Below are 230,686 nucleotides of genomic sequence, written 5' to 3'. Positions count from 1 at the left end.
GAAACCAGCCGAGACTGATTGCCAAACCAACACCAAAGAGCAGATAAGCTCCCATCACAATATCACCGGTAGGCAAAACTGTATCAAAAACGGAGCGCACGAAAAGAGAAGGCGCAATCGCCAAGCCTGTGCTGAGAAGCGTAATCAGAAAGACCAGACTCAAATGCTTGCGAAATTTCCAGAAAAGCTCCCGAACCCAAGGGCGCTTACTTTGCTCTTCATCCGGTGGCAACGGCTGAAAAATATAGATTTCACCTTTACCCTCTGGCAATGATTTATGGATCTCTTCTTCATTTGTCTGACTGTTAAATACCCGGAAATCACCGTCTGAAAGCACTTCAAGGACTACAAGCGCAGGCTTCTGGTCAGGAACAAAAATGCAGGGAAGCAGGCGATTATCAAACTGTTTGAAATTATTGCCGTAAAAACGGGCTTTGAAGCCCATATTAACCATAGCGCCAAAGAAATATGATAAATCGATATGATCAGCCAGATGAGGAAGCGATTGAGCAAACTCACGCACACTGCCGCCCCATCCCAGATATCTTGCCAGAGGCAGAAGACAGCGCGACAAATCAGACTCATTAAAGACACGGGTTCCGATCACAGATTCCATTGCGTTGTCGGCAGCAGGGCGACTTGCCCCTGTATCCTCATGCGCATGACGGGCAAACGTAAACTCACCATCATCTGAAACCAGCTTGCCCCCCTGAATACGATAGATCGTATCAGCCAACTTCACCATAGATGGTCGGTTAGCCACCATAATGATGGTCAGATCACCTTTGCGGGACTCCAGATAGTGACGCAGCTTTTTATCACCCTCAAAATCCAGGGCACTGTTAGCTTCATCAAAAAGCACAACATCAGGGTCGTAAGCCAAAGCCCGTACAATAGCGATCAGCTGGCGAACCCCCATGGGTAAAATCTCACTGGCATTTTCACCAAGAGGAGTCTGATACCCCTGCTTCATACCAGCAACAACCATATCCAGGCCGATCTGTTCAGAGATCTCCAATGCCCGTGCTTCCCGGCTGGGCTCGAACATTGTCAGGTTTTCCAGGATAGAGCCAACAAAGACCGTACCCTGCTGTGGCAGCATGGCAATCTTCTGACGAACCGTCTCAGACTGGTATGCAGTAATCTTCTCACCATCAACCAGAACCTGACCAGAATCCGGCTTCTCAATACCATTAATCAGAGACAGAAGCGTTGTCTTACCACTACCACTGTCGCCACGGATCGCGATGCACTGGCCTTTAGTAACCCTCAGATTAAGGTTTTTGAAAAGGTATGTTGTCCCATCGTCAGTCTCACTACCCAGGGAAATATTATCAAGGGTCAGCTCATTATAAACACCAGACAGAGGTGCCAGCCCAACCTCATGATCACCAGGCATCGATAATACAGCGCTAAGCCGTTTATCCCCGGCTATAAAGGCCTGATAGCGAAGCCAGGTACTCAGCGCTTTTTGCAGCGGCTGTAATGCCCTTACCGATAACATCATGCATGCAGCAAGCGCCCCGAAGCTCATATCACCATCAAGAACAAGCACGGCTCCGAAAAAAATCACAAGAACAATCATAACCTGAGACATAACGCTGCCCAGATTATTTGCAAAGTTGTTACCAAAGAATAACCGCTCTCCCTGGGAAGCACTATTCTCCTTCAGGCGCTCGTACCTGCGCTGCATAATACTTTCAAGCGACATCGTTTTAACTGAGAGCAAACCCGCTAAAACTTCCGTTAAAAAGCTTATCCGGCGCTCGTCGTTGGTATCCCGCATGATAATTTGCTTATACATCCAACGACCGAAAAAGATAACTGCAACCAGAAAAACCAACATCAGCAAAAGAGGAACAATGACGAGCTCTCCGGCAATAAGCCAGATAGCCCCTAAAAAGATAAAGACAAAGGGAAGATCTAACAGAACCAAAAGGGCGCTGCCGGAATAAACATCAGCAACCTTTGATACCGTCTGCATTTTTTCAGCATATGCACCAGGCTCTTCTTTGCTGAACAGGCGCATAGGAATCTGAAACAGCTTGTTTAATACCTGCATACTGGCTCTGTGCTTAAAGCGGGCACCAAGCCAGTTTGTAACCGTCGTGTTAATACCTTTGAGCAACTCCTCAAGCAACATCATCATCACAATACCTATGGTCAGAACAACCAAGGTATCTATCGACTGGTTTTTTAACACCCGATCAAAAATCTGTAACATGCCTAACGGCAAAGCCAAAGCAAGCACATTGGTCATCAAAGAGGTAAGAACGATCACGGGAATAAGGCGCCGTACATCACTTGACGCCAATATTTTGCGCAATGACCGTATACCTTTTATCTCAGTTTTCGGGGTATATCCGGTACCTGAGTTTTGCTGCCTGGAAAATAATTTATTTTGATTCTGACTCATGAAGCTCTACTTACTACGTCGGAATGTTGATTTGGCTTAAACAGGTAGTGGACAACATCTTTAACCAAAGGATGTCTAAAGCTGGTCCGCGTTCCATCGAGAGACAGAACCCCCAATGCAACAGCCCGGTTGACTGCTGCTTTGATATAAGCAAAGTCATCGCACATCAATTCTGACAGGCGAATCAGAGAAACACTTTCTTTATGGGAAGCCACACAGTACAGGAGCTTCCAGTCAACACGGAATTTATCAATACGGGAGGCTACAGTAACCAAAAGAGCAAAGGAGATTGTGCCTGGCTCATTCAGAGCCAACTCCCTGGCAAACAGAGGAATACCGCGACAACGTTCAGCAAGCTCAGGGCTGACATCAGCACTACTGAAAAAAGTATCCAGATCAGACTGAGAAAGACGTTGAAGGTGCACCTTGCGGACGAGCAGTTCAATAGATGGGTCAAAGGCATAGACCTGGGACTGACGCCCACTGACAATAACTTTATGATGCTTAGGCAAATGATTCATATAAGCAGTCAGATCTGCACAACCTTCATCAGCAAGATGATGTGCTTCATCAATAACAACCAAAACAGGGGTATTGTCCGGCAATGCCTGCACAACATCCTGCCACTGGTCATAGTAACCATTGTTTGCACTATCAAGATATCCCGTAGGCAAAACCCGAACATAGGACAGAAAGTACTTTTGACTGATCGCCTTCCTTGCTGCCTCACGACACAACCGGGACTTACCTATACCATTCTCGCCCTCAACAATAAGAATATTGAAGTCGCCGGCAAGAAGCTTCTCAACCTCAGAAAACTCGCTTTCTCTGCCTACCAAAGGTTTATCTGTCCGAACATCCCAGTCATTAAGCGTAGAAATATCCGAGAACGCTAACTGGTCAGGTACACCATTCGGCATTGTCAGGTCAAACGCCTTCATAACATCCTGAACTGGCTGGTCTATAACCAGATATCCATTGGGTGCACTATCCCGTAAGCGATGCCCCCAGGTCAGAACATGACTGCCGACTGTATCACCGGACCAGCCGCCAAAGCGGTTTTGGCTGATATTAATAAGGCCAGCGACAATGGCCCCACTAAGCACCGGTTCACCAGGCAACAAAGACGGGGCCTGGCCAACATAACTATTCATAACCCGGCTGACATAGTCAGCGACAAGCGTTGCCAGTCTCATATCTTGGGCTGAGGATCTTTTCAGGCCAAAAATAAGATCCCCTTCACCCTCTTCACGACTTATAAAGAAAGCATTACAGTCAAAAGCCATTTCTGACAAGCAGGTATGGAATCGTTTACGCGCAGCTCTTGACTGTCCATTATCTATTTTCAGGCTTAAAACAATACAGGGGCGCATCGCCATCAAGGTCTCACCAGAAAATACCTGATCAAAACCCGATTGGTCTTTAAACTCCGCCAGACGAGCTACAGCCATTGTCCGGTTCTGAACATTAAGCTTTCTGAATATAGCTACCAGGTGCTGCTTCACTGTGCCAAGGCTAATATCCAGCTCACGGGCAATCTCTTTATTAACCTTACCCTGCTGCATCAGTTTCAGAATCTGATGCTGCCTCGGTGTTAACTCATCCATTGCAGATAGCTCTGCAGAAGCTCTATTCGTCATATCCGGTCACTCCATGACGGGCAAGGAAATCAACTTGCCACCCCAACGAACATCTACACGATTTTCAGTTATAGACTCAATACGGCCTTTTCCGTATAGACGGTCACCTTCCCGATGATAATAAATCTCTCCACTTGGACCACCCCAGCGAAGGCGTGCAAAAAGATTACCCTCTGCACCAGATTCAACGCTCTCGACTTTATAAAGAGGGCGAAGCAAGTAATCCCTATTATCAAAGCTAACAACAGCCCGGTTCGGATTAACGCTTTTCAGCTTACCATCATAGGCAAGCCGCGCACCCACAGGAAAACGCCAGACACGGTATGAGCGATTACCAATTAACCAAGCATGCCCTTGCTCAATTTTAAGCAAGGAGTACATCTGGCCCAGAGGTATCCCTCCTGAAGAAGTCCTTAAAGGAGTGTTCTCAGCCACATGCTCTGCTTTGTGCCGTTTTGCCAGTATCGACTCCCCGGCCTGATAGGAGCGCTTTTCAGTTTCTTCAACATCAAATAATGCTGCATACCGGAAGTTTTCTTCGGGCTGATAAACAACGCATCGCTGCTGGTTCCGGCGAAGCATCTGACACCACTGCTGAGCTTCTTCTTCTGAAGAAAAGCCTGAAAAATTGACCGCGTACCAAACAGCATCAGACACCGATGCCGACGTATCTTCAGCCGGCAAGCCAACATCAATGACTTCAATCAAAACAGACTCTGCCGGAGCGAGCGTTTCATAGCGCCGAGGAAGATCCCTCATCAGGGCTTCCACTGCAAAATAATCATAAACGCCAGTCAGCTTAACCAACCAAGGGCTTTGCTTCATCAACCCAGGTTCTTTAAGCCACCCCGTTTGCTTGTACTTAGTTTTACTCACAGTAGCCGGTGAGAGCATAGCAATATCTGACACTTGCTGACCTGCGTATACCTCACTGTCTCCGGAGATATCCCGATAAGGAATTCCGCCACCCAGAGCAGAGTAAAAATCAACAAAGGCCTGATAATATTCAAGCTCTAATTGATGCAGATTGTCCTGGCGATCCTGATAAGATTGCATCGAATCCAAATACGTCAGAAAGTCGATACCACCCACAGAGTAGGATTCAAAACCATAGTTCTGGGCAACTTTTGCTGCCTTGGCAGACTCACGCTGCATCGCCAGACGCTCACCGCTAAATTCAAGCTCGGTTACCGCCGTTCGGGCAGCAAGCAGGCCATCAAAAACGGTGTCCACATAGGACTCAACCAGCTCATTACGCACAGACTGGGCATACTTAACCTCCTGTTCCTTAGCGCCGCCGTCAAAAACAGTAGCGCTCAGCGTCGCTAATGTGCTCCAAATCAAAGTGTTCGGCTGAAAAAGATCGGCTGGATTCAAAGATCCGGAACTCAGATCCGCCGTCAGCGTTAACCCCGGCAAGAGTGCTTTACGGGCAACATCAAGGTCGGCATCTGCCGCTAACATCCCAGACTCAATCGCTCGGATATCGGGACGGCGCAATATATATTCCGTTGAGATACCAGACACACCTGATGGCAATGCAACGCTTTCCAGTCCCTCATTTGTAAGCTGTAAATAGCCTGGGGCAACCCCCACCAAACGAGCTATCTGATAGCTAAGTTGATCGCGTTCTTTAAGCAGTGTCGGAAGACGAACTTTGGAGTTAAAAACAGCGGATCTCTGAATCTGCATTTCAACAACGGTAGCATCCCCTTGCTCATACCTGTCCTCCATAGCCAGCAGCATCGAAGTCAGAACTTTTTCTGTTTCACGGGTATTCAGAATGCGGTCGTTTAAAGACAAATATTGAAAGTAGCTTTTGGACAGCTGAGAAATAAGCTCAAGCAGCTGAGCATCATACTGAAAAACGGCCTGTTTTAACTTTAGCTCAGCGGAAGAACGCAAGGCACTTCTTTGCCCCCACAGGTCAGGGCTGTAGCTACCACTGAGCCCAACCTCAAATTCTTCTGAGGTATTGATATCACCACCAACAGGAACCGTCCCCAAACCATCTTCAGGGGCTTCTGCCTGGTAGCTGGCCTGAGCCGTAACTGAAGGCATACTACCGGCCCCAGCCTGTACCGCCCTGGCTTTAGCCTGCACAACACGCTGCGCTGATATCTGCAGGGCCTGACTGTTCGTAATCGCCCGGTCGATCAGCCACTCCAGCTCTTTATTGCCGGTGTAGCGCCACCAAAGGTTAAAAGCCTCACCATTTGGGACATGGATAGAAGGTGCTTTTCGCTCAAACGGAGCATCATTGCTCACCGATGAAACATCGTCGGCCAGCTCTGGAACAGCAACAATATCATCACTCAAATCGCCTGGCACAGAGGAACAGCCAGCAATAAATAGAAAGAGAATGAGCAAATAGTTACGCACTAGCACAAACGAACCCCAAAACGTTTAAAAACGTAGTTCACATACCTGTGTATCTGAGACCTAATCTTAACTCAGCCAATTGAGCGCCATGATTCAGGAGCCTGTCAGCGCTAAGTTAAAAGCAATTAACAAGCCATCAGAGACGTTTAAATAAATTAAACTCAAAAATACAGATCACTGCCATTCTTGAATGAACTTGAGTATATACAGTGCCAAGGCATTTGTTAATAAATGTAACAAAAGAAAAACTCTGCAGATACATATGCATTCTGACCAAAGGTGACATTCTTAGCCTCTACATCAACCGCCGGCATGCAGCTAGCTGATTATAAAGGAAAAAAACACCCTCACCAGAGTGAACATCTGATCTATCCGCCCCCGGAAAAGCACTGATACAAATTTAAAAACCATCAGACACTGAGCTGCTGCGTACCGAAGTTTAAGCCTTATTGTCCCGGCAGTAGGTTATCAGATGGTCAAATGTAACGGGCATGGAAAAGTAGAACCCCTGAACTTCATCGCACTTCTCTGCCGACAGAAAATCCAGTTGCGCAGCTGTCTCAACCCCTTCCGCAGTCAGAGCCAGTTTAAAGTTCTTTGCAAGACTGACAACAGCGCGGGTTAAAGCAACGCTATTACTATCACAGGGTAGTCCATCCACAAAAGATTTATCGATCTTAATTCGTGTTACCGGCATGCTCTGCAATGTATTCATTGCGGAATAACCCGTACCAAAATCATCTACCGCAAGACGAACACCTCTATCACGAAAATACTGCAGTCGCTCCCGTGCCTGCCCTGGCTGTCGGGCGATATAACTCTCTGTAATTTCCAGCTCCAACGCATCCGGGATAATTCCGCTCTCCCGCAGAACCCGGTCAAGAGTGGAAGGGAATGCATCATCATCAAGCTGAACATTAGATACGTTAATACTAATATGATCCAATCTGATTCCTAATTCGCACAGCCTCATATAATCCTGACACCCTTGCTCCAGCACCCACTCGCCTAACGGGACAATAAGGCCAAGCTCTTCCGCAAGAGGGATAAACCGGGCCGGGGAAACCAGACCCAGACATGGGTGATGCCAGCGAATCAAAGCCTCAACAGCGACCACTTTACCGGTATCAGCAGAAACCTTAGGCTGGTAATACAGCTCAAACTCAGAAAAATCTTTCAGCGCGTGCCGCAGTGCACTGGCCAACTCAGCTTTTGCATTAACCTGTGCGGACAACTCTTTCGAGAAAAAGCAGAAGCTGTTCCGGCCGTTTTCCTTAGCTTTATACATTGCAAGGTCAGCATACTTCGTCAGAGTAATACTATCCTGCCCATCTTCAGGGAAGAGCGTTATACCAATGCTTGCAGAGATATTAATCTGCTGTTCACCGACAATGAAAGGGTGACTGAATAACCTTATAATTCTGCATGCGACTGTTCTGGCATCTTCTGCTGAGCGAAGATTCTCAATCAACAGATTAAACTCATCGCCACCGATACGGGCCAGGGTTTCATTTACCGAAAGGCTACACTCCAACCGCGAGGCAACCGCCTGTAGTAATTTATCGCCGACATCATGCCCCTGAATATCGTTCACCTCTTTGAACTGGTCCAGATCAATAAAGAGTACTGCTGCAGAGCTGTGTAATTGGCCTGCTTTTTTAAGGGACTCATCCAGAAAGCGCGACCAGAAACGGCGGTTAAACAGGCCGGTCAGCACATCATGATCCGACAGATACTTCAGCTCCTTCTGGGATTTCGTCAGAGAGCACTCCCGATCCCGAACAGTACTGGCCAGTACGTTAATACTCTCAGACACCTGCTGTAACTCGTCACGGCTCTCAAGCACCTGAGTTGGTGAGTAATCACACTGCTGAATTTTGAGAATCTGAGCCACCAAAGCATCCAGAGGACGCCGCAGGCTACGCACTGTAATAAAGCGAATCCAGAAAAGAGCAAAAAGGACAGCAACCAGTAAAAGTACAAACAGATGAATTCGATTCTGGCTCAAAACCTTGGTCAGCTGATGACGCTGCATACTAACGTTAAAAAAAACTCGTCCGTTAAGGGTATCCAGATACATGCTGCTATAGTAGCGCTCAGGTCCTTCGAAAACACTGAATGCCTGTGAGTCACCACGCAGGGGCCCTATATTTTCGACGCCTTCAGCGGGATGATCTGAAAGGATAAAATCAAGATTCATATTGCCGGAAAGGGCAGTAAAGTACTCGCCATCTAATACCCGGGACATCTCAATATGGGCAATAGGGCTGTTAGGCTTTTCGTCTGACAGTCTCAGGTGTGAAGTAATTGTCAATCCCTCCCCCGAGCGATGTAATGTCAGGTGAGTATTATTCTCTACGGCCTCATCCGGATAAAAGTTCACATGCTGGTAATTAATCCCGTCGACATCCATAAGGGATAAGGGTGCCTCTGAGTAATGCAGATCAGACTCATAGCGCCTGAAAAGCGTAGGCTCACCCTTTCTGTAAGAAATAACATTCAGATGGAAGCCTTTGGTGTCATCACGGGCAACATAAGCGATGACTTCCATCTTGCGCCCATAAAGCACGATGGAATCGTTAAAGGAAAGCTTAACCTTATTAAGCAACTCCTGGGCTAAGGCTTTCTTCTCCTGATCCGGCAGAAAGCTTGTATAGTGCTTTTTATCATCATAAAGGTTGATCAACTTCAAAGAAGCCAAAGCCGACTCATCAACCTTAAGAAAAGCAACACCATCACTCAGACTTGATTCGATCTGAGAAAGATTAAAGTTTAAACGCTCAAAGCTGTAAGCCATCCGGGTTCGGGTAGCATCCAGAAAACTGGTACGTAAAAAGTAATCGAAATAGATGCCTAAGCCCGTGATAACGATAACAGTCAGTATCGCCACCCAAAATGCTAAACGGTTAGCCAGTCCATTCTTGCGGACAACAGAATCTTCATCAAAGATCATCAGTCAGCATATTCTCCATGTTCAGCCATAGATACAGGCCATGATTTGTCAGATTTAAGTGCAAGGCCCGTTTTTCTCTGCAGATGAAAGCACCTGATCGTACCATACCCATCTGCCCCCATATAAATAACCTTTCAGGCAATTACTTTATACACCGCAGCGGTTATCACCAGGAAATTCTGTGGCAGTCTGCCAGAAAAATAATGCCCGGGCTTTAGCCATGACAAAACCTCAACATATTCACCACCTGCTGCAACATTAAGAAATAAACACCATCAGGAAAAAAAGCGATTCAGCACAAGCATTAACCCGGACTTACAGCGCTCCGCTCAGCCGTTTGCTAAAGATTTGGATTAAAGCTGGTAAAGCACTGCATGTACTATTTAGAATCGGCGCAAACCTCCCCCTGAGCAGTTGAGTGAATAACGGCGTGCTAAAAGACCTGAACCTGAAGCATCTCTATTATTTCTGGGTTATTGCAGAAACCGGTTCTATCGCCAGAGCCAGTGACCAGCTGGACCTGGCACCACAAACCCTGAGCGGCCAACTCTCCGCCTTTGAAGCTAAAACCGGTGCCCTTTTCAGCCGTAAAGGCCGTGGTCTGAAGCTAACAGCCCTGGGAGAAAAAGTCAGAGACTACGCAAATAAAATTTTCGCACTGGCCGGAGAGCTGGATCAGGTACTGCGTAACCCGGATGATAACCAGCCAATCAGGTTTTCTGTGGGCTTTTCCGCTTCCGTTCACAAAATGATCGCTTACCGTCTTATTCAGCCTGCGCTTGAGTGCGGGCAGCGGCTGCAATTAAAGATTGTCAGTGGGGATCTGCCCGACCTGCTACGCAGCCTGAAGCGACAGACCCTCGACCTGGTCATTAGCGACCAACCCATTACACCGGAGATCGCTACAGGTATTGGCGACCTGCACCCGAAGCACCTGCTCAGTTCTCCCCTTTCCATGTTTGCAGCCCCAAGACTGGCCTGGAGTCTGCGCCGTGGCTTTCCTTACTCACTGGACGGGCACCCCCTGTTAACCAACGATACGGATACCCAGTGGTTTTCAGAACTTTCCTTCTGGTTGAAACAGCAGAAGATTGATATGAAGGTTCAGGCAGAAATTAATGACAGTGCTCTGATCAAAATTTTTGCCCGGGAAGGCATGGGGATATTTACCGCTCCTTCCGTTATTGCCGACGAGGTATGCCGACAATATTTGGTGGAAGAAGCCGGTGAAATTCAGTCGGTTTCGGTTAGCCATTATGCAGTAACCCGAACACCAGACCCAATTCATCCTGGTATAAAAGCAGTTTTGGCCGCATCCGAGCCTGGTACTACCGATAAAAAGAGATGATTTTATTTATCTTCCTGGTGATTATTCATCAATATAGGGATAGAAGATCCACAAAAATCACAAGGTTTTATGATGGGAGGCAGGTAAACGGGTAAAACCGACCAATCATCGAAAAAAACAGACAATTGAAACGAAAAAACCTGTTTTTCCTGATCATTTAATCCGTCATTCTTACACACGTTGCTGATGCGGAAAACGCTTTTGCTTTATACAAGCAACGGTACTGATTCGTAATCTGAGGTAACACAGCAAGGCACAGATCCTTCTCGCCCGCCCGCGTTACAGCTTATCTAAGCTGATTATATGGGGGTTTGTGCCTTGCTTTACCTCAGAAGTATCACAACCACATCTTCTACAAGACGACGGCCTCCCTATTACGTACAGGCAATCGCTACTCCTCACTAAACCCAAAGTATAAATACTCACAAGTCCTGACCTGATCAAGAATGTCGGTTGCAGACTCTGAGTGCAACACGCTATTGCACTGATGTGGTGTCATTATATCCCTGAGCCATCACATCACTTATCACTGCAATTGGGCAGCGGTATTTAAAACGCTGCCGAGGCCTAATATTCAGCTCATAAGCAATCGCATCCAACTGCTCCTGGCTACGCACTGACAGATCTGTTCCTTTCGGTAAATATTGGCTGAATAGTGGCGAGCTCCTCTATGTTGAGTTCTTTGTAAGTCATAACAACACCTTATCCGATATTGGATTAGGTGTTGCACTCAGAATTGGCTGCTAGCCAGCCTAATAACTATTAGGCTGCAGTTTCATGGCTAAATAAAATCCTCAGCACTGTGCCGCTCCCGCAATTGCTCAAAGGTTTCACCCCAGGTGCGGTTAACAATACGGCCACGCTGAACCGCCGGACGCAGATCGATCGCTTTCGCCCAGCGCATCACGTTTTTATAGCTGTCCACGTCAAGGAACTCTGCGGCATCATACAAGCGGCCCAGTACCAGCGCGCCATACCAGGACCAAACCAGGATATCGGCGATACTGTATTCCTCACCGGCCAGATACGGGTTATCCGCCAGGCGCTTATCCAGTACATCCAGCTGGCGTTTCACTTCCATGGTGAAGCGATTGATCGGATATTCAAATTTCTCCGGTGCATAAGCATAAAAATGCCCAAAACCGCCGCCCAGAAAAGGAGCAGAACCCATCTGCCAGAACACCCAGTTCATACACTCCGTTTTCGCAACCGGATCTTTCGGGATAAAAGCGCCGAACTTTTCCGCCAGATACAATAAGATAGCACCGGATTCAAACACCCGTTGCGGCGGGCTAACACTATGATCCATCATCGCCGGAATCTTAGAGTTCGGATTGATCTCAACAAAACCGCTACTGAACTGATCCCCCTCTGTAATATCGATCAGCCAGGCATCATACTCCGCCTCTTTAAAGCCCAGTGCCAGCAACTCTTCCAGCATAACCGTTACTTTAACGCCGTTTGGTGTTGCCAGGGAGTAAACCTGTAGAGGATGCTCTCCCACGGGCAGTGCTTTTTCATGGGTCGCGCCGGAAACCGGGCGGTTAATATTGGCAAACTTACCGCCATTGCCCGCTTCCCACTTCCAGACTTTAGGTGGTGTGTAAATGTTAGTAGGCTCTGTATTTGTGCTGTCGCTCATCATGTTCTCCAGTTCGTTTCTGCTTGACCGCTTACACCAGTATGACACCTATACAGGAGCCAGTTCCTCAAGAAACGGATAGTCGTTATAACCTTCACGTGCCTGAGTATAGAAGGTTTTTGGGTCAGCCTGATTCAGCTCAGCCCCTTCTTTTATACGGCGAGGCAGATCCGGGTTGGCAATAAAAGGCACGCCAAAAGCCACCGCATCAGCGATCCCTTCAGCCACAACATGCTGTGCTTCCTGGGGGCTATAACCCATATTCACAATCAGATGACCTTTATAATGCTCACGGGCAGGTGTCACCACATCCAGTGGCTGCTCCCCCATAAAATCAGCACGCATCAGGTGCAGATAAGCCAGATCATAGTCACTCAGCTTCTTCGATAACCAGGTAACCAGCCCCACCGGATCACTGTCACTCATACTGTTAAAGCTATTAAGGGGGGGACAAACGCACACCTACACGGTTCTCACCCCAGACCTTGCTGACCGCCTCGATCACTTCCAGCAACAAACGGGCGCGGTTTTCAACCGAACCACCATAGGGGCCTTCACGATGATTTGCACCATCCCGCAAAAAGCCATCCAGTAAATAACCATTGGCACCATGTACTTCGACACCATCAAAGCCGGCCCGTTTAGCATTCTCTGCAGCTTGAGCAAAGCCTTCAATAATCGCTGGAATCTCATCATCTTCAAGGACTCGGGGTTCGGTGTACGCTTTTTTACCTTCAGGCGTATGTACATCTACGTTAGTAATCGCAATGGCAGATGCAGCCACCGGCTGTTTGCCGTCATTCAGTACCGGATGACAAGCACGACCACCGTGCCAGATCTGCAGAAAGATTTTGCCACCCTTTTCATGTACGGCATCGGTGACCTTTTTCCAGCCTGCAACCTGGGCCTCAGAATAGATACCCGGCTCACGCCAGAAGGCAGAGTTACCCTCCATCGCCATCGTGGCTTCGGCAATCAGTAGGCCACCAGTAGCACGCTGGGCGTAATGTTCAGCAATCAGATCCGTCGGCACATGGTTTTCATCAGCACGGCAGCGGGTAAGTGGAGCCATCAGTACACGGTTTTTTATTTCAACCGCGCCCAGTTTCAGCGGTGTAAAAAGATCAGTCATAGCAGCTCCGAAAATCTCTAATAGTTGATTTGTTTACTCAGATATCTTTCAGATGGATACGAATATTGAGATTTAAAGATCTGGCCATATAAAGCTTGCACAGCAAAATTAATCATGGACAGACTATAGCCTCAGAAATAATCCAGCAGGTCTAATGCCTGCACCGCTCAGGGTATTTAAACAGCTGTGCATGGCCAGTCAGTGATTTACCCATGAAATACCTCCATATGTTTCTGATCTATGCCTGCCTATGACTTTCGCACTGACAAAGAACCGGATCGGACAGCGATGGTATATCCTTCGGTGTTGGGTTTTACTATATCTGATTCTGCCTGAGAAAAACTAAGCTTAGAGGGTAACGGGCCCGTGTATCAAACAGATAAGAACACTGCCATATCTGAAATATGGTTACAGTATGAGGCTGAGCTTCTGGCTTTTTTACAGAGTAAATTGAACAACTATGATGAAGCTGAAGATCTGCTCCAGGAGCTTTTTTTTCGCCTGATGGATCAGAAAAAAGACCTTTGGGAGATTAAAAATACCCGAGCCTGGCTGTTCCGGGTCGCCAGAAATAAAGTCATTGATGCTTATCGCTCCAGAAGCAAGATTAACGGCCTTCAGAAAATAACGACTACTGAAGATATAGACGCGTTACCAGAAAAAAAGCAACAACCGGAAGAACCCGTTGCTCAGCTGGATCGTTGCCTGCTGAGAAACCTGGAGGAGCTCCCCCCTGCTGATGCTCAGATTATTGAGCAATGCGATCTCAACGGCATGAAACAGGCAGAATTTGCCCGCCAAAACAACCTGACACTCCCTGCGGCCAAAGCACGCTTACTTCGGGCGCGAAAAAAGCTCAGGGCAGCTATCATCAAAAATTGTCAGGTGCAGTTTGATACATCGGGAAAAGTCTGCGGGCATATTCCCCGATAAAAAAACGTGCATCCTGATAAAAAGTGCATCCTTTTTGTGGCAGCTTCGTCTCCTAGGGTAGGAAGAACACTGTTGACGTTAGTTATAAGAGGTAGGATGTCTTGTATAAACAATTGATTGAAAGCTACCGGGCCAATCCACGGGAAGGAAATCTGCTCTTTATCATACTGGCGGGCTTCCTTGCTATCTACTTTATGCCCGCGGGGACGGAGCGTTTTGATAACGCTGTGCTTGAAGCGGTCAGGCTGACAAACTGGTATGCCAAAGAGCATGTCATTCTTTGCCTGCTGCCTGCCTTTCTGATCGCCGGTGCGCTATCGGCTTATATCAGTCAGGGTGGCGTTATGCGCTATTTAGGCCCCAGTGCGCCTAAACCCCTTGCCTTTAGTGTGGCCTCGGTATCAGGCGTTTTGTTGGCGGTCTGCTCCTGTACCGTACTTCCTTTGTTTGGCGGTATCTACAAAAGAGGAGCCGGGCTTGGGGCTGCCATCGCATTTCTCTATTCAGGCCCGGCTATTAATATTATGGCGGTGGTGGTAACCGCTAAAGTACTGGGCCCTGAAATCGGGATTGCCCGTGCGATTGGTGCCATCCTCTTTGCCCTGGTGATAGGGACCATCATGCACCTGATCTACCGCAAAGAGGAGTCCGAGCGCTCACAAAAAAATATCCGGGGTTTTGAAGCGGCAGAAGGTGATAAGTCTATCGGCGTTATTGCTGTTTTCTTTGCCCTGATGGTCGGCATTCTTGTCTTTGCCAATTGGGCTCAGGCAGATAGCTCCGCCTGGATGACCATCTATGAATGGAAATGGCAGATTACGGCGCTTCTGTCGGTGGCGTTAGTGGTCGTACTGATTCTTTTCTGGCGCTGGCCCCTGCTGCCTCTTCTGGTGTTGACTGGTGTTATCACACTGTCTGCTGTCCTGATCCCCGGAGTACCTGAACTTCCCTTCGCACTGGGGATTGCCGGCCTGATGATGATTGCCAGCTCACGGGAGCAGGACAAGGACTGGGCGGATCAGAGCTGGGATTTTGCCAAACAGATTATTCCGCTGCTGCTGGCCGGGGTATTTGTGGCGGGATTTGCCCTGGGTCGCCCGGGCCATGAGGGGATGATTCCATCCGCCTGGGTTGCCGCCTCTGTCGGCGATAACAGCCTGTTATCAACGGTTATCGCCTCCGTACTGGGCGCCCTTATGTACTTCTCAACCTTAACGGAAGTTCCCATTGTCGATGCACTGATGGGTGCCGGAATGGGCAAAGGGCCTGCCCTGGCATTACTACTGGCCGGGCCTGCCTTGTCACTGCCGAATATGCTGGTGATCAGAACTATTCTGGGTACGGAGAAAACCCTGGTTTACTGCCTGCTCGTCGTTGTTATGGCAACCATCAGTGGCTTTATCTATGGCAACGTCTGGTAAGTCATCCACATCGGCCTTACGCCATTCTGTTTTCACAGGCGAAACCCCGGCCCCATAAGCAACAAACAATGGAACAACTTTCACTTAATAAGAGGAACAACCCATGAAATTCACGATTTACGGTAGCGGATGCGCAAAATGTAAGCAGCTGACAGCCCATGCGGAGCAGGTTGCCACATCGGAAGGCATTGAATATGAGATCGAAAAGGTGACCGACATGGCGGAGATTATTGATGCGGGTATTATGCGTACACCTGCGCTGGCCATCGATGGCAATCTGGTCATCGAGGGTAAAGTGGCCAGTAGCGATGAGATCAGAAAACTATTGCCATAACCCGCCATGCATAGTGAGGGTAACGGGAGCCTAACGCCGTTAGGCTCTCTACTGCTTTAAAGCCAATGTAATCTGATGGCATTTCTGTCGTATATGATCCCGCAACACCCTCATTACGGGCGTTATGGCGTTTCTGCTGGGACAGACCAACCACAGCTCTGACCGCCTTGGCTGATAATCCGGTAACAGGGCTTTAAGCCTCCCCGTCAGCAGATCGTCAGACACATCAAGACAGGATTTAACAGCAACCCCCTTGCCATTTACGCACCAGCGTCTGACGAGATCTCCGTCGTTTGAAGCGCGATTCCCCGTCAGCCTGACCCTTTGGGTATGACCTGTGTTATCCGTAAAAGACCAGACATCATGCAGCACATCACCCAGCTGATAGAACAAACCGTTGTGACCGGTAAGGTCTTCAGGGCACTGGGGTTCACCAAACTGTTGCAGATAGCTCTCTGCCGCACAAAGGACGCCGGGAACATCACAGATTTTAAACCCGGACATACCCGAGTCTTTTGGTGCCCCGTAACGCAGCGCCATATCCACTTCATCCCGGTAAAAATCAATATTGCTATCACCGATATGAATTCTGAGCTTTACCTCAGGGTGCTGCCCGATAAACTCATCCAGCCAGGGCAGGAGCTTATTTCGGCCCAGATCTGAAGAGACCGCTAAACGCACCTCACCGGTTATCGTTTCATTATCCCGGACAATATTGGAGCGAGCCTGCTCCAACAGCTGTAAGGCCTGTTCGCACTGGGGCAGGAAACGCTCACCAGCAGCTGATACCCGTAGCTGGCGAGTAGAGCGGATAAACAACTCTGCGCCTAAGATTTTTTCCACCCGCTTAACCGCGGCACTGGCCGTTGCAATATGCATATCCAGGCTTGCCGCCGCTGCGGTAATACTGCCAAATCGGGCCACTTTTAAAATGACCTGTAGATCTTCTGTTTGCATATTATCAATATTTTTTTGAATGTCTTTCTTTGATTCTATGGTTTTTCATTAACTAATAAAAACCCAAAATAGCGCCATACCGAAAACAAAGTCTCACCACTGGAGCCTTTCATGTCCGAGCAGACACCTATTCAGCAGCAAATTATCGACGCCTTTAATTTTCGCCATGCCTGTAAAGTCTTTGATCCCGAGCGGAAAATTCCCGGGGATCAGTTTGAAACGATTCTGGAGGCTGGCCGCCTCTCCCCCAGCTCCTTTGGTTTTGAACCCTGGCAGATTCTTGTTATTCAGTCTCCGGAAAAACGGGAGCTGCTGCGGGAGTTCTCCTGGGGTGCCAATGGTGCTTTTAACGGCAGCGCGGGCCAGCTTGGCACCGCCAGCCACTTTATGATTATGCTGGCGCACACCGACAGCACCATGAACCACAACTCTGAATACCTGCAACAGCATCTGCGGGAGGTTAAGCAGCTGCCGGAAGAGATTATTGCCTTTATCAATCAAGCCTATAAGAAGTTCCAGACCCATGACTTTGGAATCAAAGGCAAGCGTCAGATCACCGACTGGGCCGCCCGTCAGGCCTATATCGCGCTGGGTAATATGATGACTGCAGCGGCGCTGCTTGAGATCGACTCCTGCCCCATCGAAGGTTTTGAAATGGCTAAAATGACTGACGTCTTGCAGCAACATTTTGACATTGACCCGGAGCGCTACCAACCTGCTGTGATGGCAGCCTTTGGATACCGTGCCGGAGAACCCGGCTTTGATAAAACCCGACGCCGCGCCGACCAGGTGGTACAGTGGTTCTGATCAGCAACGCCCGAGGGGAATAGACCCTGAAAACAGGCAGATTAGCAGAGCAGTCAATGCTATGCCGCTCTGCGTCTGATCCAGAAGCCATCAGACTGACGGGCTAACCGTCGACATCGGTTTAAGACAGAGGAACATGACCATGACAAAGTGCATTCTTATTACCGGTGCCACCGATGGCATCGGACTGGAAACGGCAAAGGCATTGGCCCTGCAAGGGCACACCCTGCTGTTACATGGGCGCAGCACTGACAAACTCAAATCGGTACAGCAGCAATTGATGATGCTGTCTGAGGATCTGAAAATCGAAACCTATCGGGCCGATCTCTCGGAACTGAACCAGGTGAAAATACTGGCAGACGCGATTACCCGCAACCACGGAACGCTGGATGTATTGATCAATAATGCCGGTGTACTGAAAACCAGCCAGCCCAGAACCGTCGATGGACTCGATCTCCGTTTTGCCGTCAATACCTTAGCCCCCTATTACCTGACCCAACGATTACGGCCCCTGTTTCCACCATCGGGCCGGGTTATCAACCTCTCCTCCGCCGCCCAGGCTCCGGTCAGCATTCCAGCCCTTGAAGGCCGGGAAGTGCTGACCGACGATATGAGTGCCTACGCTCAAAGCAAACTGGCGCTGACCATGTGGAGTCGTGTGCTGGCCCAAGGATCTCCCCGTGGCCAGCCACTATTTGTTGCCGTTAACCCTGGCTCGTTACTGGCCTCAAAAATGGTCAAGGAGGGGTTTGGTATTGAAGGAAAAAGCCTCTCGGTGGGCGCTGACATTCTGGTTGAAGCGGCCCTGTCGGAGCGCTTCAGCCAGGCGTCAGGACTCTACTTTGATAACGACGCTGGTGACTTTAATCACCCCCATGCCGACGCCCTGAACGATAGCCGATGTCAGGCTGTGGTACGGGCTATCGAATCCGTTCTTGAACGCCACACCGGATCTGCGCTGTTATAGCAGCGCCGCACCGGATTAAAGAGCTGCTTATCCTATACGGATCACCCGCTTTCCGGCCTTTTCTTTACGGATAAAATCTCTCTGGGCCTGCTGCAGTTCATGAAGGGGGTAAACCTGAGCAACCTGGGGGCTTATCTCCCCCTGTTCGATATAGCGAATCAGGTTGTCAAAAACCTGACGCGGCTGCCAGGTTGAACCCAGCAGTGACAGATCTTTCAGATAGAGGGTACGCAGATCAAGCTCAACCAGAGGCCCGGCAATGGCCCCGGAGACCACATAGCGCCCCCCCCGAACCAGCACCTCTAAAAGCTCTGACCAGCTGTCACCCCCAACCAGGTCCACAACCACCTGCACACTTTCGGTCGGCAGATGCTCCAGAAGAGGGGCATCACGACCGATCACCTGGTCAGCCCCCAGCTCTTTTACCACCTGTGATTTATGCTCAGAACAAATGGCGACCACCTCCGCCCCTCGCCGCTTAGCTAACTGGATCGCAGCAGATCCAACACCCCCCGAAGCCCCAGTGATCAGAACCCGTTCACCGGCTTTAAGACCGGCCCGTTCCAGCATCCCCTCTGCCGTGGAGTAAGCGCAGGGAAAGGATGCCAGCTCCTCATCCGTCAGTGTACTTTTAACCGGAAAGACCTCATGCACAGGAGCTACGGTATATTCCGCAAAACCACCATCACACTCCGAACCGAAGGTCTCCAGTTCATAGGGTAATGCATCAACGGTGGGAGAATACATTGGGCGGACCAAAACACGCTGATCGATAAGCTGGTGATCAACACCGTCTCCTGTGGCAATAACGGTTCCGCAACAATCAGCCCCCTGAATACGGGGAAAGCTCAGAGGGCTACCCGACCAGGAGGCATCACCATGGTTCAATGACTCAAAACCGATCTCTGAACCCCGGTTCGTAGCGTCACGGATACTCTTGGAGTACCAGCCAATTCGCGTGTTGATATCGGTATTATTGACGGCACTGGCCCCGACCCGGATCAGAACCTCCCCGGCAGCAGGAAGAGGAACCGGTAGATCCTGCCTGTACTCCAGCATCTCTGGGCCACCGTGACCGACTAACACAACACCAGACATTAGGTCTGGAATAGAATAGCTTTTCATAGGCGTTCGCTCGTTTCTGTTGATTGATTATCTGCATCAGCGTTCATGTCAGAATAAAAAGACACTGTCATTCAATCAAACGAATATATTTAACCTGGTTATTCAGATAAAATGAACTACCCTATAACGCCAGAAGCACCCAAGCCATGAAATCGATACTAAACCTCGAACTACTCAATACTTTTTCCATCGTTGTCCAGGAAGGTGGGTTCAAAGGTGCTGCTGAAAAGCTTTTCCTTTCTCAGGGGGCTGTTAGCATGCAAGTAAAGCGGCTCGAAGAGCAGCTTGGGGTATGCCTGATGCAGCGAAACAATCAGGGGATTAAGCTCACCTCCCACGGTAGTGCCCTACTGAAATATGCAGAGCAGTTTCTTCAACTCAACAACGAAGCCCTTAATGCTCTTAGCGAAGCTCCACTGTATGGAGAGTTGCATTTTGGCGTGCCTACGGACTACGCCCAGGAGCTGGTCAAATATTTTATACCTCAAATCAAGCGCTCCTTTCCCGAGCTGAATATCAGGGTCACCTGTGCCCGTAGCCGACACCTCAGGGATAAAATCAGACTGGGTGATCTGGACATGGCCATTGTGACAGCCGAAGCGGAGTTTGACGAAGAAACACTCTGGACGGAAAGGCTTCTTTGGGCTGCGCCCACAGATCTGATTCAAAAAGAACAAAAACCACTGCCGATCGCTTTTTTTGAAGGAGACTGCCTTTTGAACGAGCTTTTTCTGGCTGATTTAAACGCACTAGACAGGGAATACACCACCGTGATGACCAGCCCGGAGCTGGCAAACCTGGTTGCTGCAGTCACCAGTGGTTTCGCCGCCGCCCTACTGCCCGAGTCCAGTCTTTCCGGTCATGATCTGCAGAATATTCAGCCCGTGGCAGGGCTACCTCAAAACCGTGTATTAAGCATGAACCTGATACATGCACCTCAGCTTAATCATCAGTTCCTTGAGCCATTACGCCAGTGCATTCGCAGTGCGGTGAAATTAATGCTCTCCCGGACATAATGTTCTATATGAAATATCGTCATATGCCCCCCGTTTGAGTCTTCCCCTTTCTGAGCGCCTATACTTTCTGAGCGCCTATTATAGTAGACACGCAGCTTCCGGTGCGCAGGAAGCACATCACACAATAGTATATGTCACCAGAATATTACTTTACTTATCTGCCAGCCGGGCCCAATAATAGTTTTATGATTACATCAGGCTTTATCCACCATAAACACTCCACTCTGTTGGCCTCATTACTCTACTGGGCCTGTGCCGTTTTTTTATTGCTAAGCTTTGCCGATAACCGCAGCGAATACCTGAAGTCTGAACAGGAAGAGGGGATTCGCCGGGAAGTTGCCCTGGTGCGTGCCAAGCTGGAAGCGAAAATTTTTGAGCACATTTATAAAGCAGAGAGTCTGGCCACAGTCATCACAATCGACCCGGATTTTGCACTCAAACGTTGGGACCAGATCGCCAAAAAACTGCTGCAACAAACGCCTTATGTACGCAACATAGGTGCAGCCCCAGATAACATCATGCGCTATGTATATCCTCTCGAAGGAAATGAAAAGGCCCTCGGTTTTGATTTTAGGACTAACCCCAGACAATATGCATCTGTTCTGAAGGCTAAATCATTAGGTAGTGTTTATCTGGATGGCCCCCTGGAGCTGGTTCAGGGTGGGCAGGCAGTAATCGCCCGCTTTCCCATTTTTCGGGATTATCCGCTAAATACTGACTACTGGGGAAGTGTCAGTGTCGTTTTGGACTATGGAAAACTCCTGGCAGATACAGGCATTTATACTTTGAATAACGCCAGTGTCGCCATACAAAGACCTTATCCGAAAAGCCCGGAGCCTGTTACCTTCTTCGGTGAGGCTGAGGTTTTCAACCAGGCTGATCTGATGTTACCAATTCATCTGCCTAACACAGAATGGGTATTAGCAGCCCGGTTTACGCATTTATCACCGGATCTGAGCCTGGTGTACCTCTTAGGTTTAGGAGGCTTTTCACTGCTTTATACCTCCCTGCTGGCACTGGTCAGGGCTTACCGTATTTCCCATAATGCTTCGCTACAGGATGAACTGACCCACCTGCCGAACAGGCGCTTTGTCATCTCATACCTTGAAAAGCATACCTCAGAAAAGGCGTCCACAGATTTCACCCTGCTTAATATCGACCTGAATAACTTTAAAGTCATTAACGATAGCCTGGGCCACCACACCGGTGATCTCCTGTTGCAGCATATCGCCCGGCACCTGCGGGGTGCCGTTCGCAAACAGGATGTGGTTTCACGCATCGGGGGTGATGAGTTTCTGATTATTCTGGCATCAGTCCGCCATGAGTCAGAGGTTACCCAACATATTGAACGCATCAGAGCACACCTGGCCAGGCATCCCCTTGAATTGGGCGACCGTGTTCTAGAACCTTCATTAAGCATTGGTTACGCCATCTTCCGAAGGAAGAAACCCCGCACGATCGAAGAGCTGCTGAATATTGCCGATCGCCATATGTACGAAAATAAAAAGGCGGCCAAGGCCGGTCACCCTCTAAGCACCTGAGTGATCCGTTTCCCTCACCCAGCCGTGACCGACAGGTCTATCCCAACAGACACACAGGCGCAGCAATCCGGTTGATTTATTGGCATGATACATGGATGTATCATGACCATAAAAAACAAGAACAACAGGATGCCGGATATGACCTCAGCGACACAGAACACACCACAGCCTTCCCTGCCCGATCAAACAACACACAGTGAAAGCTTTTACCTTGCCACACCTTTCGGGCAACTGTTTGCCAAACGCTGGACATCCGCCGGATCTCAGCAAACATCCGCCCTGTCGCCACCTCAGGCCGCCCCATTTCTGCTGTTCCACGATTCACTGGGTTCCGTGGAACTCTGGCGGGATTTTCCACAACGCCTGGCGGAAGCAAGCGGCCGTGACGTTATCACCTATGATCGACTTGGCTTCGGTCTGTCAGACCCGGTAACAGAACCTATTGATATCAACTTTATCGCTCTGGAAGCGGAGCGCTTTATTCCACTGATTTGTGATTACTTCCAGCTAGAGCGCTTTATCGCTTTCGGTCATAGTGTGGGTGGCTGTATGGCAGTCTACACCGCCGCACAACACCCCCACCGCTGTGAGGCGCTGATTACCGAATCAGCCCAGGCTTTTGTCGAAGAGCTGACCCGTGATGGCATTCGTGATGCGGAGGCGTTGTTCCAGGATCAGAAGCAGCTGGATCGGTTGGCCCGTTACCATGGCGAACGTACCCGTTGGGTACTGGACTCCTGGATCAACAGCTGGCTTTCACCCACCTTTGATCACTGGGCTCTCGATAGCGCTCTGGCAAATGTTACCTGCCCCACCTTGGTGCTGCATGGGGAGCTGGACGAATATGGCTCTGCGGCTCAGCCTGCACATATCGCAAACGGCGTTCAGGCAGAGGTTCAGCTGGAGCTACTGCCGGGAATACACCATGTTCCCCACAGAGAAAACCCGGACCTTATTCTGGATAAGGTGGTATCTTTTCTTAAGCAGTCACTGAACTAAAATTGCCAGAGGAGTTTTCCATGCTGACCGATCAGAATCTGATTCAATTTCGCCACACACTGCACCAGCACCCGGAACTCTCCGATCAGGAAACAGCCACCGCGCAACGTATCAAAACCATCTTTCTCAGTTTTAAACCCGATGATGTGCTGGAGAGTATCGGTGGTCACGGGCTGGCCTTCTGTTTCAATGGCCAGGCATCCGGCCCCACAACCCTGATTCGCTGCGAGCTGGATGCCCTGCCCATTCAGGAGATTAACGACCTGCCCTACCGTTCGGTATGTGATGGTGTTTCCCATAAATGTGGGCATGATGGCCATATGGCGATTGTCACTGCGTTAGGTAGCCATCTGGCAGAAAACCGCCCTCAACGGGGTCGGGTCATCTGCCTGTTCCAACCGGCGGAGGAAACCGGTGCTGGGGCGGTCAATGTCGTTCGCGACCACCAGTTCGACCGGCTGAAACCGGATTACTGTTTTGCCCTGCACAACCTGCCCGGTAAACCCCTGGGCACGGTTTACTGCAAACCCGGTGCGTTTAATTGCGCATCCAGGGGGATGATTATTCGTCTGAAGGGCAAAACATCCCACGCCGCCCATCCGGAAGATGGCATCAGCCCCGCACTGGCCATGAGCAATATCATTCAGCAACTGAATCAGCTGCCCCAACAGCAAGAAAAAGGACAGATGACGGGCTTTAATCTGGTCACCGTGGTTTACGCCCATCTCGGGGAGATCGCCTTCGGCACAGCCCCTGGCGAAGCCACCGTGATGGCAACACTACGCACCTCCACCAACGAAGCGATGAATCACCTGATCGAACAGGCCACCACTCTGGTTCAGCATCAGGCGGAACAACATAAACTCAGCTTTACTCTGGAGTGGGATGATGTCTTCCGCGCCAGCGTCAACAGTGAACGCGGTTATCAGATCGTCAAAAACGCCTGCGACATTACAAACACACCACTGGTAACACCGGATGAAGGTTTCAGATGGTCAGAGGATTTTGGCATCTTCACCGACGTTGCCGAAGGCGCCATGTTCGCCCTCGGCGCAGGTGACACCAGCCCGCAGCTGCACAACCCGGACTATGACTTTCCCGATGAACTGATACCGGTGGGGTTCAAGCTGTTCAGGGCGATTGTTGAAGGGCTTAATGGATGAAGAAATCCCACCTAAAAGAGATCGGCCAACACTCCAGTTAGCCGATAAAAAAGAAAGTTAAGAAGCACTCATTCAAACCGTTGTTCGCGCTCCTCATTTCTTAGCTGTTCTCGCTCTTTTTCTTCTTCAATATTCTTTAATACTAGCTTGGCAGAGTTCGCAATTCCTGTACAAGAGTGCAATGTTAAAGCACTAATCGCATCAGCTCTATCTTGCATTATGCTCGCTCTGCTACCAGACCAAGAACTAGGGCTAACACGGTTAGAAAATACATTCAAAATATCAGCTGGCTCTGGAGCCGCCTCTAAAAACTGGATTGCAGATTTTGTGAGAGAAGTTTCATTTCCTTCTTGTGACCAAAGCTCGATGCCTAAAGCAATGGTTCTCCAGATGCTAGTATCGCTCTTTTCACGGCACCACGAGATCAAAACATCAATATTGATTTTAGAAAGGAGTGATTGCTCATCATAGTCTGTACTGATAAAGAACCGGCGATTTTCAGTGCCATCAAAGAGATAGTCGAGGAATTTTTCTGGCAACATGGATGCTGTTGTTACTATCGCATCCCTAAACTCATGTATGTGACCATAGTTTCTGTCGATAAACATAAAGATAGCGTCAAGCCATTCACATTTTTCTGCATCATTTTCTTCGAAGCATAGTGCAGATTTTACGACGCTTTCTAAGTAATGCTTAGTCATCTGACCAATATTATCATGACCTCTGGAAAGCCTCTGTATCGCTGCTTGAAGTCCTATCTTTCGCCAGTCAGCCCCAAGTACATCCTGAGCTTCATCCTTGCCGCTCAACTTCATGCACAGTGCATGCAAAATTACGTCATCTCCACTCGGTTTGCTAAGTAGCTTTTGAGCTAGATTAAGCACACGATATGTAGGCAAGCTGGCATATGTATCTCTACATAAAATGGGATCATATATACAGGGAGATATCTCTGGATCATCCAATAGAGCCATACAGCGATTTAAATCAGCCTCAGTAAATTTTGACCAAGGATGCAAGCCAACCAATACACGTTTTAGCTTGGTATGATGGCAGCACTGGTCAAGTAACTCCTGCGCTAGCGCTGGATCAATTACATCCACCTCTTCGATGAATCCTGCAAAGATGTCATAGTTCATTTGGGCTTCAGGCTGCAGATTCAGGTAGTCTACGAGCTGCCGCCATGTTAATTTCAGGTCATGACTTCCTTTAGCAAGCCCTCTCCCGAAGTCAGTTCGATGAGGTATATAGCCAGTGCTGAATATGTTGAAGCCCAATTCATCAAGATGAATGCCTGACGTAGCAAAATCATTACCTAACTGAAGTGCTTTGTCTTGAAGGTATTCCTGAGGTTTATCCCAAGAGTCAGGGTTTCCGGTTTCTGTACCTAGTGAAAAAACATTACGATCCTGAGTCAGGACATAAGTCATTATGTTTGGAATCAAACCCTGCGGTTCTAAGTCTTTATCCAATGCAGCAAGGTTGGCTGGTAATAATTCAAAGTCATCCTTGCCTTTTCGCCTTGTATGATTGAAATAAATCGTTGAACGAATGGCTTTCCAGCCTTCAATCCAAGGGGCGTGAGTATGTAGTTTACGGGCGGCCTCAACGAGCGTTTCTCTTATTACGGCTTGCTTCCAAAGAATGCCAAATCTTGTGGCTAGCGTTTGTCGTGCGGCATTCTCAAGATCAGGATCACCGGAAACACCGATTTCCACTGCAAGCTCTATAAATGCACGTCGCCACTTAGCAAGCTCCTCGTAATTGGGATGAAAACCAAAATCTCTGGGACGGGCACCAAACTCGCTAAGACCAGATCCAGACCAGCTTGGCCCGCCTAAGGCTGTTGAAAGCATATCGAAACCCAAAGCCCGTCGCTCTGCCATATCGGAGTCAAAGCATTCCTTCATAATTGCTATGCGTTGCTCTAGGGAAGCGTGAGTGCCTGATAGATATGGCTGAAAAAACCTCTGAATTTTTGCACGAACAGGGTCGTAATTGTTATCTGGGGCCTCATGATCCGCTACGCAGATCATGAGGTTAATGCATCTGTCAAAAGTATTGGATTCGTAAGCCAGAGATTGCAACAGATTGAGAATAGTTGTGCGTAGTTTATTGTGAGGAGTGTCCATACCCGCAAAATTATTTAAGGTAAGTTCCGCTTCGATCCTATCTAGTAATATTTCAGGGGCGACTGGTGCCACATATTGTAAAATTCTTGACTGCAGGTTATCCAATGTTAATAACTGACTAAACAGCCCATCAGGCTGTAGCCAAGCCTCGACAATCTCTATTGCAACAGGATGATCATGTAAAAGCCCTAACCTATGTGCAAATGACATCAGCAAGCGCTCACGTCCAGGCGCTTCAAAAGTAGCTCTTATTTGATCTGCAGGGATAGCATCCAGAGCAGATTTAGCCAGCCGATTGGCAATAGCATGGGGTAAAATAGCCCGCCAATGCGCTCTTTTCTGCACCACATGCCGATCCATCAATTTAGAAACAGATCTATAAAGCTGCCTTGGCGAGCAATCTGAAAGCGAAGCCAAAATGTCTAGTTCTGAATCACCGTTTTCAGGCGTAGAAAGCGAAAACGAATAGACCAGAGCTAAGACTTCAGCTTGCTCTATAAGACTCTCATCAGTGCCCTTAGCTTGTTGAAATAAGCGTTTGAATAGCTGAGAGTCAGAAAGTGAAGCAAGACTTTCTCCCTCACCAACCCTTTCAGCAATTGCCAACGAAACTCGCGCATTACCATCTGAAAACTCTGCAATTCGCCGAGCATTTATCTGACCGATATGAGGAAACCGGCGCATCAAAAGCTTTTCAGATACTTCAGGGCCGTCAGCTTCAATATGAATAACTTCGGTTGTCTGCGGTTTATCATCCTGAATATCGTACTCAACTGTAATCAATTTGACTTCAGAGTCTAAAGAAGCAACTTTGCCAGCCAATCTCGAATGAAGTTCAGAAGGACAATTGTCCAGAACCATGACAGCCCTTCGATTCTCATCGATCAGGCTATCCAGCATTGCTGTTGCAGAAGGGTTTGGCTCTTCACCTGTATCGACGTAAACCGCAATAGTGCGATCCAGTGCATTGGTTCCGACATCTTCATCGAATAAAGCCTGAACGATTCTGGTTTTACCAACACCGGATAATCCCGTAATGCGGACTGCTTTATTAGTCGACCGAATGAGATCTCGCATGGGATCTATTGCATCTTTGATGATAAATTTTTGACCACTCTTTGACGGTAATAAGATTGATACTCCGGGTAAGATAATCAGCTTATCAATATCATCTTGTGGAGGACGGCTCCAAGCACCATATGCTTGCCAGCCTGAATATCCTTGGCCTAGCTTATCTTTCACCCATAGCAGAATAGAAGGATGCTGCCGCACCCATTGAGCTAGTTTGGATCGATCATAAAAATCAAGATGTAGGTCGTTACTATTAGGATCATTGTTCACCGCCTCATGCATTGCTTCTAGCCGTACTTTCTTCATAGGAGGCGAGCAGTCATCATCTAAGCTGACGATAATGTAGCTTCCTTTTTTAGAAGCCTGATCTGAGATCGTTGGATGCAGTTTATTCTTTGCACGCATCTCATCTTTTATCTTTCCGGCCGTCATCGAGTGTTTTTTGGCCTGAAAGATAGTATCCGCTCTTTCAATAAAGCCTGAGCTTAGATGATCAGTAGGAACCTGTACTCGGATATCCACTCCACCGTCTGGGGCGTTGATTGAGCCAGACCAGCTTACGTATGCAGGGCTATGCCCCTGAGCAGCGATTTCGGCTTCAGCTAAACGCGCTATTAATTCTTCCAGCTGTACATCTGACAACCGAAGTAATTCATCCTTAGAAATATCAAAAATTGCCACAGCGCCCTGCTCTCCATTCCACCTGAATCAGCAGTGAGCATACATGAAGCCAGCCTCTAGACAAGGCTAGGAAAAAAATAGGATGTTCGTATAAATCCATGACTAGATTGTTGAAGAGCTTAATGGTTTTGCGGATGCGACCAGATAAGACGATCTATGGGATTGGCACACAGATATCCACAACCCCTCTCAGAAAAAGAGTCTGTGTATAAATAGGCAAAAGAGGAGAAGCACTGACATTTCAGGGGGCTGAAATGGAGATGGCCCCGCCAGCCACACCCCGGCACACGAGTCGCTCGCTGTGGCTGCTTCCTTCCGGACCTGACCAGGTTCACGAGGTATCGTTGCGGGGGACCGACAGGGCCACCACGATTTTTGTCTGGCAAGCATCAGATCAGATGCCTGAGCTGTGCCGAACAACGGGCGTAATTCTAGCACTATCAATTAGTTAGACACAACCTTAGATTTGCCCTTTTCCCTGAAGGATATTGAACGGAGAGGGCGTTATCCATTCATGGCCGGATAACGCTCTTTATGGTGCTAAAGATCAGGGTTGTAATCGATTTCGTAAAACCCATGAAGATATCAGCAAATAGCAGTCTTTTCCCCTTATTTAGCCGCATAAAAAGCGATTTTATCTTTTTTAAGCTTTTGGTAATTTTTTTGTTGACGCCGAATTCTACAGACATAGAATGCCGCATCTTTTTTGAGCCAGCCCTTTGTTATTAATCCTTTGTACACATGATCAAAACCGGCTTATCAATAATGGCAAAGCGCATAAGCGTTAAAGGCCGGTCGTTCGGAAAACCACCTACCCTTATACACAAGAGCAATATCCGGCTTTAAGGAAAAACCATGACTGAAAACCCAATACACAAACGCACACTTGGTTGGCGTGAAGCCCTATCCATCCCCTCTCTGGGTGTAGAGGAGATTATTGCCAAAGTGGACACCGGTGCCCGCACATCCGCTATTCATGCTTTTTTTGTTGAGCCTTTCAAAGCGGCAGACGGTCGTGACTGGGTTCGCTTTGGTTTACACCCGTTACGTCAAGAGCAGCAACCCGAACTCGTTGTGGAAGCACCGGTAAAAGATCGTCGCCAGGTCAGCGATTCGGGCGGACACAGCGAAGAACGTTATGTGATTGAAACTGTATTGAAAATTGGCGATGAAACCCTGGTTGCAGAAGTAACCTTAACCGACCGAGAAACCATGGCCTATCGCATGCTCCTCGGGCGTACCGCCTTACGGGGACGCTTTATTGTGGACCCCGATCTCTCCTACGCCTGTTCCGCACCACAACGGCACCCTAACGCTTAAAAGCTGCAACCGCTGTTGTCTGAAAACCAGACCAGCGGCACTCATTTTATAAGGAAGCCCTATGAAAATCGGCATTCTATCCCGTAATGGAAAACTCTACTCGACCCGCCGTCTGGTGGAAGCCTGTGTCAATCGCGGTCACGAAGTTAAGGTCATCGATACCCTGAAGTGCTATATGGACATTACCTCATCGTCCCCGGCAATCTGGTATCAGGGAGAAAAACTGGAAGGCTTTGACGCCATTATTCCGCGCATCGGCGCATCGGTGACCCAGTACGGCTTATCGGTAATCCGGCAGTTTGAGATGATGGGCGCTTACACCCTGACAGAATCGATCGCCCTGGGGCGCTCCCGGGATAAACTACGCTCTTTGCAGCTGCTCTCCCGCAAAGGGGTTGGTATGCCAAAAACCGGCTTCGCCCACAGTGTTGATAACACCAAGGCGCTGATCGATCTTGTGGGAGGCGCACCTTTAGTGATCAAGCTGACAGAAGGAACTCAGGGTAAAGGGGTTGTTCTGGCGGAGACCCGCAAAGCGGCGGAAAGTGTGATCGATGCCTTCCGGGAGCTGGAGGCGGATATCCTGGTTCAGGAGTTTATCAAGGAGGCGGGAGGTTCCGATGTACGCTGTCTTGTCATCGGTAAGAAGGTTGTCGCCGCCATGGAGCGTACCGCCGCTGAAGGCGAATTTCGCTCCAATCTGCACCGTGGTGGCACCGCCCAGCTCACCAAGCTATCACCGGATGAACGGGCTACCGCCATCAAAGCGGCCCAGTGCATGGGACTAAATGTGGCCGGTGTCGATCTCTTGCGTTCCAACCGGGGGCCTTTGGTCATGGAAGTTAACTCATCACCGGGCCTGGAAGGAATCGAAACCTCAACACAAAAAGATGTCGCCAGCCTGATTATTGAGTTTATAGAGCTCAATGCCAAACCCAATAACACCAAAACCCGCGGTAAAGGTTAAGATCCGTTTCAGTAGGTGGCTCACACTGCACCTGCTGATATAGGTAAAAAAGTTTGCTTATTTGAGACTCAAAGTAGCCAACGCTGAACCGGCAAATAGCCGATCAAATACCGCTCAAAGGAAGACGGCAGACATGAAAGCGAGCCCTTTTGAAATCAATGGCCATACCCTGAACCCGGGTCAACGCCGCACCCTCAAAATTCCGGTGGCCGGTATGGTCACCAATACGGATGTTAATCTGACGATACAGATTATCCATGGTAAAAAACCAGGACCGGTACTTCTGATCTCAGCGGCAATCCATGGCGATGAGATCAATGGTGTCGAAATCATTCGCCGACTACTGAAACAGCGCTCACTGGCGAACCTCTCCGGCACTCTGATTGTTGTGCCCATCGTCAATGTCCACGGATTTATCGCCCATAGCCGCTACCTACCCGATGGCAGAGACCTGAACCGCAGCTTTCCCGGCTCCCAGAAGGGGTCTCTGGCGGGCCGTTTGGCACACACCTTTCTGACCAAAGTGGTCTCCCATGCCACCCATGGTATCGACCTGCATACAGGGGCACGGCACAGAGCCAATCTGCCTCAGATACGGTTTGATCCGGAAAATAAAACCGGCACAGAGATGGCACACGCATTTGGCCTGCCGGTGGTACTGCACTCTGAAAGCAAAGAAGGCACGTTCCGCAAAGCGGCAGCCGATAGTGGCATTCCGGTTATTCTCTATGAAGCGGGAGAGGCTTTGCGCTTTGACGAGGTCTGTATCCGTGCAGGGGTCAATGGCATTATCAACGTGATGCGCCTGCTGGGCATGATACGTAAAGTGAGGCGAAAAAAAGAGACGCAGGAGGCCACCGTTGCCCTCAACTCTGTCTGGGTTCGTTCACCCACCAGTGGCATTTTGCGGACACTGCTCCCGTTAGGCGCTCGGACAACCCGGGGCAGTGTTATCGCTCTGGTGGCCGATCCTATGGGTGAGTTCGAGGTTGAGGTAACAGCCCCCTGCGAAGGGATTGTGATCGGCCGGGTCAACCTGCCACTGGTACACGAAGGCGAAGCCCTGTTCCATATCGCCCGTTTTAAAGAGGACGCCAGTGATATTCTCGACCAGGTGGAGGCCTGGAATGAGGAGCTGGAACCGGATACGCCTATGGAGCCACCTTCCCAGCCGGATATTGCACCGATTATTACCTGATATGTCTCCGGACTTCTCCGGACAAAATAAACCCCTCGCCTGTTCGTGCTACTCAGAGCTGAGAACAGGCCATCTCTTTTCAGGCAAGCCGACCTCTTTTCAGATGGAAAAGTCCTTTCTCTCCAGGCCGTGTTTTTTCATCAACTCGTTAAAGGTACGTCGGGGCAGATCAAGCTCCTCCAGCAGAGGTTGCACCTGTCCCTTATGGCGTCGAAGCGCATTTTCTAACAGGGTTCGCTCAAAACTTCTCATCTGGCACTGCAGGCTGACACCGCTTTTCGCTGCAGGCGTTTTCATCAGCTCAGAGACTGCCAGCTTCTGCCCCTGACGACCGAAGACAAAGCGCTGGGCGATATTTTTGAGCTCCCGCACGTTACCGGGCCAACGGTGCTGCATCAGTTCCTGAAGATCCTGAAGATTCGGCTCGAAGGGCTCTCGGTCATAATCCTGGGCCAACTGATAGATGAAGTGTGTGAATAACAGCGGAATATCCTCTCGCCGCGCCCTCAAAGGGGGAATATGAATCTCAGCCACATTAAGACGAAAATAAAGATCTTCCCGAAACTCACCTTGTTCACTGGCCGCCTGCAGGTCAGTTTTAGTGGCGGCGATTAAGCGAAAATCCAGATCCACCAGCTGATTAGAACCGAGACGCTCAACTTTCATCTCCTGCAAAACCCGCAGCAGCTTTACCTGCAGATTAAGGGGCATGGTTTCAATCTCGTCGAGAAAAACCGTTCCGCCCTTGGCGTATTCCAGTTTACCAATGCGCTGACGATCAGCACCGGTAAATGCTCCTTTTTCAAAACCGAACACTTCACTTTCAAACAGGTGCTCAGGCATGGCAGCGCAGTTCAGAGCAACATAGGGTGCGGCTTTGCGATGGCTGAGCTGATGCAGGCAGGTCGCCACCTGCTCTTTGCCACTCCCGGTTTCACCATGAATCAGTACATTGACCGGCAGGTCTGCCAGATCCAGAACTGTATCTCTTAGGGCCTGCATCTGAGGATTTTTTCCCACCAGCAGAGAATCAAGGAGATCCGGTGATTCAATGCTGCGCCTCAAACGACGATTGTCCAGCACCAGGGCCCGTTGTCGCAGGGCATGACTGACAATGCGGATAAAGTGATCCGGGTCAAACGGCTTCTGCTGAAAGTCATAGGCCCCTTTGTGCATGGCGCTAACCGCCATATCGATATCACCATGACCGGTAAGCAGAATCACCGGCATTTCAGGATCTAAAGCCAGGGCCTGCTCCATTAGATCGATGCCCGTCATACCCGGCATACGGATATCCGTCACCAGAATCCCCGGATAACCCGGTTCCAAATGAGCCAGAGCCTGCTTAGCATCGGAGCAGGTAACGACCTGAAACTCTTCCAACTGGAGGCATTGCTCCGCGGACAGACGCATATTCTCTTCATCATCAACAAAGAGTACCGTCAGTTCCGACTTAAAGTTGTTTGGTTGAGATCTGGTATCAAACATCACAGGTCATTCCCTTCTGTGGCCGGATGGACTTTCTGGTTCCGGGGTTGAAAAAGAGGCAGGCAGACACGTATCTCGGCGCCCTGATTATTACGGGCATCAATCTCGCCGTTATGCTCCATCAGAATGCCATAGACAATAGAGAGTCCCAGCCCCATCCCTTCACCGACCTCTTTGGTGGTAAAGAAAGGGTCGAAAATCGACTCCAGTACCTGATCATCAAAACCAGGCCCATTATCATGAATAATAACCTCCGCATGACCTTGCACCGCTCTCAGGCGGATCACGATGCGTTTGTCAGGATTATCAGAGCTGTGCAGAGCTTGAATACCATTACTGAGCAGGTTAACGAATACCTGCTCCAGTCGCACCGGATCGCCGGCTACAATAAGCTGCGGATCACCCTCAATCACAAGGCCGATCTCTACCTGATCCCGCTGACTCATATGATCGACCAGTAGCAGGGCGTTCTCAACACTCAATCGGAGGTCCACCGCCTCTCGGCGCTTCTGGCTCTTGCGGGCAAAGGTTTTAAGGTGGTTGATGATCTCCCCCATTCGACTGGTGAGGGCAAAAATACGGCTGAAGTTTTCTCCAGCAGCATAGCGCTCCCGTGCCACCAGTTTTTCACCATTTCGGGCAAAAGTCTGAATTGCCGACAGGGGCTGATTAAGCTCATGGGTGATACCCGCTGACATCTGCCCCAGTGCCGCCAGCTTACTGCTTTGAATCAGATCGTCCTGAGCACGACGCAAGGCCTCATGGGCCTTCTGCCGCTGTTCAATCTCATGGGTTAATTGCAGATTGCTTTCGGAAAGCTCCTTTGTGCATGCCTCAACCCGTTGCTCCAGTAAATCATGGGCCTCTCTCAGTCGGTCAGCCACACGCTTGCGCTTCATCAGCATATAGGCCAGTAGCCCCACCAGACTGGAGAGCAGCAGTCCCAGAAAAAAGGCGTTAATAGCCGCTTCCCTGGCCCCTAAAGCACTGGCCATGATATGCAACTTCCAGGGACTGTTGGGCAGCGCCTGCGTCAGCCAAAGATAATGTTTACCCAGTCGGGGACGCTCAACAATCCGAATCAGGCGATAATCCTGAACCTCAGGATCCCGCAGGATCGGTAACGACTTTATGGGATAATCCAGATATTTTCGATCAGCCCTCAGGCTTTCTCTTTGCTCGGATGTCAGTTTAAAGAGCGCATTAAAACGCCAGCTCGCCTCGGTACTGCTGAAAATAATATCATTGGCATCGGTAAGAAATACTTTCTCTGCCCCCTGCTCTGCCCAGAGCTTTTCCAGAGGGCGCATGCTGACCTTTAGCACAACCACCCCGGCAACTTCATCATTCAGATACACCGGGTGTGACAGAAACAAGCCGGGAATTTTAGTGGTCACACCGATAGCAAAAAAGATACTTGGCTGGCCCGCCAGTGCATTAAGAAAATAGGGACGATAACGATAATTCACCCCCAGGTAACTGGTTTTCTCTTTCCAGTTACTGGTAGCGATCGTGGTACCCTCTGTGTTCATCAGGTAGATGTTGAGGGCATCAGTTCCTTCACTGAGAGATTCCAGATGAGCGTTCAGCGCCTGGCCTTCCATCTTCAGCTCTGAGTCATACAGGAACTCCAGCACCTGATCATCCTTCGATAACATCAGTGGCAGATAGGCATGGCGTTTTAACTCACTCAGAACCACTTTTTTATATAGATTAAGCTTAAAGTGGCTTTCCTGCTCCAATTGAGCCAGGGTGCTGTAGTAGGAGTAATGGCTTACCCCTGCGGTTAGCAGCAAACAACAGACCACCAAAAACGTAATCGCAACAGGATAGGATATAAGACGAGCCCGGCCAGCGGACACAACCGGATCATTCAAAGTCAGCCCCGAATCAATCACAGATAAAACATCAAAAAGGCTGTTCAGAAAGAACAGCAATAAAGGCCGAGCATATCAAAATATTCGGCCCCTCAGAAAAAAGAAAAGCGGCCAATTTTTCAATTGACCGCTTCTTGGATTTAAGCAGCTTCCGCACTGACAACCCGATGAGGGTTTACCGGTTCTGCCCGGCGACTCAACACAAAGAGCACCAACAAAATGGCAAAGCCTGCCAGCTGAGCTACCAGCCCCAGATCCGGCCACAGCATAAGACCTGCAGCAGGCACCAGTAAGATACGCTGCCAAAGCTGAAGCGGCCCTTCAAGATGATTTTCAAAGAAGCCCGCTAATGCGTACATCCCCAGACAAGCAAAGATAAAGATCTGCAACACTTCCGCCAGGGTTCCCCCTATTAAAGGTGTATAGACGAACAGCAGCGGTACCACATACAGAGCCTTAGCAAAACGCCAGGCCATAAAACCTGTGCGCATCGGATTTGCCCGGGCAACAGCTGCTGCCGCAAAGGCTGCCAGACAAACCGGTGGTGTGACGTTACTGTCCTGAGACAACCAGAAAATAATCATATGAGCCGAAATCAGGCTAATCGTCAGCGTTTCTGCGGACAACCCCTGCTCAATCACCATATCCAGGGAGTCGGATGGTAACGTTGCGATCACCTGTTGCGCCTGCGCCAGGGTTAACCCCTGTGGTAATGCCTCGGCAAGACTCGGCAGGCTCAGAGTAATCATAGCGCTTGCCATACCTTCAACCTGACCACTCATCAGATAATCGATCAGATGGGATTCATTCATCAGGCTGTAAAGCGCTGGAGCAGAGAGCGTACCCAGTACAATATAAGACGCCGTCACCGGAAGCCCCATGCCCACAATCAGTGAGGCCAGAGCAACCAGTACCAGGCTGATCAGCAGACTACCGCCACTCCACTGACTGATCATCAGTGAGAAAGTATTACCAACACCGGTTGTGGTAACCACATTGATCACCAGGCCCACCGCAATCAGAAGAACAGCCGTCGGGATCATATTGTATGTACCCTGCACCATGGACCCGGCGATATCACGCAGCCCCATAGGGTTCGGCGACAACCAGGAGGCGATCACCACACTCAGAATACTGAAGCCTGCCGCATAGGTTGGTGTAAAGCCATAAATCAGTAGTACCACCAACACAACGATAGGTACCAGAGAGTGCCAGCCACGCTTCAGAATATCTATGGCCCGGGGCGTTTCCTCTTCCACAACCTGAATATTCAGGCGCTTGGCCTCGATACGCACAAAGAAAGCCACCGACAGGAAATAGATCATCGCGGGCAAGAAGGCCAGTGTAATAATTTCCAGATACGGCACCTGTGTATAAGACGCCATAATAAAGGCACCCGCCCCCATCACCGGCGGCATCAACTGACCACCGGTTGAAGCCGCTGCCTCAATACCACCTGCATAGACCGGACGAAAACCAGCTCGCTTCATCATTGGGATTGTGATCACACCGGTCGATACCGTGTTAGCTACGGCAGAACCTGAGATTGACCCCATCAGCGATGAACCCACAACAGCAACAAGACCAGGCCCACCAATCATACGTCCGGCAACGCAACGGGCCAGCTCAATAATAAATTCTCCGGCACCGGAACGTACAAGAAAGGCACCAAACAGAATAAACATATAAACATAGGTTGAGCTGATCCGGGCAATGGAACCGAACATACCTTCATTAGAAAAATAGCTGCGAAACAGCAGAGTTTCAGCTGTCAATCCCGGGAAATGAAAAACCCCGGTCAGGTACTTTCCCCACCATGCCACATAGGAAAGTGCGATCAGAATCATGACCGGAATAACCCAGCCACTGGTACGGCGGGCAAACTCAACCACAAGGATCACCGCTACAATGGCAGCCAGCCAATCCGTACTAATAAAGGTAACGCCTCGGGCATAAAGTGCAGATTCTCCCAGCATCAGGTAAGCCACAACAACAAGGCTTAACCCCCCCAGCAGAATATTGATGCCCCAATGGAAAGTTTTGGTTACACCGGTTTTATCCTTACCTGTCCGGTAAAGCAGCGCACAGAGGAAACCAAACATGCCAAAATGCATGGCCGATAACCACAGTTCAGACATATTACCCAAGGTGTTGAAGTAGATATGGCTTAACGCGACAAAAATACAGAAAGCAAACGTGAACTTGCCAAACCAACCCTGGGTTTCCGGCTCAGGAACCGCTGATTCCGGGTCGGAGGATAAGTGAGCATCCAACTCTTCAGGTGTAGGCGTATCCTGAGGCTCCCGGTCAGCCCTATGACTTAATGACTGTTGATTCATAAGAGGGTCCTTTTAAAACGCAGATTTGCGCAAAAGCAGCTGGTGGCCTGAAAAAACAACAGGCAACCAGCAAGACTTAAAGAAAAACAAAAAAGGGCAAGACCATAATAAGCAAGACTGCCCGTACCCGAGTGATGCCATGCCGGCAACCGTGTGAGCTACGGGAGCCGGCGTTGCTCAGGCAACGATGCAGTGACACCCTGCTAAGGATTCAGATAGGCCCTGCCCTGAAAAGGTTAAAGCAAGGCGTCCGGGATCTTTACGCCCTGTTCACGGTAGTAACGCAGAGCACCGGGATGCAGCGGAACCGGAAGGCCATTGATCGACGTTTGCAGTGACATTTCGGATGTGGCTTTATGGATATTCTTCAGGAAACCTAAGTTTTCATAGATCGCCTTTGTCAGCTGATAAACATCCTCTTCACTCACGTCATCACGCACCGCCAGGAAGTTAGACTGAGCCATAGACTGAACAGGCTGAGACTGATTCGGATAGGTATTTGCCGGAATGGTGTACGGCACCCAAAGCGGGAATTTCGCATTCACTTTGGCTAACTGATCCTCCGTCACACCCAGCAGAGAAACCTCTGTATTGGTATCCGCCATCGCACGGGTCACGGCTGAAACCGGCATGCCACCCGAGGTGTTCATACCCTCAATTTTACGGTTGCTGAACGCATCCGCAGAGGCGCCATACCCCAAGAACGCCAGATCAAACATCTCGTCCGGGTTGATACCCAGCTGACCGAAGATATATCGGTTGGCACCTTCTGTGCCTGAGTTACGCTTGCCGATAGAAAAGCTAGCACCCTGCAAATTCTGCAGATCATCCAAAGTGCCGGTTTTTACTTTATCTTTTGTAACCAGAAAATGTTCAACCTGAGGCCACAACATGGTTACTGAGCGCAGATATTCCTGAGGCCCCGCATTCGTCAGAGGGCCTTCACCATTTTTTGCCCAACTGCCATACAACCCCATCAGAATCGCAAACTGCGCCTGATTTTCACGCAATAACTTAACATTTTCGCCAGAACCGGCAGAGCTGATAGCCGACAGGGAGATCTTATGTGTAGGTTCCAGCTTCACCTTAGTCAGTGTGCTGACAGCCACACCCACAGGATAATAGGTGCCGCCGGTCGTTGCTGTCGCAAAGATATACGACTTACTGTCCTGCGCCTGAACGCCTGACGTAAAAGCAGAAGCGGTCAGTGCCGCAGCCATCGCAGTGGTTTTAACAAACGTGCTTTTAAAAATAGAACTTTTCAAAACAGTACCTTGCATCAAATGTTTCATTGTTATGTATTCCTTATCTTTTTTATTTTTGTCTTGCCTGATTCCAATAGGAGAGGAATCTGTACAGAGATAAAGATTGCAAGGCGTGGGCCAAAAGCAAAACCCTATAACACATTGATTTTAAAGAGATAAAAAAGATAAAAAAATACCCGATCAGCAAGATCCTGCTGATCGGGTATTTTAAATCGGCGAAATTTCGCTCATCGGTCTGTGGCAGATCACTCAGTGAAGATACTCACCTTCATTTTCACCCTCGTCCCCTTCGGGACCTTCAGGATAAGTGATGACCCCCATATTCTGGCAGTCACTCACTAACTGCCGGGTATACTCCATCACATTAAGCAGAAAGTGGCGGAACTGGCTGAAAGAAACACCAGCCCGGGTATGTAAGGTATCCATCATAATCAACTTGGGTAGGGCGTCGTCCGAGACTTCCACAAAGACTTTCAGGTGCGGAAAAGCGATGTTGATCCGCCCCATCTCAATGGTCAGCGGCAGAAGCGCTGTGGGGCGAAGCTCCACTTCCGTGGTCAGCACCAGATGATCCGACTCGACAAAAATCCGGCTATCAAGAACACCATCCAGCTGCTGCAGATCGGTCAGGTGCAAGCCTTCGCAGTGCTCACAGATGTAGTTCGTGGTTGAGCCTTCATTTAGCCAGCGCTGGACCTGATCACTGTCAGGTACAAATAGGGGTTCCATAGTCGCCTCAATTAAGTGGGAAAAACCGGTTCAGTCATCGGTGTTATTATTCCGGCTATTATAACGGGCTGCATCAGTGCCGACTAGGAAACTCGCCCTCTAAGTCATGACCATCGCAGCATTTTTCTGCTTTTCCCCCGACAGATCCCGCCTATGGTTTTTATGAACAAAATAGCCTTTAAGAAATAAAAAGCCTTTAAGTTCATAAACTTCTGCTTCCTCTCTGCCTTAACTATGGTTGACCTGATGTTCAACTTGCCATGAACAAGCCTGAAAGGCTCCTGCTGCCATTCTCAGGAGCCTTAACCGGGCATGATGTTAAACGAAATGAAAAGAACCCGATAAAAATAATCAACGAGGTCCCCATCATGAAGACACCATCTACCTTCGCTCGCCGCACGCTACTGAAAATGGCCGCGGCTATCGCGTTTACCGGTGCACTCTCCGTTCCTCTGTCTGCCAATGCGGCTCAGGCACAGGTCGACAGTATTCATTTTCTGGTGCCTGGTGGTGCTGGCGGCGGCTGGGACGGTACCGCCCGTGGCACCGGTGAAGCGCTGAAAAAATCCGGTCTGGTCAAAAAGGTCTCCTTCCAGAACCTATCCGGAGGAGGTGGCGGTAAAGCCATTGCTTATCTGATTGAAACCGCTGAACAGCAGAAAAATACCCTGATGGTGAACTCCACACCTATTGTCATTCGCTCTTTAACCGGTGTATTTCCTCAATCCTTCCGTGACCTGACACCCGTCGCCGGTACGATCGCGGATTATGGTGCCCTGGTGGTTCGCAACAATAGTCCCTACAAGCACTGGAATGATGTGGTCGCCGATTTCAGGGAAAGCCCCCGTAATGTGAAATTTGCCGGTGGTTCTACCCGAGGCAGCATGGATCACCTGGTTCCAGCTGCAGCGATTAAAGAGGAGGGTTTTGATCCTCGTTCCCTGCGTTATATTGCCTATGATGCCGGAGGTAAAGCGATGGCAGGGCTACTTTCCGGTGAAGCAGATCTTCTGTCCACCGGGCTGGGTGAAGCACTGGAAATGGCAAAAGCCGGCCAGGTTCGTATTCTGGCCACAACAGCACCAAAACGCACCCCGGATGCTCCCAATGTTCCAACTCTGAAAGAGATGGGGAATAACACCGTATTCGCTAACTGGCGGGGATTCTTTGGTGCCCCCGGTATGAGTGATAGCAAACGTGATGAGTTGGCTAAAGTACTGGGTGATATGTACGACACTGAAGCCTGGGAAACTGTACGCTCCCGTAACGGCTGGGTTAACGACTACAAACCTGCTTCGGAATTCGTCAGCTTTCTTGAGTCCCAGGAAGAACAGGTTGGCAGCCTGATGCGTGAGCTGGGCTTTCTGAAGTAAACACCGTGTTGCTCTGAGTGAACAACAGCGGCTACCTATGCCTGAAAGCTCTGTTAGCCGCTGACCTCTCCATCATTCTGCTTACTATTTAATATAGCCCTCCGGCTACATTGCAGAGGCGGGCAGATAAACATTTTCTGAACTGTATTCAATACCTTTTCCGGGGACTTTTGTCTTCGGCTGGAGTTTGTCATGTCTAACCATCAGACACCTGCACAACCTGCTTCAGGTGCAAACAAACCACCCTTAAGCCTGAATAAAGATCTGATCGGCGGTCTGATTTTTCTGGCACTGTCGATCGGATACGGGTTATCAGCGCAACTGATCCCTTATTTCCCCGGCGATGAGTACGAACCCTTTACCGCCAGCACGCTACCTTATGTTCTGGCGGTATTAGGAACCGTACTGTCGGCTACCCTGGTCATTAATGCCTGGCGGGAACAGCAAAAAAACTCTCAGGAACAGGCTGCTCCCAAACTGAAACCGATCCAGGGTTATGACTGGTCCACAGTAGCAAAACTACTGGCAATCATGGTGATCTACGCCATGGGCCTTAAGTGGATGGGTTTTGTTATCGCCACCACCTTCTTCCTGTTTGCCGGTTTCTGGGTACTGGGTGAGCGACGCAAGAAGATCCTGTTTGGTGCATCGCTACCTTTTGTTCTGGTTTTCTGGTTTGCACTGACACAACTGCTGGATATCTATCTGGCACCTGGGCAACTGTTTGCCCTGATCGGTTTCGGAGGATAAGCCCATGTTAGACGGTATTTTGACAGGCCTGGGCACTGCCGTAATGCCTATGAATCTGCTGATGGTTTTCGTCGGCTGTTTTGTCGGTACGTTTATCGGCATGTTACCGGGGCTCGGGCCTATTTCGGCCATCGCCCTGATGATTCCTATTACTTATGGTCTGGAGCCTTCATCGGGCATTATTCTAATGGCGGGTGTTTACTACGGTGCTATCTTTGGGGGATCAACCTCTTCCATTCTGATCAATGCGCCGGGCTGCTCCAGTACGGTCGTGACCGCCTTTGATGGTTATCCGATGGCCCAGAAAGGTCAGGCGGGTAAAGCTTTGGCTCTGGCAGCCTATGCCTCTTTTACCGGTGGCACGATTTCAGCTATTTTCCTTTTAGTGGCAGCACCGGCGCTGGCCAGTGTGTCTCTGAGCTTTCAATCAGCGGATTATTTCGCCCTGATGGTTCTTGGCCTGACCGCTGTTGCGGCTTTCTCAGGCAAAGGGCAAGTACTTAAAGCTCTGCTGATGACCGTGTTGGGCCTGATGATCTCAACCGTGGGTACCGACCGTTCAACCGGTGTTGAGCGTTTCACCTTTGGCTATATTGATCTGATGGATGGCATCAGTTTTCTGCTGTTGGCGATGGCGACCTTTGCACTGGCAGAAGTTGTAATGGCGGTTCTGAAACGCGACCATTTAAAAGAGGAAGAGAACCAAACAGACTCCAGCCAGATCGGCAGTATGGCCGTTACTAAAGAAGAAGTGAAAGAGGTGGCCCCTACGGCACTGCGCTCTTCCGTGCTGGGCTTTATTGTCGGTGTTCTGCCGGGTGCCGGTGCGACGATTGCTGCCTTTTTGGCCTACGGCATGGAGCGTAATCTGGCGAAAGCGAAAGAGAAGCTGAAGTTCGGCTCCGGCTCCCTACGTGGCCTGGTTGCACCGGAAGCAGCAAATAACGCATCCTCATCCGGCTCTTTTGTACCCCTGCTAACACTGGGTATTCCCGGATCAGGCACCACAGCTATCATGCTGGGCGCACTGATCGCCTACGGTATTCAGCCGGGTCCGCGCATGATGATCGACAACCCGGATGTGTTCTGGTCGGTGATTGTGTCTATGTATATCGGCAATATCGTCCTGCTGATTCTGAACCTGCCGCTGATCCCTTATATCTCCAAGCTGTTGATGATTCCCCGTACTGTCCTGGTGCCGATGATTCTGTTCTTTGCCATCACGGGTGTTTACCTGGTGTCATTCAATACCTTTGATATCTATATGATGGTGGTGTTCTGTGCTGCCGCCATTGGTCTGAGAATGCTGAACTTCCCGATGGCACCGCTTCTGCTGGGTTTTGTACTGGGGGGACTGATGGAGAACAACCTTCGTCGTGCACTGATGATCTCTGATGGCAGCCTTTCTTTTCTTTGGGAGCGCCCGATTACACTGGTCATTGTTTGTATCACGGTACTGGTTCTTGCCGCTCCGGTTATTCAGCGACTACTGCAAAAAAAGCGTAATCAGTCAGCCCCTGATACAGAGTTCAGTGCCGTGAATAATGAAAAAAAAGCATGAGCTGAACAAACTTAGTACCGGGAGAAAAACGTGAATGATCCAATTAAGAAACCGTCATTCTTTGATGAGTAAGAATAATTCAGGAACTTTTACCTCCCTAAGAATCTAAACCACCGTTGCTCACCTGAGCGTTATCTCTCATCAGGTGTGTATACATTCGGAATGGGTCGAGCATTCGTGCTCACTTTTAGCCGGTTTCCTACAGAGGAATGCCGGCTTTTTTTCTTCGTTATTTAGTGGCCAATACGCCGATATCGCCGCTCAGGACGCCCCACACTTCCATAGCTGATATCCGCTTCCAACTGTTGATTACTGACCAGATACTCCAGATAGCGGCGGGCGGTGGTGCGACTAACCCCAACCATCCGGCCAAGAGTCTCTGCGTTAACCAGGTCAGCCACATCTGAATCAAAAGCAGCTCTGACCTTATCCAGCGTTAATGCATCGATGCCTTTAGGCAAACTCTTTTGACTAAAACCTGATGTCGGAGAAGCTACAGCATCTGAGGTAGTAGCCTTCAGCACAGGTGCTACATCGCTGCGGGGCATCAACTGATCTACATCCTGCTGTGCAAGGCTGCAGTCAGACTGCACCAGAGTTTCCAATTTCTGACGGTGGTGACTGTAATTCTGCAAAGCGGCCTGCAGGCGATCAAAAACCAATGGCTTGAGAATATAGTCAAACACACCGCCGCGCAGAGCAGCCTGAAGTATTGCAGCTTCTTTGGCAGCCGTTACTAAAATAACATCCGTTGCCTGGTTCCGGCCTCTTAACTCCTGCAGCAGCTCAAGACCAGTGCCTTCAGGAAAATGAATATCCAACAAAATCAGATCCGGCTGCAGGATCTCTGTCAGATCCCGGGCCTCGCCCAGTGTCAAAGCGATCCCTTCCACCTGAAAACCCGGTATTTTCTCAATAAAGCGCTGCTGAATTTCAGCGATACGCCGGTCATCCTCGGCGATCACAATGCGATAGGGAGCGCGATCAGATGATCCGTCCGGTGTCGGCAAAACCTGTGTCATACGTGTCAGTTACCTTTCTCGTAGGGGCGTCTTATCAGGTTATTCTCTGGCTTTTATGGCACGCGTCTATTGGCGGTCTGTTAATTATAAAGAGAAAAAAATTATACACCTTACCATCCTAAGCTTCCGCCTTAATGACCTGCTTCGGAATATAAACCACCGCACGGGTACCTTTTGGTTCCAGCGGCTCCAGAGCTATATCACCCTGTAAGCGATTTAGCGCCTGAGCCACCAGGTACAGTCCGTAGCCATGATTCTGTCCCGGTTTACTGCTGACACCTTTTGCGAACAACGCTTCGACCAGCTCAGGATCAACTCCCGGGCCTTCATCTTCCACTTCAAAGATCAGATCATGACCCAAATCGGTCATCGACAGTCGAATCTGTTTGGCATTTCCCACGGCCAGAGAAGCATCCATCGCGTTATCCAGAAGATTGGCCAGAATAGTCACCAGAAGCTCCCTCGGCAGGTCATCCGACAGATCCTGCATCTGGCTTTCCGGGTCAATCTCAAGGTTCAGTCCCAGTTCACGGGCTCGATTGTATTTCCCAAGAATACAACCAGAAAGCAGAGGATCAGGTACAGCGCTAAGCAGAAAGTGCAGTAACGTCTGATGATCACGGGTTTCCTGGCCAATTAAGTCAATTGCCTGATCAGTCGCTCCGATCTGAATTAAACCTGAAATGGTATGCAGCTTGTTGGAGTACTCATGGGCCTGACTGCGTAACGTATCCGCATAAATTTGCATTCGGTTTAATTGGTCCGTCATCCTGTCCAGTTCATCTTTCAATCTGAAACTGGAAACAGCCCCGATAACTTTTTCCGGCCCATGGCCACTGGCGTTCTGAAATAAAGGAATCCGGTTAACCAATACGCGCTGCCCACCAACGATATCTTCTTTATCCAGAATAGGTTTTCCGGTCTGTATCACCTACAAGAGATCACTGTTGGCCTGAAAGTCACGAATATTCCGTCCTAACATACTCTCTCTGGGATCAAGGCCAAAAATATTAAGCGCCGCCTCGTTGAAGGTTGTAATATCGCCCTGTGGATTAATAGCGATAATTCCCTCTCTTACAGACTGCAATATTGCATTTCGCTCCTGAAAAAGGCGGGCAATTTCTTCGGGTTCAAAGCCAAAAATAGCTCGCTTAAAATAATCACTGATTAATTTGGCCAGTATAAGACTGACCAACACCGTAGCCGCCGAGAACCACCAGATCCCCGTCTGGTAATGCCCAACAACCTGGTCCACCTGATTCAGCATGTATCCGACGGAGATAATACCTATCACCTTCCGGGGACCCTCTTGCCCAGTGGAGAAAACCGGCACTTTGCCTCGCACCGAGGGCCCAAGACTGCCGATGGCCGTTGAGACATACTCCTCACCTGACTCCAGTGCACGGGCATTATCTCCACCTACCATTTTTTTTCCGATTCTGTCCGGTAAAGGATGCGCGAAACGAACACCATTTTCATCGCCAACCACGATAAATCGGGCACCAATGGCCGAACGCACCTCCTCCACCAAAGGCTGAATTTTACGGCTATCATTCTCTTCCAGACCTTCCTGAATCTGTGGCAGGCGGGCGACGGCGCGGGCCACATCCAGCGCCTGCTGCCCCATCTGAGTTTCCAATGTTTGTGCGATAAAGTTCAGAGAGATCGTTCCCATGGTCAAGGTCAGCAAGAGAGCAAACCCGCCCAGCAGGATCAGCATACGGGCCTGCAAATTAAGACGAAAGGAGAAGCTAAGAGACCGGGAAAGAGAAAGACGGGCGATAGAAGACACAGATAGCTCCTGCCATTCAGCTGTCGGAGTAAAAAGGGTGTTTCAGTTAGTATGACAGAAAGCAGACAAGCCAGCATAGCCAGCCTGTCTTATGGTATTTGGGTATAAGCTATCAACGGCTGTTCAGGATCAGAACATCCAGTGACCCAGCACCCAGGCTCCGGCATAACCGATGGTATAAGCGACCAGCAGAGGCAAAATAAAGCGTACATAACGACCAAAGGTCAGCGCGCCAATTTTGCTCATCATGACGATACCAGCAGCAGAACCAATGACCAGCAAAGAGCCACCGACACCAACAGCGTAAGTCAGCCCCATCCATTCCTGGGTGGTCATATCGATACCGGACTTCAGCACAGCCGCCGTTAACGGTACGTTATCAATACCTGCCGATAAGACGCCCATCATATAGTTCGCCAACACCGGAGGCATCAGTTCGTAGAGACTCACTAAGGATTCCAGGACACCGATCTCTTTCAGCATTCCCACCAGTAGCAAAATCCCTAAGAAGAAAAGCAGCGTTTCAAACTCAATCACCCGAATGTAATCCATAATCGGGTCTTCATCGTCATCTTCAAAAAAGCGCGCCACCAGAAACATCAGTGACATGCCTGCCAGGAAGGTCAGCATTGGCGGAATATGAAACAAGGCATTGAAGGCGATCGTCAGCAAAATGGTGCTTAGGAACACGACGGCAATAATCAGATCGACTTTACGGATTGGCGTCATCCGCTTCTCAATGACAACATTCCCTTTAAGACCGAAAGAGAGCATCAGGGTCAGTGCGACCACCCCCAGCAGTGCAGGCAGTGACAGGTAAAGTAGCTGCAACACACCGACATGGCCGGAGAGGAAAATCATCAGAGTGGTTACGTCACCGGTAATCAGTGCCACACCACCGGAGTTCACCGCAAAGACCACCAGTGCCGCAAAACGCAGGGTCTTTTTCGCCTCAAGATTAAGGGAGAGTATCAACGCAGCAGATACCAGGGTAGCCGTGATGTTATCGGCAATGGAGGAGAAGATAAAACAGAACAGGCCAGTGAGTACCAGCAGCATCTTTTCCGAGATACGCGAGGGTAAAAACAGATAGATCAGGTTTTGAATCAGCCCTTTTTTGTTTAGGTAGGCAACAAAGGTCATCGCAGCAACCAGAAACAGCCAGAGCTCGGCAATCTCAGATATGCTCTCAGATAACCCTTCTTCAATGCGGGCAAGCCCCGCATCACTCTCGGGGAAGATAAACATCAATAACCAGGAAACGGTGCCCAGAAACAGCGTTACCTTAGCTTTATTGATATGAATTACTTCTTCAAAAACAACACCTAGTAGCGCCAGAAAAGCCAGCGCCAGCAGGATCGTATGCAGCAGTTCGGTCATTGGGGGCCTTCTTGATTGTTATCTTTTTATTAGCTGCAGTCATGACCGCTGATTGCACGCACTCTGAATAAAGTGTCTGAAAGACAGGCTCATCAGCGGTCTATGATGCAGTGCGGCAAATTTTAGGACATCGATTATAGGCCTAAAAACCAGGCAACGGGTATAGGCTTTAAGAGGTATTTTTTAACTGAGGCGACCTGTAAGTCCTTTGGATAGACAATTCCGACTAAAAAACTATGATATAGACTCAGCCCATTCAGAGAGAGCAGCATTTTGAGTACTCCCGCAAACTCTCAGCCGGTCACCCTCACCCCTCTGAATCAGCTGCAGCTGACCAGCCATTACCGGCAATTGCCAGCACATCACTATCAGTCCCTGACACCATCGCCACTCAATAATCCCTGGGTCGCCAGCGTCAACCACGATGTGGCACAAAAACTGGGACTGGATCTGAACTCTCTTAATCTTCAGGAACTGGCAGAGTTTGCCAGTGGTCAGAGACTGTTCAACGGCAGCGAGCCTTTGGCAATGAAATACGCAGGGCACCAGTTTGGGGTTTACAATCCACAACTGGGGGATGGCCGAGGTCTGCTGCTCGGTGAGCATCTCGGGCCCGATGGTATACTGAGGGATATTCATCTGAAAGGCGCAGGTAAAACGGCTTACTCCCGGTTTGGGGATGGTCGAGCTGTTTTACGATCCAGTATTCGGGAGTATCTGGCCAGTGCGGCCATGGCAGGTTTGGGTATTCCAACCACTGAAGCACTCTGTATTGCGGGTTCAACGGATACCATATTACGGGAAGGCTTTCCGGAGCCCTGCGCAACACTACTGCGGGTGACACCCTGCCATATCCGATTCGGTCACTTTGAACACCTTTACCACAACCGTAGATTCGACGAACTCACTCAGCTGACCAACTACGTGATCCATCGTTATTTTCCCAAGTCAGCCGAAGCCGATAACCCACCGCTTACTCTGATTCGGGAGGTGATTCTCCGTAACGCTACCCTGGTCGCCCACTGGCAGGCCTATGGCTTTGTACATGGCGTCATGAACACCGACAACATGTCAATTATCGGTGAAACATTCGACTACGGCCCCTTTCAGTTTATGGATACTTATAAAGCTGGTCTGGTAAGCAATCACTCTGACCATCAGGGACGCTTTGCTTTTAAGCGCCAGCCGGATGCCATGCAGTGGAACCTGCTCTGTTTAGCCCAGTGTTTTATGCCCATGGTATCCGATGATAAAAAAACGGCTCAATCATTACTGGAAAATGAATTGCGGCGCTTCTCAAAACTCTATCAGCAGGAATACCTGATGCTGATGCGCAAGCGTTTAGGCCTGCAGGCGTATGAGCAACCGTCGGTCGATCAGCAAGCCTCTGCACAGCAACTAAAGGATACCAGGGACAGCCAGTTGATCGAGGATCTCTGGCGTCTGCTGGAAGCTCAGAAAACCGATATAACCCTGTTTTTTCGCTTGCTTAGTGAGACACCGGTTAGCGAGCAACAGGATAAGCTGGCTACGACCTGTACCTATCCATCAGCTTTTGAGCTTTGGCTGAGGCAATACCATCAGAGAGTCACAGAAGACCATCAACCAGAAACAGAGCGCCTGGCTAAAATGCAAACGGCAAACCCGGTTTACCTGCTCAGAAATCATATGGCTCAGGCAGCGATTGAGCAGGCTGAGAAGGGCGATATGACACGTATCAATGAGCTGCTGACTGTGCTGCAGAGCCCCTTTAGCTACCGGTAACAGCAATCTCAGTATGCAAGAGCAGCCACAAAAAACCCCCAAAGCTGATTAGTCAGCTATTGAGGGCCCTTTTAAACACAGATTACCAAACAGCGCTATTTCAGGGCGCATGTCCCGGCAGGGAAGTACTACACTTTAAGGCGACTCAGCTGCTCATCCAGCAACCCAACAACCTGTGTCAGTTCCTGACGGACACCATCAATCGTATGGGCCTGATCGTTCAGCTCCTTCGCAGTGTCACCTATGCCGACAACACTCCGGCTGATTTCATGATTCACCTGGCTTTGCTCTTCAGCTGCCGACGCCACCTGTACCGTATTATCAGCAATGAGATTAACCTGAGTAGCCAGCTCTTTCAGGCTATCAACACTATCTGCAATACTTTGGGTCGTCTCTTCTGAGCGGCTCTTATTTGCTTCAATCTGCTCTACCGCTTCACCAACGTTGCTTTGTAAGCGTTTCACCAGCTCATTAATCTCTTCTGTAGACTTCTGGGTATTAGCAGCAAGCGTACGTACCTCATCAGCTACAACAGCAAAGCCACGTCCCTGGTCTCCGGCACGGGCAGCTTCGATCGCCGCATTCAGGGCCAATAAATTTGTCTGCTCAGCAATATCCGAGATCGTCTTCACAATCTGGTTAATATCATCACTACGGGCTGATACTTTAGCGATACGCTTACTGTTCTCTGCCATAGCCTGAGCAATAGTCTGCACCTGCTCCACACTGTGATCAAAGCTTGCCTGAGTATTTTGCAGAATTTTCTCTGAAACCTGAGTTCCTTCCGCACTGGTGGAAGCAAGGCGCGCAACTTCAGCACTGGTTGAAGCCATCTCTCCCATTGCAGTGGCCACACTATCCGTTTCAGCGGTTTGCCGGGCGATGGTCTCTGAGGTAATGGTCGTTGCTTCGCTCAGCAGGTTTGTTTGTTTCTGCACCTGTAAGCTTTGCTCCTGTAGCGCAAGAATCATATCCCGCAGCTTAGCAATAAACTGGTTAATTCCCTGACCTATTTCAATCAATTCCCGATGATTTTCAACCTTAAGCGTCTGCGTCAGATCACCATCAGCACTACTGAGGTTAAAAACACGCTCACGCATCTGATTTAAAGGGCGCGTAATCGTACCAACAAAAATAATAATGGCTGCTACGGCTAAGCCAATAATAACCAATGAGAACACCAGCAGGGTTCCCTGGGTATTACGTACATCTTCCTGCAGATCTGCTTTAAGCTGGTTAACGCCAGCAAAAGCCACTGACTCAGGCACAGTCAGTATCAGGCGCCACCGAGTGTTCGGGGCTTCAATCTGCACAGGCTGATCTGCAATTAACAGCTCATTATGTTTGAAAATTTCACCATTTTTGCCCTGAATCGCATCAGAAAACACCTGACTGGCTTCCGTAAGCGGACGGGATAGTTTGTCCGTATACTGGCTACTGGCTACAATGCGGCCTTTAGATGTAATCAGATGCAGCTGAGCCTGCCCGCCAAACAGTTTTGAAGACATCTCTTTCATCAGTTTTTGCAGCACGGGCAAGTTGATGTCTGAACCGGCAACCCCGACAAACTGCCCTTTACGTACCAGAGGTGTTACCAAACTTGTCATCAGAACTTCATTGCCGGGCTCTATTTCATAAAGATAAGGCTCTACAATGCAGGGTTTACTGGTTTCGTAACTGCACAAATACCATTCAGACTCCCGGTCGCCCAGATCGTTAGGTGTCTCCGAATACTTGGATTGAGGATCATCCGTTACGTAGTGCGTCAACGAACCGGCTTCACGTACCCAATAGGTCTCCAGTGTTCCAATCACGGTTGTATGATCGCCCGTTCCAACCATTAGCGCATCTTCATCGCCATAACCATTTTTCTCAAACTGAATATAGGCAGAACTGACCAGAGGATTCGCCTCGAGAGCCTGACGCACCATGACCTTAACCTCATCACGGCTCATCCGCTTGTCGGGATCATCCAGACCCGCGCTAATAATTCGATTCATTGTAACCGGCGTATCAAAAGCCCGATTCATATAGCTGCTGACCTCAGTACTGACACGGTATGAAGCCTGCCTGAGAATGCTGAAAACCCGATCCCGGCTGGATACTGAAATCTGGCTGATAACTTCATCAGATGTATGCTTCATAGCATTACTGGCAACCCATGACAGCCCACCTAAAGCCAGTGCAAGCAGTAGTAAAGAGAACAAAAGTAGTTTATTTCGTAACGACCATGTTTTCATAGATAGGCATCTCATTAACGATCAGGGTTATTTACTACGCAGAGTCAGAATCACATTTAGCGCAGTCAGGTTTGTAGTCCATACCACCAAGATACTTAACGTTACATGATGGAGGCAAGATATATTAACTATATCTAAAAGAAGACGTCACAAACCAAAGCTCTTATAAAGCTTAGCAGCTGATTATGACTTTGCCGTTAACTAAGCATATAAGCCATGGTAGTTCGCTTGAGGGGATCTGCTAAGAAAGCATGAGTCAGCAACAGGATGAATGAGAGTAAGGTAACTAGAGAGGGTAAGCCGCCTGTTTCTTTTGAGAGCTGTTAAGACGGGGTAACGGGGGAATCAGCTGGCGAATATGCGTTATACAGGGTTTCGAAAATTTGTGGTGAAAATTTGAGCTGATAATTATGACAGATGGCTCCAAACGCTTTAGAATTCCAATCCTTTTGAAAGCAGCCTCCTCTCCAGCGTAAGCTGACTTAACACTTGAAGTTAGAAGTCTAAACCAATGCAAAATGTAAGGTCTCTATCGAACACACCAGCATATCCTGTAATTTCTCTGTTCTCAGGAGGAATGGGACTTGATATTGGCATGGAGCAAGCTGGCCTACATGTTGCCGTTTCTCAGGATTTCGATAAGTGGTGCATCGAAACTATTCGGGCTAACAATCACAAAGCAATCGAAGGCGACATTCGGGAACTCATTGAACAAGACCCATCGTGCAACTTCCTTCTAGAAGAGGCCAAAGTTCGACAAGAAGATGTCTTTGCCGTTGTTGGTGGCCCTCCTTGTCAAGCATACTCTACGGCAGGCAGACGCAGGGGAGAGCAGGATGAAAGAGGACAGCTATATCAGCAATTTGTACATGTAGTGAACTCTGTTCGACCTCGCTTTTTCGTCATGGAAAATGTAAAAGGCTTGGCTTCAATGATGGTGGATAATGGAACTGTGTTTGAACGCCCCCTTCTAGAAGTCATTCTAGATGAATTCAGACGTATTGGTTATCACACTGTCCATGACGTTGTAGATGCAGTGCATTATGGAACCCCTCAATTTCGAGAAAGACTTATTATTATCGGCAGCAGAGACAACGAACCAGTTTATCTTCCAATGCCTACCCACTTTCACTTCCACCAAAATCCGGCAATGCGTTGGAAAACATTAGGTGATGCACTGGCAGGCCTTAAAGATCCTGGCCCAAGTGGGAAGTTATCCGAAAAAATTCTCAAGTACCTCAAATTAGTTCCTGAAGGCGGGAACTGGAAATCTCTCCCTCAGAATTTAGTTGAAGAAGCTATGGGAGGTGCATACAAATCAGGGGGCGGCAAGGTAGGCTTTTTTAGACGGCTCAGCTTCAATGAGCCATCACCAACACTTGTCACCAGTCCATCTCAAAAAGCAACATTGCTAGGACATCCTCGTGAGTTACGACCTTTATCAGTCAGAGAATATGCGCGCATCCAAGGGTTTCCTGACCACTGGATTTTCAAAGGATCTCTAGCCAACTGTTACAAACAAATTGGTAATGCAGTTCCAATTCCATTAGGGAAAGCTATTGGCGAAATGCTAAGAGCGGTTGCTCTGGGGAACTCAAAAGTCAATTCAAAAAGAATGCGAGGGACATCAGTCCACAACAAACTTAAGCAATACCAAACAGGGAGCAGACATGATTAAACAGGATGCACTGGATCGAGAAATTAGTCGATTACTTAACATTCTTTACGAGAAACGCTTTGCCAAACTTGATGAGATCGACCTAAAGAGACTACTGAAGAAAAACCCATATCTATTTCGTTCTATAGGGCTAAATGATTCATCTGAGCTAATCGAGGCCATGCTCGATGCCTTCCTATCTAGTTCAGACGAAACTCTTTTTGGAAACGATTTCTTTGAGCCGCTAGCCTTTTGGACAGCTAAGAATGCTGTTTTGGTTGATCACGAAAAAAGGGAATCTGTAACTGTCGGTAGCGCATCTGGAACAGACCTTGCCATCGAAACTGCAAACTCATATCTAGCTATTGCAGTTAAGTCTGGAACCAACATCTTTAACTCGCAAAGCACGAAGGGGCAATCAACTGAATTTCTTGAGTTAAAGTCTCGCCTAAGAAAGCTAGGAAAAGAGATCCGCCCTATTATTGGCTATGGCTATGGCAGAAACAAAGCCGCCAAAGCGTCAAAAACGGAGAAACATGCAGGACAGGCCTTCTGGTACTTACTGTCAGGTGAGAAGGATTTCTATCTGAGAATTTCAGACTCGATTGGTAAATTTGCTCTAGAACATCGTCAGCAATATATGGAGTCTTATAAAAGAACGAAAAACCGCCTTCTCAAACAACTAGCGATTAACTTTGTTGACGATAGCGGTGAACTCAACTGGCATAAGATTGTTGAGTACAACAGCAGCATCGACAAACCCTGTAAATTGCTAGAGCCAACAAGCAACTAGCCTCAGATATACCGAATATAGGCCTACCACCGAAACTCCTTTCTGACACATAGTAGGTCTTATTATTTCTCACCCCAAGTATTCAAAACTTAAAACTCAACCCTGTACTCAATCCTATCAATAGCCTCTTTCAGCTCACCGATAAACATCTCAAAGTGCAGTCCATAGGAATCAGCAGAGGTTCTACCCTCCTGATCGCGCCAGCCGCCAATCAAATCAGCTGTTTCCTTAGCGATGTCAAAGCCACGGGCATTCGCTCTGAACGCATGTCTCAATGAGTGGAAGTTTCTTAACAGTTTCTCCCCCTGTATCCGGCTTCAATCCCAGTTTATCCGGCATCCTGTTAAAGCGCCGATTGAAGGTACGGGAGTTTGCACAGATGGAATGTCCCCATCATTCTCAATTTCAGATAAACAGGCATCAAACCAACGATCTCAGTATCTTTGGGGAATCAGGCAAAAGACTGCACGTGTACTCGATCAGAGCACTCTCTTTTGAGTATTCAATAACAAGCTGACGTGTTGCTTCAGATATGTCAGGCCTCGAAGGGACTTCTTGATCCATCGCGTACCGATAACGCCACGAATGTCTTCAGGGATTTAAACGAAAAAGCCCGCTGATTCATAGAATCAGCGGGCTTTAGAATTCGTGGCGGAGAGGGAGGGATTCGAACCCTCGATACCTTTCGGTATACACACTTTCCAGGCGTGCGCCTTCGACCACTCGGCCACCTCTCCGCAATATCTTGCCTGAACAACAACAGTCGCTCAACAGATGGCGCGTATTATAGGGAGGGGTTTCCCCCAGAGCAAGCTTTTTTTGGTGTTTTTTATAACTTTTTTATAAATCTCAAGTACTTACCCTTCAATGGAACCAGCACCAACTCTATGCAGAGCTTTAGCTGTCCAATGCAACATAATCACCACTATAACGAACGGCAAGCACATCACCCTGACTGATTTCCGCCACTATGGGTAAGCGGCCTCGCCCTTTACTTTGCACCTTATCGATCAGAAGATCACTACCCTTCAGGTCAGGGCAAAAGCAACGGACAACAAAATCAGAAGTCACTGGTGCAAAAAAATCGATCGTACCGGTTTTAACCACAACATTTCGCTCAAGATCCGCTTCAATCAAAAGCAGAGTTGTCAGCGCCCAGCCTGCCAGTGTGCAAAGCCCACTAATAGAACCGCCAAACCCTGTTCCTTTATCATTCAGATTAGGTGCCAGGGAAACATGAAAACACACTTCATTGTTCTCAAAAATTACCCGGTTCAGCCCCAGATGATTCACCAGAGGAATGGATGATTTAACATGGTCTAAAAATTGATCAACCCGAGCCTGATGCACTGCTCACTCCTGTTTTGTTGCTGTGTTACTTTTTTGCAGAGACCAGCTATCAACTCCAACGCTCAACAAAATCTTCAGTACTGTGTTCAGGCAGAGGTTTATTACGACCTTCAACATCACCAATGTAGAGATAGCCAACGACCTGGTCTTCACCTTCAAGACCCAGTTCCTGATTCACGACAGGATCAAATGCCACATCACCGGTACGCCAGATCGCCCCCAAATTCTTTGCATAAGCTGCCAGCATCATGTTCTGTGCAGCGGCTCCGGCAGAAAGCACCTGTTCAATGACAGGAACCTTCGGGTGGTCCTCTGTAACCTTGGCGATCACAGCAATAATCAAAGGCGCTCTTAATGTCATCATGCGCACCTTATTCTGCTGGGCTTCATCAGCCTGCGGGTTACGGGCCATCAGCCCACGAAAAAATATCTCCCCCAGACGTTCACGCCCGGCACCGGAAAACTCGATAAAGCGCCATGGACGGATACAACCATGGTCAGGAGCCCGTAAGGCAGCCTGATAAATAAATTCCAGTGTATCAGCATCTGGTAGCTCACCGGCCAGCTTGGGATGAGAATTTCGATTTAAAAGTAAAGTATCAGCTTGCATATAAACCCCATTTTTCGACCCAATAGATGCATACATCCTACTGGTATAAAGCGCCCATAAAGTGACAATAACCACTCTGATAAGCTGTATTCCGGCTTATTTTCAAGCCATTAAAACCAGCATAGAGCTTACCAGCAATACAGGTTATGATGCCAAGATCTGAGTCTTTAAGGAAACGTTGACATGGTTCTGTCCACTTTGGCACTTGTTGGTATTATACAGCTCTTCCTGCTGCTGGCGGGAGGCATATTCTTTCTCTTTTTACATACCCGCTTTCTGAAAAAACAGATTCGTATTCTTCGCGGCGAAGATCAGAATGAGACAGATACCGTGCCACCACCAGTCGCCGCCATGACGGAAAGTCATGAGTCCGGTTCCTCCATCAGTACCGAGGAAGGGCATGACTCCCTGGCACTCGACCCGGAAGAGGCCATACAACCATCAGCCTCTCTGGAAGCATCCGCAGACCCGTCACCACAAATGGAGGGAGCGGGCTTTATTCCGGTTAGTCCCAGTTTAAGCGAAGAAGACTCTGTCAAAGTTACCGGGGAGATTAGTGAGCTGCGAAATATGCTCAATGAGAAGCTTCTGCTAACGGCTAATTTACGCAAACTGATCGAAGGCTTACTTGAAAACCCTGCTAGTGCCGAGAGTACCGTAGACATCGCAGAGCAACAAAACAGCTCGCTGCTCGACTTAGAAGAATATATCAAGCTGAGCCGCAAAGAAGCCGCTGCTGTCGAAGAGAAAATAACGCATTACCGCGATCAGCTGACAAAGGCCAAGGTATTATTAAGCCGTTATAAAGAGCAGCATGAACAGGACATAAAACAGCTGAAAGAAGAACATAGCGCATTAATCGGCCAATCTGAAGAAACAACCAGCCAGGAGGAACCTGAGACGGCTCACACCTCCGAACCTGAAGAACAGGTGCACCAGGAACCCCATCCTCAAACAGATAAGCCGGAATAGTTTCTTCGGGATACCCGAGGCACAAGATACAAATGCCGGTAAAAAGATTTTATGCTTTAGTTACCGGCACTTCCTGCATCTGAACGCCAACAGAACTATTGCCGGACAAAACGCCGGTTTTCCAAATCCGGGCGATTCGAAGAACGCCACGGGTTAATATCCAACCCACCCCGACGGGTATAGCGTGCGACCACCGTCAACTCTTCCGGCTTGCAGCGCTGACTGAGATCTACAAACATGCGCTCGACACACTGCTCGTGGAAATCATTGTGCTGGCGGAAGGAGATGATATAGGCCAGAAGCCCTGCTTTATCGATCTTCTTACCGGTATAGCTGATCTCAACCGTTGCCCAGTCCGGTTGACCGGTTACCGGGCAGTTAGAACGCAGCAGATGGCTGTAAAGTGTCTCCTCGACAATCAACTCGCTCTGGTTCTTCAGCAACGAGGGCTCCGGGTGGTAATGACTTACCTCGATATCCAGACCATCAATACAACGACCTTTGGGCTCGACCACCTGAAGCGCTATTGCACCATCCAGACCATGCAGTTCAACCATAACCGGAGCACCTGCCGCTGAGGACAGATCCTTTTCCAGCGTTGCCTGAAGCTCATGACAGCCAGACAATTTAGTCTGGTTAAAGGAGTTGAGATAAAGCTTGAACGATTTGGACTCAATAATATTTTCCGAATCCGCCGGAATTCGAAACACGGCAACTGCGACTTCAGGCTTGCCCTTAGCATTCAGCCAGGATAGTTCAAAAGCATTCCAGATATCCTGACCAAAAAAGGGTAAGCCCCCCTCTTCTGCATCCAGCTGCCCAAGACCGATCTCATCACGTTTCGGCTGGCGGGGAATCGGAAACAACAGACCCGCATCGTACTGATCAACATATTGAGTTTCTTTACCCAGCAGAGACGTCTCTGGGCTGGCTTGCTCATCCCTATGCACTTGCTTCGAATCACTCATCATTTAACTCCGAATGCCTTTACCTTTATTGAGTAGTGTCAGACAGAGGGTGAACATCGCCACAATAAAGACAGCAACAGCGGACAGGGCGTAGACCACATCAATATCTGATACACCAAGAATGCCGTAGCGGAAGGTGTTCACCATGTAGAGAATCGGGTTCAGCATGGAAACACCCTGCCAAAAGTCCGGCAGCAAAGAGATGGAGTAAAACACGCCGCCCAGATAAGTCAGCGGCGTCAGAATAAAGGTCGGCACGATAGAGATATCATCGAAACTGCGGGCAAACATGGCGTTCACAAAGCCGCCCAGGGCAAACAAAATCGATGTCATCAGCACCACCAGAATCGTGATCCAAAGGTTGTGCAGATGCAGATCCGTAAAGAACAGGGAGAGGACGGTTACGATAAAGCCTACGGTCAGGCCCCGTGCGACACCACCCAGTACAAAGCCGCTTAAGATGATCCAGTTTGGCGTCGGAGAAACCAGCAACTCTTCGATACTTTTCTGAAAGCGCGCCCCATAAAAGGATGACACCACGTTGGAGTAGGAGTTAGTGATCACCGACATCATGATCAGCCCCGGTACAATAAACTGCATATAGGAGAAACCTCCCATCTCACCAATCCGACTACCGATCAGGTTACCGAAGATGACAAAATAAAGCGTCATCGTGATCGCCGGAGGCAGCAGCGTCTGAGCCCAGATACGGGTAAACCGGCTGATCTCTTTTTGCAGAATGGTGGTAAACGCAATCCAATATTCCTGAACACTCATTTATGCAGACACCTTATCTTTTTGATCTGATTCCCTGTTTGCAGCACCTTGTTTGTTACGATCCTGCTCCACCAACTCAACAAACAACTCTTCAAGCCGGTTCGACTTAGTCCGCATAGAGCTGATACCAATACCGACTGTGTTCAGCTGAACAAACACATCATTCAGGTGCTGCCCACGTTGCATTACCACCTCAAAGCTGTGCTCATCAAGCAGCTGGGTTTCAAAGCCTTCAACCTGAGGTGCCTGAGTCAGTTTTTCTACCGTGTCCATAATGAAAACCTCGGTATTCAGTTGCTGCAGCAATGCTTTAATCGTGGTGTTCTTCACAATATCTCCCTGGTCAATAATGGCGATATTGCGGCACAGACTTTCAGCCTCTTCCAGATAATGAGTGGTGAGAATAATTGTAGTGCCTTCCTCACGGTTGATCTTCTTGATGAATTCCCACATGGAGCGGCGCAGCTCAATATCCACACCGGCAGTCGGCTCATCCAGAATCAGCAGGCGCGGTTTGTGAATCAAAGCCCGTGCAATCATAAGTCGACGCTTCATACCGCCTGACAACATACGCGCAGCATTATCGCGTTTATCCCACAAGCCTAACTCTTTCAGAAAGGTCTCCGTCCGGGCTTTGGCTTCTGCACGGGGGATTCCGTAATAACCTGCCTGGCTCAGGACAATATCCTTCACCTTCTCAAACTGATTAAAGTTAAACTCCTGAGGCACAACCCCCAGAAAACGCTTCGCTTTGGAAAAATCCTTATCAATATCAACACCAAAAATCGAAACGCTGCCTTCCGACTTATTTACCAGAGAGCTGACAATGCCGAGGGTTGTGGACTTGCCTGCGCCATTTGGCCCAAGCAGAGCAAAAAAATCCCCCTGTTCAACATCCAGATCAATGCCTTTCAGGGCGACAAAACCATTGCCGTACACCTTTTTCAGGCCACGTATGGAGAGTGCTTTGGTCATTAAGAACACCTTTTGACAATTCAGTGCGCTGACAGGCATAAAAGCTAAACCTGCAGAATAGGGAGCGATACGGGAAGCCCGTATAGTCAGTGGCAGAGATATAAGGGCTCTGTGGGAGATTACAACCGTAGGCTAAATAAAATCACTGACAAGAGAAAAAACGGGCCCGCTATAGATCAGAAGCAGAAATCAAAGAAAGAAGACAAACGAAAAAAGCCAGTCACATAAAGTAACTGGCTTTTAAAATCTGGAGCGGGAAACGAGATTCGAACTCGCGACCCCAACCTTGGCAAGGTTGTGCTCTACCAACTGAGCTATTCCCGCATAACAATATTACTGCTTACAATAATATCTTCTTAAAAAGAAGATGGCGTCCCATAGGGGGTTCGAACCCCTGTTACCGCCGTGAAAGGGCGGTGTCCTAGGCCACTAGACGAATGGGACACATACCTTACTTAAAAGGTGACACCAGATAAGGCCGACCACCAAGTTAACCATTTAACCAAATCAGCAGATACTGGAGCGGGAAACGAGATTCGAACTCGCGACCCCAACCTTGGCAAGGTTGTGCTCTACCAACTGAGCTATTCCCGCATCACAACTGCCGTGTGGCAAAATATGGCGTCCCATAGGGGGTTCGAACCCCTGTTACCGCCGTGAAAGGGCGGTGTCCTAGGCCACTAGACGAATGGGACGTATAACTTGTTACAATCTCTTTTTGACTGAGTATGAATGGAGCGGGAAACGAGATTCGAACTCGCGACCCCAACCTTGGCAAGGTTGTGCTCTACCAACTGAGCTATTCCCGCATCATCCTGCACAGGCAGAAAGAGTGGCGTCCCATAGGGGGTTCGAACCCCTGTTACCGCCGTGAAAGGGCGGTGTCCTAGGCCACTAGACGAATGGGACGCGGCCGATTTTGGTTATTTGAAATTGGAGCGGGAAACGAGATTCGAACTCGCGACCCCAACCTTGGCAAGGTTGTGCTCTACCAACTGAGCTATTCCCGCATCACAACGCTATTTATTATCAACATACGGTTTCACGCCGACATGCTGTAAACAGCAACAAGAAATGGCGTCCCATAGGGGGTTCGAACCCCTGTTACCGCCGTGAAAGGGCGGTGTCCTAGGCCACTAGACGAATGGGACGTGGTCTTGCAAATAACCCCTCATCGAAGGATGGCGCGCATTTTATAGACGACCAAAGATAGTGTCAACCACTTTTTTTCTTTTCTTATCAGAAACTTCCATTACTTTGCCCTCAGGCCAAATCACCTCTAATGCCTTAACTTTGAATCATCTTTTTAAAATTCGCGCTGATGTGTTTTTTTTCTTATTATTCATCAAGGTGTATTGCAACTGCTGTTTTAAGTTTTTCCGGATCATGCCGATAGTCACTATATGTGAAGCTGTATCTTCGTATATAGTGAATAATAGTGGACACTTGATACACAAGTGAAACGCTTATCAGGTATCAGAAACTACAAGCTCAGGATAAAGGGAACCTGGAATGTCATCAGTGATCATTCTTGGCGTTGTGCTTTCATTAGCACTGGGCCTCGTATTTATTGTCTACTCGAAGCAGGCTGCAGAAAAGAAGCGCATCGAGCATATTCGCTATTTACGCTCTTTGGGAGACAGGGCCAGAAACTTAATGTTTTTAATGGAAGAGGTTCCCGCACATTACCTGGACCAGAATATGCGTATATTTCTGTCCCGCAGCGTTGTGGAGCTGTTCCAGCAACAGTACGAAGCAGACCCCGATGATAAAGTTGCCAAGCATTTAGAAAATGCCAAGCAATTATTGGAGCTTGCCACTAAAAATAAAAATGTTTCCGCCGTTCCTGTTACTGACATTCAGACCGCCAACAATGTACGTCGCAATCTGAAACTACTGCACAAGCATATATCGGTTCAGTACCAGGAAAAGAAAATATCCCACGCGATGGCTCAGGGGTTCCTGAAACAGCTCAGAAAGGCTTTCACGCAAACAATTATTGAGGTGTATATCTCTGCGGGCAAGAAAGCAGAGCGGGAAATGAAGCCAAAAATCGCGGCGCTGCATTACCGCCGCGTTATCAGCGAAATGGGTAAAAACAACCAGGGCGGTGATTACACCGACCAGATTCTGGCAACCAAAAAACGGGTTGATGAGCTGGAAGAATCAGCGGCTAAACAGGAACAGCAGGAACGCCTGGAAGGACAACAGGGTGATCAGCTGACCAAAGAGCTGGAAAAAATGGTAGAGGAAGAAGATCAGTGGAAGAAAAAACAGGTTTATGATTAATCAGCCTGCTCAGTAACTCTTATTTAGGAAGCAGTATTATGCCTGATATTAAGGAGTCAAATACGCCACCGCAAAAAGATGATCAGCAATGGCGTCAGGAGCTTTCTTCAGAGCAGTATAATATTTGCCGTTGTGGCGGAACGGAGCCTCCCTTCAGCGGAAAATACTACCATCACCACGAGGTGGGCACTTATCTTTGTGCCTGTTGCAAAGCACCGCTTTTTGACTCTGAAACAAAATACGAGTCCGGTAGTGGTTGGCCCAGTTTCTGGCAATGCCTTAATGATCAAGCGATCAAAGAGCGTACTGACCAAAGCCACGGCATGTTACGCACAGAGATTCTCTGCAGCATCTGTGATGCGCACTTAGGCCATATCTTTCCCGATGGCCCTCAACCTACGGGCTTACGTTACTGCGTCAACTCCGCATCTCTGGATTTTGCCATTAAAGAACCTGATGCCTGACGCTTTCTTGCATTAAACTACTGATAAAATCCTACCTGCTTGTTATACTTTTTCCCTTTATCAAGCCGCTTCATGCTGAAGCGGCTTGTTGCGTTCAGAGCGACAGGAGAGCCCTATGGCGATGTTAGGTTGGTATCCGGGACACATGAATAAGGCACGTCGGCAAATTAAAGATGCTCTGCCTGAAATCGATGTTATTATCGAAGTACTGGATGCTCGACTCCCTTACTCCAGCGCCAACCCTATGCTGAATGAGCTACGCGGCAACAAGCCCTGCCTGAAGATTCTGAGTCGTGATGACCTGGCTGATCCAGTGATCACTAAGCGCTGGATCAAACACTTTGAAGGACAGAGCGAAACACGGGCAATTACGGTCACCACGACAGAGTCCCGCACCCTGAAACAAATCCCGAAAATCGTCAAAGAGATGGCTGGACAGGTACGTAAAGACCGGCCTGTGCGGGTTATGGTGATGGGGATACCTAACGTTGGTAAATCGACCCTGATTAACAGTCTGGCGGGCAAAAAAGTCGCTAAGGTTGGAGATGAGCCAGCGGTTACCAAGCGACAGCAAAAAATTGCACTGCCGTCCGGCATTGCCATTATTGACACCCCCGGAGTGCTTTGGCCTCGCATTGAAGATCAGAACAGCGCTTACCGGCTGGCAACATCAGGTGCTATCCGCAACACTGCTATCGACTACCTGGACATTGCCATGTTTGCGGCTGGAGAGCTTATGGTACGCTACCCCCAGCCTTTATCATCCCGCTACAAGATGAATAAACTACCGGAAACCCCGGAAGCTATACTCGAACTGATCGCCAGTAAGCGGGGCGGATTAAAGGCTGGAGGTCAGATCGACTGGCATAAAGCCTCAGAAGTGTTGCTGAATGACCTTCGGAGCGGCCACATGGGTCGACTGTCCCTGGAAGTGCCAGAAGATATCCCTGAGCCTGTGGATGAGAGTGAGAATGCCGATGAAACCAATGTACCCACTGCAGGCTAAGCCTGTAGAGCTTCGGGCGTAATACCTTCTGTCAGGGTCAATCAGCCCTCGGCTGAGGCTACTCAATCGTATAAAAAACAGTTCAAGGTAAACGCTCATTTATGTCTAAGCCCTCTACACCAGGTTCAGAACAGAGAACGCCATCAGAGGACAGGCGTCAGGGGACTTCTGCTGCGTCAACGCTGGATGATGCAACAGGGGGGCTCTATCGAAAGTTATCTGAATTCAATCTATTTGACACACTAAGCAACCGTTTTCATTCAGATGATTTCAATGCCACCCGCAGCGAATATATACGCACCCGTGTTAATATCCTGAGCATTATTTTTGCTATTTTTGCCCCTCTGTGGATTCCTATAGATTACCTGCTATTGACATCTGATGACGCCGGAGTCATCGCTGTTTATCGGCTACTGCTGTCCATCGCAATGCTGGGGCTGCTTCTGACTAACAATATCCGTAAGAGAAACCTTCAGCATTCACTGCTTTGTTTAACATTACTGATTATTTTCCCGGCACTCTTCTATACCGTCTGCCTGCTTCAGTTATCAGGCAACGATACCCTGATAGGCTACAGTTTTATTCCATTTCTTCTGGTTGCCATACTTAGTGTTTTTCCTCTCACTTTGATTGAAGCCAGCGTTCTGGGAACCGGGCTGATCGCTGCTCTGCTCTGTAATGACTTCTTTTACGGCACTCTTTTTACTCTGTCAGGGTTTAAAGATCTCTGGTTAATCAGCATTCTTCTGGTCATCGCCCTGTGGGCTAATCAGGCCCAGCTGCATATGCTGCTTCGTCTATACCGTCAGGCAACCCGGGACCCTCTGACCGGTCTTCTGAACCGTCGGGTTATGATGGAACGCATGAAGGAAATGAGCAAAACCTGGAGCAAGTCTGAACAGCCGGTAGTCAGTGTCCTGATGCTGGATCTGGATCGCTTTAAACGGATAAATGACACTTATGGACATCTGACCGGCGACCAGGTTCTGCAGGCTTTCAGCCAGATCATGAAAGATGAGTTACGCAGTACTGATATTCTGACCCGTTATGGTGGCGAAGAGTTTACGGCTATTCTGCCCGGGTCAGATATGGAGAATGCAAGCCATGCAGCAGAGCGCATTCGTATGCATTGCGAACAGTCCTGGGTAGCGTCAACCGATAATGAGCCTGTGCGCTTCACTGTCAGTATAGGTGTTGGCGAATTAAAACCGGGCGAAACTTTTAATGACGCGCTACACAGAGTGGACAACTCTCTCTATGAGGCAAAAAAAACCGGGCGAAATAAAGTGGTTCAGGCTGACTGAACCACTCTGAAGAGGCCTGTGCTCAGACTCCCAAGCCTCTGCAGAAAGGGGGCTAACGTCCCTGCCAGCACGCAGGACGCTTACCCAAAAATGCGTCAACACCCTCCTGGGCATCATGGGCCAGCATGTTCTCTGTCATCACCCGACTGCAGTAGTGGTAAGCGTCACTCTGGGTCATATCCCGCTGCTGATAGAAGGCTTCTTTACCAACCTTAAGGGTATATGACGATTTAGCGGCGATCAGCTGAGCGACCTCGTCCACTCGGGCGTCCAGTGCATCCGGCGCAACCGCCTCATTGATCAGCCCCACTTGCTCCGCTTTGTCTGCGGTCACCATTTCACCGGTCAGTAGCATGGCCATCGCTTGCTTAGGGTGCACAGCACGGGTCAAAGCCACCATAGGTGTTGAACAGAACAGACCGATATTAACGCCCGGTGTGGCAAAACGGGAATCCGCTGCGGCATAGGCCAGGTCACAGGTTGCCACTAACTGGCAGCCAGCTGCCGTGGCAATACCATGTACCTTGGCAATCACCGGCTGCGGAATAGATTGAATCTTCGCCATCAGGTCTGCACAGGTGGAAAAGGTTTCCTGATAAAAAGCCTCGGTGCCCCCCCTCTTTCATCTCTCTGAGGTCATGGCCTGCACAAAACCCTTTGCCACTTCCGGAGATAACAATCACCTTAATCGATTTATCATCAGCCAAAAGACTCAGCTGTTGAATCAACGCCTGCATACAGGCCAGTGAAAGCGCGTTGTAAGCCTTAGGCCGGTTAAGCATCAGATAGCTAACTCCGCCTTTATCCTGACGCAAGACCAGCGCCTCATCTCCCTGATTTAAATGGGCCGACGGAGCTTGATGAGATTGTTTTCCTGACATATAAACGGTCCTTTTTATTGTTTGAATTCAGTTTATCAGCAAAACAGCATATCACCTTGGTAAAAAAAACCCATCAATCAGGCTATTCATCTATTTATCCGCTTACCAAAGCCCGATATATTATTTAATATAGATTACGTTCTAATATTACCAGGCACTATCGCCTGGCCCGACACCCAGCCCGCACAACGGAACCCGTATGCAAACCATCAAAAAGTCCACAAAACTAAACAATGTATGTTATGACATCCGTGGACCTGTCCTTGAAGAAGCCAAACGAATGGAAGAGGAAGGTCACCGTATTCTTAAACTGAATATCGGCAACCCGGCCCCATTCGGCTTTGAGGCACCGGAAGAGATTCTGCAGGATGTACTCTATAACTTGCCCAATGCCCAGGGCTACTGCGAATCCAAAGGTTTGTACTCGGCCCGTAAAGCAGTAATGCAGGAGTGTCAGCGCAAAAAAATCGACAACGTCTCCATTGAGGATATCTATCTCGGTAACGGCGTCAGTGAATTGATCGTCATGGCGACTCAGGGTTTACTGAATGACGATGATGAGTTGCTGATCCCTGCTCCGGATTACCCTCTCTGGACCGCCGCAACACGTCTGGCCGGTGGTAAGGCTGTACACTACATTTGCGATGAACAAGCGGATTGGTACCCGGACATAGAGGATATTCGCAGTAAAATCACCGATCGCACCAAAGGGATTGTGATCATCAACCCGAATAATCCTACCGGAGCCCTCTACCCTGAATCTCTGCTACTGCAGATTATCGAAGTGGCACGGGAGCACAACCTAGTCATTCTGGCGGATGAGATCTACGACAAAATTCTTTACGACGAAGAGAAGCACACCTCCATCGCTAGTCTGGCAGATGATGTTCTGTTTCTGACGTTCAATGGCCTATCAAAGTCCTACCGGGTAGCTGGTTTTCGATCCGGCTGGATGATTATCAGCGGCAATAAACATAATGCTGCAGATTTTATCGAAGGACTGAGCATGCTCTCCTCTATGCGCCTTTGTGCCAATGTTCCGGCTCAGCATGCGGTTCAGACAGCCCTTGGCGGTTACCAGAGTATTAATGACCTGATACTGCCCGGCGGACGCCTGAAAGAGCAGCGGGATCTGGCCTGGGAGATGCTGGACAATATCCCCGGCATCAGCTGTGTCAAGCCGAAAGGAGCACTCTACCTGTTCCCTAAACTGGACGTGAAGCGCTTTAATATCCATGACGATGAGAAGTTCGCTTTCGACCTTCTCAAACAGGAAAAGATGCTGATTGTGCAAGGAACCGCATTCAACTGGCCGGAACCTGATCACTTCCGCATCGTTTCACTGCCCTACGTCGATCAGCTGGAAGATGCCATCAATCGCATCGACCGTTTTCTGAGCAAATACAGCCAGTAAAACCGGACGATATCCAAAGATATCTGATACCCCGACTCAATCGGGGTATTTTTTCACAAATATCTTTTTTTGCTCAACGGCTATGGAACCAAAAAAAGTGGCCGCTATCAAAAGGCAACATTGGTTTAATAATGTTCCCAGAGAAATTCCGGCTAAGGCTGCGTAACAACTAAAATGCGAACGCACCTTGCAACCGGACGTTTCAACCCAATTTAATATATAACTATTATTTAAAAAGCTGATTAACTTGATGGAGAATTCGCAAAAATGATGCGTATCGGACTATTCCTTTTAACGAACCTGGCTGTACTTGTAATTGCGGGTATCGTTCTTAGCGTACTGGGGGTAGGCAGCTATAAGTCGGGTGGCAGCCTCAACCTGACCAGCCTGCTGATCTTCTGCGGTGTTTTCGGCATGACAGGCTCTCTGATCTCTCTGTTTATGTCTAAAACCATCGCTAAAATGAGCACCCGTACTCAGGTTATTGATCAGCCCCGTAACGAAACCGAAGCATGGTTACTGCAAACGGTTGCCGAATTGTCACAAAAGGCAGGCATCAAGATGCCGACCGTGGGTATTTTTCCAGCGATGGAATCCAATGCCTTTGCAACGGGCTGGAACCGAAATGATGCCCTGGTATCGGTCAGTGCCGGATTACTGCAACGTATGAGCCCCGATGAAGTGCGCGCTGTTCTGGCCCACGAGATCGGTCACGTTGCTAACGGTGATATGGTGACCCTGGCTCTGATTCAGGGCGTGGTGAACACCTTTGTCATGTTTGTAACCCGTGTTGTGGTTTACGCAATTGATCAGTTCACCGCCAACGAAGAAGGTGAAGGCGGCCTGGGCTGGGTTGCCGAAATGGTACTAACCATTGTGCTGGATATTCTGTTTGGCATTCTGGCCTCTGCTGTTGTTACCTGGTTCAGCCGTAAGCGTGAGTTCAAAGCTGATCATGCCGGCGCAACACTTGCGGATCGTCAGTCGATGATATCTGCTCTGCAGCGTCTGAAGGCGGAATCTGGTGAGGAAAGCATGATGAAAGGCTCCATGACAGCTCTTGCTATCTCCGGTGGCAGAATGTCAGCTATGTTTGCATCACACCCACCACTGGATGAGCGTATCGAGGCTCTGCAGCGTGGTCGCTAATCCGTTAAAAAATATTGATTAGTTCCCGGGCAAAGAACAGAAACATGCCATATAAAAGAAACGGTCTGCATACTGCAGGCCGTTTTTTTATAGCCTGCTTTATAGGCTGGTCGTGATACCGCTCCAAAGACGCTGAATGATCTTTACTCAGGCACGCACTTTTTAACCCTGATACACCAGAAAACAGCATCTATCATATTTGTTTTATCGTATAATTCTGAATCATCCGTAGTTGCCTCTAAATTTGAGAAGATATCCTCTTATTATGCGAATATATCATCTGTGATTCTCTGCAACTCAAAACCCCGTTACCGCCAAACCCTGTAAGCGAAGGTCTTAACCATGTCTGATCCATTATTGCCAGTCAACGAAACCGAACGCCTTCAGCATCTGCATGAACTGGCGATTCTTGATTCAGGGCGAGATGCTGCGTTTGACCGACTGACAGAACTGGCAAGAGACCTTTTTGATACCCCCATCGCTTTAGTATCACTAGTGGATAAAAACCGGCAATGGTTTAAGTCTGAGCAGGGATTTAACTGTACGGAGACCCATAGGGATATCTCCTTCTGCTCTCACGCCATATCCCTGGGTGAAAACCTGATTATCCCTGATACACTGGCTGATGAGCAGTTTCGGGACAATCCTTTAGTCACCGGTGAACGCTCAATTCGTTTTTATGCCGGCATCCCCATCAGCATTAGCGACGGGTTACACCTGGGAAGTTTCTGTATTCTTGATACCCGGCCAAGAACCCTATCTGCCCGGGAGGTGCTCCGCCTGGAGCAGCTCGCCCGTCAGGCTGAAGAGCTGATTCGCCTGCACCAGCAAACCCTTATACTTGCCCGTGAAAAAAACGAAGTTGGTATCAGCCGGGCCCGTTACCGTGCCATTGTCGATTCAGCGGCAGCAGGCATCATCCGTATCAACCACCTCGGCACCATTCTTGAAGTTAACCCCTTCGCCCAGCAGCTTCTCGACTACAGTGAAGAGGAGCTAAAAGGCCAGAATGTTAAAGTGATCATGCCCAACCCATGGGCAAGAGAACATGACGATTATCTGAGTCGCTTTATGCAAAGTGGCCAGGCTAAGATCATTGGCAAAGGCCGGGAAGTTGAAGCCCGGCGGAAGGATGGCACCCGGTTACCGATTCACTTAGGGGTTAGTGAGGTTCATAGCAACCAACCTGAAGAGCGCCAGTTCATTGGTATTTTATCGGACCTGCAGGATGTTCGGGCTGCTCAACGGGCAGAGCAGCAAGAGAAAGCACTACTGAAAATTCTCCACCAGGGGCTGACTGATTACCAGGCACTGCTTTCAAAAGATAAGCTTTGGGCTTTTCTTATGGAGGCACTCCGGGAGCTGACCGATAGTGAGTATGCATTTATCGGTGAAGTCTTGCTGGTTGATGGCCGCAAAGCACTCAAACTGCATGCCATAACAGACCTGTCGTGGAGTAAAGAGTCCAAGTTACTGATGGATAAGCTGGTGGCAGGCGATATGTTACTCAGTAACCCGGATACCCTTATTGGTAAAGTATTCGCCGATGAAGAGTTAATTATTGATAACAAGATGCAGGAACGGTTTGAGAACAGCCATCTGCCTCCGGGTCACCCGGAACTTTATCGCTACATGGGTGTGCCCATATTTGACCAAGGTGAAGTGATTGGCATGTTTGCCATCGCTAATGGCCAGAAGGACTATCAACCGGAACTGGCTGAGTGGCTGAACCCTTTTACCAGTACCTGTGCATTACTGATTCGCCTATACCGGCAAATGCATGAGCGTGAGCAAATCAATGGACAGCTGCGTCAGGCACGGGACGCGGCTCAGCAGGCCAGCCAGGCAAAAAGTGAATTCCTCTCATCGATGAGCCATGAGCTGCGCACGCCAATGAATGCGATACTGGGCTTTGCTCAGCTTCTGCAGTCCGGTAAGCACCCGCTGACAGATCGCCAGCAGCGCCATGTAAAACAGATCTACAAAAGCGGGCAGCACCTGCTTGCTCTGATTAATGATGTACTGGATCTGGCCCGCATTGAGGCAGGCCGTATCAGCGTTTCTCTGGAATCCCTTAATGTGCGGGAAATGATGCTGGATGCACTGGCGGGGCTGCAACCGATAGCCGACCAGTATCAGATTCTTCTGCAGCCGGACGAAAGTACGGATCAAACCATCTGGGTCACTGCTGATTATACCCGCTGCCAACAGGTACTGATAAACCTGGTTACCAATGCTATTAAATACAATCGCCCTGAAGGCCAGGTATTTATACGCTGCAAAACACAGGGAAATCAACTGCGTATTGAAGTTGAAGACACGGGTGAAGGCATCTCTTCAGATCAGCTTGAACAGCTGTTCCAACCCTTTAGCCGACTCGGTGCTGAGAATTCCGCCATCGAAGGAACCGGTATCGGCCTAGCCCTGAGTCAACAGCTGGTCGAACTGATGCAGGGGCGTATCGGTGTGGAAAGTGAGGAGCACAAAGGAAGCTGTTTCTGGTTTACACTACCATTGGCTGATCAGAGCAGTGCCGAGCATCACAATCCGACTCAAAAAACGGATGCGGAACAAAAGGGAATTCATCTGCTATATGTGGAAGACAATCCCGCTAACCAGCGTTTACTGAAAGCTTTTGTTGATGAACACCCGGCCTACCGGCTATCTCTGGCCTCCTCCGCAGAGATCGCCCTGGAGATGGCGGCCTCAGATATACCGGACCTAATTCTGATGGATCTTGACCTGCCAGGTATTACAGGGGTTCAGGCACAAAAAATGCTGTCACGTAACCCTCTGACCCGAAAAATACCTGTTATTGCAGTCTCCGCAGCAGCTTCAGACAAGTGTCGCTCTGAACTTATGTCAGATGGCTTTATCGATTACCTCAATAAACCTCTGGATCTGGATCAGTTACTCCAGACACTGCAAAAACAACTGGAGCATTAATTGTGGATAGTCAAAGCTCATTAAATACTGATGCAGATATCCTGATTCTTGATGACAACGAGGTCAACGTCGACCTGTTGGCCAGCATGCTTGAAGATGAAGGCTTTGAGCAGATTGAATGTATGACTGATCCGCGAAAGCTGATGCCCAGGGTTAAGCAAAAGTGTCCGGATCTGATTTTCCTTGATATCCGCATACCCCACATTACAGGCCTTGAACTCCTAGAGCAGCTTCGGGATCAGCTACCGGATAAACAACCTGCCGTTATTGTGCTAACGGCTAATACCGATCAGGATACCCGTTACCAGGCTTTGGAGCTTGGAGCCAGAGACTTTCTCACCAAGCCCTTTGACAACAAAGAGGTCCTGCGCAGACTGGAGAATATACTTCAGGAGCATATAAAACTTCAGCAACAGATGTTCCGTGCGGACGAGTTGGAAACACTGGTACAACAGCGTACCTCTGAGCTGCGCCGAATGAGTGTAGAGGACCCCTTAACCGGGCTGCCAAATCGGCGAGGACTGCTTAACCTACTCCATGATCGCCTACAGAAAGACAAGCCCCAGCTGCTCTATTTTTTCTCCGTAGATGGCTTAGAGGAGATGGCTCGGTTGCACGGCCTGGAAGTAGCAGAAAATCTGGCGCTGGCCTTAAAAAACAGAGCCGTAGCTAACCGTCAGCCAGGGGATATTCTTGGCCTCTGGAGCAGTACCGAATGGGTTCTGCTGCGTGAAACCAAACAGGCGGCAGAGCTTTCCTGCCAACAACTGGCAGATCACGTAACCCCCTTGTTGGATACTATCCGAGAACCTATCGATTATCAGGAGTTTCGGATACGACTCAATGTACGTGCAGGATTAAGCACATCCGGTGCACAGCGTTCGGCGGAAAACCTGATCCGTCTTGCTGCTTTGGCAGTCCCTGAAAAACCAAATACCTGGCGAGACTACACACCGGAGCTGGAAGCTCAATTACAGCAGAAGGTGACGCTGCAGGAAGCGTTGAATCAGGCAATTGAACGTCAGGAGCTAGAGCTTTACTTCCAACCCAAAATTACCCTGAAGAGCGAGCAATGCCTGGGCGCTGAAGCCTTATTGCGCTGGAGCCACCCTGATTTAGGCCGTATACCTCCCGATGTTTTTATTCCGGTAGCTGAAAAAACCGGACAGATTATAGAGATAGGCCAGTGGGTATTAGATCAAAGCTGCCAGAAGCTGAAGCAGTGGCGAGACCAACAGCTGGTAGCAGATAACTTTGTATTAGCCATTAACGTAGCCAGTCAGCAACTGATTCAGTCTGACTTTGCTCAAAAATGCCTGAACACCTTACAGCGCTATCAGTTACCCCCAAGCTCACTGGAGATAGAAGTCACAGAATCCGGTCTGATGACCGATATGGTCGTCGCTCTGGAGCAACTCTGTCAGTTAGCGGCAGCGGGGATATCAATCGCCATTGATGATTTTGGCACCGGATACTCATCTCTGGCCTACCTGAAAGAACTGCCTGTTTCAGTGCTTAAAATTGACCGTACTTTTATTAAAGATATGCACGTGAGTGATCAGGATAAGAAGTTAGTGGAAACCGTAATGCAGATGTCGGAGAACTTTAACTTTATCACCGTTGCAGAAGGGGTTGAAAATGAAGAGCAGCTGGAAATTCTGAGAGGTTTCAACTGTGAATTGATTCAGGGCTACTATTACTCACCACCCTTGACTGAAAAAGCCTTGCTGCAATATCTGCATGCGATCAATGACTAGCCCGTAACGATTAACTGCCGTCCCCGGGAAAATAATAGCCGGATTTATCGAAGATATCGGTAAATCCGGCCGATAAACCAGAAGTGATGCAATCTATTTTTTCTAAACGATCATCACCGGGCATTTAGCATGGGCTGCCACCCGCTGCGATACACTCCCTAAAAACATACCATCCACATCGGTATGAGTCCCTTTTGATCCCATAACAATCAGGTCAATCTCTTTAGTCTGTGCAAAAGACACAATTTTTTTAGAGGGACGTCCTCCTTTAACAAAACCTCGGCAGGTTACCCCCTGCTTCAGGGCATGTTTTTTTGCCTGATCCACAACATCCCTGGCATATTCTGTCAATGCCTGATCAGGGATCTGCATCTCATCCGGGCGAACCATGGATAGCGATGCCTCGAATAGACTGTGATGTTTGTACACACAGAGCAGATAGATTTCAGCTTCCCCATCCTGCTTACGAGTTAGCTGCTGTAGCTCAATTGCTTTATCTAAAGCATCCAAGGCTGTTACTGAGCCATCCACTGCCACTAAGATTCTTTTAAACATAGCGAACTCCTTAATCCCGGATTAGTCACTGAATGCCACATCCCGAAGGAAGAGGGCAATTTCAGGAAAAGCCACAAGTAATCCGGCCGAGAACAGCAGGATAGCAATAAAGGGCCCAGTTCCCCGAACGACTTCCCAGTAAGGTTTCTTAAAGATTGCGATGGCAGTAAAAATATCACAGCCAAAAGGAGGTGTTGCTGAACCGATGGCGACCTGCAGTGTAATAATGATCCCCACATGAACCGGATCAAGACCCGTCGCCTCTATGGCTGGTGCAAAAATCGGCGTCAGTACCAGGATAACAACAATAGGATCAACAAACATACAGGCGACAAAAAAGGCCACTGAGATCGCGACCAGAACACCGACGGGGCCCATATCATTGATACCAACCGCATCCAGAATAGTTTGAGGTATCTGAGCAAAAGAGATAATCCAGGAGAAGCCGTTCCCTACACCCACCAGGATAAAAACTACCGCCGTAATCAAACCTGTAGATTTAGCAATCGTGTAGATATCTTTACTGCTCAGGGAGCGGAAGACACCAAACTCCAGAATGACCGCATAAAGTACGCATACCGCAGCCGCTTCAGTCGGACTAAATACACCACCATAAATACCGCCAACAATAATAACGGGAAACATCAGCGGCCAGACTGCCATACGAGTCGCTTTAAAACGCTCACTCCAGCTCGCTTTTTCCTCTGTTGGTACATTGTGAACAGTAGCGTAAATCAGACAGTAGACAGAGAACAGAAACAGAATCAGCAGCCCTGGGCCGATACCTGCAATAAACAGTTCTGCAATAGATGTCTCGGAAATCACACCATAAATGATCATGCCGATACTGGGGGGGATCAAAAAGGCAATGTCGCTGGCATTGATAATCAGCGCCAACGAGAACGAGTCAGAGTAACCCGCTTTTAACAGTTTCGGTCTAAGCGCTGAGCCCACAGCAACAACCGTCGCCTGAGTCGAACCGGATACGGCACCAAACAAAGTACAGGAAGTCGCAGTACTGATCGCCAGCCCCCCACGGATATGTCCGATAAAGGTCATCACCATATCAATCAGGCGGTTGGCAGACTGCCCACGGGTCATAATATCTGCAGCCAGAATAAACATAGGAACGGCAATCAATGAAGCCGGACGAATACCTCCCAGCACCTGCTGGATAAAAGTATCCATCTGCCCAATACCGCCAAACATCATATAAAAACCGGTAAGGGCCGCGGTAATCAGGGGGATCATCATTGGAAAACCGAGCAAAAGCAGCACGATCATGATCAGCATTAAGGTTGTAGCCATGATAAATCCTTATGCATTATTTTTTTAAGATCATTTTTATCACTGGGCCTAAAACGCTTGGCTCAGACCTCAGACTCATCATCGGCATACCCATCAAGCACCCCCGTAGACAGGTAAATATCCTTACTGGTGAGGTTCTTTATGACCGTCAGAAAATACTGTATGCCTGTAATTGCAAAGCCTATGGGAACCCAGATATAGATCCACCAGATCGGAAAGCCCAATGCAGGTAAGATACGCCCTCGCTTGAAAACATCTGAGACATATTCAAAAGAGAGCCAGGCAAGTAAAAACATAATGCACGAGGTTATCAGTGCAATCAGAATCATGGCCCACTTCCGGGCCTGATGGGGCAAGGAATCATAGATGGCCGACATTCGGATATGCCGCCCCTGACGGGCCGCATAGCCAATACCGGCAAAGGTGATAAGAATGATAAGAATCCGGTTAATTTCACCGGCAAAAAAAAGCCCCTGACCAAAACCAAACCGGGCAATAACATTAACGCAGGTGTTTAGCGCCATCAGTAACACGCCTGCTGCCAGCATAAAGGCTTCTACCTTGCTGATCAGGTTGTCGAATTTGCCCAGAAGGCCAGGGAGCTCAGAGTGATAGGTTAAATTCTCAGAATCCGTCATGGCATTTCGCTCATGCTTCGGCAAACGATGTTGCCGTTAATATCGGGCAGAGAGGCCCGCTCAGCCGGGCCTCCCTGACGTCAGTATCCATTGAAGAAGATACGCAGAGGGGTTTACTTGGCAACCGCATCCAGGTCAGCTTTGAACTGCTGCAGGAGTTCCTTGCCGCTTTCGCCAGCCATTTCATAAAAGGTTTTCTCAACCTTAGGGGCCCGGGCTTTAAACTTTGCGATCTGGCGATCCGTCAGGCGGGTCACCGTCACCTTGTCACTACTTTTAACAATCTTATCCAGAGCCCGGTCGGCTAAACCGTCAATATGCTTCATCGTTTCGTTAAAGGCATACTCAGAAGCATCCCGAACCATCTGTTTGTCATCTGCAGAAAGATCATCAAAGAAGTCTTTGTTCGCCATGGAAGCTGTTGTAAACCAGCCGTGGCCAGTAAAGATCAGATTAGGAGAAACCTCATAAAGGCCGCCGGATTCAATCCAGAAAATTGGGTTTTCCTGCCCCTGAATCATATTGGTCTGCAGTGCACCGTACACTTCACCCCAAGGTAGCGGTGTTGGGGTTGCACCAAATGCTTCGTAAGTCGATGACAACAGAGGATTCGTCATCACGCGAATTTTTTTGCCTTTAAAATCCTGAGGATTGGTCACCGGCTCATCGGCCGTGACAACCATCTCCCCCTCAGGATACATCTTCAGAAGTTCCAGGCCTTTATCCGCATAGAGTTCAGTAAAGTCTTCATTAATCGCCTTACTTTCACGGAAGAACTTAACTACCGTTTCCATATCCGTCGGTAAAAGATAAGGGATAAAAAAGATTTGAGCCTCAGGAATCAAAGAACCGGTGAACCCCGGTGACTGGTTAACAAACTGCAGAATACCTGCCTGAGTTTGCTCCATAATATCGTCGGACTCGCCTAGCTCACCAAAACGGTAGACCTGAAGTGTATGCTCGGAGTTATCTTCGATATATTCCTTAAATTTAAGGGCGTACACATCCTGTACATCACCTTTGTACTCCTCATGGGCATAGCGCCATGTATCCGCTTGTGCAACCCCGGTTGCCGTTGCCAGAGTGGCGGCTACGCAGGAAATACCCGCGATTTTCTTTAATTGACTGGTTAGAGACATCATGTCGCTCCATCTTCCGACACTGCCGAACAAGGCAGTAGAATTGATGTGGGCACCCCTGAATCCCCTTAAACCTCATCCTTATCGGGAGACCCGACATCGATAGAGTTCAATGGATCTGACATACCCAGCAAACTGAACAGGCTAAACCTGTTGTGGGGAGCTTCGAACGGTTCTCCCCGATGCAGACAGGTAATACACACCCGTCTTTTTTAACGTAGCTAACTTTATGATTCAGCGTCAAGGTGTGAATAAAAAACAAATTAACGCATAAATTGAGACTTTTATAAGTACATTATCACCCTTCTATCAAAAACGGGATCTACTCAAAATCAGCACACAAGCGGGATCTGCAAGGTTTTAAAATCAGAAACCAGGCAAAAAAATACCCGGTAAAAACCGGGCATTTCATTAAAAAAAGGGATATTTTTTCTTAGAACAATAATTAACCATATGATTAAAAACTCTCATTTACCCAGGCGAACAGAAAAACCAAATTTCTCCAAACGATCCCCCAGTTTTTTCTGACTGGTTTTCAGTTGCACTTTAAGAGTGTCAAATTCACGGCGCACCGGATAAGTTCGCCTCAGCTCATCAAATGCCTGGCCCAGTAACTGGTTCTGCCGCCGAGCTTTGCTAAAGGCTCGACGTAGCGCCATATCATCATTCCGAACATCGTAACAAGCGCGGATTGCAGTAAGAGTGGCTTGCCAACGGTGCGCCTGATTTGAAAATGAAAGCTTGCGCAAAGGTGGTTCCGGGATAAGCTGTCCCAGCTTTTTGCGGGCAGGTAAGCCGAAGTATTCACAAACGGCCCGATAGACCATCTCCGTGCCACCAAGCTTGCCATCAAGGCTATAGCCGGCAATATGTGGCGTACCTATATCGACTAACTCCAGAAGCTCATAGTCAATATCCGGCTCCGACTCCCACACATCCAGCACCGTTACTAAATCACCTTTCTCCAGCAATCTTCGCTTTAACGCTTCGGTATCGACAGCGGCCCCCCGGCCACTATTGATCAATACCGTATCCGGTTTCAATTGATTGATACGAGCCTCATTCAGCAGGTGCAAAGTGGGATGGTCTCCGTCTTTAATCAGCGGCGTATGCATACTGATAATGTCAGATTGTGCCAATAACTCATCCAGACCAGTAAACTCTTCAGTACCTTCTGACAGCGCACGGGGCGGGTCATTTACCAGTACATTGATACCAATTCTCTGTAATCGCTCTTTCAGTCGTCGGCCAACATTCCCTGCACCAATAATACCAACCGTTTTCTCTTGCAAAATAAAGTCTTCCTGATCTGCCAGTAAAGACAATACACTCAGAACATATTCAACGACCGAGTTAGCATTACAACCCGGTGCATTGGCAAAACCAATATTATTATTCGCCAGGTACTCCTGATCGATATGATCACAACCGATGGTGGCCGTTGCGACAAAGCGCACTTTTGAGCCTTCCAGCAACGCCGGACTGATATTCGTAATAGAACGAACCAGTAGCACATCTGCCTTTTGAATCTGCTTCTGAGTCATAGAGCGCCCCGGAAGTGTTTCAATCGTACCCAGTTCAGAGAAAAACTCCTGAACAAGAGGGATATTCTCATCGGCAATAATGTGCATCTGTCTTCCTCTGGTTTTATCCTGCCCTGAGTAAGACCTGCCAAAATAAACATCACGGCAGGAAAGGGCTTTTTATATCAACACTTTACAAATGCGAGGGATTCAGGCTCAATTCCTGCCACTGGTCAGAATTGGGTGAATCATTACGCATACCTATGGCGGCTTAAAGCCGTACTTGTTGGTGCAATTCATTCATTGAGAAGAACCTTCTCTGACAACCGGTACCATTGAATAATATCAGTCAGCAAAGTGCCTCTGATTCAGTATCAGGGTGTAGGCGCTTTCATTAAGGGACTACTGATCGGATCTCTGTTGATCACAGTAGTTGGGAATCATATCAGTCCGCAGGAGTTGCACAAGTGATTGTTCGCTGGCAAAACGAACATGATTACTGTCTGGTTCATATCCATCAGGATATGTTCGGCGACTGGCTGTTAACCAAAGCCTGGGGACAGATCGGTACTCAATTTGGCGGCCTGACGCACTCCTTAGTAGAGTCCTATGATGAGGCTGTCACTCTGATGGAAAGCATCGGTACTATTCAGGAAAGTCGTGGTATGAAGCGCGTACTCCAGCTGGATGATAGTGAAGAAGCTGCCGACCTCTTCTCGGATCTGATGAGAGCCGGCGAACTTCCCACCGGTTAACCCAAAGACAAATAGCGGCTTGCAGCTTCAGCATCAAACGGCCAACCCAGCTCCTCTTCCTGGTCAGCAAGGCGGATCACGGGAATACGAATCCCATATTGCGCCACCAGGGCTTCCTGTTCACTGATCTCTACCAACTCTAAAACCATACCCTTTTCTGCTACCAGCGGATGAACGATTGCCTGTGCCTGCTCACAAAGGTGACAGCCCAACGTGGTGTAAAGATACAGAACCTTACTCATTATTGACTCCGTTTTTCATACTCTTAACAAAACCTCTCTCAGAAAGGCACCCTGGAGAATAAAAAAAAACAGCCTGCCCGGACAAACCCGACAGACTGCTGATAACGCTTACCGATCAATCGAAATAGCGTATCTCAAAACAATGATGGATCTTAGGGTTACGGGCAAAATCCACAGGCACCGATTCTTTAGAAATATCCTGCACATCAAACTCATCCAAAATCGATTCATCCATTTTGAAACTGCGCAGATTATTAGAGAAGACCAGGGCCCCACCCGGCGCCAGTACACGCATCGCATGACGTATCATACGGGCGTGATCACGCTGAACATCCAGCACATCTTTCATCCGCTTCGAATTAGAGAAAGTTGGTGGATCCATAAAGATCAGATCAAACAGCCGCATATTTTCCTGCAGCCATTGAGTGCAATCCGCCTGAATAAACTCATGCTCTTCACCGTAAAAGCCGTTCAGACGCATGTTCTTCTTACCCCACTCCAGATAAGTGTTGGACAGGTCCACACTGACAGTACTTCGGGCACCACCTACCGCCGCATGTACGGTCGCGGTCGCTGTATAGCAGAAGAGATTCAGTACACGCAGGTCTTTTGACTGCTCACCAATGTAAGTACGGACAGGGCGATGATCCAGAAACAGACCTGTATCCAGATAATCATCCAGATTAACCAGCAGCTTGCAGGGACCTTCGGTAACGGTCAGCATCTCGCGCTTCTTGTCCATTTTTTCATACTGTGCACGACCGGCCTGACGCTTACGCTGCTTCAGATGGATATTAGACGGGTTGATATTAAATACCGCCGGCAAGACCTGAATCACATCCAACAAACGGCGCTCCGCCTTCGCCGGGTCGATGGTCTTGGGAGGGGCATACTCCTGAACATACAGATGATCACCGTAAACATCCACCGCAACCGCATATTCAGGAATATCAGAGTCATAAGCGCGATAGCACTCAGTTTTCTCTTTTTTCAGCCATTTTTTCAGATTTTTCAGGTTTTTACGCACCCGGTTGGCAAACATCCGTCCGCCATCACTCCAGGCGGATTCATCCATAATCAGCTCTTCGGTGCTTTGAGTCGGTTTATCCGGGCGAACCCGCTGATCAGAATCTGCGGCTACAGCAAACAACAGGAGCTTACAGGGCAGAGCACCGTTAAACATGTTGTACTGCTTGTGACTACGTAGCCCCATCTTGTGGCAAAGGTCAGTATTACCGGTGAAAACCGATACCTGCCAGCCTGGGAAAGACTCTTTCAGGCGATCTCCCAGGTGGCGATACAAATGGATCAGCGACGGCATATCACTGATCCGTTCACCATATGGAGGGTTCGTTGCCACAAGACCTGCGTCAAGATTGCCCGCATGGGTTGGCTGAACAAAGTAAGCCAACTCTTTTTTCGTAACATTAACGATTTTATCCAGGCCGGCCCGACGAATATTTTTCTGCGCGGCAACAAGAGCTTTACCACTGGCATCATAACCGTAAATCAGGCCATCCCAACGCTTACGTCCAATGGAGGCGCGAGCTTCTGCTTCGTGCTCCACTTCTCGCCACAGATCAAAATCGTGCTGCTTCCAGGTAAAGAAGCCAAAGTGGCTCCGGTTCAGACCAGAAGCCTGGTCCATTGCCATTAACGCCGCTTCAATCAACAAGGTACCGGAACCACACATAGGGTCGATCAGCGGCTTTCCCTCTTTCGCCAATTCAGGCCAGCCACTGCGAATCAGAATCGCTGCCGCCAGATTCTCTTTCAAGGGGGCCATAGCACCATCCAGACGATAGCCCCTCTGATGCAGGCTACTACCGGAGAGATCCAGGCTCAACACCACTTCACCACGATTAAGCCGTGCATTAACCCGCATCGATGGGCGCTCTTTATCCACCGAGTGGCGATAGCCGGTTTTCTCTTTCAGCTGGTCAACAATGGCATCTTTAACGCGCTGGGCGGCAAAATGCGTATTACGGATCTCACGGTTAGTACCGGAAAAATCCACGGCCAGAGTACCCATCTCCTGCATATGGTCCTGCCAGTTGACCCACTGAACGGTGTCGTACATCTCATCGGCAGTATCCGCTGGGCCAACATATAACCGCAGCAACACACGGTTTGCCAGGCGAGACCATAAACAGAGACGATAAGCCACCTCCAATGTCGCCTGACACTCCACGCCCGCTACTTTTCCCCTAACGCTTTCTGCACCCAGTTGCGCGCACTCCTGTGCCAACAAACCTTCAAGGCTTTTCGGACAGGTTAAAAAAAGATCTAGTAAAGCCATTATTTCCCAGCCAATTCAACAGGCTAACTTTATTAGCATGTTTCGTTATTCCTGCACCGACTAAGCAGCTACAGGATTATGAAAAAAAGGTGTTCGACAAAGTATGACAATTCCACTACAACTAAGTTGTTGCCGCAGATTTTGCGCAAACGTCGTAAAACACAGTGAACTCTAAACCCCTAAACAGGTCATTAAAAGTACAGGCTCATTTTAGTTTTAAGAGTGTACTTCAACATCAGACCGGAGGTTAAAGAAACCTGATGTCTTTCAGATCTGATGCGATCTGATCCCGGACCTGAAAAAAAAGGCACCCTGGTGCCACAGGACTTTACATTTAGGGAGTGTTTGTCAGAGGCCATAAAACCTGGCCTGCCGTGAAAACTCAACAGAGCACGGTGATCCGACAAACTCCACAGATAGTTACGAGGCGTTACTCACTATGAAAAGACAAAAAAGAGACCCTGCCCAACGATCTTTTTTACGTGGTTACCAAGCAGGCGTATCCGGAAAATCCCGGGATTTATGCCCAAACAGTAATATTGATGCCCGGCAATACTGGATGAGCGGATGGCGAGAAGGCCGCGCTGATTCATGGGCGGGTATGACAGGTGTCTCAGGAATCCATAAGAATCCCACCGTCCTGCCATAGGTTCGAAGTATCTGACAGCCCACAGGCTGGAGCTCAGGCCATACGGTTTATATCAGAATAACGCTAAGGCTCGCCAATGCGAGCCTTTTTAGTACACCCAACAAACCTTGTTACTCAGCCTTCTTCATACAAGCTTGCTGGGCAGCAACCGCTTCAGCGGCTTCTTTAACCAGCTTTGGCCCCTGATAAATAAAACCGGTATAAACCTGAACCAGGCTGGCCCCCGCTTCAATTTTCTCGCAAGCGGCCTCAGCACAATCAATACCACCTACACCAATAATTGGCAGATCACCTTTTAGGGCCTCTGCCAAAACACGGATCACATGGGTTGATTTATCACGCACCGGTTTACCACTCAAACCGCCTGCTTCCTCTGCATTATCCAGCCCCAGCACAGCATCGCGATCCAGAGTCGTATTGGTCGCAATTACTGCATCCATCTTCTGATTACGGATATTGTCCGCTACCAGCCGGATCTCTTCGTCGGTCATGTCAGGTGCGATCTTAACCGCAATGGGTACATAGCGCTGATGCTGCTCAGCCAAACATGTCTGCTCTTCTTTTAGTGCCCGCAGTAGCGCTTCCAGGGTTTCACCAAACTGAAGCGTACGCAGCCCCGGAGTGTTCGGGGAAGAAATATTAACCGTCACATAGTCAGCGTGTGGGTAAACCTCTTTCAGGCAATACAGATAATCTTTTTCAGCATCATCCACAGAGGTGGTCAGGTTCTTACCGATATTGATACCGACGATGCCCTGAAATTTACGCTTCTTAACCTGCTCAACCAGATGATGTACACCTTTGTTGTTGAAGCCCATCCGGTTGATGATGGCTTCTTTTTCCGGGATACGGAACAGACGCGGCTTGTCGTTACCCGGCTGAGGCTTGGGAGTTACGGTACCCACCTCAACAAAACCGAAGCCCAGGGCACCTAGCGCATCCAGATAATCCGCATTTTTATCTAACCCTGCAGCCATCCCCACTGCATTTGGGAACTGAATCCCCATCACTTCAACCGGCGCATTTACCGGCTTTGCCACAAACGGCGACAAAACACCCAGACGATTGGCGGCATTCAGGCCATCCAAAGCCAGCTCATGGGCCGTTTCACCAGAAAAACGGAACAGAATATTGCGCGCTAAACCGTACATGACAGGACTCCTGAAAGCGATGCATCAAAGCGGATGTAAAACGGCAAAATTATACGCTGACAGCGCATTAAAAGCATTAACGGTGGAAAGGTTGAGAGGCGTTAAAAAAATTGATGAGTAAAAGCGTCAGAATAAATAAAAAAAGGGCAGCCTCTTCAGGCTACCCTTTCTATACTCTGGAATTTATTACCGGCTCCGAATTTTACCCTGAACACCCCTTGAATACCCTTATGGGTAACAAACTGGCGCAACACGGAGGCGGGTAACTGTACCCGCCTGCCAAGGGTATCGTAAGCGATTACACCTGAGGCATAACCCCGGTAGTACTCCAGATATTTTTCAGCACTCAAACTGAGTGAAATAATAACTTCCTGCATAAAGCATATTTTATGCTTCCATCTGCATCTGTGCCAAGTCAAAAAGCTCGCGCATGGCCACAGAGTAGATTGGGAAGTCAGCTTTGTTGCCAGTTTCGATCTCCTGCAGAATCGTCTGCCAGCGATTAACCTGATGCTGATGTCGCTTCATCCACTGGGTCACACGGCCTTCAACATCTAATGCGCCATCCTCCATCTGCAGGACACTGATAGCCAGCGCCCGACTTTGCCAATCCAGGTCATCACGGAAAGTTTCCCGGGCTAATGCTTCCCAGCTATCATGAACATCCAACTGAGTGATTTTCTGACTGATCCACTGCAGATCCAGTTGATGCCCCAGCTCGAAGTACACTTCAGCAACACGTTGAAGTTTTTCACCGGTTGAACGTTCCGCTTCAACAACTCCCAGTAAAGAGTAAAGCCCGGAAGTTGCAGCAACCTGATCGGCCAATGCTTCAGGAACACCTTTACTAATCAGGTCTTCACGCCGCTTGCTCCAGTTTTCCAACTGAGCTCCCCGCAGACGCTCGCCGATGCCTTCACTCAGCATACGAACTTTAGGTTCATACAGCTCAATCGCATCACGAACCGGAAGGTTCGCCAGGTGCGGCCGCAGGAACCAACGGGTTGCCCGGCGAATCAGGCGCATCAGTTCCAGCATCATCTCATACTGAACAGAGCTGCTGACGCGGTTGTCCAGTTCCTCGATCTGGCTCCATAGACTATGGATACCAAACACCTCACGGGTGACCACATAGGCACGTGCAATCTCAGCCGCTTCAGCACCGGAAGAGTCGATCAGGCGATGAATAAAGGCAATACCACCGTGATCAATCAGATCATTTGCCAGCTGCGTGGAAACAATCTCACGCTTCAGTCGGTGGTTGTACATGGCCGGCTTGTACTTCTCCATCAGAACCCGAGGGAAGGCACGTTCAACTTCTCGCTCGATAAAGCTGTCATCCGGTACCTCTGTTGCCAACAAGGCCTGCTTCAGATCAGACTTAGCATAAGAGATCAGTACCGACAGTTCAGCCCGGGTCAGACCTTCACCCTGATTAAAACGCTCCAACAGCACATCATCAGCCGGAATAAATTCCAGCTCACGATTCAGTTTACCTTCACTTTCCAGAGCATTAATAAAGCGTCTGAATTGGCCGATACCCTCTTTCGCCATGATCTTAGCCAAACTCAGTGCCTGAGACTGGCTATAGTTATTCTTCAGAACCAGATCACCAACTTCTTCGGTCATCGCTTCCAGCAGCTTATTACGCTGCTTCTCAGTCATATCACCCTGTTCTACCAGCTCAGCCAGCAAAATCTTGATGTTAACCTCATGGTCAGAGCAATCCACACCACCGGCGTTATCGATGAAGTCAGTGTTGGACGCACCACCATGCAGACCATATTCGATCCGGGCCCGCTGAGTGACACCCAGGTTACCACCTTCACCCAGTACACGGGCACGCATCTGATTACCATTGATACGCAGACCATCATTAGCCTTATCACCCGCATCTGCATGACTTTCAGTGGTTGCTTTAACGTAGGTACCGATACCACCATTCCAGATCAGATCAACCGGTGCCTTCAGAACCGCAGAGATCAGGTCATTCGGTGACAGGTGGTCTTCCTGAATATCAAAGCGGGCCTTCATCTGAGGTGTAACCACAATGGATTTCGCAGAACGGGAGAAAATACCACCGCCCTCAGAGATCAGTTTCGCGTTGTAGTCTGCCCAGCTTGAACGCGGTAGGTCAAACAAGCGCTGACGCTCACGGAAGCTGCTCAGAGCATCCGGATTCGGGTCTACAAAAATATGCAGGTGGTTAAACGCGCAGACCAACTGAATGTGCTCAGACAGCAGCATGCCATTACCGAATACATCACCACTCATATCGCCAATACCGACAACCGTGAAATCTTCGTTCTGGACATCATGATCAAATTCACGGAAGTGACGCTGTACAGAAACCCAGGCACCACGGGCCGTAATACCCATTTTCTTATGGTCGTAACCGTTAGCACCACCGGATGCGAAAGCATCTTTCAGCCAGAAACCGTGCTCCAGTGAGATGCCGTTGGCAATATCAGAGAAGGTCGCTGTACCTTTATCCGCTGCAACAACCAGGTACGGATCGTCTTCATCGTGACGCACAACCTGCTTTGGTGGAACCACTTCACCCTCAATCAGGTTATCGGTGATATCCAACAGGGCGTTGATAAAGGTTTTATAACACGCGATACCTTCCTGCAGGATATCATCACGGTCACCGCTTGCAGGTGGACACTTGCTGACGAAGCCACCTTTCGCACCAACCGGTACGATGACAGAGTTCTTAACCTGCTGGGCTTTAACCAGACCAAGCACTTCGGTACGGAAGTCTTCATGACGATCAGACCAGCGCAGGCCACCACGGGCTACTTTGCCACCGCGCAGGTGAACACCTTCCACCCGTGGAGAGTAAACGAAGATCTCAAACATTGGCCGGGGCAGAGGTACATCAGGAATCTTATGGGTATCTAACTTAAACGACACGTAAGATTTAATATTGCCGCTGCTGTCCAGTTGGTAAAAGTTGGTACGCAGAGTCGCCAACATCAGCTGCATATAGCGGCGGAGAATCATATCTTCTGTCAGAGACTGAACCTGATCCAACGCCTCAGTAATGCGGTTGACCAGAGCTTCTTCAGCTCCTTCGGTATAATTTGCACTGGGATCAAAGCGCAAACTGAACAGCTCAAGCAGCATGCTGGTAATCCCCGCATGATTGCCTAATGTCGTTGCGATATAGCTCTGTCCAAAACTGAAGCGAATCTGCTTCATATACTTGGCATAAGCACGCAACACTGTAACCTGACGCCAGTTCAGGCGAGATGTCAGTACCAGGCGGTTAAAGCTGTCATTTTCTGCAGAGCCGTTCCAGATCTGTTCAAAGGCTTCCTGGAAAACATCACGCACCTCAACCAAAGGCGCATCCATACGACCGGAGGAAGGCTCCAGAGAGAAGTCATGCACCCAGATGATATCGCCATCACTGCGGGCAATTTCGTATGGATGCTCTCCGACAACGCGCATCCCCAGGTTCTCTAATACAGGGATAACATCGGACAGAGGCAGCTGTTCGTTTTTGTGAAACAACTTAAACTGCAGATGATTATTTTCTGCTTCCAGCTGGCGGTAAAAGGACATCGTGACTGACCGGGTGTCATTCAGCTCATCAATATAGCCGATATCAAAGACCGCTGTTCGCGGGCTGTAATCCTCCCGGTAACTTGCGGGGAACGCATCACGATAAAGGCGCAGATAAGCGTTGGCCTTCTCCTCGCCATAACCTTCCACCAGGGCCTCAGCCAGATCGTCACTCCAGGAGCGAACCACCTGAATCACTTTTTTCTCGATGGCACGAATATCGTACTTAGGCGGTGTATCACCATTGAAGCGCAGGATCAGCTGAGAACGAGCCAGAACGGATTCGGAGAAATAGGTGTGGAATTCGTTACCGTGGGCATCCAGCTCTTCACACAGCAGATCACGCAGTTTATGGCGCAGCTCAGTGCTGAAGATATCACGGGGCACATAAACCAGGCAGGAGAACAGTTTGCCGAAACGGTCTTCACGGATAAACAAGCGCACCTTAGGCCGCTCACGGATGTTCATAATAGCAACTGCTGTTTCTGTCAGTTCAGGCAGGCTTATCTGGAACAGGTCATCACGGGGATAAACCTCCAGAATCTGAATCAGCTGCTTTCCATTGTGCCCGTTTGGATCCAGGCCGGATGCTTCAAGTACCGCCTGTATCTTCTTGCGCAGGATAGGTACATTACGGGGTGTTTCATTATAAACTGAGGCCGTATACAACCCGAGGAAGCGACTCTCCCCCACCAGGTTGCCTTTCTCATCAAAGCGTTTGATACGAATATAGTCAGGGTATGCCGGGCGATGAACACGAGCATGTTCAGGGGCTTTAGCAAAAGTCAGCAGCTCGGGAATCAATACAAACTGACGACCATCGAGCGCCAGCTCATTACGGTCCTGAGGGTTGTAACGGGGGTCATCCAGCTTTAGAACCCCCATTTCAGAACCAGAAACCAGCTTCAGAACCTTCTTGCCATTGTCATCGGCAACATCGTATTCGTCATAACCCAGGAAGGTAAAGTGTTCATCATTCAGCCACTTCAGGAAGTCGACTGCTTCGTTCACATCCTCATCGGACAAATGCTCAGGATGACTGGACGCAAGCGCATCACACAGTTCAAAGCACTTCTGCTCCATAGCGTCAAAATCATCAACTGCAGTGGAAACCTCCGACAAAACTGCCGCCAGGCTGGCAGACAGCTCATCCAGCTCAGCCTGGTCAGTGTGGCGATCAACTTCAATATAGATCAGTGACTCAGCACAACCTGTATCTTCAGAGCTGTCAAGACGGCCCTTCAGATCTGTCATCTGTCCTTTATCATCCCGCAGAAAGTTCAGAACCGCATTATGGATCGAATGAACCGTCAAACCCCGCCGATTCAGTTCGATACGTATGGAGTCCACCAGAAAAGCCATATCCCGGTGCAAGACCTCAATAACAGTATGGGTTGACTGCCAGCCATGCTGTTCAAAATCAGGATTGTAGACACGGATTTTCGGTTCATTATCATCATGCTTCTGGACAAAATTCCACGCAGATACCGTTGCGCCATACAGATCGTCCGAACGACGTTCAGCCAGCTCCTCCAAAGAAGCCGATGCGTAATACAGGCCGGCAAAAGTACTGATATCTTTTGCCTGTTTTTCAGAAAACTTTTGTGCAAGCTGGTCTTCCAGAAGACCGAGAAACTGTTTGTGACCTTCACTGGCTTGATACATCGTCAATTAACCTCAGGGATGATTCCGGGATGACTTTATGTGATTTAAATCCATAAAAAACAGACATAAGATCCTGTCCAATATAGAGATAGCTTTGTTCAAAACATAGTACAAATCAACCGTTGTACCGATGATCTATTACAAAAAAGCATAGGGGGAGAAGCGAACAACATAGGAGATTGCTCCCAGAGCGTAAAACAGCACCCAAACAGCTTTAAAATGCGTATCTGTTTCAACCGGGTCAAAGTTTAGTTTAAGAACCAAGGCACTACTTTTAACGGAACCCATGCTCAATTCGTTGATCAGATGCTAGCCAGCCAGAAAGCAATCTCGCTATACTCGCTGACATTACTGCAGTCTTACAGGTATAGGTATTGAATCAGCCTTTATCTGAATATGGCATAATTAATAAAGCCACAGGTAAGTGTGCTTATCCATAAACAACAAATAAACAACACCCTGACGATACAAGGATAACCATGAGTGTTCGCGACGCCTTTCAGTCTCTGAATGACCACTTAAAAAGCCAGATTATCGGGCAGGAAACACTGCTCAGTCGTTTATTGATTGCTTTACTGGCCGACGGCCATTTGCTGGTGGAGGGCCCTCCCGGCCTTGCCAAGACCAAGGCTATCAAGTCGCTATCTGATTGCCTTGAAGGTGATTTTCAGCGCATTCAGTTTACCCCTGACCTGCTACCGGCTGATATTACCGGTACAGATATCTACCGTCCGGAACACAACAGCTTCAGCTTCCAACAGGGCCCTGTGTTTAACCATTTTGTGTTGGCGGATGAGATTAATCGAGCTCCTGCCAAGGTACAGGCAGCACTGCTTGAGGCAATGGCAGAACGCCAGGTTACCGTCGGTAATACCAGCTATTCCCTGCCGGAAACCTTTCTTGTCATGGCGACTCAAAATCCGATAGAGCAGGAAGGCACCTACCCGCTCCCGGAGGCACAGCTCGATCGCTTCCTGTTACATACCAACCTGAGTTATCCCAGTGCCGATGCAGAGCTTGAAATTTTACGCCTGATCCGTAACGAGCAAAAAGAGATATTGTCATCTCCACAGAACAGCAACGTATTGCCGTCAGTCAGTCAGCAGGAGATTATTCAGGGCCGGAAAGAGGTGCTGGAGATCTACATGGCGGAAAGCATCGAGCAATATATTGTGCACCTTGTGGATGCCACCCGTCGTCCGGATCGTTACAACAAGGACCTGGCTCAATGGATTGAGTATGGTGTTAGTCCCCGCGCCACATTAGCTCTGGATCGCTGTTCACGAGCCCACGCCTGGCTTGATGGCCGTGATTTTGTAACGCCTGAAGATGTTCAGGTAATGGTGCCGGATGTTTTTCGTCACCGATTGCTGCTCCGCTACGAAGCAGAGGCCGCTGGCTTCAGTGCCGATCAGGTAATCGCTCATCTATTACAACAGGTACCGGTGAGTTGATGCTGCATTCTGCATGGCAACAGATCCGCAAGAGCCTGCGGCCAGAGCCAATACAGGATATGGAAACCCCCTTCCTGCCAGAGCTAAGACTGGAGCGGCTCAGTCGGCTGCAGGAGTCTAAAAACCTCCTGGGGTTAAATTTACGCTCTCCCACTGGCTCGACGCTGGCTGGTCAGCACCGCTCCCGCCAGCAAGGGCGGGGTATGGAGCTAAGTGAAATACGGAACTACCAGCCGGGGGATGACATTCGCCTGATGGACTGGAAGGTAACGGCCCGTACACGCCGACCCCACACCAAAGTCTTTATGGAGGAGCGGGAGAGACCGGCTCACCTGGTTGTCGATCTGTCAGCCTCAATGCTATTCGGCAGCCTGCGTAGTAAAGCGGAACAAGCAGCTAATACCGCCGCTACACTCGGCTGGGCTCTAAGCTATCGGGGAGATCGTTGCGGTGGGCTGGTGTTTAATGGTGAAGAGGCACGCCTGATAAAACCCAAAGCCCGGCATAAAGGACTTCTGCCTTTACTGAAAACCAGCTGTGATCTGGGGCTTAACATCACCCAAGCGAAAAGCCGGTCCCAAACCGGCCGCATGAATCAGGTGCTACGGCAAATTGCGGTACAGCCAGGACATGGTAGCTTGATTGTACTCATCAGTGATTTCTGGTCTCTGGATCTGGAAGATTTATCCATTCTGACACAGCTCAGCCGTAGCCATACCCTTGTTGCCATTCAGGTCAGCGATGTATTAGAACGGGAATTACCAATGGGTGCCTGTTTTCTGACCGATGGCAACCAGGATTTCTACTACGACGGCACCAAGCCCGCAGAGCAAAAGCGTTACCGGAGAGAGTTTGACCTGCACAGAGATGCTCTCAGACAAGCTATACAAAAAACCCGGGGGCATTTTATATCCCTGTCAACACATGAGAAACCAACTGACAAACTGAAACAGTTTTTTGCCAGAGGTTCCCGGTAAAACCGACGTTAAACCGGTATAATGACGATCCCTGTTTTGGGACAAAAAAGTCAGAAACAACAAACAGATACCTAAAAAATATAAATAAAAAATGTATTACATATAGCATCCATGATATCTGTTCACGACAACAAACGAATAGAGCTCGGCAGGAGCCCCGCTGAATGAGCACCGCACACGTCACTCAAGAAGCATCCAAATTACTGGATCAACTTAAAGATATACATATTCCGGAACCTTCTGGTGGCTGGACACACAGCATCAACACCTGGTGGATCTCCGTTGCCGGTATTCTGGCGGTTATCATTATCGGGGTTTTGGCACGCCGTTACTATATGCGCACCCGAACACGCCGTTATGCATTGGCTGAACTGGAAGCCATGCAGGCACGCTTCAACGAACATGGAGAACACCAGCGCCTGTTGAACGAACTGAATATGCTGCTGCGCCGCATGGCCATGATCAATTATGACCGGGAAAAAATTTCACCCTTGGCCGGGCGGAACTGGCTGACATTTCTGGATCGTAGTGGTCAGACTCAGGAGTTCAGTCAGGGTATCGGGCAAGTACTAATTCAGGCTTACCAACCCTCTCCGGAAGCATTTGATGAGAACGCCTTGATTGAGGTAGTAAGACAGTGGATCAAGCGACAGCTTTAGACGCCTTATCACAGCTAAACTTTTTCTCCGTTTTTTTCGTATCCCTTAGTCAGGTGCACTTTGTCTGGCCCTGGGTTTTTCTAATGCTGCCACTACCCTGGCTGGTATACCGGTTTATGCCACCTGCTTCTCCCCGGCATTACCGTTTACGTATTGCCTGGCTTAGCGCAACTCAAAGTATCAAAAGTGGGGCACTGCGTAGCCAACGAAAAACGTTACGCCTTATTGTCGGTAGCTGGATTTGGGTATTGCTTGTTATAGCAACATCCCACCCTCAATGGATCGGGGAACCCCAGCCTTTGCCAAATAAAGGCCGGGATCTGATGTTAGCGGTGGATATTTCAGGCAGTATGCAGATGGATGATATGGTGTTACACGAAGAGCGTACGGATCGACTAACAGCAGTTAAAGAGATCGTATCGGATTTTGTACTTCGTCGTGAAGGCGACAGACTTGGGCTGATCGTATTTGGCACACAAGCTTATCTCCACGTCCCCATCACCCATGACCGCAAAACCGTTTCAGCCCAACTGAATGAGATTGAGCTTCGCATGGCCGGTGATCAGACCGCCATAGGTGATGCCATCGGTTTAGGTACTAAACGCCTGAAAGATCAGCCGGAGGAGGGTCGCATTCTGATTTTGCTGACCGATGGTGCTAATACAGCCGGTGCTATCGATCCCATTCAGGCGGCACAACTGGCCGCCAGCCAGCAGCTCAAAATTTATACCATAGGGATTGGCGCCGATGAGCTGGAGGTAGAAACCCTGTTTGGTCTTACCCGGCGTATTAATCCCTCTCAGGATCTTGATGAGATAACCCTGAGAAATATTGCAAGTGCCACCGGTGGTAATTACTTCCGTGCACGCAGCACAGAAGAGCTGGATGCAATTTACAGAGAGCTTGACCGACTGGAGCCTGTTGAGCAGCAGTCACAGGTGTTTCGACCCCGCCATAGCCTCATTTATTGGCCTTTGCTGCTGATTTTTGCTTCTCTGATCATAGCTTTCGCAGGACGCTGGTTCCTCGTGTATTGGCGGGAGCAAGCCAGTACACCGGAAGGGGATACCGTGCCGGAACTCAATAGCGCTAAAGGTAAGGAATCACCTTGATACAGGTAAGGAGCCACCTTGGAACTGCTGAATAGCTTTCACTTCGCCCGCCCCTGGGCTCTGTTACTGATCCCCCTGGTCGTCATTCAGGTGATCTGGTATCTGCGTTTCCGCCACGCCAGCAACCCCTGGCAGGACCGCATGCGCCCGGATCTTCAGCAACAACTATTGGCAAAACCGGAGAAACAGCCCGGTTATCTGCTTTGGACTCTCACAGCTCTGAGTCTTGCCGGTATCGCTTTGGCGGGACCAAGCTGGAGCCAGCAGTCCAGACCAGCACTTATCAAGCAAGACAACCTGGTCATCGTACTGGACCTGTCGCTGTCCATGCTTGCCGAAGACAGCCAGCCAAACCGCATCACCCGAAGCAAACAAAAGCTGCAGGATCTTCTGAAACAGCGTGATGAGGGTATGACCGCATTAGTCGTCTACAGCGGTGATGCCCACGTCGTAACACCTCTGACTCAGGACACCGCAACGATCCGGAATCTGTTGCCCGCACTTGACCCTCTCATGATGCCCAAACTAGGTAGTGCCGCTGAAGCGGGCATAAGCAAAGCCGTTGAACTGGTTCGTCAATCAGGTTTTCAGAAAGCGCGCCTGCTACTGATGACAGATGGCCTCGATCATCAGGCCCAAAAAGCTATTCGCAAACAGCTGCCCAATAACCTTAAACTCAGCATTATGACCGTAGGTACCGAAGCCGGGGCACCAATCCCTCTGGATCACCAGGGCTTTGTCAAAGATCCGCAAGGCAACGTTATTATCAGCAAATTGGATCGGGCTGACATCTCTTCATTTGCGGCCTCTGTTAACGCTCTGATTCATCCTATCACTTTGGATGACGATGACCTGAGAGCACTGCTGCCTCAAGAGATAGCCCAACAGGAACTGAAAGAGAGCCAGGCCCAACTCCCCCTTTGGATTGAACAGGGGCATTGGTTCCTGCTACCGGTTTTACCACTGATAGCACTGGCCTTTCGCAGGAACTGGTTACTGATACTGCCGCTGTTCGTTCTTCTGGGAACGCCAAAGCCGGTTTTTGCCTTCTGGCCTGAAACCCCACAAATACAGGGTGAAAAAGCCTTTACTCAAGGTCACTACTCAGAAGCCCAGAAACTGTTAGAAGACCCTCTTTGGCGGGGCAGCGCCCTTTACCGGCAAAAAGACTACCCACAGGCAATTAGCGAATTTTCGAAAAGTGATACTCCTCTGGCGCATTACAACCGTGGTAATGCGTTAGCAAAACTGGGGCGCTTTGATGAAGCCATGAATGCCTACAGTAAAGCATTGGAGCAAAACCCAGCACTCAAGGATGCTGAATACAATAGAGCTTTGATTGAAGAGCTGCTGAAGCAGCAGGAAAAAAACCAGCAAAAAGCACAACAGAACGCTTCAAATCAGAGTCAGTCAGAGCCGCAGAAACAGAAGGCTCAGAATCCACAAAGCAACAATTCTTCAGCCGACTCCCCGGCCGGTATGGATAACCAGGGAGGGTCACCCGGGAATCCAACTTCAGATGGAAGCCAATCATCAGAACCTAACAGGGATCAAAGGCTGGGCCCGGATGATGATTCATCCATGTTTGGCCCAAACAGCCCGGAGATGGCAGACCAGGGAGAGCCAGAGCAATCCGTTCTGGATAAGCTGGCGGAGCAGGAAAAGAAGCAACAAGACCGACTGGCAAAGCAGCAATCCGAACAGAAGACCGACAACACATCAGACCAGAACAGTTCAACCAACTCAGGAATGAGTGAAGAGGAACTTTCTCTGGAGCAGTGGCTGCGCCGCATCCCGGATGACCCAGCAGGTCTTTTACGCCGAAAATTTGAATATGAAGCTAATCAGCGCCGTGAACCGCTGCCTGAAGGACGAGCACCATGGTAAGCCTTATCCCCCATCAAACTTTTCTTCTGAACCTCAGAATGACGCTGGTCATTATGGCTCTTTTTTTCTCTTTTCACGCTCAGGCCAACAGCCTGGAAGCCAGTGTTGACCGCACCCGCCTGACAGAAAATGAAAGCGTCACGCTCTTTCTGAAGGCCCCTGGTCTGGAATTGACCGGAGACCCGGAGCTAGCCGAACTTTATCAGGATTTTGAGGTGTTGGCTCAGCAGGTACGCACCAATATTCAGATTATCAATGGTGAAAACCATTCGGAACGAATCTGGGAAATCTCTTTACTGCCTCGCCGTACCGGTACTCTGATCATACCGGCCATAACCATCGGAGATGTCAGCAGTCAGCCTATTACGCTTGAGGTAAGAGCTGAACCGGAAAACACGCAGGCCAGCGCAGATATTTTTTTACATAGCGAGATAGACCACAGTGGCAGCATCTATGTTCAGCAGCAGCTGGTTTACACCCTGCGCCTTTACTATGCCACTAGCATCTCAGACCACGGCCTGACGGACCTGGAGCTGGAAAATGTTCTCATGGTACAGCTGGGTAATCGAAAGGACTTTGAAGCCCGTATTGATGGCCGCCTTTACAATGTAGCAGAGTGGCAATTCGCGCTTTATCCGCAAAGCAGCGGTGAGCTGGTACTGCCTCCACAAACCTTTAGTGGTCGTGTACGGGTTCAGAACCGTTATTCTCTGGGGGGCTTAAAACATATTCGCATTCAAAGCCCTGAGCATAAAATCAATGTTCTTCCTGTACCGGATAGCTTCCCGGCAGATGCTCAGTGGCTACCGGCTAAGTCAGTAACCTTAAGCCAACAGTGGAGTGGTAACTATGCCCAATGGCAGGAAGGCACACCTCTGACCCGAAAACTGACACTGCAAGCCAGAGGGTTGACTGCAGCCCAGCTACCACCTATTGAAATGCCTGTAATGCAGGGGGTACGCCAGTACCCGGAGCAGCCACAATTGAATGAGTACCCGGAAAACCTGAACCAAAGTGGTACAGGATTAGTGGGGGAGAAAACACTCAGTATCGCCCTGATCCCAACGGCCACAGGGGTGCTCAGGTTGCCCGAGGTTCGCATTCCCTGGTGGAACACCAATACAAACAAGCTGGAATATGCGGCACTTGAGCCCCTTCCACTCAACATAAGTGCTGATCCGGCGCGCGCCCCCGAGCCGGAAAAGGTAAAGGCAACTCCTTCAGATACGATTGCCCCACCGGTTCAATCTCAGGCTGGCAATAGTTTTTTATGGCAGATCGCGGCACTGTTTTTTTCAATATTAAGCGCCATATTGGCCCTATTTCTGTGGCAAAGCAGACAACAACTTATATTTGCCCGACAGCAGCTACTTCATAACCTGGGCCAAAACGGTGTTGCAAAAAATCAGACAAAAACAATGGCCTTTGTGGAAAATCCAATCTTTCGACAGGCACTTTTAAACGCTTGCCAGCAGAATCAGGCCAGAGCCGCATGGGACGCCTGGCGGAAATGGCAGCGTGTTGAAGCGCCACAAACAACACCAGAGTTCGATAAGGCATTGCACCAGTTACAGATGGTGCTATTCGGCCCTAACGCCAAGCCTGAGAGCTGGCAAGGTAGTGATCTGGCTACTGCCAGTGAAGGCATCAAACGGGTCTCCAGACAAAAAGACCAGCCGTTGCCTGAGCTTTATCCGGGATAGCCAGCAGTAGCCGCCCCACAAATAACAACAAAAAGAATGCAAAGAACCTGAAAAGCAAAAACCCTGTTCAGTGCCTAGCAGCAACGAACAGGGCTTTTCATATCGGCAGTGAAACTTAAACGGAAGAGCAACAGCTCACATGGTCAGCGACGTACCATAAAGACACCGCTTTCAATATGATGGGTATACGGGAACTGATCAAACATGGCAAAACGTACCACTTTATGGGTCTTGTTCAGTTCCAGCATATTCTCATGCAGGGTGTCCGGGTTGCAGGAAACATAGATAATATTGTCGTACTGAGCGATCTGCTGCACCGTGTTTTCATCCAGACCGGCGCGAGGCGGGTCCACCAGCACGGTCGTGAAGTTACGGCGGTCCAGATCAAAACCTTCCAGACGACGCATCTCAGTTTTACCCGCTAAAGCATCGCTGAACTCTTCACTGGAAACCCGGGCGACCTTCACATTTTCAATACCGTTACGTTCGATATTGAAGTGGGCAGAACGTACCGATGTCTTGGATATTTCGGTTGCGACCACATGATCAAAGTTATCCGCCAGCGCCAGGGTAAAGTTGCCATTACCGCAGTACAGCTCGACTAAGTCACCGCCCACGCCTTTGCTGACATCTACGGCCCAGTTAAGCATCTTTTCGCACAGAGCTGCATTCGGCTGGGTGAAGCTGTTTTCTACCTGCTGATATTCCAGTGTGCGCTCTCCTACCTTCATGGTTTCGATCACGTAATCCAGATCCAGTACGATGCGCTGTTTGCGGCTACGGCCAATAATGCGCACACCCAGTTTGGTCTGCAGTTCACGGGCCAGTGCTTCCCACTCATTACCCAGGGCACGGTGGTAGATCAGGGTAATCAGGGCTTCACCGGATTGACTGGTGAGAAACTCCACCTGAAACAGACGACGGCGCAGTTCCGACACATCACGGATCTCATCCAGCAGGGCAGGCATCAATTCATTGATACGCTCATTGGCCACCGGGTACTGATCCATTCGCACGGTTTTGCGGTCAGTTTTCGGATCTTCACCGATATCAAACATCACATAGAAGAGATCATCACCCTTGTGCCAAACGCGGAACTCGGCACGCATACGGTAGTGGCTGGCTGGCGACGCAAAGACTTCCAGCTCTGGCGGATGAAAAGCTGCGAATTGCTCACGAATCCGGTTGGCTTTCTCTTCAAGCAGGGCGGTATAGTTTTCAGGTTCAACAACGGGTAGGGCCACGGAATAACCTCAATGTTCGGTAGATTGATCACTGGCTGATGGACAGTGTTTTACAAGGGCGCAGAGCATAACAGGAAATCCCCTCAGCTCAAGTCTGCCGAACCTGGGACTGATTGATTATTTCTCAATTTGCCCCACAGCCGCTGCTCGAAAAAGCCTTGCCATCAGCGTATGATGAGCCTATCTAATGGTCAGTTTGTTTATTCTGTTTTGATCTCTTTTACAGCCTACCGCTTCAGCATAGGCGGGTAAGGAGCGCTGGCCAATTCAACACAACCCTATTCTGAAGTGGGCAGGTCTCTGTGTCTCAGACTACCGATAACGGCATTCAAACTCAGTTATCTTCTCAGCCCGATCAGCCTCACGAACCCGAGCTATCTCAGCCACAGCCTCCTGTTAACCCTGCGGATAAACCTTCTGTGCGCTATCAGCTGATCGGCGGCGCTATGGTTTTGGCTCTGTTGCTGACCGCCAGTAACCCGATCACCCATCTGTCGTTGATCTGGCCGGGGCTCCTGCTCTGGACTGCACTGGCCCTTAGCTGGAGTCAACTGGCAGTTGCAACCCGCCGTCAGGCTGGGCTTCTGATGCTGGTGGGCTTCGGCAGTATGGGGTGGAGTGTGATACAAGGTGCAGATCTGCCCTGGCAGACAGCGATCAGTTCAAACGGTAATCTGCTGGCAATGCTGATGGCAGTGAGCTTTCTGTCCATGGTTGCCGCTAAAGAGCCCGATGAGGAACCGGAAGCCCTATCGGAAGGAAAAACAGCTCTTAAACAAACGTTAGCAGGCGTCCATCTGTTTGGTGCTGTGATCAATATGTCGATCGTTTTCATTATGGCGGATCGCTTTGCCTCCGCCAGCGGCGATGGCAACACACTAAAAAATACCCAACACCAGGTTTTATCCCGGGCGTTTTGCGCGGGGGCATTCTGGTCGCCCTTTTTTGCCGCCGTTGCGGTTGCGCTAACTTATGCTCCTGGTGCTAACCTTCTGGTACTGATGCAGGCAGGTATTCCACTGGCGATTACCGGTATTCTGATTACCTACTTTGAGCTGCGGCCAAAAGCTGATTCCTTTACTGGCTATCCGATGCGGATCAATAGTCTGGCCTTACCGGCATTTCTGGCATTGGCGGTGATTAGCGCCCATTACCTGTTCCCAACGCTCTCAGTGCTACAGATTATCAGTATTCTTTCACCGTTAACGGCCGTTGGTGTTTTGCTGTTTAAACGTAAGCCGCTGGTGAAAAAACTGAGAAACCATACCAATACCCGTCTTGCCCGCATGGGTAACGAACTGGCGCTGTTTCTGGCAGCGGGCACGATGGCAGCAGGACTGGGGACTCTGTTTACACTCTATTCGGATCAATTGCCGATTCCTCAGCTGACACCACTGGTGACATCATTATTGCTGCTTGCCATGCTGATTCTTTCGCTTCTGGGGGTTCACCCTGTGATCAGCATTGCCACCATCAGTGGCCTTATGGTGCCCACGGAACCACCGATGGATCTGCTGGCGATGGTTTTTCTTGCCAGCTGGGGGATAGGAACGGCCTGCAGCCCAATGTCAGGAATGAACCTTTCATTGCGGGGGCGCTACTTTATCAGTACAAAGCAGGCGCTGAAGAATAACCTGCATTACGGCGTGATTATGTGGCTGATCACCAGCGCCTCACTCTGGTATTACAATCCACTCTCAGGTTTCAATACCTGAGATACATAATTTAAGCGACATTAAGAGAGGGTGCACTTGAAGCCTTACCTATTCCAGTCTTTTGCACGCGCCCTACCTGCTTGATCATAGATTCCACCGACATCCGCAGCTTTTCTGCCAGCTAAGGCCTCACCCGACGCACCTGCCTGCAGATGAATCCCCAACCAACCCGTCCAGCTAAACCATTTGAAAAGACACCAAAGGTGGCATATAGTCACCTTTAGACACCAAACAATAGTAATAGCGTGCGGTTGCATTGGATGCAATAGAACTCACTATAAACGAGAAAGGCAGGGAAGCGAGCATGGATGCAAAAAAGGAGACTGCAAGAATGCACACTCATAAACCTCGAGTTAATGAGCAGGCAAGGCAAAAGGTTTAGTTATGGCACAACGCAGCGTAAAGATGTCAGCAGATTTCGTACAAATCGCTGAAACCGAATCCAAAGCAATGTGTCGTTCCACCGGTGGCCAGATTGAATACTGGGCACAGGTTGGCCGCGTTGCGGAACAAAACCCTGATCTGTCTTACCCGCTCATCCGTGATCTTTTAATCAGCCTGGAACAGGCTAAAAACGGTGAGTTAACCGACTATGTGTTCTCAGATCAGGATTAAGCAGACACCATTATTTGAACGTACCATTAAGAAACTGAACAAGCAGGACAAAAAAGCACTGGATGGTGCTGTCCGGCATGTTGCCCAAAACCTCGGTTCAGGTCAGGTTAAGCCCCCCCTCAATTTAAAATACTTTAAGGAACACCCTCCAGCTGACATACAGCCTCTTTTAAAAAGCTTGCAGCATGGAGCGGCAAGAAATACGCCTTTCTTTTCTCAAAGAACTCAGGATCAGAGTATGAATATCTTGCATCAACAAACAGGCCATCTAATTTATTTAAAACAGAACAAAACTTCTTATACCCTTTGAATTTTCCAGACTTCGAAAACTCCCTGTTTATTATGTTCCGCCTTTCTTGCGAAATCTGACTCCAAAGGGTCGGCAAACAATGAGTTTTAGATTTTTCGCTCTCAACTTCAGAAAACTTGTAGACGAACATTTTAGAAGTTGCGGAAGGCTCAACATCACCAATAGTGATAACTGAGCCATACTCTTCAAAATGATCAACAGATAAACAGGATTTAAGGAACAACTCGACCGCTAATCCCGCATTAACAAAATATGGTTCAACGGCAGTATTTGGAGAATCCAAAAGCAAGTCTGCTGCAGATAAGAAGTTACATGCTTGGCGATACACCCAGCTAGACGGGGCTGGCCATCTTTCTTTCATAAATCATCCCTAAATTATCTGATATTTATCAAATTTTACCCTTCGTCATTCATGATGAGAAACCCTCTTTTCGTATCTCATCTCCAACATAAGCTCAAACTGCGAGGATATCACCATTATGGTGATACCATCGGTATGAAAACATCCGTTTGCACTGCTCGATCAATAAGCCACGACTAAATTAAGTTTCAAGCAAGCCTTGTAAAACCTGTACAAATACCTATGTAATAATTGTGCTTTTTAGCACAGGTGATCCTTAACTTTACGAACTTCACTCATGAGGTATTTTTTATGTCTAAAGACGATTACAACGTCTACCAAGGCGATGACGGGCAGTGGCGTGGTAAGCGCCAGGGCGCATCCCGTGCCAGCGTAACATCAAGCACCCAGCAAGGGGCGTTTGAACAAACACGGGATTTGGCTCAAAAACGCGGATCAGAGGTGTCGATCCATCGCGGTGATAATGGTCAGATCCGTGCCAAGCACAGCTACGGTAATGACCCTGAGTCTACAAAGGGCTAAATAAGCTTTTGAGTAGACAAAAAAAGGCAGGATGAAAACTTGAGGTATCAGGTGCTGCAGCATCACAGCACCTGATAAAGGCTAAGATCATTCGGCGCACTTCACGCAGAACGTGGTTTCCGGCAAAATTTGCAAACGTTCAATGGCAATCTCATCACCGCAGCTTTCGCAAATGCCATATTCACCCTCTTCGATGCGCTTCAGTGCCGCTTTGATCTGCTCAATGCTGTGCAGGGTTTCATTACCGATCTCATCCAGAACTTCGTCATTTTCCCGCTCCTGGGCCTGCTCGGCAGAATCACTGGAATGAGACTGGGAAACATCCCGCTCAATATGGCTAAGACGTGATGTTAAGCTCTCCAGCTCTGCACTCAGCTTGTCTTTAATGGCTTGAATATCCATAAGCATAACCACCTTGTTAAAAGTGCTCCGGTTAAAATCAGGGTAGACCAAAAACCCGAAGCTAAATAAAGAAAGGCCGCAGACTTCAATAAAGCAAAGCCGCGACCCTTAATGTAATCTGGTTCAGTTAATCTTCAGGCAAACCAAAAGACCAACAACTCCCCCAGACCCTTAAGCTTCTTTCAACATAGCAAACATTTCATCTTTCAGCTTCAGGCGACGTACCTTAGCGGCCTCTTCCACCTCAGTGGCAACCGGCTTCTGTTCAGACTCCATGTTTTCAACATCTTTCGTTAACTCATGGTATTCATCAAACAGCTTACGGAAATGCGCATTACTTACTTTCAGTGCATGAATCTGGTCTTTATATTCCGGCAATTCATTCAGTAGGTCATGATGTTCAATAGGCATAGCTTTCTCCTGAGTTATTTTTTCAGCGACTCACTCTCTAACCTTGTGATTCAAAGGGAAAATTCAACCCTTCGCTACAGGTTCCAAACCTTAACCCTTTGAGTTTCATAGATTAATTCAGCGGTCTCTGCTTTACCTTCAGAGTACGCTTACTACTGCTTTATGTACTGATATATATCAAAAAAAGCCCCGTAATAACCAGGTTATCCGGGGCCATCATCATACTCACGGGAGTTGTAAAAAACAGTAAATAAGAACCTTTCAACGTATTATCAATCAGGCTGCATCACCCGCCTCAAACAGATCCTGTTTCGGTTGAGCAACCGGAAACAGACGGTCGTAGCACCAGGTAAAGCCCATGGTGTAAACCACAATAAAGGCCATCACCAGAGCATCCATTGCCAGTGCCTGCCAGATAGCAATATCCAGCCACCAAACCACAATAGGCAATGACGTAATCGTCAGAACAACCTCAAGACCCATTGCATGAAACACCCGCTGCAGACCCGTACGCTCTGTGGGCACAACACCACGCTTTGCATCAAACTTATCGAAGAAATAGTTGTAGATCATATTGACGATCATCGCCTTTGCCGCCAAAACCAAAGTCAAAGCAGCGGTATCAGAGGTTTCTTTATCAAAGACAAAAGCGATAGCCGGGGCCAGTACCAGAAGTAGCAGAACCTCAAATAACAGCACATAGCGAACCCGGTCCAGACCAGAACGAATTACAATTTTTTTATCACTCATAATATGCCTCCAAATACTGATAACGCAGTCTGTACTACGCCATGCTTTATCACGTTGCGAGCAGTCACCAAATCTTAAAGATGTTTAAAACCCGATAGCGTCTGCTATTTATGCCTAGGCATTCTATGGATTATTATGATAAAAAAAGTTAGTTTCTATCTGATTTATAGATAGGTTGAGCACTACCTGATGAGATAAAAACGATGCCACATCCCGACCAGTTAAACGCCTTCATTACCGCAGCAGAAACCGGTTCTTTTTCAGCCGCGTCCCGGCGACTAAAGAAGGCTCAGTCCGCTATCAGTAATGCCATCATCAACCTGGAAATTGAAACGGGGGTAGAATTATTTGATCGCAGTAAACGCAGCCCGGTACTGACGGAAGAAGGAGAAACCCTGTTACGCTCAGCCTACTCGATTATGGAAAGCCATCACGACTTCATCAGTCGGGCCATGGCGCTAAATGCCGGTGAAGAGAGTCATCTGTGCCTGGCGATTGAGCAAAATGTTTCCGCACAACCCCTGATGGAGTTGTTGATCGTGTTTGAAGAAAAGTATCCCCATATCGAGCTGGAACTACTCGACCCCGGCACCAGCGATGTGCCAAGTCTGCTGCGCTCCGGACGAGCAGATCTGGGGCTTATGATGGAACAGGAGCATTATCCAAAAGGCTTTCTCTTTCGCGGCATAGGCCATTCACGGAAGCTACCCGTCTGCAGCCGTCATCACCCTTTAGCTAAACTAGATCAGGTCGACCATAGTGATTTAAGGCGTTATCGACAGCTGGTGCCAAGAAGCCTTGACCTGGAAGATAAAAGCCATGAAGAGCAGATTCTGAGCCCTAAGGTCTGGTATGCAGAAAGTCCCTTTGTCATCGCAGAAGTCCTCTCCGCTGGACTGGGCTGGGCATCGTTACATGAGGCTGTCGTGAAGGAGCAATTAGAACAAGGCACCCTGGTTGCCCTGAAGCGCACCTATCAGCAGGATGCTTCTCTTCAGGGTGTTGATGTTGTCTGGAGCCGACACAAGCCTCTGGGTAAAGGGGGGCAATGGCTGCTGAATGAGTGCTTTAAGCTAAATGTCAGCTAACCTCGCCCCTGAAAGCGGAAAAACCACGTGAGTCAGATTATGTACCGGCTAATGGTAGTATGCCTGTTAGCCGGAGCTTAAAGCCCTGCCTCAGAGCCTGAAATGAGACAGCTTCTGCTCAATATCATCGGCAACCTGCTGCAGGCTTTCGCTGGCGGCCACAGTGGTATCACTCTGACTGCGGGTATGACCTGAAAGCTGATGAATACTATGCAGACTTTGAGTCACGGTTTCTGCGACCGAAGCCTGCTGCTCTGCGGCGGCGGCAATACTGCGCCCCATATCTGAAATATCTGTCATGTAGGAACGGATCTCTTTTAACGCAACACGAGCCTCACCCGTACGTTCACGACTTTCTCTGGAGGCCTGGTTACTGCTACTGATCGCTTGCACCGCTTGGTCAATCTTACTTTGCAAACGGTCAACTAGTTGAGTAATTTCAGAGGTCGCCTCCTGCGTACGTCCTGCTAAAGTTCGTACCTCATCTGCCACAACAGCAAACCCACGACCAGACTCTCCGGCACGGGCCGCCTCAATAGCAGCATTCAGCGCCAGCAAATTGGTCTGTTCAGCAACCTCACTAATTGTGTTCATAAAGTTACTGATATTATTGCTCTCCGTAGAAACCTCCTGAATAAAATCTGAGGCACGTTCCATCTCTGACACAAGAATATCAATACTGCTGTATACCATATCCGATGCATCGTACCCTTCCGATACTTTATCCTGCCCCAGAGAAGTGGTATCCGCTGCACCTCTGGCATTCTCGGCAACATCTGCCGTGGTAGCAGACATCTCTTCCATAGCAGAAACGACCTGCTGGATTTCAAGGGATTGCTGATCGACCGCATTCTCTGTGTTAGCACTGGCACCCTGAACCTGAACAACACTATCTTTCAGGGCGGCTGAAGCCTGACTTAATTGAGTCACCAGATCTTTTAGTCCAGAGTGCATCTCATGGGTCGCCTTACGTAACAGACGAGTTTCGTTGTTGCAATCCGTATCCACTGTCAGGCGTTCAGCCTGAACTTTCAAATCTCCCCGGCCGATTCTCACCAGATCCTGTGTGACCTTGTTCAATGGTGATAAACGTCGGTACAACATGATGCCGCTGATCAGAATAATCACGAATGTTGATGCCAACATCAGCACGATCATAGTGTTCCTAAGCATAATACTGGTACCGGCAAATTCATCGCTGTAACTACCTAATAAAACAACCCAACCCCAACCTTCAATCTGGCGATAGGCAGCCAGCTTTTCACGGCTACCTGCACCTGCCACCTGATCGTCATAACGCAGAACACCCGACTCATTCTGCAACAATACCTGAAACGGGCTGCTGCCATCCTCCGCTGTAACCTGTAAAATATTGCGCCCTTCCAGCTTAGGGTGCATCAGGATTTTACCGGGGGTTTTACTGTCTGATCCCGCTACAATGGTGGCGTAACCTGTTTCACCGATCCGCATTTTCGCCAGTGTTTTTTTCAGTTCTGCTAACCCCTTAGTCAGGTCAAAACCGATATAGAGCACAGCGATAGTCTTGCCTCCATCCTGTACCGGACGGTAAATCGTCATATAATCACGGCCAAAAAGATGAGCTACGCCATGGTAGGCTTTACCCGCCATCAGGGTCTTATAACCAGGGTGTCCTGTGCCCAACAGCGTGCCAAAGGCACGCTCGCCATTCTGTTTTTTAAGGGATGTACTGATACGCAGAAAATCATCACCATGGCGGGCAAATACCGTCGCAGTGCCGCCGGTCATTCGGGTGAACTGATCGGGTTTAGTGAAGTCACCATTAATCGCTCCGGATTCATCGGCCAGCGCTAAAGTTTGATAGTTGGCAACCTGTACTTTCTGGCCACTCAGGCGAACCCCTTGGGGGAACATATTAAAAAAAATATCGGACAAGCGCTGGGCATTCAAAAAGCTATCCCGATAGTAAAATTCCAACATTCCGGAAACCAGGTCACTCTGTTGGGCTAAAGCATTCTCGGCTTCCGTCTCAAGGTTCTCCCGGGCTTTTTCTGTCAGAGTAATGGTTATCAGGCCATTGGCCAGAATCATAAGCACTGCTATCACCACTGAGAGCTGAGCAGCCAAGGATCTATTCTGAAAATAATTCAACATGATTGTGAAGTTCCTTTTCTATAGTTCGGGTAGCCAGTTGTTACCGATCACCGTCATTTTGAAATCATCGAAATTTCGGTCAAAACCGATTATCGGCTCATCGTAGTTGCTCTGATAATGGGTAATAAGTCACCCTGATAACGGGCAATAATACGAGAGCCTTCAGGTTTTTTAACATTTCATAGGGAAAAACCATTCAAAAAGTACGCCTAATCGGAAAGTAAAATAATCCCAGACATACCGGTAAAATAACCAATAATCAAATATACACTTAAGGGAAAATATTTCGGGACAAAGCTAGGGCAAAATAGGGGCAACTGGGCCTTTATGTCTCAGGGGGGTAACAGGAGCGTCTTTAGCGTTAAAAGCCACTAGAGCAGTGCGTCTCATGCTCTAATATCACCAGTTGGGAAAAACCATTGTGTCGAAAGGATTTCATCAAAGAAGCCTCTTTCGAAAGCGCCTGGGTCAGGAACAGAAGATCACTCTGAACAGCGTTCTTTCCAGCCAAACATTGAGCTGGGGTTTGGCTCAGCAGCATAGCAACTCGACGGGCGATGGCAGCGCCGGAATCAACCCAATGGATATTACGGGGCTGAATCTTTTCTAACTCATCCCGTAATAGTGGGAAATGAGTACATCCCAGAACAACAGTATCCAGCGTCTCAGATTCAAACAGGGGTGACACCGCCTGCTTCAGCCTCGTCAGATCAACGGGTATACCGGCCAGTTTATCTTCAGCAAGCCGAACCACCTCGGTTGACCCAACCCGGGTTACCTGACAGCGGGCAGCATGATCTGAGATCAGCTGATCGGTATAACTACGATTGACCGTTCCCGGTGTTGCCAGCAAACCAATATGACCACTCAGACTCAGAGCTGCCGCTGGCTTGATGGCAGGTACGACCCCAACAACTGGAATTGACAGTGCCTTACGAAGTGCAGGCAAAACCACGGTACTTGCCGTATTACACCCAAGAACTAATAGTTTGATTGGGTATTGATTAACCAACTGGTACGCCAGCTTGACCACACGATCCACCAGCCAGCCTTCGTCTTTATCACCGTAGGGAAACGCCCCGTTGTCAGCCAGATAAAACAGAGGTGTATCCGGGCAGGTTTTACGGATATGGGCAGCAATAGACAAACCGCCAACACCCGAGTCCATCACCAGAACAGGGGCTGATATTTTAATATTCGACTCGTTTGCAGGCTTCAAGATATGGGATCAGTTTTCAGAAGGTTCTGTGGAATGCAAGGATTCTAGCATGCCTCTCCGAAGCCAGCCAGATTCAGTAATCTTGTTGTTTTTATGCAAAAAGGAAAGCCTGCATGGCTGCACGCAAAGAACTTACCTTCATCGATAAAGCGGCAAGTGTCTCCCCCTCTTATCACAATATGTGATCAACAGTAAAACGAGGCTGCTTTAACCAGCCTCTTTTCTAACCCTTGTCAGCCACCGGGAGAAACGCTTTTCAGTGCCCTGTACTGTATGCTGCCTGACACCTACTATCTCTTCCCCAGAAGATGTATCAACCCTCGGTCCAAAGTCGCCCGCCAGTGAAAGTAATCATGGCCCGAACTAAACTCTTCCAATTTAACGAGGTACCCCTTAAGCCGGAGAACCTGCTCAAAGTGGCGATTGGAGCTCAAAATACCACTCTCACCATAATTAGTTTCAAAGCGACCAGCACTCAGATAGAACTGAATCGGCTTTTTATCCACCTCTGCAAAATGGGCAGGCAGCCACTCAGGACGGTCAGAGTCAGAAGGGCTCCACCAGTAAGAACCGGATAAGCTCAGCACTTTGCCAAATAGTTCAGGGTAACGCAGTGCAGTGCAACTTGAGGCCAGTCCACCAAAGCTGGAACCCGCTAACAACGTCTGACCCGCACTAAAACGGTATCCCGTTTTTTGTCGAACAAACGGCAGCAACTCTTCTGCCATAAAGTCAGCAAAATCTGGGTTACAGGGCAGCTCCTTTATCCGGGCAGAATTTGAGGGGTTATTAACAAAGACGGCCACCAAAGGTGGAATCTTGTTCTCCGCAACAAGATTGTGCAGAATCCGGGGGGTTGGGACTTTACTCTGATAGGCCTTGCCATCAAAGAAAATAGCTAACGGAACCATCTTGCCCGGTGCAAGCTGTCTCAGCTCTTCTGATACCCAGATATCCACCGCCCGGGTATTGCCTAAATTGTGGCTTTCTAAGGCATACTCTGCGACCTTTTCGATGGACTGCTGATCCTTCAGAGCATCATCTGAAGGTGCATCCTTCAATTCCAGTATGGATTTCACGCCGTAGATATCCGTAACACCATCCGGTGCCCACTGATTCGGGTTTTCCGGGTCCCTTTGCGCCGTGGCCAGAATAGCTATCCTCTGCTCACGCCCACCTGCAGCGACCTGAGGAACATCCGGTGCCAGCTGATAACTTATACGGGTATCCGATGGCAGATCATAACTTCTGTACCAGATATCCGAATCACCAAGCCGATAGAGAGGGTCATGGTTATAGCCTGGCGCCCCAAGCATCAACACCCGCTCTTTCGCTCCCCGCCATAGAAAAGTAACCCTCAGTTTATCGTTAACACCTTCAAGGGTTTCAATCAGGGGCGTTCCATTACGTGTTAGCTGTTGCCAGATAGCATCTGGTGCTCCTCCCTGTTGCAGAGCTTTAAAAGCGTTCTGCATCGCATCCGAGATCAACACAGGTGTCGGTTTGATGCCTTCAGTCATGAGTGGGACGGAGTTCAGTCGCAGGTTAAATGTCGTTTCCTGCACTCCGGCAACAATTCTGAGCTGGTAAGTTCCCTCTGTTTTAGCCTGAAAAAAGATACGGGCATCCCGGCTATGGGGCTGGCTTACCTGACGGACAACGTGCCCGTTCCCCATGCTAATGATAGCGTCAAAAGGATGATCCGCTTTTAGATCCCCCCGAAGGTACTCACCTTCCCCTAACGTCAGGTGAAACACTTTCCCCGCAGACTGTTCAAGCACAAAGGCCTCATTAACAGGAAGTCTGGCGACGACCGGTTTCACTATTGAGTTAGAGGGTGTTTCAGCCAGAACCTGAAATGAAATAAGATTCAGTAGAACAAGAGACCGGATAAACTTCAGCATAATATTTCCCGAAGTGTTCTGTAGCGGTAATAGACTTAACCAAATTCAGTTATACCGCTAGCAAAAATGGATATGGAGAAAAGCGGGTTGCCAGTCAGCAACCCTAAATAAGTAGATAGGTTAGTACCTGCTATCAGAAGTCGTAGCTGGCACCGATATAGAGACTCCGGGCGACAATATTGCTGTAGTAGTTATCATCGTCATCATCCAGGCTGACATCTGTCAGGTTATTAACGCCACCACGAACTGTCAGTCCCTGACTAACCTGAGCATTAACGGACAGGTCCAGCAGAGTGTAAGCATCCTGTTTAGTAGTAGCATCGCTGTACTGCTCGCCAAGATAACTCACACCAAGGCGACTGCTTATCTTATCCGTCGCTTTCCAGTTAACACCCGCATCCAGCTTCTGTTCCGGGCGATAAGTCAGAGGATTCCCATCACCATCCTCTGTATTAAGGTAAGTGAAGGAGGCATCCAGTGACAGGCTATCCGTTAAGTGGGTTGAACCTTGCAGCTCGATCCCTTCAACCGTAACCTCATCCTGGTTTTCCCAGATATAATCGCTACCGTTCGCACTCCGGTTAATCATATCTTCCACCTCAGACTTGAACGCCACAGCACTCAGGTGGAAACGTTTCTGCTGTACCTCAACGCCCAGCTCATAATTCAGGCTGGTCTCCGGCTCAATATCATCATTACCGGTAATAAAGCAGCCACCGCCACAACTAACGATCTGGTATTCCCCAACCCGCTGATAAGGTGCCGGAGCTTTATAGGCTTTACTGACGCCACCTTTCAAAGAAAGACTGTCATTCAGCTGATAGACAACGAAACCACGGGGCGTAAATTCTCCACCGTAAACTTCATGGTGGTCGTATCGGCCACCCAGGGTCAGGGTTAGCTGATCGGTCAGGCTGATCTGGTCTTCTATAAACACAGCCATCTGATCTGCCTTGCTCTCTCCGGTTTCAGCAAAGGAGTCTTTATCACTTACCAGCTGATGCTGATATTCTGTGCCCATAGTGACTTGGTTTATTCCTACCTTCAGGCTGGCTCGGCCCTCAAGCTTAGTATTTTCCTCTTCCAGGTAACGTTGTTCAGGGGCTGTATATCGATTGTTATAATCATCAATTTCACCACTTTCATGGTTCAGGGACAGATAGCTACTCCCCCAGTCCCAACGTCCTCTATGGGCTACCGCAAAGGTATTGCGCTCAATACTCTGTTCACGGAATGAGTTAGCGCTGTACTCAGCATAGGGTCGGTCATCCCGGTTAATACCAAGATCAACATCCAGAGTCTGCTGGTCATCAATATCCCAGCTAACACCAGCAGAGATATTCCGTGCCTCTTTCTCTTCCTGGGCAGGTACACTGTCTTCTTTATCTTCGAACCAGGCATCCCGGTTATAGATCTCAGCACTAAAGCGCAGATAAACATCATCATTGACGGCACCAGAGGAGTTCAGGTTAGCGCGAAGCTCCTGGCCCTCTTCACCGGAAGTCACCATTTCGTAGCTGGCATCCAGGGTGGTTTGCCACTCGCCACCACCTTTTTTAGTAATAATGTTAATCACGCCACCCATAGCGTCAGCACCATACAGAGATGACATAGGGCCACGTACAATCTCAATGCGCTCAATACTTGAGCGGGGAATGGAGCTGAAATCAAAATCCCCGCCACGCCAGAGGGCGTTTGATGAGGAAACACGCCGTCCATCCACCAGAATCAATGTATAACTCCCCGCCATACCTCGAACACGGATCTCATCACGACCTGTACTATCTTTGGTATTGCTGACACCTGCACTGCGGCCAACAAGATCCGCTACACTTTGTGCCGGATTATCCCGCAACGCTTGGGCATCTATGACGGTGGTAAAGGCAGGAGCGGTCATACGAGTGTGCTCAGTTCCCGAAGCACTGACAATGAGGGTATCCGAATAACCTGCTTCTTCCGCCATAGCAGAGCCTTGGTGGGCCAGCGCCAAAGAGGAAGCTAAAATGGTTAAACGAAAACCCGGTCGCAGTGACCTGCGGACAACAGAAAGCGCAGAAAGCATAGTAAAACTCCAATAAGAACAGAAGGGTCATTATCAACACCGGACTTCGCCGGCTAATTATCCAGAAGCCTGAACTTCAAGCACTCCAATGATAACGATTATCAAAAACAAACGTTATAAATTCTTATCGGATTTACAATATTTACACTACCCATATGCAGGCATATGAAAGGTATAAAAAAAGCGGCCATCAAGCCGCTTTCTTTATCTGCATTTATCAATGCCTTATCTGAAGCCATCAGGGTGATGTTGCCGCTCCTCATCCCTTAAAGTAAGTACTTCATAACCGTCTGCCGTTACTGCAATCGTATGCTCCCACTGGGCGGAAAGTTTTTTATCTGCAGTAACCACCGTCCACCCATCACGTTTAGTCTTAATTTTTGCCTTACCCTGATTGATCATAGGCTCTATGGTAAAGGTCATGCCTTCTTTCAGAGTCAGACCTTTTCCCGGAGTACCATAGTGAAGTACTTCCGGCTCTTCATGCATCTCGCGGCCGATACCGTGACCGCAGTAATCCCGTACAACAGAATAGCCATTTGCTTTGGCGAAGCGCTCAATCGCCGCACCCACATCACCTAAGGTGGCACCGGGCTTAACCTGATGAATACCCTGCCACATCGCCTCATAGGTTTTCTCCACCAGCTTTTTCGCCAGCGGCGTCACAAATCCAATGCAGAACATCTTACTGGAATCGGCAATAAACCCATTTTTCTCCAGAGTGATATCCACGTTGACGATATCACCGGATTTCAGCAGCTTATGATCCGATGGAACCCCATGACAGACCACTTCATTGACCGAGGTATTCAGTGAGTACTGATAACCATACCGACCTTTACTGGCAGGGCGGGCTTTAAGCTCATCCACGATATAGTGCTCCACCCAGTCGTTGATCTGCATGGTCGTCACGCCCTCTTTCACCTGAGTATCCAGGTGGGCAAAAACCTTAGCCAAGAGTCGGCCAGACTCACGCATCAGCGCCAGCTCTTCCGGGGATTTCAGACTGATTTTACTCATGGACTCCGGCCTCCTCTGCAGCAGCTTTACTCCCATCAGATTCAGAGATCAAACCACTCAGCTCAGCTTGTTTCATCTGCTCCCGCATCAGCTCGGTAAAGGTTAGCGTTGGGTTCATCTCTGCCAACATCCCTACCTTAATCCAAAATTCCGCCTGAGCATTAATTGAACGCACCATAGTACTGCTGGCTTTGCGCACTTCGTCGTGCAGCTCATCACTGATTTTTACGATACCCACTGATTACTCCGGGCCACTTGCGGCCAATAAATACAAAACATATATGAATCATTATAAAATGAATACAAACCATATCATATAGTTCAAGAAAAACCCTGACAAAAATGAATCAGCACCCGCCTTAAAAAAGCAGTCCCTAAAATCAGATGCAAAAAAGCCCTGTGACGGCGGAAGTCCAGGGCTTTAAGCATTTCGGGTTACGGGTATTATTTTCCAGAGCAACCAGATCAGGAGTGCAACTCAGGGACTCACTCCGGATAACCCTGAAACCGTTGCACCTGATCCAGGTCTTTTTCCCAGTCGGCTTTACTGGCGATAAACAGATGAGCCGTAGGCTTAATTGTTACCGGCGTGTCCATACTCCCCGCAGGCACCATCACCAGTTTACCGTCACCTAAACTTGTGGGCACAGGGGAGCCGCAGATACTGCAAAAACTGCGCCCATGACGGGTTTCCGGCAGATTGTAGAAAGTGACCTTATCCTGTCCCTTTAGCCATGTCAGCTGGGCATCTTTGCTGAACAGATTAGCCGCATGAGCGCTGCCCGTGTCTTTCTGACAGTAACTGCAATGGCAGAGAAAAAAGTTATGAAAGTCACCGTCTAGCTGATATTTTACCGAACCGCAAAGGCAGGAGCCTGAATGCTGTGTCATCGCCATTTTCCTTTTTATTGTACTGAAGTCGATAGTATTGGAGGTTGATAGTATTGGAAGTTGATAGTATTGGGGGTCGATACAGACTTCCACACTAGCCGCCCTACAGGCTTTTCGTCAATGCCCATTACCTGTGGGCGATTTGCGCTATACCAGAAGATCAAGGTCGACAATAAAATCGATAAAAGCTCTGATTTTTCCCGGCATAAAGCGCATGGGCAAATACTGCATATAAACACCACCCTGAAAATCGCTGTGCAGAGTCCAATCCGGTAGTACCTCCACGACATCACCTTCCGAAAGTGCATTTCTTACCACAAAATCAGGGAAAATACCGATGCCAAAACCATCTTTTACCGCCAGTAAGCGCATTTCAGAATGGTTATTCAGATATCGGCCATCGACGGAGATCTTCTCTTTACGCTCCCCCTGGGTCAGCAACCAGTGATTATCCTGCTCAAATAACCCCAGAGGAATGCAGTCATGGGCCATCAGATCGACTGGTTGCTGCGGCCACCCCCGGCGTTGCAGGTAGTCAGGACTGGCACAAAGCACTGAACGAACCGGGCCAATGTTTTTGCTCACCAGATGCCCGAGAGGTTCTGCTGCCACGACAAACACAATATCCACATCGTGATAACCAGGATCAAGTCGCTGATCTGTTACCTGAAGATGTAGCGAGATCGCCGGATATCGCCGCATAAACTGCCTCAAATGCGGTTCCAATACCTGACGGGCAAAGGCTTTGGGTACGGCAATACGTAAGCGCCCACGTACCTCCGTCGCCTCGCTTTCTGTGGCCGATACAGCTTCACGGGCACTATCAAGCATATTACGGCATTGCTCGTACACTTCTCGCCCAAGCTGGGTAGTTGTTTGTCGGCGAGTAGTGCGCTCAATCAGAACTGCAGAAAGGGCTTTTTCCAGGCGGGAGACCTGACGGCTGACTCCTGATGGCGTAATCCCCAACTTTTCAGCGGCTCGGGTAAAGCTTCCGGTTTCCACTACAGCCACATAGGCAGCCATATCCGGCAACAGAGGAATCAATTTATTTGTGTCCATGAGTCACAAGTCTTTTGAATTAATGGGTGATTATCATGCTAAAAGTTTAAAGTTAGCATGCTCCCCCATAAACAAACAGCGCTGTTTATCACCCCTTGTGGCGAAGACAGAAATACCTGACAAGCACCTCAGCATTCATCAGAAACAGGCCCCTTATGCAAACTGAAAGCTCTCGTTTAACCTTAGGTCTTCGACTGAATCGTCAAGGCCTGAATCAGTATCAAGGCCGTCTGCCGATTCCTGAGTTTTCGCTGCTTTTGGTGGCTTTTTTTTGGGGGACCAGCTATGGCGTCACAAAAGAAGCTCTGGTCTTCACCAGTGCCCTGGCCTTTATCGCTATCCGGTTCAGTCTGACCTCGGTAATGTTGTTACCGATGTTTTTGCGGGAGATGCACCAGGGCAGAACAGGAGATTTCTATCGGGCTCTACCTACTGGACTGATTTTACTGGCAATTTTTCTGGCAGAAACCTATGGTATCTTTCATACCAGTGCTTCCCGAGCCGCCTTTCTGATCAGCCTTTGTATCCTGATAACACCCTTTATTGAGGCCATCGTCAAACATCAGCGCCCTGAGCCTCTGATTCTTGGCTGTGCTTTACTGTCACTCTTTGGGGTGTACCTGCTGACGCAAACCGGTCATGAGGGAACCCCTGATAGCAGCTTTAGCTTAAATCAGGGCGATCTTTTGATTCTTTTGGCCGCATTTTTACGGGCAGTTATGGTCGTCACCACTGAACGTTTATCAAAAAACAGCGCACTGTCAGCCATCAGCACCACCAGTATTCAATCCAATGTGGTGGCCGTGGGCGCACTGATCATTTTTGCCTTCAGCGACGATCCGGTAACTCAGCTGATCCCTCAGTCGGTAACCTTCTGGTTGGCAGCTTTTTACCTGGCCTTCTTCTGTACTCTGTTTGCACTGTTTGCCCAGAACTATGGTGTGCGTCACACCAGTTCATCCCGGGTCGCACTACTGACCGGATCAGAACCCGCTTTCGGTGCACTGTTCGCCATCATCTGGCTCGGCGAAAGCCTGAGCAGTATCCAGATAATAGGTGGTGGACTGATTCTGCTGGCCAGTTATCTGGCCGGTCGCCGACAACACTAAAATCGGTTGATGGGAGAAAGATCAGGCAACAAAAAAAGACCGATTCAGAATCGATCTTTATTCCCATTAACAGGTGTCATCTGCTTACCGGATATATAGGCTATTTAAAGCTGTTTCTCCAGAGAAAAAGCACCCCGCAGATCACCGGCCTTAAACCCTGTCGCATTATCATGGGGATAGAGTACCTGCAGACGTTCGCCGACTTCAGGCTTAAGATTACTGCCATGACAGGCTAAACACTGCTCAGCCACAGGAATCGCTTTCATCAGACGCATCTTTTTGTCGCCATTGTCGCCTGTTATCACTTCAGCGTATGCCAGCTTTTTAAGATCTGCACCCTGCTCCGCCTGAACAGCAAACTGCTCAAGTACCTGCCGCTCCCATGCATCCGGAGCATTCTGTGGATTACGTAACCGAAGGCTGGTACGGCTGATCTGCCATCCCTTCATTCCGGAAACATCATCTGTCATCGGTAATGCCTTGGTATTGCAGACTTGAATAGCAGCGGGTAGCCCACCTTCCTGTGCCGCGGACTTCAGCTCGCCCATCAGGTTTTTCCCCAAAGTCTGAATCACGGTTTTAGCCTCAGCCTTGAGTTGCTCCGAACTCTGAGTTTCAGCCTGCGCCACCAGAGAGCTGCTTAAAGCTACAACCATTGCCGGGATTGTAAGGTTTTTTTTCATCAGTTCACTCCTGCAATATGTTGGCAGTTATGAAAACCGGACAACATAAAACAAATCGATATAAGAATATTCTTTTAAGTCATAAGAGTTTACACGAAGAAAACCCACAGCTAAATAAGAAGATCCTAAAATTATGTTTTTTAGCAGCAGAGTACGCACTGCATCCATTAAGCCTCAGAGAGAAAGCCTCGATGGACGATATGACTAAGGGAAATGGGCTGATCATCATTTCACCGAGGTTGCCCTGGGCTATTTCCAGCCCTGTTTCCAGCGACTGGCATCTTTCAGATCCCGCCAGTTAATCGGATATAGCTTGTGGGAGATGACCGCTTCCAGTTCGCAGTGGGTCACGATGCTCTCTTCATCAAACTCCACTTCCGTCACGAGAAAATGCTTTTCCCGATCCATTGGTTCTACGGCAGTCCATTTACTATGCAACAGCTTTCGGGGGTTGATCTGATTCTTTGGCGCAGTGTAACTCATGGAGAAACTCCTCACTCAGAAAGCAGCTCAGGCTTACCTTCAGGCTTGCTGGCGGCACTCTGATCCGGAAAAATCAAACCGGAGGTATCAAAGCCCCGTTTTTCCGCCTCACTAATAAAGCGTTGTTTCAATGCATCAGAGACTTCAGGGGTTCGTGACAACAACCAAAGATAGTCTGTATCCGGCCCAGAAATAAAAGCATATTGGTAATTTTCTTTATCCAGTTCAAATACGATGTAGGAGCCATAGAAAGGCCCAAAGAAGGAGACCTTAAGATGAGCCTGGTCAGCAGCTCCGATAAAATAGGCTTTGCCCTCAGCCTGTTGCCACTTACCCTCTTTAGTATTGAACCCTTGATTAATCACTCGAATACCACCGTCATCACGCACAGAGTAGTGCGCACTAATGTGACTCAGGCCACGTTCAAAGGAATGGTCTAATCTCGCAATCTCATACCACTCCCCTAAATAGGGTTTCAGCTTGAAACCAGATACAGGTGTTACTTTATCGGGTATTCCAGTGCAAGCGGCTAATGCTAAAGCGCCCAGTAACAAGCAGGTTTTTAAAGCCAAAATTGTTTTCATCCCCCGGAGCCCTCTTGCTTAAAAATTATCGATTTGAAAGGCAGTTTACGTAATAAATGAACGAATGGATCTTCATTATGCTGTCAATTAATTTGTGACGGATTCAACAAAAATTAAATACTCATATGGATATAATCAGCCACTGCCAGCAGGGCTGAATTAATAACTTCATGATCAAATGGACTCTCCCATGATAATCAAAAAAATAATACTACCCGCAGTACTTATTATATTGTCGGGGCCTGCATTCTCTGACGAAATATCTTTAACTGATCCTAATAGCCCATACGCTGACAGAAGCTGCCCGCTAACCCATCAGATAGAACATAAAACATCTCTGCCAGCGGATTGTCGTTGCGGTACAAACCGGAGTAACACCGGCGGTATTCATGTTTGTCAGCGCCCCACAGAAGTTGCCAGAAATATGGGGGTAAATATTGGTGAAGGGCCTTCATTTGCGAACTTCTATAACTCGCAAATTACTGGTGGCTTTATTGACTATGATAACAATGAACTAATTGCATCCGTACAGTGGGACGCCGGAAAAGAGTCAAAAGGCTTGGTGGTCGCTTACAATATGGACGACTGGTCACGCCGCTTTATCAGCGGTGATGCTCAGGATGAATATGGTCACAAGGTGATTGCAGAGGGCCCTTCCTTCTTCGAGCTTAAAGATATAAAGCCAGGCCCTGATGGCTTCTGGTATGGTTTCGGCTACGAGCAAGGTAAGTCAGGCGGTGGTGCACGAGTATTCAAAATTGACCCTGAAACCGGTAATCGCTCTCTGGTTTGGGAGGGGCGCAATGGTAAATACGGACAATGTCCTTCAGGTAGAAAAACAGTCCGCAGGGAAACCCAAAAGTATGTTCAGTACACTCAGGAAGGTTTTGCAGTTGACCCCAAAGATGGTTCATTCCTGATTGGGTTCAGCAATATAAAAATGGGCGGTGTTGGTATTGCCCGTATCAGTAATGATGGACAAAAATGTGATTTCTTAACACTTAGCGGCCAGCGTGACGATGGGCTTAAAAAAGGCCGTGGCTTTGATATGCGTGGCACTATGATGGGCTACACCTTCCATGATGGAAAGGTTTATGCGCACTCTTCAGGTGAAAAGACATTTTATGAAATAAACCCTGAAACCGGTGACCGAAAAGCGATAACACGAAAAGGCCCTAAGCCACCGGCATGGCGTCATGTCGTATGGGATGATAAGCGTGAAGTGTTTTGGATTTCTGGAAAAATGAACTCTGTTACCGTTACAGCCTATGACCCGGCTAAGAATAAATATCTGCTTGCCCATAAGAGTTGTGGTGCAAAGTATGATTGGGACTGGTTCCCACTTTGTATGGGTGGCCCGATGAAAATTAACTCCCTTAATTACGGCCCGATGCGGCTCAATAAAAATACAGGAAATCTTATATTTGGTCAGGATCTAATCGGTATTGTTGAGTTTGAACCTCATACCGGAAACTCCATCAACAGAAGCTTTTGATATACACCTATATAGTAACAAGCAGTATTCTGCTTGTTACTATTTCATTCATTATAATTCATCTATTATAGGGTATTAATCCGGCACACCATTCCGGTCAAGAATCACAGGCCCAGCCCCTTCTGTGGCTAACTCATCCCCCGCATTATACAACGGGCAGCTCTTCATCGAGAGACAGCCACAACCGATGCAACCGGTTATATAGGCTCTGTTAGGCAGTACTTTTTAAGCCATTGACGGATATCCGCCACAACTCTTTTCCTGTCACTGGAACCGTCAGCCTTGTTGAATTGATGATCCAGTGCATCATAGGTCAGATAGTGGATATTGTCTTTGCCCGCTGCCTTTAACTCATCAATCAGTTGCGCCTGTTTTTCAGGAGAAACCGAACGATCCTGACCTGACTGAATCAGCAGCACAGGGGACTCAATCTGCTGCAATACCGCCTGCTGATCAAGAGATAACATTTGTTGCCACCAGTCATAGGCATGTCCACTGACAATAAGATCCGTCGGAGGACTATTCAGAATATGCTGACTAAAACCTTCAAACCCGGCCAGCGCTTCTCTGGCAACCTCTGGATTGGGTGATTCCAGTTGAATACTGTGCAGCACATCATCCTTAAACCAGCGACCACCACCATTAAAGGCGATACTGGCGCTGACCTCTCGTTCACTGGCCAGCAGATTGGCGATAACGGCCCCCTCACTGCCACCAAGGGCAATGAGCCTTGGATAGCGGTTGTTCTGTTGAATCTGATCAAGTACCTGCCGGATATCAGTAACCCGTTGCCTTGGGCTATCCCCTTTCAAATGCGCTTGCGGGCAATCTTGTCGCTCACCATCAGAGCTGTAACTCAACTGTCGATCAATACCGTATTTCTCCACCAGCAACAGATCCGCCTCCGGCCAGACGTTTCGGTAATCGGTAAAGATAGAGTCGATACGGGTCACACTGTTACAGTCCGAACCCTGTAAGATCAGCAGTAAAGTATCGGTGTTAGGCACAGAGCCCGCAGACAGGTAATAGTGAAGATCCGAGCCATCAGAGCGCGTCAGGGAGTAATTCCTCAGCTCGGCATAAGCGGTGACAGTGATGAACAACAACAGAAAAGCGAGAACACGACGTTTCATAAAAGACCTCATTGCCAGTTGCCAGACCGGAACTAATAGTTGTACCGGTCATTTCCTTGCAGGATTGAGAGTCTTGGAACAGAAAAAGCGGAAAAGGTTTAAGAGAGATTTCCTGAATCTACTTCATCGGAAAAATGCTACATTTTCTGCATATGCAAAACTCTGCAATACATCATGAAAACTGAAATACTGAGTACCCGTATTGATCACGGAAGACGTTTGTCATGATATGCCTTCAATACCAGAGTTCTGAATGACGATCTATTTAGCAACAGTACTACAACGATATAAAAGGCATAACTGGTAATTCTTATCTTTAGGTTAGCTACCTGTATTAATCCCACGCCATAATTAGAATTATTACTCTAAATATAGCCTTATATTTCCTGACCCCCAATTATTTTTTAAAAAAATACCTCGCATGATATACAAGACATTACAGTTATTATAGTATCTAAATGCGAGAAAAATAGAGCACTGGATAAAGTGCCAACAGGATAAAACAGATTTACCTAATGTATAAAATTTTATTCCACTTTGGAAATTAAAAAATATGCAAACTGGCAACAACTCTCCTCTCAGTATAACGTTATTCTATATTGAAATTTACATATAACATATCTTTATAAAAAAACGCTATGCTGGCAACATCCTATATAGAAAAAATCATGAGAAATAGCATGAAAAAAAGTGGAAATGAAGTCACATTCTCTGTTGACGAAAAACTAATTACAACAACAGACCTTCAGGGAGATATTACATTTGTAAATGATGACTTTGTGAAAGTATCCGGGTACTCAAGAGCAGAGCTCATTGGACAGCATCACAATATAATCAGACACCCCTCTATGCCAAAAGAAGCTTTTTCTGATCTCTGGAGTACAATAAAATCTGGTCGCTCATGGCGCGGGATGGTTAAAAATAAATGTAAAAATGGGGATTACTACTGGGTAGATGCATATGTGACACCTATTTTGGATAAAAGTGGTAATGTTATAGAGTATCAGTCTGTTAGGAGCTTGCCTTCCAAAGAAGCAAAGGAAAGAGCCGAAATTGAGTATGCAAAATGGTTAGAAAACAAAAAACCAGCAGGTAATTCCTTCGTATTATCATGGGAAAATAAGGTAAAAATATCATCAATAATACCATTTATAATTATTGCCTTATTAAACATAACAAATAAAGAATACAATCAAGCATTAATAATAGCAATATCATCACTATTTTCAATAGCAATAGTTCATTATCTATTTGCACCGTTCAGGTCAATTCAGGATGAATGTAAAAAAATATCGGGACACCCAGTTCTCACATATTTGTTTACAGGCCGTAATGATGAGTTAGGCGTATTTAACTTCGCTTTAACGACAAGAATGACTGAAATGAGAGCAATCATTGCCAGATTAGATAATACTTGTTTTTATATAAGACGATCAAAAAATCGCTCTGATAACTGTGTTCAGGATGCATCAGATGCTGTATCAGGCCAGGAGCAGCATGTTAAAGAAATATCACTTGCAATGGATAAAATGTTAGCCAGCCAGGAAAAAGTTGCTGACGCGTCATCAAGTACTCTAACTGCTGTTAAGGGGTCCAGAGAAGCAACAGTGAAAGGGCGGGAACAATTAGGCTTAATGGTAAGTTCAATAAATCAGCTGGCGAAGACACTTGAACAAACACGTAATACCGTAGGCGAACTGGCTGAACGTAGTGAGAATATCGGTAAAGTTATTGACGTAATTACTGAGATAGCAGACCAAACAAATTTACTTGCATTAAATGCTGCGATAGAAGCAGCAAGAGCAGGTGAAACAGGAAGAGGTTTTGCTGTCGTTGCAGATGAAGTAAGAAGCCTGGCACACAGAACACAAGAGTCTACCCAAGATATTAGAGATATCATCGCAGAGCTCAAAACAGGAACTGTTGCCTGCGTTACCTCTATTGGAGAAGGGGTCGAAGTTTCAGAGGCAACGGTTATACAAGCCGATGAAACCGATAAAGCTTTTCAGCTAATACTGTCTTCTGTACAAAATATTTTCGACCTGGTCAGCGACGTCGACAGTTCAATGGTTGAGCAATCAGCTATCAGTGCGGAAACCGGGCAACTGATGAATGTCGTTCAATCAAGTGCAGACTTAGCAGTAGAGTCAAATCAAGCTTTTAATGTGCACGGTGAAAAACTGGGGCGCCACTTAGACAGCCTTGACCTCCTGACACGCCACTTTACTATCAGTTTAAATCATAGGTAATAAAGTATAGCAGCGCTATTTTTAGCTCTGATAATTGTCAGCCTGCTTCAATGGCAAACACAAAAAAAGCGGCTTAACCTGCGTTAAGCCGCTTTCGGAACCCCTCAGTTCTTTCTCTGTAGCAATCGACGATTAAAGCGCCTGCTGTGTTTTCAGCTCATCACCAACCTGAGTCAGCTTACGACTCAGGGTATTGAGCAATACGCCGTAAAGAGGAATAAACAGCACAAGGGAGATAACAATTTTAAACAGATAATCCAGAGTGGCTATCTCAACCCAGTTAGCCGCCATAAAGGCATCCGGGCTTTTATAAAACGCAATGGAGAAGAAAGCCAGTGTATCCAGAGCATTTCCCAGAATGGTAGACAAAGTAGGTGCGACCCACCACGGCCCTGCCCGACGCAGGCGGTTAAAAACATGGACATCCAGAATCTGTCCCAACACATACGCCATAAAGCTTGCAATGGCGATTCGAGCGACAAACAGGTTGAACTCACTTAGCTGAGCAAAGCCCTGAAACGCCCCCTCAAAGAAGAGTACGGATAAGACATAAGAAGCCAATAGTGCCGGCAGCATCACTTTAAAGATGATCTTACGCGCCATCGGTGCCCCGAAAATCCGCACGGTCAGATCGGTAGCCAGAAAGATAAAGGGAAAACTGAACGCACCCCAGGTGGTATGGAAACCAAATAGAGTAAAGGGTATTTGAACCAGATAGTTACTGGAAATAATAACCAGCAGATGGAAAGCCACCAACCAGGTTAGCGCTTTGCGCTGTTGGGCAGGCGAGAATGCACTCATGAGTGTTACCTTTTTATTGATTGGGGTGAGGGAACCCAAGTGAACGTTTACAACCGAAAAGCAAGAGCATCCGCTGTTGATATCTTTTGTGGACAGCGGCTGCACTGCGGGGCTGTTGATAAGTAAGCAAGTACATTAAAAAGCCTTACTTGCTTTACCTCAGCCTTCCGGTATGACGGCCGCGAATTATACAGAAGTGTGTCCCAGACAAAAGTCTGAATCGAATCTTTTTCTGCTTTTCATCCAAATATGCCCCTTTGTATATCTCACATTGTTGTTACATCGCATACTTCATCATTGCAACTATGAACAATTTCATAAGTGTGTATGGCCGATTAATTTTTTCCCCCTACAGACTAAAGGATTCTCTCTTTTAGGCTGGAATGTCTTTCCGATTACTCTATCATGCACGAACCCTTCCCAGGTCGCTGAAGACCCGCCCAAAGGTCTGGGCCGACAATCTGAGTACCTGAAACCAGTTCAACACGAGTACGGCTATGTTTGCATTTTTTGAACGCCTGATTTCTGCTTTTCCTGTAGAAGAGCCTCAACAACCACCCGCGAAACTTCTGCAGTTTATTTTGCATTACACCAAGGGTATGGGCCTACCGCTGATTCTTATGGCCGTGCTGACCGCAGGGGTTGCCGTGCTGGAAGTGACCCTGTTTGGCTTTATGGGTCAGTTGGTAGACTGGCTGTCGGCCCAGGACCCGAAAACCTTTCTGGAACAGGAAGCCTCGACCCTATTTTGGATGGCACTGGTGCCCCTGGTCGCCCTGCCATTAACAGGTCTTTTGCACTCACTGGTGATACACCAGAGTCTGTTGGGAAACTTTCCGATGGTCATTCGCTGGCAGGCCCATCGCTACCTACTGAAGCAGAGTGTTTCTTTCTATTCCAACGACTTTGCCGGCCGTATCGCCACTAAGGTGATGCAGACTGCTCTGGCAGTACGTGAATCTGTTATGAAGCTGTTGAATGTACTGGTTTATATTGCAGTTTCCTTTATTGCTATGCTGGTACTGGTGGCTCAAGCGGACTGGCGGCTGATGATGCCGGTGCTGATCTGGTTAGCACTCTATATTTCAGTTCAGGTTTACTTTGTGCCCAAGCTGAAAGCGATCTCTACAGAGCAGGCCGATGCACGCTCGCTGATGAGTGGCCGTATTGTCGATTCCTACACGAATATCGCCACAGTAAAACTCTTCTCCCACACCAATCGTGAGGCGGAGTTTGCCCGTGAAGGCATGGATCAGTTTATCGGTACGGTTTATCAACAGATGCGTCTGGTGACCTGGCTGAATTTCTGGGTGCAAAGTATCAACCACCTGTTAGCCTTTTCCATCGCCGCATTATCAATCTGGCTTTGGATGGAAGAGCTGGTAGGTGTCGGTGCAATTGCGATCTCTATCGCCCTGGCGCTGCGCCTTAATGGCATGTCCCATTGGGTCATGTGGGAGATCAGCGCCCTGTTTGAGAATATCGGTACTGCCGTGGACGGCATGAACACCCTGTCCAAACCTCTGCAGGTGCAGGATAAGCCAGAAGCCAAACGTCTGACCGTGGATAACGGGGGCATCGATTATCAGGATGTGGTCTTCCACTATGGCGAGGACAAGCCTGTAATTCCCCAGCTGAACCTGAATATCCGGCCCGGGGAAAAAGTGGGTCTTGTGGGTCGCTCCGGTGCCGGAAAATCAACGCTGGTGAATCTGCTGATGCGCTTTTTCGATGTTGAATCCGGCCAGATCAGGGTGGACGGTCAGGATGTTCGCGAGGTCACTCAGGACAGTCTGCGCGCCCAGATCGGTATGGTGACCCAGGACACCTCCCTGTTGCATCGCTCGGTAAGGGACAACATTCTTTACGGTCGCCCGGATGCCAGCGAAGAAGAGATGATAGCTGCAGCAAAAAAGGCTGAAGCCCACGAGTTTATTCTTAGCCTAACAGACCCAAAAGGCCGCAAGGGATATGATGCCCATGTGGGTGAACGGGGTGTAAAACTTTCCGGTGGTCAGCGCCAGCGTATCGCCATCGCCCGGGTACTGCTGAAAGATGCTCCGATTCTGCTACTGGATGAAGCCACTTCAGCGCTGGACTCTGAAGTAGAAGCAGCTATTCAGGCTAGTCTCTACGCCCTGATGGAAGGTAAAACCGTGATCGCCATCGCCCACCGCCTATCCACTATCGCCGCCCTGGATCGCTTAGTCGTACTTGATAAAGGTGAGGTTGTGGAGCAGGGCAGCCACGCTGAACTGATTGAGCAAGGCGGCATCTATGCTCAACTTTGGGCGCACCAGACCGGCGGCTTCCTCGGAGAAGAGTAGTTAGCCAAAAACAGGAGTGCTACCTACCAGCGTTTATACCCCTCAAAGTAGTCCCGCAGAAAATCAACAAAGGCCGCAATGCGGACAGGCAGAAACTGACGATGCTGATAAACCGCATATACATTAAGGTCGTACCTGGGATAATCCTCAAACAGTTGGATCAGTCGTCCCTCTTTAACAAAAGGGGCTGCTATAAAGTCCGGCTGCTGAATAATCCCCATCCCCTGGGCTGCGGCTTCACATAGGGCACGGCCATTATTTGCGGCCAGTGTCCAGTTCACTCGTACCTTCTGCCGCTGGCCATCTTTATCGAGAAACACCCAGTAATTTCTGTCCTGAGTCAGGTAGGTATACAGTAAACAACGGTGCTGCTGCAGATCCTGGAGTGATGCCGGTGTACCATTCTCTTTCAGGTATTCCGGTGAGGCATAGACACCGCCCCGGCACTGGGTCAGCTTGCGGGCGACCAGGCTGGAATCGGCCAGATTGGCAATACGGATAGCAACATCAAAGTTGTCAGCGGTCAGGTTACGTTGGCGGTCATCCAGCTCCAGCTCGATCCGAACCAGAGGGTACGCTTTCTGAAATGCCTGAATCGGCTCAATCAGATGCAACAGGGTAAAATCCATAGGAGCGGTCAGCCGCAACAGTCCTCTTGGATCATGTCCCTGCTGGGTAACCGAAGATTCCAGCTCATCGATCTCACTCAGCAGCGTCCGACACCGATTATAGTAATAGATACCTTCATCGGTGGGGTTGACCCGACGGGTGGTACGATTCAGCAGGCGAATGCCCAGCTCTTTCTCAAGGGCTGCGATATGTTTACTCACCATAGCAGTAGATATACCCAGGCTACGCCCCGTGGCAGCAAAGCTTTCCAACTCAACAACACGGCAATAAACCTGCATAGCTGTATATTTATCCATACTCTTTCCTAACCAGCAACAGCACCAGACAATCGGCTTAAAACGTAAATAAACGCAATAGGACATTTATTTAGCCATAAGATTGTCAACTAAAAAGAAACAGTGAATAGCATTTAATACCTATTATCATGGCAATCCAACACATCTACAATGAGTTCATCAATCGCGGCGTAGCTGAACAAAGCTGGCTGCCTCAATGAATACACCTGAGACTGACTTAGGAAAAACGGAATCAAGACCATGATTAAATCTTTGATTAAACCTGTACTGCTGTCTGCTGCACTGATTTCCGGCTCTGCTTTTGCCGCAGACTACAAGGTTGACCCGGCTCACACTGCAATCCTTTTTAAAATCAACCATTTGGGTTTCAGTGAGACCGTCGTGCGCTTTAACTCAATGGAAGGCGAGTACAGCTACGATGAGAAAACCCCTTCGGCATCCAGTATCACTGTAACGATTGATGCGGACAGCTTGGACTCTAACCATGAAGCCCGTGATAAACATATCAAGAGCCCTGACTTCCTGGATACCAAGCAGTACCCGGAAATCACTTTCACATCTACCGGTTACCAAGGGAACGCAACTCAAGGTGTCCTAACGGGCGAGTTAAGCCTGCACGGTATCACCAAGACTGTTGATCTGAATATCGTCAAAATTGGCGAAGGCAAAGATCCATGGGGTAACTACCGCAGTGGCTTCAATGGTACAACGACCATTAAACGTTCTGAGTTTGGTGTTGACCAGATGATGGGCGGTATCGGTGACGAGATTAAAGTTGAGCTCTTCATCGAAGGTATCCGCAAATAACGCTTACGCAGATCAGCCAATAGGGCTATATGAACCGAAAGCGCTCAAGGGCGCTTTCTCTGCTTTGGACTACTAAAGCTTCTCAGTCATACCGATCTTAAGTGCAGACATTGACTTTGCACTCCAACAAGGACACCCAAGTATGTACGGTGAATCCGTTTCCCCGCTGATGATGCTATTGCCGATTGTCATTTATCCAATGCTGGCAGCACTGGTGATCAGTTTTATCCTCTTTAAGCTGGCAAAGTCCGGCAAAGTCAAAACCGCATACTGGCTGGCACCTCTGGTGATCTGGCTGGCCTGGCTGACAGCCGCCCAGGGTATTCACACCCGTTGGAACTTCCCACCCCGTCAGGCGATGGATTGGCTGCTATTGATGCCTCTCATTCCAACTCTGGCGATGCGCACGCCACAGAATATTCGTATGGCAGGTTTTGGCGTTGCTCTGGTACTCAGCTTTGCAGTCGTCGCTCAACCTATTGTGGGTCGAATGTCACTGGTTGAAATCATAAGTCACGCCATCGGTGGTTTACTGGTTGCAGGTATCACCTTGATGGCTGCAGAACGTCAGCACAACAGCTTCCGCTTTCCGGTCAGCCTGATCGTTATGATGACAATGTCAGCCCTGGTAACCGGTATCTCAAGCTCGCTATCGCTGGCTCAGATGATCGGCGGGATCTGTGCGGCACTAGGTGCCGTCTGGCTTATGGCTCTAATGCTCAAAACAGAACCGCAGATACCATTATTGATTGCACGGGGTTCATTGGCTGTCTGGCTAATGGTACTGGCTTATGCGCACTACTACGCAGATGTCAGCGTATGGGCGCTTCTTTTGCTGGCACTGCCTTTACTGATTAAGTGGCCATCTGCTAGCCATAAAAAGGCTAAACGGCCCCGGTGGAAAGATTTGGCGGGAACAGTACTTGCCAGTGTGATTCCTGGCTTGCTGGCTCTCTGGCTTATATGGCCGGAACAGCCCCTGTATTGAATGATATCTGTTAACCCTGTATCTGATTATTGCGACAAATTGTCTCTGTGACACTTCGCCTAATGTGACACCAGGCCACATTTCCATCCCATGACAGAGCGTTAAAATAACATTCAACCATTAGCAACGGCTAACTCCCGATCCTCCCGGAACCCTACTGATCAGTCAATCAGTAAGGTTTCGGCGGGATTAGCTTTAAACAAAAATCCTTCATAAGATCAGCATTGAATCCGGATCAGCTACTGAACCTGTTGCAACTTATTCAGGTTAACCTCTAACCAGTCAGCTAGAGACCCACTCTCAAATCGATTCAGTCCGTTAACGACCCATAAATTTGGCTCAGCTGAAGCTTTTTTACCTTCTTCAATCCACAAACAACGAAAACCATCAAGGTCATCCGTTTTGTCCTCCGCCAACATCGGCAGACTTAAGCTCTGTAACATAGGGTACAGGGCGCTATCATCACTACAAACTCCATCCCAGCCCTGTTGCCAGAGCATATCATCCAGCTTGAGAGCAAACCCGGTGATCTGTTCTAGTGCACGCTGTTGGTTCTGATGAATTAACGGCTGATGCTCCGGCCAGATGCGGCTGAAGTCCTCGGACAGAATACTCACCATCACTTTCAAATTAGCCGGATTTAACCAGAAAAAATCCAGTGCTGAATCCCCCGCCGCACGACTGATACGGGCACCATCCGGCTTAAGCTGTATCGCCATATCAACAGGGATAACCGCAATATTACGCTGTCGCAGATTTGCATACACAGAGCCTTCCGGCCAGATAGATGCCGTTTCAACAACTGCACGATAACTTGGCAGACCCGGTAATGCCTCGGATAATTTCTTATCGATCCAGTAACGTATCCGGCTCACCGGATAACGCTTGGCTGGGAGGTAGTCCACCCGCACCCCTGTTCCGGCCAAAAGGGACTTACTTAATAAATGCGCTGCGGGCAATACCGTGGCTAAAGATTCCGGCTCAGACTCATCACCAGAAGAAGAATCAGGCGCTGCAGCTACAGTACGGCTCAACACTAATAACAGTGTCCCCAGAACCAACACTAGTACCAAAAGCGTAGGCAGCAAGCTCTGCATCCTTCGATGGAAGAAGGTGTTTTTATCTGAAGATAGTGATATTTTTTTCAGAGTACCGGGCATACAGAGCTCTCCAGTAAAAGACAATAAAAGCAATAACTAACCATTCGCCTGAGTTTGCAGCCAGCCTAACTGGCGCAACAGGACGACCACAAGGAAGAGACTACTCGCCAATAAAACAATAGCGGCCCCGGATGGAATAGGAATCTCAAGAGCCATTGGCAGCACAACCCCAGCCACACAACTTCCCGTGGAGATGAGAAGTGTGCGAATAAAAAAGCCCCGCAAGTTATGGCTGATCAAGCGCGCTGTTGTCGCCGGGATCAACAACAGAGCCCCCACCAAAACGGCACCGATAATTTTTACCGCCGCCACCGTGATTAAAGCGATCAGCAGCACAAACCCGTAATCCAGCAAGGTAACACGGGCTCGTCGCCCCCCCGCCCCCTGAACCCGTGCCAACTCAGGCTGCAGAGCCGACATCAGGGCCTGATTGCCATAGCGCCAGATCATAACCCAGCTAACAAGGCTGATAAGCCCCAGCAGAATCAGATCGTTCGGCGTGACCGTCAGGATAGAACCAAAGAGTACATTTTCCAGAATATGGACATTCACCACTTTGGCGACGTAGAGCAGCAGAGCGGCACCCAGGGCGATGGCAAAGGCCAGAAACACGCCAACCAGTGCATCATAGGGAACCTGTGTCCGGCTTTTGACCCAATGCAGAATCAATGCAAAGCTCAGACAGAAGCCAAACAACGCAGCGATCGGCTGTGTCGCCGGTTCTCCGAGCAGAATGCCGACGGCAACGCCGGTCAAAGCGCCATGGCCCACCGCTTCTGAAAAAAAGGCTAAACGCTTAACCACCACCAGCGTACCCAAAGCGCCTAACAAAGGACCAACCATCACAGCCGCAATCAATGCATAGGTGACAAAAGGGTACTGAAATATTTCCGGTAGCCAGCCCTGCTCAACACCGGAAGCCAGCCATTGTTGCATTATCATATCTGTGCGACTCCAAGAGGCACTACCAAACCATCGTCAACAGGAGCAGGAGTAACCACCATGATATTGCCATCGCATATCCGAACCTCCTGATCCGCATGCGCTGTAACAAACTCAATATCATGATGCACCATAACCAAGGTGCAGCCCTGTGCTTTTAGTTGCAGAATTAATTGCAGAATTTGTCCCTGTGCTTCCTGATCCAGACCGTTCATGGGCTCATCAAGAAACCAAAGTGTAGCGTCCTGGGCTAATGCCCGGGCAAACAAAAGCCGCTGACGCTCCCCACCGGAGAGCTGGCCGATTTTTCGGTTGCGCTTTTGCTCAAGGCCGACACGGCTCAAAAGCTGTTCAAGACGTTGCTGCTCTTTAACCGGTGGCTTACGAAAAAAGATACGCGGCTGAATACTGGCCAGAAGATAGTCTTCCACAGTGATCGGCAATGTCGCATCAAAGGCTTCTAACTGAGGGATATAGGCTACTTTGTCTACTTGATCGGAACTGTTTTCAGGCCATAACCAACAGATTTCGCCCTGGTGCGGCATCAGTCCCGCCAGGCATTTAAGCAGTGAAGATTTACCGGCACCATTGGCACCGGTCAACATATGCAGCTGACCAGCCGTCAGTGTCATACTGACCGGATTAAACAGCATGTTATCCCCAAAGCTGAGGCTAAGCTGATCCAGATGAAGCGCCGGTCCTGATTTAATCTTAGGAGGACTATTAATCTCTGGCTTCCCCCTATTAATTTCTGGCTTACCGCTAACCTTTGGATCACTGTTAACAGAAACGTCAGATGCCGTTAATGCATTCATCACAACACCTCAGACTTAGTGGATTCAGGAGAGATCGAGACCTGGGTCGCTGCAGATTGCAGTTCCAATGCCTTATTAAGCGCCTCAGTCAGGGTTTTGAGATTTTGCTCCATCTCCCGATAGACCTTATCTTTTTCAAACTCCCCATGGGTCATATGAGAAAAATGGTATAGGCGAACTCCGGTAGCCGCTTCGATGGTTTTCACATAGCGGTTATCCATATCCAGCTCCGTAAACAGCAGATTAACGTTAGCTTTTCGGATACGTTCAATGGTTTTCTGCAGTTGCGTTGCACTGGGTTCAACGCCGTGGGCTGGCTCGATAACCGTATCAATGCCAATACCAAACTCCTGCAGAAAATAACCGTAGGCATTATGGGTACTGGCAATGCGGATACCACTCAGATCTTTACCCTTGAAAGACCTGAGATAATGATTCTTCAGCTGACGTAATGACCGGGCATAGAGCAACGCATTTTTCTGGAAATAGCGGGCATTATCCGGATCAAGTAAGCCTAACTCCCGAGCGATGGTATAGACCTGTCGAATCGCAGCATCAATAGAAACAAAAGTGTGTGGATTCCAGGCGTTCCGGGTGTTTGCCGCTGCCAGTAAAGGTACATTCTTATTGGCATAGATCAGCGTTAACCGCTCTTTCAACACCGGCTGACTGTGCATCAGTTTTTCTACAGCCTGAACAGCAAACTCATCGTGACCGATTCCGTTCAGAACCAAAGCATCCATCTTCATCAGGCGATTCAGATCAGATGGCTGCAGCTCATAACTGTGTGGATTAAAACCTGCTTCAACCAGCGGAAGAATATCTGCCCTGTCACCAACAACATGAGCAACATAGCTGTAATAAGGATGCAATGCGATGCCGATCTGAAGACGTTTTTCTGCGGCATCAACACCTGCCGACAGAAACGAAAGAGCCAGCAAAATAAGCCAGCTCCCCCTGATTTTCAGGCGATTCAGGAAAGGATAGACGTGTAAAGCAGATAAGAGAGACACAACAAGGCTCCTGCCGAACATCTGCGTTCGGCTAAAATTCTGATAGTTGGTGTTGCCATTGATCCGTCAGATGACAAGGATCGGAACTGGGTGGCGAAGAGCGGCTGTAGATCTGGGCTGGCGATGTAAGGTCATCATTCATCAGCAGCATAAAATAGCTATGGCCTTTGACTGACACGCCCAAGTAACAGCCCCCTTCAGGGCTGCTCCAGTCGTACAGCGACGCACCGGCTTCATCAGAAAATGGAGGGATCAGAAAGCCCTCCAGTGTTTCAGTATCCGGCCATGCAATCTGACCCGAGGTGGCACCGGTCTCACCCTCAGCGATAAAACGGATCTCACTGGCAGCACTACTTAGCTGAGTGAGAAGTGCTTTCTGGTCGGTATTCAGACTGAGGTGAGAAACGACCGGTGATACCGGCGCCTGATTCATCCAGACGCCTATACCACTAATCAGCAGAATAACCAGCAAAACCAGTAGCGCCCAACGGGTTTCCCTCTGACCGTTCAGAGGGTGGACCTGCTGAACCATACCGGCCTCAGCCTTTGTTACAGAACGGTCCGAAGCAGAGTCAGAGTTCGTCATAGTCGATCTCTACCGGTTGTTCGTGGCCGGAATCAAAGCGAATGTAATATTCGCCTTCAGGTGCAGAAAACTCCACAGCAGATGCCGAATCGGTTTTCAGCTGCAACAAGACCTCGTCATCATAATCGAGCACCGTCACAGGCTTATTCACAGTCAGACTGCCATCGCTGAAACCGGTTTCGCATCGAATCATTCCGTTTTCCAGCTCACAGGTCATGATTGGAAAATGCGCCTGCACAGTTTGACTCAGCAGGCCCACCACCACCAAAAACAGAGCTTTCGTTACAGCGTTCATCTTGTTATTCCTAAGGTAACTGGGCGTCAAACGTCATATAAAGTAAAGAGCTTTCGCTATCAGCACGCTCAGATTGACGTTTATGATCAACTTTTGCCGTCAGATACCAAGGCCCCACGATTTCAGGGGTAAAGCTCAGCATACCCTCACTATCGGTTTTCAGTTTCTGCATCATGCGGTCATTGCGGTATTTGGTATTATGCGGTGTCAACTCAATCTCAACGTCTTTCGCTGGCTGGCCATCAACAAAAAACTGAAAATTCACTTCATCACCGGCTACCACATCACTGGGGTGAGTAGGCCCTGCAATCTCAAGACCTTTACCGGTCAGTTCCAGAACTTTTTCATCCGGTGCCTGCCATGTGATGTAGGCTACTGTGCTGACATTAAACTGTTTTGTCACAACATCCTCAGCACCTTTAGGCAGTTGTGCCTGAGCTTCCTGCTTATCAGCAAAAATACGCTTTTTAGCGCCACGTTTATTCGTATAGAAAGTGAAATAAACCGTTGGACGTTTCAGCTCCATTTTCCAGGTGCCAGGCTGATCAATTTCCAGGTCAAAGACACTGCGGCGATGCCCCTTGAAATAGCTACCCAGGCGTTGCTTACCGCCTTCCGGAGTAAAAATCGAGATACGATCCAGACCCAAAGCTTTGTCAGGGCTGAAGATCGTATGTGACGCAGAGGCATCAACGGTGATCCATTCCGGCTTTTCACCGGAAAGGTTGTACTCATGGGGCAGCAGCCACATAGGATGAGCCTGCGCCAGAGAACTGACACCCAAGACCATAGCCGTGGCCAGAGCAGCTTTTCTGCTCCAGCTTTTCAGGGTTGATTTCAACATGATATACCTTCCTTTATGTACTTAATTTATGGTTGGATGACGTCAACAGCACCCAGCTCTTTACCTGCTTTAACACGATAATGCGTACTGCTGTCGGGCAAGGTGAATTTCTGCTTCATCAGGCTGCGACTGCCATGTTCCCGTGAAGCTTCTAACACAAGCTGGTACTCACCCGGTGCAACAGCATTGCCTTTACTGTCAGTACCATCCCAAACCAGCTGATAGTCACCAGGGCCACGGGTTGCTCCTGTTGCACCATCAATATCACCTTCCTGGTAACGCCCTGTTTTACGCCACCAGCGGCGAAGATCCTTCAGCCATTTTTTATCGCCATGCCACACCGCTAATGTTTTTACGGCTTTCCCGCGGGAGGTTTCTATCCAGACAGCGGTATAAGGTCGCTGATACTGCCCTGTCTTAATCTCCGGCAAGCTAAAGCTGATCTGTAGAGCGTCTTCCTGTGCCTGAACAGGCTGCACAAGGGCAACCAGCAGACAAACACCTGCGGCAAAACCTGCAGGTACGCGCATCAAACCTCGCAACGAAGCACCTTGATTCATCATTTATCGCCCCCCAGAGGCCAATATAAAAAAACAACCTTATTCAAAATCTTAAACCTGGTTACAGGGTGTGCCAGTAAAGAAAAAGAAACAGCACTAACCCAACACCACTGACAGAAAAGGCCCTGCGACGCCGCTTCTTTTGCGGCAGCAGCAACCAGAAGCCACTCAGTGTAAACAGCAGCAATATCACAGCAGAGAAATCGATAAACCCCCGCCACAGATCTCCGGTATTGCGCCCTTTATGCAGATCATTCAGCTGATGCACCAGGCTGGCATCTTTACGTTCCAGAATCATAGCGCCGCCAGCAAGATCAAACTCAGCAATGCTATACCCCCCCGGTTGCTGTATATCTGCAACCAGAAAGGCTTCGTCAGCATCCCAGTCCAGGCTTAACTCCTGTCCCCTGACCTGATATTGATCCCGAATCCAGCCCAGCAACGGCACCGCCAGCTGCAAGGCATCAACCTGATCCGATTCATCCCCATGAAGATCCAGCGTTTGTTGCGCCTGATCCAGTAAACCTTGCGGGATATCCGCTTCAATTAACTGAGCGGGCTCTGAAGAACGAAACCAGTCAGGGTGATTCAATGTGATACCTGTGATTGTGAAAAACAGCATGATGAAAAGCATCATCATGGAGCTGTAGATATGGATCACCCGCACCGTGCGGGCAGGAAACAGAGCAGCAAGTTTGTCCAGCACAAAAAAACCTTAGAATTTAACATCAGGCACAACCATCCACTGCCAGCTTTGAGAGCAGACAGAAAACGTCATACGACTGATAACAATTATCAATAAGGTTATTGTGCTGTGAAATTCAAACGGGGAAAACGAAATTTACACTCTTTACCTTAATACAGACCGCTAACGCCTGGTCATAAAGCGCCTGATTACAAACCCAGACGCTATTCACAACAATCAGATCAACGGGGCAACAGCAAAGAGACCATAAGTCCGGCTCCGGGATAGTTCTCTGCTTTCAGGCTGCCACCTAAACGGCTGACCTGCTTACGGGCAATCGCAAGACCTAAACCAAAACCACCCTGCTGCCTGGCACGTGCCTTATCCAGTCTAAAAAAGGGATGAAAAATCTTTTCCAACTGAGCCTCAGGAACCCCTACACCCTGATCCAGAACCTGAATAACAAAGTACTCGGGGCCGGGCTCAACACAAACGGTCAGCCCACAACCTTCAGGGCTGTGAATCAGGCCATTACGAATGATATTTTCAAGACTTTGGCTCAGAGCCAGCGTATTGCTTCGGGTTAACAGGAGATCCTTTGCATAATGACGCTTAATAACGCTGCCGGATAATTTACTCTCGAACTCAAATTCAGCATCATCACAGATAACATCAAGCAGCTGATCCAGCTTTACTTCTTCCTGCAGATGTTCCGGCAGATTTCGGCGCTGCTCATTGTCCAGCCAAGCCAGTGTCATGGCATCATCAATCAGCTGGTTTATCAGGCTGATCTCCTTATCAATTTTGGCGCGTTTCAGCTCATCAGGCCAATCACTCCCTTGCACCAGTCTCATACGCGCCAGCGGAGTTCTTAGCTCATGGGAAAGGTCGCCAATCAGCTGTCGTTGAGAACTGACCAGTAGCTGAATCCGCTCTGCCATCTCATCAAAAGACGTTGCCAATACGGCCAGTTCATCCTGGCGTCTGCCAAGCTGAGGACGTACCGGCTGCACAAACTCTTTAAAAGCCAGATCCTTAGCCGCTGTTTTCAGAATATTGATGGGGCGTATCAGGTGCCGATAGAGCCAATGGGTAAAAAAGAAGAGCACACTCAACGGTAACACCCAAACAAGGCCAATATGCCATAGGGCAAGATTAGGCCTTGGGTGCATACTTTCCGGCAGGCGTAACACCAGACTCGCAGCATGATCTTTAAAGGGAATACCAATCAGCACTTCACGCCAAACTGTGTGCACGGGCCAATCCAGCTTCCGCTGAAAGCTAAGCCCTCCGAGATACTCTTCCGGTACATGGGTGCCCAGTGTAGCATTCAGTTTAGGCGTAATGACGGCCGCCCAGGTATCATGCTTTTCATTGATTTCAGCAATCAGGCGGTGCATACCTTCCTCGTTGCGCGCCTGGTAGAACTCGCTGGCGCGCCGGGCATAATCAGACAGCACCTGCTGATGCTCTGGTTTGATACGGGTCAGGTGGCGTGAAATTAAATCTTCAGCTTTGTGCATTGCTGCAAATAACAGAAGGGTACCCAGACAGATCCCCAGTACCAGCAGTACATAAAGACGCCGACTCATCAGTAACGATATCCCTGGCCACGTACCGTCTGAATCAGACCCGCATCCGGTAAATAACGACGAATTTTGTTGCGCAAATTACTGATATGCATATCGAGACTGCGGTCATAACGGCTGAAAGAGCGATTAAGTACCAACTGATAAAGATATGGCCTGCTAAGCACCTCATCTTTCTGTTTCAGCAGAAGCCAAAGCAGCTCAAATTCAACCGGTGTCAGATCCAGCTTTTTAAGGGACTCACCAGCAACATTACGCACCCAGGCGCGCTTCTCTTTTTTGCATAACTGCAGATAGCCATCAGACAATTCAGCATTATCGTCCGGTGATGCAGCGGCATAACAGCGACGCAAAAGAACCTGAATACGAAGCATCAGCTCCTGCATGCTAAAGGGCTTTGGCAGGTAATCATCCGCACCGGAATGAAAACCACGGATTCTATCCTGCTCTTCACCCAGGGCAGATAACAGAATGACAGGTGTATCCTTCTCACCGGCACGCAAACGATTCAGTAAACTTAAGCCATCCAATCCTGGCAGCATGACATCCAGCAAGATCACCTGATGCAATCCGGACAAAGCCGCATCCAGACCAGCTTCACCATCACAGCAAAGATCAACAGTGTAGCCCTGCTGCTGCAAGGATGCCTGAACCAGGCTGCTGACCTCGTCATCATCCTCGACCAGCAGCACTCTGCAGGCTAACGAAGCACTGCGACCAGCATCATGTTTATCACTTTCTGGAATATGCGGATCAAATTTAGCGTTCATCACCCACCTCAACAGTACAAAAGTGTGGGTTATTATATGTGCTTGATAATGATTATCAAAACCAAAAGTTAATCGGAAGCAATAATACAGCTACAACCGCTGTACTTAAGCTCTTAAACTGATTTTCTAGCCAAAATTAGGATCACTACAGAAAGGATTACTCTTGCGCTCCTGGCCAAAAGTCGACATAGGGCCATGACCGGGAATAAACTGAATATCATCCCCCAGAGGGAACAGCTTCTCACGGATCGACTGAATCAGATCGTCATGATTACCTTTGGGAAAGTCCGTTCGACCAATCGACCCCTTAAATAAAACATCACCCACCTGGGCTAATCGGGCTCCTTCATGGAAAAATACCACATGCCCCGGAGTATGACCGGGACAATGAAGCACCTGAAAGCGTTCATCGCCCAATTCAAGTCTATCCCCATCATTAAGCCAGCGAGTTGGTGTAAAGGGCTGCGCCACAGGAAAGCCAAACATCTGGCTCTGTTGGGCAAGCCCGTCAATCCAGAATTCGTCATCTTTATGGGGGCCGATAATTGGCAAATTCAGTTTTGCAGCTAATTCACCGGTACCACCAGCATGATCAATGTGACCATGGGTCAGCCAGATTTGTGTCAATCTAAGCTGTAGAGCATCAACCCGCGCCAAAATATGTTCCAGATCGCCCCCCGGATCGATCACCGCTGCGTCACTTGTACGATCACACCATAATAATGTGCAATTCTGCTGAAAACCGGTAACCGGGATAATCTCATACTGCATAGAAAAGCCTCTGGGCTGATAAACTCATTGATATGCCTCGTCCGCGAGCGACATGCGCTGACAATATGTCATCTATTGTCCCTTGCCACTATTTACAATTCAATCACTGCCACCCAGCTTACAATTCAATCACTGCTATCCGGCAGATCCTTACAGTTCTTAACGGTCGGCCCTCCCTGAAAACCTGCTATCCGCCTGATACTGATACAGAAAAATAAAGAAAAGTTAACAGGCTTGCCCCCTGCTACCGTCTGCTATATGTAAAGAATGTAAATGATAATGTTTTTTATTTACAAAGGCATTAACCTTCCGCCCCACGTTAATACACTCACAAACTGGGCAGGACTCACTACTGTCCGGTCTAAAGAAACAGATAGGGGCTAACGAATGAAGACTATTTTTCGTCCTGTTTTACTCGGACTGAGTGCAGCGATTGCTGCGGTCGTTCACGCTGAAGATCAGGTGAATATGGATTCTGTGGTGGTTACCGCTGCAGGTTTTGAACAGAAACTCACCGATGCACCGGCCAGTATTTCGGTCATAACCGAAGAGCAGCTTCGTTCCCGTCCATACACAACACTTCTGGATGCAGTAAAAGACCTGGAAGGTGTTGACGTTGGTGAAACCCGGGATAAAACCGGTCAGGGCAGTATCTCCATGCGCGGCATGGGATCTGATTACACTCTGATTCTGATCAATGGCCGTCGTCAGAATAACCACGGTGACATCTACCCCAATAACTTTGGTGGCAACCAGTTTAACCATATCCCACCTTTGGACTCAATTGAGCGCATCGAAGTTATTCGTGGCCCGGCCTCTACCCTTTATGGTGCTGATGCCATGGGCGGTGTGATCAACGTGATCACCAAACGTGATGCTGAGAAATGGTCTGGCTCTATTACAGCTAGCCGCACCGTTCAAACCAACGATGACTACGGTGATGACACAACCCTGGACTTCTCCTTCATGGGCCCTGTTGTACCTGGTAAGCTGATGATGGGGCTTCGCGGAAGCATCTATGACAAAGAATCCTCAACCCCGGACTATGCTGATGTCACCGATCCATCCGGCACCGTTCATGAGCGGGAGCTGGGATATGGCAGTGGCGGGAAAACCGTTGATAACACCAATAAAGCCGGTGGTCTGAGTCTGATCTTTACCCCTGATGATAACCATAGGCTAACCTTTGATTATGATGCCTCTAAACAGGTTTACGATAACGAAGGTAGTCAGGTTGGTACCGTCGATAGCATTGATCGCCTCTGGTATAAAGACAGCTCCCCTCGCGCTGGCTACAAAGATGAACAAGAGTTTAATCGGGAGGAATGGGCCCTGAGCCATGAAGGTCACTGGGGTGACATCATGAGTCTGGTGAACTTCTCCAGTCTTAGCACAACCAATGATGGCCGGACACTCCCGTTAACCGCAGAACAGCGTGCGGATATGGATCTTATGTACGCTGCAGCCAAGGGTACAGCCACTGCGGACAACCCCTATGCAGGCATATCAAAAGCAGAGCTACAGACACTATCCGGTGAGAAGTACCTGCCTCGCCCGGACCGCCCAATGGAAAGCCGTCAATACACATTAGATGGCAAACTGGATATTCCTTTAGGCGACCACCAGGTTATTACCGGTTTCCAGGTGATTCGCGGTGAGCTGGAAGATGGCGTTTTTGGAATGTATGGCGACGAATATAAAGCCGGGGAAGTACAGGAACACAACATGTGGTCTCTGTTCGCAGAGGATAACTGGGCTATTACCAACGACTTTGTTCTGACCGCAGGCCTGCGTTACGACGACCATGAAACCTTTGGTGGCCAGTTCAGCCCCCGCCTTTATGGTGTCTACGCACTGGCTGACAGCTGGACCGTTAAAGGTGGCGTCAGTACCGGTTATAAAACACCTAAAACAACCGACCTTTTCCCAGGTATTGTAGGTTTCGGTGGCCAGGGTACCAAGCCATTTGTTGGTACACCGGATCTTGAACCGGAAACCAGTGTTAGCTCCGAAGTTGCTGTTTATTGGCAACACCCGGTTAAACGTCACAGCTTTAACGCCACACTCTTCCAAAACAATTTTAAAGACAAAATTGCGAGCCAAGGTGACCTGAGCAGCTGTGAGGCAACCGGAGGTGTTGAGCCTTGCGCCGATATCGGTAACGGTTGGGCAGACTTAGGCTACGACGAGTTTTCTAAGAAAGTGAATATTGATAAAGCCACCATTAAAGGACTTGAGCTTGCCGGTAGCTATGAGATTATGCCGACACTCTCTGTTCGCGCAAACTACACCTATACCGACAGTGAGCAAAATAGCGGCGCAGATAAAGGCCAGCCTCTGACCGGCACAGCCAAGCATATGGCGAATGCCACGCTGGACTGGATGGCCCGCGATGACCTGAATGTGTTCCTGTCAATGGAAGCCCGCAGTAAACGCTTCGACGAGAGTACTGACGATGGTGACATTTACTTCAAAAGCTATGAAGTACTGCACCTGGGTGCCGCCTGGCAGGCTATGGATAACCTGACTCTAACGGGCCGTGTTAACAACTTGTTGGATCAGGACTTTACCAGCCAGTCAGTCGCTTTTGAGGATAATGGTGACGGAACTTACGAGCCAATCTACTACGATGATTACAACAACAAAGATAAATCACGTAACTTCTGGTTCTCAGCGAATGTAACCTTCTAATCCTGACTCTACCAATCGACGTATCCTTTAGCGCCCCTCTGTGGGCGCTTTTTTTATGATAACCACCCGCCGCCAATAAACAGTGTCATTAAGAAGTCACGTAAAACAGTAAGAAAAAACAGCATTTAGTTGGCAACTATTTCCCTATGGGTTAGTCTCAAAGTGTACACAGTATTTATACCCCCGATCTTAGCGTTGGGTAACACATGATCCGGCTAAAGCAAAACCACCCACTTTAGCGCGTTGTACAGGAGAGTTCCCTATGGCCTTAGAAATGATGGTTTCTTTGATTTTAACTGCGGTAATCGGCACCGGCCTTTGGATGAGCCTGCAACAGCTGGCACAAAAGCCAAAAGCGGTTCGTATTAAAGCCGATCATGTGCGTAAAGATCGCTGGGACAACCCGAATCCCCGTAACCACAGCGATTACTGACTGGCTCGCCCCAGTGTCTATTGCAGTTCAGCTATTCCGGATTAAAACTAAATTCTGAGCTGAACTGCCTCCCTGCGGCATAAGCTGAAGAGTCTGCTTCACATCTCCGCCCTGAAAACATCTCCGCCCTGAAATAACAGATAAGATCGGTGCTCCTGCTGTGATTACAGACTGATCAGCACAACACCGAAAAAAATCAGACTAACCGACACCACTCTTAAACGGCTCAGTTGCTCCTTGAGCAGAACAACACCTGCAATAACCCCTAAAACAATACTGATCTGCCGAAAAGCAACGACAAAGCTAGCCTCATCCACCAAGGCAAAACTGGCCAGAATCATCAGATAGGTCAACATGATAAAAAGCCCTGCCCAGATCATCCATTTTGGTGCCTGGATCAGACGAAACGCCTGCCGGCGCTCTTCCTGATAGAACATAGCCCAGGGAGCCAGCCATAACAGGCAGGTCATTCCCTGTAAAAGCACATAACTTGCCCCGGCCTGGTAAGGGTTCATGCCCGCATCCTTCTGCAAAATGTTGATACCATGGGCATCAACAAGTGAGTAGCCCGTTGTTCCGACAGCAGCCAGAAGTACAAATAGAATGGATGGCTGCAGGTAAGCCCGCCAATGCCAATCCCTTAGTCGGTTAAGAGGTAATAGCAAAGCCCCGGCCACAATCAGAATCACAGCAGGAAAGTGCCCGCTGCTGATTTGACTGCCCTGTTCCGACAAGCTGTAACAAAGCGGCACAAGTACAACCGGCAGCGCCCTGGCGAGCGGGTACGATACTGACAGATCACCGCTTTTATAAGCCCGTGCCAATCCAGTCAGATAGATCGCCTGAAAGAAGCCTGAAAAAATCAGCCATAGCCAAAAAGGGTGCTTCCAATCCGGCAGAGCAACGGGGTTAAGCCATAACCAGGGAGAGAGCAGCAGAACCCCAAAGAAGGTACTGATCACAAAGAATGCCTGGCTGGGCGATTGCTGCTTACCGATCAGATTCCAGCCTGCATGTAGGCAGGCTGAAATCAGTACCAGAATCAGAGCTTCCGGGCTCAAGGGGCATCCCCTGCTGCCAGACGCTCCTGAATCTCCATCAGGCAAGGCACCGCATCCGCGATAGAATCCACAACATAGTGCGCACCGGCCTGATAGAAGCGCTGATAGGCCGAACGACGACGTATCTGCTGCTCTTCTTCGGGCAGCGCCTGCCACTCATCAAGGGTCAGGCCCACTTCGTTACCGCTGACCGCCACGCCGATGGTCCACATACCGGCAGACAAACCTTCATCGATACCGGTCAGAGTATCGTCAATTTTAACGCAGGCAGCCACGTCGCTAACCTCCAGCTCAATAGCATTTTTCAGTGCCATGTGCGGATATGGGCGGCCTTTTGGTACATCAGTCGCGCAGACATTACTGTCCGGCTTGTAGCCCTGCTCTGAGGCAGAAGCCAGCAGGCCTTCGATCATGCGCTCGGCGTAACCGGTATTAGCACCGATAGCGATCTCCTGCTCACGACACCAGGCTAACGTCTCCTTAAGACCCGGAATCAGCTGACCACACTGAGCAATCGCAGCAATCTGCAGCGGGACAAACTCTTCGTACATGCGGTCGATATCAGCAGTGGTTGGCTCGGCACCGTGGGCTGTAAACCAGGCTTCACGTACACGGGGCATCTCACATAGCTGACGGATATGCTCACGCTTTTCTGCCCCCATAGGGGCCCGGGCCTCAGCAACGGTGATCGGTGTTTTGTTCTGTTCAAACAAACGGCAAAACGCGTGAATCGGTGCCATGGAACCAAAATCCACCGTGGTGCCAGCCCAGTCCATAATCACAGCCTGCAGGGGCCCCATATAACGACGGGTAAACTGATACATATAAAAATCCTTAACTAAAACGTGGTCATTCAACGATAAAAATTAAGCCGCCGTAACGGCATTTTCTTCCGGTAGTTCCGCGTGACCGCTCTCGATCTGCATCTCTGCCAGTACCGCTTTAATAGCAACCAGTACCTGATCGATCTGTTCGTCATACAGCTGCCCGATACAGCCCAGGCGGAAGCTGTCCACCACAGTCAGTTTGCCGGGATAGATCACAAACCCCTTCGCTTTGATACGGTCATAGAAGGTATTGAAATCAAAGTTGTCATGTTGCGGCGACAGGAAGGTTACAATGATTGGTGACAACCATTTCTCATTCAGCAGAGTACGAAAACCCAGAGCCTTCATACCGGCTACCAGACGCAGCTGGTTACGACTGTAACGGGCCAAACGACCGGCAACCCCACCCTCTTCAGCGTGTTCTTTCATCGCCTGCAGGAAAGCAGCCACCACATGGGTTGGTGGAGTGAAACGCCACTGACCGGTTTTCTCCAGATAAGCCCACTGCTCATACAGATCCAGACTCAGTGAGTGCGCATTACCTTTGCTTTGCTCCAGTGCAGAACGACGGATCAGACTGAAACCAAATCCCGGTACACCTTCAAAACATTTGTTAGCGGAGGAGATCAGGGCATCAAACGGCAGACGTTGCGCATCCACCGGAATCGCACCAAAGGCACTCATGGAATCAATAATCAGACGGCGTCCCAGTCGAACAACGACCTCTGCAATTTCAGGCACCGGGTTGAGAATACCGGAACTGGTTTCACAGTGAATCACAGCTACATGGGTGATCTCGGCATCGGCCCTGAGGATACTTTCCACCTCATCCGGCATAGGGGGCAAATAGTCACCCTTATCCAGCGTGACGTAGTCACGGCCCAGATAGTCCAGCGTCTGAACTAAGCGCTTACCGTAAGCGCCATTCATCAATATCAGCACCTTGCCCTCTTTCGGCACCAGAGTGCCCAGCGTTGCCTCAACAGCAAAAGTCCCGCTGCCCTGTACCGGCACACAGACATGGCTCTCTTTGGCATTAGCAACGTCCAGCAGCTGATCGCACAGTTGGCGGGTCATCTGCCGGAAGTCACCATCCCAGGAGCCCCAGTCACGTAGCATGGCAGCTTTAACCGTATCGGTAGTCGTAATCGGCCCCGGCGTCAGCAGATAAGGAGGCTTACCAGTTGCCTGCAAAGGCAGGCTATTAAAATCAGACATATCAGAGACTCGCTTATTCAAATCACAAAATATTAAGCAATTATTTATCGCTCGCACGAAACTGGCATATACCAGTCTGGCAATGAAAAAATAAGGCGGACAAAATTCAACCCACCTTACCGGAATCGTTATTACTGCCTGCTGAAGCTCAGCAAGCACACACGGATTGTCTTTATCTCAGGCTTAACGGTTACGCCACCCCTGAGTCAGCTCAAGAACCTGTTGCGACAGTAACCAATGCAGCCCCTTCACTGCCAGGCAGGTCAGCAGAATCATTATCCCCATACCAGCAGCCGAGGCAGTATTACCCGCTTCATCCATATTCAGAACCGAGATCGAAGCCAGCATGGTGTCGCTGGAGTAGATAAAAACCACCGCTGATACCGTGGTCATGGCATTTACAAACAGGTAAACCGAGATCTCCAGTACCGCTGGCAGAGAAACCGGCAGCGTGACCCGCCAGAAGGTGACGTAAAAGGGAATTTTCAAAGATGCGGATACTGATTCAAACTCACCATCAATCTGCTTCAGCGCCGTTACCGAGGTTAAATGACAGACCGTATAAAAATGCACCACACTGTTCAGTACCAAAATCGCCATCGTTGCATAGATAAAATTAAGTGGGTTATCCGGCTGGTTAAAGAAGAAAATATATGCCAGACCTAATACCATACCCGGCACCGCCATCGGAATCATCGCCATCAGATGCAGCAGGTTACGCACCGGTTCAAAGGCACGGCCCTTCTCCACCAGGTAGGCATTAAGAAACACGATACAGGTCCCGATAACAGCAACCCAGGCGGCCATCTCCAGTGAATTAAAGTAGTAACCCCAGCTGGAACCAACAGACTCAAAATCGTAGTGCTGCAGACTCAATTCCATGTTGTAGGGCCAAAAGCTGACAAAAGAAGCATAGGCAGCCATACCGATCACCAACAGAATGGCGGATACGACCAGCAGACATATCCCAAGGAAAATATTGTCTTTTACCGGATTGGGCTTCGGTACATAAGGCACTGCACGAGCTGAGAGCATCGCAACCTGTTTTTTCTGTACCAGGCGGTCTGCGGCAAAAGAAAACACGGCGGGCAACAGTAAAATCACCGATACCACAGCTCCCATTTGAAAGTTCTGTTGTCCCACTACCTGCTTGTAAATATCCGTTGCCAATACCTTAAAATCGCCACCAATCACCTTGGGAACACCAAAATCTGTAATCACCAGGGTAAAGGCGACAAAACCGGCACTGATCAGGCCGTATTTCGCCGATGGCAGAGTTACGGTAAAAAAGGTACGAACAGGTGACGCTTTCATCACCTGAGCCGCTTCATACAGACGAGCATCGGAGTTAGACAGTGCGGTAATCATAATCATCAGTACATGGGGAAACACCCAGAAGCACATGCCCGCGACGATACCGATCGGGCCATAAACCGAAGCCCCCATAAGAATCTCTTTAAAAATCCCCTGATTACCCAATAAATAAATAAGACTAATCGCTGGCAACAATGACGGCGCAAACAGCGGCAACAGCGTCAGCGCACGCAGTGTTTTCTTACCCGGCATACAGGTTCTGGTCAATCCATAGGCAAAAAGAAATGCCAGCGACAACACCACACAGGTAGAGATCAGCGCGATCTGCAGAGAGTTAAGCACTGACTGAAACAGTGCAGGATTACGGATATAACCAATAAAATTTGCCAGCCCGACAAATTCACCCTCAGTATTCTGCAGGCTCTTGATCAGCATGGTGCCAAGGGGTAATACCAAAGCCACCAGCAGGAAAAACACCGCTAACAAAACAGCGCCACGCTGAAGATAATCCTGACGGCTCAGGCGTACTTTATCGGCTTTAACCGTACCCCGCTCCTGAGCGCCTCCGGAGACCTGAAGCCCGTCGGCTGCAACACCACTCATGCTGCTACCTCTTCATTTTTACCAGAAAGGATAGCGCCAGTGGCTGCAGAGTTGTTATAGCGTTCAAACACCTGTAGCTCATCCACAGGCACGGATACGCAAACCTGATATCCCGGAGCACACAAGGTCAGGTCAGTATGCTGACTGCTAACATCGACCTGAACACTCTGCTGAAATTCCGGCAGACTTACCTCAATACGTAAAAAATTCCCCATAAACTCGGTATGCAGTACTGTACCGCTGAAGCCCTCATAACGATTGCCATCAAGATGCAAACCCACAGGTTTAATCTCAGCAACCTCTGGACGAAATGCCAGCCAGGCGGCATCCATTTGCTTTGATTTATAGCTTCTGGAGTTAATCAGGCGACTCTGAACTCTCACTTGCTGCTGATTAGCTGCTTTAACCGGCAACAAGTTCATAGTACCCACAAAGTTCGCTACGAAAGCATTAACCGGGCGGCGATAAACCTGTTCCGGTGTCCCCACCTGCTCAATAATGCCGTGGTTCATCACCACAATACGGTCAGCCATAGCCAGAGCTTCATCCTGATCGTGTGTCACCATAATCGTGGTGATACCCAGCTTACGCTGCAGGCTGCGGATCTCCTGACGCAGATGCAGGCGCACCCGGGCATCCAGCGCAGAAAGAGGTTCGTCAAGTAACAGCAGGCTTGGCTCAGTCGCCAGGGCACGAGCCAGAGCGATACGCTGCTGCTGACCACCGGAAAGCTGAGCAGGATATTTATGGGCCATATCCGGCAGGCCGATGGTTTCCAGTAGTTCATTTACTTTCTGCGCAACCTCCTGACGGCTTTTTTTAAGACTGCGCAGACCATAAGCAATATTCTGAGTAACGGTCAGATTCGGGAACAGAGCGTAGGACTGAAAAACAATACCGAAATCACGCTGTTCCGGTGGCAGGCGTGAGATAGTCTGACCACCCTGCACAATCTCTCCCCGGCTCTGAGGGTCCAGGCCAGCAATCGCCCGTAAAAGCGTGGTTTTACCACAACCGGAAGGCCCCAGAAAACAGACAAATTCGCCTTCTTCGATCTCCAGTGACACCTCTTTCAGGGCGGCAAAGTTACCGTAGTGTTTCCAGAGTTTATTCACCTGAAGATAAGGGGCATGACTTCGCTTAGCTGATGGGGTACAAGCAGAAGTGATCGGTTGTTGAGGTTGCGCCATCATAAGCGTCTCCGGGTCGCGGTAATCACTACAGCCTGATGCGTTTGGCTGCAGCATAAAATCGAATAAAAGTCAGTTTGATGAAAAAGTTATGGCATCCGGCATCAGTCTCAGGGGAAAGTGTGTCAGTCAGATGACACACCCCCGAAGAAGATACGTTTACTTGGGATCACTCTTGCTGTCGTAACGACTCTGCCATTTGCTCAGAATCTGCTTACGGTTGCTGGCAGACCATTCGAAATCATTATTCATCATCAGGCTCTCAGCATCCGATGGGAAGTAAGGAATCTGCTGAGCAATGCCCGGATAAGCCACTACCGCAAAGCTCTTGTTGTACAACTTGTTGGCTTCTTTACTGACAGCAAAATCCATCAGCTTCCGGGCGGCATCCAGGTTCTTAGTACCTTTAACGATACTTGCAGCTTCCATATCCCAGCCCAGACCTTCCTGTGGGTAGATCACATCCAGTGGAGCACCTTTCTTCTTCAGGCTGGCACCTTTGTAAGCGAAGGAGATGCCGATTGGGGCTTCACCAGCGGCAGCCAGTTTGCAGGGTTTGGAGCCAGAATGAGTGTAACGGGCGATGTTATTATGCAGGCGGTCCATGTAGTCCCAGCCCTTGTCTTCACCGAACAGTTGCAACCAGGAGGAAACATCCAGGAAACCGGTACCAGATGATGCCGGGTTCGGCATAACCACATGACCTTTATAGACAGGTTTAGTCAGATCTTCCCAACGGGTTGGTTTTGGCAATCCCAGTTTTTCAGCCTCAATGGTGTTAAAGCACAGAGAGGCCATCCAGGCATCCATACCGACCCAGGAAGGCGTGGCCGCTTTATCACGGAACTTAGGTGACAGCTTTGCCAGCCCCTTCGGTGCGTATGGCTCCAGCATATCCTGCTCTTTCAGTACCAGCAGACTGGTTGCCGCCAATCCCCAGATCACATCCGCCTGAGGGTTGTTTTTCTCAGCCAGCAGCTTCGCGGTCACAATACCTGTGGAGTCCCGCACCCATTTGATACTGATATCAGGGTACTGTGCATTGAACGCTTTGGCATATGGACGCAGCTGCTCTGTCTCCAGTGCGGTATAGACTTTAAGTTCAGTATTCGCCTGTGCGCTACCGGCCATAAGAGCGATGGCTCCAGCCAGGCCCAGGGTGATCTTTTTTATCGGTTGAGTCAGATACATTGTTTTTTCCTTGAAGTTGCTTAAATCACTGATCAATTTTTTCTTTTACTTGGTATATACCAGAAAGTAACAACTCAATATTTCAATTCCATTAACGGCAGATGAAAATTACAAAAAAAGTTTCAGGATGCAGTACCGGCCATATAGTTTTTCAGCCGCGCTTATCCACTGCGCTTAGCCATACGGGCCAATGCACACCGACGCTGAAAATCGTCACTTAAAGGATCTACACTACCGAAGCGATTCAACGCCAGAGGTTTAAGATCAGTAAAAAGAGGCTCGTCTAACGCTAACTCTGCAGCCAGTCGCCCAAGGCCACCGGACATACCGATACCGCCTCCGGAGCAGCCAGTCAGAGCTATAAAACCTTCCAGTTTTATTTTGCCCTTATCATCCGTTAGGAAGCCTGCAAGCGGACTACCATCAGGGGTGTAGCTGGAGATTCCTGAGATGTAATGTTCAACAGGTACACGATCAATTTCGGGGAAAAAGCCCGCCAGATCCTCATACCCGTCTTCCAGAGCCTGCCAACCCTCTGGATCATGACCAAAGCAGAACCCGGACAGTTCATTGGGCAATTGCTCTGGGCTCATATAAACAGGCTGATAATCCCGCAAACCAAACAGTAGATGGCCTACCTCAGGACGGGCATAGGCCCTGGCATCAGGAAGAATCACCATGGGTGAATCAGGTGGTACAGAGCTCAGCTTACCGGTAATCCAGTAATGGCTGCGTACAGGAGCCATAGCAAGATCCACACCGACCGCGTTCGCCAAAAGTGTTGACCATGGCCCGGCAGCATCAATCACAATATCCGCATCGATTAACTGGCCATCTGCCAGCTTTACACCTGTCACACAGGCCGGATGAGCACTTGCGGGCTCAAATGTTATTTTTTCAACCCGTGTATTCTGCAAAATGCGTAACTCTGCACCAGACTGACGGGCACATGCCGCAGCCCCCTGTCGATAAGCCATGGCTAACTGGTAAGGATCGATAAAGCCATCCTCAGGCATAAACAGAGCCCGTGCGCCATCTGGCGGAGAGAGCCAGGGTGACTTTTGCCGGACCTCTGCCATCGACAAATTATGGACCGGCAGCTGCTGTTCAGCAGCTAGCATCGCCATCATATCCAGCTGATTACTTGACTCCCTACTGCAGGCGATGTGCAGGCTACCTACTTTTTTATAAGGCAGAGGTTGATCCAGCAAGGTATTCAGCTGAGCCATGGCAGTAAAAGTCTCTCTCACTAAATCAGCGATAACAGGCTTGTGGCGGGCACGGGTTAACAAAGCTGCCGCAGAACTGGTTGTCGCTGCAGCCAATGTATTAGCCTCCAACAGAGTCACTTTACAGTGAGTCCGTTGACTGAGAGCGAATGCAGCACTACACCCCAGTATGCCGCCACCAATAATAAGAATATGACGTTTTTTCGGCACTTAATGCCTCTCCTCGGATCGGTTGCAGACGATCTGTCCTCAGGCTGTTTCCTGTACACAGACTCATTCGATCAACATCTGGTATATACCAGATAATAAGCGACAAGTATGACAAATCAGTGACGAAAAAAAGACAGCGAAGGAAGCAATCGTTATAGCAGGCCGGGTAGCTCAGAGAAGACAAAAAATGACCGGATAATCAGTCCGGCATCACACTAACAACAACTTTGAGTGCGTTATGCAACCAAAACTCTTCATCTAACTCCAGAAAATCCCCGTTCTGGTCACGGCAAATGCGCCGAATGTAAAGCCCCGACGTACCAGTATTAGCATCCAGAGCCTCAGCAATAGGCTGTTCAAGTGTTTGAGGGTAAATCTCCAGATGACGCTCCACAGGCACCAGATCATATTCAGCCTTCAGAAGGCTCCATAACGAACGATCCAGAGAGTGCTGCAGAACACCGGGGCAGTGTTTGGGGTTAAGAAATATTTTTTCAATAAGACAGGGGCGATCATTGATGTATCGGCGGCGCAAAATTTCATAAACAGGGGTTCCACGGTCAAGCCCAACTTCATCGGCGATATGATCCGGCAGCTCTATCAGTTTTTTCTCCAGGGTCTGGGTACGTGCGCTAAACCCCTGGTCTTCGACATAGCGCACAAAGCCCATATCACGGCTTGGGTCATAGTTAATGCGTGGTGGCGTCACAAACCAACCCCGGCGGTTAGAGCGGAAAATCAACCCTTCAGCCTCAAGCTGAGTCAGGGCCTGGCGCGCGGTAACCCGGGTTGTATTAAACTGCTCAGACAGCTGCCGCTCAGAAGGTAGCTTCTCATTCTCAGCCCATTTTCCCGCAGCAATATCTGCTGCAAGGTAATCCCGTATTCTTAAATACAAAGCCCGCTTTTCCACACTACGCAACTGATTTACCCTTAGAACATTAGTAAGTGACTGTTTAACAATAGAATTTTCACACAAAAGCATGTCAGAACTATTAAAGTCTTAGATGAATACGGCGCTATTCTTTGCTCTGTATTCCACCTTTTTCTCTCTGACAAGCAAACTTCTTACCGGGCAATACTTTGCATAATCTGCCTGACACTACTGATCAGGTTATTTGAAGCTTCTTTGGTTCGGGCGGAGGATTCTGTCGCCCGCCCAGCCGCTTCATTAACTAAATCCAGATTATTACGTATCTCGTCGGAGGCAGCGCTTTGCTGAGTTGCCGCCGCCGCAATAGTCTGGCTCATATCTGTTATTGACTCCATGGTCTGACTGATCGCATTGAGCGTTTCACCTGCCACCTGCGCCTGGTCAACACAGTCGGTGGCGCTTTCCCGACTGACACGCATCACCCGAACAACCTCTTCTGTCTCTTTCTTCAGTCGCTCGAGAGTGTCATAGATCTCACCGGTAGAGCTTTGAGTCCGTTGCGCCAGAACACGCACTTCATCAGCAACCACCGCAAAGCCACGACCCTGCTCACCTGCACGGGCTGCTTCAATAGCAGCATTAAGTGCTAACAGATTTGTCTGGTCCGCAATATCTGTAATCACCGAAATGGCAGAAGCGATGTCGTCGGTGGCCTGATGCAGCCCCTCAACCTTAACCGCAGCTTGCTGAATAGCTGAAGCCAATATATGGATAGACCGGGCTGTATCATTAACCATGCTACACCCCTGATGCGCCATTCCGTTAGCCCGACGGGTCTCATCTGAAGCAGAGTTAGCATTCTGAGCGACATCATCAATCGCACCGGAAAGCTGGCTGATCACTGTAGCTATCTGTTCAACCTCAAGTGCCTGGCGACTAATCGCTTCTGCAGCATGATTTGCAATCTGTGTGGTCTCATCGCCAAGGGTATATAACTCTTTGGCAGAATGACTGATACGGGTTGTCATGGCATTCACACTGGCTTCACGCATAATTGCAGCCAGATACATCTGTCCCGCTTCATCAGTGCAATTGGCATACATCTCTTTCAAAATATCACTGTCGATATAACGCCTGGCCCGGTCATTAGCTCTTTTCAGTGGAGCCATTAGCGCTCTGAGCAATAAAAAACCAGAAGCACCAACGACAACAGATATTCCCAGCGTTGCTGATACCGACAGATTAAACACCCAGCTCAGGCTACTGGGAATAAGCGCCGCAACAAAAAGTAGTATGGGAATACCTGGGCTGAGATTCACATCATAAAGGCTGAATCGTTTCCTGCCTTTAGCAACACGTGCATAGATATCTTCAGCTCGTTTCACCATTTTCTGTTTCGGTTTTGACCGCACGGACTGATAGCCAGTGACATGCCCATCGTCAAAAATAGGTGTTACAAACGCATTAACCCAGTAATGGTCACCATTTTTACAACGGTTTTTCACGATGCCCATCCAAGGCTTATTCTTCTTCAATGTAGCCCACATATCAGCAAAGACAGCTGAGGGTACATCCGGATGGCGCACCATGTTATGCGGCCTTCCCATTAACTCTTCACGGGTGAAGCCTGAGATGTCAACAAAGCCATCATTAACAAAGGTAATCTGCCCTTTCAGGTCAGTCGTGGAAATCAGAGGCAAGTCATCGGGAAAACTTTTCTCAACCTGGGTGACAGGTAAGTTATGTTTCATGGTGCAGCATCCTGTTGCTCTATTTAAAGATTGTTGTCTGTCTGAGCGTGCCCTTGCCGCCCTTCAAAAAGGCGATGTGCTTTGATTTTCTACAGCCACCTGACCAGGGTGGTCCTCACCCTATTTTTGTCAGCTCTGATAATAGCCACCGTTATCAATATCAAGAAAATGCAATAAAGGCTCACGATGGCAGCAAAATATTACATACAAATATTCGACGCCACCAGAAAAACCACACATTTAAAAGGGCTTAACAAACTCTTTAAACCGGAAATTCCCTAACCGGGTTGCATACACGCCTACGAGGCATGTTATCCTCCCACATTAAACGCTAAATACAGTTAAAGCAAAGAGGCACCTCATGCAAATTCAGGACAACGCAGTTGTATCCATTCATTACACGCTGACCAATGAAGCAGGCGATACGATCGACTCTTCTGCCGGTGCAGAGCCACTGGCATACCTGCACGGTGCCGCTAATATTATTCCGGGTCTGGAAGATGCCCTTGTGGGTAAAGCAGCCGGTGATAAACTCAACGTTACAGTTGCTCCAGCAGATGGCTACGGCGAGCATATCGCAGAGCTGGTTCAGGAAGTTCCTGCTGAGATGTTTCAAGGTGTTGATGAAGTTCAGATTGGCATGGAGTTCCATGCAGAATCTAACACCGGCCAACCAATTGCTGTAACCGTAACTAAAGTAGAAGATGGCAAAGTAACGATTGATGCTAACCACCCACTGGCTGGCGTAACTCTGGCGTTTGATGTTGAAGTTGTTGAAGTTCGTGAAGCAACAGCTGAAGAGCTGGAGCACGGTCACGTACATGGTGCCGATGCTCAAGAGCACTAATCAGGCATTTACCCCTGATATCTCACTGACTCAGGCAGTAACGGAATCAGTGAAACAAAAAACCCAAGCCAAGGCTTGGGTTTTTTTATGACATCGGATCTCAATGCACCTTCTATGGCAGCGCTTTCTGAACCACTTCAAACAGATCTTTTGACAGGTCAGCGGCTGCAATACGCTGCAACTCCGCCTGCATCAGCTGCTGACGCTTAGCATCCATCTTTTGCCAACGGGTCAGCGGGGTTATCAGTCGAGAAGCAATCTGTGGATTCATCCCATCCAGCTCCAGCACCACATCCGCCAGGAACTGATAACTTAAACCATCAATGCTGTGGAAATTAACCCGGTTCTGATTACAGTAAACACTAATCAATGAACGCACTTTATTAGGATTCTTCAGACTAAACGCCGGATGCTCCATCAGGGCTTTCACTCTCGCTAAAGCGTCAGGGTGAGGTCGGCTGGCCTGAACCTGGAACCACTGATCCATTACCAGTGCATCATCTTTCCACTGCTGCTCAAAGCTTTCCAGAGCTGCTTTAGCTTTCTCATCCTGCTTAGAGTGCACCAAAGCAGTCAGAGCAGCATGCTGATCGGTCATATTATCTGCCGTGCTGAATTGCTGCCAACTGCGCTCAACTACGGCATCGGCTTCCAGTGTCATCAGATAGGACTGGCAGATATTTTTCAGACGCCGCTTGGCGATATCCTCCGCCAGAGGTCGATACTCCCCGGTCAGCTGATTTGCCGCAACAGTCTGTTCCAGCTCAGCATTCAGAGTCTCAGCCAGTGTTTTACGGGCAATATTACGACAAGCATGAATCGCATCAACCGGTACGATATCGAACTGCTCTGCCAGATACGCTTCCCCTGGCAGCATCAGCATCTCGGCAAGAATAGCGGGGTTAAGACCTGATTCGAATAAGCCTTTGTAAGCCTCAGTCAGTGCAGAGTCAAGCTTAGGTATCTGGCCCGCCTCAAACTGAGTAACCATCGCTTTAAGGGCAGTAATAGCCAGTCGCTGACCCGCATCCCATCGGTTAAAACCATCTGAGTCATGGCGCATCAGATGCAGTAATTGTGCTTGGGTATAACCGAAATCCAGCTTAACGGGAGCTGAGAACCCACGCAGCAGAGAGGGTACAGGCTCTTCATCAATATTTTCAAAAACGAAAACCTGCTCAGCTTCACGCAGATGCAACACCCGGTCGTGATCACCCTGTGCACCTGATGCTTCCCCGGCAGAGAGTGTTAAAGGCATATCGGCACCAGCCCCATTCAACAGACCCACTTTAACGGGAATATGCAGCGGCAGTTTCTCTGGCTGATCTTTCGTTACCGGCGTTTGCTGCTTAATCGTTAGTGTGTACTGCTGAGCCGCAGCGTCATAGTGGCCGCTAACCGTAAGCTCTGGTGTACCTGACTGGCTATACCAGCGCATAAACTGACTAAAATCGATACCCGAAGCGTCCGCCATGGCCCCAATAAAGTCTTCCACGGTAACCGCTTGGCCATCGTGACGCTCAAAATAAAGATCAGACCCTTTGCGGAACAGATCCGGCCCTAACAGATTGGCAATCATCCGCACAATCTCAGAACCTTTTTCGTAGATCGTCAGGGTATAAAAATTAGAAATTTCAATAAAATGATCCGGCCGTACCGGGTGCGCCGTTGGGCCGGCGTCTTCTGCAAACTGCGCCGTACGCAACATCGCAACATCTTCAATACGCTTCACAGCCTCATCATTCATATCCGCCGAAAAGCACTGATCCCGGTAAACCGTAAAACCCTCTTTCAGGGAGAGCTGGAACCAGTCCCGGCAGGTAACCCTATTACCGGACCAGTTATGGAAATACTCGTGGGCAACAACGCCTTCAATACGCTGAAAAGCACCATCAGTGGCTGTATCCGGACGCGCCAGCACACAGGAAGAATTAAAGATATTCAGACCTTTGTTTTCCATTGCTCCCATATTAAAGTCGTTAACTGCAACGATCATGTAAATATCAAGATCATACTCCCGGCCATAAACCTCTTCGTCCCATTTCATAGCCGCTTTCAGCGATGCCATGGCATGATCACACTTGGTGATATTCTCCGGCTCTACCCAGATTTCCAACGCCACCTCACGGCCACTCATGGTCGTAAAGGTGTCTTTCACCACCTGCAGATCGCCGGCCACCAGAGCAAAGAGATAAGCAGGCTTATCAAAAGGGTCCTGCCAGACAACAAAGTGGCGATTGTTATCCAGTTCACCTTTTTTGACTGGATTACCATTGGAGAGCAGAACAGGGTATTCGGTTTTATCGGCGATCACTGTGGTAGTGAACGCAGCCATCACATCCGGGCGATCCGGATAATAAGTGATCTTGCGGAAACCCTCTGCTTCACACTGCGTGCAGAACATTGTATTGGAACGATACAAGCCTTCCAGTGAGGTGTTATTGGCAGGGTCGATCTGGACATCAGTCTTCAATACAAACTGATCCGGCACATCAGGAATAATCAGTTGCTCCGCTGTGATCTGGTATTGGCTTTCCGACAAAGGCTGACCATCTATCTCAACGGAGATCAGCTTAAGCTCATTACCATGTAGCTCAAGCGGGAGTCCGGCATTTCGTTCTTGATTTCGGGTAAAAGTGATTGTACTGCGTACCCGTGTTTCATGGGGAGACAGGTCAAACTCCAGATTCACAGTCTGAATCAGAAAGGCCGGTGGCAAATAATCTTTAAGATAAATAATGTCGTTGTTTACTGAACTCATAACACACCCAATAAGCAGATATAAATTATAAAATTACAACAGGGTACACCGCGTCAAAAAGTACTGCCTGAGACATCAGCGTGATCTCATTCGGAAACATCAGCTTTACTTCAGATGAAGATACCTAACACCATTAACCAACCTATATCACTTCTGATATCTGAATTGGGTTATCAGGTTAAGATAAAACATGACGGTTCGCTCCCTGCGTAATGGCGTAAGTCATTAAAAGCAATGTACAGACTGGTGCAAACTGATTCATGATTCGGTTGCCGGGCAATGATGTTTATCACTGCGTGTTGCGTGTTCTGAATCAACCGTCCTCTGAGATCTCAAGATCCACGTGATAGGCGCTAAACTTACGGATATTAAGTACTCCGGAGTCCAGTATCAGATACTGCCCTTTGATTCCGCGCAGGGTACCTTCCACTTCAGGAGTCTTATCCAGATTAAGCGCCGTCACCTTTTCCGGATGTTGAACAACGGGGTAACTGAAAACAAATGGCTTAGCATCCAACAAGGGATAGATAGCCTCCAGACCGAATTCAGCCTGCAACGCCGAAATCTCATCTTTTGCCAATTCCAATAAACGATCCCGCTCCGCCAATAAGTCAATCTCAGGGCTAAGCCCTTTAAGCATATTTCGCCAGTTCGTTCTGTCTGAAGCATGCTGACGGATCGCATCTTCAACCAAACCTGATTGTTTGCGGGTCTTAACCCGAAAGATAGGCAATGCTGCCAGAGCCCCCTGATCCATCCAGCGGGTTGGGATCTGGGTTTCACGGGTAATACCAACTTTTAAACCGGAGGAATTAGCCAGATAGACAATATGATCCTGAAAACAGAACTTTTCACCCCACTCCGGCTCCCGGCAAGTCCCTGCATCATAGTGACACTTTTCCGGACTCATAATACAAGTATCACACTGCGCTAATTTCTTAAAACACGGATAACAGAAGCCTTGTGAATAACTTTTTTTCGTTTTTCGGCCGCAGTGACTGCAGTTAATCGCACCATGAAAGCTGAACTTCAGCTTTTTACCTACCAGATCATTGAGCATAACCACTGTATCACCCAGCTCCAGACTATAGCTGACTGGCTGGGTATCCTGAGTGAACATTTTATGCAACTGACCGGAAACAAGCGTCATATAATCTCCTAAATTTTCCAGTAGGCTCAATGCATTATTTTGATAATGTCTGTGTGCTCTTTATCACTTTCACATTGATCTTCCATAAAACCCACTCGATCCTGAGCTGGCATATCATGCTGAATTTCAAACAGAATCACAGCTTCCATACAGAGTTCAACCTGCTCTTCCGTCAGGCGAACGCCGTTCGGCCATTTACGCAGTTCTACCGCCTGACGTAGGCTGGCGTAAATTTCCGGAGTCATATTCTGAATCATATCTTGCAGGGTCATGGGGGAGCTCCATAGTCAGTAAATAGCCGCTCATACGCAACAGCCGAAGTTAATGCAGGGATTATATCGTATCTGCTGGTTCCAAGTGTTGCAGATAACAGCTTAAAAATACGCAGTAATTTAACATTCAGAGCGCCAAACCCTGACCTCAGTTCAACAAAGGCACGCCATTAGTAAGAACGCATATTACTCCGATTTTTACCGGAGAGTTTAACGCTTATCAGGGCCCATAAGCTGCCAGAGACCAGACCGGCTATATGAGCTGCGTTTGCAACCTCGCCAAAACCCAGCATGGATGTACCGCCCACGAGGCAGAAAACCAACCAAACCAAAAGAATAATAAATACGGGTTTACGGATAAAAAACTGGGGAGATGCGGCGAAACGATCCCAGAACCAGCAATAACCCAGCAAGGCATAAACAACGCCAGACAAACCACCGAAAAGAATATCCCCTACTATATACTGAGCCAGGTTAGCGATAACACCGCTGACCAAAAAGAGTACTGCAAGATGCCCACTTGATTGCTGGCGCTCAATCAAACGTCCCATCTCCCATACCCATAAACTATTAAAAATCAGATGCATAATGCCAAAGTGAAGAAAGACTGGAGTAATCAGTCGCCAGATTTCCCCGCCCTGAAGCGTAGGCCACAAAGGTAAATAGGCCAGCCCACGGTTGACCTGCTCAAAGGGTACAATGGTGAAATGGGCTAGCCAGTTTGGGTTTGGTTCAAAGCTGATCAGCGCAGTTATCAGACCGCTTATCAATAAAATTATCGCCGTCAAAGGCCACTGTTTCATTGCCGCCCACCCCTCTCTAAGTCCCTCCGAGGGGTCTTTTTCGGGCTCAATGGTGTAGGCCAGAGTGCCGTTTTGCCAGTCCTGAACCAGCGCCAGCAGTTCCGGGTAGTCCTTGGGATTAGCCAGAAATATCTCCTGTTTCGTCTCACTCTGACGGATCTGATGGCCAATCTTTCGTACCCATAATTCGCGACTTAATTCAGCCAAATCTTTATCCGCTGGCAGTTCCAGTACTTTTATCATAAGAACCTCTACATCAGAAAACAGGCATAAAAAAATCCGGCAGCATGGTACGTGCTGCCGGATTAACTCGCTGGAGGAACATCCTGTCACTCATCTTACTTTGCTTTTTGAAACGGGCTTACTCAGTGAGCAAGCTCTATTCAGTAAAGCAAGGCTCAAATCACTCGACACAGGCAAAATGGAACCTACTCTCCTGTACCCATAAACCGGTACCGTAGGCATATAACCTCAGTCGATATCATGAACCTCAGGTTACGTGAACAACCGATGCTCAGAAAGTAACCATACTCTTAGTATGCGTCCATTTCTTAAAGTTCCAAGCTCTTGCAGTAAAAAACTCCACAAAGATGATCTCAAGGCAGCTCTTTGCAACCTGCTAACTCTGTCTCTCTCGGTTCTCATCACGATCAACAGAGATCCAGACAAAGTTACGGGCATCCAGCTGAGTCTCACCACTGTACCGATAGCAAGCCAGCTTGCCATATTTCACAGCACTATAATCAAGACAGGCTATATTCGGTGTAACAAGGGCCGGCACACCTTCACACCAATAGTGACCAATAAACAGAGGACGTTCATCACGGGCATAATGCAGCAAGGCGGCTTTCTCCTGCTCACTCAAAGCCCGGTCTTCGAGATTTCCCGGCAAATTATCCGGCTGAAAAATCACATCACCGTATGTTTTAGGATTCTCAGCCCAGAAATGAGTGCGAAAGGTCCTACGGGTAAAACCATCACCACCATGGATTTCTATACCTTCCGGCAGACGGATATGGCTACCCCGTGTCAGGTGCTCCATCAGGTGAAAACCAAAACTTCCCGGCTGAACAGACTCAATCAATAGGTCATAAGTGATCTTGTCAGTAGAATATTCATCCCGGAGTCTCTGTATTAATCTTCTGTCCCAACTGGCATGCACCACCCGAAAAGCTTCAGATTCAATATAAAGAGGTAAGGTTCTGAACCAGTCAAGATAAAGTGCCCATTCATCCTGAGCACCGGCAAACTGATCCAGGGTTTCCCGGATTAATCGGGTATGGCGCGGGTTGTGGCTGCGCAGATAATCATCGGCAAAACCTTCCGGTGCAGGGGTGCAGTACGTCAGAGCATTATGTTCATGATTCCCCATAATGCAGACTGCTTCACCCGCCTGAACCATGCTGTAAACCAGTTCCAGGGACTCCCGGATACGAGGGCCTCTGTCGACAATATCTCCCAGAAAAACAATCTTACGCTCCGGATGTCGCCAGGCACCATTGCTCTTGCGATAATCCATTTGTAATAAAAGGCGCTCAAGCGTATGGGCGCAACCATGAATATCGCCAATCAAATCGTAGCCCGAAGCATCAGGCAGGCAAGTAAAGTTGGTGTTACTGATCGCCAAAACTACTACTCCAGCCCAACTTTGTTCGGCAAATTTCGTAAAAATTATGATCTACAGGGTGAATCAGTCGCAGTTTATACGGGCGTTTTTTAACATAAAGAACATCGCCGGGCTTGGTAACAAGGTGCGTCTGACCATCACAGCTGACATGTGGGTAGGCTTCGTTATCTTCAGCAATGATAATTTTCACTTCACTACTGCCATCAACCACAATCGGACGACTGCTCAGAGTGTGGGGGAACATAGGCACAAGCACGATGGCATCCAGTTTTGGATGCATAATCGGCCCACCACCAGACAGGGAGTACGCAGTAGATCCCGTCGGAGTAGAAACAATCAAACCATCTGAGCGCTGGTTGTAAACATACTGACCCTCAATATAGAGGTCAAATTCAATCATGCGGGCAGACTTACCCGGATGCAAAACAACATCATTTAGCCCAACGGCATTACCAACAGGCTCGCCATTGCGATAAACCTCAGCATCCAACATAAAACGGGTTTCAGTAATATACTGGCCATCCAGCACTTCACCAACACGCTCTTCGAGCTCGTTTGGTGATATATCCGTTAAAAAACCCAGCCGGCCGCGGTTTACCCCTAAAACCGGAGTATTGTATTTGGCAATAGCACGGGCAGCACCCAAAAGGCTGCCATCCCCACCAACTACAATCACCAGATCACTGACTTCACCAATCAGTTTACGACTGACTTCCTGCAGACCATGGCCGGGCATTACCTCGCCAACCTGATCTTCAATAATGATGTGCAGATCGCGTTCTTGCAGGTAGCGGATCAGCCGCTTCATTGTGTCCACAACCTTAGTGCTACCCAATCGCCCGATTAGGCCAATATTTTTAAATTGTTCCATCTGCCGTCTTATGATTCGTTTGGTGTGGATGTAAGCTTCCCAAAAAAAGAAAAGCCGGTTATAACCTGGCAAAAACCCGGTATTTGCATACTCTGTAGGATATTCTCCAAAATGCGGAGAAGATATACAACATCCGATATACTCGGAAAAAGGATCAACTATCACCAAAATTTGCTGCTAACAGCCCTAAAATCAACGCCTAATACCCAAAAGCAACGACTACTAAGTAAGAGATGCCATGTACTCACCGGAAATATTTCAGCATCAGGCGGTCAGGGATCTGGTCTGGCTATTAACCACGCAGCAGCTGTGCCATTGTACTGCAGAAAGCTGGCAAATACCCCCTCCTGACTGGGATAGCTTAATACAGCTTGACCAATGCCCAAAAACGATTGAAGCCTATTTATCCGGAAAAAAAGCTCAGCGCTTAGGTCATTATCACGAACAGTTATGGCTGTTTTATTTCCGACAACACCCTTCTTTGCAGTTGCTGGCCAGCAACCTTGTCATTCAGGGAGAACAACGAACTCTGGGTGAGTTTGACGTTTTGGTTCTGGATCACAGAGATGGATTAATCTGGCACCTGGAACTGGCAATTAAATTTTATCTGGGTACACAAACTGGCTGGGGATCACCTGAAAAATGGAGCCACTGGCTGGGCGCTGCCTGCCAGGATAGCATGGAGCACAAGTGGCAGCGGCTTTTCACACAGCAGCTGACTTTGTCTGAAGACAAAGAAGTGCGCCGAAAACTATCAGAGCATACAGGCGAAAACGGTGTATATCTTATACCTGACCGATCCAGTGCTTTGACCCGGGGCTGTCTTTTTTACCCAGGTTCTGCCGCGGAAGGCGTATTACCAGAGCCTGAGGGTATGAACCCAAATCACCAGAAAGGTCAATGGATCACACTGAAACAATGGCTAAAACAAAAAGACCAGCGCACAAACTATCAGTGGCGGGTCTGTCGCAAACCTCACTGGATGGCACCTATTGTGGCACCGGAATGGCTCTCAGAAACAGTTCTCACTGAGAGGCTGGTCAGCGCACTAAAAACGTCGCCGGAAGCCACAGAGGCAGCAGTCAGAAAGAAAAATAAAAAACCACAGATAGGAGCTGAAGGCATGTTATTGGAAAACCGCTCAGGAGAGCGGCTTTTTGTTGTTGCCGATAACTGGCCCGGCTATCTTCCGTTACCTTGGAGTAGGCTGTAACGCAATAATATCAGTGTTTCAAATACACTACCCTTGGGAAGCAGTGGCTAGTTTGCCAGCCAGTGCAATCAGAGCGACACCTGTGACACGTTCAATCCAGTGGCTGATTCTTCTGAAGAAAGCACGAACCTGTCCACGGGACAGAAACAAAGCTAACCCGGTAAACCAGAGTCCGGTCATCACCGTCATCCACGCCCCATAAAACCCTTGAATCCAGACAGGAGTCGCCGGGCTGATCACGACAGAAAACAAAGATACAAAAAAGAGTGTTGCCTTAGCATTCAGCACGTTAGTCAGAAAACCCAGACGCCAGGCTTTCCAGGCTGTTGCTGCATTTACATCACGATCCTGGCTAAGACCATCTGCAGACTCTTCATCGGATGGTTTTGCTTTCAGGCACTGCCACCCAACCCATAACAGATAGGCCGCACCTAAAACTTTAAGTACCGTAAAGGCCGTGGTCGACTGAGCAATCAGAATACCCAGCCCCAATAAAGAATAGGTAACATGAACCAGAATACCACTGCCTATTCCAACAGCGGTCCAGACACCTGAGCGACTACTGGCACAAAGGCTTTGACGTAAAATAACCGCAAAATCAGGCCCAGGACTTGCAACAGCCAAAAAATGTACAACAACAACCGTTAAGAATTCCGGCCAATACAAAAATAACTCAGACACAAATCCTCTCCTGAATTTAATTCCATAATTAACTTATGCGTCATCAAAACAAAAAAGAGCCAGCAAAGCTGACTCTTTGAATAAATAACCAGCGCTATATCAGAAACGAACACCAAGTCCAATATTGATCGCATCCAGTGACTCGTCATAACTCATATAGTCAGCATTAAAATACCAATCACGCCATAGCGTCAGCTCAGCTCCGCCCCCGTATGAGATACTTTTTACGTTCTCAACCACACCGGCATTATCAAACTGTGATGCAGCAAACCCTACTAAGCCTTTAATTTGAAGCCGGCCCAATGGCAGGGCGCCACGGGCATAAACGCCAACAGAGTACTCATGGGCGCCATCACCTACAGCCAACTGGGTTTCCGCAGATACAAACTCCTCGAAACGCTGTCCAAATGTCAGTCGGGTAGAGTTACCGGAGTCGGTCGCTGTTCCGCTATAACTGTAGCTCATCATATCAATACCAGCATAAGTATAAGACTGCTGATAAACATCAACTCTCGGATTGCTGTCTCCTGCCTGGCGATAGACCGGAGCCGCTTCAGATGGAATGGAAGCTAGGGTAGCCGCTACGGCTAGGGTACTGGCGATGATACGATGCTTCATCGGTTAACCTCTGTTTATATTCTTATATCCCCGGCAGGTGTGACCTGCCGATTTGGTTTTAGATTAACACAATTATCGGCAACCATAAGCCTCACTTAAAACCCTGATAACCATTTTTTCCCCAGATGTCCCTGAGTATCAGAAATATACAAAGTACACAGACAGTTAATAGTCAGTACACACCCGGCTCCTGGTGACAAACACATCAGCATATCGCATCAATTCACCCTTGACCCTATAGTTAGCTACAGGGTTTATAATTTTGGAAAAATGAAGAGGTCAACCAGATGTCCGGTTCTTATAAAATTGGCTCATTAGCAAAAGCTAGCGGTGTTTCTGTGGAAACCCTGCGCTTTTATGAGAAGCAGGGCCTCCTCCCGGAACCCAATCGTTCAGAGTCAGGTTATCGCCTGTATCCGGAAAGTGCCCGGAATCAGGTTGAGTTTATTCTGCGAGCCAAAGCCGTTGGTTTTTCCCTAAAGGATATTGCGGGACTCCTGGATCTGGAGGTCAACCGGGAACAGGAGACCTGTCAGACAGTAAAGCGTTTTGCTGAAGAGAAGCTAATGGAAATCGAAAATAAAATTCAGGAGTTACAGCAGATGCGCACTGCGCTGAAGCAGATTACTGATGCCTGCTGTGGCGGCCCCTTACCGGCCAGCCACTGCACAATTCTTACCGCACTGGCGGATGGTCATCCAGATAAGGAAAAACAGCATGCTACTTATTGAAAATTTCTACCTCCTTTTCCTTGATGCTGCGCCCTGGTTATTGGGAGGCCTGGTTGTTGCGGGCTTGATTCATAGTTTTGTCTCCACAGACACACTCGCCCGACACCTTGGGTCTGACAGCGTTAGCGCAACCGTAAAAGCGGCCCTTTTTGGTGCGCCTTTGCCTTTATGTTCCTGCAGCGTTATTCCCGCAGCCATAAGCCTCAGGCGCAGTGGGGCATCCAAAAGTGCAACCGTATCTTTTCTGATTGCCACACCGGAGACCGGTGTCGACTCTGTGCCTGTTTCTTATGCGCTATTGGGACCTTTTATGGCGATTATCCGCCCCATTGCCGCCATCCTGAGTGCTATAACCGCAGGCCTGATGACATTAATATTTTGCGATGAGCCGGATCAAAAGCGGTCAGAGAACAAAAGCACCGAAGCAGCAGGTGGTTGCTGCAGTAAAAAAAGTGGCTGTTCTTCCGTTAAATCCAGTGAGCCGGAACAAAAACCAAATGTGTTGAACCGTTTTATTCAGGGACAACACTATGCCTTTGTCGACATATTTAACGATATGGCCGGCTGGCTTATGGTGGGCCTCATATTGGCTGCAATGACACTGACCTGGGTACCGGAGCAGTTTCTGACTCAGTGGGGCAGTGGTTTTACCGCAATGGTGGTCATGGCGCTGGTAGGTATTCCTATGTACATTTGCGCTACTGCATCAACACCTGTTGCAGCGGGTTTATTACTATCCGGTATATCCCCCGGTGCTGTACTGGTGTTTATGCTGGCGGGACCTGCCACGAATATGGCAACGCTGGGAATTGTTAAGCGGGAACTGGGTGGCAAAGCACTTGCCTGTTATCTGGGTGGTGTCGTTAGTATTGCGTTTATCTCCGGGTTAACCACTAATGCTCTGGTCCACTATTTTAAAATTGATATTAACGCCCAACTTGCTGCCAGTGAACATTTATTACCGGAGTGGCTGATGGTGATATCCGCACTGGCTCTTGTTGCTCTGATGATCAACTATGTACGGAGCAAGCTACCCAAGCAAACCGATGGTGCCGACCTCGGACTAAACTCATCATCAGCGAAATAATAAAACGAACGCTGTGCCAATCTGAGCCCCATACACGCAAATTTACGGGTATGGGGCTCTTAAACAAAATGCTGTCTGCACAAAAAAACCAACAGGCGATAAACCGGAAAGCGGCCAGGTGATCAGAAGTACTGGCTACCAGCAGGATGCTCCCCTGTCTCAATTGCATCATTCAACTCAAATGTTCTGGCCCACTGAAAAGTATTCAGCATAGCCATACCTGCTTCATTCATATCCCGGCCAAAACTGACTACGCCGTCTTCATGGCCAGCCATAGCGAATACAGTGTTGAGCGACAGCAGCCCTTGCCGCCAGATATTTTTAACCGCTTGGGCCATTTCAGGTGTGCCATAAGGCACATCAGCCGGAGTTTCAGCCATCTGAAGCCGCGCCCTATTCAACCAAATCTCAGGACTGTGCACATGAATAACAGCCTGAATGGTGTCATCCAGCGCATAAACCGTACCATGGGTCAGAGCTTCGGAAGAAGGCTTCACGGGACCTTTGGCAACAATATGGTTTGTTAAAGGGTTGCAATACTCGACCAGTGCGTAATGCTCCGGTGACAACTGTTCCACCCCTCCGGTCTGGGTACCGCTGATAATAAATCCATCCCCATGCCGGATACTGATATTGCCATACCCCAAACCACCATATCGGTCGGGGCTTTGCCCGATCAACGCCAGCTGAAAAAGAGTCAGCCGCCACTGCTGTATCGCCTCAAGGGGTTCGGACGGGCAAGCCTCAGTCTTGGTGTAATCCAACCGGTATTTTATAACCCCTTCGCGCTCAGTCATTCAGATTCCTTAAAGCTAGATCGACGAATTTCATGTGTAATCATCAGCCCTTCTATCCATATATCAGGTGAAGCTTGCTGACAAAACCTCTGCAGACAGATTTAAACCTTTAAGCTGCCATAGGGCAGAACCTTCCTGATATTCCCCTGTAATATCCTCCAGCCAGCTTTGCCTGAGCCAAGCTCCTTGTTGGTAATCCACCTGTATCACCAACTGTTGCTGAAAAGGGATCTGCAGCACATGCCCCAGCACCATGCGGATAACCCCCAGATGAGTCACCAAAACCCCTCCGGTTGCCTGCCGCTGCCAGTCATGGAAAGCGGCCAACACCCGTTGCTGCATAAGGCTTGCAGATTCCCCTTCGGGGAAAGAAAAATTGAGCAGATTCTGCTGCCAACGCTCAACACTGTGCTGGCCTATATCCTGCCAGCTCAATCCTTCCCAGTGCCCAAAATTCAACTCCTGCCAGCGATCATCCAGATAGGGTGATGCACCGGCACCACGGCACTGAGCAATATAACGGGCAAGTTCTGATGCTCGCTGTAATGGGCTTGAAATTACAGGTAGGTCACAACGTTGCCCCAGCTTCTGCCAGGCGGTTGATGGTAGCTCCTCTGCGGGAAGATCTGTTGCCCCATAGCAGATCCCTGCATCGACCTGAGGCTTAAGATGACGAATCAGCAGGTAATCACAGGTCTTCGTTATCATAAAAGGTTTCCTGAATCACATCAGTTCAAAGTAGCAGCGAGGACAAGATAGATAAATGCTTCTGCTAACTGCTGCGCTCCACCGAGACAGTCGCCGGTATACCCCCCGATCCGCCGGGACCAATACCAACGAAGCCCTCTCTGTAAAAGAAACAGTACCAGTAACAGAATGACCGAGTGCAGGATACTGAGAAATAGAAGACCGGATAAACCGATAGCAGCGATAAACGCTAACTCCTTGAGCGTCAACTGGTCGCTATGACCGGAAATTTTCCGATCAGCCTCATCACGGACGTAGCTCAAACCATACATAAAGCTGGCAGAGAAGCTTCGACTCAGGGTATGCCCCAAAACAATAGCATAGGCCACCCTCTCAACAGGTATCAGATGAAGTGCTGAAAGCTTAACGGTCAGCATCAAACCTAAGCCCAGAGCGCCATATGTACCTATACGGGAATCCTTCATAATGGCGAGCACTTGCTCTTTCTGCCAGCCACCACCAAAACCATCACAGGAATCCACAAAGCCATCCTCATGGAAGGCACCCGTAAGCAAGATACCGACAATGGTGCTCAACAGAAGCGCTAACCAGCTATTATGCCAGATAGCGTAGAATCCAAGGAAAGAGAGCGCACTTAAGCCACCGACTAAAATACCAATCACCGGCAGAAAGCGGGCAGCACGACTCAGTTGCAGAGCTTCATCCGGTATCTTTTTCCATATAGGTATGCGGGTAAAGAGAACAACAGCAGCAAGCAAAAGCTGCCACTGAAACCGCCAAAAATGACCGGTTTCAGAATCAGTTGCCATTTCCGGCGCTCTTGCCTTTTTCGCCAGCAGCCACATTTTCACCACTGACCCCGGCATCGGCAAACGAAGCCATCTCATTCAGAAAAGCAACCGAGGAAGCGATCAGTGGATAAGCCACAGCAACACCACTGCCTTCCCCCAGTCGAAGGTCAAGCTGCAACAGTGGCTGCACATTCAGGTGCCCCAGCATCTTGCGATGACCACTTTCATCAGACTGATGCGTAAATACACAATAATCCAATACATCAGGGTACAGAGTCTGAGCAACCAAAAGAGCACTGGTAGCGATAAAACCATCCACCAATACCAACATTTTTAACTCTGCAGCTTTTAACATGGCGCCACATATCATCGCGATCTCAAAGCCGCCGAAACGGGCTAAAATCCGTAGAGGATTATGGTCTTTATTCCCGTTATTGTCTTCCAGATAACAAGCTGAAGCCTGCTGCAGGACTGCCAGCTTTTTCAGAACGCCTTGTTCGTCAAGTCCGGTACCCCGGCCGACACACTCCACCAGAGGAATTCCTGTTAATTGATGCATTAACAGGGCTGCGGAAGATGTATTACCAATTCCCATCTCACCAAATCCCACAACATTGCAGCCTCCGGCCGCAACACGAGCCACTTGGTCAGCACCTCGCTGGAGCGCCTGTTTAACCTGCTCATCGGTCATAGCTGCGCCATTGAGATAACTGGCTGTGCCACGGGCAATGCAGGCATCATACAACTTAGGATGCTTTGGCAACTCCCCGGCAACGCCTGAGTTAACCACTTCCAGCTCAATATCATGCTGACGACAAAATACATTAATTGCAGCACCACCCTTCAGAAAATTCAGCACCATCTGAAGAGTGACCTCCTGAGGAAAGGGGCTGACACCTTCTCGGGCAACACCGTGGTCACCCGCAAAAACTAACATATGCGGCCGTTTTAACTCAGGTCTCAGGCTTTGCTGAATCAGACCCACTTTGAGCGCAACCGATTCCAGCTGTCCAAGAGACCCTGGTGGCTTGGTTTTGGTATCAATTTTTTCCTGTAACTGTGCTGCCAGTCGCTTGTCTGTTCGAGAGATAGAAAACATGGGGGTCTCAGCTTATAAACAGGCTGAACACAGCCTGTATATTAAAAAGAATAAAGAACCTGCAAGACAGGCTGACTCATCAATAGCATCAGATTCGAAAGAATCAGTCGTCGTCTTTCAAGCCTTTTTTGCCCTCTTCGGTTAGTGTCCAGGGCAACCCAGGCTGCTGCTTGAGATTCTTCTGGGAATCAGCCTGCGAGGTCTGCGGCTGGTCTTCGTCATCTTCCAGCATCGCCTGATAAAAACTGGCAGAGTAACGGCGACCACCAGTATTGGTTGGGGTAACCGTTTTAACCTCCGGTGCTGTATCCTGATCGGATACTTTCTTTTGATCGCCCGGCTCAGTGTCCTGATTTTTCTCAACCTCAGGCTCCACTGGATTCAGGGCATCAGGGCGGACCAGGGCTTCACTTAATGGCGTATAAGCTAGCTCGGAACGGGTCGAATTCAGCTCAGCTTCTTCTTCTGCCAGCCTAAGGGCTTCAGCAGCAGCTTTCTCTTTCTTCAACTGTTCGGCTTCTGCCGCCGCCCCAACATACTTGACCAAAAAATCCCTGGAAGGTGCAAACAAAGCAGCCCCTGTTACCGCCTCTGTATACTTCAACATATGATCATAATGACCATGGGCATCGCTATAAACCATACTGGCCAGCATACGGGTAAAGTTGTCTGAAAAGCGGCAATAAGAAACAAAATACAGCCCCTGAGCACTCAGATTCCCATAGGGCATACTCTGACGAAGAATCTCAATGGCTTCACCTTCCTCATCTTTAATGCCTGTTCGCTTGATATGGGATGTCAGCGGCTTGGCATCACTTTCAAACTCAATATTATCCGCTTTACTTCGCCCAAAAACCTGCTCCTGCTCTTTAACAGAAACCTCATTCCAAACCGGCATATTGTGGACATAACGCTGAATATGAACATAACTGCCGCCAGCAAAAGACGGATCCTCATGACCAACCAGCGCCACTTTGGCCCGCTCTTCACCCTGTGGATTTTCAGTCCCATCAACAAAGCCTGTCAGATCACGACAATCCAAATAACGAAATGTCGGGATTGCTTCCTGAAGATTGGCGATCTCCCCTAACATACTGTCGATACGGCGAGCGACAATAAAGTTGATATCATGCCGATCAGAGCGGATCTGGAAATAGAGATCACAAGGTGTTTCCGGGGCAAGACGGCTACCCTGCTTCATTTCAGGAAAAGGTTTCAGGGCAACCGGTCGTCCTTGTGGATAAAGCCGATCCCATGCATCAGAGCCAATGGCGACAACACCATTAAGAGAAGGCACATCGAAAACCCGTGAACATTCATCTATCATCGCGGGGAATCGCGCAACCATATCGCGAATCAGCGGTAAGAGATCGTCATCATGGCTTAGGGTATACGTGATATAAAAACCAAATTGATTTGATTCTGCCAGAATGCCGGACTGAACATTTTTTAGGGATTGATCCTGCATAACCTTGCCTTCTCCTGTAATCTCAACCTGACCATTATGCCACGGCTGCACTTAATCCATAACCTCGCCGTCCCTGAAGGCCTCCGCTGTGTATCAAGAGTATCCTGCAGCCTTTCCTGAACTCTCCGGCCTGAAGTGACTGCCAGAAACGACAAAAAAGCTTTCCGGTATAAACCGGGTCCAGAGTCAGAGACAGACCAGGATTAAAAGTTTCAAGCCCCTCACTTAATTGAGTAATCTGCCGGATCAGATCAGGGGGGGCTTTACCATAACCACCAAAATGCCCATCAAACAGCAACTTCCAGTTTTTCTTTTCTATACCGGAATCGCTACCAGCAAGTAAGCGTTCATTAATATCGCAAGTCAGAAATTCACCGCCTTTTAAAACGGGCACACCAATAATCTGATAGTTTTTTGTCCGCCCGGTAATTAAGCCCGCCAGCGTACCCCCAGTCCCTACCGCACACCACACCTGATCCGCCTGCCAGTTTTTTTGATCACATTTACACTCTAACTGGCGTGAAAGCTCAGCAATGCCCGGGGTAGCCAAAGCACTGCTACCACCTTCAGGAACAACGAAATAGCCTGGGTACTCTCTGGTTAACTGCTCCAGCCAATCCGGATTATTTCGCTGGCGATATTCTTTCCGGCTTATAAAGTACAGTTGAGTGCCCCACACCTTTAAGTCCTGCAACATCGCACTTTTAGCGGCCAACTCCTGCTCACCTCTAATCACGGCAACGCAGGGAAGCTGCAATAGATGGCAGGAATAAGCCAAAGCATGAAGATGATTGGACCAGGCACCACCAAAAGAGAGAACACCAGACGCCCCCCGCTCCAAAGCAGCTTTAAGGTTATATTTCAGTTTGTAGGCTTTATTACCGGATATAACAGGGTGAACGTTGTCTGTACGCAAAACACAAAGCTCAACCTGCATCTCCGTTAACAGAGGATGCCGCAGTGACTGCAGCTCCGGCTCCATAAGGCAATCCAGCCACACCTGAAACTGCTTTTCCTGCAAGGGTATGTTTAAAGGGTACATTTCCGGCACGTTACTGGGCTGGTTTCACATGCTTTGCCAGAAATTTATCCAGTGCATTACCGAATTCCTGACGATCTCGGGGCCCTAAGGCAGCCGGACCTCCGGTCTGAACACCACTACTGCGCAGGTCTGACATAAAATCACGCATCATCAGGCGCTCACGGATATTATTTTTTGTGTACAGCTCCCCACGGGGGTTCAGTGCATGGGCATTTTCTTCAATGACCTCTGCTGCCAAAGGGATATCTGCTGTGATCACCAGATCACCGGGATCAAGATTCTGTACTATATAGTTATCTGCAACATCAAACCCAGGAGGTACCTGAACAGCCCGGATTTTGCAGTTTGGCGGCACAGTTAATGGCTGATTCGCAACCAGGGTCATCGGCAGATCCAGACGCTGAGAGGCCCTGAATAAAATATCTTTAATTACTTTCGGACAAGCGTCCGCGTCCACCCAGATCTGCATAATTACCGCCCGTATCAAAACAGTTATTTAAATTTCGGCATTATAAGGCAGCAAACCCGTACTGACGAATAGAGGATGTAAAAACAGAAAAGGGAGCCGAAGCTCCCTCTGTGGATCAGACCTGTTTCTGTCGTACTTTATTATAGCGTCACCGCCAAACGAAGCCCCTGATCAATTGCTCGCTTAGCATCCAGTTCAGCAGCCACATCGACTCCTCCAATCAAGTGCGGCTCTTTGCCCAGCGCCTTAAGGCCTGCTTCTAATTCCCGGCATGGCTCCTGGCCGGCACAGATAACGATATTATCCACCGGTAACAGCTCAGGTTCACCATTAATCGTCAGGTGCAAACCTTCATCATCAATTTTCAGGTAGTCACAGCCGGATAACATATTGACACTACGCTTCTGCAGCGATGCCCGATGAATCCAGCCAGTCGTTTTACCGAGCCCCTTACCTAACTTACTGGCCTTGCGCTGCATCAACCAAACCTCCCGTGCAGGCTCAGGGTTATGGGCTTCAACGCCTTCAATACCAGCACGGTGCTGAACCGTAAGATCAACACCCCACTCACGCATAAATTCATCGATATTTAAACTGGCCGACTCCCCCTTTTGCGTCAGTAGCTCAGAAACATCAAAACCGATACCCCCGGCACCCATCACGGCGACCTTCTGACCAATAGGCTTGGTGCCTGTAATGGCTTCGATGTAACTGACAACTTTCGGGTGATCAATACCCTCAATATCCGGTGTCCGTGGTGCAATACCTGTTGCCAGAATAACCTCATCAAAGTCTTTAAGATCTTCAGCTGTGACACGGGTATTCAAGCGCAGCTCAACGCCAGTAACTTCAATGCGGCGCTTAAAGTAACGCAGGGTTTCGTAAAACTCCTCTTTACCCGGAATACGCTTAGCATAATTAAACTGCCCACCAATCTCAGACCCTGCATCAAACAGGGTGACATTGTGGCCTCGCTCGGCGGCAGTCGTGGAAGCCGATAAACCCGCAGGGCCAGCCCCTACAACAGCAACGGACTTAACCTGTTTCGCAGGCAGGCTGATAATTTCTGTTTCATGGCAGGCACGGGGATTCACCAGGCACGAGGTCAGCTTCATCTGGAAGGTATGATCCAGGCAAGCCTGATTACACCCGATACAGGTGTTAATTTCATCCGCACGGTTTTCAGCAGCTTTGCTGACAAAAGCCGGATCGGCCAGAAAAGGCCGTGCCATAGAAACCATATCAGCATGACCCTCGGCCAATACTTCCTCAGCGACCTCCGGGGTGTTGATACGGTTGGTGGTAATCAACGGAATGCTAAGCTCTTGCTTCATCTGCTGTGTAACACGGGTAAAAGCAGCCCGGGGAACACTGGTGGCAATCGTCGGAACACGGGCTTCGTGCCAGCCAATACCGGTATTGATCAGGGTAGCACCGGCAGCTTCAATTCGTTTACCCAGTTCAACCACTTCCTGCCAATCGCTACCACCTTCAACCAGATCCAACATTGATAAGCGGAAAATAATAATAAAGTCTGATCCAACCTGCTGCCGAACCCTACGCACAATTTCGGTAGCAAAACGAACCCGGTTATCAAAACAACCGCCCCACTCATCCGTACGTTTGTTGGTCCGAGCAACAATAAACTGGTTAATCAGATACCCCTCAGATCCCATGATCTCAACGCCATCATAGCCAGCTTGTTGAGCCAAAGCCGCACAGTTCACATAATCCGCTACCTGTTTTTCAACCTCCTCTGCTGTTAACTCATGGGGAGGGAACGGGTTAATTGGGGCCTGAATTGCAGAGGGAGCCACAGAACGCTGAGAATAAGCATAACGACCCGCATGGAGAATCTGCATACAGATACGACCACCGGCATCGTGGACAGCATCCGTCATCACCTTGTGCTTTTCCGCCTCTTCCGGCGTACTCATCTTGGCAGAACCTTCAAAAACCGCCCCTTCTTTATTTGGAGCGATACCGCCAGTCACAATCAGAGCTACACCGTGTTTTGCACGTTCAGCATAAAACGCTGCCAGACGCTGAAAACCATTTGGGCTTTCTTCCAGATTCGTGTGCATAGAGCCCATAAGAACCCGGTTAGGCAGCGTTACAAATCCCAGGTCAAGGGGCTGAAGCAGGTTTGGATACGGCGCATGAGTATTTGCTGTTGTCATCAAAATATCCTCGGTCATCAATCAGGCTGCTCCGCAATTTAAAATCAGAGCTTTATTTTTATGTTGGCTTAACTGTAAACCATGAGCATAAAAACGTACTATCTTTAGACAACAGAATAATAACTTTAGAGAACAATCATTAACTCATGAAACTAGGCGATATTAACGTCAATATTCTGCAGTGCCTTTATCAGGCCATCACTGAGCAAGGTAAAAGTGCAGAAAGTCTCTTTTCGGACTTTGGGCTGAGGGATTTAGATCTTAGCCATCCAGACCGAAGAATCAGCATCCCCCGCTATATGCGTTTAGGCGAGCAGGCAACCCGTCTTACGGGTCGTCAGGATATTGGTATTCTGATGGGAGAAAAGTGTCGAAGCCATCACTTTGGATTGATGGGCCTGACCGCACAGTCCGCAGCAACTCTGGGCGATGCCCTGGAAACCTCGATTCGCTTCGAGCGCCTTTATAGCTCAAACAGCCGTGGGCATAGCTTTGTACGTCGCGAAGCTGAGCGCACAGGTTTTTGCTTTTATTCCATAAGCCCCTACAACCGATACAACTACTTTGTTGTCGATGCGGTATTGGGAGGCTGGTTAAGCCTACTACAGGAATGGAGTGGCAGATCTCTGTCTGAAATAAGTCAGGCAGGAGCCACAGTGGAGATTGAGTTTGAGCGCCCAGCTTATGCCGCAGCCTATCGAAAATGGAAACTTCCGGTACAGTTTTCAGCCCGGGGGAATACTCTCTGGCTCCCTAACCGCCTGTGCCAGCACAGCACCGTCAAAAGCAACCCGATTACGTTCCGTCAGCTGGAACGGCTCTGCCAGCAAGCCCTGGACGAAATATTACAAGGCAGAACACTTGTGGATAAAGTGGAGGAAGCGATTGCGATGCAACTCAGCGGTCAAACACCATCAATTAGTAGTGTCGCCCGGCACTTCAGCCTGGAACCCTGGACTCTGCAACGTCAGCTACAGTCTGAAAACGTAAGTTTCACTCAGCTACTTGATCAAACCCGCAAAGAGCTGGCAACCCGCTATATAAGGGATACAAAGCTGACTATAGGAGAAATAGCATGGTTGATGGGTTTTTCTTCGTCACCAGCATTTCAGCGGGCATTCAAACGTTGGCACGGGCAGGCACCCGGACAATACCGAAGTCAACAACAATAACAATCAGAATGGAGATGGAGCAATGGAAGATGGAGCAATGAAAATAGTATATAAGGAAAGGATTCAGATTCGGTAATGAGAATAAAACACTGAGATGAAAGCAAGCAAATGGCGGACCGGACGGGACTCGAACCCGCGACCCCCGGCGTGACAGGCCGGTATTCTAACCAACTGAACTACCGGTCCGCATAAACTTGCAAAACGCTTTAGCTGTCAAAGACAGATCTAAAGTGGTGGGTGGTACAGGGATCGAACCTGTGACCCCCAGCTTGTAAGGCTGGTGCTCTCCCGGCTGAGCTAACCACCCACGGGAGTATCAAAAAAATACCAGATCAAATGGCGGACCGGACGGGACTCGAACCCGCGACCCCCGGCGTGACAGGCCGGTATTCTAACCAACTGAACTACCGGTCCGCATATAAATCTGATCACACTAACGCTAGGCGAAAGTGGTGGGTGGTACAGGGATCGAACCTGTGACCCCCAGCTTGTAAGGCTGGTGCTCTCCCGGCTGAGCTAACCACCCACGGGATTGTCTAAAAAGACATTTCGATACATCGCCTGTTAACAGGCAATTTGCGTTGTACATATAGCTAAATGGCGGACCGGACGGGACTCGAACCCGCGACCCCCGGCGTGACAGGCCGGTATTCTAACCAACTGAACTACCGGTCCACATATAAAGCTATTTGCATTCAACCACTATATCTCTCAAATAAGAGATAAATGGTGGGTGGTACAGGGATCGAACCTGTGACCCCCAGCTTGTAAGGCTGGTGCTCTCCCGGCTGAGCTAACCACCCAACGCAACGATGAAATTGGCGGACCGGACGGGACTCGAACCCGCGACCCCCGGCGTGACAGGCCGGTATTCTAACCAACTGAACTACCGGTCCGCATATCATCAAACAAGCTACAGAGACCATTTAATGTAAGCAAAAAATGGTGGGTGGTACAGGGATCGAACCTGTGACCCCCAGCTTGTAAGGCTGGTGCTCTCCCGGCTGAGCTAACCACCCCCGCAACTTGTGGCGCAAATTATAGGGATTTATCAAACCCTGTCAAATACTTTTTTGAAAAAATTTAAATTATTTTTCAGTTAGTTAGCGTATACATTATAAGAAAAAACACAGAGTAAGAGTACATGACCCCAAAACACACAAAAGCTAGCGCAAAGCCATTAAAAAACAGCGGCTAAAACCCCTACCAATCGTAAAACCCCAATAAAACACAGGGTTATAATTATCGACCCAGATCAACAAACCCCTATCAGCGTTAGGTTTTTACGACTTTCGGCTATGCCATCCCCTTCTATTTACTGTTAAAATCCCCCCGCCTGAAAGATTCGCTAGAGGAAGCGTTGAAATCAGGTGCGATGCAATTTGATCAAGGTTTGTCTCACATGATCCAATGCCCACGGTACGGTGCGGCGGATTGTCGCGCTTCCTTGATATGCGTCATTGCCAAAAAAGCCGTTATCCAAGAGACTTCGGCTGGATTCCTTCACTTAAACTCGCTGTTAATGGGAACCTGACATGAGCACAGCAACTGAACAACCGACCTACAATTACAAGGTGGTCCGGCAGTTCGCCATCATGACAGTCGTTTGGGGTATCGTCGGTATGACCGTCGGTGTCCTGATCGCTGCTCAGCTGGTGTGGCCGGCACTAAACTTTGATACTGCATGGTCGAGCTTTGGTCGTCTTCGTCCACTGCACACTAATGCGGTTATTTTCGCCTTCGGTGGTAGCGCCTTGTTCGCTACTTCTTACTACGTCGTACAACGCACCTGTCAGGTTCGTCTGTTCTCCGACGCTCTGGCATCCTTTACCTTCTGGGGTTGGCAACTGGTAATCGTACTGGCGGCGATTACTCTGCCATTGGGTCTGACCAGCTCGAAAGAGTACGCTGAACTGGAATGGCCGATCGATATCCTGATTGCCGTAGTATGGGTTGCTTACGCAATCAACTTCCTGGCAACGGTCAAAATCCGTAAAACCTCACACATCTATGTGGCGAACTGGTTTTATGCGGCCTTTATTATCACAGTTGCTATTCTGCATATCGTTAACAGCGCAGCCCTGCCGGTAAGCTTTACTAAGTCTTACTCTGCATACTCCGGTGCTATCGATGCAATGGCGCAGTGGTGGTACGGTCACAATGCTGTAGGCTTCTTCCTGACGGCCGGCTTCTTAGGCATGATGTACTACTTCGTTCCTAAACAAGCAGAACGTCCGGTTTACTCTTACCGCCTGTCTATCGTTCACTTCTGGGCACTGATCTGTACTTATATGTGGGCTGGCCCTCACCACCTGCACTATACAGCTCTGCCTGACTGGACTCAGTCCCTAGGCATGGTGTTATCTCTGATTCTGCTTGCTCCATCATGGGGCGGTATGATCAACGGTATGATGACGCTGTCCGGTGCATGGCATAAGCTGCGCAACGATCCTATCCTTCGCTTCCTGGTTGTATCCCTGTCTTTCTATGGTATGTCTACCTTTGAAGGCCCGATGATGGCAATCAAGACAGTAAACGCACTGTCACACTACACTGACTGGACTATCGGCCACGTTCACGCCGGTGCTCTGGGTTGGGTAGCAATGATCTCTATCGGTGCTATTTATCACCTGATTCCTCGCCTGTTTGATAAAGAACAGATGCACAGCGTTAACCTGATTAACGTTCACTTCTGGCTGGCGACTATCGGTACCGTTCTTTATATCGCATCAATGTGGGTTAACGGCATCCTGCAAGGTCTGATGTGGCGCGCGGTTAACGCCGACGGCACCCTGACTTACAGCTTCGTTGAAGCTCTGGAAGCTAGCCACCCGGGCTTCCTGGTTCGCTGGATAGGCGGTGTTTTCTGGGTAACGGGCATGCTGATCATGGCATACAACGTCTGGATGACAGTACGCAATACAGAAGCCAAACCTGTTGCACAGACAGCCTGATGCCAAGGTAAGGAACGATAGACATGAAACACGAAAATATTGAAAAGAACGTTGGCTTAATGATCGTACTGATTCTGGTAGCGGTCAGTTTTGGTGGCCTTGCCGAAATCGTGCCTCTGTTCTTCCAGAAAGAAACAACTCAGCCGGTTGATGGTCTGAAGCCTTTGACGGCTCTTCAGATTGAAGGTCGTGACATCTACATCCGTGAAGGCTGTAATGTATGTCACTCCCAGATGATTCGCCCATTCCGTGCGGAAACCGAGCGCTACGGCCACTACTCAGTTGCTGGTGAATCCGTATATAACCACCCGTTCCTGTGGGGGTCTAAGCGTACTGGTCCTGACCTGGCCCGTGTTGGCGGTCGTTACTCTGATGACTGGCACCGTGCCCACCTGTACAACCCACGTGACGTAGTACCTGAGTCTAAAATGCCATCTTACCCATGGCTGTTCAGCAATACTCTTGATGGCAAACTAACTGCCAGAAAGCTTGAAACCCTGCAAACTCTGGGTGTGCCTTACACCGCAGAAGATATTGCAAATGCCAAAGCAGGCGTTCAGGGCAAAAAAGAGATTGAGGCTCTGGTTGCATACCTGCAACAGCTGGGCACTGTACTGAAAGACAAACGGTAAGGGCTTATGGATATCAATGACTTGCGCGGCATTTCAACCATTTTAGTAATGGTTGGCTTTATTGGCCTGACAATCTGGGCCTATAGCAAGCGACAGAAAGGCAGCTTCGAGCAAGCAGCCAATCTGCCATTCGCCGACGAAGATAGCCATAACTCGGGCAAATCAAAATTGGAGAATAAAGACCATGACTAGCTTTTGGAGCGCATGGATCATTGTTATCACTCTGGGTGTTATTGCAGGCTGCTGGTGGGTTCTGTTTGCCAACCGTGTCGCCTCCCCCAAAAGTGGTGATGTGAAGACTATGGGTCATAGCTTCGACGGAATCGAAGAGTATGACAACCCGATGCCACGCTGGTGGTTCATCATGTTCATCGCAACCATCATCTTCAGTCTGGTTTATCTGGCACTGTATCCAGGTTTAGGTACCTTTAAAGGTTTCCTTGGCTGGACCCAGGTAAATCAATGGGAAGCTGAGGTAAAGTATGCTGATGAAAACTACGCGCCTATCTTTGAGCAATATGCCAGCATCCCTGTAGCAGATCTGGCAATGGACGAAGAAGCGATGAAAGTTGGTCAGCGCCTTTACGCCAACAACTGTGCACTATGCCACGGTTCAGACGGTCGCGGTGCATACGGTTTCCCTAACCTGACTGACACAGACTGGCTGTATGGCGGCACGCCTGATGCGATCAAACACACCATTGTGAATGGTCGTAATGGTCAGATGCCAGCTTGGGGCGAGGTTCTGGGTGATGAGGGTGTAACTCAAATGACTCAGTATGTTCTGAGCCTGAGCGGTCAGGAAACCGATTCCGCTGCTGCTCAAGCTGGTTCTGCAACCTACACGGCAATGTGTGTTGCCTGCCATGGTGCAGACGGCAAGGGTAACCAGATGCTGGGAGCTCCGAACCTGACGGATAATACCTGGCTGTACCTGAACCCTGAGTGGGGTGTTGCGAAGTCTGTTGAACAGTCTATTCGCCTTGGTCGTAATGGCCACATGCCTGCCCAGGCTAAGTATATCGGTGAAGACAAAGTTCACCTGGTAGCTGCCTACGTTTACAGCCTGTCTCAAGGTAAGTAAACACCTGAAGGAATGCGACATAATGTCGCATTCCTTTTCCTCCCTCCCCTCTTAAAAATCCCGTAGAATCGTAGAAACCTGAACCTGTTATTTGTGGTTCCAATCTATACTTATAATTGTAGAAAAGGTTGGTTAGCGATGAAGGATAGAATTCCTACTCAGGACATTACGGATGCCGCTAAAAAGCGTGCCCATGCCGTTAAGTCTGCAAACGAACGTAAAATTGAGAAAAAACAGGAGGGGGAAAGTCTTTATCAGAAGCGCAAGCATATCTATGTTCGTAAAGCGATTGGCTTGTTTACAAACCTTCGTACCTCCGTTAACTGGATATTCCTACTGGCTTATTTCACGTTTTCCTGGCTCCAGTGGGATGGTAAACAGGCAATCTTTTTCGACCTGCCTAACCGGCAGTTTAATGTTTTTGGCTCAACCTTCTTCCCCCATGACTTCATGCTACTGTCATGGGCATTAATTATTGCCGCTTTCCTGCTGTTTTTTATGACTGTTTTTGCAGGCCGGGTCTGGTGTGGCTACGCCTGCCCTCAAAGTGTATGGACTTTCTTCTTCATCTGGGCTGAGCGCATAACAGAGGGCTCGCGCAACAAGCGTGTTTCCCTGGATAAAGCACCTATGAACGGAGAAAAGTTTCTTCGTAAAACCGCCAAACACTTAATTTGGCTGACCATTTCCGCAGCCACAGCATTTGCATTTGTAGGCTATTTCTCACCAGTACGGGATCTTGCTTCTCGAATATTGTCAGGTGACCTTGGCCCGTGGGAAACCTGGTGGCTGCTGTTCTTTACTGTTGCGACCTATGTCAATGCAGGCTGGATGCGTGAGCAGGTTTGTATGTATATGTGCCCTTATGCACGTTTCCAGAGTGTCATGTTTGACCGCGATACACTTGTTGTTTCCTACGATGAGAAACGTGGCGAGGGTCGAGGCCCACGTAAAAAAGGTGATGATACATATAAAGAGCGTGGCCTGGGTGACTGCATCGACTGTGGTGTTTGCGTTCAGGTGTGCCCGGTGGGTATCGATATTCGCGATGGCCTCCAGTACGAGTGCATCACTTGTGCCGCCTGTATTGATGGCTGTAACGAAATGATGGACAAGATGGGCTATGAGCGTGGCCTTGTTCGTTACACCACTGAGAATGAGCTGGAAGGTAAAAAAACTCACATTCTTCGGCCTCGCCTGATCGGTTACTTTGCAGCATTGATGGCTATGATTATCGCTTTTGCTTTCGCCGTAGGAGACAGGATTCCCCTTGAGCTCGAAGTACTACGTGACCGAAACCAGTTATACCGCCTGGATGCCGAAGGTAATATTGAAAACAGTTTCATTATTAAATTGGCCAATATGGATCAGGCGACCCGCACTTACGAACTGTCAGTAAAAGGTCTCAAAGGCCTGGAACTGGTTGGCACGAAAGAAGTCTCAGTGAGCGCCGGTGAAGTTATCAGCCTACCTGTCCGCATGAAGATCAGTCGTGAAAACATGTCTGAGCCAAGTGCTGACATTCAGGTCACCGTGAAATCGACCGATAGCTCAGGTTACGAACTGAGTAAAGAATCTCGCTTTATTGGAGCCGTACAGCGGTAATAAAAATGCAGAATCCCCATACGAAACCCATTGCATGGTACAAACAGTTCTGGCCCTGGTTTCTCCTGGTCCCCCTGATTGTCACTGTGATCGTGGGCATAACAATGCTGACATTCTCCATTCAGGTTTTTGATGGCACTGTTAATGATAATTACTACAAAGAGGGTCTGGCCATCAACCAGACCCTGGAGAAGGATCATAAAGCGGCAGAGCTGAAAATGGCTGCCGAGGTTAGACTTGATAATCTGACTGGCGACGTTCTTCTCACACTGGATGGTCAGCTGGAAAGCTGGCCAACTCAGCTGAAACTCGACTTTGTTAATCCAACCCGTGCAGCAAGGGACTACAGCATCACCCTGACGCAGGTAACAGAGAACCACTACCGGGGGCAGGTTGAAAAAGCACCGTTAAACCTTTGGTATATGGATATCACTCCGCCGGATGGCCAGTGGCGCCTGAAAGGCAGTGCTGAGTTTCCTGTTGAAGATACCCTGATGCTTAAAGCAGGCCAATAATACCGGCGGATTATGATGAGCTTATCCTGTTACCACTGTGGTGAGCCGGTTCCTGCCGGCTCCAGCTTCTCTGTTGTTATTGAAGGCGAAAAACAGCCCATGTGCTGCATTGGCTGTGAGGCCGTAGCCCATGCCATCGTTAACGGCGGTCTTGAAAACTATTACCGCTTTCGGGATGCACCGGCCACCCGGCCTGATGATATGACCGATGAGCAGCAAGCCGCATTTGCTCTATACGACAGAGAGGATGTGCAGGAAAGCTTTGTTCGTGATCTTGGCAACGGTATAAAGGAGGCCTCTCTCGCCATTGATGGTATTACCTGTGCCGCCTGTGTTTGGCTGATTGAACATCAGGTCAGTCAAAGCAGTGGGGTAGAAACTATTCGTGTAAACCTCAGCAACCACAGAGCCACAATGCGCTGGTCACCGGATCAGATCGAGCTAAGCAAACTTATGACAATGTTTGCCGCTATCGGTTTCCAAGCATACCCCTACCAGGCCGATGAGCAACAGGAGCGCTTGGTCAAACAGGAGAAAAAGACAATTCGGCGCCTGATTATTGCAGGCCTGGGCATGATGCAAGCTATGATGTTTGCCATCATGCTTTATGCCGGTGCTTTTGAAGAGATGGAGGAACAGTATGTCATGCTATTCCGCTGGCTCTCTCTGATTGTCTCTGCTCCGGTTATTCTCTATTCGGCTCAGCCGTTCTTCAGAGCAGCTTTCCGCGATCTGAAAAGCCGCCACCTAACCATGGATGTTCCTGTTTCCCTGGCCATTGGTGTTGCTTTTGCTGCCAGTGCTTGGGCAACTATTACAAATAGCGGGGAAGTTTATTTTGACTCTGTCAGTATGTTCACTTTCTTTCTGTTATTTGGCCGCTACCTTGAGATGCGTGCGCGCCACCGTATTGGCCGCAGCGGTAATGCTCTGAACACCCTGATTCCGACCAGTACCACCCGCCTCACAAAGGGCGAAACAGCAGACCAGGAAGAGGTCGTGTTAACCCGGGAATTAAACGAGGGGGATATCCTTCTGATCAAGCCCGGCCATACTTTACCGGCTGATGGCATCATTATTGAGGGTCAGAGCAGCCTGAATGAGTCAGCCCTGACCGGTGAGTATATGCCTGTGTCCAAGGCAGCCGGAGACAAAGTACTCGCGGGCACAATGAATATTGAAAGCCCATTAAAAATTCGCGTAGAACAAACCGGACAGAATGCAAGAGTGGCCAATATCGCTCACCTACTGGACCGGGCCTTCTCTGAGCGTCCGAAGACGGCTGAAATCACGAATAAAGTTGCACATTGGTTTGTGCTCGGTGTGTTGATATCAACCTGTGGTGTTGGTCTGTTCTGGTGGCAGCATAGTCCGGAAGATGCGTTTTGGATCGTATTATCAGTACTGGTCGTTACCTGTCCCTGCGCGCTTTCTCTGGCGACGCCAACAGCCCTGACAACATCAACTAATGCACTTCGCGAGCAAGGGATTCTGGTTACCCGAGGTCACGTGGTAGAAAGCCTGGCACAGGCAACCCGAATTGTCTTCGACAAGACAGGAACCTTAACGGAAGGTCGATTAATTCTGACCGAAACGAGGGTTTTGAATGACACCATCACCGAAGAAGATGCACTTAAATTAGCCGCGGCATTGGAGCGTACTTCTGAGCATCCAATTGCTCGGGCATTTGATGAATATCGTGGTTTTTATCTCGCGGAAGACGTACGCTCCATCCCTGGAAAAGGGTTGAGCGGTACTATCTTAGGTGAGGTATACCGCATCGGTACACCTGGGTTTGCCACAGATAACAACCAACCTCCGGAGCTACCTGATAACGGCCAATGGCTGCTTTTAAGCAGAAATACCCAGCCAGTTGCCTGGTTTTCCATCGGAGATCGTATTCGCAGCGGTGCCAAAGATGCTGTATCTGCACTTCAGTCTCTCGGTCTTGAAGTTGATCTCCTGTCAGGCGATCAGTCAGGGGCTGTTAGTGTTATTGCCCAGTCTATCGGTATCCGCAATATTCGGTCCGGCGCCTCACCTGAGGATAAGCTTGCTTATATCCGCCAACTTCAGGAACAAGGGGAGCGCATCATCATGGTGGGTGATGGCGTAAACGATATTCCTGTACTGGCAGGTGCTGATATTTCCATTGCCATGGGAACCGCCACAGATCTGGCTAAAACAAGTGCAGATGCCATCCTGATGTCCGGACAACTCCAGAGAATTCCTGAAGGAATCACTTTGAGTCAAAAAACACGCCGCATCATCCGCCAAAACCTTACCTGGGCCGCGGGTTACAACCTAACAGCCTTACCCTTAGCCGCAGCAGGTGTGATCCCACCCTATCTAGCCGCTATTGGCATGTCTGCCAGCTCGCTGATTGTTGCACTCAATGCTCTCCGGCTTAATGCTAAACTGCCACAACTGACATCCCCTGAGCGTCAGAAGGAGCTACACACATGAGTATTCTTTTCTTATTGATCCCACTTTCTCTCACGTTGTTAGGCGTAGCCATATGGGCTTTCTTCTGGGCAGTGGACAAAGGTCAGTTTGACGACCTGAGCGGCCCGGCTTACAGCATTTTGTACGACGATGATGTTAAACCAGTCAAAAAGCCATCTCCGGGACAGGGCCAACAAACAGTAGGAACTCATACACCGGAAAAGACTGAAATATCGGATACCAAGGATTCAAAGCAGCCCTAATGGAATCATCCGGACTCTTCAATCTGATGGGCGCTGATTTTAGCCCCATGACCCTGTTAGCAGCCTTTGTCTTTGGCTTAATGGGAAGTGCTCACTGCCTGGGGATGTGCGGCGGCATCATGAGTACGCTGACATTGGCACGCTCTCCTTCCAGTACAGGAATGCTACCTTTACTGGCTTACAACAGTGGTCGCATTTTCAGCTATACCCTGGCTGGCACCATTGTCGCATCTCTCGGGGCTTTATTAAGCGATAGTTTACTGGTTATTGCCGAAATTATGCGCATTGTCGCCAGTATCATTCTCATCATGATGGCCTGTTATATCGCCAACTGGTGGAAAGGGTTGGTTTATATCGAGCATGCAGGTCGCTATCTCTGGAAGTACCTTCAGCCTATGGCATCGCGGTTGATGCCGGTTAGAACCAATACTCAGGCTCTGTTACTGGGGTTGGTCTGGGGCTGGCTGCCTTGCGGCTTGGTCTACAGCATTCTTATCTGGGCATTGTCAGTAGCTCATCCTCTTCAGGGTGCCGCCATTATGCTATTTTTTGGCTTAGGTACTCTGCCTGCAATGCTAATGACTGGCTTTTTAGCGAGCCAGATCAAGGATTTAAGCCGCTCATCTGGTGTACGCTCCGTCGCGGCTATTATCATCATTATTTTTGCCCTATGGCAGCTGGCACCACTTTTTAATATCGGACAGCACCACGCTCACTCTGGTGATGCATCTGCTTCCCATATGTCAGGCATAGGATCTCAACAACATGCCGGACATCCGAGGTCAAAAAGTGACATGGAGCTATCAACCGACCCGCACTCCGTTACGCCAGAGCAATAAAAGAGCCGCCAACCCCAGAAACAATTGAATGTTACTTACTGATTATGCATTAACTGATGCACTGCACGGCAATGCCGAAAAGGTTTAACTATGAAGACACGGACTCAGATCCAGTGGGATCACGACCTTATACAGCGTTACAACATCTCCGGGCCTCGCTACACCTCGTACCCAACCGCTGTTCAGTTCACCGACCAATTTGGCGAAACAGAGTACCGTGCTGCGGCTCAACGCAGCATCGATGCCAACAGTCCTTTATCACTTTATTTTCATATTCCCTTCTGCGATACCATCTGCTTTTACTGTGGTTGTAACAAGATCGCAACAAAAGATACCGCCAAAGCTGAACCTTATCTGGAAAGGGTTTATAAAGAGATAGCGATGCAGGCTACCCTGGCTGATGCAGGAAAAAGACAAGTAAAACAGTTGCATTGGGGTGGTGGTACTCCGACCTTTCTGAGCCACGACCAGATGCGCGAGCTTATGGCAAAAACCCGGCAGGCTTTTAATCTTCAGGACAACGACGAAGGTGACTTCTCTATTGAAATTGACCCTCGGGAAGCCACAGGCGATACCATGGAGCTACTGCGTGAACTGGGTTTTAACCGTGTAAGTCTGGGGGTTCAGGATTTCAATCCCGCGGTGCAAAAAGCAGTTAACCGAATACAGTCGGAAGAGATGACCCAGGAGATCCTGGATCACTCCCGCCGCCTCGGATTTCGCTCCTTAAATATCGATCTGATTTACGGGTTGCCACTGCAGACGGTAGATACTTTCAGCGAAACACTGGAAACCATTATCCGCATGAGCCCTGATCGTATTTCGGTCTTTAATTATGCTCACCTTCCTGAGCGCTTTAAGCCACAGCGGCGCATCAAAGATGAAGAAATTCCCGCACCGGATGTGAAACTGAAGATTCTGGAGCACACGATCAACCGCCTGATAGAAGCCGGGTATGTTTACATCGGTATGGATCATTTTGCAAAAGCGGACGACAGCCTTTCTATCGCTCAGCGAGAAGGCAAGCTACACCGTAACTTCCAGGGTTACACCACTCACTCAGACTGCGACCTGATTGCAATGGGCGTGTCTTCTATAAGCCAGCTAGCAAATACTTACAGCCAGAATGCTTACACCATCAATGAATACGAATCTGCCATCGACGGTGGTCAGCTGGCAGTCATCAAGGGCCTCGAATTAACTGATGATGATATTTTGCGGCGCAGTGTGATCAATCAGATCATCTGTCACTTTGAGCTGGATGGCGACCACTTCAGCCGTGACTTTAATATCGACTTTGACAACTATTTCAAAGAAGAGCTGAAGTTCCTACAACAACACCATGCCGATGGTCTGATTGAGCTGTCCGGTAATAAGCTAAAAGTCACACCAGCAGGTCGTTTACTGGTACGGGCTGTATGTATGGCGTTTGATAAATATCTGGATAAGAAAGCACTGACACAATCCTATTCCCGTATTATCTGAGAGGCTATAACGGCAGGGCAAAGGGTGAAAGCACCGCCTTTTGCCCTTTTCTTGTCTTAAATCATGCTATTCTGATAAACCTGATATGCATCAAAAAACTTTGCGTAGTTCAGCAAAATGTTCATAATGAGCTACAGCTTCTGAATTATAGAGGCGTCCGTGAGCCATTCTTGTTAGTCATTAGCCCGGAGTTCTGATATGCCAAAGGGGCAACTTAAGGGAATATGTTTTCACCCGAGCAAGGAAACTAAGTGTGTTACCTGCAGCCTGAGTTCTCTCTGTCTGCCGATATCACTGAATTTTGAAGACATTGACCAGCTGGATAAAATAATTAAGCGCCGCCAACCACTGAAAAAAGGCGAACACCTTTTTCATCAGGGTGACCGCTTTGATTGTGTTTACGCGGTACGTTCCGGTAGCATCAAAAACTACGCCATGACCAATGACGGCGAAGAGCAGATCACTAACTTCCATCTGCCCAGTGAGCTGGTTGGTCTCGATGGTATCGATTGTGAAACCTACCCGGTATCTGCAAAGGCACTGGAGACAACAGCGGTTTGTGAGATTCCGTTTGCACGCCTTGAAGAGCTGGCAAAAGAACTCCCGGAGCTTCGCTCTCAGGTTCTGCGCATCATGAGTCGAGAACTGCGCGATGACAAACAGATGATGATGCTACTGAGTAAGAAAAATGCTGAGCAGCGCGTCGCTACTTTTCTGACTAATCTTTCGACCCGATTTAAACGCCGCGGCTACTCGCCATTTACCTTCCGGTTACCCATGTCCCGTAATGAGATAGGTAACTATCTGGGTCTGGCGGTTGAAACGGTAAGCAGGGTCTTTACTCGTTTTCAGAACAGCGACCTTATTGCGGTTAACGGCAAAGAAGTTCATATCCTGAACATGGATGACCTGAGTATTCTTGCAGGTCTGCCAGATCAGGAACAAAAAATACCTAATGAGACCAAAATAGCCAACGAAGGCTGATATACCGCATCAGACCATAAAAAAAGAGAGCCCAGCGCTCTCTTTTTTTATGCGTTAGTTTCAGAGCACACCTAAAACTTAACCGGCGTTAACAATATCAATGCGCTGAGCCATCATTTGAAGCTGCTTTTGCTCAAGGTTTTTAAAGTCGAACAGATCCGTATCTGCCAGCTGGGAAGGCGCCACGTTCTGCATCGCACGAAACATTGTATCAAGACGTCCCGGGTGCTGCTTCTCCCAACTTTGTAACATCTCTTTTACGACCTGGCGCTGTAAGCCATCCTGAGAACCACAGAGATTACATGGAATAATCGGAAATTTTTTCAGCTCAGAAAACGCTTCAATCTCTTTTTCAACACAGTAGGCCATTGGCCGAATGACAATATTTTTTCCGTCATCGCTCAAAAGCTTTGGCGGCATCGCTTTAAGTGTTCCACCGTAAAACATATTCAGAAACAAGGTTTCCAACATATCATCTCTGTGGTGGCCTAATGCAATTTTAGTGGCACCAATCTCTTCTGCAAAACCATACAGAGAGCCTCTGCGCAGCCGAGAACAAAGTGCACAGGTCGTTTTCCCTTCCGGAACCTTCTCCTGAACGATACTGTAGGTATCACGCTCAAGAATATGGTAGTCGACACCGATCGAAGCCAGATACTCTGGTAAAACATGCTCAGGAAAGCCAGGTTGCTTCTGGTCCAGGTTCACAGCCACCAGATCAAATTTTACCGGTGCACTTTTTTGCAGGCTCATCAGGATATCCAGCATGGTGTACGAGTCCTTCCCCCCCGACAGACACACCATCACCTTATCGCCTTCCTGGATCATATTGTAGTCGGCAATAGCCTGCCCGACATGGCGGCGCAAACGCTTTTGCAACTTATTAAACTCGCGTTTATCTTTTGGTAAAAGTTCCTGCATGGGGGCTCCTGTGGCAAGGCAAAACTAAGGGAGGTCTTTTACCCAAAAACCAGCTAATTGTAAACTCGAAGCCTCGATAAAAAAGCACAAAAAATGACAACACTTTGATGTTTAAAGCGTTTATGATGAACCCTGAATTTTGATACGCTTGGATCAGGTTCATTTTTGGACACAATGGATGACAGGTAAGGCGTTAAATGAATACTCTGCAGCGATCACGTCTGCTGGACACGATTCAGCTGGTTCTTGAAGCTCACCCTCAAGGGCTAAATGAACACACCCTCATTAAAGCTTTGGGCGAAACAGGGGTAATAGAAGTGACCCCCGCTACCTTCTCCGACACCATGACGCTTTTCCGGACCCACTTTCTGGTTTACAACGCACTCTATGAACTTAAAGATGAGCTAATAAAGAAAGCTCACTGGATTATGGAGATTTCAGCGGTCCATATTCAGCTCCACCCCTACGAATTTGGTCATGATCTTCTCGAAGAGAAAGATCCAATGCGTGACTACTATCTTGATCTGACAGCTCTGCAGGAAACCACGGAGGAAGAGTTAGATGATATGTTACGAAACTTCTGGAAGAAAATTGATATCGAAGAGGAGAAGCAGGTAAAACGCGGTCTTAGTCACCGGGCACTGGAATGCCTGGAACTGAGCGAACCTATTACCTTTGCTGAAATAAAGCAGCGCTATCGCAAACTGGCTATGCAACACCACCCGGACCGGGGCGGAGATCCATCGAAAATCCAGGAGATCAATGAAGCCATGGCAATTCTAAAGGCAGCTTTCCAATGAAAAGAAACCATCTGTTCAGCCTACTGATTCTGGCTGCAATGCTACTGATAAACAGTACTGAGACACTGGCCGCCCGACACGCAGTTGTCTTACAGTATCAGCATATCAGTGACCGAACCCCGCCCAGTAAAAGTGCAACGGAGGAAGAACTTCTTCAGCACCTGGATTATCTGAAAAATCATGGCTTTACCGTATGGCCTCTGGAAAAGATTGTTGAACGCGTAAAAAACAAGCAGAGCATCCCTGATAAAACAGTTGCGATTACCTTCGATCACGCCTATATCAGCGTCTATGACAATGCACTCAAACATCTTTCAGACCGAAAACTCCCTTTTACTGTCTTTGTCGCAGCAGCCCCTATCCTGAAAGCGCACCCTCTTTATATGAACTGGAAACAGCTCAGAAATATTCAGAAAGCCGGCGGCACTATTGGCAGTATGGGGATCACCTCCAGTAACTTTGCCAAAGCATTGCCAGGCGAAAGCACGGAAGAGCGACGACTGCGTATCACAAAAGAGATAGACCTGAACCAGAAAGCCCTGAAAAAGTATCTAGGGGTTGCACCTAAGCTTTTTGCCTATCAGGCAGGCCAGGCCGATGAGATCGCCAGAAAAGTAATAAAATCAAAAGGACTCGTTGCCTTTGGTCTCCATCAGGGACCAGTAAGTCGCTACACATCAATGAGCTACCAACCGAGGTTCACAGCAACCGGTACGGCAAGTAATATCAACAACCTCTCGGTAAAGCTCACAAGCCTGCCCCTGCCTGTACGTCGGGTAAAAGCCCAACCAACCATTCTTTCTGCTGATAATAAGCGCCCTCAGGCTCAGATTGAGCTACTGTCAGGCAGCTATCAGCTAAGCGGCCTACGCTGCCAAAATGCCGATGGTTTACCAGTAAGTACCTACATAAGCGAAGAAGAAGGTAAACGCCCAACATTTACGATACAAAGTAAACTGGGGGAAAATGTTGGTCCGATAGAATATACCTGTACAGCCCCCCATGATAAATCCACACGATTCTACTGGTTTTCACATAGCTGGATCTTGCCAGATCAAAAAGGTAGTTGGTAGCAAATCCACCAAAACCGGAGGCCTCATGCCTCCGGGGTATTTATTGTAAACTCCTGGTTTATTGATTCTCTCTGAAATATTTCTATAACGGACAACCTGTCTTCCTTATTTCAAAAATTCGATGAAATCGAAAAGAAGCCCCGCTTAATTATGATTTTTATTATCCGGTAACCGAGTATGCTCAGGCTAACTAAGTTCAGGTGAGGCATTAAAGATGGGTTTACTGGTAGATGGCCTTTGGTGCGACCAATGGTATGACACAAAGAAAAGCGGCGGTCACTTTTTACGGGAGGATGCTCAGTTTCGTCACCAGATCGGTGGTGATAGTTATCCAGTGGAAGAAGGCAGATACCACCTTTATATATCCCATGCCTGCCCTTGGGCGCACAGAACGGCTATTGTCCGGCACTTGAAAGATCTTGAGGGCTTTATTCCCGTAACAGCTGTGTCACCGGATATGCTTTCTGATGGCTGGGTCTACGACTCGCCAGAACCAAACTACGGCTACCAGTTCCATCATCAACTCTATACACACTCGGAAAGAAATTATACCGGCCGAGTTACAGTGCCCGTTCTTTGGGATCTGAAGACAGAAACGATTGTAAATAATGAGTCGTCAGAGATTATTCGCCTGTTTAACAGTGCTTTTAATATAAAAACAGGCAACCATATTGATCTCTACCCTGAACACCTAAGATCCGATATTAACCGCTGGAATGACCTCATCTACCCAAGTATCAACAACGGGGTATATCGCTGTGGTTTCGCAACAACACAGCAAGCCTATGAGGAGGCATTTACCCCTTTATTTACAGCTCTGAATACAATTGAAGAACAGCTGTCTGTCACCCCTTATCTAACTGGCGAATACCTGACAGAAGCTGATATCCGCCTGTTCACGACGCTGATCAGATTTGACCCTGTTTACGTTGGCCATTTTAAATGCAACTTAAAACGGATTGCTGACTATCCAAATCTATGGGATTACACAAAAGCCATTTATCAATTTAAAGGGATCAGTAATACCGTCCACTTTGATGAGATCAAGCGCCATTACTACTTCAGCCACGCGAACATTAACCCAACCCAGGTCATCCCTGCAGGCCCAGACCTTTCCGCCCTGAATTCACAGCTTAACCGCCCGGCCCCGAAACTCTTTCAGGCATGACCTAATTCGGAACGTCTTCCTGATAACAAAAAAGCCTGCAATATGCATTGCAGGCTAATTTTCAGAGTAGCATGTAACTGACGTAGGGTTAAAAGGCCTTTTATACCGCCTTATCAGACAGGTACCGGCCCTTTCAGCAAACGTACATACATCAGCGCCGTCGTAATTGCGTCGCCTAAGGCACTGTGGCGCTGCCCAACCATAGGTACACCTAATTTCTCAGCGATCTTCTCAAAGTGAAGATCTGGTTGCAGCTCAGGGTTAGCACGCTTTACCTTAGCCTCATAGCTCTGAGATAGCTCAATCGTTTTATTCGGCAAGCTAAAGCCAAACCGTGGGCGAATAAAGCGGTTTAGCACTGTAATATCATAATCGATGTAGTACCCCATTATTGGACGATTACCAATAAAGTGCAGTAACTGCTCCAGAGCATCAGGCAATACCTCACCTCCGCGTAGATCGACGCCACGAATACGATGAACTTTAATCGAATCACCGGTCAGGCTTTCTGGCTTCTGTAGTTTGATGTCCAACTTTTCACTGGTCAGCACCTGAGTGCCTTTAATCTTTACAGCCGCAATAGACACCAGCTCTGCTTTCTGAGGATCCAGGTCCGTCATTTCGCAGTCCAGAGCGATAATCTCATCGCCTGTATACGGCTCAAACATAAAGGCGTAGTCGCCATCTTTATGAGCCCATTTATCGGTAGCACTTCTTATTGTTTTCAAAACCATTTTGCTTACCTCACAATAACGTCAATGTTTATCCTTCAAGGTGATAGCGATGTGACATTCTTGATTTAAACTCTTTCACCATATGCAGCGCTTCACGGAGCAGGTCACGGTCAAGTTTATTAAGACTCACGGCACTTACCATATTACTCTCACCTGGCGGGGCCTGACCGATTTCGACCTTAAGCTGCTGTTGCAAACGCAGCGAACTTAGCACGACCAAGGCCTCTGCTAAGTCGTCTGCAAACTTGCGCTTCATCACTCGCTTTTCAACTAAGGCATCAATACGCTGAAAAGTGTTGGTCTCTTTTATCTTAAATTGCAGTGCCATCGTTCGAATACCGTGAACAATCGGGAAAATGCCACCTTTTTTAATATCCATACCATCAGAATTTTTCAGACCACCAAAGAAGGTTAATGGCGTACTGAAACGGCGTAAGGGCATAGCAAAATAGGAGTAGAAAACCTCGTTACCTTCCAAAGAATGGAACAGAGTGTCACGCAGGCGACTGAACAAGCGAGCATCACCAGCTACTGCATGGGCATCAACAAAAATAGCGAGATTCATCAGGCCGGTTCCTTCAACAGAACTGCTCCACTGGCTCAATGTTTTTCGCCACTCCGACTCTTTCATAACCCACTCAGGGTTCGAAACCATGATATTGCCGGGACAAAGCGGGTAACCAAAATCCAGTAATGTATTCGTAAACTTATCCATCACCTGGCTACACTCCTGCCAGTCGAGGTCGTCTGCTATGATCAGAGCATTATCCTGATCGGTCTTTAATACCTGTTCACCACGACCTTCACTACCCATGACGAGCAAGCAAGTTTTTTTACGAATCTCTTCGGGGACTAATTGCTCGTAGGCTTTAGCAATAATGCGACCATTTAGTGCTGCTAAAAGATCCATCGCGAAGCGAATCTTAACCCCTTGAGCTACAAGGCCATTGATCAGCTCTGTTGTCCCTTTAGCGGCCCGGGCAAGCTCTTCAAGATTACCAGCTCGTTCAATCTGCAGACCAATCACATGAGATTGGCTGGAGAAAAAGCTCAGCACATCCGTCAGCTCAACCAAGCCAGCTAATTTGTTATGATCAAAAACGACCACACGCTGAATCTTATGACGTGTCATCAGAACTAGGGCATTAAACAGAAAATCATCAGCCTGAACCGTCAGTAGGTCATAGCTGGCCAGGTCGCAGATATCACTCTCGAGCCCCATATCCTGCAGCACCACACCTTCAAGCAGATCTGTGCGGGTTACCATGCCATATTGAGAGTTTTTATGGACCAATAAACAATCTGAGTGCTGCTCACGCATGGTACGTGTTGCCTCGAGAATTGTTGTACCAGACTGCAAAATAACCGCTTCGCGCAGGACAGAATCAGCAACCTTAGCCATCATAAAAGAAGACATGTCACCGTTGCCCAGTTTTTCACTGCGGCGCCGTTCCAGTAAGCGTGCCTTTTCTGCCAGAGTATTCTGAAAATAAGCCGCAAAAGGCTCATTGCTGTGCATCAGGCCGAGAAATATCTCTTTTGGTAGTAGCCAGGCAATCGTTCCTTCAACTGTCTTGAATGTATAACGGCTGGAGCCGTTAATAATACTTATCGCGCCAAACAGATCGTCATGGGCATACTCCCGGATCACACCGCCGTCCGGCTCAGATTCTTTTGTCAGATCCAGTTCAACAACAGCACCTTTCAGTACAACAAAAACAGACTCGCTCACCTGTCCGGCATCAATGACAATTTCATCTTTACCGAAATAGCCAATATCCAGGCGGGATACCAGCTTTTCCTGCTCTTCCGTACTGAGCAAATCAAAAGGCGGATGAGAGAGGTCAAACTCATTGCTCATAGATTTTTATCCTTGTTATCAGAGCCAAAGATTCTGAAAGCGGATAGGCAAGCAGTGAAGGGATATACGCCCGAACCACAGGCCTGCCAGCGCATTCGGTAACTTTGTGTTATTAACCGAATCTAGCAGACCCATCGGTCAGCTGTAAGCCTGACTTTAGTATCAGGCTTTAAAGAGAGAGGGAATCGTTAACGGCAAACCTGAAGCAATAACTCATTATCCTGAGTGAGAACCTGACGCTTCTCCAGGTCCAGTACTCTTTTTTCATTCATAGGCAGGAGATCACGAGTATCACAGTTAAGTACATAAGCCTGAGCTTTAACGCGATCAACATGCTGTTTCTCAAAACGATAAAGCATGAACTCAGAAATTATCTGATTATCAATAGAACGTGGCTGAATACTGCCTGCATCCAAAACGGTAAAGGCTGTTGTCATCGGAATCATATATGTCCATGGTCGCCATAGGCTTCCCGGAGCTTCTGAAGCAACCACAACAGAGTTCTCGGGTAAGCTCGCTGTTTTATGGTCAAACCAGTCGTATTCAGTATGAACCTGGTAAGCCAACATTCCAACACCAGCAAAAACTGGAATAATCCACTTCGGCAAACGTTGGCGGCTGACTTTCCTGAGAAACAGAGCGATACCCGCACAAGCAACACCCACAACAAACGCAGCAATTAAGTGCCAAATCATAAAACCCTTCCTTAAAATAAGTCGGGCTTCCTTAAAAGGAAGCCCGCTTTGCTTTCTTATACCCTTGCAAATTGTAAACCTGCCCGAGCTGAAGAGCTATTAGTGATCAACTGCCTCACCAGCACCTTTAGGGAAACGTACACTTTCTACCATTTCCTGAATTTCTGCTGGTGGTTTCTCAGTAGCACCTGAAACAATAAAGGCTGTTGCAAAGTTGATCAAAGCACCAATTGCACCAAAGGACAGAGGGGAGATACCCAGAATCCAATGCTCAGCAGTATCCGGCAAGGTGTTAGTACCTGGGATAAACAACCAACCTTTGTAGGTAAAGATGTAAACCAGAGTTGTAATCAGACCTGCCAACATACCTGCAACTGCACCTTTGTTATTCATGGTAACAGAGAAGATACCCATCATAAGAACAGGGAAGATCGAAGCCGCGGCGATACCAAATGCCAGTGCTACCGTCTGTGCAGCGAAGCCAGGAGGGTTCAGACCCAGCCAGGTTGCTACCAGAATAGCTGCAGCCATAGAGATACGAGCGGCCAGCATTTCACCTTTTTCAGTGATGTTTGGATTGATCGTTTTCTTGATCAAATCGTGACTGATTGCCGCAGAGATTGCCAATAACAGACCTGCAGCTGTTGACAGTGCCGCAGCGATACCACCGGCAGCGATCAGACCAATAACCCAACCCGGAAGTTGTGCAATCTCAGGGTTAGCCAGTACCAGAATATCGTTATTTACGTTCAGCTCATTACCGTTCCAGCCACGCGCTTCAGCAGTATTGTTGAAGTCTGCGTTTTTGTCATTGTAGAACTGAATACGACCATCGTTATTCTTATCTTCGTACTTGATCAGACCCGTTTCTTCCCAGGTTTTCATCCACTCAGGACGTTCTGAGAACAGAATTGGATTCTGCATTGCCTGCTCATAGCTTTCCTGTTTCGCCGCAGCTTCAGGATAAACCGTTGTGATCAGGTTCAGACGAGCCATAGATGCAACAGCAGGCGCTGTCAGGTACAGCAGAGCGATAAAGATCAGCGCCCAGCCCGCAGACCAACGTGCATCAGCAACTTTAGGCACAGTGAAGAAACGGATAATTACGTGTGGCAGACCTGCAGTACCGAACATCAGCGACAGAGTAAACAGAACCATGTTCAGTTTATTGTCCACATCTGCGGTATAGCTGCTAAAGCCCAGCTCAGTAACAACCGTGTTCAGTTTTTCCAGAAGAGGTACGCCGGATTCAACGTGAGTGCCGAACATACCAAACATAGGGATCGGATTACCGGTCAGCTGCATCGCGATGAAGATCGCAGGAATGGTGTAAGCAATAATCAGTACAACGTACTGAGCTACCTGAGTATAGGTAATGCCTTTCATACCACCGAATACTGCGTACAGGAATACGATCAGAGCCGCAATCCAGATACCGGCATCGTTGGAAACTTCCAGGAAGCGGGAGAATGCAACACCGGCACCACTCATCTGCCCGATTACATAAGTAACGGAAGCAACAATCAGACAGATTACAGCTAAGGTACGGGCTGTACTGCTGTAGAAACGATCACCAATAAAGTCAGGAACAGTGAACTTACCAAATTTACGCAGGTAAGGAGCCAGAAGCATCGCCAGCAGTACATAACCACCCGTCCAGCCCATCAGGAAGGAAGATGCAAAATAGCCTTTAGAGGCCAGCAGACCAGCCATGGAGATAAATGATGCAGCAGACATCCAGTCAGCTGCTGTTGCCATACCATTGGCAACAGGGTGTACGCCGCCGCCAGCGACGTAGAACTCTTTTGTTGAGCCCGCTCGGGCCCAGATGGCAATACCGATGTAGAGTGCAAAAGATGCCCCTACAAACAGAATATTAATTGCAAATTGACTCATGCTTCCTTACTCCCCAAGGCCAAATTTTTCATCAAGTTTGTTCATCTTCCATGCGTAATGGAAAATGATACCGATAAAGGAAATAATTGACCCCTGCTGGGCAAACCAGAAACCTAAGTCCGTGCCACCAACAGGAATGCCAGCCAGCAATGGACGAAGAAGAATTGCAAACCCATAGGAAACTAAAGCCCAGACAATCAGACTTCCAAAGATCAGACGCAAGTTCGCCGACCAGTATTCAGCAGCATTGCTTTTACTATCTGCCATAGTGATGCTCTCCGTTTATTGTTATATAAGAGTTCAGGATATAAAGCCTGAGAATCATGAGGCGCCAGCAGCAAGTAAAGATCAACGGCACTCGTTGCCATTTGAAATAACCGATACAAGCTTTTTGCTGTGCCCTCATTTTATTGTTATGAAAATTCCAGCTCTTCAGGCCTAATTGATTTTCAAAAATATCCTCTGCAATGTAATCCCCGACATTAGTAGTAGAGTGATCATGGCATTACCAGAAAACCAACAAAATCCTTATAAAACATATAGATAGATAAAAGTTTAGATATCGGGAAATAAGCTTTTTTTTGCCTTCTAACATAAAGGTCTAATAGGTTTAATACCCTAAAAACCGAGCCATAAAACCAAATGGTCATACTTTGATCAAATCTGGCCAGAGCAATCAATATTCAAAGGCTGAGTATTCACTCACATTGCTGCATTGCATATAAAAAGGGTGAACAAACGTTCACCCTTAATCTCTAACAATTATATAAATCTGTCTATCTCGGCTCCTGGGCATGAACTCTGCCTGCACTCCTTGGAATACGAATATCATCAACCATTGCCTGAACTTCTTCTGGCGGGCGGGGCGTCACTCTGGATACCACAAAAGCCACGGTAAAATTCATCAACATTCCCAGTGTCCCAAACCCTTCCGGAGAAATCCCCATGAATAGATCTTCTTTCGCACCACCCATGAACTTGAAATAAACGATATAAGCCATGGTTGAAAGAAGGCCAACCAACATACCTGCAATAGCACCCTCTTTGTTCATACGTTTAAAGAAGATCCCCATAAAGATTACCGGAAAAAAGCTCGCTGCAGCCAAACCAAATGCAAGGGCTACTGTAGCAGCAACATAGCCCGGAGGATTCAGGCCAAAATATCCGGCAATACATATGGCTGCCACAGAGGCCATACGAGCAGCCACCAGCTCCTGCCTTTCATTAATTTCCGGCAATAGGGTTTTTTTAAGTAAGTCGTGGGAAATAGCCGTCGATATTACCAGTAACAGACCTGCGGCAGTGGAAAGTGCAGCAGCAACAGCGCCAGCAGCGACCAGGGCAATCACCCAATCAGGCAGGCTGGCCACTTCAGGGTTTGCAAGTACCATAATATCCCGGTCAACGAATACTTCATTAGCATAGGGTTGAATGCCCGGGTCAAACCCAGGGGAAGCTTCAGTGTCAATCAATGGGTTCTCAGTTAAACGCTGACCAAACTCACCGTATTTATCGGTCAGCACGGGCTTACCGTCCATAAAAGCATCACCGGCTGCATACTGAACCTTGCCATCACCATTTCTATCATTCCAGGCGACAAGCCCGGACTGCTCCCAGTTTTTAAACCATGAAGGCATATCAGAATAAGAAACACCATCGCCCTGCTCTCCATTCAGGGTATTAATCAGGTTGAGCTGCCCAATGGCCCCCACAGCAGGCACTGTCAAATATAAGACAGCAATAAACATCAAAGCCCAGCCTGCAGAAGAACGGGCATCACGGACGTTTGGCACCGTGAAAAAGCGGACAATAACATGGGGTAAACCTGCGGTACCGGCCATCAGCGCCGCTGTAATGAAGAAGGTATCAATGGTTGTCCGGGTGCCTGTTGTGTATTCATGAAACCCCAGGTCCTGCACAACCTCGTCCAGCACAAAAAGCACCGGCTTACCGGCCCATACCGGATTAACCGACTCTAAAACCGTAGCGCCCAACCCGGTCTGAGGTAAAACATGACCGGTTACTTGCATCACCAGAAATACTGCAGGAACTGTGTAAGCAAAAATCAAAATACAGTACTGGGCCACCTGTGTATAAGTAATACCTTTCATCCCCCCCATAACCGCATAGAAAAACACAATAACCATGCCGATCAGCACGCCAGTATCAATATCTACATGAAGAAAGCGTGAAAAAACAATTCCAGTGCCACGCATCTGGCCGGCGATATAGGTAAATGAAATAAAGATGACACAGATAACCGCAAGGGTACGGGCTGTATTAGAGTAATAACGGTCACCGATAAAGTCAGGCACAGTAAACTTGCCAAACTTTCGCAGATAGGGGGCTAATAATAGTGCCAGCATCACATAGCCACCCGTCCACCCCATCAGGTAACCAGAGGCATCGTAGCCAGAAAAAGAGACAATGCCTGCCAGTGAGATAAATGAGGCAGCAGACATCCAGTCAGCAGCTGTTGCCATGCCGTTCGCAGCAGGGTGAACACCGCCACCAGCCACATAAAACTCTTTCGTGGAGCCTGCCCGGGCCCAAATGGCGATACCGATATAAAGGGTGAATGACAGGCCGACAAATAAGTAGGTAAGTACATCAAGGCTCATGACGAAAAGTTTCCTCTGAATGCTTTTTTATTGTTCTGGACTTGCAGTAGACGCGGAATGCTTCGTCAGGCGTTCATTCATGTACATCATATTTCTTGTCGAGCTTATTCATACTTCGCGCGTACATCACCAGTAATGCCAGAAAAATAAAAATAGAGCCTTGCTGAGCAAACCAGAAGCCCATTTTGAAGCCAAAGAAATGTATTTTATTCAGAGCATCGACAAACAAAATGCCGCAGCCATAAGAAGCTACAAACCAGATGATCAGGTAGCGAATAATCAAACTGATATTCTCACGCCAATATGCAATCGCCTGCTCTTCTTTCATGGGTTAACCTTTTTGTTATTTAGATTTTTTTATTATTGGTACAAACCAGTCCATAGGACAATCTAACAAATCTGAGTTTTTTAACCCCTTTACTTTAGTCTTAATCGGCCGGGCAAACTGACCCTAAATCACAGATCTGATACGAAAGAATGCTGCCAATTTAGCCAGTTCCCCCGCTGATTGATTGCCGGCCTCATATTTGCCTTGAAGCCTGATGTCAGCTACATGACAATATTGGTTCATTTTTCATCAGGTGATCGGGTATGTTCCAAGGCTGGATATTAGTGACTATCTCACTGATCTACATTGCAATTCTTTTCTCTATAGCCTGGTGGGGAGACGCAAAAGCAAAGCGTAGCAAAGCACGCCTGACATCCCGCCGTCCTTTTGTCTATAGCCTGGCTCTTGGTGTTTACTGCACCTCCTGGACCTTCTATGGCACCGTAGGGCAAGCCACCCATAGTAGCTGGACCTACCTGAGCATCTTTCTTGGTCCGATTATTATGTACGTATTGTTTTCAGGGCTCATCCGAAAAATCATCAGGGTCAGCAAAAAGCAGAACATCACCTCCATCGCTGACTTTATCTCATCCCGTTATGGAAAAACCCAGAGTCTGGCTATTCTTGTTACTCTGATTGCCCTCGTGGGAACGCTGCCCTATATCGCTCTACAACTAAAAGCTGTCACGATGTCGTACAACGTCATTACCAGCTATCCAGCCCCAATGACGAATAACAGCGTTGAGTTTTTTAGCGATACCGGTTTCTATGTCGCTATTATGATGGCCATTTTTGCCATTATCTTCGGTACACGGAATGTGGATGCAACAGAGCACCATGATGGCCTTGTTCTGGCCATCGCGTTCGAATCTATCATCAAATTACTGGCTTTTATCGTTGTCGGTGCTTCCATCACCTACGGTATGTTTAATGGTTTTAATGACCTCCTGACTCATGCCCGCTACTATCTTGAAATTGAGAAAGAACTCAATAAAGATCCCATCAGTAACGGTTTCTTAGCCCAAACACTTCTCGCAATGCTGGCGATTCTCTGTCTGCCCCGACAATTTCATATGGCCGTGGTGGAAAATACCCACGTTGAGGATGCCCGGACATCGCGCTGGGTATTTCCTGCGTACCTGGTCGCTATCTCCTTTTTTGTCTTGCCGATTGCAGCCGCAGGTCTGCTTATTTTCCCCGATGGAACCGTTGAGCCCGATACCTTTGTGCTGACGCTACCGATGGCCGCACAACAAGGCGGATTAACTCTTCTTGCCTTTATTGGTGGTTTTTCTGCCGCCACCAGCATGGTCATTTTGGCAACAATCGCCATCAGTATCATGGTATCCAATGACATTGTAATCCCACTACTGCTGAAGTTTCGATGGAATGGCAACACCTCTCATCACGACTTTGGTCAACTGGTACTAAGAATCCGGCGGATCACCATTATTGGTGTGCTGGCCCTGGCTTATCTGACTTATCTGGCAATTGCCGAATTCAATTCACTGGCCGCTACCGGGTTACTCTCTTTTGCCGCAGTGGCACAATTTGGCCCAGCACTGATTGGAGGCATGTACTGGAAACGAGGAAACCGATACGGAGCCCTAGTGGGCATGAGTAGTGGCATTCTCATTTGGGCATATACCATGCTGTTACCCAGCCTGGCGAATGCTGGATGGCTTGAGTCCAACATATTTATCGATGGCCCTATGGGGATATATTGGCTAAGGCCTGAGGCACTGTTCGGTGCTAACCTGGACTTTCTGACCCACGGTGTAGCCTTCAGCCTAGGCATCAACCTGATACTGTATATAGCCGTCTCAAACATCACCCGGCAACGGGTGATTGACCGGATTCAGGCTTCAGCATTTATCGACAGTATTGATACGCGAAATACCAAGTCTGCCCGACCCTGGATGGGCTCAACCTCCGTGGGAGACCTGATGGCGTTGTGTGAACGCTTCCTTGAGCCGGAAGCGGTCGATAAAGCCTTCTCTGATTATTTTCTGCGTAATAATAAAGAATCTTTCCGACCGGATGATCGAGCCAGCATCGAAGTTATTCAGTTTACGGAACGACTTCTTACCGGTGTACTGGGGGCGTCGTCTGCCCGCATCGTGATTAACTCAGCACTTCAGGGTAAAGAGATTCAGATCAGCGATGTTATCTCCATTGTGGATGAAGCCTCCCAGGTTCTCGAATTCAACCGTGCCCTGCTGCAGGCCACGATTGAAAATGTCAGCCAGGGTATCTCCGTGGTCGACCACAACCTGAGGCTCGTCGTCTGGAATCAACACTATCTCGACCTGTTCAATTTCCCGGACAACCTCATTCGCGTCGGCGAACCCATCGAGAATATATTTCGCTTTAATGCTCAAACCGGAGAGTATGGGCTCGGTGACCCAGAGGATCAGGTTCAGCAGCTTCTGGATAATATTCGCTATGGCGAGCCCCACCGCTATATTCGCTACCGTAAAGACGGAACCGTCCTGGATGTAGAAGGCAACCCCATGCCGGGTGGTGGCTTTGTTTATACCTATCAGGATATAACCCAGCAAAAGCAAACAGAAGAAGCGCTGATTCAGAGTGAAAATAACATTAGGATTTATACAGATAATGTCCCCGCTTTGATCGCATACTTTGACACAGAGTTACGCTACCTATTCACCAATAAGGCTTATGAAGAAGCCATGAGCGTAGACCGGACAACAATTATCGGTCAGCCCATCTACAAGGTACTCTCTCTGACCCAGTACGAAGCACGCCGCCCTTATATCGAACGGGTGTTACAGGGCGAACGTACTATTTTTGAACTGGAACATATTCTGGATAACGGCCGTATGCGCTATGGCCTCGTCACCTACACGCCCCATAAAAATGATCAGGGAGAGATTCTTGGTTTCTTCTCTCTTTATCAGGATATTACCGAACGCCGTAAGGCAGAAATTGCCTTAAAAGAAACCAATGAAACACTGGAAGAACGTGTAAAAGAGCGCACACAGGAACTGTCTGACCTCAATCAGGACCTGATGCAGGCAAAACAAACCTCAGAACAAGCCAACGCCTCCAAAACCCGATTCTTAGCAGCGGCATCCCACGACCTGCTTCAGCCCCTGAATGCCGCACGCCTGTTCACTTCAGCATTAGCTCATCAGGTAAAAGAGGAAAATCCTGACCAATATCGCATGACCCGTAATATCGACAGCTCGCTGAAAGCTGCCGAAGAACTGCTCAGTACCCTACTGGATATATCTAAATTAGATGCTGGTGCACTGCAACCCAATATCAGTACTTTTTACCTGGCAGATATTCTTAAGCCTCTTAAGGCGGAGTTCGGTGTTACGGCTAATGATCGTGGCCTGCAATTCAGCACGGTCGGAAGTCAGGTCATTGTCCGCAGTGACAGTCAAATGCTGAGAAGAATTGTCCAGAACTTCTTATCAAATTCTGCTCGTTACACTCAGCATGGAAAAATCTTATTGGGTTGCCGGAGAATTAAAAACGGTGTCCGAATAGAGGTCTGGGACACAGGCCCAGGCATCCCTGAAGAGAAACTCTCTGAAATTTTCCAGGAGTTTAAACGTCTTGACCATCCTGAACGTCACAATAAAGAGGGTGAAAAAGGCCTTGGGCTGGGACTCTCAATTGCCGAGCGCATGAGTCGAGTGCTGGATCACAAACTTCAGGTTAGATCATGGCCCGGTGAAGGCACTGTATTTAGCGTAGAGGTTCCCTTAGGTAAGTCTGAAGATCTGCCAAAAGAACAGAACGAAAATGCTCAGCTCCCCACGAAACGTCAGCGCAATAACCCATTGGCTGGATTGCATATTCTCTGCATAGATAACGAGCCCCTGATCCTGGAGGGCATGGAAGCGATGCTCAGTAATTGGGACTGTCGCGTGAGTAAAGCCACAACCATTGGTGGAGCAAAATCAGCCATCCGAAACTCAGGCATACCGGATATTGTCCTGGCAGACTATCATCTGGATAACGATGTAACCGGCGTCATGGCTCTGTCAGCGCTTAACGAAGCAAGGCATGAACAGATTCCCGGTATTATGATTACAGCTGACAGAACTGAAGCCGTCGCAGAAGAGATCAAGCGGGAGGGCTACACCTTACTGCATAAACCTCTTAAGCCAGCGCCACTCAGAGCTATGGTTACCCGTATTCTAAAAAGCCAAAAACTGAAAAATTGACAGAGAACGCATGAAAAAGCCGCTAAAAAACAGCGGCTTTCATCAGTAGGGGTCTGTAGGGGTTACAGCGCTTAATCAGCAACCTTCGGCGGCTCAACCTCAAGCTGCTTAGCTGCAATCACCGCCTGAGTACGACTGTGCACACCTAATTTACGCAAAATAGCCGTTACATGCGCCTTAATAGTTGCTTCAGAAACATTAAGCTCATAGGCAATCTGCTTATTCAGCAAACCTTCAGTAAGCATATTCAGTACACGGAACTGCTGCGGAGTCAGTGTTGAGAGTGCTTCAGCAAAACGGGCCTGTTCTTCACTGACTTCACTCAGTGTTTCAGAGATCTCAGGCGGAAGCCACACTTCACCATTGAGCACTTCTTCAATCGCTTCAGCGATGGTCTCCAATGAAGACGATTTAGGAATAAAGCCGGATGAGCCAAAATCAATCGCTCGCTGAATCACGATAGGCTCTTCAGTACCAGATACAACAATCACGGGAATAGCAGGACACTGCCCCCGCAGAAAAACCAAACCAGAGAAACCATGCGCTCCAGGCATATGCAGATCCAACAGGATAAGGTCTGCATCGGAATTGTTACTGGCTGCGGTCTGCACAGCCTCCATATCTTCGGCCTCAACAATCTCGGCTTCAGGTGCTACCTGTTTTACCGCTTGCTGCAGCGCGGCACGAAATAATGGATGATCGTCAGCAATAATGATCTTCTGTGCTAATGCCATTAATCTCCTCCAACTCCCTGCTAATCTTATATTTTTTCACTCTTATTTGCTGATCAATAATACCTTATTGTTGACACTTTTGCCTGCAAAAAAAAACTCCCATGTGCTAATCACACGGGAGCTTTTCGTCTTTTCGCCTACAAAAGTCGTGAATCGAAGCGATTAACGGTTCAGGCGGGACTCAATCAGATTATCGACAACACCTGGATCAGCCAGCGTTGAGGTATCCCCTAAGCCATCACACTCATTCGCAGCAATCTTGCGCAGAATACGGCGCATAATCTTGCCGGAACGTGTTTTAGGCAGGCCATCGGAGAACTGAATCAGATCAGGAGTCGCAATTGGGCCGATCTCTTTACGAACCCATTTCACCAGCTCTTTACGCAGATCTTCAGACTCATCAACACCATCATTCAATGTAATGTAAATGTAGATACCCTGACCTTTAATCTCATGGGGATAGCCCACAACAGCAGCCTCGGCAACATCTTTGTGTGCGACCATAGCACTTTCAATTTCAGCCGTGCCCATACGGTGACCGGATACATTCAGAACATCATCAACACGGCCGGTAATCCAGAAATAACCATCTTCATCACGGCGTGCGCCATCACCAGTAAAATATGTACCAGGATAAGTGCTGAAATAAGTCTGAACGAAACGTTCATGATCACCCCAGATAGTACGAGCCTGACCCGGCCAGCTATCCTGGAGAATCAAACCACCCTCTGTCGCGCCTTCCAGCTCAGTTCCCTGACCATCAACCAACGCAGGCTGAACACCAAAGAACGGCAGTGTTGCAGAGCCCGGTTTCAAATCCGTTGCTCCCGGCAGAGGAGAGATCAGAATCCCACCGGTTTCGGTCTGCCACCAGGTATCAACAATTGGGCAGTTACCGTTACCGATATTTTTGTGATACCACTCCCAGGCTTCAGGGTTAATAGGCTCACCCACAGAACCCAGCAGACGTAAAGAATCACGCTTACTATCGCCCATAACGTCATCGCCCTGGGCCATTAATGCACGAACTGCAGTCGGTGCCGTGTATAAAATATTGACGTTGTGTTTATCAACCACATCACCAAAGCGGCTGTGAGATGGATATGAAGGCACGCCTTCAAACATCAGCGTGGTCGCACCATTCGCAAGTGGGCCGTAAACAATATAACTATGACCTGTAATCCAGCCTACATCAGCGGTACACCAGTAAACATCACCCTCTTTGTAATCAAAGATATATTGGTGAGTCATGGATGCGCAGACCATGTAACCACCGGTCGTATGCTTGAGGCCTTTAGGCGCACCGGTGGAGCCGGAGGTGTACAGAATAAACAGAGGATCTTCTGCCCCCATCTCCTCCGGAGGACAAATATCAGAAGCCCCTTCATAGATGTCGTGATACCAGACATCCCGGTGATCATGCCATGCAATATCGCCGCCGGTGCATTGCACCACAACGACTTTTTCAACGGTCTTAACTTGTGGGTTAGTCAGCGCTTCATCCACATTTTCTTTCAGAGGAACCGCTTTACCACCCCGACGCCCCTGATCAGCAGTGATCACAATACGGGAGTCAGAGTTAATGATACGCCCGGCAATTGCATCGGGGGAGAAGCCACCAAATACAACGGAGTGAACGGCACCGATACGGGCACAGGCCAGCATCGCAACAGCCGCCTCGGGGATCATAGGCATATAGATAGTCACCACATCCCCTTTACGAACACCCTGACTTTTCAGTGCGTTCGAGAACTTACATACACGGGTGTACAAGTCACGATAAGTAATATTCTCAGATTGCTCAGGGTTGTCACCCTCCCAGATAATAGCAACCTGATCACCGCGGGTTTCCAGGTGGCGATCCAGACAGTTAGCGCTGGCATTCAGGGTACCATCTTCAAACCAGTTGATATCAACATTGTGAGTATCAAAGCTTACATTCTTAACTTTGCTGAAAGGCTTCATCCAGTCAATGCGCTGACCGTGTTCAGCCCAGAATGCATCTGGCTGTTCAACAGACTGTTTATACATCTCTTCATACTTCGCCTTATTGATCAAAGCATTTGAAGCCACGTCTGCTGGAACTGGGTACACTTTTTGTTGTTCGCTCATCTAAATCCTGCCTCTGTGCCTGTGAAGAAAAGAAGTTCCGGGCGCTTTATTTTTATGATGCGGAGGTTTAAAAAAATAACCCCACCCGGAATACATATTCGATGCAAAGTTATACTGGGCTGAGAGACGTGAAAACATTAGACCTTGGTAGCACTATTTTTTCCTTAAAAATCAACTACTTATAAATGTATTTTTCTTTTGTGACCATATAGCCATTTCCGGTTTCATTTTCTCGCAGGTGCACAACAAGCTTTCATTCGACTTTCGGGTCATAAAGTCATCTGCTTGAAAGGGCAAAGCTGGCCGTGATAACGGCCCGTACAAATGGGCTCGATAAGTTTCAGGCGTTGCTTTCCGGCTTCCTTTCTTCTTTAAAGGTCAGCTCTTTCCGGCAAGTACGGCATAAATACTTGATTCCCTGAGCAATTTTATTGTGACGACGAATCGTCAACCCATGGGCCCGCCCAGGACAACCACAGTGATAGATATAATTCTGTTTCGCAGTTTTAGTCACATCATATTGATGGGTTGTTTTAGCAGGGACTCCTAATACCTGCTCCATAACAGCCTGCCACTCCCGTCCATGGGGTTTAATCCGATGTCCAAACTCACGAAAAGCAACCAAGTGCGCCAACTCATGCGGTACTACATTGAGCATAAAATCCTGATAGTTTTCTGACATAAGGGCTAAATTGAATCTGAGCTTCCAGAGCTGAAGATAAGCCTGTCCGGCACACTTTCCTCTCAGGCTCAGGTCCAGCTCTGGCAACGGATAAGTTTTCCCGAAGTAGGTTTCCACCTTTTCCATCCAATAGATCAGACCAAAACGCAGCGCAACTTCCGCCTGAACTTTATCTCCTGGGTCGGGGCATACCGGCAATGCCCGAGAGTGTTTTTTCAATAATATTTCTGCTTGCACACAGTATCCTTGGCCATAGCTATTTTCTGAAGAAACATAAAATGGTCGCAGCTTGTCGATAAAATCTCAATTGCCTGCTAGCGGTCATCTATGACATTGGTACAATGGGCGTCATTTAATGGTCCTGGGTCTGAGCTCTATATTTTACGCAGAAGCTTTTTACCGGACCTCCCAGTTCAGAGGTAGTTATGAAAGAAGAGTCTATCCCAGTAGCCGTTATCGATGATGCTACCCTGGATCAGCTGTATGATTTTCTGGAATCAGATCAGGTTGACCCTGAAGCACTGGACATTATCGGCCTGCATGGTTTTATGGTAGCGCTGGCGGTATGCCCAGACCCGGTCCCAACCGGTGAGTGGCTACCGGTTGCGTTTAACGGCATGCCAAAGTTCTCCAGCTCAGACTCCGGAGCATTTAACGAAGAAACCGTCATCGGCTGGCTGGAAAGCATGCTGGAACATACCCGTACTGTACTGTACCGTGGCCAAACCATCGAGCTGCCTTTTGAGCCGGAGCTGGAGCAAGACGAAGTACTGGATGATAGCGAAATCAGTGCATGGTGCGCCGGTTTTGTTGAGGCTGTCATGATGCGCGAGGAAGTATGGTTTGGGCAGCATGAACAGGATGCCGCAGAACTGCTGCTGCCCTTTATGGCAATCTCCTGTCTGTTCCCGGATGAGGAACTTGACGATATTGTTGCCGACCTGGACACGACGAACCGTTTAGCAGCTCAGCTACCAGAAATTCTGGTGGACCTCTATCTGCTGTTCCACGCACCAGCAGAAAAGCCTTCCTCTTTTCCTGGCAAAAAGGGTGCAAAGGGCAGCGCGGGTAAAAGCGGCAATGGCAAAGGCGGTCAAGGGAAAAACCGCCGCAGCGGTAAGCGTAAATAAACCGGCCGGTCTCAGATTGAGCCTTTAACAACGCACAAAAAAGAGCGAGGCCTCATTACCTCTGCTCTTTTCTGTCACCTATTTTTGTATCAGCCACCCACCCTGATCAATGCTGCTGACGCTGGCCATAAAGCTTATGGTAGACCCCTTGCTGTTTCAGCAGCTCATCATGACGCCCCTCCTCAATGATTCTCCCATCATCAAAGACATAAACCCGGTCTGCTTGCTTCACTGCGCTTAACCGGTGGGCGATAATAAGTGTGGTGCGCTCCTTCAGAAACGCCGCCATAGCCTCATGCAGACGGGCCTCGGTTTCCGTATCCAATGCTGAGGTAGCCTCATCCAGGATCACCACTTTCGGATCAGTCAGTATCATACGGGCAATTGCCAATCGTTGTTTCTGTCCCCCGGATAGACGTAACCCTTTCTGTCCAACCAAGGTATCCAGCCCACCCTCCAGTTGCTCAACAAAGGATTTCAGCTGAGCGATCTCCAGTGCCTGCCAAAGCTTCTGATCGGATTGTTCACGCCCCAGTGTAAGATTATCTCTGACCGTGCCATTAAACATGGCTGGGTGTTGCAACACCGTCGCGACATGATTGCGTACCGGCAACAGCCCAATAGTCTCAATAGGGGCATCATCGTAAAATACCTGACCGGACTCAGGCTGATACAACCCCAGAAGAGCCTGTACCAATGTTGACTTCCCACCACCACTGGTCCCTACCAAAGCAACCTTTTCACCGGGATGAATATCAAGATTCACGCCCCGAAGCACAGGCTCATTATCGCCATACCTCAGATGCAGGTCTCTAATACTAATACCGGTTGTTACCTTGCCGGAAAAAGGGTCATTCACTTCAGGGTAGTCAGGCTCCTGCTGCAACTTCAACAAATCATTAAGACGGCCAGTAGCCGCTTTGGCAGCAAACCAGGCATACTGAATCCCCAATACCTCCTGTACCGGGCCCATCATAAACCAAAGATACCCAAATACTGCCAGCATTTGCCCAACTGAAAGATCCGAATAAAGCACCATTAGCATCGAAAGTGCGCGGAATATATCGAAACCAAAAAGAAAGACCAGAAAACTCAACCGGCTGACAGCATCGCTTTTCCATTCAAAGTTGGCGGAGTGCTCTTTAACATCAAACGCCTTGCGTACCAGGCGCTTGATGTAATGTTCTTCACGATTACTGCTTCTCAGTTGCTGCACAACATCTAACGTTTCTCCCAAAGCTGACTGGAAGGCTTCAAAGGCGGTATTTTGTGTCTTCTTCAGTCGCTTCACATGTTTTCCCAGCCGCATAGTTACCCAAACCACAACCGGGTTAAGCAGTAAAATAAAAAGCGCCAGCTGCCAGTGCATCCAGAAAAGAATCACTGCGGCACCTATCAGTGAAAGAAAAGCCACTACAAAGCGACTGACAGAGCTACTGATGAAGCGGTCAATCGTGTCAACGTCCGTCACCAGATGAGAGGCCACAGAACCGGCTCCAAGATGCTCATATTCTGACATAGAGATCCGCTGCAGATGGCCCAGCAGGCGCTTTCGCAGCATAAACACAATCTCTTTTGAGATCAGAGTGAATTGACGGGTCTGCCAAACATTCAGCACCAAGGCCGCTGCACGCATCAAAACCGTCGCCACAAGAACCACAACAATATAAGCCGCAGGCAACTGCCAGTCCTGGGGCAAAAGATCATTAATCGTTGCTGTAATCTGCCCGGGCTGGTTGAGTAATACCTCATCCACAAGCAGAGGGATCAAAAGCGGTAAAGGTACACTGAATAACGTCGCTGCAATCGCGATCAGGTTCGCCAATATCAGGGATTTTTTATGTTGCCTGATGACCTGCCAAAGGGATTGCGGAGTAATCTCCTGCTGCATAAGAGAGCCGGCACTGTCATCAGACATCGTACATAATTCAACGGTGTTATCTGTTTTGATCGACTCAGATTTCAAGTCAAAACTCCCATTTAATCCGGGTGGGCTACTTCATGTAATGAGTAGCAAATATTGAAAAGCCGCCCCATAGCCCGAAAACAAACTTTGTATCTCCAATTCAAGCTTGGTGCGCCTAATCAGTTATAATCTGTTTAAGCTAGGTGGCGGTATCAGCACAACACGCTACAGGGCACATATCACAGAATAACAACAGGAAGATGCCAACTATGATTTACCCGGCTCGCATCAAACAACGAGCAGACCGCCTGATAAACCGTCTTGCCAGAATACTGATGGTGCTGACCGAGCGCCTGATGCTGCTGTTCGTTCGTATTAGCTTCCACCGTAATTTACCTCAGGCAGATAATAATAACGATTCTTATTTCTATGCTTTGGGAAATAAGAGCCTCTCTGATCGCCTGCTGCTGAGCCACATAACACGCCACTACAAACTCCCCTGGTCAGAGCAGGCCAGCGAACAGCCGGAAGAGCCCGTTTCCTATATTGCGCTGCATAACCACTATTACGGCCTGAAAGGGGTTGCAGAGCACACTGTTTCGCCACGACTGGCTCGCATCATGGCTTACTTACTGGAAAACCCTGATCATGACATTCAGCTGATACCTGTCACTATTTTCTGGGGGCGGGCTCCGGGGCAGGAAACACATTGGCTTAACCGTTTCTCTGATCAAAGGGGCTCTGTGCGACAAAGCCTGCAACGCCTGGCTGCTATTCTGTTCCATGGTCGCCATACACTGGTGCACTTTGCTGAACCGGTATCCCTCAGGGAGTTAATCGCCACCAGTCCCAAGTCCACTCTCATCAATCAGCATGTACGTAAAACAGCCCGATTACTGCGCGTACATTTTCGCCAAACCCGAATCAGTGTCACCGGGCCTGAACTTCCGGATCGGAAACAACTGATCAGGCAGCTGATACGCAGCCCGGGTATACAGGCCGCAATTCATGAGGCAACTCAGCCCGGAGAGCATCAGATAAGCAGCCAGAAGGCTCGTGATAAAGCAGAGAAGTATGCTGATGAAATTGTAGCTAATGTCTCTTACAGCACACAAAAAATGTTTGATGTGCTGCTCAGCTGGCTCTGGAACCGCCTGTATGATGGTGTGCAGATTCACAATATTGAGCAGGTACAGGAAACCGCAAAGCACAGTACTGTGGTTTACGTCCCCTGCCACCGTAGCCACATGGATTACCTGCTGCTTTCTTATGCGCTCTACAACCATGGCCTGACGCCCCCCATGTCGCTGCCGGTATTAACCTGAACCTGCCGGTTGTAGGCTCTCTCCTGCGTCGCGGTGGTGCTTTCTTTATCCGCCGTAGCTTTCGTGACAACCCTCTCTACGCCGCCGTATTCTCTGAATACCTTTTCCTCTTGCTGAACAAAGGGTATTCCACGGAATACTTTGTGGAGGGTGGTCGAAGCCGCACCGGCAGAACACTGCAACCCAAGCCCGGTATGCTATCGATGACAGTTCAGGGTTATCTGCGTAACCCTCATCGGCAGATCCGGCTGATTCCGGTGTATATTGGCTATGAAAAAGTAGTTGAAGGGCGAACCTACCTGGGTGAACTGCGTGGTAAAGCTAAAAAGGGTGAATCGATTCTGGGGCTTCTGAAAGCAGCCAAAACACTAAAAGAGCACTTCGGTAAAGTCAGCCTCGCTTTTGGTGACCCTATTGATCTTAAAAAAACCCTCGACCAGGTTGCTCCCTGTTGGCATGAGAACTATGAGTCCAGTGATAAACCTAAGTGGCTCCCTACTGCCGTGCGAGCACTGTCCCATGAGGTCGCTACCGGCATCAACAATACAGCAACATTGAATGGCGCAAACCTGTGTGCCCTAGGGTTATTGACAGCTCCAAGCTTTACACTTGAATCCAGCAACCTAAGCCACTTTATTCACTTCAGCCAGAAGCTACACAATCAACTGAGGCACAAAGGCGATGCACCTGTAAATCACCAAACCAGCGAACACCTGATTGCAGAGGCTGAGAAGCTGGAGCTTATCACCCGGTTACCGCACACCTATGGCGACCTGCTGCAGCTTAATGAGCAACAGGCACTATTGATGACCTGGTATCGCAATAACATACTGCATCTGTTTGCCCTACCCTCCCTGGTGGCTTTCTGCTTTAACCAACAAAACCAGTACACCCGCAATCAGCTCCATGAGCTACTTAGCACGCTCTACCCTTTCATTCATCGGGAACTGTATCTTCCCTGGCAGGGTGATGATCTTCATCACCAAATCGATGCCATTATTCATTTCTTTACCGAGCAGAAGCTACTGATTGACGACGGTAAATATCTGGTACGGGTCAGTCCATATCAGGAACAGGGCACCCTGCTAACACTTATGGCACGTCCTATTCAGCCCAGCCTGGAACGAGGCTACCTTATGGTCGCGCTGCTATTGCACTTTGGCAGCGGCAGCTTCACAACAGAGGCTCTGACAACGGAATGCCAGGTACTGGCGCAGCGACTTTCCATTCTGCACGGCCTGAATGCACCGGAATACTTCCACAAACCCCTGTTCCATCAACTGGCAGAGTTACTGCTGTCACTGGACTACCTACAAAGTGATGAAGGCGGCCATCTTACATTTGGTAGCAGTCTGGAGTGGTTTTCAGTACAGTGCCGCCCCCTGTTTGATCCCGCTTTAAGACATAGTATTCGCTTACTTACCCATCAGCCGAAACATGCCATAAAAAAACAGGATGATTAAATCGTCTAAAGTCACCCACGATTATTTTAAAACGAACACCCCTCCGCTTACCCGGAGCAACATTAAGCTGACACAGCATGGCGTTCTTTAACAAAAGGCTGTGTTAGCATCCTCCGGCGTTATTGTATTTTCGCTACCAGCTCAGGCTGAAACTCATACTCAGAGTTTGCTCATCAGGAGTCATGAATGAGTCATTCAACAATACAGCCAATATGGACTAACTCTGCTTTTTGATTCCAGATATTTCTCTTATCCCGCATACTTAAGCTATATTGCTAAAAGGACGTTTTGGAATAATGGATCATATGCAACAGCTGCCTATTTATCATCCTATCCACCCTAATCCACACTTGGAATTTCGCCAGAGTTTTTTCCAGATCACATTTCAGGCGATGGCCAGTGACTGTGAGCTCCTGATTGATCTTCCAGAGGAAAGAATCGGTTTTGCCAAACATCTGGCAGATATTGCGGTTCGCGAAGTCTGGCGTATTGAGCAAAAATATAGCCGCTATCAGGATAGCAACACCTTTACCCGCATTCACCAACAGACAGGTCGCTGGCAGAACATTGATGAGGAAACCTATCGGCTACTGGCGTTTGCAGACCAGGGCTGGCAGATTTCCGACGGTCTTTTTGACCTGACATCTGGCGTATTACGGAGCGTCTGGTCTTTTGATGGCAAAAGCCAGCCTCCTTCTCAGGCAGACCTTGACCAACTTTTACCCCGGATCGGATGGTTTAAGCTGGACTATCGTAAAACCGGTGACAAAGCTGAACTGCTTTTACCAGAAGATATGGAGTTAGATTTTGGCGGCATCGGTAAAGAGTATGCCGTTGATCGCGCCTTAGGGTTAATGCTTGCCGAAGCTCAAGCCGATGAAACCCCAGTTTCCGCTCTGGTCAACCTAGGGGGAGATATGGCTTGTAGTGGTCTGCGCTTAAGTGAAGAATCCTGGAAAGTCGCAATTGAGCGGCCGGACACGGAAAAGAACTCACTCGCTCTGCTCAGTCTCTCTGGTGGCGGGCTTGCAACATCCGGAGACAGTCGGCGTTTTCTACTGAAAGACGGTGTGCGTTACAGTCACGTACTGAATCCTAAAACCGGCTGGCCAGTTGATAATGCCCCTCGCTCAGTGACAGTTGCAGCACCAAGTTGTGCACAGAGCGGCCTGATTGCCACTTTAGCTCTGTTACAGGGCCCCCATGCAGAAGATTTCCTAAAATCAACCGGCTTACGCTACTGGTTAGTATCCAATTAAACCTTATCTGGCCGAGGGTTAAACTCCAGTACCCGAAAGATCACCTGAGCCGTCAGGTCGAGCTTTTCCAGCTGCTGAGCGCTTTGCTTACCTTCATAGTTAGCCCGATACAGATGAGGAGTCATGACTAAAAGATCCCGGATCTGCGCCTTGTTCAGAGTTTGTGGCTTAAACTCTATTTTTTTCTGATCAACCAGTTTCAGACCTGCGTCTTCCGCATGCTTCAAAGACGGTACATCTTTTCTATGTACTTCCTTGTATATAATTTCCCGTAGCTCCATGAGGTGATCCATACCAGACTCGGCCAGGATTATTTTACCGCCAGGCTTCAGAACTTTCGTAAACCACTCAGGTTGCCAGAAGCCAAACATACAAATAATCAGATCAACAGTCGCACTTTCAATCGGTAGCTGAGCATTGGAGCCTACAACCCAGGTAATCGGCAACTGATACTTGGTGGCGGCCTGAACGCCCCATTTAGATATATCCACACCCAGCAACTCAACCTGATCCATCCCTGTCAGCTGGTTTTCTGTTGCCAGCCGGCTCAGGTAGTAACCCTCGCCGCAACCGGCATCCAGAATAGTCACACCATCGGTACCTGAGAGCTCAAGTTGCTCACTAACGAGCTGGTTCAGCTGATCTGATATAGGTTGATACAAACCTGCCTGCAAAAAACGCTGGCGGGCCTGGATCATCTCTTTACTGTCACCGGGATCTTTTGATTTCTTTTTCTGTACCGGTAGCAGATTAACATACCCTTGTTTGGCGATATCAAAACTGTGCCCACCAAGACACTTCAGGCTTCCTCCGTCCAGGGCCAGGGGTTGTTGATCCAGTGGGCAGATAAGATGCGCTGCAGGTGTAAATTTCGCCATGATAGATACGTATGCCAGAAAGTAGAGAAGTTAAATTATAAGCTTAACAGGGTCAAAGCGCGCCATATTCCAATTTAGGGCGATGGAGGTCAAGTCGATCGCAGTGAAATTCCGGTTTTTACTAAAATTGACCTATCTTGGATAGCAATTCCTGTTGGCCGTGCTAACCTGACAGTCCTGAAAGCGGAGGTTCTGAACTATGCCGCTAATGCCTTTAGCGCGGGAGCAGTTCCTGACAAGGTCTGTGCTTTAACCTGATTTGATTTGGTGACCCTATTATGACACGCCTGACAGATAATATTGATGACAACTACTCGCTCTTTATTGAAGAAATTCGCTTCAATGGGGAGCTTTGGGGTATTGAGTCGGAGGATGGCTGGGTTGTGGTGGACTCCCAGGAGTTTGAAGATACCGATGTCATCCCGTTCTGGTCTGAAAAAGAAGATGCTGAAGCGCACTGTGTTGAAGAGTGGGCAGATTACCAAATCAGTAAAGTAGAGATCGAGAGCTTTGTACAGGAGTGGCTGCCGGAACTGGACAGCGATGGTGTTCTGGTAGGAGCCAATTGGAATACTGAACTTGACGGTCTGGAGGTTGAGCCTCTGCAGTTAGCTGAAGCATTAGCAGGAGTTGATGCTGATTAATAATCATGATCGCTGATTATTGCAATCGTTCCGGGCCTCAGATATAACATGTAAAAGCCTCCTGACGCATATGCGAACGGAGGCTTTTTTTCGGTCTGCTGTTTTTCAGACTGAGCATTTGTCATGAAAAGAGGCAAAAATGATGAGTTATACGTGGTTTGACCTTATTGGTAATATTGGGGTTTTTATGGTTGTATTGGCATTTTATCTGCTGCAGACAGAGCGCCTTTACAGCCGCGATATCCGATATTCACTGCTAAACCTGACCGGTGCAATTCTTTTGCTGATATCTCTGCTTTTTAACTGGAACTTATCTTCAGTCATTATTGAATTTTTCTGGATCGGTATCAGCCTGATCGGAATTTTTAAACACCTAACCCGTAAAAGTAATGTCATTGATGATTCTGGCGAAGTAGCCTGAATCAGCTAGATAATTCCAAAGCCGGGTTTTAAAAGCGACCAACCGCAAAAAATATCTGCGCACAAGCTTTCTGGCCCGGCGATCAAATAACACAACACCTGCAGAGAAGCCCTGTACAGACCGGGCCGCTGTACTAAAGAGTATCTAACCCACTAAACTTCAAACACAACTGGCTTAGTAAAGGCCAACTTTTTCCTTTCTCAATACCTTTAATTCTGCGGTCTGCCTGTTCAGCCATCAAAATCAACTGGTGCAGCTGCTTACGGCTGTGGGTTTTCAGAGCTTTCTGATAAATAGGTTTACGTTTATCCCAGATTCTCAAGTCACGGCAGATACGATCAAAAGACTGCCCCTGATCAACCCTATGTTTCAGATTGACTAACTGACGCAGCTCCCGGGTAATTCCCCAGAGAATAATCGGTGGCTCCAGCCCTTCCCCCTGCAGCCCGGCAAGAATCTTGCTGGTACGCACAGGGTCTGCATTTAATAATGCATCTGTCAGATTAAAAACATCGTAACGAGAGCTATCATGTACAGCGGCCAGAATTGCTTCATCATCCAATTGATCCTGATCAGGATAAGCCAGACGAAGCTTCTGAATCTCCTGATCACAGGCCATAAGGTTACCTTCAACCCGCTGTGCCAAAAGCGCAACAGCTTCCGGAGTAGGATGAAACCCGGCGGCTCTCAAGCGATGAGTGATCCAGCCTGGCAGGCGTTGCTGATCCAACGGCCAGACAGGAACAAAGATACCGACAGCATCCAGGGCTTTAAACCATTTACTGTTAGTGGACGAGCCTTCTAGCTTACCGGAGAGAATCATCAGCGTATTATCACTTCTGCCCCGATTATCCGAAATTTCCTGAGCATAGGCCTGCAACGCCTGACTGCCTTCCTGGCCCGGTTTTCCGCTGGGAATGTGAAGCTCAATAAGCTTATGACTGGAGAACAGACTCATACTGGCGTTGGATTCCAGCAGAGTGCTCCAACTGAAACTATTATCCACATGATGCACCTCCCGCTCCTCAGCTCCTGCCTGACGGGCAGCAGTTCGAACGGCATCCGATGCTTCCCGCATCTGCAGGGGTTCATCACCGGATATCAGATAGATCGGCTGAAGCCCCTTTTTCAACTGTTCGCCAAGCTTATCCGCAAAAACTTTCATGGTTGTTGACTGTCACCAGCAGCATGCTGATCCGCAGGCAGATCAGTATGGCTTAACTGTCGAGCGACACGCTGCGCAAGATAACGCTCCATTTCAAAACGTAATGAAGCCAAATCACTGGCTTCACTGTAAAGGCTATCACTACTGGTGTAACTGCGACTGGTTTTTAATGTGCGCTGAGAGGTAACCGGCTTGCCCTCTGCATTCAGTAGCTGAAAGCTCACTTCAGCATAAAGATCATAACTATTTGCATCAGAGTTAAAGGTTATCTGCCGTCTCTGATGACGAACCTCACTGAGCCAGAGCTGCCAGCGGGCTCCCTCTTTATCTTTCAGTAAAGCCACGTCACCCTGGGCCAGCTGGGTAGCCAGGGTATTATAGAAAACAGAAGATTGTTCAGAGAGATACAACGGAGAAAGCGCCACTGGAAAGCCAGCCGTTTCTCTCAGCTGAAAACCGCAGCCACTGATCAGTATTGCCAGTATTGCTGCGCCTAACCACCTAAAACTAGACAAAGGTTTTGTCTTTGGCAACGTCATCTGCATTCCGTCTGATTGGTAGAGTTAAATAAAAAAGCAATATTTGAAAAAAACAGGCACGGGCTAAGCCGTGCCTGTTTTAGTGTAGTGAACCCTGGAATCAGATTAGTTCGCTACGATATTAACCAGTTTGCCTGGTACAACAATCACCTTACGTATCGTAAGACCGTCCAGGAACTTAACGACCTTCTCATCAGATTTAGCAATCGCTTCAACAGACTCTTTTGATGCATCAGCAGCAACATCAATTTTGCTGCGCACTTTACCGTTAACCTGAACAACCATCTGAATCGAGTCACGGGCCAGAGCATCCTGATCGACTTGTGGCCATTGGGCGTCAATGACAGCATCATCATGTCCCAGTACCTGCCATAAGTTATGAGCAATATGTGGCACCATAGGGGACAGCATCACAACACAGGCCTCAATCGCTTCATGCTGAACAGCGCGCATTTCAGAACTATCGTCGTTCACTTTAGTAATGGCGTTAGTCAGCTCCATAACCGCAGCAATCGCCGTGTTAAAGGTCAGACGACGCTCCATATCATCACTAATCTTAGCAATGGTCTCATGGGTCTTACGACGCAGCTCTTTTTGCTTGTCGTTAAGTGTAGCCGGATTCAGCTCAGGAGCAGGCCCGGCATCAACATGACTCTGTACCATTTTCCAAAGACGTTTCAGAAAACGGTTGGCACCTTCAACGCCGGAGTCAGACCACTCCAGAGATTGCTCAGGAGGCGCAGCAAACATAATAAACAGACGCACGGTATCCGCACCATACTTCTGAATCAGTTCCTGAGGGTCAACGGTGTTGCCCTTGGACTTGGACATCTTGCTGCCGTCTTTCAGAACCATGCCCTGGGTCAGCAGGCGCTGGAACGGCTCATCAGAGTTGACCAGACCTTCGTCACGCAGCAGCTTGTGGTAGAAGCGGCTGTACAGCAGGTGCAGAATGGCGTGCTCGATACCACCGATGTAGTGGTTTACCGGCGTCCAGTAATCCGCTTCAGAATCCAGCATCGCTTCGCTCTGGTTACGGCAGGCGTAGCGGGCGTAGTACCAGGAAGACTCCATAAAGGTGTCGAAGGTATCGGTTTCTCGGGTTGCTGCACCGCCACACTTCGGACAGGTCGTTTCGTAGAATTCCGGCATCTTCTTGATGGGAGAACCAACGCCATCAAAATCCACATCTTCCGGCAGTACTACCGGCAGTTGGTCTTCCGGGACAGCAACATCGCCGCAAGTGTCACAATGAATCATTGGTATTGGCGCACCCCAGTAACGCTGGCGGGAGACACCCCAATCGCGCAGGCGATAGTTGATGGTGATCTTACCTTTGCCTTCGCTTTCCAGCTTGGCAGCGATAGCATCAAAAGCGGCTTCAAAGCCGAGACCGTCAAACTCACCGGAGTTAATCAGCGTACCTTTTTCGGTGTAGGCTTCTTTAGACAGATCCGCTTCATCACCTTCAGCAGCGGCAATCACCTGCTCAATCAGCAGGCCGTATTTGGTAGCAAACTCCCAATCCCTCTGGTCATGGCCCGGAACCGCCATAACAGCACCTGAGCCGTAATCCATCAGAACGAAGTTAGCCACCATGACGGGCACTTCACGGCCGGTCAGTGGATGAAGGGCTGTAAAGCCAGTTGGCATCCCCTTCTTCTCCATGGTTGCCATATCCGCTTCAGCAACCTTGGTGTGTTTGCATTCTTCAACGAAAGCTGCCAGCTCAGGATTTGTCTGGGCCGCTTCCAGAGACAGCGGATGCTGAGCCGCAACGGCCACATAGGTCACCCCCATCAGAGTGTCCGGACGCGTCGTAAACACTTCCAGCTCTTCGCTACGGTCTTTCAGGCCGAAACGCAGTTCAACACCACGGGATTTACCAATCCAGTTGCGCTGCATGGTTTTAACCTGCTCGGGCCAGTCGACCTTGTCCAGGTCATCCAGCAGCTGATCGGCGTAATCGGTAATCTTCAGGAACCATTGTGGAATCTCACGACGCTCAACTTCAGTGCCACAGCGCCAGCAGCCACCATCAATCACCTGCTCGTTGGCCAGAACGGTCATATCGTGCGGACACCAGTTCACAGCAGAGGTTTTTTTGTAAACCAGACCCTTTTCGAACAGGCGGGTGAAGAACCACTGCTCCCAGCGATAGTATTCCGGGTGGCAAGTCGCAATTTCACGATCCCAGTCGTAAGCAAAACCCAGTTGCTTCAGCTGGTCACGCATATAATCGATGTTTTCGTAGGTCCATTTGGCTGGAGCTACGTTGTTTTTAATGGCGGCGTTTTCTGCGGGCAGACCAAACGCATCCCAACCCATAGGCTGTAGCACGTTTTTGCCACGTAGTCGCTGATAACGGGACAGTACATCACCAATGGTGTAGTTACGCACGTGACCCATATGCAGACGACCGCTTGGGTACGGGAACATAGACAAGCAGTAGAATTTTTCACGGTTTGCGTCTTCTACGGCTTTAAAGCATTGATTTTTTTCCCAGAAAGCCTGTGCTTCCTGTTCGATCTTGTGAGGAGTGTACTGAACGTCCATTATCGCTTGGTTACCTTGCCAGTTCCGGGGGCCCGGAAGGGTTAACAAATAGGGTCTAGAAAGAAGTAGCGTTTTCGTTAAACCCCTGATTCTACCCTAGTGACTGGATTACAGGTAGGGGCTACAGGGAGAAAATAGATGCTTAACCCTTAGGAATCAGGGATTAAGAAAAGAAATTTCTTATCATCCGTTTTTACTGATCCTGATCCATGACTCTTGCTACTGGATAGTAAATACTCAAAAATAACAGGGTGATGGGTGCACCTGTGATCTCTTCACCGGAATCATGCTCTGTCTTTCCCGATCAAGGAGACGTTATGTCAGATTTACCAAAAGAAAACCACTCAGACAGCAATAAAAAACTGGCCCGCCATTACGATAATGCACTGGCCCGTATTGAAAAGCGTCTGGCAGAAGCCGAGCACAACACACTGGAAACCCTGGAGAAGGAGATCCGCGATGCGGTGGAATTCGAGCAGGATCTGGAGCGACTGACCAAAGATGAAGTGTCTCTGCTGACCGTTTGGTTAAACCGGGATCTTCAGGATCTGGGGCATTTTGTCAGCTCAACCGGTCGTGGATTAGGTGAGTGGCTGAATATCGACCTGTCAACACTGGAGCTGTCTTTGGCCCGCGCACTTCAATCGGTTGCAGATAAAACCCGTATCGACCAATTAGAGCTCGCGCAAAAACTGGAAAGTGATCCCGGAACCTATATTGAAGGTGAACTGGCAACTGCCGGTACCTTTAGCTGTACGGAGTGCGACAAAATCGTTGTTGTGACCCACACACGCCCGATTGAACGTTGCCACCGCTGCGATAACCATATATTCCACCGCGTAAGTCAGTTTCACGGACACTAGGAGTAACATTCTGGCTCTACTCAGCTTTGGCTAACGCTAGCGGCTGCAGTACTGTCCGTTTATGTACCGGATTGCTTTATTTCAGGCTATGACAGTATGATTTAAGGCCCCATTTACATTTCGCTCATGCCAAGGGAATGCGTATAATTGCCTTTTTGTTCTTAGGCAGATAACAGATGGTACGCATTCTCGCGCTCGATACGTCAACAGAAGCTTGCTCGGTAGCCCTGAAACTGGGCGATCAGGTTGTGGAGAATTTTCAGCTTCAACCCCGCAAACACACCCAGCTGTTGTTACCTATGGTGGAGGAGATCCTGGCCGACGCAGGTATTAAGCTTCAGCAGCTGGATGCTATCGCATTCGCCAATGGCCCGGGCTCTTTTACGGGCTTACGCATTGCAACAGGGGTAACTCAGGGGCTGGCCTTTGGTGCGGATCTGCCGGTGATCCCTGTCACAACGCTCGAAACCATGGCGTTTACTCTTTTCCGGGAGCGATTTGCTCACTACATTATTTCTTCCCTTGATGCTCGTATGGGGGAAGTTTACTGGGCCGCTTATCACTGGAACGGCAATGGTTTTGATTGTATAACCCAGCCAGAAGTCATCGCCCCGGATCAGGTATCTCTGGTGAAACCTATCGCTGATGCAGACTGGGTGGGAGCAGGTAGTGGCTGGCAACTGCTGGATCAGTTCTCACCGGTTATGCAAAGCCTCGTGCAGCAAACCTATCCTGACCTTCTGCCAAAAGCCGGTGATATTGCTCGTCTGGCGGAACTTTACTGGCAACAGAATAAAACAGTTTCTGCTGAAGACGCGATACCTGTTTATCTGCGGGATAATGTAGCGTTTAAAAAAGGTGAAGGGCCCCATAAGCGAACATAGACCCGTAATCGCTTAATGTTCTCTTAAGCCGGAGCTATCAGAATTGTTTGTATAGCACACAGTGAAAGGGTGCCCCAGCAAAAGGACTGACATTTGTGGATTGGTTCCAGGTTACATTTCTAGCTCTTTTACAGGGGCTGACCGAGTTTTTACCGATTTCAAGCTCCGGACATCTCATCCTACCTTCCCAGCTGTTCGGCTGGGCTGACCAGGGCTTGGCTTTTGATGTTGCTGTCCATGTCGGCACTTTATTGGCCGTTATGCTTTATTTCTACCGTGATATTTGTCAAATGACAAAAGCTTGGTTTGCCAGTGTATTTCAACAACAGAGAAGCCAACAGAGCCTGATGGCATGGGGGGTAATTTTTGCCACGATACCAGCATGTATCATGGGTGAACTGTTCAATGGCGTTATAGAGCAAAGCCTTCGGGCCACCTGGATTATCGCCGTTACAACACTGCTTTTTGGTGTTCTGCTCTGGTGGGCCGATATCAGGGGATCTCGCAAACGTGGGGAGAGTGACTTCACCATAAAAGATGCAATCTGGATCGGTCTGGCACAGACACTGGCTCTGATACCGGGAACATCACGTTCCGGCATCACTATCACAGCAGGACTAATGCTCGGATTGAATCGAAAGACAGCGGCCCGGTTCAGTTTTTTACTGTCGATTCCTTTAATTATGGCTGCAGGCTTGCTGAAAGGTGCCGAGCTATATCAGACCGGTACTGAAGCTCAGATCGGTCATACTCTGGTTGGCGGCCTGATCGCTTTCGGTGCCGCCCTTGCTTGTATCCACATCTTTCTGCACCTGCTGGACCGGATCGGTATGCTACCTTTCGTGATATATCGCCTTATTTTAGGTACTGTCCTGCTGGTATTTTTTGTCTAACTCTGAGTTATTGCTATGTCTGATTCAAATTTGGTGACACCGCTTTATATCTATCTTCAGCAGGACACATACCGATCTCAGGCTGAACAGCTACTTAGCAACCCATTACCCGAACACCTATCAGCAGAGCTGGTCACTGAGCTCCCCGGAGAGGCTGGTGCGCTCATTTTACAGATCGGAGACCAGGGTATATCTCTTGGTGAAACAGGTAAAAAAGCACCTAAGCCCATTCAGGTAGAATTCGCCTCAGGTAAAGCAGCTCATCGCCGTCAGTATGGCGGAGGCAAAAGTCAGCTAATCGCTAAAGCTGTTGGCCTTAAGTCAGGTATTAAACCTCGAGTGCTCGATGCAACAGCCGGCTTGGGAGGCGATGCTTTTGTTCTGGCAGGGTTGGGGTGTGACATGCTTTTGATGGAGCGGCATCCGGTGGTCGCTGCATTATTAGAGAATGGGTTGAGTCGTGCGTTATCAGATCCGGAAACATCTGAGATTGCCTCCCGTATGCAGCTGGTTCCTGGTAACTCAACGGATAGTATGGCGCAGGCAATTACTGCAACAGGATTCTCACCACAGGTTATCTACCTTGATCCTATATTCCCATCACGGGAAAAAAGCGCGTCGGTAAAGAAGGAAATGAAGCTGTTTCATCAGCTGGTAGGATTTGATACCGACGATGATCAACTGCTTGCTGTCGCCATGGATCTCGCCTCTCACCGGGTTGTTGTCAAACGACCACGAAAAGCACCGGCCATTAACGGCGTAGCACCGACCTATGCTCTTGAAGGGAAATCAAGCCGTTACGATATCTACACTAAGCGTAAACTGGATGATCATTGAGAAACACTCGAAGTGTCATAGACAAAGCTCGTCCATCATTCAGGGGAAGCAAAGCTTCCCCCTTTGACGCATAAAACCCTTATCAGAACCGATACCCAACCGTGACCATAGTCGCTGCTGTATCCGGATAAAGTTCCTGATCTGTCAGCCCTCCAAAGCCATTATCACCGGAGCTACTTTGCTGATAAAAAGAGATCCGAGTATACAACTCTGAGTTCTGACTCATTCGGTAGCCATAGCGAAAACCCAGAGTATAGGTGTCCAGGTCACCCAGGCGATAATCCGCACTGACCTCATCCAGAGATGGGTAGTCACTTGACGTCACGTAACGCTTATAGAAATCAGCAGCGGTTTGGGTATACCAACGCAACTGCGGCTCGATATAATGCTTACCAAGATCCCAGCGATATTTAAGATCAACAGTATGAGAGTTTACCCCCCAATCATCGAACATAAAGCGATAGCTAAGATCGACAATATCGCCATTATCCAGTTGACGTTTACCCTGCCAGAAAAGTGCATGTTTGAGACGTGAGTCGGGACGTTTTTCATAAAGATAGAGATTGGCTCCATCCTTTATAAAGTTACCACCGTAATTTCCCCCCGCATTGCTATCGATAACTGATACGATCTTATAGGGATCATTCAGATAACCGGAACCGGAACTCAACGCATAATTCAACTGCATCAGTGTTTTTCGGTCGATCACCTGGGTCAGGCCAAGAACAACATCAACAACCTGCTTATCGTCAGACGAACCATCTCGACTGTTATTCAGATCAGTCGTGAACGTTGCGCTATCCGGAACCGGAGTACGGCTAAGCCCTACAGGTAGCCCTCCTTCCGGATTCAGGCTGTCTGCCGATAGATTGAGCCCAAAGGTCAGAGTTGTATTTTTCTGGTTCAGGTAACGAGAAACTGTACCATTAACACCTAATGACTGGTAATCATGCTCAGAGGACAGATAGCCACCTGCACTATAGGCCCAGTCTCGATTAATGGGAGCAGACCAGCTTGCCGAGAAAGCCGCTCGTGAATCCCGGAAAGTGTCATCAAGAGGCTGAGCACCGGCATCTGTCGTATAGCGTCCATTACCGGATGGCCGGGCAAAGGTTTGAGCCTGAGCAGAAGAGGTAGCGCCATTTGGAGATGCCCCCGTCAGGGTATCAAAAGCAAACTTCAGGTTTAGCTTCGTTTCGCTATCGAAGTTTCGTGTAGCACTGACCACAGGCTCAAACGCACTAACACGGCTATCACTTTCAGCATAGATCAAAGCTGCGGTATCAAAATCCCAGTTATCCAACTCAGCGGCCTGAGCCTGAGTCGGTAAACCCGCCAATAAAGCACAGCCAGCCGATGCCAACATCGTCTTCAGCGTACCATCACCCTGGGTCACATCTTTTTGTTTAGTTACAGCCACAGCCACCACCTCCGAATCCACGTCCGCCACTGGTCGCTTCTTTACTGAAATAGATATGATCATCCAGACCTGCTTCAACGGCGTCAGAAATCAACTGCATCTCTTCTTTCGCCAAAACACCGCGCTCCCAAGGCTTAACTCCAAGACCAGAACAGCCAGCAAGCAGCATACTGCTCATCAGGGCTGATATAAGCATTACTTTTGTCATCGCCATTCGCCTCATTCAGCCAGTAGTACTTTGATGTTGTCTTCATAGGCTTTTACTCGGTCACTATGAAAACCAATATGCTGCGCCCGAATCTTTCCATTTCGGTCAATAAGGTAGCTTGATGGCATGCCTATCACGCCATATTCCTCAGGCAGCTGTGCATCGGTATCCAGAAGAACAGTAAACTGAACGGGCAGATCCTGAAGAAATTCTTTAGCCAACCCGGCCTCATGGTCGAGATTGATCGCAACAACCTCCAGCCCTTCAGCCCGATACGTTTCCTGAAGTTGATTCATCCAGGGAAACGACTGACGGCATGGGCCACACCAGGAAGCCCAGAAATCAACCAGAACAACCTTTCCTTTAAAGTCAGAAAGTGATGCCGCCCCCCCGTTAACATCAGGAAGGCTGACCTTGGCCATGGGTGCCAATTGAGCTTGTTGAACAGGCTGTAACTCTGATGCCACAGCCTGAGTGCCTAAAACAGTTAACGTTATACCTGCTGCTACAAGCTGTTTTTTAAACGAAAAAGACATATCCGGACTCCCTGGTTCTTCGATTGGTCATCGACTGATAAGCATCTTCCCTTAGAAAACTTAAGATTTTCTTAAGCGAGCAGAGCAACTGCTTAAGCAAACCTTAAGTTTCCTGACAGAAAATGGCCGGAAACACTTCAAGGGATTAGCGAGGATACACTCATGTCTCAGAATTACTGTTTAAGCCTGCGACCCGGATTAAAGCAACTGCTTACTTTCATTTTTATAGCAGTACTTACCGGTCTCAGTTTGAGTGCTATTGCGGAGGGGGCTACACAGGAAGATGAATTTCTTCCGCCTGAGCAAGCATTCAGGTTTAGCTATAAGCAACTAAGCGATGGAACCCTAAAGCTTCACTGGGATATTGCAGATGGGTACTATCTGTATGAAAAGCGTCTTAAACTAATCAACGAAAACAAGCAGACATTAAGTGCTGTTGTATTTCTGACCCAGGCTGAAGAGAAAAATGATCCGAACTTTGGTCTGGTTCAGGTTTTTCATCACCAACTTGATATAGAAGCCTTGCCAGACAGCAAGCAACTGCAACTGCAACTGAGTTATCAGGGCTGCTCTGAAAATGGCCTGTGCTATCCGCCTCAGAGAAAAACGCTAACCATTCAACCTATTGCCGTTACGGACTCAAACTCTACGGTATCTGTGAACAGCCGATCTATTCCTGCAAGTGATCAATCCCTGGCCGTTGCCGAAGATGCCGGGGCCATTGCTGCGATGCTGGCCAGCGCTGAGGGGTACTGGGTGATACTCACCTTTTTTATACTGGGTTTAGGCCTGACGTTTACTCCCTGTGTGCTACCAATGATCCCTATTCTCGCAGGTATCATTGCCGGTCAGGGTGCTAATATCACTCTGCGCAAGGGTATCGGCTTATCAACCGCCTATGTATTGGGTATGTCACTGACCTATACTCTAGCGGGTGTTCTGGTGGGATATTTTGGCGCTAAGATGAATCTTCAGGCTTCACTGCAAAGTCCTGTGGCACTGATCATATTCTCATCACTCTTCGCCGCTCTGGCGATGGCAATGTTCGGTTTTTATGAGCTCCAACTACCAGCATTTCTACGTGACCGGTTAGACCATATGGGACAGAACAGCAGCGGTGGAAAATATACCGGTGTTGCACTAATGGGGCTGATATCTGCTCTTGTGGTATCGCCTTGTGTATCAGCGCCATTAGCAGGAGCACTGGTTTATATCAGCACCACTGGGGATGCTTTACTGGGCGGTGCATCTTTGTTTGCACTAAGTCTCGGCATGGGTGTACCACTCATTCTGGTTGGTGCAGGCGGCGGCAAATGGCTACCCAGAGCTGGCGGCTGGATGGTGGAAGTGAAAGCCTTCTTCGGGGTTCTGCTATTAGGTGTTGCTGTCAGTCTTCTGGGACGCCTGCTACCGGGTAATGTGAGCATTCTGCTATGGTCGCTACTGGTCATTGTGTATGCCGCACATCTCGGTAATTTCGGGCAACCTGAATCCCTTAGCCACTGGGAGAAAACCCGCCGCGGACTCGCCATAGCTCTGATGACCTATGGCATCACCCTGCTTCTGGCTGGTCTTGCAGGCCATGATGATCCTTTAAAGCCTCTTGCATTCGTTTCTGCATCAGCTCAATCAGAGCCTGAACATGAAAATCCTTTGTTTACCCGTTATGATTCGGTTCAAAGCATGCAGGCCGCTATCCAAACAGCCAGTGCTGCCGGCGTACCGGTTGTTATTGATCTCTATGCCGACTGGTGTGCCAGCTGTAAGGCGATGGAACGGGAAGTCTTTAGTCATCCAGGTGTTCAGGCTTTTCGTGAAAAAGTCACCTTTATCCAGCTGAATATGACCGCTAACACTCCCGAGCAGAGCACCTTTCTCCAACAGCATGGACTCTTTGGACCACCGAGCTTACTCTTCTATAAAGCAAATGGACAAGAACTCACCCCAGCCAGAGTGCAGGGCGAGCTGAGGCCTCAACAGTTTATCGGTCAGGTAAACAAACTTCTGTAAGCATATTTTAAGTTAAGGAACCTATATGCGTGTTCTTCTGGTGGAAGATGATTCGGGTTTAGGGTCAGGTTTGCAGCAAGCGCTTAAAGCTGAGGGCTACACTGTTGACTGGCTTACAGATGGACTTCAGGCACTACAAGCACTTGAAACGGATTATTTTGATCTGGCAGTACTTGATCTTGGTTTGCCTCGGCTGGATGGCTTATCCGTTTTAAGACAGATTCGGACTCAGGGCAAAGACATCCCTGTTCTCATCCTAACAGCAAGAGATGCCGTACAGGATAGGATAAACGGCCTTGACAGCGGCGCAGATGACTACCTGGTCAAACCTTTTGACATGACAGAGTTAAAAGCTCGCATTCGCGCTCTACAGCGACGTAGCTCTGGACGTACTCAACCGACAATCACCCTGAGAGATATAGAAATCAACCCAGCCAGTCAGCAGGTGCTTTATAACGGGAATATAATTACCTTAACCCGGCGTGAGTACACACTGCTCTATGAGATGATGAGTCAGCCCAGTCATGTGTTTACACGGGACAGACTCCAGCAACTGCTTTATGGGTGGGATGAAGATGTAGAAAGCAACGCAATGGAAGTCCATATTCATCACCTGCGAAAAAAGCTTTTTCCAAAACTGATTCGAACCTTGAGAGGCATCGGATACGTCATTGATAAAACAGAGGCATAAATGCTACCTGCGTCAATTACTAAACGAACACTGCTGTTTGTTTTACTTTTGCTGATGACCATGAGCAGCTTAATAGGATACGTAAGCTTTAAAGACGCGAGCCATGAGATTGAAGAAATCTTTGATGCCCGCCTGGCTCAAAATGCCCGTCTTCTGCAAGCATTGGTTTTGGGAATCCACGATACACAGCTTAACAACAGAGATGAGCAACAACTGCAAAAGGCATTTGAAGCAGCCCTTCTCGAGGAAACCGGATCAGAAGGACATAAATATGAAAGCAAAATATCTTACCAGGTAAGACACGGCCATCAGGTTATTATTCGCTCACCTTCGAGCCCGGAAAAACCTATGGCTTCTGAAGAAGTCGGTTTCAGTAAAATGACCTATAAGGACCATCAATGGATTACATTCACATTGAAAACACACGCCTCCAGTTTTCCATTTGTAGTGAGTGTTGCTGAGCGGAAAGATGTGCGTGGAGAGCTTGTTGAAAAGGTTGTTATTCAGACCCTTATCCCCGAGCTTATTGGTATACCGGTACTTGCCCTTCTTTTATGGAGTGCAATTAACTGGGGACTTTCACCATTAAAAGAGCTCACCCGGCTAATAGAAGGACGAGCACCTGACAATCTCAAACCGATACGACTCAAAGCACCACCCTCTGAATTACAGCCTATACAGGAAGCATTAAACCGACTTCTAAGCGAAACAGAGACGCTTATAGCCAGAGAGCAGCGTTTAATAGCCGATGCAGCGCACGAGCTAAGAACACCATTGGCCGTTCAGAAAATACATGCCGATAATGCTTTACAGGCAGAATCAGAAAGCCAGCAAAAAGCCTCGCTTAAGCAGCTAAACTTGGCTGTAGACCGTTCTACGCGCATTGTTTCTCAACTGCTTACTCTTGCCAGACTAGACCCTGGAATTAGTCTTCAAAGGAGGGTAAGCATTGACCTGTTAAAAGAAACCCGCAGTAATCTAGCCGAACTTATGCCCATAGCCTGGAAAAAAAAGATTGAACTCAGCCTTGAAGCAGACGAGGCATGCCTGTGGGAAGCTTATATTGAGGAAGGAATGCTCGATGTTTTACTGCAAAATCTGATCAGCAACGCTGTCAAATTTTCACCAGTAAAAGGTCATATAGAGCTTTTCTTAGAAAACCAAAAAAAATATTTTGTCCTCACTGTTACTGACCATGGCTCCGGGGTTGAGCAAGCTGACCTTAAACGGCTGACAGAAAGGTTCTACCGTTCTGGCCATGAAAGCGGCGCAGGGCTTGGGCTTTCCATTGTTAAACGCATTACTGAGCGACATAATGGAACCTTACTACTTCAACAAACTTCAGGAGGAGGGCTGACGGTTAAGATCAGACTACCTAAGAAGAACCAGCCAATCTAGAGGGCATAACTTTTGGGATGCGAAAACATCAGTCCCACTCTTATCTGTTTCTACCTTTACACAAGCATCCAAAACATTGCTGTTCTGAGCTCAGCGCCCGTTACCACGGGGCGTCATTGCCCCGCCATCTTACTTACCCACTCTTTCTTTACTCCTCCATACAACCCTTATCCAGACATATCCGGCCCATGCCAAGACCTAAATCCCGGGCATAAAAAAACCCCGCTTCAATGAAGCGGGGTTCTTTTGGGCTGTCTGTGTACTATTTACACAATCAGCCAGTATAAGGCGCTTGACGATGTCCTACTCTCACATGGGGAGACCCCACACTACCATCGGCGCTGAGCAGTTTCACTTCTGAGTTCGGAAAGGAGTCAGGTGGTTCCTACACGCTATTGTCG

194 protein-coding genes, 17 tRNA genes, 1 rRNA gene, 1 other RNA gene and 2 pseudogenes (1 of these 215 cut by a window edge) are annotated in these 230,686 nt (G+C 48.6%); 81 read left to right on the top strand and 134 right to left on the bottom strand.

The features are described 5' to 3' along the window. The 4 genes from BTA35_RS12700 to BTA35_RS12685 all read right to left on the bottom strand — a co-directional run. A protein-coding gene (locus BTA35_RS12700; protein ID WP_160055186.1) for a peptidase domain-containing ABC transporter crosses the window boundary here: on the bottom strand, positions 1-2,281 show its 5' portion. It extends 1,487 nt beyond the left edge of the window; only the first 2,281 of its 3,768 coding nucleotides appear in the window; the start codon lies at positions 2,279-2,281; the stop codon falls past the left edge of the window. 131 nt (positions 2,282-2,412) lie between these two features. Further along, complete coding sequence (locus BTA35_RS12695; RefSeq protein WP_078320174.1) at positions 2,413-4,056, bottom strand: LuxR C-terminal-related transcriptional regulator; 1,644 nt, start codon at positions 4,054-4,056, stop codon at positions 2,413-2,415. A 6-nt stretch (positions 4,057-4,062) separates the two neighbouring features. Then, complete coding sequence (locus BTA35_RS12690; protein WP_160055189.1) at positions 4,063-6,375, bottom strand: TolC family protein; 2,313 nt, start codon at positions 6,373-6,375, stop codon at positions 4,063-4,065. Between the two features lie 502 nt (positions 6,376-6,877). Next, positions 6,878-9,391 carry a putative bifunctional diguanylate cyclase/phosphodiesterase gene (locus BTA35_RS12685; RefSeq protein ID WP_078320172.1) on the bottom strand — a complete coding sequence of 838 codons (2,514 nt, stop codon included), beginning with the start codon at positions 9,389-9,391 and terminating at the stop codon, positions 6,878-6,880. A 418-nt stretch (positions 9,392-9,809) separates the two neighbouring features. Between BTA35_RS12685 and BTA35_RS12680 the strand changes: the two genes are divergently transcribed. Next, on the top strand, positions 9,810-10,739 hold the full coding sequence (locus tag BTA35_RS12680) for a LysR family transcriptional regulator (RefSeq protein WP_202931254.1): 930 nt from the start codon (positions 9,810-9,812) through the stop codon (positions 10,737-10,739). Between the two features lie 476 nt (positions 10,740-11,215). Here the strand turns inward: BTA35_RS12680 and BTA35_RS17760 are convergent. The 4 genes and pseudogenes from BTA35_RS17760 to BTA35_RS18815 form a co-directional block, all read right to left on the bottom strand. Beyond that, positions 11,216-11,395: pseudogene (locus tag BTA35_RS17760) on the bottom strand (IS30 family transposase); the annotation flags it as partial. A 125-nt stretch (positions 11,396-11,520) separates the two neighbouring features. Then, positions 11,521-12,381 (bottom strand): glutathione-dependent disulfide-bond oxidoreductase, encoded by an 861-nt coding sequence (gene yghU / locus BTA35_RS12675; RefSeq protein ID WP_078320171.1) that lies wholly within the window; start codon positions 12,379-12,381, stop codon positions 11,521-11,523. Positions 12,382-12,429: 48 nt separating this feature from the next. Next, positions 12,430-12,807 (bottom strand): oxidoreductase, encoded by a 378-nt coding sequence (locus BTA35_RS18820; RefSeq protein WP_338013014.1) that lies wholly within the window; start codon positions 12,805-12,807, stop codon positions 12,430-12,432. Positions 12,808-12,820: 13 nt separating this feature from the next. Then, positions 12,821-13,513, bottom strand: a complete 693-nt coding sequence (locus BTA35_RS18815; RefSeq protein ID WP_338013013.1) for an alkene reductase — start codon at positions 13,511-13,513, stop codon at positions 12,821-12,823. 366 nt (positions 13,514-13,879) lie between these two features. On the opposite strand from BTA35_RS18815, the gene BTA35_RS12665 reads away from it, so the two are divergent. The 3 genes from BTA35_RS12665 to BTA35_RS12655 all read left to right on the top strand — a co-directional run bounded on the left by BTA35_RS12665 (position 13,880) and on the right by BTA35_RS12655 (position 16,201). Continuing rightward, on the top strand, positions 13,880-14,446 hold the full coding sequence (locus BTA35_RS12665; protein ID WP_078320170.1) for a sigma-70 family RNA polymerase sigma factor: 567 nt from the start codon (positions 13,880-13,882) through the stop codon (positions 14,444-14,446). Between the two features lie 101 nt (positions 14,447-14,547). Continuing rightward, entirely contained in the window at positions 14,548-15,867 is a 1,320-nt protein-coding gene (locus tag BTA35_RS12660) for a permease (protein ID WP_078320169.1), read from the top strand. A 103-nt stretch (positions 15,868-15,970) separates the two neighbouring features. After that, on the top strand, positions 15,971-16,201 hold the full coding sequence (locus BTA35_RS12655; protein WP_078320168.1) for a thioredoxin family protein: 231 nt from the start codon (positions 15,971-15,973) through the stop codon (positions 16,199-16,201). A 48-nt stretch (positions 16,202-16,249) separates the two neighbouring features. On the opposite strand, the gene BTA35_RS12650 is transcribed toward BTA35_RS12655, so the two are convergent. Further along, positions 16,250-17,158 carry a LysR family transcriptional regulator gene (locus BTA35_RS12650; RefSeq protein ID WP_078320167.1) on the bottom strand — a complete coding sequence of 303 codons (909 nt, stop codon included), beginning with the start codon at positions 17,156-17,158 and terminating at the stop codon, positions 16,250-16,252. A 111-nt stretch (positions 17,159-17,269) separates the two neighbouring features. On the opposite strand from BTA35_RS12650, the gene BTA35_RS12645 reads away from it, so the two are divergent. Continuing rightward, entirely contained in the window at positions 17,270-17,965 is a 696-nt protein-coding gene (locus BTA35_RS12645; protein WP_078320166.1) for an NAD(P)H-dependent oxidoreductase, read from the top strand. Positions 17,966-18,107: 142 nt separating this feature from the next. After that, positions 18,108-18,932, top strand: a complete 825-nt coding sequence (locus BTA35_RS12640) for an SDR family NAD(P)-dependent oxidoreductase (RefSeq protein ID WP_078320165.1) — start codon at positions 18,108-18,110, stop codon at positions 18,930-18,932. 27 nt (positions 18,933-18,959) lie between these two features. Here BTA35_RS12640 and BTA35_RS12635 read toward each other — a convergent pair whose 3' ends face one another. Continuing rightward, positions 18,960-20,057: an alcohol dehydrogenase family protein gene (locus BTA35_RS12635; protein WP_202931253.1), complete on the bottom strand. Its 1,098-nt coding sequence runs from the start codon at positions 20,055-20,057 to the stop codon at positions 18,960-18,962. A gap of 146 nt (positions 20,058-20,203) precedes the next feature. Between BTA35_RS12635 and BTA35_RS12630 the strand changes: the two genes are divergently transcribed. The 4 genes from BTA35_RS12630 (at position 20,204) to BTA35_RS12615 (ending at position 24,776) form a co-directional block, all read left to right on the top strand. Next, the gene (locus BTA35_RS12630; RefSeq protein ID WP_078320164.1) at positions 20,204-21,073 is read left to right on the top strand and encodes a LysR family transcriptional regulator; all 870 of its coding nucleotides are present in this window, start codon (positions 20,204-20,206) and stop codon (positions 21,071-21,073) included. 185 nt (positions 21,074-21,258) lie between these two features. Beyond that, a complete protein-coding gene (locus BTA35_RS12625) occupies positions 21,259-22,614 on the top strand; it encodes a diguanylate cyclase domain-containing protein (RefSeq protein WP_160055192.1) in 1,356 nt (451 codons plus the stop codon). A 138-nt stretch (positions 22,615-22,752) separates the two neighbouring features. Beyond that, complete coding sequence (locus BTA35_RS12620; RefSeq protein WP_078320162.1) at positions 22,753-23,613, top strand: alpha/beta fold hydrolase; 861 nt, start codon at positions 22,753-22,755, stop codon at positions 23,611-23,613. Positions 23,614-23,633: 20 nt separating this feature from the next. Next, positions 23,634-24,776: an amidohydrolase gene (locus BTA35_RS12615; RefSeq protein WP_078320161.1), complete on the top strand. Its 1,143-nt coding sequence runs from the start codon at positions 23,634-23,636 to the stop codon at positions 24,774-24,776. Positions 24,777-24,844: 68 nt separating this feature from the next. Here the strand turns inward: BTA35_RS12615 and BTA35_RS12610 are convergent, their stop codons facing one another. Continuing rightward, positions 24,845-28,660 carry a basic helix-loop-helix domain-containing protein gene (locus BTA35_RS12610; protein ID WP_078320160.1) on the bottom strand — a complete coding sequence of 1,272 codons (3,816 nt, stop codon included), beginning with the start codon at positions 28,658-28,660 and terminating at the stop codon, positions 24,845-24,847. A gap of 264 nt (positions 28,661-28,924) precedes the next feature. Next, an RNA gene (gene ffs, locus BTA35_RS12605) (signal recognition particle sRNA small type) lies at positions 28,925-29,020 on the bottom strand. Between the two features lie 495 nt (positions 29,021-29,515). Here ffs and BTA35_RS12600 point away from each other — a divergent pair. The 3 genes from BTA35_RS12600 to BTA35_RS12590 all read left to right on the top strand — a co-directional run bounded on the left by BTA35_RS12600 (position 29,516) and on the right by BTA35_RS12590 (position 32,145). Beyond that, entirely contained in the window at positions 29,516-29,980 is a 465-nt protein-coding gene (locus tag BTA35_RS12600; RefSeq protein ID WP_078320159.1) for an ATP-dependent zinc protease family protein, read from the top strand. Positions 29,981-30,041: 61 nt separating this feature from the next. Continuing rightward, positions 30,042-30,947 (top strand): 30S ribosomal protein S6--L-glutamate ligase, encoded by a 906-nt coding sequence (gene rimK, locus BTA35_RS12595; RefSeq protein ID WP_078320158.1) that lies wholly within the window; start codon positions 30,042-30,044, stop codon positions 30,945-30,947. A gap of 133 nt (positions 30,948-31,080) precedes the next feature. Beyond that, positions 31,081-32,145 (top strand): succinylglutamate desuccinylase/aspartoacylase family protein, encoded by a 1,065-nt coding sequence (locus tag BTA35_RS12590; protein ID WP_078320157.1) that lies wholly within the window; start codon positions 31,081-31,083, stop codon positions 32,143-32,145. Positions 32,146-32,244: 99 nt separating this feature from the next. Here BTA35_RS12590 and BTA35_RS12585 read toward each other — a convergent pair whose 3' ends face one another. The 5 genes from BTA35_RS12585 to BTA35_RS12565 form a co-directional block, all read right to left on the bottom strand. Next, a complete protein-coding gene (locus tag BTA35_RS12585; protein ID WP_078320156.1) occupies positions 32,245-33,633 on the bottom strand; it encodes a sigma-54-dependent transcriptional regulator in 1,389 nt (462 codons plus the stop codon). Next, complete coding sequence (locus BTA35_RS12580; protein ID WP_160055195.1) at positions 33,633-35,510, bottom strand: sensor histidine kinase; 1,878 nt, start codon at positions 35,508-35,510, stop codon at positions 33,633-33,635. The genes BTA35_RS12585 and BTA35_RS12580 overlap by 1 nt, the downstream gene beginning before the upstream one ends. A 140-nt stretch (positions 35,511-35,650) precedes the next feature. After that, positions 35,651-37,849 (bottom strand): TRAP transporter permease, encoded by a 2,199-nt coding sequence (locus tag BTA35_RS12575; protein WP_078320154.1) that lies wholly within the window; start codon positions 37,847-37,849, stop codon positions 35,651-35,653. Positions 37,850-38,085: 236 nt separating this feature from the next. Next, positions 38,086-39,114, bottom strand: a complete 1,029-nt coding sequence (locus BTA35_RS12570; RefSeq protein ID WP_238377588.1) for a TAXI family TRAP transporter solute-binding subunit — start codon at positions 39,112-39,114, stop codon at positions 38,086-38,088. Positions 39,115-39,363: 249 nt separating this feature from the next. Beyond that, on the bottom strand, positions 39,364-39,843 hold the full coding sequence (locus BTA35_RS12565; protein WP_078320153.1) for a YbjN domain-containing protein: 480 nt from the start codon (positions 39,841-39,843) through the stop codon (positions 39,364-39,366). A gap of 368 nt (positions 39,844-40,211) precedes the next feature. Here BTA35_RS12565 and BTA35_RS12560 point away from each other — a divergent pair, with 368 nt between their 5' ends. From BTA35_RS12560 to BTA35_RS12550, 3 genes are all read left to right on the top strand, one after another. Then, complete coding sequence (locus tag BTA35_RS12560; protein WP_430522267.1) at positions 40,212-41,216, top strand: tripartite tricarboxylate transporter substrate binding protein; 1,005 nt, start codon at positions 40,212-40,214, stop codon at positions 41,214-41,216. 192 nt (positions 41,217-41,408) lie between these two features. Beyond that, positions 41,409-41,966: a tripartite tricarboxylate transporter TctB family protein gene (locus BTA35_RS12555; RefSeq protein ID WP_078320152.1), complete on the top strand. Its 558-nt coding sequence runs from the start codon at positions 41,409-41,411 to the stop codon at positions 41,964-41,966. 4 nt (positions 41,967-41,970) lie between these two features. Further along, positions 41,971-43,527 (top strand): tripartite tricarboxylate transporter permease, encoded by a 1,557-nt coding sequence (locus tag BTA35_RS12550; protein WP_078320151.1) that lies wholly within the window; start codon positions 41,971-41,973, stop codon positions 43,525-43,527. Between the two features lie 233 nt (positions 43,528-43,760). Here the strand turns inward: BTA35_RS12550 and BTA35_RS12545 are convergent, their stop codons facing one another. From BTA35_RS12545 to nhaD, 4 genes are all read right to left on the bottom strand, one after another. Continuing rightward, positions 43,761-44,549: a response regulator gene (locus BTA35_RS12545; RefSeq protein ID WP_078320150.1), complete on the bottom strand. Its 789-nt coding sequence runs from the start codon at positions 44,547-44,549 to the stop codon at positions 43,761-43,763. 118 nt (positions 44,550-44,667) lie between these two features. After that, entirely contained in the window at positions 44,668-45,480 is an 813-nt protein-coding gene (locus BTA35_RS18500; RefSeq protein ID WP_238377587.1) for a sensor histidine kinase, read from the bottom strand. After that, entirely contained in the window at positions 45,481-46,341 is an 861-nt protein-coding gene (locus BTA35_RS18495) for a PAS domain-containing protein (RefSeq protein ID WP_238377586.1), read from the bottom strand. 129 nt (positions 46,342-46,470) lie between these two features. Next, positions 46,471-47,721, bottom strand: a complete 1,251-nt coding sequence (gene nhaD / locus BTA35_RS12535; RefSeq protein ID WP_078320149.1) for a sodium:proton antiporter NhaD — start codon at positions 47,719-47,721, stop codon at positions 46,471-46,473. A gap of 273 nt (positions 47,722-47,994) precedes the next feature. Between nhaD and BTA35_RS12530 the strand changes: the two genes are divergently transcribed. Next, the gene (locus BTA35_RS12530; RefSeq protein ID WP_160055198.1) at positions 47,995-49,485 is read left to right on the top strand and encodes a protein adenylyltransferase SelO; all 1,491 of its coding nucleotides are present in this window, start codon (positions 47,995-47,997) and stop codon (positions 49,483-49,485) included. Positions 49,486-49,613: 128 nt separating this feature from the next. On the opposite strand, the gene BTA35_RS12525 is transcribed toward BTA35_RS12530, so the two are convergent. Next, positions 49,614-51,725: a methyl-accepting chemotaxis protein gene (locus BTA35_RS12525; RefSeq protein ID WP_160055201.1), complete on the bottom strand. Its 2,112-nt coding sequence runs from the start codon at positions 51,723-51,725 to the stop codon at positions 49,614-49,616. Positions 51,726-52,236: 511 nt separating this feature from the next. Here BTA35_RS12525 and BTA35_RS12520 point away from each other — a divergent pair. Then, positions 52,237-53,403 carry a DNA cytosine methyltransferase gene (locus BTA35_RS12520; protein ID WP_078320147.1) on the top strand — a complete coding sequence of 389 codons (1,167 nt, stop codon included), beginning with the start codon at positions 52,237-52,239 and terminating at the stop codon, positions 53,401-53,403. After that, a complete protein-coding gene (locus BTA35_RS12515) occupies positions 53,396-54,175 on the top strand; it encodes a PmeII family type II restriction endonuclease (RefSeq protein WP_078320146.1) in 780 nt (259 codons plus the stop codon). The genes BTA35_RS12520 and BTA35_RS12515 overlap by 8 nt, the downstream gene beginning before the upstream one ends. Before the next feature lie 89 nt (positions 54,176-54,264). Here BTA35_RS12515 and BTA35_RS12510 read toward each other — a convergent pair whose 3' ends face one another. From BTA35_RS12510 to BTA35_RS12495, 4 genes are all read right to left on the bottom strand, one after another. Next, the gene (locus BTA35_RS12510) at positions 54,265-54,450 is read right to left on the bottom strand and encodes a hypothetical protein (protein WP_078320145.1); all 186 of its coding nucleotides are present in this window, start codon (positions 54,448-54,450) and stop codon (positions 54,265-54,267) included. A 374-nt stretch (positions 54,451-54,824) separates the two neighbouring features. Then, positions 54,825-54,912, bottom strand: a tRNA-Ser gene (locus BTA35_RS12505). A gap of 160 nt (positions 54,913-55,072) precedes the next feature. Further along, positions 55,073-55,525, bottom strand: coding sequence for a YiiD C-terminal domain-containing protein (locus BTA35_RS12500; protein WP_078320144.1), 453 nt, complete (start codon positions 55,523-55,525; stop codon positions 55,073-55,075). Between the two features lie 49 nt (positions 55,526-55,574). Next, a complete protein-coding gene (locus tag BTA35_RS12495; RefSeq protein WP_078320143.1) occupies positions 55,575-56,135 on the bottom strand; it encodes a nitroreductase family protein in 561 nt (186 codons plus the stop codon). A 183-nt stretch (positions 56,136-56,318) separates the two neighbouring features. Between BTA35_RS12495 and BTA35_RS12490 the strand changes: the two genes are divergently transcribed. Continuing rightward, positions 56,319-57,107 (top strand): hypothetical protein, encoded by a 789-nt coding sequence (locus BTA35_RS12490; protein ID WP_078320142.1) that lies wholly within the window; start codon positions 56,319-56,321, stop codon positions 57,105-57,107. Positions 57,108-57,202: 95 nt separating this feature from the next. Here the strand turns inward: BTA35_RS12490 and queF are convergent, their stop codons facing one another. The 11 genes from queF to BTA35_RS12435 form a co-directional block, all read right to left on the bottom strand. Continuing rightward, positions 57,203-58,075 carry an NADPH-dependent 7-cyano-7-deazaguanine reductase QueF gene (queF, locus tag BTA35_RS12485; protein ID WP_103989737.1) on the bottom strand — a complete coding sequence of 291 codons (873 nt, stop codon included), beginning with the start codon at positions 58,073-58,075 and terminating at the stop codon, positions 57,203-57,205. Positions 58,076-58,078: 3 nt separating this feature from the next. Next, positions 58,079-58,852 carry an ABC transporter permease gene (locus tag BTA35_RS12480; RefSeq protein WP_078320140.1) on the bottom strand — a complete coding sequence of 258 codons (774 nt, stop codon included), beginning with the start codon at positions 58,850-58,852 and terminating at the stop codon, positions 58,079-58,081. Further along, on the bottom strand, positions 58,853-59,827 hold the full coding sequence (locus BTA35_RS12475; protein WP_078320139.1) for an ABC transporter ATP-binding protein: 975 nt from the start codon (positions 59,825-59,827) through the stop codon (positions 58,853-58,855). 248 nt (positions 59,828-60,075) lie between these two features. Then, positions 60,076-60,151, bottom strand: a tRNA-Gly gene (locus BTA35_RS12470). Between the two features lie 44 nt (positions 60,152-60,195). Further along, a tRNA-Glu gene (locus tag BTA35_RS12465) sits at positions 60,196-60,271 on the bottom strand. A 74-nt stretch (positions 60,272-60,345) separates the two neighbouring features. Continuing rightward, positions 60,346-60,421 (bottom strand) — tRNA-Gly (locus BTA35_RS12460). Positions 60,422-60,446: 25 nt separating this feature from the next. Further along, a tRNA-Glu gene (locus BTA35_RS12455) sits at positions 60,447-60,522 on the bottom strand. A gap of 38 nt (positions 60,523-60,560) precedes the next feature. Next, a tRNA-Gly gene (locus tag BTA35_RS12450) sits at positions 60,561-60,636 on the bottom strand. A gap of 24 nt (positions 60,637-60,660) precedes the next feature. Next, positions 60,661-60,736: transfer RNA gene (locus BTA35_RS12445), tRNA-Glu, on the bottom strand. Positions 60,737-60,761: 25 nt separating this feature from the next. After that, positions 60,762-60,837: transfer RNA gene (locus tag BTA35_RS12440), tRNA-Gly, on the bottom strand. Between the two features lie 65 nt (positions 60,838-60,902). Further along, positions 60,903-60,978: transfer RNA gene (locus tag BTA35_RS12435), tRNA-Glu, on the bottom strand. 361 nt (positions 60,979-61,339) lie between these two features. Between BTA35_RS12435 and BTA35_RS12430 the strand changes: the two genes are divergently transcribed. From BTA35_RS12430 to BTA35_RS12415, 4 genes are all read left to right on the top strand, one after another. Continuing rightward, on the top strand, positions 61,340-62,116 hold the full coding sequence (locus tag BTA35_RS12430; RefSeq protein ID WP_078320138.1) for a hypothetical protein: 777 nt from the start codon (positions 61,340-61,342) through the stop codon (positions 62,114-62,116). 38 nt (positions 62,117-62,154) lie between these two features. Then, complete coding sequence (msrB, locus tag BTA35_RS12425; protein WP_078320137.1) at positions 62,155-62,580, top strand: peptide-methionine (R)-S-oxide reductase MsrB; 426 nt, start codon at positions 62,155-62,157, stop codon at positions 62,578-62,580. A 121-nt stretch (positions 62,581-62,701) separates the two neighbouring features. Further along, a complete protein-coding gene (gene ylqF / locus BTA35_RS12420) occupies positions 62,702-63,586 on the top strand; it encodes a ribosome biogenesis GTPase YlqF (protein WP_078320192.1) in 885 nt (294 codons plus the stop codon). A 101-nt stretch (positions 63,587-63,687) separates the two neighbouring features. Next, positions 63,688-64,890 carry a GGDEF domain-containing protein gene (locus BTA35_RS12415; RefSeq protein ID WP_078320136.1) on the top strand — a complete coding sequence of 401 codons (1,203 nt, stop codon included), beginning with the start codon at positions 63,688-63,690 and terminating at the stop codon, positions 64,888-64,890. A gap of 52 nt (positions 64,891-64,942) precedes the next feature. On the opposite strand, the gene BTA35_RS12410 is transcribed toward BTA35_RS12415, so the two are convergent. Together BTA35_RS12410 and BTA35_RS18730 are read right to left on the bottom strand one after the other, a co-directional pair. Further along, positions 64,943-65,455 (bottom strand): enoyl-CoA hydratase-related protein, encoded by a 513-nt coding sequence (locus BTA35_RS12410; protein ID WP_274378430.1) that lies wholly within the window; start codon positions 65,453-65,455, stop codon positions 64,943-64,945. Beyond that, entirely contained in the window at positions 65,364-65,771 is a 408-nt protein-coding gene (locus BTA35_RS18730; protein WP_274378429.1) for an enoyl-CoA hydratase-related protein, read from the bottom strand. The genes BTA35_RS12410 and BTA35_RS18730 overlap by 92 nt, the downstream gene beginning before the upstream one ends. A gap of 199 nt (positions 65,772-65,970) precedes the next feature. On the opposite strand from BTA35_RS18730, the gene BTA35_RS12405 reads away from it, so the two are divergent. From BTA35_RS12405 to BTA35_RS12385, 4 genes are all read left to right on the top strand, one after another. Next, the gene (locus BTA35_RS12405; protein WP_078320135.1) at positions 65,971-67,185 is read left to right on the top strand and encodes a pyridoxal phosphate-dependent aminotransferase; all 1,215 of its coding nucleotides are present in this window, start codon (positions 65,971-65,973) and stop codon (positions 67,183-67,185) included. 267 nt (positions 67,186-67,452) lie between these two features. Continuing rightward, entirely contained in the window at positions 67,453-68,334 is an 882-nt protein-coding gene (gene htpX / locus BTA35_RS12400; RefSeq protein WP_078320134.1) for a protease HtpX, read from the top strand. Positions 68,335-68,676: 342 nt separating this feature from the next. Beyond that, positions 68,677-71,280, top strand: coding sequence for an ATP-binding protein (locus BTA35_RS12390; protein WP_078320132.1), 2,604 nt, complete (start codon positions 68,677-68,679; stop codon positions 71,278-71,280). 2 nt (positions 71,281-71,282) lie between these two features. Continuing rightward, the gene (locus BTA35_RS12385) at positions 71,283-73,037 is read left to right on the top strand and encodes an EAL domain-containing response regulator (protein ID WP_078320131.1); all 1,755 of its coding nucleotides are present in this window, start codon (positions 71,283-71,285) and stop codon (positions 73,035-73,037) included. Between the two features lie 102 nt (positions 73,038-73,139). On the opposite strand, the gene BTA35_RS12380 is transcribed toward BTA35_RS12385, so the two are convergent. From BTA35_RS12380 to pdxB, 5 genes are all read right to left on the bottom strand, one after another. Continuing rightward, on the bottom strand, positions 73,140-73,592 hold the full coding sequence (locus BTA35_RS12380) for a universal stress protein (RefSeq protein ID WP_078320130.1): 453 nt from the start codon (positions 73,590-73,592) through the stop codon (positions 73,140-73,142). 21 nt (positions 73,593-73,613) lie between these two features. Next, the gene (locus tag BTA35_RS12375; RefSeq protein ID WP_078320129.1) at positions 73,614-74,900 is read right to left on the bottom strand and encodes a TRAP transporter large permease; all 1,287 of its coding nucleotides are present in this window, start codon (positions 74,898-74,900) and stop codon (positions 73,614-73,616) included. A 62-nt stretch (positions 74,901-74,962) separates the two neighbouring features. Further along, complete coding sequence (locus BTA35_RS12370) at positions 74,963-75,538, bottom strand: TRAP transporter small permease (protein WP_078320128.1); 576 nt, start codon at positions 75,536-75,538, stop codon at positions 74,963-74,965. Between the two features lie 113 nt (positions 75,539-75,651). Beyond that, positions 75,652-76,677, bottom strand: coding sequence for a TRAP transporter substrate-binding protein (locus BTA35_RS12365; protein WP_078320127.1), 1,026 nt, complete (start codon positions 76,675-76,677; stop codon positions 75,652-75,654). Between the two features lie 467 nt (positions 76,678-77,144). Then, on the bottom strand, positions 77,145-78,308 hold the full coding sequence (gene pdxB / locus BTA35_RS12360) for a 4-phosphoerythronate dehydrogenase PdxB (protein WP_078320126.1): 1,164 nt from the start codon (positions 78,306-78,308) through the stop codon (positions 77,145-77,147). A 359-nt stretch (positions 78,309-78,667) separates the two neighbouring features. On the opposite strand from pdxB, the gene BTA35_RS12355 reads away from it, so the two are divergent. Beyond that, positions 78,668-78,955: a WGR domain-containing protein gene (locus tag BTA35_RS12355; RefSeq protein ID WP_078320125.1), complete on the top strand. Its 288-nt coding sequence runs from the start codon at positions 78,668-78,670 to the stop codon at positions 78,953-78,955. Here the strand turns inward: BTA35_RS12355 and BTA35_RS12350 are convergent. Further along, positions 78,952-79,197, bottom strand: coding sequence for a glutaredoxin family protein (locus BTA35_RS12350; RefSeq protein WP_078320124.1), 246 nt, complete (start codon positions 79,195-79,197; stop codon positions 78,952-78,954). The two genes, BTA35_RS12355 and BTA35_RS12350, sit on opposite strands and share 4 nt — an antisense overlap. A gap of 115 nt (positions 79,198-79,312) precedes the next feature. Next, positions 79,313-81,496: a bifunctional 23S rRNA (guanine(2069)-N(7))-methyltransferase RlmK/23S rRNA (guanine(2445)-N(2))-methyltransferase RlmL gene (gene rlmKL / locus BTA35_RS12345; protein WP_078320123.1), complete on the bottom strand. Its 2,184-nt coding sequence runs from the start codon at positions 81,494-81,496 to the stop codon at positions 79,313-79,315. Between the two features lie 439 nt (positions 81,497-81,935). Between rlmKL and rmf the strand changes: the two genes are divergently transcribed. Then, positions 81,936-82,145 (top strand): ribosome modulation factor, encoded by a 210-nt coding sequence (gene rmf / locus BTA35_RS12340; RefSeq protein ID WP_078320122.1) that lies wholly within the window; start codon positions 81,936-81,938, stop codon positions 82,143-82,145. Between the two features lie 110 nt (positions 82,146-82,255). Here the strand turns inward: rmf and BTA35_RS12335 are convergent, their stop codons facing one another. From BTA35_RS12335 to BTA35_RS17945, 4 genes are all read right to left on the bottom strand, one after another. Further along, positions 82,256-83,296, bottom strand: coding sequence for a quinone-dependent dihydroorotate dehydrogenase (locus BTA35_RS12335; RefSeq protein WP_078320121.1), 1,041 nt, complete (start codon positions 83,294-83,296; stop codon positions 82,256-82,258). Between the two features lie 155 nt (positions 83,297-83,451). After that, on the bottom strand, positions 83,452-83,673 hold the full coding sequence (locus BTA35_RS12330) for a DUF2835 domain-containing protein (RefSeq protein WP_078320120.1): 222 nt from the start codon (positions 83,671-83,673) through the stop codon (positions 83,452-83,454). A gap of 10 nt (positions 83,674-83,683) precedes the next feature. Further along, a complete protein-coding gene (locus tag BTA35_RS12325) occupies positions 83,684-88,531 on the bottom strand; it encodes an NAD-glutamate dehydrogenase (protein WP_078320119.1) in 4,848 nt (1,615 codons plus the stop codon). Positions 88,532-88,669: 138 nt separating this feature from the next. Continuing rightward, a complete protein-coding gene (locus tag BTA35_RS17945) occupies positions 88,670-88,819 on the bottom strand; it encodes a PDZ domain-containing protein (protein WP_160055204.1) in 150 nt (49 codons plus the stop codon). Between the two features lie 191 nt (positions 88,820-89,010). Here BTA35_RS17945 and BTA35_RS12320 point away from each other — a divergent pair, with 191 nt between their 5' ends. From BTA35_RS12320 to BTA35_RS12295, 6 genes are all read left to right on the top strand, one after another. Then, complete coding sequence (locus tag BTA35_RS12320; RefSeq protein ID WP_078320118.1) at positions 89,011-89,985, top strand: AAA family ATPase; 975 nt, start codon at positions 89,011-89,013, stop codon at positions 89,983-89,985. Continuing rightward, on the top strand, positions 89,985-90,962 hold the full coding sequence (locus BTA35_RS12315) for a DUF58 domain-containing protein (protein ID WP_078320117.1): 978 nt from the start codon (positions 89,985-89,987) through the stop codon (positions 90,960-90,962). Before BTA35_RS12320 ends, BTA35_RS12315 begins: the two co-directional genes overlap by 1 nt. Before the next feature lie 164 nt (positions 90,963-91,126). After that, entirely contained in the window at positions 91,127-91,621 is a 495-nt protein-coding gene (locus BTA35_RS12310) for a DUF4381 domain-containing protein (protein ID WP_078320116.1), read from the top strand. Positions 91,622-91,704: 83 nt separating this feature from the next. Continuing rightward, positions 91,705-92,733 carry a vWA domain-containing protein gene (locus tag BTA35_RS12305; RefSeq protein WP_078320191.1) on the top strand — a complete coding sequence of 343 codons (1,029 nt, stop codon included), beginning with the start codon at positions 91,705-91,707 and terminating at the stop codon, positions 92,731-92,733. An 18-nt stretch (positions 92,734-92,751) separates the two neighbouring features. Next, positions 92,752-94,620, top strand: coding sequence for a VWA domain-containing protein (locus BTA35_RS12300; RefSeq protein ID WP_078320115.1), 1,869 nt, complete (start codon positions 92,752-92,754; stop codon positions 94,618-94,620). Further along, on the top strand, positions 94,614-96,323 hold the full coding sequence (locus BTA35_RS12295; protein ID WP_078320114.1) for a BatD family protein: 1,710 nt from the start codon (positions 94,614-94,616) through the stop codon (positions 96,321-96,323). The genes BTA35_RS12300 and BTA35_RS12295 overlap by 7 nt, the downstream gene beginning before the upstream one ends. 143 nt (positions 96,324-96,466) lie before the next feature. On the opposite strand, the gene trmA is transcribed toward BTA35_RS12295, so the two are convergent. After that, complete coding sequence (gene trmA, locus BTA35_RS12290) at positions 96,467-97,567, bottom strand: tRNA (uridine(54)-C5)-methyltransferase TrmA (protein WP_078320113.1); 1,101 nt, start codon at positions 97,565-97,567, stop codon at positions 96,467-96,469. A gap of 302 nt (positions 97,568-97,869) precedes the next feature. On the opposite strand from trmA, the gene BTA35_RS12285 reads away from it, so the two are divergent. Together BTA35_RS12285 and BTA35_RS12280 are read left to right on the top strand one after the other, a co-directional pair. Beyond that, a complete protein-coding gene (locus BTA35_RS12285; protein WP_078320112.1) occupies positions 97,870-99,282 on the top strand; it encodes a hypothetical protein in 1,413 nt (470 codons plus the stop codon). A 384-nt stretch (positions 99,283-99,666) separates the two neighbouring features. Beyond that, complete coding sequence (locus BTA35_RS12280; RefSeq protein WP_078320111.1) at positions 99,667-99,897, top strand: TA system antitoxin ParD family protein; 231 nt, start codon at positions 99,667-99,669, stop codon at positions 99,895-99,897. A gap of 134 nt (positions 99,898-100,031) precedes the next feature. On the opposite strand, the gene BTA35_RS17940 is transcribed toward BTA35_RS12280, so the two are convergent. Next, positions 100,032-100,568 (bottom strand): hypothetical protein, encoded by a 537-nt coding sequence (locus BTA35_RS17940; protein ID WP_078320110.1) that lies wholly within the window; start codon positions 100,566-100,568, stop codon positions 100,032-100,034. A 291-nt stretch (positions 100,569-100,859) separates the two neighbouring features. On the opposite strand from BTA35_RS17940, the gene BTA35_RS12270 reads away from it, so the two are divergent. Next, the gene (locus tag BTA35_RS12270; RefSeq protein WP_078320109.1) at positions 100,860-101,090 is read left to right on the top strand and encodes a DUF2188 domain-containing protein; all 231 of its coding nucleotides are present in this window, start codon (positions 100,860-100,862) and stop codon (positions 101,088-101,090) included. A gap of 87 nt (positions 101,091-101,177) precedes the next feature. On the opposite strand, the gene BTA35_RS12265 is transcribed toward BTA35_RS12270, so the two are convergent. From BTA35_RS12265 to BTA35_RS12255, 3 genes are all read right to left on the bottom strand, one after another. After that, positions 101,178-101,492: a TraR/DksA family transcriptional regulator gene (locus tag BTA35_RS12265; RefSeq protein ID WP_238377585.1), complete on the bottom strand. Its 315-nt coding sequence runs from the start codon at positions 101,490-101,492 to the stop codon at positions 101,178-101,180. A gap of 171 nt (positions 101,493-101,663) precedes the next feature. After that, a complete protein-coding gene (locus BTA35_RS12260) occupies positions 101,664-101,903 on the bottom strand; it encodes an HP1242/YdcH family protein (protein ID WP_078320107.1) in 240 nt (79 codons plus the stop codon). A 276-nt stretch (positions 101,904-102,179) separates the two neighbouring features. Continuing rightward, the gene (locus BTA35_RS12255; RefSeq protein WP_078320106.1) at positions 102,180-102,653 is read right to left on the bottom strand and encodes a PACE efflux transporter; all 474 of its coding nucleotides are present in this window, start codon (positions 102,651-102,653) and stop codon (positions 102,180-102,182) included. Between the two features lie 203 nt (positions 102,654-102,856). On the opposite strand from BTA35_RS12255, the gene BTA35_RS12250 reads away from it, so the two are divergent. Beyond that, a complete protein-coding gene (locus tag BTA35_RS12250; protein ID WP_078320105.1) occupies positions 102,857-103,741 on the top strand; it encodes a LysR family transcriptional regulator in 885 nt (294 codons plus the stop codon). A gap of 90 nt (positions 103,742-103,831) precedes the next feature. On the opposite strand, the gene BTA35_RS12245 is transcribed toward BTA35_RS12250, so the two are convergent. The 8 genes from BTA35_RS12245 to BTA35_RS12210 all read right to left on the bottom strand — a co-directional run bounded on the left by BTA35_RS12245 (position 103,832) and on the right by BTA35_RS12210 (position 114,032). Then, positions 103,832-105,847: a methyl-accepting chemotaxis protein gene (locus BTA35_RS12245; RefSeq protein WP_161489876.1), complete on the bottom strand. Its 2,016-nt coding sequence runs from the start codon at positions 105,845-105,847 to the stop codon at positions 103,832-103,834. A gap of 388 nt (positions 105,848-106,235) precedes the next feature. Then, positions 106,236-107,093 (bottom strand): glutamate racemase, encoded by an 858-nt coding sequence (murI, locus tag BTA35_RS12240; protein WP_078320103.1) that lies wholly within the window; start codon positions 107,091-107,093, stop codon positions 106,236-106,238. A 290-nt stretch (positions 107,094-107,383) separates the two neighbouring features. Next, entirely contained in the window at positions 107,384-108,997 is a 1,614-nt protein-coding gene (locus BTA35_RS12235; RefSeq protein WP_078320102.1) for an alpha/beta hydrolase-fold protein, read from the bottom strand. A gap of 133 nt (positions 108,998-109,130) precedes the next feature. Next, positions 109,131-111,059 (bottom strand): TonB-dependent receptor plug domain-containing protein, encoded by a 1,929-nt coding sequence (locus BTA35_RS12230; protein ID WP_078320101.1) that lies wholly within the window; start codon positions 111,057-111,059, stop codon positions 109,131-109,133. A gap of 225 nt (positions 111,060-111,284) precedes the next feature. Then, positions 111,285-112,079 (bottom strand): type I methionyl aminopeptidase, encoded by a 795-nt coding sequence (gene map / locus BTA35_RS12225; RefSeq protein WP_078320100.1) that lies wholly within the window; start codon positions 112,077-112,079, stop codon positions 111,285-111,287. Next, entirely contained in the window at positions 112,072-112,317 is a 246-nt protein-coding gene (locus BTA35_RS12220; RefSeq protein ID WP_078320099.1) for a ParD-like family protein, read from the bottom strand. Before BTA35_RS12220 ends, map begins: the two co-directional genes overlap by 8 nt. Positions 112,318-112,565: 248 nt before the next feature. Then, on the bottom strand, positions 112,566-112,970 hold the full coding sequence (locus tag BTA35_RS12215; protein ID WP_078320098.1) for a GFA family protein: 405 nt from the start codon (positions 112,968-112,970) through the stop codon (positions 112,566-112,568). A 147-nt stretch (positions 112,971-113,117) separates the two neighbouring features. Next, complete coding sequence (locus tag BTA35_RS12210) at positions 113,118-114,032, bottom strand: LysR family transcriptional regulator (RefSeq protein WP_078320097.1); 915 nt, start codon at positions 114,030-114,032, stop codon at positions 113,118-113,120. Positions 114,033-114,187: 155 nt separating this feature from the next. On the opposite strand from BTA35_RS12210, the gene BTA35_RS12205 reads away from it, so the two are divergent. Further along, a complete protein-coding gene (locus tag BTA35_RS12205) occupies positions 114,188-115,141 on the top strand; it encodes a DMT family transporter (protein WP_078320096.1) in 954 nt (317 codons plus the stop codon). 104 nt (positions 115,142-115,245) lie between these two features. Here the strand turns inward: BTA35_RS12205 and BTA35_RS12200 are convergent, their stop codons facing one another. The 3 genes from BTA35_RS12200 to BTA35_RS12190 all read right to left on the bottom strand — a co-directional run bounded on the left by BTA35_RS12200 (position 115,246) and on the right by BTA35_RS12190 (position 116,891). Beyond that, a complete protein-coding gene (locus BTA35_RS12200; RefSeq protein WP_078320095.1) occupies positions 115,246-115,824 on the bottom strand; it encodes a Tll0287-like domain-containing protein in 579 nt (192 codons plus the stop codon). A gap of 249 nt (positions 115,825-116,073) precedes the next feature. Beyond that, positions 116,074-116,307, bottom strand: coding sequence for a TIGR02450 family Trp-rich protein (locus tag BTA35_RS12195; protein ID WP_078320094.1), 234 nt, complete (start codon positions 116,305-116,307; stop codon positions 116,074-116,076). Positions 116,308-116,318: 11 nt separating this feature from the next. Beyond that, complete coding sequence (locus BTA35_RS12190; protein WP_078320093.1) at positions 116,319-116,891, bottom strand: lipocalin family protein; 573 nt, start codon at positions 116,889-116,891, stop codon at positions 116,319-116,321. 190 nt (positions 116,892-117,081) lie between these two features. Between BTA35_RS12190 and BTA35_RS12185 the strand changes: the two genes are divergently transcribed. Then, positions 117,082-118,386, top strand: coding sequence for a hypothetical protein (locus tag BTA35_RS12185; protein ID WP_139363662.1), 1,305 nt, complete (start codon positions 117,082-117,084; stop codon positions 118,384-118,386). 197 nt (positions 118,387-118,583) lie between these two features. Here the strand turns inward: BTA35_RS12185 and BTA35_RS12175 are convergent, their stop codons facing one another. Next, positions 118,584-119,519 carry an alpha/beta hydrolase family protein gene (locus tag BTA35_RS12175; RefSeq protein WP_078320091.1) on the bottom strand — a complete coding sequence of 312 codons (936 nt, stop codon included), beginning with the start codon at positions 119,517-119,519 and terminating at the stop codon, positions 118,584-118,586. Between the two features lie 638 nt (positions 119,520-120,157). Here BTA35_RS12175 and BTA35_RS12170 point away from each other — a divergent pair. Continuing rightward, positions 120,158-121,768, top strand: coding sequence for a methyl-accepting chemotaxis protein (locus tag BTA35_RS12170; RefSeq protein ID WP_078320090.1), 1,611 nt, complete (start codon positions 120,158-120,160; stop codon positions 121,766-121,768). Between the two features lie 132 nt (positions 121,769-121,900). On the opposite strand, the gene BTA35_RS12165 is transcribed toward BTA35_RS12170, so the two are convergent. Further along, positions 121,901-122,569: a 7-cyano-7-deazaguanine/7-aminomethyl-7-deazaguanine transporter gene (locus BTA35_RS12165; RefSeq protein WP_078320089.1), complete on the bottom strand. Its 669-nt coding sequence runs from the start codon at positions 122,567-122,569 to the stop codon at positions 121,901-121,903. A 497-nt stretch (positions 122,570-123,066) separates the two neighbouring features. On the opposite strand from BTA35_RS12165, the gene BTA35_RS12160 reads away from it, so the two are divergent. After that, positions 123,067-124,896, top strand: coding sequence for an ABC transporter ATP-binding protein (locus BTA35_RS12160; RefSeq protein WP_078320088.1), 1,830 nt, complete (start codon positions 123,067-123,069; stop codon positions 124,894-124,896). Positions 124,897-124,919: 23 nt separating this feature from the next. On the opposite strand, the gene BTA35_RS12155 is transcribed toward BTA35_RS12160, so the two are convergent. Next, positions 124,920-125,822 carry a LysR family transcriptional regulator gene (locus BTA35_RS12155; RefSeq protein WP_160055207.1) on the bottom strand — a complete coding sequence of 301 codons (903 nt, stop codon included), beginning with the start codon at positions 125,820-125,822 and terminating at the stop codon, positions 124,920-124,922. Positions 125,823-126,062: 240 nt separating this feature from the next. On the opposite strand from BTA35_RS12155, the gene BTA35_RS12150 reads away from it, so the two are divergent. Further along, on the top strand, positions 126,063-126,629 hold the full coding sequence (locus tag BTA35_RS12150; RefSeq protein WP_078320086.1) for a YceI family protein: 567 nt from the start codon (positions 126,063-126,065) through the stop codon (positions 126,627-126,629). A gap of 142 nt (positions 126,630-126,771) precedes the next feature. Continuing rightward, positions 126,772-127,617 carry a hypothetical protein gene (locus BTA35_RS12145; RefSeq protein ID WP_078320085.1) on the top strand — a complete coding sequence of 282 codons (846 nt, stop codon included), beginning with the start codon at positions 126,772-126,774 and terminating at the stop codon, positions 127,615-127,617. Positions 127,618-127,856: 239 nt separating this feature from the next. On the opposite strand, the gene BTA35_RS12140 is transcribed toward BTA35_RS12145, so the two are convergent. From BTA35_RS12140 to BTA35_RS12085, 12 genes are all read right to left on the bottom strand, one after another. Then, on the bottom strand, positions 127,857-128,777 hold the full coding sequence (locus BTA35_RS12140; RefSeq protein ID WP_139363661.1) for a metal ABC transporter substrate-binding protein: 921 nt from the start codon (positions 128,775-128,777) through the stop codon (positions 127,857-127,859). A gap of 36 nt (positions 128,778-128,813) precedes the next feature. Beyond that, positions 128,814-129,719 (bottom strand): metal ABC transporter permease, encoded by a 906-nt coding sequence (locus tag BTA35_RS12135; protein WP_078320083.1) that lies wholly within the window; start codon positions 129,717-129,719, stop codon positions 128,814-128,816. After that, entirely contained in the window at positions 129,716-130,534 is an 819-nt protein-coding gene (locus BTA35_RS12130) for a metal ABC transporter ATP-binding protein (protein WP_078320082.1), read from the bottom strand. The genes BTA35_RS12135 and BTA35_RS12130 overlap by 4 nt, the downstream gene beginning before the upstream one ends. After that, on the bottom strand, positions 130,534-131,547 hold the full coding sequence (locus BTA35_RS12125; protein ID WP_238377584.1) for a metal ABC transporter solute-binding protein, Zn/Mn family: 1,014 nt from the start codon (positions 131,545-131,547) through the stop codon (positions 130,534-130,536). Before BTA35_RS12125 ends, BTA35_RS12130 begins: the two co-directional genes overlap by 1 nt. A 31-nt stretch (positions 131,548-131,578) precedes the next feature. Beyond that, positions 131,579-132,133, bottom strand: coding sequence for a DUF6162 family protein (locus BTA35_RS12120; protein ID WP_078320080.1), 555 nt, complete (start codon positions 132,131-132,133; stop codon positions 131,579-131,581). Further along, entirely contained in the window at positions 132,120-132,428 is a 309-nt protein-coding gene (locus BTA35_RS12115; RefSeq protein WP_078320079.1) for a hypothetical protein, read from the bottom strand. The genes BTA35_RS12120 and BTA35_RS12115 overlap by 14 nt, the downstream gene beginning before the upstream one ends. A gap of 10 nt (positions 132,429-132,438) precedes the next feature. Then, on the bottom strand, positions 132,439-133,272 hold the full coding sequence (locus BTA35_RS12110) for a DUF4198 domain-containing protein (RefSeq protein ID WP_078320078.1): 834 nt from the start codon (positions 133,270-133,272) through the stop codon (positions 132,439-132,441). Between the two features lie 26 nt (positions 133,273-133,298). Then, positions 133,299-133,835 carry a DUF2271 domain-containing protein gene (locus BTA35_RS12105; protein ID WP_103989731.1) on the bottom strand — a complete coding sequence of 179 codons (537 nt, stop codon included), beginning with the start codon at positions 133,833-133,835 and terminating at the stop codon, positions 133,299-133,301. 58 nt (positions 133,836-133,893) lie between these two features. Beyond that, positions 133,894-134,538, bottom strand: a complete 645-nt coding sequence (locus BTA35_RS12100) for a PepSY-associated TM helix domain-containing protein (RefSeq protein WP_078320077.1) — start codon at positions 134,536-134,538, stop codon at positions 133,894-133,896. A gap of 221 nt (positions 134,539-134,759) precedes the next feature. Continuing rightward, entirely contained in the window at positions 134,760-136,109 is a 1,350-nt protein-coding gene (locus BTA35_RS12095; protein ID WP_078320076.1) for a histidine kinase sensor domain-containing protein, read from the bottom strand. After that, positions 136,109-136,876 carry a response regulator transcription factor gene (locus tag BTA35_RS12090; RefSeq protein ID WP_078320075.1) on the bottom strand — a complete coding sequence of 256 codons (768 nt, stop codon included), beginning with the start codon at positions 136,874-136,876 and terminating at the stop codon, positions 136,109-136,111. The genes BTA35_RS12095 and BTA35_RS12090 overlap by 1 nt, the downstream gene beginning before the upstream one ends. A gap of 126 nt (positions 136,877-137,002) precedes the next feature. Beyond that, positions 137,003-137,647, bottom strand: a complete 645-nt coding sequence (locus BTA35_RS12085; protein WP_078320074.1) for an MBL fold metallo-hydrolase — start codon at positions 137,645-137,647, stop codon at positions 137,003-137,005. Between the two features lie 387 nt (positions 137,648-138,034). Here BTA35_RS12085 and BTA35_RS12080 point away from each other — a divergent pair, with 387 nt between their 5' ends. Beyond that, complete coding sequence (locus tag BTA35_RS12080) at positions 138,035-140,338, top strand: TonB-dependent receptor domain-containing protein (RefSeq protein WP_078320073.1); 2,304 nt, start codon at positions 138,035-138,037, stop codon at positions 140,336-140,338. Positions 140,339-140,600: 262 nt separating this feature from the next. Continuing rightward, a complete protein-coding gene (locus BTA35_RS17935; RefSeq protein WP_160055210.1) occupies positions 140,601-140,771 on the top strand; it encodes a hypothetical protein in 171 nt (56 codons plus the stop codon). A gap of 164 nt (positions 140,772-140,935) precedes the next feature. Here BTA35_RS17935 and BTA35_RS12075 read toward each other — a convergent pair whose 3' ends face one another. From BTA35_RS12075 to BTA35_RS12035, 9 genes are all read right to left on the bottom strand, one after another. Next, complete coding sequence (locus BTA35_RS12075; RefSeq protein ID WP_078320072.1) at positions 140,936-141,832, bottom strand: EamA family transporter; 897 nt, start codon at positions 141,830-141,832, stop codon at positions 140,936-140,938. After that, the gene (phnX, locus tag BTA35_RS12070) at positions 141,829-142,656 is read right to left on the bottom strand and encodes a phosphonoacetaldehyde hydrolase (RefSeq protein ID WP_078320071.1); all 828 of its coding nucleotides are present in this window, start codon (positions 142,654-142,656) and stop codon (positions 141,829-141,831) included. The genes BTA35_RS12075 and phnX overlap by 4 nt, the downstream gene beginning before the upstream one ends. Before the next feature lie 42 nt (positions 142,657-142,698). After that, a complete protein-coding gene (locus tag BTA35_RS12065) occupies positions 142,699-143,877 on the bottom strand; it encodes a 2-aminoethylphosphonate--pyruvate transaminase (protein ID WP_078320070.1) in 1,179 nt (392 codons plus the stop codon). A 183-nt stretch (positions 143,878-144,060) separates the two neighbouring features. Further along, a complete protein-coding gene (locus BTA35_RS12060) occupies positions 144,061-145,794 on the bottom strand; it encodes a putative 2-aminoethylphosphonate ABC transporter permease subunit (RefSeq protein ID WP_078320069.1) in 1,734 nt (577 codons plus the stop codon). Further along, the gene (locus BTA35_RS12055; protein WP_238377583.1) at positions 145,791-146,987 is read right to left on the bottom strand and encodes a putative 2-aminoethylphosphonate ABC transporter ATP-binding protein; all 1,197 of its coding nucleotides are present in this window, start codon (positions 146,985-146,987) and stop codon (positions 145,791-145,793) included. The genes BTA35_RS12060 and BTA35_RS12055 overlap by 4 nt, the downstream gene beginning before the upstream one ends. A 156-nt stretch (positions 146,988-147,143) precedes the next feature. Continuing rightward, a complete protein-coding gene (locus BTA35_RS12050; RefSeq protein ID WP_078320068.1) occupies positions 147,144-148,175 on the bottom strand; it encodes a putative 2-aminoethylphosphonate ABC transporter substrate-binding protein in 1,032 nt (343 codons plus the stop codon). Between the two features lie 161 nt (positions 148,176-148,336). After that, positions 148,337-149,614, bottom strand: a complete 1,278-nt coding sequence (locus BTA35_RS12045) for an NAD(P)/FAD-dependent oxidoreductase (protein ID WP_078320067.1) — start codon at positions 149,612-149,614, stop codon at positions 148,337-148,339. 199 nt (positions 149,615-149,813) lie between these two features. Further along, entirely contained in the window at positions 149,814-150,527 is a 714-nt protein-coding gene (locus BTA35_RS12040) for a UTRA domain-containing protein (protein ID WP_238377590.1), read from the bottom strand. Positions 150,528-150,682: 155 nt separating this feature from the next. Next, positions 150,683-152,239 (bottom strand): methyl-accepting chemotaxis protein, encoded by a 1,557-nt coding sequence (locus BTA35_RS12035; protein WP_078320065.1) that lies wholly within the window; start codon positions 152,237-152,239, stop codon positions 150,683-150,685. Positions 152,240-152,600: 361 nt separating this feature from the next. On the opposite strand from BTA35_RS12035, the gene BTA35_RS12030 reads away from it, so the two are divergent. Continuing rightward, positions 152,601-153,086, top strand: a complete 486-nt coding sequence (locus tag BTA35_RS12030) for an FKBP-type peptidyl-prolyl cis-trans isomerase (protein WP_078320064.1) — start codon at positions 152,601-152,603, stop codon at positions 153,084-153,086. A 112-nt stretch (positions 153,087-153,198) separates the two neighbouring features. Here the strand turns inward: BTA35_RS12030 and pepN are convergent, their stop codons facing one another. The 6 genes from pepN to BTA35_RS12000 all read right to left on the bottom strand — a co-directional run bounded on the left by pepN (position 153,199) and on the right by BTA35_RS12000 (position 160,570). Next, positions 153,199-155,847: an aminopeptidase N gene (gene pepN / locus BTA35_RS12025; RefSeq protein ID WP_078320063.1), complete on the bottom strand. Its 2,649-nt coding sequence runs from the start codon at positions 155,845-155,847 to the stop codon at positions 153,199-153,201. A 313-nt stretch (positions 155,848-156,160) separates the two neighbouring features. Continuing rightward, the gene (locus BTA35_RS12020; protein WP_202931250.1) at positions 156,161-156,997 is read right to left on the bottom strand and encodes a DUF2797 domain-containing protein; all 837 of its coding nucleotides are present in this window, start codon (positions 156,995-156,997) and stop codon (positions 156,161-156,163) included. 26 nt (positions 156,998-157,023) lie between these two features. Beyond that, on the bottom strand, positions 157,024-157,269 hold the full coding sequence (locus BTA35_RS12015) for a YeaC family protein (RefSeq protein WP_078320062.1): 246 nt from the start codon (positions 157,267-157,269) through the stop codon (positions 157,024-157,026). A gap of 170 nt (positions 157,270-157,439) precedes the next feature. After that, positions 157,440-158,315: a rhomboid family intramembrane serine protease gene (locus BTA35_RS12010; RefSeq protein WP_078320061.1), complete on the bottom strand. Its 876-nt coding sequence runs from the start codon at positions 158,313-158,315 to the stop codon at positions 157,440-157,442. 376 nt (positions 158,316-158,691) lie between these two features. Beyond that, positions 158,692-159,699: a metallophosphoesterase gene (locus BTA35_RS12005; protein WP_238377582.1), complete on the bottom strand. Its 1,008-nt coding sequence runs from the start codon at positions 159,697-159,699 to the stop codon at positions 158,692-158,694. Beyond that, a complete protein-coding gene (locus BTA35_RS12000) occupies positions 159,686-160,570 on the bottom strand; it encodes an NAD(+) kinase (protein ID WP_078320060.1) in 885 nt (294 codons plus the stop codon). Before BTA35_RS12000 ends, BTA35_RS12005 begins: the two co-directional genes overlap by 14 nt. 238 nt (positions 160,571-160,808) lie before the next feature. On the opposite strand from BTA35_RS12000, the gene BTA35_RS11995 reads away from it, so the two are divergent. Further along, entirely contained in the window at positions 160,809-161,783 is a 975-nt protein-coding gene (locus BTA35_RS11995; protein WP_078320059.1) for a DUF1853 family protein, read from the top strand. A 27-nt stretch (positions 161,784-161,810) separates the two neighbouring features. Here the strand turns inward: BTA35_RS11995 and BTA35_RS11990 are convergent, their stop codons facing one another. Together BTA35_RS11990 and BTA35_RS11985 are read right to left on the bottom strand one after the other, a co-directional pair. Further along, positions 161,811-162,464, bottom strand: coding sequence for a LysE family translocator (locus tag BTA35_RS11990; protein WP_202931249.1), 654 nt, complete (start codon positions 162,462-162,464; stop codon positions 161,811-161,813). A gap of 99 nt (positions 162,465-162,563) precedes the next feature. Continuing rightward, entirely contained in the window at positions 162,564-163,082 is a 519-nt protein-coding gene (locus BTA35_RS11985; protein ID WP_078320058.1) for an outer membrane beta-barrel protein, read from the bottom strand. A gap of 287 nt (positions 163,083-163,369) precedes the next feature. Here BTA35_RS11985 and zntR point away from each other — a divergent pair, with 287 nt between their 5' ends. Together zntR and BTA35_RS11975 are read left to right on the top strand one after the other, a co-directional pair. Beyond that, complete coding sequence (gene zntR, locus BTA35_RS11980) at positions 163,370-163,813, top strand: Zn(2+)-responsive transcriptional regulator (RefSeq protein WP_078320057.1); 444 nt, start codon at positions 163,370-163,372, stop codon at positions 163,811-163,813. After that, entirely contained in the window at positions 163,800-164,900 is a 1,101-nt protein-coding gene (locus BTA35_RS11975) for an SO_0444 family Cu/Zn efflux transporter (protein WP_078320056.1), read from the top strand. The genes zntR and BTA35_RS11975 overlap by 14 nt, the downstream gene beginning before the upstream one ends. A 122-nt stretch (positions 164,901-165,022) precedes the next feature. On the opposite strand, the gene BTA35_RS11970 is transcribed toward BTA35_RS11975, so the two are convergent. The 8 genes from BTA35_RS11970 to BTA35_RS11935 all read right to left on the bottom strand — a co-directional run bounded on the left by BTA35_RS11970 (position 165,023) and on the right by BTA35_RS11935 (position 173,454). Further along, the gene (locus BTA35_RS11970) at positions 165,023-165,697 is read right to left on the bottom strand and encodes a class II aldolase/adducin family protein (protein WP_078320055.1); all 675 of its coding nucleotides are present in this window, start codon (positions 165,695-165,697) and stop codon (positions 165,023-165,025) included. 63 nt (positions 165,698-165,760) lie between these two features. After that, a complete protein-coding gene (locus BTA35_RS11965; RefSeq protein WP_078320054.1) occupies positions 165,761-166,405 on the bottom strand; it encodes a histidine phosphatase family protein in 645 nt (214 codons plus the stop codon). A 20-nt stretch (positions 166,406-166,425) separates the two neighbouring features. After that, complete coding sequence (locus BTA35_RS11960; RefSeq protein WP_160055213.1) at positions 166,426-167,214, bottom strand: adenosylcobinamide-GDP ribazoletransferase; 789 nt, start codon at positions 167,212-167,214, stop codon at positions 166,426-166,428. Beyond that, the gene (cobT, locus tag BTA35_RS11955) at positions 167,204-168,295 is read right to left on the bottom strand and encodes a nicotinate-nucleotide--dimethylbenzimidazole phosphoribosyltransferase (protein ID WP_078320052.1); all 1,092 of its coding nucleotides are present in this window, start codon (positions 168,293-168,295) and stop codon (positions 167,204-167,206) included. Before cobT ends, BTA35_RS11960 begins: the two co-directional genes overlap by 11 nt. 103 nt (positions 168,296-168,398) lie before the next feature. Continuing rightward, on the bottom strand, positions 168,399-169,763 hold the full coding sequence (locus BTA35_RS11950) for a Dyp-type peroxidase (RefSeq protein ID WP_078320185.1): 1,365 nt from the start codon (positions 169,761-169,763) through the stop codon (positions 168,399-168,401). A gap of 34 nt (positions 169,764-169,797) precedes the next feature. Beyond that, positions 169,798-170,805, bottom strand: coding sequence for a 1-aminocyclopropane-1-carboxylate deaminase/D-cysteine desulfhydrase (locus BTA35_RS11945; protein WP_078320051.1), 1,008 nt, complete (start codon positions 170,803-170,805; stop codon positions 169,798-169,800). A gap of 10 nt (positions 170,806-170,815) precedes the next feature. Further along, positions 170,816-171,274: a YaiI/YqxD family protein gene (locus tag BTA35_RS11940; protein ID WP_078320050.1), complete on the bottom strand. Its 459-nt coding sequence runs from the start codon at positions 171,272-171,274 to the stop codon at positions 170,816-170,818. 140 nt (positions 171,275-171,414) lie between these two features. Beyond that, positions 171,415-173,454 carry an NADPH-dependent 2,4-dienoyl-CoA reductase gene (locus tag BTA35_RS11935; RefSeq protein WP_078320184.1) on the bottom strand — a complete coding sequence of 680 codons (2,040 nt, stop codon included), beginning with the start codon at positions 173,452-173,454 and terminating at the stop codon, positions 171,415-171,417. A 146-nt stretch (positions 173,455-173,600) separates the two neighbouring features. On the opposite strand from BTA35_RS11935, the gene BTA35_RS11930 reads away from it, so the two are divergent. Further along, the gene (locus BTA35_RS11930; RefSeq protein ID WP_078320049.1) at positions 173,601-174,626 is read left to right on the top strand and encodes an AraC family transcriptional regulator; all 1,026 of its coding nucleotides are present in this window, start codon (positions 173,601-173,603) and stop codon (positions 174,624-174,626) included. Positions 174,627-174,735: 109 nt separating this feature from the next. Here the strand turns inward: BTA35_RS11930 and BTA35_RS11925 are convergent. The 8 genes from BTA35_RS11925 to BTA35_RS11890 form a co-directional block, all read right to left on the bottom strand. Beyond that, positions 174,736-174,812: transfer RNA gene (locus tag BTA35_RS11925), tRNA-Asp, on the bottom strand. 45 nt (positions 174,813-174,857) lie between these two features. Next, positions 174,858-174,933, bottom strand: a tRNA-Val gene (locus BTA35_RS11920). A gap of 30 nt (positions 174,934-174,963) precedes the next feature. Next, a tRNA-Asp gene (locus tag BTA35_RS11915) sits at positions 174,964-175,040 on the bottom strand. Positions 175,041-175,076: 36 nt separating this feature from the next. Continuing rightward, positions 175,077-175,152: transfer RNA gene (locus BTA35_RS11910), tRNA-Val, on the bottom strand. Between the two features lie 72 nt (positions 175,153-175,224). Continuing rightward, positions 175,225-175,301, bottom strand: a tRNA-Asp gene (locus BTA35_RS11905). 52 nt (positions 175,302-175,353) lie between these two features. Next, positions 175,354-175,429: transfer RNA gene (locus BTA35_RS11900), tRNA-Val, on the bottom strand. A gap of 16 nt (positions 175,430-175,445) precedes the next feature. Beyond that, positions 175,446-175,522, bottom strand: a tRNA-Asp gene (locus BTA35_RS11895). A 47-nt stretch (positions 175,523-175,569) separates the two neighbouring features. Continuing rightward, positions 175,570-175,645 (bottom strand) — tRNA-Val (locus BTA35_RS11890). A gap of 516 nt (positions 175,646-176,161) precedes the next feature. Here BTA35_RS11890 and ccoN point away from each other — a divergent pair. The 11 genes from ccoN (at position 176,162) to fnr (ending at position 187,432) form a co-directional block, all read left to right on the top strand. After that, positions 176,162-177,580 carry a cytochrome-c oxidase, cbb3-type subunit I gene (gene ccoN, locus BTA35_RS11885; protein ID WP_078320048.1) on the top strand — a complete coding sequence of 473 codons (1,419 nt, stop codon included), beginning with the start codon at positions 176,162-176,164 and terminating at the stop codon, positions 177,578-177,580. 23 nt (positions 177,581-177,603) lie between these two features. Further along, complete coding sequence (gene ccoO, locus BTA35_RS11880; RefSeq protein ID WP_078320047.1) at positions 177,604-178,212, top strand: cytochrome-c oxidase, cbb3-type subunit II; 609 nt, start codon at positions 177,604-177,606, stop codon at positions 178,210-178,212. A 6-nt stretch (positions 178,213-178,218) separates the two neighbouring features. Further along, entirely contained in the window at positions 178,219-178,404 is a 186-nt protein-coding gene (locus tag BTA35_RS11875; protein ID WP_078320046.1) for a CcoQ/FixQ family Cbb3-type cytochrome c oxidase assembly chaperone, read from the top strand. Next, positions 178,397-179,296 (top strand): cytochrome-c oxidase, cbb3-type subunit III, encoded by a 900-nt coding sequence (gene ccoP / locus BTA35_RS11870; RefSeq protein WP_078320045.1) that lies wholly within the window; start codon positions 178,397-178,399, stop codon positions 179,294-179,296. The genes BTA35_RS11875 and ccoP overlap by 8 nt, the downstream gene beginning before the upstream one ends. A gap of 138 nt (positions 179,297-179,434) precedes the next feature. Continuing rightward, positions 179,435-180,901: a cytochrome c oxidase accessory protein CcoG gene (gene ccoG / locus BTA35_RS11865; RefSeq protein WP_078320044.1), complete on the top strand. Its 1,467-nt coding sequence runs from the start codon at positions 179,435-179,437 to the stop codon at positions 180,899-180,901. Between the two features lie 5 nt (positions 180,902-180,906). Beyond that, positions 180,907-181,416 carry a FixH family protein gene (locus BTA35_RS11860; RefSeq protein WP_078320043.1) on the top strand — a complete coding sequence of 170 codons (510 nt, stop codon included), beginning with the start codon at positions 180,907-180,909 and terminating at the stop codon, positions 181,414-181,416. A gap of 12 nt (positions 181,417-181,428) precedes the next feature. Next, positions 181,429-183,882 (top strand): heavy metal translocating P-type ATPase, encoded by a 2,454-nt coding sequence (locus BTA35_RS11855; RefSeq protein WP_139363659.1) that lies wholly within the window; start codon positions 181,429-181,431, stop codon positions 183,880-183,882. Beyond that, the gene (gene ccoS, locus BTA35_RS11850) at positions 183,879-184,124 is read left to right on the top strand and encodes a cbb3-type cytochrome oxidase assembly protein CcoS (RefSeq protein ID WP_078320041.1); all 246 of its coding nucleotides are present in this window, start codon (positions 183,879-183,881) and stop codon (positions 184,122-184,124) included. Before BTA35_RS11855 ends, ccoS begins: the two co-directional genes overlap by 4 nt. Then, the gene (locus tag BTA35_RS11845) at positions 184,124-184,963 is read left to right on the top strand and encodes a sulfite exporter TauE/SafE family protein (protein ID WP_338013012.1); all 840 of its coding nucleotides are present in this window, start codon (positions 184,124-184,126) and stop codon (positions 184,961-184,963) included. The genes ccoS and BTA35_RS11845 overlap by 1 nt, the downstream gene beginning before the upstream one ends. A 90-nt stretch (positions 184,964-185,053) precedes the next feature. Continuing rightward, the gene (gene hemN, locus BTA35_RS11840; RefSeq protein WP_078320040.1) at positions 185,054-186,448 is read left to right on the top strand and encodes an oxygen-independent coproporphyrinogen III oxidase; all 1,395 of its coding nucleotides are present in this window, start codon (positions 185,054-185,056) and stop codon (positions 186,446-186,448) included. 198 nt (positions 186,449-186,646) lie between these two features. Further along, the gene (gene fnr / locus BTA35_RS11835) at positions 186,647-187,432 is read left to right on the top strand and encodes a fumarate/nitrate reduction transcriptional regulator Fnr (RefSeq protein ID WP_078320039.1); all 786 of its coding nucleotides are present in this window, start codon (positions 186,647-186,649) and stop codon (positions 187,430-187,432) included. Between the two features lie 78 nt (positions 187,433-187,510). Here the strand turns inward: fnr and ttcA are convergent, their stop codons facing one another. Further along, entirely contained in the window at positions 187,511-188,353 is an 843-nt protein-coding gene (gene ttcA / locus BTA35_RS11830; RefSeq protein WP_078320038.1) for a tRNA 2-thiocytidine(32) synthetase TtcA, read from the bottom strand. 197 nt (positions 188,354-188,550) lie between these two features. On the opposite strand from ttcA, the gene BTA35_RS11825 reads away from it, so the two are divergent. From BTA35_RS11825 to BTA35_RS11815, 3 genes are all read left to right on the top strand, one after another. Further along, on the top strand, positions 188,551-189,153 hold the full coding sequence (locus tag BTA35_RS11825) for a DNA-J related domain-containing protein (protein WP_078320037.1): 603 nt from the start codon (positions 188,551-188,553) through the stop codon (positions 189,151-189,153). Next, positions 189,150-190,226 carry a polysaccharide deacetylase family protein gene (locus BTA35_RS11820; RefSeq protein WP_078320036.1) on the top strand — a complete coding sequence of 359 codons (1,077 nt, stop codon included), beginning with the start codon at positions 189,150-189,152 and terminating at the stop codon, positions 190,224-190,226. The genes BTA35_RS11825 and BTA35_RS11820 overlap by 4 nt, the downstream gene beginning before the upstream one ends. Before the next feature lie 214 nt (positions 190,227-190,440). Continuing rightward, positions 190,441-191,394 (top strand): glutathione S-transferase family protein, encoded by a 954-nt coding sequence (locus BTA35_RS11815; protein WP_078320035.1) that lies wholly within the window; start codon positions 190,441-190,443, stop codon positions 191,392-191,394. A 113-nt stretch (positions 191,395-191,507) separates the two neighbouring features. Here the strand turns inward: BTA35_RS11815 and BTA35_RS11810 are convergent, their stop codons facing one another. The 7 genes from BTA35_RS11810 to BTA35_RS11780 all read right to left on the bottom strand — a co-directional run bounded on the left by BTA35_RS11810 (position 191,508) and on the right by BTA35_RS11780 (position 199,529). Next, the gene (locus BTA35_RS11810; RefSeq protein ID WP_078320034.1) at positions 191,508-192,128 is read right to left on the bottom strand and encodes a 3'-5' exonuclease; all 621 of its coding nucleotides are present in this window, start codon (positions 192,126-192,128) and stop codon (positions 191,508-191,510) included. A 28-nt stretch (positions 192,129-192,156) separates the two neighbouring features. Further along, a complete protein-coding gene (locus BTA35_RS11805) occupies positions 192,157-193,989 on the bottom strand; it encodes a DUF294 nucleotidyltransferase-like domain-containing protein (protein ID WP_078320033.1) in 1,833 nt (610 codons plus the stop codon). A gap of 188 nt (positions 193,990-194,177) precedes the next feature. After that, positions 194,178-194,684: a hypothetical protein gene (locus tag BTA35_RS11800; protein ID WP_078320032.1), complete on the bottom strand. Its 507-nt coding sequence runs from the start codon at positions 194,682-194,684 to the stop codon at positions 194,178-194,180. A 99-nt stretch (positions 194,685-194,783) separates the two neighbouring features. After that, complete coding sequence (locus BTA35_RS11795) at positions 194,784-196,580, bottom strand: sodium:solute symporter family protein (protein WP_078320031.1); 1,797 nt, start codon at positions 196,578-196,580, stop codon at positions 194,784-194,786. 6 nt (positions 196,581-196,586) lie between these two features. Further along, positions 196,587-196,847 carry a DUF4212 domain-containing protein gene (locus tag BTA35_RS11790; RefSeq protein WP_078320030.1) on the bottom strand — a complete coding sequence of 87 codons (261 nt, stop codon included), beginning with the start codon at positions 196,845-196,847 and terminating at the stop codon, positions 196,587-196,589. A gap of 509 nt (positions 196,848-197,356) precedes the next feature. Beyond that, positions 197,357-199,201 (bottom strand): sodium:solute symporter family protein, encoded by a 1,845-nt coding sequence (locus tag BTA35_RS11785; protein ID WP_078320029.1) that lies wholly within the window; start codon positions 199,199-199,201, stop codon positions 197,357-197,359. Between the two features lie 73 nt (positions 199,202-199,274). Beyond that, a complete protein-coding gene (locus BTA35_RS11780) occupies positions 199,275-199,529 on the bottom strand; it encodes a DUF4212 domain-containing protein (protein ID WP_078320028.1) in 255 nt (84 codons plus the stop codon). A gap of 263 nt (positions 199,530-199,792) precedes the next feature. Here BTA35_RS11780 and BTA35_RS11775 point away from each other — a divergent pair, with 263 nt between their 5' ends. Next, positions 199,793-203,731 (top strand): hybrid sensor histidine kinase/response regulator, encoded by a 3,939-nt coding sequence (locus tag BTA35_RS11775; RefSeq protein WP_078320027.1) that lies wholly within the window; start codon positions 199,793-199,795, stop codon positions 203,729-203,731. Positions 203,732-203,802: 71 nt separating this feature from the next. Here BTA35_RS11775 and BTA35_RS11770 read toward each other — a convergent pair whose 3' ends face one another. The 3 genes from BTA35_RS11770 to BTA35_RS11760 form a co-directional block, all read right to left on the bottom strand. Next, positions 203,803-204,465: a LuxR C-terminal-related transcriptional regulator gene (locus BTA35_RS11770; RefSeq protein ID WP_078320026.1), complete on the bottom strand. Its 663-nt coding sequence runs from the start codon at positions 204,463-204,465 to the stop codon at positions 203,803-203,805. A 162-nt stretch (positions 204,466-204,627) separates the two neighbouring features. Further along, a complete protein-coding gene (acs, locus tag BTA35_RS11765; protein WP_078320025.1) occupies positions 204,628-206,577 on the bottom strand; it encodes an acetate--CoA ligase in 1,950 nt (649 codons plus the stop codon). A 340-nt stretch (positions 206,578-206,917) separates the two neighbouring features. Then, entirely contained in the window at positions 206,918-207,496 is a 579-nt protein-coding gene (locus BTA35_RS11760; RefSeq protein WP_202931248.1) for a SprT family zinc-dependent metalloprotease, read from the bottom strand. Positions 207,497-207,684: 188 nt separating this feature from the next. On the opposite strand from BTA35_RS11760, the gene BTA35_RS11755 reads away from it, so the two are divergent. Further along, positions 207,685-208,389: a YecA/YgfB family protein gene (locus tag BTA35_RS11755; RefSeq protein WP_078320024.1), complete on the top strand. Its 705-nt coding sequence runs from the start codon at positions 207,685-207,687 to the stop codon at positions 208,387-208,389. Between the two features lie 106 nt (positions 208,390-208,495). Here BTA35_RS11755 and BTA35_RS11750 read toward each other — a convergent pair whose 3' ends face one another. Beyond that, complete coding sequence (locus BTA35_RS11750; RefSeq protein WP_338013011.1) at positions 208,496-210,355, bottom strand: ABC transporter ATP-binding protein; 1,860 nt, start codon at positions 210,353-210,355, stop codon at positions 208,496-208,498. A 200-nt stretch (positions 210,356-210,555) separates the two neighbouring features. Between BTA35_RS11750 and BTA35_RS11745 the strand changes: the two are divergent. The 3 genes and pseudogenes from BTA35_RS11745 to BTA35_RS11735 form a co-directional block, all read left to right on the top strand. After that, a pseudogene (locus BTA35_RS11745) lies at positions 210,556-211,826 on the top strand (1-acyl-sn-glycerol-3-phosphate acyltransferase); the annotation flags it as partial. Further along, the gene (locus BTA35_RS11740; RefSeq protein ID WP_369126256.1) at positions 211,815-213,083 is read left to right on the top strand and encodes a lysophospholipid acyltransferase family protein; all 1,269 of its coding nucleotides are present in this window, start codon (positions 211,815-211,817) and stop codon (positions 213,081-213,083) included. The pseudogene BTA35_RS11745 and the gene BTA35_RS11740, both read left to right, overlap by 12 nt. Positions 213,084-213,379: 296 nt before the next feature. Beyond that, complete coding sequence (locus BTA35_RS11735) at positions 213,380-214,342, top strand: FAD:protein FMN transferase (protein ID WP_238377581.1); 963 nt, start codon at positions 213,380-213,382, stop codon at positions 214,340-214,342. Here the strand turns inward: BTA35_RS11735 and BTA35_RS11730 are convergent. Further along, positions 214,339-215,220, bottom strand: a complete 882-nt coding sequence (locus tag BTA35_RS11730) for a putative RNA methyltransferase (protein WP_078320021.1) — start codon at positions 215,218-215,220, stop codon at positions 214,339-214,341. The two genes, BTA35_RS11735 and BTA35_RS11730, sit on opposite strands and share 4 nt — an antisense overlap. Before the next feature lie 278 nt (positions 215,221-215,498). Here BTA35_RS11730 and BTA35_RS11725 point away from each other — a divergent pair, with 278 nt between their 5' ends. Both BTA35_RS11725 and BTA35_RS11720 read left to right on the top strand, forming a co-directional pair. After that, the gene (locus tag BTA35_RS11725) at positions 215,499-215,864 is read left to right on the top strand and encodes a DUF2750 domain-containing protein (RefSeq protein WP_078320020.1); all 366 of its coding nucleotides are present in this window, start codon (positions 215,499-215,501) and stop codon (positions 215,862-215,864) included. Positions 215,865-216,003: 139 nt separating this feature from the next. After that, positions 216,004-216,285 carry a CBU_0592 family membrane protein gene (locus BTA35_RS11720; RefSeq protein WP_202931247.1) on the top strand — a complete coding sequence of 94 codons (282 nt, stop codon included), beginning with the start codon at positions 216,004-216,006 and terminating at the stop codon, positions 216,283-216,285. A 133-nt stretch (positions 216,286-216,418) separates the two neighbouring features. On the opposite strand, the gene holA is transcribed toward BTA35_RS11720, so the two are convergent. The 3 genes from holA to leuS form a co-directional block, all read right to left on the bottom strand. Further along, positions 216,419-217,450, bottom strand: coding sequence for a DNA polymerase III subunit delta (gene holA, locus BTA35_RS11715; RefSeq protein WP_078320018.1), 1,032 nt, complete (start codon positions 217,448-217,450; stop codon positions 216,419-216,421). Then, the gene (locus BTA35_RS11710; RefSeq protein ID WP_160055216.1) at positions 217,447-217,989 is read right to left on the bottom strand and encodes an LPS-assembly lipoprotein LptE; all 543 of its coding nucleotides are present in this window, start codon (positions 217,987-217,989) and stop codon (positions 217,447-217,449) included. The genes holA and BTA35_RS11710 overlap by 4 nt, the downstream gene beginning before the upstream one ends. A 105-nt stretch (positions 217,990-218,094) precedes the next feature. Then, a complete protein-coding gene (gene leuS / locus BTA35_RS11705; protein ID WP_078320016.1) occupies positions 218,095-220,545 on the bottom strand; it encodes a leucine--tRNA ligase in 2,451 nt (816 codons plus the stop codon). Positions 220,546-220,862: 317 nt separating this feature from the next. On the opposite strand from leuS, the gene BTA35_RS11700 reads away from it, so the two are divergent. From BTA35_RS11700 to BTA35_RS11685, 4 genes are all read left to right on the top strand, one after another. Then, positions 220,863-221,408: a zinc ribbon-containing protein gene (locus BTA35_RS11700; protein ID WP_078320179.1), complete on the top strand. Its 546-nt coding sequence runs from the start codon at positions 220,863-220,865 to the stop codon at positions 221,406-221,408. Positions 221,409-221,584: 176 nt separating this feature from the next. After that, on the top strand, positions 221,585-222,292 hold the full coding sequence (gene tsaB, locus BTA35_RS11695) for a tRNA (adenosine(37)-N6)-threonylcarbamoyltransferase complex dimerization subunit type 1 TsaB (RefSeq protein ID WP_078320015.1): 708 nt from the start codon (positions 221,585-221,587) through the stop codon (positions 222,290-222,292). A 95-nt stretch (positions 222,293-222,387) separates the two neighbouring features. Beyond that, complete coding sequence (locus BTA35_RS11690) at positions 222,388-223,185, top strand: undecaprenyl-diphosphate phosphatase (RefSeq protein ID WP_078320014.1); 798 nt, start codon at positions 222,388-222,390, stop codon at positions 223,183-223,185. A gap of 15 nt (positions 223,186-223,200) precedes the next feature. After that, positions 223,201-224,022 (top strand): class I SAM-dependent methyltransferase, encoded by an 822-nt coding sequence (locus BTA35_RS11685; RefSeq protein ID WP_078320013.1) that lies wholly within the window; start codon positions 223,201-223,203, stop codon positions 224,020-224,022. Positions 224,023-224,104: 82 nt separating this feature from the next. Here the strand turns inward: BTA35_RS11685 and BTA35_RS11680 are convergent, their stop codons facing one another. From BTA35_RS11680 to BTA35_RS11670, 3 genes are read right to left on the bottom strand one after another with little or no spacing between them, the layout of a single operon-like run. Further along, entirely contained in the window at positions 224,105-225,442 is a 1,338-nt protein-coding gene (locus BTA35_RS11680; RefSeq protein ID WP_238377580.1) for a DUF3570 domain-containing protein, read from the bottom strand. Next, a complete protein-coding gene (locus BTA35_RS11675) occupies positions 225,429-225,650 on the bottom strand; it encodes a DUF4266 domain-containing protein (protein ID WP_238377579.1) in 222 nt (73 codons plus the stop codon). Before BTA35_RS11675 ends, BTA35_RS11680 begins: the two co-directional genes overlap by 14 nt. A gap of 11 nt (positions 225,651-225,661) precedes the next feature. Continuing rightward, positions 225,662-226,186 carry a TlpA disulfide reductase family protein gene (locus BTA35_RS11670; protein ID WP_139363658.1) on the bottom strand — a complete coding sequence of 175 codons (525 nt, stop codon included), beginning with the start codon at positions 226,184-226,186 and terminating at the stop codon, positions 225,662-225,664. Positions 226,187-226,348: 162 nt separating this feature from the next. On the opposite strand from BTA35_RS11670, the gene dsbD reads away from it, so the two are divergent. The 3 genes from dsbD to BTA35_RS11655 are packed head-to-tail and all read left to right on the top strand — an operon-like array spanning position 226,349 to position 230,285. Beyond that, the gene (dsbD, locus tag BTA35_RS11665) at positions 226,349-228,196 is read left to right on the top strand and encodes a protein-disulfide reductase DsbD (protein ID WP_103989734.1); all 1,848 of its coding nucleotides are present in this window, start codon (positions 226,349-226,351) and stop codon (positions 228,194-228,196) included. Positions 228,197-228,221: 25 nt separating this feature from the next. After that, entirely contained in the window at positions 228,222-228,887 is a 666-nt protein-coding gene (locus BTA35_RS11660) for a response regulator (protein WP_078320010.1), read from the top strand. Beyond that, positions 228,888-230,285 carry an ATP-binding protein gene (locus BTA35_RS11655; RefSeq protein ID WP_078320009.1) on the top strand — a complete coding sequence of 466 codons (1,398 nt, stop codon included), beginning with the start codon at positions 228,888-228,890 and terminating at the stop codon, positions 230,283-230,285. A gap of 290 nt (positions 230,286-230,575) precedes the next feature. Here BTA35_RS11655 and rrf read toward each other — a convergent pair. After that, a 5S ribosomal RNA gene (gene rrf / locus BTA35_RS11650) occupies positions 230,576-230,686 on the bottom strand; the annotation flags it as partial.

It is taken from the genome of Oceanospirillum linum (assembly GCF_001995095.2).
In the GTDB taxonomy this organism is placed as follows: Bacteria; Pseudomonadota; Gammaproteobacteria; order Pseudomonadales; family Halomonadaceae; genus Oceanospirillum; species Oceanospirillum linum.
Note: the sequence above shows the minus strand (reverse complement) of the source record. Positions and strands in the feature narration are given on the sequence as shown.

What these genes read in the sequence shown, in the direction of transcription:
- BTA35_RS12695 (WP_078320174.1), bottom strand. Translation starts at nt 4,056, where the DNA reads ATGACGAATAGAGCTTCTGCAGAGCTATCTGCAATGGATGAGTTAACA.
- BTA35_RS12685 (WP_078320172.1), bottom strand. Translation starts at nt 9,391, where the DNA reads ATGATCTTTGATGAAGATTCTGTTGTCCGCAAGAATGGACTGGCTAAC.
- yghU (WP_078320171.1), bottom strand. Translation starts at nt 12,381, where the DNA reads ATGAGCGACAGCACAAATACAGAGCCTACTAACATTTACACACCACCT.
- BTA35_RS18820 (WP_338013014.1), bottom strand. Translation starts at nt 12,807, where the DNA reads ATGAGTGACAGTGATCCGGTGGGGCTGGTTACCTGGTTATCGAAGAAG.
- BTA35_RS18815 (WP_338013013.1), bottom strand. Translation starts at nt 13,513, where the DNA reads ATGACTGATCTTTTTACACCGCTGAAACTGGGCGCGGTTGAAATAAAA.
- BTA35_RS12655 (WP_078320168.1), top strand. Translation starts at nt 15,971, where the DNA reads ATGAAATTCACGATTTACGGTAGCGGATGCGCAAAATGTAAGCAGCTG.
- BTA35_RS12650 (WP_078320167.1), bottom strand. Translation starts at nt 17,158, where the DNA reads ATGCAAACAGAAGATCTACAGGTCATTTTAAAAGTGGCCCGATTTGGC.
- BTA35_RS12645 (WP_078320166.1), top strand. Translation starts at nt 17,270, where the DNA reads ATGTCCGAGCAGACACCTATTCAGCAGCAAATTATCGACGCCTTTAAT.
- BTA35_RS12640 (WP_078320165.1), top strand. Translation starts at nt 18,108, where the DNA reads ATGACAAAGTGCATTCTTATTACCGGTGCCACCGATGGCATCGGACTG.
- BTA35_RS12635 (WP_202931253.1), bottom strand. Translation starts at nt 20,057, where the DNA reads ATGAAAAGCTATTCTATTCCAGACCTAATGTCTGGTGTTGTGTTAGTC.
- BTA35_RS12630 (WP_078320164.1), top strand. Translation starts at nt 20,204, where the DNA reads ATGAAATCGATACTAAACCTCGAACTACTCAATACTTTTTCCATCGTT.
- BTA35_RS12625 (WP_160055192.1), top strand. Translation starts at nt 21,259, where the DNA reads ATGATTACATCAGGCTTTATCCACCATAAACACTCCACTCTGTTGGCC.
- BTA35_RS12620 (WP_078320162.1), top strand. Translation starts at nt 22,753, where the DNA reads ATGACCTCAGCGACACAGAACACACCACAGCCTTCCCTGCCCGATCAA.
- BTA35_RS12615 (WP_078320161.1), top strand. Translation starts at nt 23,634, where the DNA reads ATGCTGACCGATCAGAATCTGATTCAATTTCGCCACACACTGCACCAG.
- BTA35_RS12600 (WP_078320159.1), top strand. Translation starts at nt 29,516, where the DNA reads ATGACTGAAAACCCAATACACAAACGCACACTTGGTTGGCGTGAAGCC.
- rimK (WP_078320158.1), top strand. Translation starts at nt 30,042, where the DNA reads ATGAAAATCGGCATTCTATCCCGTAATGGAAAACTCTACTCGACCCGC.
- BTA35_RS12590 (WP_078320157.1), top strand. Translation starts at nt 31,081, where the DNA reads ATGAAAGCGAGCCCTTTTGAAATCAATGGCCATACCCTGAACCCGGGT.
- BTA35_RS12585 (WP_078320156.1), bottom strand. Translation starts at nt 33,633, where the DNA reads ATGTTTGATACCAGATCTCAACCAAACAACTTTAAGTCGGAACTGACG.
- BTA35_RS12575 (WP_078320154.1), bottom strand. Translation starts at nt 37,849, where the DNA reads ATGAATCAACAGTCATTAAGTCATAGGGCTGACCGGGAGCCTCAGGAT.
- BTA35_RS12565 (WP_078320153.1), bottom strand. Translation starts at nt 39,843, where the DNA reads ATGGAACCCCTATTTGTACCTGACAGTGATCAGGTCCAGCGCTGGCTA.
- BTA35_RS12560 (WP_430522267.1), top strand. Translation starts at nt 40,212, where the DNA reads ATGAAGACACCATCTACCTTCGCTCGCCGCACGCTACTGAAAATGGCC.
- BTA35_RS12555 (WP_078320152.1), top strand. Translation starts at nt 41,409, where the DNA reads ATGTCTAACCATCAGACACCTGCACAACCTGCTTCAGGTGCAAACAAA.
- BTA35_RS12550 (WP_078320151.1), top strand. Translation starts at nt 41,971, where the DNA reads ATGTTAGACGGTATTTTGACAGGCCTGGGCACTGCCGTAATGCCTATG.
- BTA35_RS12545 (WP_078320150.1), bottom strand. Translation starts at nt 44,549, where the DNA reads ATGACACAGGTTTTGCCGACACCGGACGGATCATCTGATCGCGCTCCC.
- nhaD (WP_078320149.1), bottom strand. Translation starts at nt 47,721, where the DNA reads ATGACCGAACTGCTGCATACGATCCTGCTGGCGCTGGCTTTTCTGGCG.
- BTA35_RS12525 (WP_160055201.1), bottom strand. Translation starts at nt 51,725, where the DNA reads ATGAAAACATGGTCGTTACGAAATAAACTACTTTTGTTCTCTTTACTA.
- BTA35_RS12520 (WP_078320147.1), top strand. Translation starts at nt 52,237, where the DNA reads ATGCAAAATGTAAGGTCTCTATCGAACACACCAGCATATCCTGTAATT.
- BTA35_RS12515 (WP_078320146.1), top strand. Translation starts at nt 53,396, where the DNA reads ATGATTAAACAGGATGCACTGGATCGAGAAATTAGTCGATTACTTAAC.
- BTA35_RS12495 (WP_078320143.1), bottom strand. Translation starts at nt 56,135, where the DNA reads ATGCAAGCTGATACTTTACTTTTAAATCGAAATTCTCATCCCAAGCTG.
- BTA35_RS12490 (WP_078320142.1), top strand. Translation starts at nt 56,319, where the DNA reads ATGGTTCTGTCCACTTTGGCACTTGTTGGTATTATACAGCTCTTCCTG.
- queF (WP_103989737.1), bottom strand. Translation starts at nt 58,075, where the DNA reads ATGAGTGATTCGAAGCAAGTGCATAGGGATGAGCAAGCCAGCCCAGAG.
- BTA35_RS12480 (WP_078320140.1), bottom strand. Translation starts at nt 58,852, where the DNA reads ATGAGTGTTCAGGAATATTGGATTGCGTTTACCACCATTCTGCAAAAA.
- BTA35_RS12475 (WP_078320139.1), bottom strand. Translation starts at nt 59,827, where the DNA reads ATGACCAAAGCACTCTCCATACGTGGCCTGAAAAAGGTGTACGGCAAT.
- BTA35_RS12430 (WP_078320138.1), top strand. Translation starts at nt 61,340, where the DNA reads ATGTCATCAGTGATCATTCTTGGCGTTGTGCTTTCATTAGCACTGGGC.
- msrB (WP_078320137.1), top strand. Translation starts at nt 62,155, where the DNA reads ATGCCTGATATTAAGGAGTCAAATACGCCACCGCAAAAAGATGATCAG.
- ylqF (WP_078320192.1), top strand. Translation starts at nt 62,702, where the DNA reads ATGTTAGGTTGGTATCCGGGACACATGAATAAGGCACGTCGGCAAATT.
- BTA35_RS12415 (WP_078320136.1), top strand. Translation starts at nt 63,688, where the DNA reads ATGTCTAAGCCCTCTACACCAGGTTCAGAACAGAGAACGCCATCAGAG.
- BTA35_RS12410 (WP_274378430.1), bottom strand. Translation starts at nt 65,455, where the DNA reads ATGGCGAAGATTCAATCTATTCCGCAGCCGGTGATTGCCAAGGTACAT.
- BTA35_RS18730 (WP_274378429.1), bottom strand. Translation starts at nt 65,771, where the DNA reads ATGTCAGGAAAACAATCTCATCAAGCTCCGTCGGCCCATTTAAATCAG.
- BTA35_RS12405 (WP_078320135.1), top strand. Translation starts at nt 65,971, where the DNA reads ATGCAAACCATCAAAAAGTCCACAAAACTAAACAATGTATGTTATGAC.
- htpX (WP_078320134.1), top strand. Translation starts at nt 67,453, where the DNA reads ATGATGCGTATCGGACTATTCCTTTTAACGAACCTGGCTGTACTTGTA.
- BTA35_RS12390 (WP_078320132.1), top strand. Translation starts at nt 68,677, where the DNA reads ATGTCTGATCCATTATTGCCAGTCAACGAAACCGAACGCCTTCAGCAT.
- BTA35_RS12380 (WP_078320130.1), bottom strand. Translation starts at nt 73,592, where the DNA reads ATGTTTAAAAGAATCTTAGTGGCAGTGGATGGCTCAGTAACAGCCTTG.
- BTA35_RS12375 (WP_078320129.1), bottom strand. Translation starts at nt 74,900, where the DNA reads ATGGCTACAACCTTAATGCTGATCATGATCGTGCTGCTTTTGCTCGGT.
- BTA35_RS12370 (WP_078320128.1), bottom strand. Translation starts at nt 75,538, where the DNA reads ATGACGGATTCTGAGAATTTAACCTATCACTCTGAGCTCCCTGGCCTT.
- BTA35_RS12365 (WP_078320127.1), bottom strand. Translation starts at nt 76,677, where the DNA reads ATGTCTCTAACCAGTCAATTAAAGAAAATCGCGGGTATTTCCTGCGTA.
- pdxB (WP_078320126.1), bottom strand. Translation starts at nt 78,308, where the DNA reads ATGCACATTATTGCCGATGAGAATATCCCTCTTGTTCAGGAGTTTTTC.
- BTA35_RS12350 (WP_078320124.1), bottom strand. Translation starts at nt 79,197, where the DNA reads ATGAGTAAGGTTCTGTATCTTTACACCACGTTGGGCTGTCACCTTTGT.
- rlmKL (WP_078320123.1), bottom strand. Translation starts at nt 81,496, where the DNA reads ATGGCTTTACTAGATCTTTTTTTAACCTGTCCGAAAAGCCTTGAAGGT.
- rmf (WP_078320122.1), top strand. Translation starts at nt 81,936, where the DNA reads ATGAAAAGACAAAAAAGAGACCCTGCCCAACGATCTTTTTTACGTGGT.
- BTA35_RS12335 (WP_078320121.1), bottom strand. Translation starts at nt 83,296, where the DNA reads ATGTACGGTTTAGCGCGCAATATTCTGTTCCGTTTTTCTGGTGAAACG.
- BTA35_RS12330 (WP_078320120.1), bottom strand. Translation starts at nt 83,673, where the DNA reads ATGCAGGAAGTTATTATTTCACTCAGTTTGAGTGCTGAAAAATATCTG.
- BTA35_RS12325 (WP_078320119.1), bottom strand. Translation starts at nt 88,531, where the DNA reads ATGTATCAAGCCAGTGAAGGTCACAAACAGTTTCTCGGTCTTCTGGAA.
- BTA35_RS17945 (WP_160055204.1), bottom strand. Translation starts at nt 88,819, where the DNA reads ATGGGTTCCGTTAAAAGTAGTGCCTTGGTTCTTAAACTAAACTTTGAC.
- BTA35_RS12320 (WP_078320118.1), top strand. Translation starts at nt 89,011, where the DNA reads ATGAGTGTTCGCGACGCCTTTCAGTCTCTGAATGACCACTTAAAAAGC.
- BTA35_RS12315 (WP_078320117.1), top strand. Translation starts at nt 89,985, where the DNA reads ATGCTGCATTCTGCATGGCAACAGATCCGCAAGAGCCTGCGGCCAGAG.
- BTA35_RS12310 (WP_078320116.1), top strand. Translation starts at nt 91,127, where the DNA reads ATGAGCACCGCACACGTCACTCAAGAAGCATCCAAATTACTGGATCAA.
- BTA35_RS12305 (WP_078320191.1), top strand. Translation starts at nt 91,705, where the DNA reads ATGCTGCCACTACCCTGGCTGGTATACCGGTTTATGCCACCTGCTTCT.
- BTA35_RS12295 (WP_078320114.1), top strand. Translation starts at nt 94,614, where the DNA reads ATGGTAAGCCTTATCCCCCATCAAACTTTTCTTCTGAACCTCAGAATG.
- BTA35_RS12280 (WP_078320111.1), top strand. Translation starts at nt 99,667, where the DNA reads ATGGCACAACGCAGCGTAAAGATGTCAGCAGATTTCGTACAAATCGCT.
- BTA35_RS17940 (WP_078320110.1), bottom strand. Translation starts at nt 100,568, where the DNA reads ATGAAAGAAAGATGGCCAGCCCCGTCTAGCTGGGTGTATCGCCAAGCA.
- BTA35_RS12270 (WP_078320109.1), top strand. Translation starts at nt 100,860, where the DNA reads ATGTCTAAAGACGATTACAACGTCTACCAAGGCGATGACGGGCAGTGG.
- BTA35_RS12265 (WP_238377585.1), bottom strand. Translation starts at nt 101,492, where the DNA reads ATGGATATTCAAGCCATTAAAGACAAGCTGAGTGCAGAGCTGGAGAGC.
- BTA35_RS12260 (WP_078320107.1), bottom strand. Translation starts at nt 101,903, where the DNA reads ATGCCTATTGAACATCATGACCTACTGAATGAATTGCCGGAATATAAA.
- BTA35_RS12255 (WP_078320106.1), bottom strand. Translation starts at nt 102,653, where the DNA reads ATGAGTGATAAAAAAATTGTAATTCGTTCTGGTCTGGACCGGGTTCGC.
- BTA35_RS12250 (WP_078320105.1), top strand. Translation starts at nt 102,857, where the DNA reads ATGCCACATCCCGACCAGTTAAACGCCTTCATTACCGCAGCAGAAACC.
- BTA35_RS12235 (WP_078320102.1), bottom strand. Translation starts at nt 108,997, where the DNA reads ATGCTGAAGTTTATCCGGTCTCTTGTTCTACTGAATCTTATTTCATTT.
- BTA35_RS12230 (WP_078320101.1), bottom strand. Translation starts at nt 111,059, where the DNA reads ATGCTTTCTGCGCTTTCTGTTGTCCGCAGGTCACTGCGACCGGGTTTT.
- map (WP_078320100.1), bottom strand. Translation starts at nt 112,079, where the DNA reads ATGAGTAAAATCAGTCTGAAATCCCCGGAAGAGCTGGCGCTGATGCGT.
- BTA35_RS12215 (WP_078320098.1), bottom strand. Translation starts at nt 112,970, where the DNA reads ATGACACAGCATTCAGGCTCCTGCCTTTGCGGTTCGGTAAAATATCAG.
- BTA35_RS12210 (WP_078320097.1), bottom strand. Translation starts at nt 114,032, where the DNA reads ATGGACACAAATAAATTGATTCCTCTGTTGCCGGATATGGCTGCCTAT.
- BTA35_RS12205 (WP_078320096.1), top strand. Translation starts at nt 114,188, where the DNA reads ATGCAAACTGAAAGCTCTCGTTTAACCTTAGGTCTTCGACTGAATCGT.
- BTA35_RS12200 (WP_078320095.1), bottom strand. Translation starts at nt 115,824, where the DNA reads ATGAAAAAAAACCTTACAATCCCGGCAATGGTTGTAGCTTTAAGCAGC.
- BTA35_RS12195 (WP_078320094.1), bottom strand. Translation starts at nt 116,307, where the DNA reads ATGAGTTACACTGCGCCAAAGAATCAGATCAACCCCCGAAAGCTGTTG.
- BTA35_RS12190 (WP_078320093.1), bottom strand. Translation starts at nt 116,891, where the DNA reads ATGAAAACAATTTTGGCTTTAAAAACCTGCTTGTTACTGGGCGCTTTA.
- BTA35_RS12185 (WP_139363662.1), top strand. Translation starts at nt 117,082, where the DNA reads ATGATAATCAAAAAAATAATACTACCCGCAGTACTTATTATATTGTCG.
- BTA35_RS12175 (WP_078320091.1), bottom strand. Translation starts at nt 119,519, where the DNA reads ATGAAACGTCGTGTTCTCGCTTTTCTGTTGTTGTTCATCACTGTCACC.
- BTA35_RS12170 (WP_078320090.1), top strand. Translation starts at nt 120,158, where the DNA reads ATGCTGGCAACATCCTATATAGAAAAAATCATGAGAAATAGCATGAAA.
- BTA35_RS12165 (WP_078320089.1), bottom strand. Translation starts at nt 122,569, where the DNA reads ATGAGTGCATTCTCGCCTGCCCAACAGCGCAAAGCGCTAACCTGGTTG.
- BTA35_RS12160 (WP_078320088.1), top strand. Translation starts at nt 123,067, where the DNA reads ATGTTTGCATTTTTTGAACGCCTGATTTCTGCTTTTCCTGTAGAAGAG.
- BTA35_RS12155 (WP_160055207.1), bottom strand. Translation starts at nt 125,822, where the DNA reads ATGGATAAATATACAGCTATGCAGGTTTATTGCCGTGTTGTTGAGTTG.
- BTA35_RS12150 (WP_078320086.1), top strand. Translation starts at nt 126,063, where the DNA reads ATGATTAAATCTTTGATTAAACCTGTACTGCTGTCTGCTGCACTGATT.
- BTA35_RS12145 (WP_078320085.1), top strand. Translation starts at nt 126,772, where the DNA reads ATGTACGGTGAATCCGTTTCCCCGCTGATGATGCTATTGCCGATTGTC.
- BTA35_RS12140 (WP_139363661.1), bottom strand. Translation starts at nt 128,777, where the DNA reads ATGCCCGGTACTCTGAAAAAAATATCACTATCTTCAGATAAAAACACC.
- BTA35_RS12135 (WP_078320083.1), bottom strand. Translation starts at nt 129,719, where the DNA reads ATGATAATGCAACAATGGCTGGCTTCCGGTGTTGAGCAGGGCTGGCTA.
- BTA35_RS12130 (WP_078320082.1), bottom strand. Translation starts at nt 130,534, where the DNA reads ATGAATGCATTAACGGCATCTGACGTTTCTGTTAACAGTGATCCAAAG.
- BTA35_RS12120 (WP_078320080.1), bottom strand. Translation starts at nt 132,133, where the DNA reads ATGACGAACTCTGACTCTGCTTCGGACCGTTCTGTAACAAAGGCTGAG.
- BTA35_RS12115 (WP_078320079.1), bottom strand. Translation starts at nt 132,428, where the DNA reads ATGAACGCTGTAACGAAAGCTCTGTTTTTGGTGGTGGTGGGCCTGCTG.
- BTA35_RS12110 (WP_078320078.1), bottom strand. Translation starts at nt 133,272, where the DNA reads ATGTTGAAATCAACCCTGAAAAGCTGGAGCAGAAAAGCTGCTCTGGCC.
- BTA35_RS12105 (WP_103989731.1), bottom strand. Translation starts at nt 133,835, where the DNA reads ATGATGAATCAAGGTGCTTCGTTGCGAGGTTTGATGCGCGTACCTGCA.
- BTA35_RS12095 (WP_078320076.1), bottom strand. Translation starts at nt 136,109, where the DNA reads ATGAGTCGGCGTCTTTATGTACTGCTGGTACTGGGGATCTGTCTGGGT.
- BTA35_RS12090 (WP_078320075.1), bottom strand. Translation starts at nt 136,876, where the DNA reads ATGAACGCTAAATTTGATCCGCATATTCCAGAAAGTGATAAACATGAT.
- BTA35_RS12085 (WP_078320074.1), bottom strand. Translation starts at nt 137,647, where the DNA reads ATGCAGTATGAGATTATCCCGGTTACCGGTTTTCAGCAGAATTGCACA.
- BTA35_RS12080 (WP_078320073.1), top strand. Translation starts at nt 138,035, where the DNA reads ATGAAGACTATTTTTCGTCCTGTTTTACTCGGACTGAGTGCAGCGATT.
- BTA35_RS17935 (WP_160055210.1), top strand. Translation starts at nt 140,601, where the DNA reads ATGGCCTTAGAAATGATGGTTTCTTTGATTTTAACTGCGGTAATCGGC.
- phnX (WP_078320071.1), bottom strand. Translation starts at nt 142,656, where the DNA reads ATGTATCAGTTTACCCGTCGTTATATGGGGCCCCTGCAGGCTGTGATT.
- BTA35_RS12065 (WP_078320070.1), bottom strand. Translation starts at nt 143,877, where the DNA reads ATGTCTGATTTTAATAGCCTGCCTTTGCAGGCAACTGGTAAGCCTCCT.
- BTA35_RS12060 (WP_078320069.1), bottom strand. Translation starts at nt 145,794, where the DNA reads ATGAGTGGTGTTGCAGCCGACGGGCTTCAGGTCTCCGGAGGCGCTCAG.
- BTA35_RS12055 (WP_238377583.1), bottom strand. Translation starts at nt 146,987, where the DNA reads ATGATGGCGCAACCTCAACAACCGATCACTTCTGCTTGTACCCCATCA.
- BTA35_RS12050 (WP_078320068.1), bottom strand. Translation starts at nt 148,175, where the DNA reads ATGTATCTGACTCAACCGATAAAAAAGATCACCCTGGGCCTGGCTGGA.
- BTA35_RS12035 (WP_078320065.1), bottom strand. Translation starts at nt 152,239, where the DNA reads ATGAAACATAACTTACCTGTCACCCAGGTTGAGAAAAGTTTTCCCGAT.
- BTA35_RS12030 (WP_078320064.1), top strand. Translation starts at nt 152,601, where the DNA reads ATGCAAATTCAGGACAACGCAGTTGTATCCATTCATTACACGCTGACC.
- pepN (WP_078320063.1), bottom strand. Translation starts at nt 155,847, where the DNA reads ATGAGTTCAGTAAACAACGACATTATTTATCTTAAAGATTATTTGCCA.
- BTA35_RS12020 (WP_202931250.1), bottom strand. Translation starts at nt 156,997, where the DNA reads ATGACGCTTGTTTCCGGTCAGTTGCATAAAATGTTCACTCAGGATACC.
- BTA35_RS12015 (WP_078320062.1), bottom strand. Translation starts at nt 157,269, where the DNA reads ATGACCCTGCAAGATATGATTCAGAATATGACTCCGGAAATTTACGCC.
- BTA35_RS12010 (WP_078320061.1), bottom strand. Translation starts at nt 158,315, where the DNA reads ATGATAAAAGTACTGGAACTGCCAGCGGATAAAGATTTGGCTGAATTA.
- BTA35_RS12000 (WP_078320060.1), bottom strand. Translation starts at nt 160,570, where the DNA reads ATGGAACAATTTAAAAATATTGGCCTAATCGGGCGATTGGGTAGCACT.
- BTA35_RS11995 (WP_078320059.1), top strand. Translation starts at nt 160,809, where the DNA reads ATGTACTCACCGGAAATATTTCAGCATCAGGCGGTCAGGGATCTGGTC.
- BTA35_RS11985 (WP_078320058.1), bottom strand. Translation starts at nt 163,082, where the DNA reads ATGAAGCATCGTATCATCGCCAGTACCCTAGCCGTAGCGGCTACCCTA.
- zntR (WP_078320057.1), top strand. Translation starts at nt 163,370, where the DNA reads ATGTCCGGTTCTTATAAAATTGGCTCATTAGCAAAAGCTAGCGGTGTT.
- BTA35_RS11975 (WP_078320056.1), top strand. Translation starts at nt 163,800, where the DNA reads ATGCTACTTATTGAAAATTTCTACCTCCTTTTCCTTGATGCTGCGCCC.
- BTA35_RS11970 (WP_078320055.1), bottom strand. Translation starts at nt 165,697, where the DNA reads ATGACTGAGCGCGAAGGGGTTATAAAATACCGGTTGGATTACACCAAG.
- BTA35_RS11965 (WP_078320054.1), bottom strand. Translation starts at nt 166,405, where the DNA reads ATGATAACGAAGACCTGTGATTACCTGCTGATTCGTCATCTTAAGCCT.
- BTA35_RS11960 (WP_160055213.1), bottom strand. Translation starts at nt 167,214, where the DNA reads ATGGCAACTGATTCTGAAACCGGTCATTTTTGGCGGTTTCAGTGGCAG.
- cobT (WP_078320052.1), bottom strand. Translation starts at nt 168,295, where the DNA reads ATGTTTTCTATCTCTCGAACAGACAAGCGACTGGCAGCACAGTTACAG.
- BTA35_RS11950 (WP_078320185.1), bottom strand. Translation starts at nt 169,763, where the DNA reads ATGCAGGATCAATCCCTAAAAAATGTTCAGTCCGGCATTCTGGCAGAA.
- BTA35_RS11945 (WP_078320051.1), bottom strand. Translation starts at nt 170,805, where the DNA reads ATGTACCCTTTAAACATACCCTTGCAGGAAAAGCAGTTTCAGGTGTGG.
- BTA35_RS11940 (WP_078320050.1), bottom strand. Translation starts at nt 171,274, where the DNA reads ATGCAGATCTGGGTGGACGCGGACGCTTGTCCGAAAGTAATTAAAGAT.
- BTA35_RS11935 (WP_078320184.1), bottom strand. Translation starts at nt 173,454, where the DNA reads ATGACAACAGCAAATACTCATGCGCCGTATCCAAACCTGCTTCAGCCC.
- BTA35_RS11930 (WP_078320049.1), top strand. Translation starts at nt 173,601, where the DNA reads ATGAAACTAGGCGATATTAACGTCAATATTCTGCAGTGCCTTTATCAG.
- ccoN (WP_078320048.1), top strand. Translation starts at nt 176,162, where the DNA reads ATGAGCACAGCAACTGAACAACCGACCTACAATTACAAGGTGGTCCGG.
- ccoO (WP_078320047.1), top strand. Translation starts at nt 177,604, where the DNA reads ATGAAACACGAAAATATTGAAAAGAACGTTGGCTTAATGATCGTACTG.
- BTA35_RS11875 (WP_078320046.1), top strand. Translation starts at nt 178,219, where the DNA reads ATGGATATCAATGACTTGCGCGGCATTTCAACCATTTTAGTAATGGTT.
- ccoP (WP_078320045.1), top strand. Translation starts at nt 178,397, where the DNA reads ATGACTAGCTTTTGGAGCGCATGGATCATTGTTATCACTCTGGGTGTT.
- ccoG (WP_078320044.1), top strand. Translation starts at nt 179,435, where the DNA reads ATGAAGGATAGAATTCCTACTCAGGACATTACGGATGCCGCTAAAAAG.
- BTA35_RS11860 (WP_078320043.1), top strand. Translation starts at nt 180,907, where the DNA reads ATGCAGAATCCCCATACGAAACCCATTGCATGGTACAAACAGTTCTGG.
- BTA35_RS11855 (WP_139363659.1), top strand. Translation starts at nt 181,429, where the DNA reads ATGATGAGCTTATCCTGTTACCACTGTGGTGAGCCGGTTCCTGCCGGC.
- ccoS (WP_078320041.1), top strand. Translation starts at nt 183,879, where the DNA reads ATGAGTATTCTTTTCTTATTGATCCCACTTTCTCTCACGTTGTTAGGC.
- BTA35_RS11845 (WP_338013012.1), top strand. Translation starts at nt 184,124, where the DNA reads ATGGAATCATCCGGACTCTTCAATCTGATGGGCGCTGATTTTAGCCCC.
- hemN (WP_078320040.1), top strand. Translation starts at nt 185,054, where the DNA reads ATGAAGACACGGACTCAGATCCAGTGGGATCACGACCTTATACAGCGT.
- fnr (WP_078320039.1), top strand. Translation starts at nt 186,647, where the DNA reads ATGCCAAAGGGGCAACTTAAGGGAATATGTTTTCACCCGAGCAAGGAA.
- ttcA (WP_078320038.1), bottom strand. Translation starts at nt 188,353, where the DNA reads ATGCAGGAACTTTTACCAAAAGATAAACGCGAGTTTAATAAGTTGCAA.
- BTA35_RS11825 (WP_078320037.1), top strand. Translation starts at nt 188,551, where the DNA reads ATGAATACTCTGCAGCGATCACGTCTGCTGGACACGATTCAGCTGGTT.
- BTA35_RS11820 (WP_078320036.1), top strand. Translation starts at nt 189,150, where the DNA reads ATGAAAAGAAACCATCTGTTCAGCCTACTGATTCTGGCTGCAATGCTA.
- BTA35_RS11815 (WP_078320035.1), top strand. Translation starts at nt 190,441, where the DNA reads ATGGGTTTACTGGTAGATGGCCTTTGGTGCGACCAATGGTATGACACA.
- BTA35_RS11810 (WP_078320034.1), bottom strand. Translation starts at nt 192,128, where the DNA reads ATGGTTTTGAAAACAATAAGAAGTGCTACCGATAAATGGGCTCATAAA.
- BTA35_RS11805 (WP_078320033.1), bottom strand. Translation starts at nt 193,989, where the DNA reads ATGAGCAATGAGTTTGACCTCTCTCATCCGCCTTTTGATTTGCTCAGT.
- BTA35_RS11800 (WP_078320032.1), bottom strand. Translation starts at nt 194,684, where the DNA reads ATGATTTGGCACTTAATTGCTGCGTTTGTTGTGGGTGTTGCTTGTGCG.
- BTA35_RS11795 (WP_078320031.1), bottom strand. Translation starts at nt 196,580, where the DNA reads ATGAGTCAATTTGCAATTAATATTCTGTTTGTAGGGGCATCTTTTGCA.
- BTA35_RS11790 (WP_078320030.1), bottom strand. Translation starts at nt 196,847, where the DNA reads ATGGCAGATAGTAAAAGCAATGCTGCTGAATACTGGTCGGCGAACTTG.
- BTA35_RS11785 (WP_078320029.1), bottom strand. Translation starts at nt 199,201, where the DNA reads ATGAGCCTTGATGTACTTACCTACTTATTTGTCGGCCTGTCATTCACC.
- BTA35_RS11780 (WP_078320028.1), bottom strand. Translation starts at nt 199,529, where the DNA reads ATGAAAGAAGAGCAGGCGATTGCATATTGGCGTGAGAATATCAGTTTG.
- BTA35_RS11775 (WP_078320027.1), top strand. Translation starts at nt 199,793, where the DNA reads ATGTTCCAAGGCTGGATATTAGTGACTATCTCACTGATCTACATTGCA.
- BTA35_RS11770 (WP_078320026.1), bottom strand. Translation starts at nt 204,465, where the DNA reads ATGGCATTAGCACAGAAGATCATTATTGCTGACGATCATCCATTATTT.
- acs (WP_078320025.1), bottom strand. Translation starts at nt 206,577, where the DNA reads ATGAGCGAACAACAAAAAGTGTACCCAGTTCCAGCAGACGTGGCTTCA.
- BTA35_RS11755 (WP_078320024.1), top strand. Translation starts at nt 207,685, where the DNA reads ATGAAAGAAGAGTCTATCCCAGTAGCCGTTATCGATGATGCTACCCTG.
- BTA35_RS11740 (WP_369126256.1), top strand. Translation starts at nt 211,815, where the DNA reads ATGCTATCGATGACAGTTCAGGGTTATCTGCGTAACCCTCATCGGCAG.
- BTA35_RS11735 (WP_238377581.1), top strand. Translation starts at nt 213,380, where the DNA reads ATGGATCATATGCAACAGCTGCCTATTTATCATCCTATCCACCCTAAT.
- BTA35_RS11730 (WP_078320021.1), bottom strand. Translation starts at nt 215,220, where the DNA reads ATGGCGAAATTTACACCTGCAGCGCATCTTATCTGCCCACTGGATCAA.
- BTA35_RS11725 (WP_078320020.1), top strand. Translation starts at nt 215,499, where the DNA reads ATGACACGCCTGACAGATAATATTGATGACAACTACTCGCTCTTTATT.
- BTA35_RS11720 (WP_202931247.1), top strand. Translation starts at nt 216,004, where the DNA reads ATGATGAGTTATACGTGGTTTGACCTTATTGGTAATATTGGGGTTTTT.
- holA (WP_078320018.1), bottom strand. Translation starts at nt 217,450, where the DNA reads ATGAAAGTTTTTGCGGATAAGCTTGGCGAACAGTTGAAAAAGGGGCTT.
- BTA35_RS11710 (WP_160055216.1), bottom strand. Translation starts at nt 217,989, where the DNA reads ATGACGTTGCCAAAGACAAAACCTTTGTCTAGTTTTAGGTGGTTAGGC.
- leuS (WP_078320016.1), bottom strand. Translation starts at nt 220,545, where the DNA reads ATGGACGTTCAGTACACTCCTCACAAGATCGAACAGGAAGCACAGGCT.
- BTA35_RS11700 (WP_078320179.1), top strand. Translation starts at nt 220,863, where the DNA reads ATGTCAGATTTACCAAAAGAAAACCACTCAGACAGCAATAAAAAACTG.
- tsaB (WP_078320015.1), top strand. Translation starts at nt 221,585, where the DNA reads ATGGTACGCATTCTCGCGCTCGATACGTCAACAGAAGCTTGCTCGGTA.
- BTA35_RS11685 (WP_078320013.1), top strand. Translation starts at nt 223,201, where the DNA reads ATGTCTGATTCAAATTTGGTGACACCGCTTTATATCTATCTTCAGCAG.
- BTA35_RS11675 (WP_238377579.1), bottom strand. Translation starts at nt 225,650, where the DNA reads ATGACAAAAGTAATGCTTATATCAGCCCTGATGAGCAGTATGCTGCTT.
- BTA35_RS11670 (WP_139363658.1), bottom strand. Translation starts at nt 226,186, where the DNA reads ATGTCTTTTTCGTTTAAAAAACAGCTTGTAGCAGCAGGTATAACGTTA.
- dsbD (WP_103989734.1), top strand. Translation starts at nt 226,349, where the DNA reads ATGTCTCAGAATTACTGTTTAAGCCTGCGACCCGGATTAAAGCAACTG.
- BTA35_RS11660 (WP_078320010.1), top strand. Translation starts at nt 228,222, where the DNA reads ATGCGTGTTCTTCTGGTGGAAGATGATTCGGGTTTAGGGTCAGGTTTG.
- BTA35_RS11655 (WP_078320009.1), top strand. Translation starts at nt 228,888, where the DNA reads ATGCTACCTGCGTCAATTACTAAACGAACACTGCTGTTTGTTTTACTT.